The following is a 230,686-nucleotide window of genomic DNA, read 5'->3' as shown; positions in this document are numbered from 1 at the left end:
AGGCCACTGCCAGCTACGCGATGATCACGCCGTCGCTGCCGAGTGCGATCGAGATCGAATCGAGCCCGGCGCTGGGAGCGGCGACAGACAATCCCTACCTCCGATCCGCCGACCCGACGCTGGTTCTGCAAGTAGGCAAGACGCGGCTGTCATCGGAGGAGTCGGTGCGGACACTGCAGTCCGAAGGATTGTCGACCGACTTCGTCGTCGGATCGGGACTGTCCACCAGTGCACAGATACTCACGATCACGGCGAACGCGGAGAGTCCGGAGGTGGCGGTCCGGAGCGCGCAACGGTTGGGAGAGATCCTCGATGATCAGATACGCCAGGTGCAGCTCGTGAACGGCGCGTCGGATCGCTACCTGATCACGGTCCAGACGATCAACGAGGCAACCGGCGCCGCGGAGCGTGTGTCCAGCCGACTGCGCAACGCAGCCGTCGCCGGCATCGGCGGAGTCGTCCTACTCATCGCAGCGGTGGCGATGGCACGCGTCATCGACGAACGTCGTTCCGGCGCAACCAGGTCCACACCGGACACCCGGGTGGTCGTCGAAACGCCGACGACCGTCCGCGATGTGTCGCATCAGCCGCAGAACCAGGTCCGCCGCGACCCGATGCCGCACCGTCCGGCCGATCCCCCGCGTCCGCTCGCACCTCGTACGGGGCCTCCACGGATCGCACCGAGCCCGCCGGTTCGCCGTGGTCAGATCGTGACTCCCCCAGCCAACGGTCACGCATCGCGTCTCGGTGCCCGGCCGGCGCCGGTCAGTCAGAGCCCGCGGAGCAAGTGACTCGCATCAGAAGGTGCCGTCGCGGTGCCACCGCCGCCAGGAAGCGTCCGTCCGCACCTTTCTGGCCAGACGCCGCCCGACATACAGAGGGTGCGTCGCCGACCCGCGACCTCGGCGCATCCGCCGACTGAGAGTGCGCCACCCGTCGAGCGATGTCGGGTCCTCCACCGCGTCACGCACGAAAGCGACATACCCGTTCACCAGGTCATGGTCGACCTCCCGTCGGTCGTAACAGCCAGTGGCCATGGCGATCCCGTACTCGGCCACGGCTCGAACCGCGGTGCGATATAGCTCGGCGGCGGCGGGAATCTGCCCAGCCGGCCCGGAGAACAGCACGTCGAACGCGTCCCTCCGCTCGTACAGATCACGCAGTGGATCCACTTCACGACTGGACAGGCTCCGCGGGTGATCCCGGTGCCACGCCTGGTCGACGCCGCGGATGTACGCCACGTCCGCGAACGCCGCGATGCGAAACCACATCTCCATGTCATGCGTGTGCGCCAGCGGCATCTGCCCACCGACTCGGTCCACCACTGACTTCCGCATGAGTACCTCGGGCGAGGTGATCACGTTCAACCCGTCGCGACACCTGTCCGCCAACCATTCTCGCCCCGACCAGATGGTCCATCCCGTCGGTGAGATCCGCGGTGCCGGCAAGTGCTCGTCCGCGACATGGAGGGGATGTCCGTACACGAGTCCCACCTCGGGATGGGCACGAGCGAGTGCAACCGCTCGGTGCAGTGACCCGGGGGTGAGCATGTCGTCGGCATCGAGTCTCACCAGGTACTCACCCGAAGCGACGCGGAGACCGTCGTTGAACGTGTCGACCGGGCCTCGATTGTGGTGGTGGGCCACGACGGACACCCGTCGGTCCGTCGCCGCCCACCGCCTCGCGATCGCGAGGCTTCCGTCGGTCGAGGCGTCGTCCACCACGATCACCTCCACAGACACGCCCACCTGCGAGAGAACGCTCGTCACAGCGTCGGAGAGGTAGTCGGCGTAGTCGAAACACGGGATCACGACCGACACGACCGATGTGTCCGTCTCCACGGCCACCGGGCTCTCACGGCGGAACGACGCCGGTCTCATGTTCCGTATCTCCGCCACCGACGCCATCTCGTGGCCCATCGCACGTCGTGGAGGCGCACTGTCGACACCCGCCTCGCACGCGACACCGGCCCCCGCGTCCGCCGCTCGTAGGAACGCCAGATTCGACGGTCGCGTAGTGACGGGTCGCAGTCGACGGCGAACTGAGCGAGCTCGGCAGCGGACCGATCCGTGCCGTCCGCCGTCCGATCCTGCTGCACTATCGCTGATCTCAACGCCTCGAGTGCGACGGAGCGTCGAGCCTTGTCCGCCCACGCCTCGCGGGCCGGCAGCGACGCCCCGTCGGTCGCGAAGAACCGGTCGAACACCGCCCGCCGCTCGGCGGTCTCCGTGAGAAGGTGGCCACCGAAGTCGGTCATGTGCATGTTCGCGCCGTGGACGCGGTAGAACGCCTGGTCCGGACCGTTCACCCGCCCCACTGATCCGAGGGTGGCCGCCCGCATCCACAGCAACATGTCCGCGGCCTGGGGGTACGCGGCATCGTAGCCCCCGAGCTGCTTCATCACGGACGTCCGCAGCACCGCCTCGGGATTGACGATGATGTTCGTGCCGCGTGCGCAGATCCTGTCGATCCACTCGTCACCGCCGAACACGGACCAGTGACGCACGCGCGTGGTGGACGGTGGAACAACGTCGGTGAAGGTGGGGGCGTGACCGTAGACCAGCGCCACCTCGGGGCAGGCCTCCATCAGCGCGACCGAACGCTGGAGCGAGCCCTCCGACAACATGTCGTCGGCCGAGAGCAACACGACGTAGTCGCCCGTCGCCCGCAGGAGCCCGTCGTTGTACGTCGCGATGTGCCGCATGTTGTGCTCGTGCTGGACGACAGTCACGCGCTCGTCCGACGACGCGAGCCGGGCCGCGACGTCTCGCGATCCGTCGGTGGATGCGTCGTCGACGATGATGACGTCGACCTCGACCCCGGGCTGATCGAGTATCCCCTGCACCGCATCCTGGAGAAAATGCCCGTAGTTGTAACAGGGGACGACGACAGTGACGCTGGGGGCGGACCGTAGTTCGCGCGGTCGAATTCGTCTCATCTCACGTCCTCGTGGTCGGGCGCCCGGCTGCCGGACCGTGTCGACCGCTCGATCGCACTCACCAGGATCGCACCGGAGTCGCCCCATGTCGTGTGCGATACGTGCGATGCGGCCCTGCGCGCACGATGTGCGATCACGTCGGGCGGCGTGTCCACCGCCGCGCACAGCGCGTTCGCGATGTCAGTCGGTGTCGGCCGTACCCAGGTGACCCCGGGGTGGGTCACGTCGGCCCGTGCCAGCGGACTGTCGTTCACCAGCACCATGGAACCGCAGGACAGCATCTCCTCGACGACCAGAGAGATGTTGGTGAACGACATCCCGATTCCACAGATGGTCGAGTTGTACAGTGCCGCCAGCTCGTACGGCTCCCTGTGCCCGTGGTGCACGACGTCGGCCGTCATCATGGGCGGTCGCTCACCGATCAGGTGGATGACCTGGTCCGGGCGTCGGGCATGGAAGCGGTCGATGCCCAGTGCAGCGAGCGCGGACCCCCGACGGGCGGTGTCCGGGCGTGAGTAGAAAGCGATCCCGTTGCGCGGCAGTGACGCTCGCAGGGAGTACACCTCCGTGTCACGGCCGAAGGGAATCAGGGTGCAGTCGACACCTGTGTGCGTTCTGATCTGGTCGTGCACCATGTGACCGAGTGCCAGGATCTCGAACCCGAACCTGTAGGTGTCCTCTGCCAGACTGTATTCCGAGCCACGTGGGTAGAAGTACGGCTCGTAGTCCTGAACGAAGTAGTACCGGCGGCCGGGCACCGACGGTCGGGACCCCAGTACATGTGCGGTCTGCCACGACGTGGCGACGACGGCGTCCGTTCCTCGGATCCCGTCGTCGACGTCTGCGACATCCGCCCGCACCTCGGGCCAGTGACGACGAATGATTCGCGTGTAGCGCTCGAGGTCGACTCCGTGCGGGTCGTACAGGTGGATCACGCACTCGTGGCCCGCCGCCTCGAGCGCACCGACCATCCGGAACATCGTCGTGTGTCCACCCGACCCCGGACCCGGCGGTGCGCAGATCCACGAGACCGTCGCCGTGATCGGGTCCGCGGTCGTGTGCCGTGGTTCAGCACTTCGTACGGTCGTGGAGTCGGTGATGTCCCCGGGCCGGAGAGGGAACTCCAGCGAACTCGCATTTGTCATGCGATAAGCCCTGCGCGCCAGGCGTTTCGTGAGCTCGTCGAGGTCTCGGCCGCGAACGAGACGTTCGAGCCTGGACCTGCCGTTCGGCGTGCGTGAAAGAGTCATCCGCGGTGTCCCCCAGTCCGTCCGGCCGGTGTGGTTCGGGAGCGCTCGATCACACCGGTGATCCAGTGGTGGATGAATCCCGCGTAGACCAGGGCCCCCACCAGTCCCGCCATCGATGCCTGCAGAACGGGCTCGTCGAAAGTGCGTGTCACGACGATGACCGGACACACCGTCGCGGCGAAGGCGAGCACCGGAGGCGCACACGCGACGGTGAGGGCGTGAATGTCCGCACCGATCTGCCGGGCGGCCCACAGGTAGGCGGGGAGGACTATCAGCAGTCCGACGAGCGAGTGTGACCACGCGACTCCCACGATGCCGTTCAGGTGCGCGCCCACGACGGCCGCCGGCACCAGTGCCGAGATCCACAGCACCTGTACCCAGAACACCGGGCGAGATGCTCCGCGTGCGGTCAGATACGTGGCGAGCAGGTCGAACATGACACGCAGTGCACCGAACACCCCCAGAGCGGCCAACGCACCCGCCGCTCCGGACCATTCCGAGCCGTACAGCGTGTCGACTATCGGGACCGCCAGCAGAGCGATGAGTCCGCCGGCCGGCAGGGCGGCGGCCCACGTCAGAGCACCGGCGCGAGCGAGAGACCGATCCCGCGTTCCGTCCGCGTCGTCGATCGCAGCGCGTGCGAACCACGGAAGTGCCACCGAGCGGACAGCCTGACCTATCGCGGTCATCGGCCAGCTCGACACGTTGAATGCCAGAACGTACAGGCCCAGAGCCACCTGACCGCTGACACGACCGACGACGACGTTGTCCGAGCTGATCACGGCCCAGGACAACAGGTTCGCGCCCGCGATCGGTACGCCGAACCGCACAGCCGGACCGGCCCTGCGCATGTCGAAGCCGAATCGCGGACGTGCTCCCGCTGCCACGAATTGAACCGTCGTCGCCGCCGACTGAGCCGCGACTCGGGAGATCGCCAGTGCGAGCGGCCCCATACCGAGGAGGACGAGAATGATCGTGACCGTCGTGCCGACCACGAAGTCGGCGGCCGCGGCCAGCATCAATCGCTTCTGCTGATAGCGGCGTTGCAGCATCGCGAACGGCACGACCCCTGCGGATCCGATCGGTATCGCCAGCGCCATGACCGTCACGACGGACGCGGAACCGTCGACACCGAAGAATCGCTCGATCGTGGCCGCCGACATCACCACCGCGAGACAGAGAACGGTGCCCACACCGAGGCTGACGGTCGCGACTGTCGGCGCATCACCGTCGGGATCCGTGGATCGGACCAGCCCGGCACCGAGACCGAGATCCGAGATCGACATCAGGATGGTGGACACCGTGAGAGCGACGGCGAAGACACCGAAGTCCGACGGCCCCAGCAGACGCGCCAGGACGACCCCCACGACGAGAGTGCCGACACGCAGCAGCAGCGAGCCACCCGTTCCCCAGGCCAGTGCTCGGCCGACTGTCGGCTCCGCTGCCGTGGTCACGGTACGGACGAGACCACGGGCCGCATCGCCCCCGCCATCACGTCGGCGACCCGCTCCTGCTGCTCCGCGGTGATGTGGGCGAACATCGGCAGGGACAGGATTCTGTCCGAGGCCGCTTCGGACACCGGGAAGCTGCCGGGTCCTCTGCCCAGGTGCCGGTAGGCCTCGGTCAGGTGGATCGGCGTCGGGTAGTGGATCCCCGTGCCGATACCCGCAGCCGCCAGTTCGGCCGCCACCCGGTCACGATCGTCGAGTTGCACGACGTAGAGGTGCCACACGTCGACATTGCCCGGGAGAGATCGCGGGAGAGTGAGTTCGGCGATGCCACCGAGCAGATCGGCGTAGCGCGCGGCGGCGGCGCGCCGAGCGTCGTTCCACCGGTGCAGACGCGCCAACTTCGCCGACAGTACGACCGCCTGCAGCGCGTCGAGTCGTGAGTTGACGCCCACGACATCGTGGACGTACTTCCGAGAACTGCCGTGCGCCGCGATGGTGCGCACGCGGTCGGCCAGGAGGGCGTCGGACGTCACGACGGCACCGGCATCGCCGGCGGCACCCAGATTCTTGCCGGGATAGAAGCTGGTCGCCGCGGCCATGCCGAGAGAGCCGGCCGGGCGGCCGTGCCGCGTCGCACCCTGTGACTGGGCGGCGTCCTCGATGACCACTGTGCCGTCCGCCTCGCACAGTCGAATCAGTTCTTCCACCGGCGCCGTCTGACCGTAGAGGTGAACCGGAAGAACGGCAGCGGTTCTCGACGTCAGCGCACGCTCGACGGCCGCAGGATCGATGAGGAGTGACGTCGGGTCCACGTCGACGAGTACCGGTGTCGCCCCGACCCTCGACACCGCTTCCGCCGTCGCGATGAACGTGTTCGCCGGGAGGACGACTTCGTCCCCTGCACCCACACCGACGGCTCGCAACGTCAATTCGATGGCGTCGGTACCGTTTCCGACACCCACACAGTGGTCCACTCCGACGAACTCGGCGTACGCAGATTCGAACTCGCCGACGGCCGGACCGCCGATGAAAGCCGCTCGACGCAGGATGTCCTCCACTCGCGGCATGATCTCGTCGTGGATCTCCGCCTGCTGTGCGGCGAGGTCGACGAAGGGAACGCTCATGCCGCACCTGCGCCGGTCATCGGCACGGCCGGGCATCCCACCCGCGTCTCACCGGGCGGGACGTCGGACACCGCCACCGCCGCCATGCCCAGAACACTGTCTCGGCCCACGGTGAGATTCTCCCGTACCGAGCTGTTCATTCCCAGGTACGCACCGCTCTGTACGTGCACTCCACCTCCCAGAACTGTTCCTGCGCAGAGAGTCACGTAATCATCGACCGTACAGTCGTGTGTCAGGACCACGTGGGGCATCACCACCACGTGAGCACCGACCGTGACGTCGGCGGTGAGAACAGACCCCGCGAGAATCACCGAACCGACACCCACCGTGCATCCCTGCGGAATGCGCACGGAGGGATCCACGATCGTCGCGAAGCGGGACGGCTCGACTCCACCGGCGACGACGCGCCGCACGATGGCGGCGCGAGCCGACCCGGATCCGGCGCAGACCACGAACGAGCACTCGGGATGATCGACGGCGTCGCGACTGGTTCCCGCGATCGTCCACGATCCGAAGCGCGTTCCGACTCTGCGCAGGTCGTCGTCCAGCACCGCGACCACATGGTGCTCGCCACCGGCCCGGACCGCGGCGGCGACCTCGCGAGCGAGGCCGGACGCGGCGATGATCACCAAGGATCTGCTCATGACGTCCTCGACATCACCGCGACCACGCGGTCGTGCTCGTCGTCCGTCATCGCGTGGAACAGCGGCAGAATCAACGTCGACGCGGTGAGATGCTCGGTGACCGTCAGATCGCCCATCACGGCGTCACTTCCGATATAGGCCGGTTGCAAGTGCGTGGCCATGATTCCGCGACGTGCCGAGATGTCGTGCGCTGCAAGGTCACGAAGGTAGTCGTCGCGACTGCGAGCGGCGTCCGCTCCGATCTCGACCCAGAAGGACTGGAAGTTGCCCTCTCCGTCGTCCGGATCACCCACGCATCGGAGGCCCGAGACATGTGCCAGTGCTTCTCGGTACCGCCCGGCCAGCGCGCGACGTCGCTCGATCACGGCATCGAGCTTCGTCAGCTGCACCAGGCCGACGGCAGCCTGCAGGTCCGTCATCCGATAGTTGTAGGCGACCTCGGTGTACGACTCGGCGGCGGGCAGCGTGTCCTGGTGACGGTCCGCGGCCGACTTGCTCGTCGCGTGCTCACGCAGTGCACGTGCACGTTCCGCCCATTCCGGCCGATCGGTGGTGATCATCCCGCCCTCACCGGTGGTGAGGATCTTCCGCGGGTGGAACGACCATGCGGCGATGTCGGCACTCACCCCCACCGGACGGCCACGGTAGGTGGCTCCGGCACCACACGCGGCATCTTCGACCAGCACGATGTTCGACGGTGCGGTCACCCGGCGGATGTCGTCCACCGCGACGGGGACGCCGCCCTGGTCGACGGCGATGACAGCACGGGTCCGCGGCGTCAGCACCCTCTTGACCGTGTCGCCGTCGATGTTGCCGGTGATCCGGTCGACATCGGCGAACACGGGCCTGGCGCCGACGTACCGCACTGCGTTCGCCGTGGCCACGAACGAGAACGACGGAACGATCACGTCGTCACCCGGTCCGATGCCGGCCACCACCAGGGCGAGATGGAGACCCGTCGTGCAACTGCTGACCGCCACGGCGTGCGCGACCTGCATGCGAGCCGCGAAGGCGCTCTCGAACTCGGCGACCCGCGGTCCCTGAGCGATCCAACCGGACTCGAGCGCCGCCGTGACGGCAGCCACCTCGTCGGCGCCCAACCACGGGCGCATCACGTCGATCCGCGTCACGTCGCAGACACCGCGAGGCCGGACACAGCAAGGCGGCGCGGCCGCCACCAGTCGACGAGTGCGCGCAGTCCGCTGTCGAGATCCACCGACGGCGCGTAACCGAGGTCGCGGGAGGCTGCCGTCGTGTCCGCCAGCCGGCGGGTGACCGCGTTGACGGTCCGAGCAGGTCCGAACTCGATCGGGAGATCCGAGTCCATCACTCGCAGCAGCGCTTCGGCGAGCTCCCGCAGACTCGTCTCACGACCGCTCCCGATGTTGTACACGCCGTCCACGACGGACGACGAGGCGGCGGCGACGTTCGCCCGAGCGATGTCCTCCGTGTAGGCGAAGTCCATGGTCTGGGTACCGTCACCGAAGATGAGCGGGGAACGGCCGTCCTCGATTCGCTCCATCCAGCGGACGAGCACCTCGGTGTACAGCCCGTGAACGTCCATGCGCGGCCCGTAGACGTTGAAGTAACGCAGGGAGACGTGGTCAGTTCCGTACATGGCGCGGAAGCTGCGCAACATTCCCTCACCGAACGACTTCGCGGCACCGTAGAACGTGTCGTTGTTGTGGTGGTGGTGGCGCTCGTCCGTCGGAAAGGATTCCGCGAGACCGTAGACCGAAGCGGAGGAGGCGGACACGATCTTGCTCACCCCGTGTGCGGCCGCTGCCTCGTACACGGTGAAGGTGCCGTCCACGAGCACTTCCAGAGCGAGCCGGGGCTCCTCCGCGCACTGCGTGATGCGAATCGCTGCCTGGTGGAAGACCACATCCGCCCCGGACACCACGTCGTTCACGAGGTCTCGGTCACGAATGTCGCCCTCCACCAGCTCGACCCGTGGATCGGACAGTGACGTCTCGAGGTTCTCACGGCGACCACGGGTGAGGTTGTCGAGAACGATCACCCGCGCACACCCGGCCTCGACGAGCTGGTCGACGATGGTCGATCCGATGGTGCCGGCACCGCCGGTGACCACCGTCGTCGCGCCGTTCAGGTCAGTCATTCCATGTCTCCGGTCTCGGGGTCGACGGCACGGGGACGAACGGGGCGTCCGTGATTTGCTGCGCTGTCGGTGGCGGCTTCGAGCACGGACAGCACTCGGAGTCCGGCGGTACCGTCCGTTCGAGCAGGACGGTCTTCTCTGATCGCGGACGCGAACTCTCCGACCATCGTGTGGAGGGCCTCCGTCTCGGCGAGCGCGGGAACGGTGATGTCGCCCAACCGATACGACACCGCCGCACGACGCTTCTCGTCCGCTCCCGGCTGGCCCAGATGTACTCCACGATCGTGGATCGACACTCTGCGCAGGGGGTCGAGGTCGTCCCAGACGAGGGTGCGGTGGCTGCCACCGATCACCATCTGACGAATCTTCGTCGGCGACAGCCAATTCACGGACACGTGCGCCGAGGCACCGTCCTCCAGCCCCAGCGTCAGATGTGACACGCAGGATCGGCCGGCGCCGAGCGGGTCGGAACCTGTGGCCGACACCCGCGTCGGGGCGAGCCCGCCGGGAAGCACGAAGTCGAGAATCGACAGGTCGTGCGGTGCGAGGTCCCACAGTACGTCGACATCGGGCTGAATCAGACCGAGATTGATCCGTGTCGACTCGATGTAGAGGACTCGTCCCAACATGCCCTTGTGCAGGACATCGTGGATGTACTGCACTGCAGGCGTGTAACAGTACGTGTGGTCGATCATCAGGACCAGTCCGGCGTCCCGAGCGGCTCGGACCATCTTCCCGGCGTCCACGGATCCGGGCGCCAGGGGCTTCTCCACCAGGACGTGCTTTCCTGCGGCCAGGGCAGCGAGAGCGATCGGGGCGTGGGACGCCGCGGGCGTCGCGATCGCGACGGCATCGATGTCGGACCTGCCGAGAAGCACGTCGACATCGGTCTCGATCTCCACGGTCGACCGCGACCCGACCACACGCTCGGCCCGGCTCCTGTCCCGGTCACACACCGCGACGAGATCCCACGACGGATGATTTCTGAAGTTGCGCACCAGGTTCGGACCCCAGTAGCCGGCGCCGATGACAGCAACGCCGTACGGCCTGCTCACGAGTCACCCTGCCGACGGTCCGACGACGGGTCGGAGTCGGCGACCAGATAGGCACCACGCAGACGGAACCACGCCTCCGGCCCCTGGACGATGTAGCGACGTGCGAGGCGCCGTGGCTCACGGGCGAGGCGATAGAGCCACTCGAATCCGTGATCGCTCATGAAGCGCGGCGCACGTGTGGAATCACCGGCCATGAAATCCGTTGCGGCGCCGAAGGCGAGGAGCAATCGCGCTCCGGTGTGGTCCCCGTACCGTTCGATCCAGAGCTCCTGAACCGGTTTGCCGAAGCTGACCACCACGATGTCCGCACCGGACTCGCGCACCGACTCGGCCAATTCGCGGCCCAGTGTCTCGTCCTGGACCGTCCGGCGGTCGGGAGCCCAGTAGCCCGCCACCCGCAGTGCCGGGTGATTGCGTGTCAGACGGCGCCGGAGGCGTTCGTGGACCTGAGGGGTGCCCCCGAGGAACCCGACCGAAGCGCCGGCCGTCTCTGCGAGAGAGAGGATCTCGGGAAGCAGGTCGGATCCCGTGAGTCGTGGCCACTTGGTTCCGGTGAGATCGTTCGCACGGTCCACGATCGGCTGACCGTCGGCCAGCAGCAGCCATTCATGAGTGGGTCGCTCGTCCGGCAGGTTCAACCTGGACCGCTCGATGCCACCGAAGTGGTGGATGTGGTCGAGGTTGACCGATCCGATCGCGAGGGGCTTGCCGCCCTTCAACCTGTCCCCGACCAGGCCCAGAACATGCGGGGTACCGCACAGGTCCACCCGAGTACCCGCCACGATCATGCGTGCGGTTCGTTGCGGGGAAGTCCGCGTCGGCTCTGTTCGGATGTCGACTGCCGTGCCGTCACCGACCGCGTCGTCGATCGCGGCGGTGAGATGCAGAGCTGCAGAAGTGGGTGTGCTCTCGCTCGAACCGAGTGCAGTGGAAAGCTTCATGGGTCACCTCTATGATCAACACTGATCCGAGCCGTGGCAGTCGCACGGCGTGCGCGGGATCCGCCACCGCACGACGGAGTCGGGTCCCTGTGCTGTGTTCGACGCGACCTCGTGCACGCCGACAGCAGACTGAGTGATCAGTACTTTAAACAGAAACCTTCGCCATGACGCTTATCGAGGACTTTTTTCATTCGACCGAATGATGTGAACGGTCGGTACGTTCCCGGAACCGACCACGGGCCCGGCCTCGCGTCAGGCCCGAAGCCCCCGCCACGCGAGGCTCTCGAGAAGGTCGACCGCCTGGTGCACGTCGATCTCGCCGCCGGCGACCCTGTCGGCCACGGCCTCGCCGGCACCGACCAGGGCGACGGCCATCAGTCCGAAGTTGTGTTCCGGCCGCGGGTCCTTGGTGCTCATCTCGAGCAGCGACGCGGTGAGGCTGATCAACCGATCGCGGCTGCTCTGCACCTGACCGGCGAAGGCCTGCTGGCCGATCGCCTGCCGGTAGAGCACCATCCACGACGAGCGGTGCTCGTCCACGAACGTGAGGAACCCGAGCAATGCCTTGCGCAACTGCTCGCGGGGAGTGAGCGTCGGGTCCGCCGCGGGAGTCATCGCAGCGACGAACTCGAGGCCCTCCCGATGGATGCACGCGGCGAAGAGTTCGTCCTTGCTGCCGTAGTACAGATACAGCATTGGTTTCGAGATCTCGGCCCGTGCGGCGATGGAGTCCATCGACGTGCTGTGAAAGCCGTTCTCGGAGAACACCTCGATGGCGGCGTCGAGCATCTGCTGCTCACGGACGGCGCGCGGCAACCGCTTGGTTCCGCCTGCCATGCGTCCTCCCCGGAGCTGTCCGCCGTACGACCTCCCGACTCTACGTCACCGTCCGCAGGACGAGTCAGGCGCAGCCGAGGGCTCCCTTGGCCGTGAGGACGGTCCGGGCCGCGTCGTCCACGCGCGCATCGCTCAACTCCCCGGACGCCACGGCCGCCTCGAGACGGTCGAGGACGCTCGGCACCGCGTCGGTGGTGATCCAGAGGGCGACGTCGGCCCCGGCGACGAGGGCGGCCAGCGCCGCGTCCTCGATGCCCAGTCGCGACGTGATCGCCGCCATGCCGGACAGGTCGTCGGTGAAGATCGGGCCGGTGAACGGCGCCGCCCCGTAGCCGGTGCCGTCACGCAGCAGTGCCATCGCGGCGGGACTGATACTGGCGGGCACGCCCTCCGTCGTCAGGCCCGGAACGTCGAGGTGTCCGACCATGGCACCCACTCCGGTGGACACGAGATCGCGGAACGGAACCAGGTCGCGGGCCTGCAGTTCGGAGAGCGGCGGTGTCGTGACGGCGCCGGTGTGCGAGTCGCCCGATCCGGAGCCGTGCCCCGGGAAGTGCTTGATCACGGGCATCACCCCGGCGTCGCGGAGACCGCGCGCAGCAGCTCCGGCGTACGCGACGACGGTGGCGGGATCGTCCGAGTACGACCGGTCACCGATCACCGAGTCGTCGGGCTGGCTGCTGACGTCCACGTCGGGAGCGAAGTCGACGGTGATGCCGAGATCCTTCAGTCCACGTCCGCGCTCGAGCCACATCTCGTACGTCTGCTCGGGGGTCATCGTGGCGGCGGTCTCGCGTGCCGAGGGCACCGAACCGAGCAGGTCGGCTGCCCGCGACACCCGGCCGCCCTCCTCGTCGATCGTCACCATGACGGGCACGGTGGCGGCCGACTGCATGCGATCGACACCGCCGCCGGTGAGCATCGTCTTGTCGGTCCAGCTACCCACGAACACACCACCCACCTGCTCGGCGCCCACCACCGCCACGGCGTCGTCGGTCCCGGTGACCCCGACTGTCAACAGCTGGGCGAGCCGCTGCCGCAGCGTCATGGCGTCGATGGCGGTGGCGCACGCATCGGGCGTGGCCGCAGGCATCTCGGACGTCGACACGACCGCCGAGGGAGCCGAGGGCGATGCCGTGGCCGCACCGGTGGTGGTGGGTGCGGGAGCCGCCGCGTCCCCCGTCCCGCACGCCGTCGTGGCGATCGCGCACGTCGCGACCAGGGTCAGAACTCGGCGCAGGTACATACCCGAAACGTTATCGCGTGAGCCTCCCCGCAACCCGACCGCGACGGTAAGATCGTCAGCCACCGCCACAAGCCTGGAGGCTCTCATGTCGTGTGACGTCATGTTGATCGCGTACGACGGTTCGGACAATGCGCGCAGGGCGGTGGACTACGCCGGCAGATTCCTCCAGGCGAAACGCGCCATCGTGCTCACCGCGTGGGAACCGATGGTGCGACAGGCGGCCCGCATGTCCGGCCTGTCCGGAGTGATGGCGCCGGAGTGGCTGCCGGACGAGCAGACCGAGGACATCGCACTCGCCGACGCGAAGGTCACCAACAGCGAGGGCCTCGAGCTGGCCGTCCGCGCCGGCATCAACGCCGACGGGCGCTGCGAGGAGTCGCACTCCGCCATCTGGACCACCATCGTCGAGACGGCGGACGAGGTGAACGCCGACATCATCGTCACCGGGACGCGCGGCCGGACCGGTCTGCGGTCGCTGCTGCAGTCTTCCTGTGCCGATCTCGTGCTCAAGCACAGCCATCGCCCTGTACTGATCGTGCCGCCCGGCAGATGAGTGACGGGCAGGCCGGAGGCCGGTCGAGGTGAACGGGCAGGCCGGAGGCCGGTCGAGGTGAACGGGCAGGCCGGAGGCCGGTCGAGGTGAACGGGCAGGCCGGAGGCCAGTCGAAGTGATAGGTTCTGCTCGTGAAATCCGCAGCGATCAGTGCCGTCATCGGCGTCGTGCTGGGAGTGGCCGTGGTGTTCGGCGCCACTGCCGCCGCCTCGTCCGACACCCGCCCCGAGGTCGATCGTTCCGGTAACGCCGAGTCCTCCCTCCTCAACCAGGTCGAGTACGGCAGCCGCTGACGTCCGATGCTCCCGTCACCGCGCCCGTAGGGGCCCGGTGGCGTTTCTTCTCCGCGGTCGGTGCGCTGATCCTGGCGTTCCTGCAGGCTCCCGGCCTGACCGTCGCCGACACCAAGTACGACCTGACGCAGAACCCGCTGGGGTTCCTCTCGCGTGCGTCCCATCTGTGGACGTCCGACGCCACCTTCGGCCAGGTACAGAACCAGGCGTACGGCTACTTCTTCCCGCACGGGTCGTTCTTCGCCCTCGGTGACGTGCTGGGGCTGCCCGGGTGGGTGACGCAGCGTCTGTGGTGGGCGGTGCTGATCTTTCTCGGGTTCTGGGGTGTCCTGCGGTTGTGCGAGGCCCTCGGGGTCGGGAGCCGCGGGTCGCGGGTGGTGGGTGCGCTCGCGTTCGTCCTCGCTCCGCGGGTGATCACCACCCTGGGGTCGATCAGTTCCGAGTCACTGCCGATGATGCTGGCGCCATGGGTACTGATCCCCCTGGTCCGCGTCTTCTCCGGCCGCTCCGTGAGCATTCCGCGCGCCGCCGCGTGTTCGGCGCTGGCCGTCGCGGCGATGGGTGCCGTGAACGCCGTGGCGACGGCGGCAGCCACCCTCGTGGCGGTCGTGTGGTGGCTCGCGCACAGGCCGGACGCCCGGTGGCGCCGGTTCTCGCTGTGGTGGATCGGGTGTCTCGTCGCCGCGACGACGTGGTGGCTGGTTCCCCTCTTCATCCTGCGCGGCGTCAGTCCACCGTTCCTCGACTACATCGAGTCGGCCGGCACGACGACGCAGTGGGCCTCGCTGGTGGAGGTCCTGCGCGGCACGAGCAGCTGGACACCGTTCGTCTCGCCGGAACGCATCGCCGGCGCTGTGGTGGTGACACAACCCGCCGCGGTGATCGCCTCTGCCGTCGTGGCCGCGGCGGGAATGGCCGGGCTCTGCATGCGGTCGATGCCGGCACGCGGTCGGCTGACCCTGGTGCTGCTGATCGGGCTCGTGGGCATGACCGCCGGGTACGTCGGCGGACTGGCCTCCCCCGTCTCCGAGCAGGTGCGACTGTTCCTCGACACCTCCGGTGCGCCGCTGCGCAACATCCACAAGCTGGAACCGGTGATCCGACTGCCGTTGGCGCTGGGCCTCGCACAGTTGCTGGCGCAGGTGCCGCTGCCGGGTTCGGTGCCGTCGCCTCGCTGGCGTCGCGCGGCGTCGCACCCGGAACGGGAGCCCCTCGTCGCTTTCGCCGCACTCGTCCTGGTGGCACTCACCGTCTCGACCTCGCTGGCCTGGACCGGGCGGCTCGCGCCGCGGGGCGCGTACGAGGCCGTTCCGGCCGAATGGTCCGACGCGGCGGGCTGGTTGGCCGACCACGCGGGCACCGGAGCCGAGGAGTCCCGCGCGCTCGTCGTTCCCGGTGCGCCCCTGGCCGCTCAGCTGTGGGGGCTGACGCGGGACGAACCGTTGCAGGCGTTGGCGGCCTCGCCGTGGGCCGTCCGTGACGCGGTCCCGTTGGTGCCGCCCGGCGCGATCCGCGCCCTCGACTCGGTGCAGCGGCTTCTCGCGGACGGCAGACCGTCCGACGGGCTCGCCGACACGCTGGCATCGATGAACGTCCGTTACCTCGTGATGCGCAACGATCTCGACCCCGAGACGTCGCGTTCGACCCGGACCTCGCTGGCGCACCAGAGCATCGAGAACTCGCCCGGGCTCGAGCGGGTCGCGACCTTCGGCGACGACATCGGGCCCGGACGGGTGGACGGCATCGTCGCCGACTCCGACCTGCGCCCCACCTATCCCGCGATCGAGATCTTCGAGGCGACTCCCGGCACCCTCGCCGGCCCGTACACGGTGGTGGCCGACGACGTGCCCCGAGTGCAGGGCGGGCCCGAGGTCCTCGCTCGCCTGAACGAGCACCGCGAGCGCGGCGGCCTGGACCCGACTCCGGCGGGACCGGTACTTCTCGACGGCGACGCCCGGGCCGCCGGGCTCACGGTCGACGACGTCCTGGTGACGGACACCCCGACGAACCGCGAGGTGGACTTCGGCTCCGTCGACGATCACAGCAGCGCCCTGCGCACACCCGACGATCCTCGCCGCACACTCAATCTCGTGCCCGACTATCCGGTCGACGGTGCGCCGCTGGTCGAGGGCGCGTGGTCCGGTGCCCGGGTGTCCGTCTCCTCCTCGGCATCGGACGCCACCCAGTTCGGCGGCGCCTCGCCCGGCAACGGTCCGGCGGCGGCCGTCGACGGCGACGCCGCGACGAGTTGGGTGAGCAACGGCCTCGAGAGCTCGGTCGGTCAGTGGATCCAGCTCGACCTCGATCGCCCGGTGCAGTCCGGCCTGCTCGACTTCCGCACCAGCCCCGGCGCTCTGGGGTCACCGGTGAAATGGGTCGAGATCGAGACGGACAACGGGACCGCAGCCGCACGCATCACCGAACCGGGCGATCCGGTGACCGTCTCACTGCCCGCCGGCACGACGACGCGGATCCGGGTGACAGCCACCGAGACCGAGAACGGTTCGGTCGGAGCACAGTTCGGCGTCAGCGACCTCCGCCTCACCGATTACACGGATCCCGATGCGCCGACACCGGTGGTCGTCCGGCACCTCACGGAGATGCCGGCTCCGGCCGACGGCGTCACGGTGACGGGATGGAATCTGGCACAGGAGCTTCCGGGCCGGACAGGCTGCGTCGACACGCCCGATCGGGTGCGCTGCGCGGGTGGCGTGGCCGTCGAACCCGAGGAACTCGACAGTTTCCAGCGCACGCTCTCGGTTCCCAGTGGCACGGCGGTGACTCCCGAACTCTGGCTGCGCTCGCGTCAGTCGTCCGCGCTGGAGGATCTCCTGCAGGACGCCACACGTCCGCGGGCTCGGGGTGCGGCCGAGGTCACCGACGTCCGGGGGTCGACCTTCGCCCTCACGGACGGCGACGACCGCACGTCCTGGACCGCGAGTCAGGACTCGATCGAGGGCCGGGCCGGAACGTATCCCACCGTCACTCTCGAACTGCCGCAACCGGTTTCGGTCGGCGGGCTCGACATCGCCCAGAGCCTCGGCGCACTGCCGTCTCATCCGACCAGGATCGCCGTGAACCTCGGGACCGGCCCCCAGGTCCGCGACGTCGACGCGGACGGCGACACCAGAGTGTCCCTCGAACCGGCGGTGACCGACCGGATCACCGTCTCGCTGCTGGAATGGGACGACGTACTCGACCGCACGGCACTGGGATTCGACCAGGTACGGCCTCCCGGTCTGGCCGAGATCACGGTGCTCTCCGAATCCGGTACCGCGTCCGCGGGGGCGGCGTTCGATCCCGACCGCCCGATCGTGACGTCGTGCGCGACCGGCCCCACCCTGACCATCGCGGATCAGCTCGTCCGCACCGCCGTCTCGACGACGGCCGGGGCGTTGGCCACCGGCGCACCGATCCGTGCGTCTCTCTGCGAGGGCGATGTCCCCGTGGCGGCGAACGTCTCCAATCCTGTTCCGCTGCCGTCGGGTTCGCAGTCCGTGTCGGTGGACCCGGGCGACGCCTTCGTCGTCGACAGCGTCGTGCTGCGCACGGCACCGCTCGCTGCGTTCCCCCACACCGGCCCCACCCCCGTGGCGGTCACCGCGGACGAGTGGACCGCCGACACCCGCCGCGTCGTCGTGGCCGGGTCCTCGACTCAGCGCATTCTCGTGGTGCCCGAGAGCACCAACCCGGGATGGGTGGCCACGCGCCCGGACGGAGAGGTGCTCGCCCCGGTGATCGTGAACGGGTGGCAGCAAGGGTGGATTCTCCCCGCCGGCCTCTCGGGCGAGGTGACCCTGACGTTCCCCGCCGACACCTGGTACCGCACGGCGATCGTCGCGGGCCTGGCGCTTCTCGCGGCTCTGGCCGTGATGACGATGCGGCGCCGCCCGTCGGACCCCGCGACGGCACCGACACCCACCTGGCAACCCGCCCTCGTCGGCCACGCGGGGCTGTTCGCCGCCGTGTGGGTCATCGGTGGGCTCGCCGCACTCGGCTGGCTGGCGGTTCTCACCGTCGCGGTCGCCGCCGTCGACCATCGCTGGGGAGCCCGTGTCCGCGGTCGTGTGCTCGTCGCGATCGCGGGGCTCGGACTCAGTGTCGCCGGGGCGATGCTGTCGACCGGACCCTGGCGTGATCCCGACGGCTACGTCGGCCACTCGGCCGTCATTCAGCTCGCAGCGCTGGCATCCGTCGGCGCCGTGGCGCTCGCGGCGCTTCCCTCGTTCGCCCGGATCCGGTCGGCCCTGCGCGCTTCCCGTCGACGCAGTGCGACACGGACCGGCTCCTCCACCAGCGCGTAGCTCGCCGCGGCGACCGGCAGCGTCAACACGACCGTGGCACCGGCGACGAGGAGGAACTGCCCGCCGAACGGGGACACCCCCAGCACAGGGAACACCACGGCCAGCACCGCGAGGTGCCAGATGAAGATGCCGTAGGACCACCGGCCGATCATCAGCGCGAACGGACCCGACAGCCACCGGGTACGGACTCCCGTTCCGACGGCCAGGGGCGCGATGAGACAGAACGCGACGACGGCGCCCAAGGCCACCTTGACCGCGAACTGCCATGCCGCCGGCGTCGTGAGGTCCTGCGCGCCCGCGATCGGTGTCGACGACGCCGCGAAGGCCACCGCCGCGATGCCGGTGAGCAACCATCGTCGGCTCGCGATCCGGACGACCAGCGGGACAGCGGGCAGGTCGGAGACCGGTCGGGACCGAGCGGGCAGGTCGGAGTCTGATCGGGTCTCGCGTATCGCCAGCTCGGCAGCAGCCTCGGCCACCACCATCCCGGCCGCGAACCACGCCAGGTAGCCGGGCAGCCAGTTCTCGATGTTCACGCCGTCCGCGGTGGAGATCGGGAGAAAGGTCCACCCGAGCGACAGGGCGGACACCCCGACCAGCACCGGCGTGCGCAGACGGGCTCGAGGTCCGCGGAGCGCGGCCATGGCGACCCCGATGAACGGGAGCAGCAGATAGAACGCCACCTCGACCGACAGCGACCACATCTGGGTCATGCCCTGCGTCAACGTCAACGGGACGAACACCTGCACGAGGGTCAGGTTGGCGATCCACACCCGGACGCCACCACCCGCACCCGGCAGCAGGGCCAGCACGACGACGACCACGAGCCAGTACGCGGGCAGGATGCGTGCCGCGCGGTGCACCAGATAGGTACGGACGGACGGCCTCGGCCGCGAGCCGCGCGCGGCGGCCGCGTGGGGTCGCCACAGCAGGAACCCCGAGAGCGCGAAGAACACGGCCACCGCGAGATCGAGACGGCCGAGCAGCGGGCCCACGAGGGGTGTGCCCGTCGATCCCGTCTGGAACGCGACGTGGGTCAGCAGCACGCCGACGGCCGCGAGACCGCGCATCCCCTCGAGCGCGGGCACGAATCCGCCGATGCGCGGATCGACGCGGGCCTTCTCTGCAGTGGTCATCGTCAGGAGAGTCTGCCGCATCGCACCCGAACTCGGAGCGGCCCAATACGTTAGTGTTCGACCCATCACGGCCGGTATGCACTGACAAGTGCACATGCACAAAGGGGACCTCCAGTATGGCGAACAGATCCACACCGACGCGTGTGATCCCGCCGATCCTCATCGGGCTCGGAGCTTTCTTCCTGGTCATCGCGATCCTGATCCCGCTGTACACGGTCGGGCGCCTCGAGAAGACGCCGCTGGACCTCGAGATCACCAGCGTGTCCACCGGCACCGGGTCGGTGCTCGATTCGCGTTCGCTCACAGCGGGTTCCGCCGTCGTGGATCAGAACGTCCCCCTGATCTCCCAGCGCTTCGTCACCACGGAGGAGCCGTCGAACTCCGACGTCATCACCGTGCAGGCCGGCTCGTCGCTGCGACGCACCGATCGACAGGGTGACACCGGTCTGCTCACCGCGACCGTCGACCGCGTGAGCCTGGACCGCGTGTCCTCCATGCCGGTCGACCCGGTCGGATCCATCCAGAGCCAGGCCGACAAGCCGGCCGAGGAAGTGCCGCACACCGGACTGCAGTACAAGTTCCCGTTCGACTCGCAGAAGCAGACCTACCCCTTCTTCGACACCGTGGCCCGCGAGAGCTACGACATGACCTTCGTCGAGGAGACGCAGATCGAGGGCGTCACGGTCTACCACTACACGCAGACCATCCCCGCGGTGGACCTGTCCGCCGTCGTCCCCTCGCCGGCCAACAAGCTCGCTCTCCCCGCGAGCACGTGGGGCGTCGACGGCGGCGCCACGCCGATCACGATGACGCGGTACTACGAGAACACCCGGGACATCTACGTCGAGCCCGTCACCGGCGTCATCGTCAAGGGCCAGGAGGACGTGCACCAGTACTACGCACGCCGCGCCGGAACTCCCGAGGTGGACGTCGTCAAGGCCGTCATCGGCTTCGACGACAACACCGTCACCTACCAGCTCGGTCGCGCACAGGACGGCAAGGACCAGATCGCCCTGATCGGCCGCACCGTGCCGATCGTCGCCGGCGTTCTGGGCGTCATCCTCCTGGCAGTCGGCATCGTGCTGCTCCTGCGCGGCGGCCGCACCACCCGCGGAACACGTCCGGTGGCCGACGGACCCACGACCGGACCTCGTACCTCCGGCGCCGGTTCACCCGCACCGGACCACGACTGGACGACGGACCGTACCGAGGAGATTCCCCGCACGAACCTCCGCAAGGACTGACGCCTCCGGCCTTCCCGTCAGGGAAGTAGCAGCGTCACTCCTGCAGACTCACCGAGGGCGTCCAGCGCGAGCTGGGCGTCCTCGAGTCGTCTGCGGCCTCCGATCATCGATTCCACGGCGGCGTGCGGGAGAGTGCGCAACAGTTCGGGGTACTCGTGGGCGGCCATCCCGTGGCTGCCGAGCACGTCGATCTCCCGCGCGATCACCACGTCCATCGACACGTGCCCGCCGCACGGAAGCAACCCGATCTGCACGTGCCGACCGCGCCGTCGCAGACCCCGGATCGCCTCGTCCGCCAACCCGACATGCCCGGAGCACTCCAGCGCGACGTGCATGTCGTCGACCGGCGTCTGCACCGTCCGAGCTGCTCCCAGTCGGCGTGCCAGGTCCAGCGCCGAGGTGGAGCGATCCACTGCCGTCACCTCCGCGCCGGCCCCGGACGCGATGATCACCGCGGACAGGCCGAGCCCACCGCACCCGTAGACGGCGACGCACTCGCCTGCCACCACGCGGGCGCGGCGATGAACCGCCCGCCATGCGGTCGCGTATCGGCATCCCAGAGTGGCAGCCACGTCGAACGACACCTCGTCCGGCAACGCGATCAGGTTGGTCGAGGCATACCGGACGGCGACGAACTCGGCGTACGACCCGTCGTGGGTGAACCCGGGCTGTTCCTGACGGGGACACACCTGGTGGTCGCCGGCAGCGCACGTCGGACACGACCCACACGCACACACGAAGGGGGTGGTGACGCGACGACCGATCCAGTCGCGGTCGACGTCCGCACCCACGGCGACGACCGTTCCCGCGAACTCGTGGCCCGGAACGAACGGCAGTCGCACGTCCCCGTCGTGTCCCTGCCAGGCATGCCAGTCACTCCGGCACACCCCGGTGGCGGCCACCCGGATCACCGCACCGTCGGGAGCCGCGTCGGGACGGTCGATCTCCCGCACGGTTCCCGGTCGGCCGAACTCCTCGATCACCAGTGCACGCATGCACCGACACTACTGTCGAACGACCGGCCTCCGGCCTGCCCGCTACCCAGCTAGGCAGGCTCCGCCACCGTGTTGGTCACCGACCCGATGCGCTCGACCTCGAGGCGCACCACGTCCCCCGGCCTCACCCAGCGGTCGAGTTCCATTCCGCATCCCGACGGCAGGGTCCCCGACGTCAGCAGCTCGCCGGGGCCGATGCTCTCGGACCTGCTGGCGTAGGCGAGTCCGTCCACCAGCGACCACCGGCCGCCTCGTGTCGACGTCTCCGACCACACCTCGCCGTTGACGGTGACGGTGCCGCGCAGATCGGTCAGGTGCGGCAGGACCTCGTCCGCGGTGACCACCTCGGCACTCATGGAACTACCGAACGTCTTGGTCTTCACGACGGGTCCGAAGGGACCGTTGCGCTGCTCGTCCCACTGCACGTCGCGCGCGCTGAAGTCGTTGAACACCACGAAGCCGCCGATCGCCGCTTCCGCTTCGGCCGTCGAGGCGCTGACGACGGGCCGGACCACCAGGGCGCCGAACTCGAGTTCGAAGTCCAACAGCTCGGTGTACGCGGGCCACGACATGGGGTCGCCGTCGCCGACGACGGAGAGGTGATTGCCCGTGTAGTAGATCGGGTGCTCGACTGCCGCGGCGCCCGGCCGTAGAGGCGGGAACGGCTTCCGCGCGATCGCCTGGAACGCCTTCGCCAGTGGCACGACGGCGGGCAGGTTGCGCCGCACCATCTGCTCGGCCGCCTGGTGCCAGTGCTGGTCCCACCCCGCGAAGCAGCGAAGCGATCGCGGCTCGAACGGCAGGGAGGCGAAGGACGTCGACGCAGTGGCGGTCCCGGCGGTGGCGGCCCGGTCCACGAGATCGCGCGCCACGTCGCGAGCACGCTCACCGGCACCGAGGAACTCGACGATTCCGCTCGGAAGTTCCTCTCCACCGGCAGCTCTCAGATCGACCCACGTTCCCGTGGTCTCGTGCAGCACGTCGATCCCCGTCATGCCCCTACGCAGCCTCACGGACCCACCCCCCGGATTCGGTCATCCACCGATCCAAGCACACGGACACGCCCGAGCGCGCTGGTCGAGACCACAACAGATGCCACCGCAGCACATGCCGCGGCCACGACGACGAGCTCGGTCGCGCTGTCGACGATCGTGAGCACGAGGACGGCCTCGACCAGCAGCACGGTCCACGCCGCCAGCGCCGAGCGCGTGTCGCCGCGGGCCACGGCCGCCAGGAGACCGCACTGCACCACGGCCAACAGCGCGCCCTGCGCGGCGAACAGCCACAGCAGGTACTGCACCGGCGCGTAGTCCGCGCCCATCACCAGCGGAACGACCGGCCCGACGATCGCGGCACCCACCACCACGACGGATCCGACGCCGAGCAGCACCAGCAGGGCGGTGCGGACCGCCGACGCCGACCGACGCGGATCCGCCATCCTCGGGTACAGCACCACGCCGACCGACTGCGGGAGCCAGAAGGCGGCCTTCGCGGCGACGGCGCCGAGCGCGTAGACACCCGCGGCCTCCGGGTCGAGGACGCGTCGGGCGAGCAGGAGGTCGACCGAGGACAACGCGACGATCACGAGTTGGACCTGCGATGCGGCGAGCACGTCACGCCAGGTCCCGGCCGCGGCGGGCCGGTCGTGCTCGTCCGTCTGCAGGGCGCGGTCGACGACGATGCGCGCGGCCAGCGCCATGACCGCGGTCCCCACCGCACCGGCCACCAGGGCTGGTCCCACACCTCCGCCCAGCACCAGGGCGGTCACGGCGGGCACCACCTTCGCAAGGCCGCTCGCCGCGAGCACACCGCCGAGGGCACCGAAGCGCGAATCTCCCTGCAACAGGCCCTGTTCCGTGGCCAGCAGCACGAGGAACGGCGCCGTCACGACAGCCGCCGCCGTGGTCACGACGTCGGTGTGGAGCAGAGCCGCCACGACGGGAGTCGCGACGACGGCGAGACCGGCGACGACCACGGCGTACAGGTGTCCGAGCCTGCGGGAGGCAGCCACCGAACGACCGCGCACCCGGTCACGCGCCACGACGGTCTGCAACGCCAGCGCCGGCACCGCGAGTACCAGCTGGGCGGCGAGCAGCGACGCGAAGACCCCGTAGCCCTGCGGCCCGAGCACACGCCCGGCCGGGAGGTGCAGCAGATACGAGGCGATGTTCGCCGCCATCGACCCCGCCGTCACGATGCTCACCCCGGCCACCACGGTGGAGGTGCGCGCAGGGATCATGCCCTCATGATCGCAGGGTCGAGCAGGACAGCCGGGGCGTGGTCCCTCGCCTGGTCCGTCGTGCTCACCGGTGTCGTCCTCGGCCCGCTCCTGCGTGTGCTGCTTCCGGGTGGCGGCCACCTACTGCTGCGTGACGCGGTGTCGACGCCCCGGTCGTATCTCACCGACTCGGCCCTGGGCCTGTCCGACTCGGCAGCTCGGGCGGTTCCCCAGGACGCCGTCGTCGCGGTCGCCACCACGGTCGTCGACGGCGGTGTACTGGTCGTCGGACTGCTCTCTCTCGCTCTGATCGCCGCCGGGTGGGGCGCCGCGCAGATGACGGCGCGAGTGCTCGGCGGCGCCTCGACCGGCCCTCGTCTGGTGGCCGCCACGGTGGCCGTGTGGAACCCCTATGTGGCCGAACGTCTGCTGCAGGGGCACTGGAGCCTGCTCGTCGGCTACGCGGCTCTCCCCTGGACGGTCGTCGCGACCATGACGCTCCGCGACCGCGGTGACCTGCGGTCCGCTGCGCCCCTCGTGCTGTGTCTCGGCATCGCCGGGCTGACCCCGACAGGCGTGCTGCTCTGCGCCGTTCTCGCCGTGGTGGTCCTGGCCGCACCGGGAGGGGCACGCCGCGTACGGCGGCTCGTCGTCGTGGCTGTCACCACGGTGATCGTGTCGCTGCCCTGGCTGGTGGCCACCGCCGTGTCCGGGGCCGGTACCGGCGCCGATCCGGCGGGTGTCGCGGCCTTCGCGGCGCGGGCCGAGCCCGGACTCGGGACGATCGGAGCGCTCGCCGGTCTGGGCGGCATCTGGAACGCCGACGCGGTTCCCGGCAGCCGAACCAGCCTGTTCGCCGTCGTCGGCACCGCGGTGCTGCTCGGCCTGGCCGCCGCCGGACTCCCTCGTCTGCGCCGGACCGCATCGCCCGTGGTCGCGGCGCTCCTGCTCACCGGCGCCGTGTCCGTGGTGCTCGTCGCCCTCGCCGCCACCCCGATCGGGCTCGACGTCGGCCGATGGGCCGCCGAGTCGGTACCCGGTGCCGGGCTGTTCCGGGACGGTCAGAAATGGGTCGCCCTGTGGATGCCGGCACTCGCCCTGAGTGCAGGCTCCGCGGTCGATCGACCCGGTCGCAGCGGGACACGTCCCCGGCTCGCAGCCGTGTCCGCCGTCGCCGCGCTGCTCGTCGTCCTGCCCGATCTGGCATGGGGGGTGCACGGCGCGCTGCGTCCGGTCGACTACCCCGCCGGGTGGTCCTCGGTGATCGACGGTGTCGGACCGTCCGACGCTCTCGTGGCCGTCCTGCCGACAGGTACCTTCCGCCGGTTCGACTGGTCGGGCGAGGCACCGGTCCTCGATCCCGCTCCGAGGCTGCTGGACGCCGACGTGCTCGGCACCGGAGATCTCCCGGTGGGCGGGACGGTCGTCCGGGGAGAGAACACCGTCGCGGGGCGAGTCGAAGGCCTGCTCCTGGCCGGTGCCCCGGCGAGCGACCTCGCCGCACTCGGAGTCGGGTGGATCCTGGTCGAGAGGTCGGCGGGCGAGAGCGGGAACTCCGCACGCACCCTCGCGGGCCTGGAACCCGTGTACGCGGACGCCGATCTCACGCTGTACTCACTCGCTGATCCGGCACCTCGTCCACGCTCGGATCGTCTACCGGCGATCGTCGCTCATCTGCTGTGGGCGGCCGCCGTCCTGATCGCGGCGTTCGTCGCCGTCACGAGAGCGCGTCGCACCCGGACTCGCTGATTCCGGACCGGCCGGCCTCCGGCCTACCCGCGACCACCTACCGACCGGCCTCCGGCCTTCCCGCGACCACCTACCGACCGGCCTCCGGCCTACCCGCGACCAGCCCGGACACCGCTCGGCCGTGTACTCGCTCGCGCAGCACCGACTCCACCGCTCGCGCGCACCACGTCCACGAGAACTCCCGGGTCCGCAGCCGCGCCTTCTCCCCGAGCTGCCGACGGAGATCGCCGTCGTCCAGCAGGGTGCGCACCGCGTCGGTCAGTTCGTCGACGTCGGAGTCGCGGCTGAGCCACTCGTCGCCCACCAGGACGCCGGTGACGCCGTCCACCACGGAATCGGTCAGCCCCCGAGAATGCCGGTAGCCGACGGTGGGGACACCGTGCTGAGCTGCCTCGACGACGGCGAGTCCCCACCCCTCCTTCCGGGACGGGAGCACGTGGATCCACGACTGCGACAGGATCTCGTGCTTGCGGGTCTCGGACACGTGACCGTGGAAGGCCACGGCGTCGGCCACGCCACGCGCGCGGGCGTGGTCGCGCAGGTTGTCGTCCCACCACCCACCGCCGATGACGTCGAGGCGCAGGGCGGGCGTCGCATCGCGCAGCGCGGCGACGACGTCGATCGCGTCCTCGATCTGCTTGTGCGGGACGAGCCGGGACAGGACGGCCAGCGTCGGGGCGTCCGCACGCGTGTCCGGATAGCCCACCGTGACGGAACCGGGAATGTCGTCGACACCGTTGCGGACGACGGCCACCCTCTCGCGGTCCACGCCGAGGGCGATCAGCTCGTCCGCCGAGGGAAGCGACACCGTCAGGTACTGCGAGCGTCGATGGACCCGCGGCGACAGCCTGGACTCGATCCACCATCCCAGCCGCGCCATGACCGCACCGGCCACCGGCCATTGTTCGCGGTGACAATGGTGGACCAGCACGGTGACGGGAGCCGCCGTCACGAGTCGTGCGAAGAAGGGGATGCCGTTCTGTGTGTCGATCACCGCGTCGGGCTTCAGTCCCGCCAGGGGACCGAATCCGAGCCGCCCGGCGAGGAGCGCTCCGAGTGCTCGCGGATAGACCGTCAGGCGCCCGCCGCCGCGGCTGACGCGCATACCGTCGATCGTGTCCGACGCTGGTGCGCCGGGGTAACCGGCCGTGCGCAGCGTGACCTTGATGCCTCGCGACGCCAGCCCTGCACCCACGTGCTCGAGGTAGCGCTCGCTGCCACCGCCCTGTGGATGGCCGCTGTCACGCCAACAGAGCAGCAGCACCTCACGTAACTCCGTCATCTGCTGTCACCCCCGTGGCAGTCTTTCATTCGTTCGAACGACACAGAATGGCTGTTTCGGCCCCGAAAAACCGGTAAGTTTCCTTTTAGGGTCGGGAAAACCCACTGCAGTGAGGCTCATGTCATGACGTCCGGGTTGATCGATGGCAACACTCTCGACGGCGTATCTTCCACCACTCTGTACACGCTCCACAATCGAGCCGCCTTCGCCGACGGCCCCGACAAGGTCATCGACGACCCGATGGCGCTGCGCGTCCGCGACGCCATCGAGTACGACTGGTCCAAGTTCGGAACCCCCGTGGCCGCCGCGGCGTTGCGCGCCCGCACCTTCGACTCCGCGGTGAGTGCGTACCTCGCCTCGCGGCCCCACGCCTCCGTCGTCGCGCTGGGCGAGGGACTGCAGACGGCGTACTGGCGACTCGGGCGGCCGGACACCACGTGGTACTCCGTGGACCTCGAACCGGTCATGGAGCTTCGTGCCCGCGTCCTGCCGCGCGAGGACCGGATCGTTCCCGTCGCGGCCTCCGCGTTCGATTTGACCTGGGCCGACGGCATCGACCCCGAGCCGGGCGTCTTCGTCTCCGCAGAGGGACTGCTGATGTACTTCGACGAACCCACCGCGATGGATCTGATCACCAGGTGCGCCGAGCTCTTCCCCGGTGGCGGCATGATCTTCGACTCCATTCCCGAGTGGTTGTCTCGCAAGACCGTCGCAGGGGTCAAGCTGACCGAGCACTACACGATGCCGGCCATGCCCTTCAGTATGACGTCGAGCCGTGGGCGTTCGCTCGCCGACGAGATCCCGGGCGTCGCCTCGGCGACCGATGTCCTGTTCCCTGCACACAAGGGCGCGTGGAAGTTCAACTCCATGCCGCTGGTGGCCGACAGCCCGCTCTTCCGCAACCGACGCACCTCCGTCACTGTGCTGCGCTTCGCCCCCTGACCCGCGGGCCGTGAGCCCCGCGAGCCAGGTCGACCGGGCGCTACAGTCTCCACTCGTGCCCACGTCTCCCGTCACCGCCGGACTCGCTCGACGGGCCACCCTTCGACGGTCACTCTCGCTCGTGTCGGACTTCCGGTTCGAGCAGTCCGATCCCGCGCGCTTCTACGGGGCGCTGGCTCGCGACACAGCGATGCTGATCGACGACCTGTGGACCGGGGCCACCGGAACGACTCTCGACGGACTGACGGTGCTCGACGTCGGCGGCGGACCCGGCTACTTCGCCGACGCCTTCGCGGACGCGGGTGCCCACTACGTCTCCGTGGAACCGGACGCCTCGGAGATGCACGCCGCGGGGCTCGACGCCCGCGGGTCCGTCCGAGGATCCGGTACCGCGCTGCCCGTCCGCTCGGACAGCGTCGACATCTGCCTCTCCTCCAACGTCGCGGAGCATGTCCGCCACCCGTGGATCATGGCCGAGGAGATGCTGCGCGTGACGCGGCCCGGCGGACTGGTGGTGTTGTCCTACACCATGTGGTGGGGCCCGTTCGGCGGGCACGAGACCGGACCGTGGCACGTGTTCGGCGGCGAGCGCGCCGCTCGCCGCTACGCGCGCGTGCACGGCGCCGAACCGAAGAACCGTTTCGGAGAGTCGCTGTTCCCGATCCGCGCCTCGCACGGATTGCGCTGGGCTGCAGAGACTTCGGGCGGCGAACTCCTCGCGGCCTTCCCGCGGTACCACCCCCGCTGGGCGTGGTGGTGTGTCCGCGTCCCCGGATTTCGCGAGCTGGCGGTGAGCAACCTCGTGGTCGTGCTCCGCGCGCACTCCGCCGCCGACCGCGGACTCGGGACCACGCTCGCCCGTTAGGGTGGCGTGAATGACGACGACCGAGAGAACATCGCTCGCACTCGACATCGGTGGCACCAAGTTCACCGCCGCGGTGGTGGGTGCCGACGGACGACCGCAGGACCCCGTCGTCGTTCCGACCCCCACCGAGAACGTCTGGGCGGCGTGCGAGGAGCTTCTCCTCTCGGTGGTGTCCGCGGCAGGGGTCGAGTTCCAGGACATCGGGGCCGTCGGTATCGCCTCGGCCGGGCCCGTCGACACCGTTGCCGGCACCGTGGCGCCGATCAACATCGCGGAGTGGTACGAGGGCTTCGGGCTCGTGGAGGCCGTCCGCGGCGTGGTTCCGAACGCCACCGTGACCCTGGCACTCGACGGTGCGTGCGCGGCCCTGGCCGAGCATCGTTTCGGGGCCGCCCGCCACGTGCAGAACGTGCTGGGCATGGTGGTGTCGACCGGCATCGGCGGCGGCCTGGTCCTGGGCGGCGAGATCGTTCGCGGCCACAGCGGCAACGCCGGGCACGTGGGACACATCGTCGTCCCCGGATCCATCGAACCCTGCACCTGCGGCGGGGTCGGCTGTGTCGAGACGGTCGCCAGCGGCCCGAACGCGGTCCGTTGGGCCCGCGAGAACGGCTGGGATGGTGCCACCGGCATCGACCTCGCCGAGTCGGCCCGCGCCGCCGACCCGGTGGCGGTCGCCGCCCTCCAGCGGGCCGGCGTGGCGCTGGGACAGGCGATCGCGTCCGCCGCGGCGCTGCTCGACATCGAGACGGCCGTCCTCGGCGGTGGCTTCAGCGCGGCCGGCCCGGCGCTGTGGAACCCCATCCGCGAGACCGTCGCGTTGCACGCCCGGCTCGGCTTCCTCGAGTCGTTCACGGTGGTCCCCGCTGCCCTCGGGGCCGTCGGGACTCTCACAGGAGCGGCCGCACTGGTCACCCCGAGACAGCACTGACGCCCGCCCCCGTGATCGGGAGCGGGCGTCAGTGGTGGTGGATCAGGAGTTCAGGCGCTGCTTGAGAGCGTCGAACTCGTCCTGGATGCCGGTGGGGAGCTTCTCGCCGACGAAGTCGAACCATTCCTCGATGAGCGGGATCTCCTTCTTCCACTCGTCGACGTTCACCGCGAGCGCCTCGGCCACATCGGCCGTGGCGACGTCGAGTCCGTCGATGTCGAGCGCGTCGGCCGTGGGCACCACACCGATGGGCGTGTCGACACCGGCGGCCTTGTGCTCGATGCGCTCGACGATCCACTTCAGCACGCGGGAGTTCTCACCGAATCCGGGCCACAGGAAGCGCTTGTCGTCGCCGCGGCGGAACCAGTTGACGTAGAACACCTTCGGGAGCTTGGACTCGTCGGCGTTCTTGCCGAGGTCGATCCAGTGCTGGAAGTAGTCGCCGACGTTGTATCCGAGGAACGGCAGCATCGCCATCGGGTCGCGGCGGATGGTGCCGACGGTTCCCTCGGCCGCTGCTGTCTGCTCGGAACCGACGGTGGCGCCCATGAACACGCCGTGCTGCCAGTCGCGAGCCTCGGTGACCAGAGGAACGGTGGTCTTGCGACGGCCACCGAAGAGGATCGCCGAGATCGGCACACCCTGCGGGTCGTCCCACTCGGGCGCCATGGACGGGCACTGGGACATCGGCACGCAGTAGCGCGAGTTGGGGTGCGCCGCATTGCTGTCCGAGTCCGGCGTCCAGTCCTTGCCGGTCCAGTCGATCAGGTGCTGGGGGTCGCCCTCGAGGCCCTCCCACCAGACGTCGCCGTCGTCGGTCTGCGCGACGTTGGTGAAGACGGCGTTGCCCTGATCGATGGTGCGCATCGCGTTGGGGTTCGAGTCCCAGTTGGTACCGGGCGCGACACCGAAGAAGCCGAACTCCGGGTTGACCGCGTACAGCCGGCCGTCCTTGCCGAAGCGCATCCACGCGATGTCGTCACCGATGGTCTCGGCGCGCCAGCCCGGAATGGTCGGCTGGATCATCGCGAGGTTGGTCTTGCCACAGGCGGACGGGAACGCCGCGGCGATGTAGTACGCCTTGTCCTCCGGCGAGATGAGCTTGAGGATCAGCATGTGCTCGGCCAGCCAGCCCTCGTCGTGGGCCATGGCCGACGCGATACGCAGCGAGTAGCACTTCTTGCCCAGCAGCGCGTTGCCGCCGTAGCCGGAGCCGTAGCTCCAGATCTCGCGATCCTCGGGGAAGTGCGAGATGTACTTGGTGTCGTTGCACGGCCACGGGACGTCCTGCTGACCCTCGTCGAGCGGGGCTCCGAGCGAGTGCAGAGCCTTGACGAAGAAGCCGTCGTCCCCGAGCTTCTCGAGCACCTTCGCACCCATGCGCGTCATGACGCGCATGGAGACGACGACGTACTCGGAGTCGGTGATCTCGACACCCAGCTTGGGGTCGTCGGCCTCGAGCGGGCCCATGCAGAACGGGATGACGTACATGGTGCGACCGCGCATGCATCCGCGGTAGAGATCGCGCATCGTGCCGCGCATCTCCTCCGGGTCCATCCAGTTGTTGGTGGGACCGGCGTCGATCTCCCGAGTGGAGCAGATGTAGGTCCGCGACTCGACGCGCGCCACGTCGGACGGGTCGGAGTTGCCCAGGAACGAGTTGGGCTTCTTCTCGGCGTTCAGCCGAGTGAACGTCCCCGCGTCGACCAACTGGTCGGTGAGGCGGTTCCACTCCTCGTCCGAACCGTCGGCGAAGACGATCCGGTCGGGCTGGGTCAGCTCGGCCACGTCACGTACCCAGGCCAGCAGGCCTGCATGCGTCGTGGGCGGCGTGCCGTCGGTTCCGTTGAGACCCGGAATGGTCGCGGTCATCTTGTCTCCTGGGGTGGTGCAGGAACGTGTGGCCGTCACCGCCTCGGTCCGTCGATCGGCGCCGAACCGAAGTGCGTGAGCGAACCATGGGTTCCCAGTGGGCGGGGTAGTCCCGTGACCTTCGATCGACAGATCGCAGGGCCCCGAGTGTCCTGGACCTAGAGGTTAACGCTGTGAAGAACGGCCAGGGCACTCGGGGCATGTCCGTTCCGTCACAAAACCGATTCAGTGACCTGGCCGTAAAGCGCACTATGTCAGGACATTTGGTGTCTATCGCGTCACAGCGAGCCGCGCTCGGACGCACGCCAGACGGCGTCGGGACCGTCCGCGAGGTCGGTGGAGGACACCCACACGGTGTAGTCGCCGTCGGCCTCGAAGACCGTCGCACGGTCGACGTCGCCGTCACCGTCGAGATCGCTGAGAACCGTCATCTCCGTCGCACTCCGATGGAATGCCGACGCGTGGACGTCGGACAGACCTCCGTGCAACACCGCCGTGTCGGCGGTGCCGTCCCCGTCGAGATCGAGGGCGGGGTCGAACCCGTCGTCCGCGACACCCGGCCCGTCCGGGTCGAACGATCCCGACCACTCGGCCATGTCAGTCCCCCGTGTTCCTCGCTGTCGTTCCCACCTCGTGCTTGGACGCATCCAGCGAAGAGACGGTTCCCCGCCGCCCGAAAGTGGGGGCGACGCGGTCCAGCACGTCGAGATCCCGTTGATAGGCGGCCGCCCGCGAGGCAGCTCGGGACGTGATGTCTCGGATCTCGCCGTCGATCTCCGCGATCAGCGCGTTCCGCCGGGCGGAGGCGTCTCTGACCTGCGCCGACAGTCTCGCGGTCAGCCACGAGTCGGCGATCACGAGACGGGACGCGGTGTCCCGTTCCCAGCCGGAGGCGGCATCGGCCACCACGTCCGCAGCCCATCGGCGCAGGCGCGCGCGGCGCGTCGAGAGCAGCCTCGTCCGCACCACCGCGGCGGCCATCATCGCGGCGCAGAGCACGGTCACGAACCCGGCCGACGCGCCGCCGAGGGAGGCCGCCCACACCGCCACCCGTCCCACCCCGGCACCCGCCGAGGCACCGACGACACCCGCCACCACCTCGTCGACTCCCCACCCGGCCGACGGGGGTGGTTGGTGGGTCGTCGACGCGCGTTCGACCGGGGGTGCGGAGTCCACGGCGCCGACCGCGGTCAGCGCGGTGGTCACCTCGTCCGCGAGCCGACCCGTCGCCGCATCGATCTCCGCGGCGACCACGGACGGAAGGCGTCGGAGGTCGGCGAAGCTCGCGTCCCCGACCGCGGCGGCGACCCGCGCGCCCGTCTCCCGCCGATTCACGCCGACCCGGTGGGCGAGATCGAGGCGCAACTCGGCCGTCGACCGCCGGAGGAGCAGTCCGTCGTCCGTCGCGATCGACGCGGCCCGGCGCCGGCGTTCCCGCGCGTCGGCGAGGTCCGCGCTGCCCGTGTCGCGTCGGGCCGCCGCTGTCAGTGCCGTGCGGGCCTCGGCCAGCGCACGGTCCACCGCCGTCCGCTCCGCCTCTGCCGGGTCCACCCGGTCCGCTGCCCGAGCGAGCGCGTCCACGATTGCATCGTCGTCGGGACCGCACACCACCACCGCGTCGGCGCGCGGGACCGACGCCGCCCATCGGGCGAGGACGCGCCGCGCGTCGTCCGGTCCGGCGGCGATCCGCAGCACCGCCGGAAGATCGGCCGGGATCGACCGCGCCGCCCGGACGAGGGCACCGCCCGGCGGCAGGGCGGGATCCACCAGGACGAGCACGGCCGAGGCCGCGCAGACGGGACGGACGGACCATCCCGCGGAGGTCACCACCGCACCGACCGCCTCCTGGTCGAGACCCGGTGCCGCGAGAACGGCGACGGTGCGCGCCGGTGCGGGTCCTCGCCCCAGCCGACTCAGGGAGTCGGGACTCCACGTCCGCACCACTCGGGCCGCGTCGGCGGGCAGGTCGAGACTCACGCGCGTGCACCGCTCCGGACGTGAGCCACCTCGGGGGCGCGCAGGAACGTCTCGATCGACGACCTTCCGAGCGCACTCCGAGCGGCCACCGTCTCGACCGCGGCGAGCAGGGCGATGTCGCGGCACCTCGCCGCGCGCGACACCGCCGTCGCCCAGGCACGGGTGAGCGTGTCGACGTCGTCCACGCCGATCACGGGCATCCCGGCCGGCAGCACCGCGGCGACGGCGTCCGCGTCGATCGGGAGGTCGGTGCGCCCGAGGACCACGAGGGTGTCACCGCCGGGCCGTGCCGCCACCACCTCGAGGTCCGCGGCGCTCACGGTCCGAGCGACGACGAGCGCGAGAACGTCGTGGTCCAGGACGGGAGGAGGAAGGTCGGGGGCGTCCACCCCGTGCACCTCGGCCGCCTCGGGAAGGACCAGCGCCGTGACGACGCGGGACTTGCCCGCACCGGGGCGTCCCGCGACGGCGAGACGCACCGGGGAACGCCATCGCTCGATCACCGCCCGCAGAGCGGCGTCGTCGACGCTGCGTTCCAGCTCGGTCACCGCGCGGTGCAGCGCGCTCGACTCGGTCCCCGGCATCCGTGATCCCCCGATTCTGCAGATGCGACGGGGCGATTCTCACACGCCGATCCCGGTGTCGGTAGGCCAGAGTCTCGACCTGAAGTCGAGACCCTGCTGTCACGAAATGCGTCCATGGGAGACAATGACAGGATGACCGACCCCCGTGCCGTGGACGCAGCGCCCGAGAACGGCCTGTCCGACGGTGCCGACGAGAGCCGGTCCGGCGGTTCCCGGCTGTATCCGCGGGTGACCAGTTTCCGGTCCCGACGCGGCGCGCTCACCGAACCGCAGCAGGCCTCGTGGGACCGGATGTGGCCCGGCATCGGCCGCGAGGTGGCCGACGAGCCACTCGACGCCGCGTCGTGGTTCGGGCGGACCGCCCCGGTGGTTCTCGAGATCGGCTCCGGGACCGGCACCGCCGCGCTCTCGATGGCGGCCGCCGAACCGCACGTGAACCTCGTCGCCGTCGAGGTCTACCGACCGGGAATCGCGCAGACGGTCCAGGGGATCGAGCGAGAAGGTCTCTCCAACCTGCGCATTCTGCGGGGCGACGCTGCCGACGTGCTCGAGAACATGGTCGCTCCCGGTTCGCTCGCCGGCGTCCGAGTCTTCTTCCCCGACCCCTGGCCCAAGGCCCGGCACCACAAGCGCCGACTGCTGAAGGCCGCCACATTCGCCCTGGTGGCGGACCGTCTCGAGCCCGGCGGCATTCTCCACGTCGCCACCGACCACGCCGACTACGCGGAGTGGATCGAGGAGGTCGGTGACGCGGAGCCCGCTCTGACGCGGCTGCCGTTCGATGCCGAACGACGTACCGTCGAGGGGTCCTCCCTGTCCGTCGACCGTCCGGTGACGAAGTTCGAGGGCAAGGCCCAGCAGGTCGGCAGGCCGACGAGCGAGTTCGTCTGGGGCAGGCCATCCACCGGAGCGACCGACGTCGCTGCGGCGACGATCACGCGACGAGAGAGCGAGAACCCACTCCGATGAGCGTGGACGAACAGAACACGGACACGGCCGTGCTCGACGGCGCCGGTGATTCTCGCCATACCAAGAAGGTCCTGCTCGTCTGGGATGCGCCCAATCTGGACATGGGCCTCGGCGCAATCCTGGGCGGACGACCCACCGCCGCCTACCGCCCGCGCTTCGATGCGCTGGGCCGATGGCTGCTCGGCCGCACCGCCCAGCTCTCCGCGCACCAGACCGCGAGCCTCGAACCCGAGGCCACGGTCTTCACGAACATCGCCCAGGGCAGCGCCGACGTCGTTCGTCCCTGGGTCGAGGCCTTGCGTAACGTGGGCTTCGCGGTCTTCGCCAAGCCGAAGATCGACGAGGACAGCGACGTCGACTCCGACATGCTCGATCACATCGAGCTCCGCTCACGGGACCACGGTCTCGCGGGAGTGGTGGTCGCGTCCGCGGACGGCCAGGCCTTCCGGCTCCCACTCGAAGCCATCGCGGCGACGGGTGTGCCCGTTCAGATCCTCGGGTTCCGTGAACACGCCAGTTGGGCCGTCACGTCGGAGACTCTTGAGTTCCTGGATCTCGAGGACATCCCCGGTGTGTTCCGCGAACCACTGCCGCGGGTCAGCCTCGAGTCCCTTCCGGACGAGGGCGCCTGGCTGCAGCCGTTCCGTCCGCTGTCCGCCCTGCTCGTCGGGCGTCAAGGAGTGTCCTGAGTGTTTTCTCGCTGGGGAGATCTGGTTCACCGATCACGGTTCACCGTCATCGGTGTGATGGTCGCGTTCCTGCTGGGCCTCGCCGCGTACGGACTCAGCCTCAACGATCACCTGAGTCAGAGCGGCTGGGACGACCCGAACTCGGAGTCGGTGCACGCCGCCGTCACCGCGGACGGCACCTTCGGTCGCGACAGCACCGGCGACGTCGTCGCCCTCTACACCGCACCCGAGGGATCGACGGTCGACGACCCGGCGTTCCAGCAGACCGTCACCGCTGGTCAGGACGCCATGATGGCGGCGCACTCGGACAAGATCTCGAAGATCAACATCAACTACTTCCAGCAGCGGCTCCCCGCGCTGGCCTCGCCCGACAAGACGAAGGCGATCGCCACGTTCGCGATCGCCGGCGCGAACGACACGGAACTGACCAACAACTTCCGTGACGTGAAGGACGCGTTCGCCATCGACGGCGTCGACGTGCAGCTCGCCGGCCTCCAACCCATCGCGAACGCGCTGAACGACACCATGGCCGGCGACATCAAGCGCATGGAGATCCTCGCCATCCCCGTGGTGGGTGTGCTCCTGTTCTTCGTGTTCGGCGGCGTCGTGGCTGCGGCGTTGCCACTGATCATCGGTGGTCTCACCGTGGTCGCGGCCAACGGCATGGTCCGGCTGTTCACCAATTTCGTCGAGGTCAACAGCTTCGTCGCGCCCGTCGTCTCGCTCATCGGTCTCGGGTTGGCCATCGACTACGCGCTGTTCATCGTCAGCCGGTTCCGAGAGGAACTGGCCGACGGCCGCACGACACAGCAGGCCGTGCAACGCTCCGTCATGACCGCGGGCCGCACGGTCGTCTTCTCGGCGACGATGATCGTCGCGAGCCTCGGCGGTCTGCTGCTCTTCCCGCAGGGCTTCCTCAAGTCCGTCGCGTTCGGTGCGATCGCCACCGTCGCGCTGGCGGCCCTGACCGCCATCACCATTCTCCCGGCGATCCTGTCGATCCTCGGCCCGCGCATCGACGCTCTCGGACTGAAGAGCATGCGCAAGACCAAGACGACCGAGGAGATCGAGTCCGGGCCGTGGGGCAAGCTCACGCGCTGGGTCATGCGGAACCCGCTCAAGGTGTGCGTGCCTATCGTCCTGGGCCTGCTGATCCTCACGCTGCCGGTCGGTGCCATCAAGTTCGGCGGCATCAACGAGACGTACCTGCCGCCGGACAACCCCACCCGTGTCGCCCAGAACGTGTTCGACGAGAATTTCCCGTCCTACCGCACCGAGCCGCTCAAGATCGTGCTCGAGAACGCGGAGGGTCCGCAGTTGGGCACGGTCCTGCGCGAGGCGTCCAACGCTCCCGGGCTCGTCGAACGGTTCTCCATCGAGCGCAACGAGAACGGTGTCGCCGTGCTCAAGGCGGGACTGGTCGACCGCAACGTGTCGTCGCCGGCCATCGACTACATCCGCTCCATCGACGTTCCCGACGGGGTGACCCTGTCGGTCGGCGGCACGCCCGCCATCGAGCAGGACTCGATCGCGGCGCTCGTGGACCGACTACCCCTCATGGCGACGCTCGTCGTGCTGGTCACGACGCTGCTGATGTTCCTCACGTTCGGGTCGCTGGTGCTCCCCCTCAAGGCCATCCTGATGACCACGCTGGGCCTCGGCGCGACGCTCGGCATCCTCACGTTCATCTTCGTCGACGGCAACGGCGCGGGTCTGCTGAACTTCACTCCCGGGCCGATCATGGCCCCGGTCCTGGTGCTGATCATCGCGATCATCTTCGGGTTGTCGACGGACTACGAGGTGTTCCTGCTCTCCCGCATGGTGGAGGCACGAGCCCGCGGAGCCAGTACGACCGAGGCCATTCGCGTCGGTACCTCGCACACCGGTCGCATCATCACCGCGGCCGCACTGATCCTCATCGTCGTCACGGGCGCCTTCGCCTTCTCCGAGCTGGTGATGATGAAGTACATCGCCTACGGCATGATCGCCGCGCTCATCATCGACGCGACGTTGATCCGCATGTTCCTGGTCCCGGCGACGATGAAGCTGCTCGGCGACGACTGCTGGTGGGCGCCGCAGTGGATGAAGCGCATCCAGCAGAAGCTGGGGCTCGGCGAGCCGATCCTCGACGCCGAGATGATGCCCACCGATGTCCCCGAGCTCGTCGCGATCGGGTCCGCACCGCTCCCGGCGCGGACGCGGGAACCGCTCACCCAGCCGATTCCGCGGGTCATGCAGAGCGGCCCGTCGGCCGCTCGTGCAATGCCCGAGCGCGTCGCACCCGATCGTCCCCGGCCCGTCGCCCCGCGTCCGGCTCCCGAGCGCGTGCAGAAGCCCGCTGTGCAGGAACCCCCGGTGCAGCAGCCCGCCGCGCCGGAGCCCGTCGCACCGCGCGCCGTCGAACCCACGGCACCTCCCGTCGCACCCGCGCCCGCGGAGGAGATTCGGGTCGCACGCCCGGCAGAGACCCGACCCGCCCGGGCCTCCGACGATCAGCAGAGTCGTCCGACGGCCGGTCCCGAGCCGACGTCGGCCGAGCCGGCACCGCGGAACGGCGCTCCCGCCCCGCGCCCCATCGAGAGCTGGCTCGCCGAACTCCGCGCGCCGTCGGTCGCTCAGCGTTCGAACGGCTCGAACGGCTCGAACGGGCACGAGACCACGTCGTTCCGGTACGGCTCGGTCTCGGGCGACGGCATCGATGTCGATCGGCCCCGCAACGGCGACAGCAACGGGAACGGCCACTCCAACGGCAACGGGAACGGGAACGGGAACGGTCACAGCAACGGGAACGGAGGGCCCCACGGGAACGGCTCGCGCACCAGCGCCGAGGTCGATTCCTGGATCGCCGGTCTGCGCATGCCCGAGCGCGAGGATCGGCCGGCACCCGAGCCCGAGACCCACAACCCCTCCACGCCCGAGGTCCCCGAGCCCGACGAGACACCGCCGACGACCACATCGGGTCGCCGGCGGGCTCGGGACGGGGACGACGAGTCGGGCGGTCGTCACCACGGTCAGTCCGGTGCCATCAGTGTGAGCGAGTTGCTGGCCCGCCAGCGTCGGCAGTGACGGCGCGGTCCGCGAACGACCTCGCGTAGCGGGTGCCGATACCGAGCAGCATCACTCCCACCACCAGGAACGCTGCGGCGCGGGGCAGTCCACCGAGTGCGCTGAGGTCGAACAGGAACAGCTTGGCGATGGCCGAGGCCGCAACGGTCAGACCAGCGGCGAGGACTGCGCGGGCACCGGTGGCGTCGGACAGACCACGCATCAGCAGTGCGACGGCGACGGTCATCCACACGATGGTCGCTGCGCCGTGGCCGACGAGGAACCCGGTGCGGCCGCCGATCTCGATGCCGGTGATGACGCACACCGCCGTCGCACCGAAGAGGCCGGCGACTCCCGCCAGGCCGGCGGCGAGGGTTCGGAGAGTCGCGTCCCCGATGGTGCGCAGTGCCGCGAGCACTCCCGCCACAGCCATCGCGATCATGGCGACCGACGCGGGCACCGAGGCCCAGCCGGAGTCGAGCGCGCGAACGGGTCTGCTCAGCGAGTCGACCGAGGTGATCTGCGAGTGTGCGCTGGTTCCGAGGAGGGCGAAGAACGCGCCGGCCGCGGCCGACACACCCGAGCGGGTCCGGGCGCCGACGAGAAGCGCCGTGGTGGCGACCAGCAGCAGGGCGAGAATGCGGACCTGATCGGCCGTGCCCGTCACCAGCGCCGACGCCACCGCCACCGAAGCCGTCGCTGTGAGCACCAGACGAACCGTGGTGACCAGCTCGCGTCGAGCGACCAGGATCGCCACCAGGGCGAGCGCGACCGCAGCGTCGACGCCGCCGGCGACGGGGCGAGAGAACAGCGTCGCGGTGACGAGGACCGCGGCGGCGGTGGCCGCGATCGAGGCGAGCGACGCCGGGTCCACGGCGCGGTGGGCGAGGGTGGTCCACCAGGCGACGACAGCAGTGCCGAAGGACAGTCCCGCGACGACGAGCAGCGGCAGCAGATCGGCGGTCGGGACCGTCTCCACGTGGGCGAGCAGCCCGGCGAGCAGCACCGCTCCGACGACCGGGACGGTGCGGACGACGCGCAACCAGACCCACTGTTCGCGGACGTCGACCGGCGAGGCGGCGATCTGCACGACCACCAGGAATGCGAGGAGTGCCGGCGTGATGCCGCCCGTGACGACGGGTGCCAGTGTCGCGATGCCGGCCACGACCATCACCGCGAGTGACTGCGACGACCAGCGCAGTGCGACCGCGACTCCGAGCGCGGCGACACCGAGTCCCACCACGAGCCCGACGACGGGATGCACCCACCCGTACAGCGCGGTGACGGCGGCGAGGTCGAGATACAGCCCGGCGAATCCCGTCGCGGCGAGTGCGACGGCGCCGACGCGGCCACCGGGTCGGGCGACCACACGGTGCGCGGCGGCGACGAGCGCTCCGGACAGCAGCGCACCCGCGGCGACACGAGGACCGGGCCCGAACCAGCCCGACTGCGCCGCGAGCACCACCAGCATCACGACACCGATGACGGTCACCGCAGCGCCCGCGGCGGCGAGCACACGACTGACGACACCGTCGCGTTGCCACCACGGGGTGGTGTCACGGGGAGGCGTGGGCATCGGGCGCGGGATCGGCCGTACCGGGGGAGTCGACACCGGAGGACTCTGCACCTGTGGCCTCGAGACGGGGTGCTGCTGAGGGGGCACCTGCAGCGGGGCCTGCATCGGCGAACCGTCGAGCTGCTGTCGGAGGAGACCCAGGTCGTGGCCGACGCGGGCGAGATGCTGCTGCAGGGAGGCGACCTCACCGGACAGCACGTGCACGAGTCGCGGATCTATCGAGGGAGTGGTCATACCTCGATCGTGCTGGCCGGGGCGGACCGGGGGAACACGGGAAACTACTCGAGTCCGACGCCGTTCTACTCAGCCGAGGGTGCAGTTCCTACCCGAACATGCGCTTGATGGACGTCCCGAACGGGTGCTTGGCCGTGACGGATCCGAAGCGGATGCGTCCGCGCACGACGACGTGCAGTCCCCCTTCGACAGGCCGGCTGCGCACCTTGTTGGTCGCACTGCCGCCCATGGTGTCGACGCCGTCGAGATCCACCGACGCACCCTCGGGCACCACGACGGTGATGGTGCTGCAGTAGTCGTCCACGTCGATCCGCACCTCGCGCGAGGTCAGAACCGCGGAACTGAAGTCGAGGGTCACCGTGGCCATCTTCGACGCGACCCGGATGGCCGACGGCGCGGTCCAGGTACCGGAACGGGTGACCGTCGACATCGTGGCTCGGATGTCCACGGGTGCACCGTCGGTGGCCGGGTGTCCGGGTGCCGACGTCAGCGCGTCGCTCGGGACCACGGCGAGCGGCCCGGCCTGCTGGGGTGGGCCGCCCTGCAGTGTCATGCCCGGCAGGTCGACCAGCACCGCGTTGAGCTCACCGCGCGTCTTGGCCGCCAGTACCGAGTCCATCCGCTCGGTGAACTCGCCGAGCGACAGCATCCCCTGTCCGACGGCGCGTTGGAGCAGGCCGCCCACGTGCTCTCGTTCGGCGTCGCTCACGCGCATGTTCCTGGGGTCGGTGCCGTCTCCGGTCATGGCGACCAGAGTAGTGAACACGACGCCGTCACTGCAGCCCCTGCTCGAGCGCCCACCGGGTGAGTTCGACACGATTCGCGAGGTGCAGCTTGCGTAGGGTCGCCTGCACGTGGTTCTCGACGGTGCGGTGACTGATACCGAGCCGAACGCCGATCTGCTTGGCGCTCAACCCTTTCGCGACCATGCGCAACACCTCCGTCTCGCGCTCGGTCAGCACGGGAGGCGGTTCCGCAGCCGTGGGGGCGGCTGCCATGCGCCGGTACTCCCCGAGCACCAGCCCGGCCAGTCCGGGCGTGAACACCGCATCGCCGCGACTCGTCGCCTGTACGGCGGACACCAGATCGTCGATGGAGGCGCTCTTCACGAGGTAGCCGGTCGCCCCAGCCTTGACCGCGCCGAGCACGTCGTCCCGTTCGGCGGACGCGGAGAGCACCAGTACCCGACTGTCGGGCGAGACCGCCAGCACCGACGCGGTGCCCTCGGCTCCGGTTCCGTCTCCGAGGTCCATGTCCATGACGACCACCTGCGGCGACGTCGCCCGCGCACGCGCGGTGGCCGAGCGGACTCCGTCGGCGGTGGCCACCACACGGAAGCCCCGCGCGTCGAGGTCCCGCGCCACTCCGTCACGCCACATCGGGTGGTCGTCGACCACCATCACCGTCACCGAGGCGTCGGCGCTGTCCGTGGCAGCGTCAGTTCCCATTCCGTTCCCTCTCCTGGCCTGCTGTCCACCCTCGCACGCCCACCGATGGCTGCCGTCCGGCCCACGATCGAGCCGGAGACGCCGAGCCGTCCCTCCGCACGCGCCTCGTCGAGACGGCCGGGTGCCATTCCTGCTCCGTCGTCGCGCACCGTCACCATCACCTCGTCGTCCAAGTCCTCCACCAGCACGAACACGTGGACGTCGGACCCGCCGTGTCGATGCGCGTTGTCGACGGCGGCGAGCGTCGCGGCCGCGAGCTGCGACGCGGCCGACGCCCGGAGAACGACGGCCTCGGACGGCGCCGAGACCACGGCGCGCGTGCCCACCGCAGCGCGCACCAGCGCGGCCAGGTCGGCAGTGCCGTCGGTACGCCCGGTGGCCGACCCGGACAGCAGGGCGCGGAGCGCAGCCTCCTGGCTGCCGGCGAGATCTGCCAATTCTGCTGCTGCGCCGCCGATCTCGTGGCCGCGACGACTGACCATGGCCAGCACCTGCAGCACACCGTCGTGCACCTCGCGGGCCAGGCGCTCGCGTTCCGCGGTCGCCGCGGCCAGGGCCACCGCCTCGTCCAGGCGGCTGCGCGCGAGGCGCGCCGTCCGCGCCGCGAGCCCCAGTGCCAGACCGACGGACAACAGCACGGGTCCGGTCGAGTCGCGCCACAACTCGCCGTCGACGGTGCCGCGCACCACGGCGATGGCGGCGGTCATCACCGCCGCCGAGGCGAGCCCCGCTCGGGGACCTCCCAGGACGGCGGCACCGATCACGGCGTTGGCCACCCAGATCGTCGTCGGGAGCACCTGGTGGTCCTGGCGCCATGCCGGACTCGCCACCACCAGCGTGCTGCAGATCAATGCCGGCGTCACCACCTGGTCGGCGACGACGACGGGGCGCCGCGCGGGCGTCGTCAGGGTCGCGACGGCCGCGATTCCGGACCAGATGACGGTGACGACGACGAACAGCCAGCTCAGGCGCGGTGCGTCGTACCGGTCCTGGACGACCAACTGGAACCCGACCACGTACAGGACGGTGACCAGTCGGAACGCTGCCGCGGCGCGCCACAGCGGTGCCTCCGCGACACCGGCGGCGTCAACTCGCGGGACCGTCGACCTCGCCACGGCTCAGCTTCTGGTTCTCGGGGTGCGGACTGTTCGGCGCGGCCGGGAACATCGGTTCCGACGGATCCGCGTCGGCGATCTCCTCGTACGCCTCCTCGGGATCGTCGGCGAGCAGTGAGCGGATCGCGGTGTTGGCCATCGCGACGAGCGGCACCGAGAGCAGGCCACCGATGATGCCCGCCATGACAATGCCGGTGGCGATGGCGAGCACCACGGCCAGGGGATGCACACGGACTGCGCGACCGAGCAGGAGTGGTTGCAGCACATGGCCTTCGACCTGCATCACGGCGATGACGATCGCGAGTGCGATGAGCGCCGTGATGAATCCCTTGGTCACCAGGGCGACGAGCACCGCGACGAAGCCGGTGAGCACCGCACCCACGATGGGAATGAACGCTCCGATGAACACCAGTGACGCCAGCGGAAGAGCCAGCGGGACACCGAGGATCGCCAGTCCCGTGCCGATACCGATGGCGTCCACGGCGGCGACCGCGACGGTGGCGCGCACGTACCCCACCAGCGAGCCGAACGCCTGGCTGCCTGCCAACCGGACGCGGCGGCGCGCCCGCGTCGGGACGATCCGGGACACGAAGTCCCAGATCTGCTGTCCGCCGTAGAGGAAGAAGATGAGGGTGAAGAGCACGAGCAGAGCCCCGGTGAGCATCTCGCCGATCACCGCGGCGGTGGTCAACGCGCCACTGGTGAGAGCCTCCTGATTCGACTGCACCGACCGGACCACCGAGTCGCCGGCACTGCGGATCTGGTCCTCGCTGAAGTGCAGGGGCCCCTGCGTCAGCCAGTCCTGGATCTGGGTGACGCTGCCGGTGAACTGATCCGTGAGGGCGGGTACGCCCTCGATGAACTGCTCGACGACGAACGTCAGGATGCCCACCAGCAGCCCGAGACTGCCGAGGATCGAGACGACGACCGCGACGACGCGCGGGATGCCGCGCCGCTGCATCCAGTCGACGAGCGGGGAGAGCAGCGCCGACGCCAGCAGGGCGAGTGCCACCGGGACGACGACGCTCTCGAGCCGGTGCACGATCATGCCGATCACCACGAGACCGGCGAACAACACCAACAGACGCCACGTCCACGCAGCGCCGACACGTACCACAGGGTGTACCGACTCCGCCGGATCGTCCGTCACCGAGGAAGCCTAACCGAGCACCCGGTAAGTTGACCTCGTGCTGACGCTTCTACGTGCGGTCTCGTTGACCCTGAGAAGTCGCTGGCCGCTGTACCTCGCGTCGATGCTCCTGGCCAATCTGCTCGGCGCGATCCTGGTGTTCGCCTTCGTCCGGTACGGGCTGCCCATTCCCGAGAACGAGTCGATCGTCGTCGATCGGGTGCGCAATGTCTTCATCTTCGGGGCGTACCTGCTCTTCGCGGCCGTCGTCAGCCTCGCGACCGCCGCCGTCATGCTGCGCAGTGTCATGCGGTGGCAGATCCGCGGTGGACCGCCCAGTCGATCCGAGCAGATGGCCGCCCTGCACGCACCGCTGCGCCAGGCCATCGTGCACCTGGTGCTCTGGATCGTGGGCGGCGTCATCTTCATGCTGCTCACCGCGTCGGAGATGCCGTCGCTCGCGGTGGCCGTCGCGGTGACGGTCGCCATGTCCGCGGCGATCACCTTCGGCTTCACCTACATGCTGGGCGAACGCATCCTCCGGCCCGTCGCCGCGCAGGCGCTCAGCGAGGGCAGTTTCGACCGCACGATGACGCCCGGTGTGGGTACACGCATGGCGATGACGTGGGGCCTGGGCACACTGATCCCCGTCGTCGGAATCCTGCTGCTGTGCGCGACCCAGCTGACCACCGACCTGGTCTTCTCCCCCGACTCGCTGGCCATCGCCATCAGCCTGCTCTGCGTGCTGGCGATCATTCAGGCGTTCTGTCTGTCGATGCTCACCGCCAGCCAGATCTCCGATCCCATCCGTCAGCTGCGCCGCGCCATCGAGAAGGTGCAGGAGGGCCACACCGAGGTCCAGGTCGAGGTGTTCGACGGCAGTGAGATCGGCCGTCTGCAGGTCGGCTTCAACCGGATGATGGCCGACGCGTCGGAGCGTGCAGTCCTGCGCGAGCTGTTCGGGCAGCACGTCGGTGAGGACGTCGCGCGGCGCGCCCTCAAGTTCGGCACCGAGCTCGGCGGCGAGACCCGATTCGTCGCGGTGCTGTTCGTCGACATGGTCGGCTCGACGGCCGCCGCCTCCGAACGTCCGCCCGGCGAGGTCGTCGACCTGCTCAACGACTTCTTCCGCGTCGTCGTCGACGTGGTCGACCGGCACCACGGCTTCGTCAACAAGTTCGTGGGCGACGCGGCGCTGGCCATCTTCGGCGCGCCCCTGGATCGCCCGGACGCACCCACCGCGGCACTGTCCGCGGCGCGGGAACTGCGCAGCGAGCTCACCGAGATCGCCGGACTCGACATCGGCATCGGCGTGTCGGCCGGACTGGCGGTGGCGGGAAACATCGGCGCCAAGGAACGCTTCGAGTACACCGTCATCGGTGATCCCGTGAACGAGGCGTCGCGCCTGACGGAACTCGCGAAGTTCACTCCCAGTCGGGTTCTCGCGTCGACGTCGGCACTGTACTTCGCCGACGAGGACGAGCAGTCCGAGTGGGAACTGGGCGAGAAGGTGCAGCTGCGCGGACGGCGGCGCGCGACGCACCTGGCCTCCCCGGTCGACTATCCGCGCTGATCGTCGGCACCGTTCGTTACTCTCGGTGCCGTGGTAGTTCCGGAGCAGGGCCGATCCGCTGGGTCGCCCCGCGCCGGTGGCAGATGGCGATGGCTGCGCTGGGTGGCCGCGGTCGCCCTCGTGGCGTTGCTGGTCGGTGAGGGTGTCTACCTGTGGCCGCGCCTGCACGAGTCGTGGCGCGCCCTCACCGAGATCCACTGGGGATGGGCCGCGGCCTGCGTCGTGATGCAAGCGATCTCGCTGTCCGCGTTCGCGCGTGTCCAGAAGCAGTTGCTGCGCGCGGGCGGTGTCCGCGTATCGCAGCGACGCTCGCTCTCCGTCATCTACGGCAGCACCGCCATGGCGCTGACACTGCCGGCCGGCCAGGTCTTCTCCACCGCGTTCACATACCGCGAGACACGCCGCTGGGGCGCGAGCCCGGTGGTCGCGTCGTGGCAGCTCGCCATCTCCGGCGTCATCGCCGCGCTCGGGCTGGCTGTCCTGGGCGTGACGGGAGCCTTCCTCGTCGGCGGCAGCGCCAACACCCTCGCACTGATCGTCCCCGTCGCCGGCGTGATCGCCCTCATCGCCGGCGTGCGCTACGTCCGCTCCCACCCCCAGTCGATCGTGGGCATCGGCCGGTGGGGGCTGTCGAAGTACAACTCGCTGCGCAACAACGATCCCGACACGGGCATGGCCCGGCTGGACGAGATCGTCGAGCAGGTGAAGTCGGTACGCCTCGGTGCCCGCGACGGCACGGTGTCGCTCGGCTTCTCCGCGGTGCACCGCCTCGCGGACGTCGCGTGCCTCGGGTTCGCCTGCTACGCCATCGGCGCGGATCCGAAGATCTACGGGCTCCTCATCGCCTTCTCGGCCAGCAAGACGGTGGGATCCATCCCCGGTGCGCCCGGTGGTCTGGTCATCGTGGACGCCACTCTCATCGCGACCCTCACCACCGCGGCCAGCATCAGCGCGTCACAAGCGGTCGCGTCCGCACTGGTGTATCGCCTGGTCAGCTTCATCCTGGTGGCACTCGTCGGCTGGGTCGTCTTCCTGATCCTGTTCCGCAAGCATCAGCACGAGGACCTGCACTTCGATCTCGCCGTCGAGCAGCGCGAGCGGACGGAACTTCGGGAGCGGACGGAACAGCCGTCGGCCACCCACCCGCTCGGCAAGGATTCTCCTCCGCGGGAATAGATGCGGACCGCGGTCCGGTTGTGTACTGTGAGGCTTGAACCTTCAACCAAACAGGAGTTCGTCATGACTGCAGCAGTGTCCGTCCCCCAGCTCACCGCCGGCACGTGGGCCATCGATGCCACCCACTCGACCGTCGGGTTCACCGTCCGCCACCTGATGGTGAGCAAGGTCCGTGGCCGTTTCCAGACCTTCACCGGCACCATCACGGTCGACGAGAACGGCGCGCCCACCATCGACGCCGAGATCGACGTCGCCTCCATCACCACTGACAACGCGCAGCGCGACGGCCACCTCAAGACCGCCGACTTCTTCGAGGTCGAGAAGTTCCCCACTGCCACCTTCCGGTCCACCTCGGTCAAGGCCAAGGGCGACGACTTCGTGCTCACCGGTGACTTCACGCTGCACGGCGTGACCAAGTCCATCGATCTGAACGTCGAGTTCAACGGTGTCAACGCCGGCATGGGCAACGGACCGGTCGCCGGCTTCGAGGCCACCACCACGATCAACCGCAAGGACTTCGGCATCAGCATCGACATGCCCCTCGAGGGTGGCGGCGCCGTCGTCGGCGACAAGATCGGCCTGCTGCTCGAGATCGAGGCCGGCCACCAGGCCTGACCTCCTCCCGGAAAGACCCGCTCGACGCCCGCACAGCCGGCGCCGGTGCGGGTCTTTCCGCGTCTCGTAGTCTGGTGGCATGCCCGCGCGCACCCGCACTCCCGCCCTGTCGGCCCTCGCAGTGCCGGCGGTGATCGACGTCGTTCTCGTCCTCGTCTTCAGCGCCATCGGCCGAGGCAGCCACGAGGAGGGCGTGACCGTCGGGGGCACACTGTCGACGGCCTGGCCGTTCCTCGTCGGCCTCGCCGTGGGATGGGCGGTGACCTACGCGCTGTACCGCGAGAAGTTCGTCGCGGTGTCCCTGGTCCCCACCGGGGTGCTCGCGTGGATCGGCGCCGTCATCGTGGGCATGGTGCTGCGGCAGGTGTCCGGCGAGGGAACGGCCTTCAGCTTCATCGTGGTCGCGACGGTGACGCTGGCGGTGTTCCTGCTCGGGTGGCGTCTCGTCGCCCGCCTCGCGCGGCGTCGTCGCGCCTGACCCACACAGTTCCTCAGCCCAGCCACAGCCACGCTGCGAGGCCGAACCCGCACAGCGCCACGGCGATCCGGAGCGGATTCGGCGGAAGGTGTCTCACGATGCGCGGGCCGAGCGTTCCCCCGGCGATGGTGCCGATTCCCATCGCCAGTGCGGCGAGCCAGTTCACCTGGCCGGAGAACGCGAATATCACCGCGGCGACCAGGTTGGCCACGCCCAGCAGGTAGCTCTTGAGGAGCGTTGCGCGCCAGACGGGTTCGGCCGTGCAGATCAGCGTCAGGGCCATGAAGATGACGCCCGCACCCGCGCCGAAGTAGCCGCCGTAGATCGCGACGAGGAAGATCGCGCTCGGATACAGCACCGGGAACGTCCGGTCACCGGCGAGGACGCGGATCCGCGGCTGCAGCAGCATGGCGACGGATGCGAGAACGACCAGGATCGGCACGATCGCCTCGAACGTCTCCCCCGGCGCGCGCAGCAGCACGACGGCTCCAGCGATGCCGCCCAGCGCGGCCCACAGGGTGAGCCAGAGCAGCGAACGACCGCTCTTGGCAAGCTCTTTGACCGACGACGCGGTGGCACCCACACCGGCCCCGACGAGCGCCACGGTGTTGGTCACGTTGGCCGCGACCGGTGGCAGCCCCACCGCCAGCAGCGCGGGGTACGACACGAGCGACGCCAGGCCGGTGATGTAGCCGATGACTCCGGCACCGAAGCCCGCCGCCATCAGCAGGACGAACTCGGTGACGGTCACGGGGTGAAACGTAGCAAGCCGGTGATCACTCCGAGGGCGAGGCCATCTCGCGCATCAGCATGTTCGTCATGCGCGCCGCGGCATCGGTTCCGTCGGCGTCCTCGATGTAGACCGCGAAGGCCAGATCGCCCTTGGTGCCGAGGAACCAGCGATCGTCTCCGTTGTCCCCGGCGAGCCCGGTGACCGACGGATCGCTGACACCTTCGCTGCGGGCGTTGTCACGCAGTGTGTTCCGCAGCGAGGTCAGCACGGCCGGGGCGACGGGCGAGCCCGCACCGGACACCGTCGCCGGTGCGCCGCCGACGATCATCGGAGCCGGTGCCGATCCGCGAGCGACGGCCGCCGCCATCTCGGCGAGGCCGAAGGGTGTCACCGTCATGCCGGATACGGACGACGTCCGGCTGACACCGCGGAACTGGTCCACCGCCGACTGGCCGTCGGGGAGCGAGGCGGTGACGGCGTCGAGACCGGGGATGTCGAAGGAGGTACCCAAGCCGAACTGGCGTGCGGCGTCGGAGAATCCGATCTTCTGGCGATCGGCCGACGCCTGGATCACGTCCACGAGCGTCCCGGCGGGATAGAGGCCGGTGAACGCCGGCGTGCCCTCGTCGTTGGCGTAACTGTTCTGCGCGGTGGCGACGACGGCACCGGTGGAGGGCTTCATGACCACGATCGAGGCCGGGGTCCCGACGCTGACGGCGGCGGTCTCCGCAGCGAGCTGCACGGCCGGGTCGAGAGTGGACGTGATGTCGGGTGATCCCGGACCCTGGAAACCTGCCAGGCGGGTGGTCTCGCCGTCGGTGTCCGCGACCTCGACAGCCCAACCCGCGGTGGCGTCGCGGGAGTCCTGCCACACGGTCCGCAGCGAGTCCAGCACCGGCGACGTCAGCCGCCGGTCACCGGCGATGAGCTTGGGTTCCGCGTAGAGGACCACACCGGGGATCGCACGCAGGTCGTCCTCCAGCACGGCGTAGTCGTCGGCACGCAGGTTCACGGCGGTGATCACGGCACCGGGGTCCGCCGCGACATCGGCCTGGAGCGACTCGGACGTGATCAGCGGCGCCACGACGTCGATGACGTCGGCGAGGCGGGACGTCGTGTCGGCCAGGTCGGAGGTCGCGGAGGGATCGAGCCGCACGGAGGCGACGTTCTGTTCCGCCATCATCACGGCGCCCGAGGCGTCGAGCACGCGCGGTGCGGGTGCATCGGTGCGGGCGTAGCGGACGGACCCACCGGCACGCAGTTCCGGGGCGAGGATCGACGGATCCCACGAGATGCGCCAGCCGACGCCGAGCTTGCGCGTCGACCCCTGGGTGGTGACGCGCCACTCGCGCGAGTCCTGGCCGCGGGGTTCGCCGAACGACCAGGTGGAGTCGACGGTGAAGAAGCCGGACTCGTCGTCCAGGCCGATGTACTGCGACATGCGGCTCGTCGAGACTCCGGGCCCCATCGAGTCGAACATGGCGCCGATCGTTTGGGCCGCGGCATTGGGGTAGGAGGTCAGCGCGGCGGCCGCGGCCACGTCACGTTGATCGAGGGCGGCGACGAACCGGTCCACCAGCACCGCCGCCTCACTGCGAGGCTTGTTCACCACGAACGAGGCGACAGTCGCGAGCGACACGAACACTGCGAGCAGCGCGACGACGTACCTGGAACGCAGAACCATGCCCCAATAATCACATGAGTCACACCAGTAACACAGCACGGTGAGCACTCGGACCGGTCACGATCCGGTCACCCCGTGCGCCTTGTGCGTATCCAGGGGTGCGCAAAAGGCGCACAGGGCCGAAGGCCACTCAGCGCAGGAAGGACCCCGCCACCGTCAGCGCCGGCGCGGAGGAGTCGCCGCCCTCGACGAACACGGCGAACGCCAGGTCACCGCGGATGCCGACGAACCAGCCGTGCGCCGGGCCGCTCGCGACCTCGGCGGTGCCGGTCTTACCGAGCAGTCCGTCGATGTCCTGCAACTGCGTCGCCGTACCCGCGGTGACCGTCTCCCGCATCATGGCGCGCAGCTGGTCGGTCACCTCCGCCGGCGGGGCTGCGACGGTGCGATCCGCGCTACCGGGTCGTCCGGTGATCATGGTCGGCGACGGGGTGGATCCGTCCGCGATGGACGCCGCGACCAGGGCCATGCCGAACGGGGACGCGGTGACGGTGCCCTGCCCGATCGCGCTCTCGACGCGCTCGGCCGGCGTCGTCGCGGGCGGAACGCTGCCGGTCACGGTGGTGAGCCCGGGTGTCAGGTAGTCGACGCCGAGCCCGAACTGCAGGGCCGCCTGCTGCAGCGCGTCGTCGGGCAGATCGACGGCCAGCTGACCCATGGTGGTGTTGCACGAACGCGCGAACGCCGTCTGGAGCGGAACCGATCCGAGGTCGAAGTTGTCGTCGTTGGGGATGGTCCGGCCCTCGATGTTCGCGGATCCGGGGCACGGCACCACGGTCGTGGGGGTGACGGTGCCCGCCTGCAGTGCCGCCGACGTGGTGACGGTCTTGAAGGTGGAGCCCGGCGGGTACAGGCCCGTGAGGGCGATCGGGCCCTGCGCGTCCGCGGCCGAGTTCTGCGCGACGGCCACGACGTCTCCGGTGGAGGGCCGGATCGCCACGACGGCCGCGGCGTTCGCTGTCGACGCGAGAGCGTTCTCCGCCTTGAGCTGCAACAGTGTGTCGAGCGTGACCTGGATGTCCGGGCCGACGGTCGCCTCGACGCCGGTCACCCGCTGGGCGACGGAACCGTCGGCGGCCACCAACTGCACGGCCCACCCGGCGGTGGCGTCCTGCTGCTCCTGCCACAGCTGCGCCACGTCGTTCAGCGCGGGAGAGGACAGTGCGCGATTCTCGGTCAGGAGCCGCGTCTGCGGCGCCAGAGTGACGCCGGGCAAGGCGGAGAGCAGGGACTCGATGGGGGCGAGATCCTCCTGCCGCAGGCCCACGGCCGTCACCGACGGAGCGCTCGACTGCGCGTCACGAAGGGATTCCGCCGTGACCGTCGGCGCGAACGGCGACACCAGTGCCGCGACGGCGCCGGGATCGGCGGTCTGGTCGAGATTCACCAGCGTCACCACCTGCTGCGACATGAGTGGCGCTCCCGAGGTGTCGACGACGCGAGGCGCGGTCGACGCGGTGACGGGCGTGTACCGAACCGTCGTCTCCGGAGTCAGGCCCGGTACGACGACACCCGGGTTCCAGGTGACCTTCAGCCCCTGTCCGCCGTCGGCGACGGATCCGGTCGTCGTGTAGGTCCAGACGCGTTCCGCGTCCGCCGGGGCCGACGTGGTGGGAGCTGCCGCGGTGGTCGCCGTCGCGGATGCGGTACCGGTCGCGGGAGCCTCCGCATCCTCGGGCGGTGCAAAGGACCAGGAGGCGGACAGTGTGAACGTCTGCTGCTCGTCGTCTGCCTGGCTCACCGTGAACCGCGGTGTCGCCGTGACTGTTCCGCCACCGCCGAGTCCGTCGTACATCTGGGTGAGCACCGCGGTCGCTGCCGCCGGATCCGAGGTCAACTCTGCCGCGGCGCCCACGTTCTGTGTGCTCAGCGCTTCGGCGAACCGATCGGCCGTCACACGGGACGCCGGGGGCTCGTCGGCACTGCACGCGGTGGCGGCGAGCGCGACCGCGATGGTCGCGGCGGCGAGACGGAGTCCGCTGCTGGTGGAAGGGCCGAATCGGCGGGACGGTCGAGACATCAGCGAAGGCACGCACTGATAGTGCCCCACCGATCCGTCGGTCACACGACGCGACGAACTCTTGACGCTCGGCGCGACGTGTGTAATTTTGTAATCACTGGCGTTGTAATCAAGTAATCGCGCCACTGACGAAAGTAGAACATCATGAATCCCCATGACACCTTCCCCTTCGGAGAACGACCCTCCAGTCCCTTCGGTCGAGGTGACGCACCCCGGCGCGGTGGACCCCACGGACACGGCCGCGGTCGCGGCGCAAAGCGCGGCGAACGCGTCGGCCGGCCCGGCGGATGGCAGCAGAAAGACGTACCCGACGCAGGCGATGCGGAACAGTGGTTCCTGGGCCGCTTGCCCGACGACTGGTTCGACGGCACCGCCACGGTCGAGGTCGACCGCGAGGAGATCGTCGTGATCGGCGAGCTGAACGCCCCCGAGTCCGATGCCGGCGTCGAGGGCCGCATCGCTCGATTCCGTGAGTCCACCCGCGACGATCGCATGCGTATCGCCGACGAGGCCGAGGCACGCTACGGCCGCAAGGTCGCCTGGGGTGTCACCATCGACGGCGACACCACCCTCTTCACCCACCTCGCGGTGCCGGTCATGACTCGACTGCGTCAGCCCGAACGCAAGGTGCTCGACACCCTCGTCGACGCCGGCGTCGCACGCTCGCGCGCCGACGCGCTCGCCTGGGCCGTACGCCTGACCGGAGACCACATCGACCCGTGGCTCGCAGAACTGCGCGAGGCCATGGCGAAGGTGGACGACCTGCGCGCGAAGGGACCCACTGTCGAGGGATCCGACAACGACTGAGTGACAGTCTGTTCGAATAGTCTTTGACCCCGCGGGCAGATCGTCCTACAGTGGGGATCCTCGAGTCCCCCGACGAACGGACAGGCAGTTGCTCCTCTCGTAAGTAGTGCGGATCCCACCGACGCGCACGTCGCGGTGGCACGACACTCCTCTCGAGGTGCTCCATGTCAGTATCACCCTCCGTCGTTCTCTCCGATCTCACCTTCTCCTGGCCCGACGGCCGGCCTGTCCTCGACGGCCTGGACGCATCGTTCATGCCGCGCCGGACCGGCCTCGTCGGCACCAACGGAGCGGGCAAATCCACTCTGCTGCACCTGATCACCGGGCGGTATCGACCGCAGCGCGGGTCCGTACGCGTCACCGGCACCGTCGGCCATCTTCCCCAGCAAGTGGTCACGAACGTCTCGGACACCGTCGCTGATCTCCTCGGCATCGGAGACGTCCGACAGGCCCTGGCACGCATCGAGCACGGCAGCACCGATCCCGACGACTTCACCGTCGTCGGTACGGACTGGGACGTCGAGGAGCGCACTCTCGCGTTGCTCGACTCGGCCGGCGTCGGCGAGAGTCTGGGCACGGCAGCAGATCTCGATCGACCGATGAGAACCCTGTCGGGGGGCGAGTCGACGCTCGTCGCACTCGTCGGTCAGGTGATCCGGCGGCCCTCCGTCCTGCTTCTCGACGAACCGACGAACAACCTGGACCAACGAGCTCGCTCCGCTCTGGGACGAGTACTCGACGAGTTCTCCGGCGCCGTCGTCGTCGCGAGTCACGACCAGGGCCTGCTCGACACCATGGACGACATCGCCGAACTCCACTCGGTACGGTCGTCGCCCGCGTCGCTCCGGATGTTCGGCGGCAACTGGACGCACTACCGGAGCGTCGTGGAGGGCGAGCAGGAGGCGGCGCGGGCCGCGGCGCGGTCGGCCGATCAGGATCTGCGCCGGCAGAAGCGGGATCTGGTCGAGGCGCAGACCACCGTGGCCCACCGGCGACGGATGGGAGAGAAGGCATCTCTAGAGAAGCGGGTACCGAAGATCGTCGCCCACAACCGGCGCAGCGCCGCACAGGAGTCGGCTGCCAAGTACCGCATCGGACACGAGGACCGCGTGGCGGATGCCCGCGCCCGCGCCGACGAGGCGCACGAGATGATTCGTGACGACACCGAGATCGTGGTGGATCTGCCCGAGACGGCGGTGCACGCGTCGAAGTCGGTGGCGTCGACGGGCGAGAAGCTGCTCGATCTGGACGGTCGGTACCCGGACAGGACGGTCGAACTCACCGTCGTCGGCCCGGAACGCATCGCGCTCGTCGGGGACAACGGAGTCGGCAAGACGACTCTCCTGAGATCTCTGGCGTCGTCGGTGCCGACCGCGGTGCTGCCGCAATCCCTCGACGTGTTCGACAACGACGCGTCCGTGGTGGAGAACGTCCGCCGCGCGGCACCGGACACGTCGATCACCGACGTCCGAACTCGGCTCGCTCGCTTCCTCTTCCGCGGTCGGCGCGCAGACGCGGTGGTGCGCACGCTGTCGGGCGGGGAACGGGTGCGCGCGGCCCTCGCGATGCTGCTGCTGGCCGATCCGGCACCGCAGTTGCTGATTCTCGACGAACCCACGAACAATCTCGACGTCGCGTCCAGGACGCACCTCAGCACGGCGCTGTCGTCGTATCAGGGAGCCCTGATCGTGGTCAGCCACGACGAGGCGTTCCTCGATGCGCTGGGCATCACGCGGCGGGTCGATCTGACCGCCGACGGGCTCACCTCGACGTCCACCTGAGATCGCCCACCTGCGACCATGGCACCGTGGACTTCGCGACGAACCCGGTGGACGGCACCCGCATCGCCTGGTCGGTGACGGGTGACCCCACCGGCCCGCCGGTGATGCTGGTGCACGGCAGCCTGTTGTCGCACCAGATCTGGCGCACCTTCGGCTACGTCCGTGCGCTACGCGACCGGTACCGCCTGATCCTCGTGGACCAGCGTGGACATGGCCGGAGCGAGGCTCCTCGCGACGTCGAGGCCTACTCGATGGACCGTGTCAGCGAGGATCTGGTCGCCGTCCTGGACGCGGCGGACGTGTCCGCCGCGCACTACGTCGGCTACTCGTTCGGCGGTCGGTCCGGCCTCAATCTGGTCACCCGCACTCCCCAGCGTGTCGCATCACTCGTCGTGGGCGGAGCCGGATCGGGGCCGCAGAAGGGCGCGCTGGACAGCCTGTTCTTCGACGGCAGCGCCGACGTCCTCGCCGAACGGGGAATGGACGGGTTCGTCGACGAGTGGGCGAACCGCCGCGGCTTCCCGGTCGACTCCGGCACCCGAGCCGCGTTCCTGCGCAACGACTCCGAAGCGTTGGCCGCCTACTTCCGGGCATCGGACGACGATCCCGGTATCGCCGACGACGCCGTCCGCGCCATCACGGCGCCGACACTGTTCTACGTCGGCTCCCGCGACGTCCAGCGTATCGACGACACCCGTCGCACCCGATCGCTGATCGCTGGCGCCGAGTACGAAGAGCTCCGCGGGTACGACCACGCGACGGCCGTGGCCGCGCCGGAGGCCGTCGAGCTCGTGTCCAGGTGGCTGAGTGAGGTCACGTCGTCGGAGCGGTGACCGGATCGGGTGCTCGCCGTGTACGGCCGGTGTCGGACACGACGGCGAAACCTTCCCGTGCCCAGTACTCGAATCCCCCGATCAGCTCCCGCACGCGGGAGTAGCCGAGGCGACTGAGCGTCAGGGCCGCTCGGGTGCTGCCGTTGCATCCCGGTCCCCAGCAGTAGACGACGATGTCGGCGTCGCGATCCGGCTCCACCTCGGCGATGCGCGTGCCCAGATCGGCCCCGACGATGTGCACCGCTCCGGGAATGCGTCCCGCACTCCAGGACGCGTCCGAACGAACGTCGATGACCAGCGGCCCCGCACCGCGGGAACGCTCGGCGGCGAGATCGGCGGGATCAGTCTCGAACCTCAGTTTCGCGGCGAAGAAGTCGGCGGCGGACGGTGTCTTTTCCATGACCTCAGCCAATCCTGTTCGGGCGACTGGGAGAAGTGGCGATCACCGGCTGATCGCACTAAACGGCATCGATCGGCCGGTATCGTTTCCATTGTGCCGCGTAATCCACACCCCGAAGTCGACGAGATCGACCGGCGACTGCTGGACGAGCTGCAGAGTGACGGGCGCGCGACCGTTGCACATCTGGCCCGAGTGGTGAACCTGTCGTCGAGCGCGACGGCCGACCGCGTCCGCCGCCTGACCGACATCGGCGTGATCACCGGCTACTCCGTCACTGTCGACACCGAGGCGCTCGGTTACACCGTCACCGCATTCGTCCGCCTGGCGTACCCGTCGGGCAACTACGGTCCGTTCGACGCACTGGTGGCGTCCACCCCGGAGATCATCGAGGCGCATCACGTCACGGGTGACGACTGCTTCATCATCAAGGTCCTCGCCCGCTCGATGCGGGATCTCGAACGTGTCACCGGCCGGCTCGCCACCCTCGGCTCCATCACCACTAACGTCGTGTACTCGAGCCCTCTCCCGAGTCGGCGCATCACTCCTGCGTGACGGCCCGTCGGTGGCCTAAACCTTCGAACAACGCACGTCGCGCAGCCATGCGATGCCCACGGTGCCGAGAACAGTGACCACGGTGAACGTCGTCCTCTCGAAGCCGTCCGGCCGCGACCGTCTCAGATGAGGCGGTTCCCGCGTCGGACGCGCTGCGACAACGGGTGTGCGCACCCCTTCTAGTGACCGCACACCCCTCCCCACCGGCCGCAGACCGTGTGCGCTCACCGCTGGGGGTGTGCACACGGCTTGCGGCCGCACCTACGGGCCCGTCGGTAGCCTGGCGAACATGGCGTCACGGTTCTGGTCCCTGCTCGGTCGTTCGGTTGCGAAGGGGCATGCGCGGTCGCGAGGTGCCGTGGATGCCGCCCGGGCGCTCGAGGACCGCCACCGCGACCTCGACGCGGACGGTCTGCGTGCCGCGGCCGACGGTCTGCGCGGAGCCGGCTCCCTCGACGTGCCCGCGTTCCTCGCGCTCGCGCGCGAGGCGTCCGATCGTGCGTTGTCCCTGCGCCCCTTCGACACTCAGCTCTACGGAGCCGTGCGGCTGCTGGAGGGCGACGTCATCGAGATGGCAACGGGTGAGGGGAAGACGCTCTCCGGCGCCGTCGCGGCCGCCGCCTACGTGCTGCAGGGCAGGGACGTGCACGTGGTGTCGGTCAACGACTTCCTCGCTCGACGCGACGCCGAGTGGATGGGCCCGTTCTACGACGCTCTCGGAGTCACGGTCGGGTGGATCACGGCGGAGTCGACGGCGGACGAGCGGCGCGCTGCCTACGGGTGCGACGTCACCTACGCCTCGGTCAACGAGGTGGGCTTCGACGTGCTGCGCGATCATCTGGTGGACGATGTCGAATTGCTCGTCTCCCCGACCGCGGACGTCGCCGTCGTCGACGAGGCCGACTCGGTGCTCGTCGACGAAGCTCTGGTGCCCTTGGTTCTCGCCGGCTCCATCGATCAGGACCTGTCGGCCGACGACGTGCTCGACGCCGTGCGATCCCTCGACGCGGACACCGACTGGGAGGTCGACGCCGAGCGTCGCAACGTGTTCCTGACCGATGCCGGGGCCGAGAAGCTCGAGGACGCACTGGGCGGGATCGATCTGTACAGCGAGGAGCACGTCGGCACCACGTTGGTGCGCGTCAATCTCACCCTGCACGCAGAGGTGTTGGTACGCAGGGATGTCGACTACATCGTGCGGGACGGTCGGGTACAGCTGGTCAACGCCTCCCGCGGCCGTGTCGCGGAGCTGCAGCGTTGGCCGGACGGTCTCCAGGCCGCGGTCGAAGCGAAGGAAGGCCTGGCGCGCACGGAGACCGGGCAGGTCCTGGACACCATCACCGTGCAGGCCCTGATGGGTCGGTACCGCCGCGTGTGCGGAATGACCGGAACGGCTCTCGCAGCGGGAGAACAGCTTCGGACGTTCTACGGCCTCGGGGTGTCGGTGGTCGAGCCGAACGAGCCGCTCGTCCGCGTCGACGAGGTCGACCGCGTGTACGCCACCGCTCCCGAGAAGAACGCGGCCGTCGTCGCCGCGGTGCTGGAAGCCCACGCCACGGGGCAGCCCGTGCTCGTGGGGACGCACGACGTCGAGGAGTCCGAGTCTCTGGCCGCCCGCCTCGAGGACGCCGGAGTGCCGGTGGTCGCCCTCAACGCGAAGAACGACGCGGAGGAGGCCGAGATCATCGCGCGGGCCGGACTGCGCGATGCGGTGACCGTCTCGACGCAGATCGCCGGCCGCGGCACCGACATCAGGCTAGGGGACGGCGTGACCGACCTCGGCGGCCTACTCGTGATCGGCACCGCGCGGTACGTCACCGAGCGCCTCGACAACCAACTACGGGGACGCGCAGGGCGACAGGGTGATCCGGGCCGCTCCGTGTTCTTCGCCAGTTGGGACGACTCGCTGGTGACGCGCTACCTGGAGAAGAGCGATCGCCCCGGCCACCCCGACGACACGGGTTTCCTCGAGACGGAGGTCGCGGCCAAGCGCATCGACCACGCGCAGCGCGTCGCGGAGGGCGCGATGCTCGACACCCACGCGTCCACCTGGCGGTACAACCAACTGACCGCCCAACACCGCGACATCCTCGACACGCGTCGGGCCGCGCTGCTCGGCACCGACGAGGCGTGGGACCTGCTGGCCACCCGCAATCCCGAGCGTGCCGCGGAACTGGAGGCCGTCGAGTCCGACGCCCGCGTACGCGCCGCCCGGCGCATCCTTCTCCACCATCTCGACCGCGCGTGGTCCGACTACCTGGCGCACCTCGGCGATGTCCGCGAGAGCATTCATCTCCGGGCACTCGGCCGACAGAACCCGCTCGACGAGTACCACCGCATCGCGATCGAGGCGTTCGCCGAGGTGCAGTCCCGTGCCCTCGAGGAGTCCGACCGCACCTTCCTGACCTCGACGATCACCGACGACGGTGTGGACCTCGAGTCGGCGGGGCTGGTGCGTCCGTCTTCGACCTGGACCTATGTGCGCGAGTCGCACCGTCCACTCGCGTTCTGAGTGGCCTTCGGCCCCGTGCGCCCTTTGCGTATCCGGAGATGCGCAAAAGGCGCACGGGGGACGAAGTCCCACTATTGCGAGTGATCACTCTCTAAGTTACGGTGAGCCCATCGCACAGTGATGGAGGTCACATGAACGAGTCGCACTTCGATGTGGTGATCAGCGGCGGGACCGTGTTCGACGGAGATGGTGGGCCGGGAGTTCGCCGCGATGTCGGCATCGTCGACGGCGTGGTCCGTGCCGTGTCCTCGGACGCGCTCGACGTCGGACCGGACACCGAGGTCATCGACGCCACCGGCCAGTGGGTCATGCCGGGCTTCGTCGACGTGCACACCCACTACGACGCGGAGGTCCTGGTGGGGCCGGGCCTGAGCGAGTCGGTGCGCCACGGCGTGACGACGGTGCTGCTCGGCAACTGTTCGCTCTCCACCCTGTACTCCACTCCCGTCGACATCGCCGACCTGTTCAGCCGCGTCGAGGCCCTCCCCCGCGATCACGTGCTCAAGGCCGTCGACACGCACAAGACCTGGTCGGGCCCGGAGGAGTACATCGCCGCGCTCGAGCGCCTCCCGCTCGGACCGAACATCGCTGCGCTGGTGGGGCACTCGGACCTGCGCGCCCACGTCATGGGACTCGACCGGTCGACCGACCGCTCCCAGCGACCGACGCGCGAGGAGACGGCGCAGATGGCGGACGCTCTCGAGAAGGCACTCGACGCGGGCATGCTCGGCATGTCCACGATGACCAATCCCTGGGACAAGCTGGACGGGGATCGATACCGCTCGCGCTCGCTGCCGTCGTCCTACGCGTCGTGGTCGGAGTTCCGGCGTCTGCACAAGATCCTGCGTCGCCGCGGCCGTCTGCTGCAGAGCATTCCGAACCTGAACACCAAGTACGACATGGTGTTCTTCCTCGGCGCCGCGACGGGCATCGGCCGACGCGCACTGAAGGTCTCGCTACTGGCCGCCGCCGACGCCAAGGCCTCGCCGTGGATCCACCACATCTTCGGTCCGCTGGCCGCTGCGGTGAACGGACCGGGCAAGGGGCAGTTCCGCTGGCAGCACCTGCCCACGACGTTCGACGTCTACTCCGACGGAATCGACCTGGTCGTGTTCGAGGAATTCGGTTCCGGCAGAGCAGCTCTGCACCTTCGTGAGGAGCTAGGCCGCAACGAACTGCTGAAGGACGAGGCGTATCGACGCTGGTTCCGCGCCGACTTCGAGAAGAAGTTCTCCTCCCGTGTGTGGCACCGAGACTTCGGCGACGTCATCATCACCGAATGCCCCGACTCGTCCGTCATCGGCAAGAACATCGCAGAGTTGGCACGGGAGCAGCGGATCCACGTCGTCGACGCCTTCCTCGACCTGGTGGTCGAGCACGGCCGGAAACTACGCTGGCACACCACCATCGCCAATCATCGCCAGAAGCAGATGGACAAGCTGATCACGAAGCCCGGTGTGACGGTGGGGTTCTCCGATGCCGGGGCGCACCTGCGCAACATGGCGTTCTACAACTTCGGCATCCGCCTGCTGCGGCGCGTGAACGACGCCCGCGAGTCGTTCCTGACGGTCGGCCAGGCGGCTCACAAGCTCAGCGGCGAGCTCGCCGACTTCTACGGCGTCGACGCCGGCCACCTGCGTCTCGGCGATCGCGCCGACATCGTCGTGGTGAATCCCGCCGGCCTGACGGACGAGGTCGACGCGTACAACGAGGAGACGATGCCGGAATTCGGGGGTCTCAGCCGCATGGTCAACCGTAACGACACCGCGGTCACCGCGACGCTCGTCGGCGGACGAGTCGCGTATCGCGAGGGCCGATTCGCCTCCTGGTTCGGGGTGTCCGAGCGGGCGGGCCGATTCCTGCGAGCGGGCGTGAGGACACCTGCGGCCACTACCGTGTCCGTGTGAGACGAACGCAGGAAGAGCGCCGCACCGACACCATCGCGCGACTCCTCGACGCGACCATCGCGTCGCTGTGCGAGAAGGGTTACGCCGCCACGACGGTCAACGAGGTGGTGACCCGCGCGGGAGTGTCGTCGGGTGCGCTCTTCCGGCACTTCGCCACCCGTCTCGATCTCGTCGTGGCCGCGGCGGACGAGGTCCGGAGGCGCCAGTTCGAGGAGTTCCGCGCCGGGCTGTCCGGCTTCGGCTCGGCGTCCGTCGAGCACTGCCTGACGTTGCTGCGCGCCGCGTGCCGGGCGCCGATCAACGGTGCCTGGTACGAGCTGCTCATCGCCGCCCGGAGTGACGATGCACTGCGGGAGCGTCTCGTTCCGTTCACCGTGCGCTACCACCAGGAGATCGGCGACCTCGGACGCTCGCTGCCGATCGCGGGCACGATTCCCGCGGCGGAACTCGATACGGTGCTCTTCACGGTGGTACACCTCCTCGACGGGGAAGCCCTCTCCGCCGTGGTGCATCCGCAGCCCGAGCAGGACGAAGTGCGGCTGCACCTCGTCGCGCGACTGCTCCGAGGAGAGTCGCTGTACAGAAGGAGCGAGGCAGGATGACCGAGCCGCACAGCAGGTGGACCGCTCACTCGACGGGTGCCGCACTGGCCGTGTTCGAGTACGGCGATCCGGAGTCGGACACGACGGTGCTGCTCGTGCACGGGTATCCGGACGACCACACCATGTTTCACCCGATGATCGACGCCATCGGTGATCGCGCCCGCGTCATCGCCTACGACACGCGCGGTGGTGGCCGCACCGTCGTCGAGCACCCGGAACGGTCCGAGTCGTTCGCCATCGAACGCCTGGCCGACGACACCTATGCGGTGGTCGAGTCGATCCCCGATCTCCGCGGAGCGGTCCACGCCTTCGCCCACGACTGGGGTTCGGTGCAGATGTGGGAGCCGATGCGCGATCCCCGCGCCGCCGAGGTGTTCGGATCGTTCACCTCCGTCTCCGGTCCCAGCATCGACCACCTCCGCGAGACGTCGCGTCGGCGCGGACTGCGGCCCACCCAGTGGCCGTCGGTGCTCGGTCAGCTCGCCCGGTCCTGGTACATCTGGGGCTTCCACGTGCCGGTCCTGGGGAAGTACGTTCCGACTCTGTTCGTCCAGGCCGGTCCCGCGGACCCCGCTCCCGCCGCGGATCCGCTGAACATGCAGCGCGGTGTCGAGCTCTACCGCGCCAACATCATTCGGCGCATGCTGTCCGGGCCACCACCGCGGTGCGACGTACCCACACTCGTCGTGGTTCCGCTGAAGGATCGCTTCCTCTCCCCCGATCTGGTCCAGGACGTCGACCGCTGGGTCCCCGACCTGACCGTCCTGGAAGTCGACGCGAAGCACTGGTGGCCCTGGAGTCACCCGGGAGACGCGGCGGACGTGCTGCTCGACCACGCCGGCCGGGACCGATAGCCCCGGCGTCAGGTCTCGGTCGTGTCGACCGGACTGCGGCGCCGACGGATCACCCCGGTGACGACGGCCGTGATCGCGCCGACAGCGAGGACGATGGCCGAGGCGAACGGGAGCCTGGTGTCGACGAGACCCAGCACGACGACGACGGGAATGGCCAGCGCCGGCCACGGGAACACCGTTCTCCAGTCGCCGGAACTCCAGCCGAGAACGGCGCAGATCCCGACGACGAACAGCGCCACCCCACCGGACAGGGCCCAGCGCCCGGCATCGGTCAGTTCGCCGACGGGATGCAGGACGTACTGCTGGATCCCGACGCCGAGGAGAGCGACACCCAGGGTGAGAGGGAGGTGCCCGTAGACGTACCCGTCGGCACGCCCACTGCCCACCACCCGCTCGTCGTCCTGGATCTCCGTCTTGGCCTCCGCGCCGCCGATGTCGAAGTACATCCACCACACGGCTGCAGCGATCGTGAATCCGAGTGCCGCGACGGCGACGGACGAGAACATCCAGTGGGTGTCGTGCATCCCGAGCACCACAGCCGAGATCGACTCACCGAGAACGAGAATGACGAAGAGCCCGAACCTCTCCGGCAGATGCTCGAGGTGCAGCGGAACATCCGGTCCCCAGTGGGTCGCGGCGAACGGCGCCGCGGCCTCCACCATGATTCCCACCGCCCACAGCACGTAGGTGATCGGTGACGGGGTGAGCAGCGAGACCGTCCAGATCACGATACTGACGCCGGTGGCCGCGAGGTACAGATCGATCGTGACGCGGACGTCGGGGATGTGCCGCCGTGCGCGAAGATACAGACCGGCGAGAATCACCCGCGTCGCGATGTACCCGGCTCCGAAGGCGACGGTGCCGTCGCCGCCCACCGCCGTCGCGGCACTGGCGGCCATCACCGCCACGGCGAAGGTGGCGGCGAGTTTCAGCAATCGGTACAGGACGTCGTTCGTGTCGAACCTGTTGGCGTACAACGTGGTGGTCACCCAGGACCACCACGTGACGGCGAAGATTCCCGCGAACTCGGCGATGCCCTGCCAGCGAAGGTCGTCCTTCAGTGCGAGTGCGAGTTGGTGCACGACCAGCACGTAGGCGAGGTCGAAGAACAGCTCCAACCGGGTCGCGCCGCGATCGGCCTCGGTCCGCAGCTTCGGCGGTTGCACCAGCGGAGTGCGCTGGTCGGCTCCCGCATCGGTGTCGCCGTCCGAATGCGCCGTCACGTCATCACCACCCTGCAGGTTGCGAATCGGACAGACCTCGCGGATCGGACGGTCAGCCGATGATGCGCGACACTACGCCCCGCGCCACTTCCTCGGGACGGAACTGCTCGCTCGCGTACGCGGAGATGGCGACCACTCCGCCGGCCAACGCGGGGACGACCCACTGCAGTGCCTGGAGTTTCTTCTGCGCGGCCGCCACGTGCGGTGGCGTGGACGCGGTGGGTGTGGTCCCGTCGGAGGCTGGTACCGCACCTTCCTTCGAGACCGTCTGTCCCAGAACGCGGCTGTACGCGGTGACCGCCAGTGCTGCCGCCGTGAGCGCGGTCTTGGCGACGGCCATCGAAGCGACGCCGTCCTGCGCCTTCAGACGTCCGTAGTCGTTCTTCAGCAGTGCTGTCGCACCGGCGAGATGGACACCGATGGCCGCGGCGTTCACCGGCGTCCACCGATCCCATCCCTCGTTGGTGACAGCCCCGGTGGAGGCGGCGGTGTCGGCGTTCGACGACGCCTCGTTCAGTGCGACGGCATTGGCGAGGGTTCCGCCGAACCAGGCCGCGAGTCCGACATCGTGGAGCAGGTGGGCAAGGGTGGCACGGGCCATGAGAATCTCCTGTGTCGAGAGCGAGTGCCTCGAACTACCCTCGTGCCGTGCGCTGAAACGTGTCGATCCGTTCGGTGTCGACCGGTCCAGGACGTCGACCGCCGGGTCCCGGACCTGACCGTCCCGGAGGTCGACACGAAGCACTGGTGGCCCTGGAGTCACCCGCGAGACGCGGCGGACGTGCTGCTCGACCACGCCCACAGGAACCGACAGCCCGCAGGCGAGTGTGAGTACACACGATCGACGAACACTCTGCCGATCCGCAGAATCACCGGCGATCCTGTGGCCGCACGCTCACATGCGAGGTCCCGCGACGGTGGACGGGTGTGGGAACGGTCTTCCCGGCACGTTCCCACACCCGAGTCTTGCCCCCTGCTGCTCAGGCCCCGATCCGCTCCCCCGAGGTCGGGTGGAACAGGTACGCGGTGCCCTCCTGCTTGGTCAGCGTGACCTTCTCGCCGATCCGCGCGGGTGCCCTCCTGGGAGAGCGTGCCACGATCGTGGCCGGTGTGCCGTCCGAGGCGCGGATCCGGGTGTCGTCGAAGCTGGCGTAGAGGTAGCTCTCGTTGCCCAGTTCCTCCACGAGGTCGACGGTGACCAGCAGTCCGTCGTCGTCCGCGGAGCCGATCGCGAGCTGTTCTGGACGCAGGCCGAGGGTCACCTCGTCGAGTCCCGCGGCGGCGATGGCGGTGAGCTGGTCGCGCTCGAGGGGGACGGTGCGCTCACCGACCTTCAGGCCGCCGGACACGACGGGCACCGTGAACAGGTTCATCGCCGGCGAGCCGATGAATCCGGCCACGAAGGCGTTGACCGGGTGGTCGTAGAGCTCGGTCGGCGCGGCGAACTGCTGCAGCTTGCCGTCCTTGAGGATCGCGACGCGGTCGCCCATCGTCATGGCCTCGACCTGGTCGTGGGTGACGTACACGGTGGTCGTCCCCAGCCGACGCTGCAGCGCGGCGATCTGCGTGCGTGTCTGTACCCGCAGTTTGGCGTCGAGGTTCGACAGCGGCTCGTCCATGCAGAACACCTGGGGCTCACGGACGATCGCGCGGCCCATGGCGACGCGCTGCCGCTGACCGCCGGAGAGCTTGCCGGGCTTGCGATCCAGGTACTCGGTGAGGTCGAGGAGTCGGGCCGCCTCGGCGACGCGGGCCTGACGCTTCTCGAGGGTGACCCCGCGCATCTTGAGCGCGAAGCCCATGTTCTCGCCGACGGTCTTGTTGGGGTAGAGCGCGTAGTTCTGGAACACCATCGCGATGTCGCGGTCCTTGGACGGCACACCGACCATGTTCTTCCCGCCGATCTCGATGGCACCGCCGTCGATCTCCTCGAGACCGGCGAGCATCCGCAGCGCGGTGGATTTCCCGGAGCCCGACGGGCCGACCAGGACGACGAACTCGCCGTCCTGGATGTCGAGGTCGAGCGAGTCCACCGCCAGCTTGTCGGCGCCGTCGTAGATGCAGGACGCTTGCTTGTACGAGATTGCAGCCATGGTTCTTTCTCCTACTTGATGGCGCCGAAGGACAGGCCGCGCACGAGCTTGTTCTGCGCGAACCATCCGGCGAGGACGACGGGGAGGGCTGCGAACGTCGCAGCGGCGGAGAGCTGGGCCCAGTACAGGCCCTGCCCGGTGATGAAGCCGACGAGGTAGACCGGAATCGTCTGTGCCTGAACGGCGGTGAGGTTGACGGCGAAGAAGAACTCGTTCCACGAGAAGATCACACAGATCAGCGACGTGGCCGCGATGCCGGGCGAGACCAGCGGCAGGATGACCTCCCGCACCGATGTCCACAGCGAGGCCCCGTCCATGCTCGCGGCCTCGAGCAACTCGCTCGGGACCTCGAGGAAGAACGACCGCATCATCCACACCGCGATCGGCAGATTCATCGCCGTGTACAGGATGATGAGCGCCCAGATGTTGTCGAGCAGACCGATGTCGCCGACGATGACGTACAGCGGCACGATGGCCGCCACGACCGGCAGCATCTTCGTCGAGATGAAGAAGAAGAGCACGTCCTGCGTCTTCTTCACGGGACGCAGCGACAGGGCGAATGCAGCCGGGACACCCAGCAGCAGAACGAGAATCGTGGACACGACGGTCGCGAAGGCCGAGTTGAGCAGCGTGGTGCCGATGCCGCTCTCGAGAACGCCGCGGTACTGGTCGAGGGTCGGGGTGAAGAAGATCTTCGGCGTCGCGGTGTACGCATCGGCTTCCTGCTTGAACCCGGTGATGACCATCCACAGGACCGGGAAGAAGAAGGCGATGCCGGCGACCCAGGCGACGAAGGACCAGATCGATCCGGGCCCCCATCGCTTCTTGCGTGTGATCGGCGCGGTGACGCTCGGAGTTCCGCTGCCGGCGCTCCGCTCGGTGGTGGTACTCATCAGGCAGCCTCCTCTTTCCCGCTGAAGCTCGTGAAGATCAGTCGCAGCGCCAGTGTGCTGACGACGATGGTGGCCACCACGGTGACGACGCCCATGGCCGCGGCCTGGCCGATGTCGAAGCCGAGGAACGCTCGTTGATAGATGTAGAACGGCAGGTTCGACGACGCCACACCCGGGCCGCCGGACGTCATCATGTAGACGGCGTCGAAGGTGTTGATGAGGTAGATGGCGCCGAGGACCGCTCCGAGCTCGATGAAGCGTCGCAGATGCGGCAACGTCAACTCGCGGAACAGTGCGACGGGCCCGGCGCCGTCCACCCGCGCCGCCTCCGCGATGTCCTTCGGCATGGACTGCAGTCCCGCCAGGATGAGCAGCATCATGAAGGGGGTCCACTGCCAGACGAGGTTGGTCATGACCGCGGCGAGCGGGAAGCGCGAGACCCAGTCGATCTGGTCGACCCCGAACGGGCTGAGCACGAAGTTGATGAGGCCGAACACCGGGTCGAACATGGTGGTCTTCCAGATCAGTGCACCGGCGACCGGGGTGATGAGGAACGGAGTGATCAGCAGGGTGCGGATCAGACTGCGGCCGATGAACTTACGGTCCAGCAGCAGTGCGAGCACCAGGCCCAGCGCCACCGAGATGATCACCGTGCCCACGATCATGATCACCGTGTTGAACGCGACCGAGCGGAACTGGCTGTCCCGGAACACGTCCACGTAGTTGTTCAGACCGTTGAACTCCCGCGATCCGGGGCGCACCAGGTTCCACGACTGCGTCGAGTAGTACAGCGTGAACAGGAACGGGATCTGCGTGACGACGATCGCGAAGACCATGGCCGGCAGCAGGGGACCGCGGCGCCGCCACCCCTCCGCCTTCGAGATCACCCGTTCGCGAGGAACGAACGGCGTCTCGGATCTCACCGAGCCGACTTCGGTCGTGGTCATCACTGATCCTCCTGATACGTCTTGCCGACCACCTCGGCGTACTGCTGCGCTTGAGCGAGCGCGTCCTGGACGCTGATCTGTCCTGCCACGGCGGCGCTGATCTGCTGACTGACCCGAGTGCCGAGATCCTGGAACTCGGGGATGGTGAGGAACTGGACGCCGGTGTACGGCACCGGATCGACCGTCGGGTTCAGCGGATCGGCATTGTTTATCGAGTCGAGCGTGACCTGACCGAAGGCGGCCGACGCCTCCCTGTACTCCGGGATCTCGTAGGTGGACAACCGGCTTCCCGGTGGCACCCGCTCCCAGCCGAGCTCGGTGCCGACCTTCTTCAGGTACTCCTTGTTCGTCATCCACGACACGAACTTCCAGGCGTCGTCCGGGCTCTCCGACGTCGTCGGGATGCCGAGCGACCAGGAGTACAGCCACCCGTTGTCGCCCTTGGCCGCCGACGGGGCCTTGGCGTACCCGATCTTGCCGACGACGTTGCTCGACGTGGGGTCCTCGAGCACCGACACCGCCGAGGTGGCGTCGTACCACATGGCCGTGTTGCCCTGTGCGAGTTGCGTTCCGCACTCGCTGAAGCCGCTCGTCGCTGCGCCGGCCTGTCCGTGCGACCGGACCAGGTCGACGTAGAACTGCACGGCTTCCTCGACCTGCGGACTGTCGAGTTGCGCGTTCCAGTTCTCGTCGTACCACCGGCCGCCGAAGGCGTTGATGACGGTGTCGAGGGGCGCGAGCACCTCGCCCCAGCCGGGCTTGCCACGCAGGCAGATGCCGGACATGCCCGGACGGTCGAGTGTCGCGGCGGCCTCGGCCACCTGGTCCCAGGTGGGCTCGGCCGGCATCGTGATGCCTGCTTCCTCCATCAGGTCCTTGCGGTACATGAGGAAGGACGACTCACCGTAGAACGGCACCGAGTACATGCTTCCCTCGTAGGACAGCGACTCCTTGAGCGACGGGATGAAATCGTCCTCGTCGTATCCCGGTGTGGCCTGCGCGTACTCGGACAGATTGGTGAGCCACCCGTTCTCGGCCCATTGCGGCGTCTCGTAGTTGCTGATCATCACCACGTCGAACTCACCACCGCCCGTGGCCACCGACGCCGTGATCTTCGCGCGCGCCTCGTTCTCGGACAGCGAGACGAACTTCAGGTTCACACCCGGGTTCTCGGCCTCGAACTCCGGTGCGAGCGAGATCGCGTCGGACATCTGCGAGTTGGAGACGATGGCCACGGTGATGGTCGTGCCGCCACCGTCACCTCCGAACGATCCCGCGCCCGCGCAGCCGCTCGCCGTCAGCACGGTGGCTGCGGCGAGGGCGGCGAGTGGGACGAATCGTGATGTCACGTCGGTACTACCTCGATTCCTTCATGGGGTTGCTGCCGTGCTCGTCGAGAAGGTCCAGAGCACAGGCGATATCGGTCACCAGGACGGTGGCGAGACGGCCGCGCAGAGCGGCCCGGATCGCGGCGTGCTTGCGCGCACCGCCGGAGATGAGGAGCGTGGTGGCGCAGTTCCGGATGTCATCCAGCGGCACCGAGACCGTGCGGTCGGTCAGTGAGCTGTCGACGTCGGCGCCGTCGGAGTCGAAGAACCGACCGCCGATCTCACCGACCGCACCGAGTCGATCGAGTTCGGATAGTAGGTCGGCGTCGAGGAAGCTCCCCTCGAACAGCGTCGTCGATGTCGACACCGGGCCCAGTCCGAAGAACATGAGGTCCGCGGTGCGTCCGGCGTCGAGCGCCTTGGACATCAGCGAGTCCTGTTGCAGCGCGACGACTGTCGCCGGGTCGGCGTAGAGAGGGGCGTTGAGCCGCATCGGCGTCGCCTGCAGTTGCTCGGCGCAGCGGGTGAGGACGAAGTCGACACCGGTCTGGTAATCCGCGGTGCTCATGGATCCGTCCAGCTGCACCACGCGGGCGCAGCGGCTGCCGCGTCCCTGGAGCGACTGCGCCACCGCGACCGTCTCCGGCCCCCACGTGAAACCGAGTGTGTGAGCAGGCTGCACGCGCCGGGTGAGGATGCCCGACGCGGCGCGCCCCACCGCGTCGTACCGACCGCCGGCGTCGTCGATGGTCGACGTGACCACCAGCGCCTCGTCCAGGCCGTACCGCTCCTCGAGTCGACGTTCGAGATCGGTGTGCACCGATCCGCTGATCTCCTCGGGCACGTGGATCTCGATGCGCACGAGCCCGTTCGCCCGAGCCCGAGCGACGAGTCGACCTGCCGTGGGACGGGAGACACCGAGCTTGGTGGCGATCTCCGCCTGGGTCGCGCCCTCGACGTGGTACATCGTCGCCGCACGCAGCGCGAGCCTCAGCTCGTCGCTCGAACTCGGCGTCGTCACGATGTCGCTCCCGGTCGTCGAGGTGAGCATCTGCTCACCTGGTGTTCATCTGCTCACTTAAGCTAACATCCAGGTGTGATCCACACAACAGTCGATTCCATGCGTGCCGCAGTTCTCACCGAACCGGGACACATCGAGACGCAGACGCGACCTGTGCCGACGCCGAACGCAGGTGACGTCCTCGTCCGGGTGGCATCCGTCGGGGTCTGCGGATCGGATGCGCACTACTACCGCGAGGGTCGCATCGGCGACTTCGTCGTCGAGTCGCCGCTCGTTCTGGGCCACGAGGCGTCGGGTGTGATCGTCGCCGTCGGTGACGGCGTCTCCCCTCGGCGAGTCGGGTCGCGAGTGTCCATCGAGCCGCAACGACCCGATCCCGACAGTCGCGAGACCCGATCGGGCCACTACAACCTGTGCCCCCACATGGAGTTCTATGCGACCCCTCCCGTGGACGGTGCCCTCTGTGAGTACGTGACCATCGGATCCACGTTCGCGCACGACGTCCCCGACGCCGTGTCCGACGACGCCGCGGCCCTCTTCGAGCCCCTGTCGGTGGCCATCGCGACCGCACGCAAGGCCGGGATCACCGGCGGCTCGAGAGTGTTGATCGCGGGCGCCGGGCCGGTCGGAGTGCTCACGGCGCAGGTCGCACGCGCCTTCGGCGCCACGGAGATCGTCGTGTCGGACATCTCGGCCGACCGCCGCGCCAACGCCACGCGGTACGGGGCGACCCGCGTGATCGACCCGGCGGACGAGTCGGTGCACGACCTCGACGTCGACGCGTTCGTCGACGCGTCGGGCGCACCCCGCGCAGTGCAGGACGGGATGCGCGCCGTGCGCCCTGCGGGCAGAGTGGTGCTCGTGGGCATGGGCGGAGACGAGTACCCGATACCCGTGTCGGTGATCCAGAACCGGGAACTGTGGGTCACCGGCGTCTTCCGCTATGCCGACACCTGGCCCACCGCACTGGAACTCGTCCGCACCGGACGAGTCGAGCTCGACAGCATGGTGACGGGTCGGTTCGACCTGGATCATGTCGAGGACGCACTGAATCACGACCGCACCGACGGCAGCATCAAGGCTGTCGTCACCGTGACACCCAGTCAGGAGACCCTCTCGTGAAGCTGTCCGCTGCCACCCTCGCCCAGCTTCCCGACGACGTGGACGTGCCACGGTACGACCGCTCGGCGATCACCACCGGGATCGTCCACTTCGGCGTCGGCGGCTTCCACCGTGCGCACCAGGCGATGTACGTGGACCGGCTGCTCCGCACCGACTTCGAGTCCGCGTCGAGCTGGGGCATCTGCGGCGTGGGCGTGCTGCCGGGTGATCGCCGTATGAAGGACGTCATGGACGCCCAGGACTGTCTCTACACCCTGGCACTGCGGCACTCCGACGGCTCGTGGGACACCTCGGTCATCGGATCCATCACCGAGTACCTCTTCGCGCCGGACGATCCCGAGGCGGTGATCGAGAAGCTCGCCCACGCCGACACCCGCATCGTCTCTCTCACCGTCACCGAGGGCGGCTACAACTTCTCTGCCACCACGGGCGAGTTCGACGCCGAGAACCCGGCTGTTCGAGCGGATCTGGCCCCCGATGCGGTACCGGGCACGACCTTCGGACTGGTGTGCGAGGCGTTGTCCCGCCGGAAGGATCGCGGGCTCGCGCCGTTCACCATCATGTCGTGCGACAACATCGAGGGCAACGGACACATCGCCCGATCGACCTTCACCGCGTTCGCCCGCCTGAAGGATCCCGCACTGGCACAGTGGATCACGGACACCGCGCAGTTCCCCAACTCCATGGTCGACCGCATCACGCCCGTCACCACACCCGACGTCGTCGACCAGCTCGCCTCACGGTACGACCTCGAGGACCGGTGGCCCGTGGCCGCGGAGCCGTTCACCCAGTGGGCGCTGGAGGATCACTTCACCCTCGGCCGGCCGCCGTTCGAGGACGTGGGCGTGCAGGTCGTCGACGACGTCACACCGTACGAGCTGATGAAGCTGCGCCTGCTCAACGCGAGCCATCAGGCCCTCTGCTACGTCGGATACCTCAGTGGCTACCGGCTCGTGCACGACGTCACGCAGGACGCACTGTTCGCCGAGTTCCTGTTGCGCTACATGGACGAGGAAGCCACTCCCACGCTGCAGCCGGTTCCCGGAATCGACCTGGCCGAGTACAAGAAGACGCTGATCGAGCGCTTCTCCAATCCGGAGATCCGGGACACCGTGGCCCGGCTCTGCGCCGAGTCGTCGGACCGGATCCCGAAGTGGCTGGTCCCGGTGGTGCGCACGAACCTCGAGTCCGGAGGACCGGTCGCCCTGTCCGCCACGGTGATCGCGAGCTGGGCGCGCTACGCCGAGGGTGTCGACGAGCAGGGTGAGCCCATCGAGATCGTCGACCGTCTGAAGGACACGCTGACCCCGCTGGCTCGGCAGCAGCGCGACGACCCCCTCGCGTTCCTGCGGAACCGGGAGTTGTTCGGGGATCTGGTGGACGATCCGCGCTTCGTCGACGCCTACACGTCGGCTCTCGACTCCCTGCACACTCGCGGAGCCCGCGCCACCGTGGAGTCGTCGGTGCGCTGACGCCCGTGAGCCTTGTGCGCATCCCTGGACACGCACAAGGCTCACGGGGGCCGAAGGCCCACTACAGCCGCTGCAGCACCTCGGCGAAGGCCAGCTCGGCGGCACCGATCACCGAGATCCGCCGACCCAGGCCCGAGACGTGCAGTTCCACCCCGTGCTGGCGTCCGACCAGGCACTCCCCCACGCCCTCGGTGATGCGTGCCATCGCCGAGGGCACCCGGAGAACGTCGGCGAAGAGGCCGCCGAACACGACGACGCGGGGGTCCACCATCGTGACGATGGTGCAGACGCCCGTCTCCAGTGCCTCGATGTAGCTCTCCGGCAGGGCACCCCCGGCGGCGGCGACGTCGGCCAGTGCGCGCCCGATCGCGGACGGCGTCGCGGGTTCCGGCATCGCGAGTGCCCGGCGCAGTGCGTCCTGCCCGACGGACAGCTCCCAGCACCCGTTGCTTCCGCAGCTGCAGAGGCCCCCGCCGGCGGCGGTCCGCATGTGTCCCACCTCGCCGGCGTAGCCACCGGAACCGCCGAGAAGTGATCCGGCGCTGAGTATTCCGGCACCCACACCGAACTCCGCGAAGAGGTAGACCACGTCGTCCACGCCGCGGGCGCATCCGCGGGTGTGTTCCGCGACCACTCCCAGATCGGACTCGTTGGCGACGATGCACCGCACCCCGACCGCCTCACCGATCAGACGACCGAGCGGAACGTCGGTCCAGCCGAGGTTGGGTGCGACGCGCACGAGACCGTCGGCCGACCGCACGAGACCGGGTACGGCGACACACACTGCACGCGGGGCCGATCCCACCCGATGGGTGAGCTCGGTCGCGGCATCGGCGATGCGGCGCACCAGGTCCGCCGGGTCCGGGCCCGCTCCCGCCTCGTAGTCGAGATCCGCCAGAACCGCTGCGCCCCAGCCGATCGCGGAGACGGACAGCCAGTCGACGGCCGCGTCGACCGCGAGTACCCAGGCGGCGGACGGGATGGGGTCGACCACCAGCGACGGCCGGCCGGCCCCGCCACCGGACGACGGATGTTCGGAGACCAGGCCGTCGGCGACGAGGTCGTCGACGAGAGTCTTGACGGTGCTCCGGTTCAGCGAGAGGTCCTCCGCGAGTTCCGCCCTCGTCCGAGCCCCACCGAGGTGGACACTACGGACGAGGGCGGAACGAGCCGGTCGGCCTGTCACCGACCAGTCGGAGCTCGTCGACGCGACAGTGCGTCGACACTGGCCGCGAGCAACAGCACGAGACCGGTGACGATGGAGACCACCGCCGCGGACTGCCCCTGCAGGCGCAGTCCGTTGTCGATCACCGCGATGACGGCAGCACCGATCACCGCGTCCCGCACGCGACCACGTCCACCGAAGAGCGACGTTCCACCGATGACGGCGGCGCCGACGGCGAACAGCAGCGTGTTGCCGCCACCCGCCTGCGGATCCACGGATCCGACCTTGGACGCTGCCACGATGGCGCCGAGTGCCGCGATGGTCGAGCTGACCACGAAGACACTCATGCGGATGCGCCGGACGTCGATACCCGCTCGCCGCGACGCCTCCGCGTTGCCACCCACCGCGTAGACGTGCCGACCGTAGGACGTCCGGTCGAGGACGAACGTGGCGAGCACCAACACGAAGAGCACGATCGGAACGACGTACGGCACACCGGCGATGGAGAGCACCGCCGGGTTGGGGCTGCGGTTCACCGTCATCGCCCACGTGGCGAGGGCGGCGAACACCGTCAGTGCCGCGATCTTGACCAGCAACAGCGACGTCGGGGGAGCCGTCAGTCCCTGCTTCAGCCGAGTGCGCTGGCGCGAGAGGTTGATCGCCGCGAATCCGCCGACGACCACCGCGAACAGCACCCAACTCGCCCACACCGGGAGCGACCGGTTGGCCACCGCGAAGAGCACGGTGTTGTCGGAGATTCCGAGGGTGCCGCCCTCACCGATCAGCTGCAGCACCACACCGCCCCAGGCGAGGAACAGTGCCAGCGTGACCACGAACGAAGGGATGCCGACGCGGGAGACGAGGAACCCGGTGAGGCAGCCGATCGAGGCACCGACGCAGATCGCCAGCACGATCTCGATCCACGGATTCGCGGGCACCCCGAGCAGCGCGATGGCGAGTGCGATCGCGGCCGGCACGATGGCCGCCCACAGTCGCGTGATCGCCGCGAGCACTCCGGCCACCACCAGAACGGCGCAGAACGTCAGGAACACACCGGTTCCCATGCCGCCGAGCAGGTTTCCCCCCTCCGTGTAGTGCAGGGCGAGAATCGCCGCCGCCACACCGGAGCCGGTGCCGGCGGAGAGGTCGATCTCACCGAGGAGGAGCACGAACACCAGCCCCATGCCGATCAACGCGGTGGCCGCTCCCTGGGTGAGCAGATTGGCCACGTTGTTGAGGGTGAGGAACTGCCCCGACAGCGACGAGAACACGACGAGCAGGACGACCAGCCCGGCGAGTGCGGGCAGTGCCCCCAGCTCGCCGCCGCGCAGTCGTGCCACGTAGTCGCGTCCGGCGTCGCCGAACGATCGCCGATCGGTGTCCATCGAGAAGTCGGACCGGGCGCGGTCCTGTTCGGGTGCGGCGGTCATATCGTCACCGCCTTCGCCTCGGCCGACGGAAGACCGAGGTCACCGCTGCGGCCGGTCGTGATGAGCTCGACGATGCGTCCGACGGACACGTCCGCCGTGCGCACCTGCGCCGCCATCCGCCCCAGGAACAGGGCGGCGACGGAGTCGGACACCTCGACGACGTCGTTCATGTTGTGGCTGATGAGCAGCACTCCCACACCCGAGTCCGCGAGGCGGCGAACGAGGTCGAGGACCTGTCGCGTCTGCGCGACTCCCAGTGCGGCCGTGGGCTCGTCGAGCAGCACCACCTTCGACTCCCAGAGCACCGACTTGGCGATGGCGACGGTCTGCCGCTGTCCACCGGACAGCGACGCGACCGGGGTGCGCACCGACTTGACGGTGCGCACCGACAGCGACGCGAGGGTGTCGCGCGCCGCCTGTTCCATCGATGCCTCGTCGAGCAGACCCTTGGCCGTACGCTCACGGCCGAGGAACATGTTCTGCACGATGTCGAGGTTGTCGCACAGGGCGAGGTCCTGGTACACGACCTCGATACCCAGCGCCGCAGCCTCTTTCGGATTCGACACCGACACCGGCTCGCCGCCGAAGCGGACCTCGCCGGAGTCGGTGCCGTGAATTCCTGCGATGCACTTGATCAGCGTGGACTTGCCCGCGCCGTTGTCACCGACCAGTGCAGTGACCTCTCCTGCCCTGATCGTCAGATCGACGTCGTGCAGGACGTGCACCGGACCGAAACTCTTGTTGATGCCCTGCAACTGCAGGACGGGCTCTCCCGCGGCGGTCATGGTGGTCAGGAGATTCCCGCGTCCGCGCAGGCCTGAGCCACGTCGCCACTGCACAACGCGTCCGCCGAGACGGCGCCGCCGTCGACGGCGACCTTGACGTTGTCGCGCGTGATGGTGACCGGGTCCAGCAGGACCGACTTCACCTGACGGTTGCCCTCGGGGTCCTCCGACGTCGCCGTCGCCTTGGCGTCGGCAGCGGCGGTGTCACCCTTGGCGAGGTCGATGGCGAGCTCGGCGGCAGCGGCCGCCTCCTTCGCGACGTCCTTGTAGACGGTCATGCACTGGTCGCCGCGGAGCACGGCCTTCAGTCCGTCCTCGGTGGCGTCCTGACCGGTGACCGGCACGGTGCCGTTCAGGCCGTTCTTCTGCAGGACCGTGATGACGGCGCCCGCGAGTCCGTCGTTGGCGGCGAGAACGCCGTCGACCTTGCCGCCGTTGGCGGTGAGCAGCTGCTCGAAGGTGGTGCCGCCGACCTGGTTGTCCCACTCGGGGATGGCCTGGTCGCCCGCGAGGCGCAGGTCGCCGGAGTCGTACTTCGGCTGCAGCACCTCGAGCGCGCCGGCCTTGAACAGCGTGGCGTTGTTGTCGGTCGGCGAGCCGTTGATCTGGATGATCTGCGCGCCGGGCTTCGCGCCCACGCAGTCCACCAGGCCCTGACCCTGCAGGTTGCCGACGGTGGTGCTGTCGAAGGAGACGTAGTAGTCGGCCGAGCCGCCGAGGGTGAGTCGGTCGTAGTCGATGGTGGCGACGCCCGCTTCGGTGGCCTTCTTCTGCACGGCGGCACCGGACTCGGACGAGAGATTGCTCATCAGGATGACCTTCGCACCCTGGCTGATCATCGAGTCGGCGATGGACGAGAACTTGGTGGTGTCGCCCTCCGCGTTCTGGATGATCGGATCGAGACCCGCGTCGCTCAGCGCCTTCTGCAGGAGCGGTCGGTCCTGCGACTCGTAGCGTGCGGACGACTTGGTGTCGGGCAGGATGACGCCGACCTTGGTGCCGCCGTTGCCGGATCCGCCGGAGTCTCCGCTGCCGCTGTCGCTGCTGGAGTTGCTGCCACACGCGGTGAGTGCCATGACCAGACCGATACCCGCCGCGGTGAGGGCGAGCCTTGTGTTCTGCATCGATCGTCCCTTCGGTTGTATGTTGCGGAGCACAACATATTCCTTCAGGTGTGATCTGGGCAATAGGCTGTCCGACAAGGTGACGCCGGTCACTCTTCAGCGATCGACGTGCACCTCCGCCACGGTCCACGCGTGCGCCTGCTCGCTCAGGGTGAAGCCGAGGCCAGGACGTTCGGACAGGTGCATCCGCCCGTCCCGCGTCTCCAGGTGCTCCTCGAACAGCGGATCCAACCAGTCGAAGTGCTCCACCCAGGTCTGCAGAGGATAGGCAGCCGCGAGATGCAGGTGGATCTCCATCGCGAAGTGCGGCGCCATCTGCAGGCCGTGATGCTCGGCGAGTCCTGCGAGCTTCAGGAACTGCGTGATCCCACCGATGCGCGGCGCGTCGGGCTGGATGATGTCGACGGACCCGGCCTCGATCAGGCGCACGTGCTCGCCGACACTGGCCAGCATCTCACCGGTCGCGATGGACGTGTCGAAGGTCCGCGCGAGCATGGCGTGGCCCTCGGCGTCGTAGGCGTCGAGTGGTTCCTCGATCCACACCAGATCGAACTGTTCGAGAATGCGGCACATCCGGGTCGCCGTCGGTCGGTCCCACTGCTGGTTCGCGTCGACCATCAGGGGCACGTCGTCACCCAGGTGCTCGCGCACTGCGGTCACCCGAGCGATGTCCTGGCGCCAGTCCGGCTGTCCCACCTTCAGTTTGATACCGCCGATGCCGGCCGCGAGAGACGCGGTCGCGTTCTCCAGCACCTCCTCGATCGGGGTGTGCAGGAAGCCACCGGACGTGTTGTACGTCTGCACGGCATCACGGGTGGAGCCGATGAGTTTCGCGAGCGGGAGCCCGGCTCGCTTCGCCTTCAGGTCCCACAGTGCGATGTCGACGGCCGCGATCGCCTGGGTGGCGACGCCGCTGCGACCGACGGAGGCACCGGCCCAGACGAGCGAGGTCCAGATCTTACCGATGTCACTGGGATCCTGACCGATCAGCACGGGCGCGATCTCTCGCGCGTGGGCGAACTGCGCAGGGCCGCCGGCACGTTTGGAGTAGCTGAACCCGATGCCCTCGTACCCCTGCTCGGTGCGTATCTCGACGAAGAGGAACACCACCTCCGTCATCGGCTTCTGCCGTCCGGTCAGCACTTTCGCGTCGCTGATCGGTGTGGCCAGAGGGAGAACGACGGAGCGCAGGGTGACGTCCGCGATGCGATCGATCGTGGCGGCTCCGGACGCGAGCGCACGAACGGCCGCGCCGGGCGCGGTGAGCCCGCTGGTCGGCCGGGTGGTGCGGCGCTCGGGGGTCTCTCGCGTGTCGGTCACAGTCGGCTCCTCCATCGGGTACGTGGTCCAGCTCACACGCTAGAAGCCGCACTGATGCGCGTCCAACACTGATGTCGCATCGGTCGATGCCGACCGAGCATCACTGCATGTCCCGACGAGTGGCGCTCCGGTCGCACCACATCGGCATCGAACGATGCGGAAATCGCATGTGTCGGTTCACGATCCGGACCGGTCGATCTCTGACCACGTATCGCCGCAGGTGGGTGACTCGAGCGGCGTCGGCGTCGTCGCCTCGATGGTGACGCGGACGGTCTCGACGACGGCTCGACGCCGTTGACGACCTCGACAACCGCTCCTACGTTGTGTCCACCGTCACAGGATCCGATCACCACAGCCCACCTGTCCGGTGTCACTCGAATCCCCCGTCCACTCGGACGTCATACCCGGAGGTCGACATGAGCCCTGCACCGCGACACCGATCCGGGACGCTCGCAGGCGTGCTCGTCCTCGCGCTCACCGCCTCGGCGTGCTCCGTGGCCAACACGGACCGCAGCTCGGTCACCGATCCGGACACCCTGCGCATCGTCCTGAGTCAGGAACCCCCGACGCTCGAGGCGTGCGACGTCTCGCAGACCTCGATCGGCGTCGTCACGCGGTCGAACATCACCGAACCTCTCATGGAGCGGAACCCCACCACCGGTGATCTCGAACCCAAGCTTGCCGACTCCTGGGAACAGAACTCCGACCGCCAGTGGACGTTCCGTCTGCACCCCGGAGTCACCTTCAGCGACGGTCGACCGTTCGAGGCCGCGGACGCCGCGCACTCCATCGAGCGCACCGTGAACTCCGACATCGGATGCAACGTCGAGGGATACGTGTTCGGCGACGCCGATCTGACCGTGGCCGTCGTCGATCCGCTGACCCTGACGGTGGCAGCGCCGAACCCGGATCCCATCCTCCCGCTGCGGATCTCGTTCGTGGAGATGGTCCCACGCACCGCCAGCATCACGGAACGCGAGCGGGAACCGGTCGGCACCGGACCGTTCGCTCTCGACACCTGGGACTACGGCCAGCGGCTGACCCTGGTGCGCAACGATCGGTACTGGGGGCCTCGGCCGGAGTTCGCCCGTGCCGTCTACCAGTGGCGCAGCGAAGGCAGCATCCGCGCGTCGATGGTCTCGGGAGACGAGGCCGACATCGCGACCGGTATCGGACCGGAGGACGGTGCCGGGGACCTGGGTGTGGCCTACCCGAACAACGAGACCACCGCGGTTCGGATCCAGGTGGAGCAGCCTCCCCTGGACGACATCCGGGTGCGGCAGGCGATCAACTACTCCATCAACCGGAACGGCATCGTGCACGCCCTCTTTCGCGATCTGGGACGCCCGGCGGCCCAGTTGGTCTCGCCGGGAGTCGTCGGGTACGACGACGATCTCGAGGCGTGGCCGTACGACACGGAGAAGGCGCGAGCACTGCTCGACGAGGCGCGAGCGGACGGCGTGCCGGTCGATGCGAAGATCCGACTGATCGGCCGTACCGGTCAGTTCCCGAAGGTCAACGAGACCCTCGAGGTCGTCCAGAACGCACTGTCCGAACTGGGCATGAACATCTCGATCGAGATGATGGACTCGGCCGGTACGTCGCAGTACCAGGAGCGCCCCTTCCCCGCCGACGCCGGCCCGTACCTCCTGGTCATCCAGCACGGCAATCAGGCGGGTGACTCGGCCTTCACCGTCGACCAGTACTTCACGAGTGACGGATTCCAGAGTGCCTACGGAACACCGGAGTTCGACGCGGAGATCGCCGCGGCCGGCCAGCTCACGGGTGACGCCCGGCAGGATGCGTACGCCCGCCTCTTCGAGGAGGAGCCGACGAAGATCATGCAGATGGCCTACATCGCGCACATGGAGGGCGTGCTGGCGAAGTCGGACAGAGTCGACTACACACCCGACTCGGCCACCGTCGACGAGATGCACCTCGCTGCCATGACCCACGCCGACGACGAGTCGAACGCTACGGGGCGCTGACCTACCCGGCACCCTCCGTCAGGTCCCGCACCTCGGCGTAGCGTTCGCGCACCGCCGGGGTCGGGTCCGCCTCGTACCGGGGAATGTCCGCCGCGGCCCAGGTGGGCGGTTCGGCCCCGCCGGACAGCACCCAGGCCGCCTGGCGCGCGGCCCCGTCGGCCACGTACTCACCGGGCGGCGGGACGTCGACGGGCATGCCGAAGACTCCCGGCGCGAGGACGCGCACCGCCTCGGATTTCGCGCCCCCGCCGACGAGCAGCACTCGCGACACGGTCGCACCCTGCGCCACCAGGTGGTCGATCCCGTCGGCGAGACTGCACAGCAGACCCTCGATCGCGGCGCGCGCGAGGTGCGCCGGGGTCGAATTACCCAGGCGCAGGCCATGAATCGCGCCGGTCGCGTCGGGCCGGTTCGGTGTGCGCTCCCCCTCGAGGTACGGCACCATGACCAGGCCCTGGCTCTCCTTGGACAGCGCGAGCCGCGACAGCTCGTCGTGGTCGACGCCGAGCAGGCGCGCGGTCGCATCGAGCACGCGCGCGGCGTTCAGCGTACAGACGAGAGGCAGTTGACGACCGGTGGCGTCGGCGAAGCCGGCCACCAGTCCCGACGGGTCGCGAGGAGCCACGGTGGACACGGCCGAGACGACGCCGGACGTGCCGATGGAGACCACCAGGTCACCCTCGCCGGCACCCAGAGCCAGTGCCGCAGCGGCATTGTCACCGGTTCCGGGCCCGATGGCCGCGCCTCCGGAAGTCGTGCCGATCCGTGTCGAGGGCGCCGCCACGGTGGGCACGTGCGGGGTGCGCCCGCGTAGCGCGAGACAGAGCAGATCGACGCGGTACTCGTTCGTGGCCGCCGAGAAGTATCCCGTGCCGCTGGCGTCACCCCGATCCGTGGCCAGGGCGTCGAGTCCACGAGCACCGCCGAGGCGCCAGGACAGCCAGTCGTGCGGAAGACAGACTGCCGCAGTGCGATCGGCGTTCTCCGGCTCGTGATCCGCGAGCCACCGCAGCTTTGCCGCGGTGATGGACGCGACCGGCACCACGCCCACGGCGTCGGCCCACTCCTGGCCTCCACCCAGCTCGGTCACCAGGTCGCGCGCCGACTCGGCGGAGCGAGTGTCGTTCCACAGCAACGCCGGTCGGACGGTCTCGCCCGCCTCGTCGAGACACACCATGCCGTGCTGCTGCGCTCCGACGGAGATCGCGTCGACGCCGTCCATTCCACCGGCGTCCGCGAGAGCGGTCTCGAGAGCCTCGTGCCACCGGGCCGGGTCGATCTCGGTGCCGTCGGGATGGCCGGCCCGACCGTGGCGGACCAGCTCACCGGAATCCGCGTCCCGAACAACGATTTTGCACGACTGGGTGGACGAATCGACACCCATCACCAACGCCACGACCTCGCCCCTTCACCGTCACGTGCGTTCCGGCAGCTCACCGGTCCGAGCAGTTCACGCTACCGTGAAGCCATGGCCGCCCACGACGAACCGCGAGAAACCGAGGACGCCCGGTTTCGCCTCGAGGTCATGGGTGCGGCGCTGGAGCTCTTCGAGAGCAAGGGGTACGAGGCCACCACGGTCGACCAGATCGCAGAGAGCGCGGGGCTGTCGCGCCGCACGTTCTTCCGGCAGTTCCGGTCCAAGGAGGACGTGGTCTTCCTCGACCACGACGCCACCCTCACCCATGTGCAGGACTTCCTGGAAACGACCGACCTCGATCCGTACGACGCCGTGTGCGAGGCCGCCGCACGCGTGTTCGCCCGGTTCTCCGGCACGCCGGACACCACCCGTCGCCGCTACCGCGTCCTGCAGACGGTGCCCGCCCTGCGCGAGCGCGAACTGGTGATGGTGCTGCGGTACGAGCGCGTCTTCGTCGACACCCTGCGCCGCGGCGCCCCGACGCAGGAGCCGCTCTCCCTGGTGCAGTTCGCCGCCGCGGTCACGGCGACGCACAACTACCTGCTGCGCACGTGGCTTCGCGACGGGGCCCGAGTGGAGGTCGAGGACGTCCGGCGCGCCCTCGGGGCGGTGAAGCGGCGGTTCGTCACCGACACCGCGGGAGACCGGCCCACCGCACTCGTGTTGCCGCCGGGGACGTCGGTCGCCGACGTCACGACCCTGCTCGCACAGCACTTCGGGGACGGTCTCACCACCACCCCGTGACCTCGCCGAGCGTGCTGTCGACCACCGGCACGAGCGACCGGACGTACGTCGCCGACAGGTGGTGGGAATCGTGGTAGACCAGCACGTTTCCTTCGACGACGCGACACACGTCGGGACCGCAGACCGCATCGGAGAAGTCGACGGGAACCACCGAGGGGAACGGCAGCGACGCGGCGCGGGCCGGATCGATCTCGGACAGGACCTCGCTGCGCGGCAGTCCGCACGACTCGCTGTCGCCGCCGTCGGCAAGGCAGTCCGCGGCGCGATACGGGGCACCCTCCCGGCTGAGCCACGGAGTGTCCCGCACGGCCACGACGGGAAGGGCGAGCGCGGAGAAGCGTGCCCAGACGTCGAGGTACGCGTCGGGTGTGACGTCGCCGAACTCCGTGGGGCTCGGCCGCGTCGAGGTGGTGAACACCCAGTCGGGGCGGTCCGACGCGAGGATGTCGAGCACGTCCGAGGACCAGTCCCGGCAGTCCGGGTAGGGCAGATCCACCAGGAGCGGCTCGCCGATGTCGAGCGGGCACCCCATCTTGAGGTAGGTCACCACGGCGAACCCGCGATCCCGGCCGATCCGGTCGAGTGCGGGGAGCCAGTGCTCGGCATGCGATCCCCCGGCCAGGGCAAGGGTGCGCGTCGCGTCGGGATCGCCGTACACGCACGAGATCACCTCGCGCTGCGTCATGTCCGCGATGCAGCCGTCCAGCGTCGACTGCGGCAGGTCCAGGTCCGCATCGAGCACGGTGGGTCGCATCGGAGCGTCCGGCACGGGAACACCGTCGACGAGCGCGAGCGCCCCCGGGTAGCGATCGTCGGAGCTCACGTCGGCGGTCGGCTGGGCCGTCGCTCGATCGAGGTAGCCCTGCCAGGTCGCGCTCGCCGCGGCGAGGCCGATCGCTCCGACGGTCACCAGGGCGGTGAGGACGCCGCGGCCCGCGCCCCGACGGTGCACCGGCTCCTCCACCCACGAGCGTGTGGCGACGGCCAGGGCGATCGAGACGACCACCACGGCGGATCCCGTCACCACGGTCACCGAGTGCCCGGTTCCGAGCACCGCGATGAGGATCGGCCAGTGCCACAGGTACAGCGGGTAGGCGATGGAGCCGAGGAACTGCAGTGGGCGGGACTCGAGAGCACGGGTCACGGCCGGTGCTCGTGACTCGGGAGCACCCGCACCGGCAAGCACCAGCAGCATCGCGGCCCCGACCGGCACCAGCGCGGCAGGACCGGGGAACTGCGCCGCACCGTCGACGAGGAACCCACAGCCCACCAGTGCGGCAAGTCCGACGACGGCGGCCGCGGCCCGTAGCGCGGCCGGCAGCACCACTCGACCGATCACCAGCCCGGCGATCGCACCGACAGCGAGTTCCCACGTCCGCGCCCCGGTGTCGTAGTAGGCCCACCCCTGGTGGGTGCGGCCGATGTCGGCCGCATAGGTGAACGACACCGCGGCGGCGACCGCGAGCACCGACACCAGCACCGGTGTGGTCAGGTCCCGACGACCACACCGACGGCACGCCGCGGCGACGAGGAACACCACGGCCGTGACACCGACGTAGAACTGCACCTGCACGGACATCGACCACAGGTGCTGGAGCGGACTGACCGACAGATCGGCCGCCGCGTAGTCGGACGCGGTCCGCGCGAGCTCCCAGTTCTGGACGTACGCCAGCGACGCGAGGAGCTGCCGCGTCGTCGCGTCCCACATCGTGAAGGGTCTGTCCCACACGGTCCAGAGGGCCACCGCGCCGAACACCACCACCGCCGCGGGGTACAGGCGTCGGGCGGTGCGGACGACGAGGGGCCGCAGGACCGGACCGTCGGCTCGCTCGACGCGGCGCAGCACCATCGACGTGAAGAAGAAGCCGGACAGGACGAGGAAGACGTCGACACCGCCCGAGACCCTGCCGAACCAGATGTGGAAGACGACCACGAGGGCGATCGCCAGCCCGCGGAGACCGTCCAGATCGACGCGGTGGCCCGGCCTGCGCGCGCCGACTGCCCGGGCACCCGGCGCACGGGTCGTCGCCTGGTGGTGCACGACCACCAGAATAAGGGACGGACGGTACGGGTCCGGAGCACCCACACGTGACCAGTGACACCAAGTGCCACGCAGCCATAGTCACCGGCCGGTCGGTCCGGTACGCTGGCCACATTCCGTGACACCGAGTGCCACGACCCTCTCACCACGACGAACGGACGTCCCATGGCCGGCAACCCCAGCTTCGACCTCTTCCAGCTCGCCGACGAGCACAACGAGCTCCGCGAGGCCATCCGCGCACTCTCCGAGAAGGAGATCGCGCCGTACGCCACCGAGGTCGACGAGCAGGAGCGCTTCCCCGACGAGGCCTTGAAGGCTCTCAACGCCTCCGGCTTCAACGCGGTGCACATTCCCGAGGAGTACGGCGGCCAGGGCGCCGACTCCGTCGCGGCCTGCATGGTGATCGAGGAGGTCGCCCGCGTGTGCGGTTCCTCCTCCCTGATCCCCGCCGTGAACAAGCTCGGCACCATGGGCCTCATCCTCAGCGGCAACGAGGACCTCAAGCAGAAGGTGCTGCCCTCCATCGCCGAGGGCGAGATGGCCTCCTACGGACTGTCCGAGCGTGAGGCGGGCTCCGACGCCGCCGGCATGAAGACCCGCGCCAAGGCGGACGGCGACGACTGGATCCTGAACGGCTCGAAGGCGTGGATCACCAACGCCGGCAAGTCGACCTGGTACACCGTCATGGCCGTCACCGATCCCGAGAAGAAGGCCAACGGCATCTCGGCGTTCATGGTGCACAAGGACGACGAGGGCTTCTCTGTCGGCGAGAAGGAGCGCAAGCTCGGCATCAAGGGCAGCCCCACCCGCGAGCTGTACTTCGAGAACTGCCGCATCCCCGGAGACCGCATCATCGGTGAGCCCGGCACCGGCTTCAAGACGGCACTCGCGACGCTCGACCACACCCGTCCCACCATCGGCGCGCAGGCCGTCGGCATCGCGCAGGGCGCTCTCGACGCGGCCATCGCGTACACCAAGGACCGCAAGCAGTTCGGCAAGGCCATCAGCACGTTCCAGGGCGTCGAGTTCATGCTCGCCGACATGGCGATGGAGATCGAGGCGGCCCGCCTCATGGTGTACTCGGCAGCCGCTCGCGCCGAGCGCGGCGAGAAGAACCTCGGCTTCATCTCCGCCGCCTCCAAGTGCTTCGCCTCGGACGTCGCCATGAAGGTGACCACCGATGCGGTGCAGCTCTTCGGTGGCGCCGGCTACACGCGCGACTTCCCGGTCGAGCGCATGATGCGTGACGCCAAGATCACGCAGATCTACGAAGGCACCAACCAGATTCAGCGCGTCGTCATGTCGCGCGCACTGCTGCGCTGACGCCGGTGGCGGGACCGCCGCGCGTCACTCGCTCGGCGGTGCCGCCCGCAACCGGTCGATCTCGCGCCGGTCCCGCTTCGTCGGCCTCCCGGCTCCGCGATCGCGAACGGGCACCGCGGCGAACAGTTCACGCGGCGGTGGGGGCGGACTCCGGTCGATGTAGCACGCCACCGCGGCCGGGGCTCCCACTCGCTTGTTCACGAGCTGGGTGACCTCGATGATCTTCTCGAATCCCCCTGCGCGGATGCGTACCTCGTCACCGGGTACCACGTGCTGCGCCGGCTTGGCGGCGCTGCCGTTGATCTTCACGTGTCCGCCGCGGCACGCCGACGCGGCGGCGGAGCGCGTCTTGAACAGCCGCACCGACCACGTCCAGGCGTCGATGCGCGTCACAGCTCGTGCACCACGACGTCCGAGACGGCACCGCCGCTCAGGGTCAGCGTCATGTAGGTGCAGTGCGGTTGCCGCCGACGGTCGGTCGGCGAACCCGGGTTGAGCAGGCGCATCCCGTTGTCGGACAGCGTGTCCCACGGAATGTGGCTGTGCCCGAACACGAGCAGGTCGGTGTCCGGGAACTGCGCGTCCATCCGCTTCCCCCGTCCCCCCTTCGCCCCTGTCTCGTGCGTGACGACCATGCGCACACCCTCCACCGTCCGCCGTGCGACCTCCGGCAACCGCGCACGGAGATCGTCACCGTCGTTGTTGCCCCAGCAGGCGAGCAGATCGGACGACCGCTCCTCGAGCGCGTCCAGCAACGACGGCGCCATCCAGTCACCCGCGTGCACCACCAGGTCGGCCGCGTCCACCGCGTCCCACACCGCGGCGGGCAGATCCCGCGCGCGGGTGGGGACGTGGGTGTCGGCGAGCAGCAACAACTTCACGTCAGTCTTTCGGCCCGCCCGCGACGTACACGACCTGACCGGACACGAATCCTGCACCCTCACTGCAGAAGAAGGATGCCGTGTGGGCGATGTCCTCGGGCTGACCGATGCGGTTGACCGGGATCTGCGACGCGGCACCCTTCTTGAAGTCCTCGAACGGCACGCCGACGCGCTCGGCCGTCGCCGCCGTCATCTCCGTCTCGATGAAGCCGGGTGCGATCGCGTTGACGGTGACGTTGTAGCGGCCCAGCTCGATGGCGAGGGTCTTGGTGAAGCCCTGCATGCCGGCCTTGGCGGCCGCGTAGTTGGCCTGACCGCGGTTGCCCAGCGCCGAGGTGGACGACAGGTTGACGATGCGTCCCCACTTGGCCTCGACCTGATGCTTCTGCACCTCGCGGGACATGAGGAACGATCCGCGCAGATGCACGCCGAGCACGGCGTCCCAGTCGTCGACCGACATCTTGAAGAGAAGATTGTCGCGCAGGATGCCGGCGTTGTTCACCAGCACCGTGGGCGCCCCGAAGTCGGTGGCGATGCGCTCGACCGCAGAGACGACCGACTGCTCGTCCGCGACGTTCGCGCCGACGGCGATGGCCTGACCACCGGCTGCGGTGATCGCGTCGACCGTGCCGGCACACGCCGCCTCGTCGAGATCGACGACGGCGACACCGAAGCCGTCCGCGGCGAGACGTCGGGCGACGGCGGCACCGATTCCTCGCGCACTTCCCGTGACGATTGCTGTCCTGACCTGCTCGCTCACGACTACCCTCTTTCTCATCTCGGCCCCGAAACCCCGCGGCTCCCACTCTTTCTATCAAGTCACAGGAGTCGGCGGACCACCCCTGCTCGAGAAAGAGGCTCACCATGACGACCCGACTGAATCCGTACCTGTCGTTCCGGGACACGGCGCGGGAGGCGATGGAGTTCTATCGCACCGTGTTCGGCGGAGAACTCACGCTGTCGACGTTCGGTGACTCGGGCATGCCCGTCGAGGAGTCCGAGGCGGGCAACGTCATGCACGGTCAGCTCGACACCCCGAGCGGCTTCACGCTGATGGGCGCCGACACACCGTCGTCGATGGAGGCGAGCACCAACGGCACGGTGTCCCTGAGCGGCGACGACGAGGCAGAACTGCGCGGCTACTGGGACGCGCTCGCCGAGGGCGGCACCCTCGGCGTCCCGCTCGAGACGGCGCCCTGGGGCGACACCTTCGGGATGCTCACCGACCGGTTCGGGATCGGCTGGATGGTGAACATCGCCGGCAGCTAGCTGCCGACGGTCACATGGCCGGCAGCTAGCTGCCGAACGCGAGCGGCAGCTCGCGACGGAAGGTGACCTCGTCGAACTCCCGCCCGTACTCGTCGACCGCGGCGATGCGCATCCGACTCGGTGTGATGCCGGGGATCCCGGGCGTCACGTCCGCGCGGACGAACGAATAGTTGCGGAATCGCACCCGTGACCAGGTGAGCGACTCGGGCACCTTCGAGCCGTCTGCGGCGACGACGTAGCTGTTCGGCACCGACGTGTCGGCCACCTCGTTGCCGCGGTAGCTCTCGGGTTCGCCGTCCTGGTAACCGTAACGCGGGCGCCCACCGCCGCCCACCGTGTAGTAGACGGTGCCGTCCGAGACCGAGGTGACCTCCGACCGGTCACCGGCGACGCGGGTCGGCGAGCCGCCGCGGATCGGATCGGACCGCTCGAACACGTGGTTGTGCGCCTGCAGCACCACATCGACGTGGTACCGGTCGAAGAGCCCCGCCCACGCACTGCGGACGCCACCGTCGCTCGCGTGGTCCTTCGTCGTCGAGTACGCGCAGTGGTGGAAGAAGCAGACGATGAAGTCGACGGCCGGATCGGCCCGGTAGCGCGCCAGGGTCGACTCCACCCATCCCGTCTGACGTCCGCCGCTGTAGCCCGTGTTCGCGCGGATCTCGTTCGAGACGTCGTTGGCGTCGAGCGAGAGCACGGCGACGTTGCCGTGGACGAACGAGTAGACCGACGGGCACCCGGCGGGGCCGTTGTCCGGCTGGTCCAATCGTGCCGCGTGGCCGCCGTATCCGTTCGGCCCGTACAGCGCCTCCATGTCGTGATTTCCGGTCGCGAAGAGCCAGGGCGTCGACGCCGCGCTCGGCTCGATCGCCGCGAGGTAGCCGTCCCAGACGTACGGGTTGAACTTGTCGAAGGCCTTGTCGACGGTGCCGCCACTGGGTACGAAGCGAGGAGTGCGGCCCTGTCCCGACGGGTCCGCGTACGCGATGTCGCCCGCGAGGATGTGGAAGTCGGGCCGCGAGTCGGCGATCTGGCGCACGATGTTGGCCGCGTGCTTGGCCGACGGCTCGTTGTCGGGCTTGTAGTACAGATCGTCGTAGTCACCGGGCTTCAGGCCGGGAGGCTGGGTCGGCGTCTCGTCGACGCCTTGATCTCCCATCATCGTGAACCGGAACGGCGCGAGCCGGCCCGGCGGCAGAGCCGGTGCGGCACTGCGGACATCGCTGACGTAGCCGTCGGCGGTGCGCCACCGGTAGTAGTGCGGAAGACGCGGAGTGAGCCCGTCCACCGGAACGTGCACGTAGAACTGCTCGGCCGCCAGGATGCCGCCGTCGGACCGCGGTACCTGGCTCACCAGGTTGCGCACCTCGGCCGACGTCGTGGCGCCCAGTGCCGGGGTCGGACCGTGGTCGAGAAACACCCCGGTGAGTCCGGGATTGCGGGAGAGCTGCGCCGAGAACCGGAGCTGCGTCGCGGCGTCGGAGCCGAAGGAGAGATGCCGTCCTCCGACGGTCAGCGGCGCGTCCTGCGCGTAGGCGACGCGATTCCACCCGGGGTTTCCCACCCCGGCCGCCGCGGCGACGGCGGCAGCACCCACGAGGAAGTTGCGACGGGACACCCGATGGCGACGGAGATTGCTCAGGTGCCAGTCGTGCTGCTCGGCGATGGAAGCGTTCGCCGCGATGTGGGCGGGGACTCCTGTGTCGACGATCTCCCCGGCCGGATTCAGTGCGTTCTCCACCATGGAGACGACGCTGCTCCCGTCACCTCGACGTCAGGCGCACGGCAGGCGAGCAGGAGCCGAACCGAATGTGAACAACGATGCAGCACATGACATTTCGGTCCGACCGGACAAAACCACCAGTCAGTACTGGCGGACCGACAACTCCACGGCCACCTGAAGGTACTCGGCGACGGTGCGCGCGATGGAGACCGGCTTGTCGGGGAGCACGATGTCCGGCACGTCGATGTGCACGCTCGCCGAGCGGTACCTGCCGGGCGGCGGTCCGTAGTGCAGCCCCATCACCACGAGCCTCGGTTCGACGCCGCGAGTCCGTGCGCGCGCGACGATGTGCCCGATCCCGCTCCCGACGTGCTGGAGCACCGTCGGATCACCGTCGTTGCACGTGCCCTCCGGGAAGATCGCGAGATCGTCACCACGAGACAGCCTTTCGGCACACACGTCCATCATGAGATTGCCGGCTCGGGACACGGCGCGCAGACCGTGGTCGCGGCTGCGGAACACCGGGATGCCGCCCATCATCTCGATGCGACGTCGTTGCGACGTCCGCTCGGCGATGCGGCGGGTCCGCGGGCGGTTCGGTTCGGTCTCGACGAACAGCTCGTCCTTGGCCAGGACGCGGGTGCGGCCGATGACGGGTCGCAGCGCGCTGGACCACGCGGCGGCGGCGACCGTGTACGGGTCGGTCTCGCTGACGTGGTTCACGGCCAGGATGAACCGCGTGTCGTCGTAGATGAGGGCGCGGAGGCGTTCGCGAGCACCGTCGCCGTACCGGACGCGGGGTCGGAACCGTCCGGCGAGAGCCCCGTAGGCGAGCCGTGTGACGCGTCGATTCTGCTGATGCTCCCGGTAGTACTCGTACACGGCGTCGGCGTTCTCGAGGGCGACCACGGGGCGATCCATGCTCGAATCGTAGGCGTTCGCCCTGTTCCACCTATTTGTTCTGACAAATCGAGCGCGCCGTGTATGGTCTGGGTCACAGACGGAAACCCCGTCGGAGGCGGACCCGCAGGTCGGCCACGTGAAGTGAGAGGAACGGGCACCGTGACCACCACCACAGCCCCGCACCGCGTCGTCGTCGTCGGCTCCGGATTCGGCGGCCTGTTCGCGACCAAGGCCCTGCGCCGCAGCGACGTCGACGTGACGATCGTGGCGCGCACCGCGCACCACCTCTTCCAGCCGTTGCTCTACCAGGTGGCCACCGGGATCCTCTCCGAGGGCGAGATCGCGCCCTCCACCCGTCTCATCCTCAAGAACCAGGCGAATGCCGCCGTCGTGCTCGGCGACGTCACGGAGGTGGACCTCGAGGCGCGCACCGTCGTCTCGGTCAGCCGTGGCCGCGTCACCGTCACTCCGTACGACAGCCTCGTCGTCGCCGCGGGCGCCGGCCAGTCCTACTTCGGCAACGATCACTTCGCCGAGTTCGCCCCCGGCATGAAGACGCTCGACGACGCCCTCGAGCTGCGCGGGCGCATCATGAACGCATTCGACGCCGCCGAACTCACCACCGACCCCGTCGAGCGCGCACGGCTGCTCACGTTCGTCGTCGTCGGCGCCGGCCCCACGGGTGTCGAGATGGCGGGCCAGATCGCCGAGCTCTCGCGCCGCACCCTCGCCGGAACGTTCCGCACGATCGACAGCCGCGACGCCCGCGTGATTCTGCTCGACGCGGCCCCGAAGGTGTTGCCGCCCTTCGCCGACTCGCTGGGCGAGAATGCTCGACGACGTCTCGAGAAGGTCGGCGTCGAGGTCGAGCTGGGCGCCGCGGTCACCGACGTCGACGCCGACGGATTATCTGTCCGCGACAGCGACGGCACCGAGCGCCGCATCGAGTCCTCCTGCAAGGTCTGGTCGGCCGGTGTCTCCGCGAGCCCGCTCGCGGCACAGCTCGCGGCGAAGTCCGGGGCCGAGGTGGACCGCGCGGGCCGCGTGCTCGTCGAGGCCGATCTGACACTGCCGGGCCACCCCGAGGTCTTCGTGGTCGGCGACATGATGGCGCGCGACAAGCTCCCCGGCGTCGCCCAGGTGGCGATCCAGGGCGGCCGCTACGCCGCGCGGTGCATCACTGCCGACGTCCGCGCCGCTGCCACCGACACACCGCGCCCCGAGCGCACCCCGTTCCGCTACCGGGACAAGGGCAGCATGGCGACCGTGACGCGATTCTCGGCCGTGGCGCAGGTGGGACCCGTCAAGATCACCGGCTTCCTGGCATGGCTGATGTGGCTCGCGGTGCACCTCGTCTACATCGTCGGATTCAAGAGCCGACTCACCACCGTCTTCAACTGGACGTGGACGTTCCTCGGCCGAGCGCGCACCCAGCTGACCGTCACGCAGCAGCAGATGCACGCGCGCACGGCACTCGGCAGGCTCGTCGTGCTCGAGGACGCCCGCCGGGAGCGGGACGCGGGAGCCCCGGCACGCGAGGACGCTCGCGCCAGCTGAGTACTGTTCCGGTACATGGGCAGTCGACTCTCCGCTCTCCTCGTCGCCTCCCACCCCGGCCCCGCCGCCGCGGTCACGACGTTCGTCGCACTGCTGTCGGTCAGCATCGGCCCACCCTCGGCGGGGCTCCTCGTCGTCGTGGTCGTGGCGGTGCTGAGCGGGCAACTGATCGTCGGTTGGACCAACGATCTGATCGACGCCCCGCGGGACACCGCGGTCGGCCGCACGGACAAACCGCTCGCCGTCGGCCGCCTCGACCCCGCCACCGTGCGGGTGAGCGTCGCGGTCGCGGCGGTGGTCTGCGTGGTGTTCTCGATGCTGTGCGGCGTCGTCCCGGGTGCGGTGCACCTCGTGCTGGGAGTCGGCTCGGCCCTCGCCTACAACCTCGGTCTGAAATCCACCGTCGTGTCGTGGCTGCCGTACACCGTCGCGTTCGGATCGGCGCCCGTGGTCGTCTCGCTCACCGTGGCCGACGCGATGCCGCCGTGGTGGATGATCACGGTAGGGGCGCTGCTCGGCTTCGGCGCCCACCTGGTCAACGTGCTGCCCGACATCGCCGACGACACGGCGACGGGAGTCCGCGGGCTGGCACACCGACTCCCTGCTCGCGTGGTCGCTCCACTCGCCGCGGGGGTGCTCGTCACCGCATCGATCGTGGGGGTCGTGGGGAGCGGGGCTCTCGGGCGCACCGGGGTGTCGACCGTAGCGGGCGGAGCCGCTCTGGCCGTCGTGGTCGTCGCCGCATGGATCGCGTCGACGAGCAGCGGGCGGACACCGTTCCGCGCGGCCATCGTCATCGCCGGCGTGACCGTGCTGGTGCTACTGCTTCCGCGCTGACGTCTCGGCGGTCGAGGTCGGGTCGCCGGCGGCCTCGAGGTCGTCGGTGTCGCGGAACACCAGGCACCCGTTGTCCAGGGCCACCGCCCACCGGTGCGCCACGGCCCAGTCCCGACCCACGGACGACGAGTCCACGAAGTCGGCGAAGTCCTCGACGATCGATCCCGTCTCGAGAGGCCACGTCGTCGGATCCGAGTCGCGGTCGATCGAGTGCCGGGTGCGTACCCGCGCACCGACCTCGAACGTCGGCGGCGGCCCGGTCGGCTCCTGCGGCGTCGCTGCTCCGGGGTTGTTCAGGGTCGATGTCATGGCAGCCTCCTGCTGGTTCCTCGGCGCGGTTTCCCCGTTTCACACAGTTCACACATGGAACACCGAGATTCTCGTGATCTGATGGTGGGATGGCCATCACTTTCACCACACGCGTCCCGGAAGGTCCGATACGAGGCGGTGTCGTCGTCGTCCAGGAGGCGTTCGGCGTGACCGACCACATCGCGGAGGTCTGCGGCCGCTTCGCCTCGGCAGGATGGATCGCCGTGGCCCCGCATCTCTTCCACCGGGCCGGTGATCCGGTGGTGTCGTACGACGACATGAGCACCGCGATGGACCTCATCGGCGCACTGAAGGCCGAGGAGATCGACCAGGACGTCGATGCCGCGTTCGACGAGTTGGCCGGGTACGGCTACGGACCGAGCGGGTGCGCGATCGTCGGGTTCTGCATGGGCGGCACCGTCGCCTTCGAGACGGCGGTGCGGCGCCCACTCGGTGCCGCGGCCACGTTCTACGGCGGCGGCATCCGCGAGGGTCGCTTCGGCTACCCGCCGCTGCTCGACGGCGCCACGGCACTGCGAACGCCGTGGCACGGGTTCTTCGGCGACCTCGACACCGGGATCCCGGTCGACGACGTCGATTCGCTGAACGCCGCCGTCACCGACGCGCAGGTGGACACTCGCATCGCCCGCTATCCCGACGCCGAGCACGGCTTCCACTGCAACGATCGACCCGCCGTCTACAACGAACGGGCCGCGTACGACGCGTGGTCGCGCACCCTCGACTGGTTCGATCTGCACGTGGATCCGGCCGGGGAACAAGGACGGGCCCCTCGCGGTTGAGCCGGGCAAGTAGTTGATTCGTCAACTTTATCCCAGGAGGCCGACATGCCCGCAGTGACCGTCGACAACGTTCTCGCGCTCCCCCGCATCTCCACGCCGCAGCCCGGCTCGGTGAACCGGCCGGTCCGCGCCGTCACCACCGCCCCCACCGGCTACGAGGGCGAGGGGTTCCCGGTCCGACGTGCCTTCGCGGGTGTCGACATGAAGTACCTCGACCCCTTCATCCACATGGACCAGATGGGCGAGGTGAACTACGCGCCGGGCGAGCCCAAGGGCACACCGTGGCACCCGCACCGCGGCTTCGAGACGGTCACCTACATGATCGACGGGATCATGGACCACCAGGACTCGCACGGCGGTGGCGGTTCCATCACCGGCGGCGACACCCAGTGGATGACCGCGGGCAGCGGCATCCTGCACATCGAGGCCCCGCCGGAGCACCTCGTCGTCTCGGGCGGGCTGTTCCACGGCGTGCAGCTGTGGGTCAACCTCCCGCGCAACAACAAGATGGCGGCGCCGCGGTACCAGGACATCACCGGCCGCGAGGTCGCTCTCCTCTCGAGCCAGGACGGCGGCGCGCTGGTGCGCGTCATCGCCGGCGAGATGGACGGCCACGAGGGACCGGGATCGACCTACACGCCGATCACGCTGTCCCATGTCACCGTCGCCCCGGGTGCCTCGGTGACCCTGCCCTGGAACGCGCGCTACAACGCCATCGCCTACGTGCTGGGCGGATCCGGCACCGTCGGCACCGAGCGGCGGCCCGTACGCACAGGTCAGACCACGGTCTACGGCTCGGGCGACACCTTGACCTTCGCCGCCGCCGAGGGCACCGAGTCGATGGAGATGTTCGTTCTCGGAGGCGAGCCGATCCGCGAGCCCGTCGCGATGGCCGGGCCGTTCGTCATGAACACCAAGGCCGAGGTGCTCCAGGCGTTCGAGGACTTCCAGTCCGGGCGGTTCGGTCAGCCCTGATCGAGCGTCCCTCGCCCGATCACCATGGTGGCGTCCCGGTCCTCGTCGTGTACCACCGTCGGCTCCAGACCGGCGGCAGCGAAGATCTGTCGCACCGTGTCGGCCTGGGCCGCGGACGCCTCCACGATCAGTGATCCGCCGGGTGCCAGCCAGTCGCGCGCCTGTGCGGCCACGCGGCGCTGGACGTCCAGTCCGTCCGGTCCACCGTCGAGGGTGACGCGGGGTTCGTGATCCCGCGCCTCGGGCGGCATGGTCTCGATGGCCGACGAGGGAACGTACGGCGTGTTGGCGGTGACGACGGCGATCCCGTGGCGCAGGTGCGTCGGTATCGCGGCGAAGGTGTCGCTCTCGAAGACCGTGCAGCCCGGCAGATTTCGACGAGCGCACGCCACCGCCACCGGGTCGATGTCGGAGGCGTACACCGTGGACCCCGGCGCCGAGCGCACCACCGCGGCGGCCACGGCACCCGAGCCGCAGCACAGATCGAGCAGCACGCCGCCGCCGAGTCGGCCGAGCGCCGCGTCCACCATGGCCTCGGTCCGTCGGCGCGGCACGAAGACGCCGGGCTCGACGAGCACGCGGCCCCCGTGGAACTGCGCCCACCCCACGATGTACTCGAGCGGCTCCCCGGCGACACGGCGCGCGATCCAGTCGGCCAGCGTGCTCTCGTCCGGAGCCTCGCCGATCAGCAGAGCTGCCTCGTCCTCGGCGAACACGCATCCGGCCGCCCTCAGCACGGCGACCGTCCGCGAGGTCACTCCGCGACGAGCCGCTCGATGGCGTGCAGGGGGATCGAGAGCCAGGTCGGGCGGTTGCGCGCCTCGTAGACGGCCTCGTACACGGCCTTGTCCAGCTCGTACGCTCGCAGCAGCGCCCACGAGATGCGCGGGTCGTGTCCCGCCACCTCGGTGTAGCCGTCGCAGAATGCGGACACGTTGCGCTCCACCCACTCCCGCGCCACGGGCTCGAGTCGCGCCCGTTCCTGCGAATCCTCGATCTCGACGACGTGGCTCATGGCGGCGTAGTCGAATGAGCGGATCATCCCTGCCACGTCGCGCAGCGTGCTGTCCGGAGTGCGCCGCTCCTCGAACGTCTTCGACGGTTCGCCCTCGAAGTCGATGAGGACCCACCGCTCCGACGTGCGGAGCACCTGCCCCAGATGCAGGTCACCGTGGATGCGCTGGGTGTCGATGCCGCCCGTGCCCGCTGCCTGGTCGATCAGGGCCCGGATGCGCGGGAGGTACTGCTCCAGGTCGGCGATCACCGGCAGTGCCGTCTCCACGCGAGCGGAGATGTCGGCCGCCGTACCGGCCGCCGGCGCCAGGGACGTGCCCAGCACCGACGCGAGATCGGCGTGCACGGAGGCGACGGCGCGGCCCAGCTCGCGGGCCTCGCTCGTGAAGTCGGACGTCGTCACGTCACCGCTGGCCAGGACGTCCCGCACGCTGGCCTGCGCGGTGGTCCACCCCTCGGTGGATCCCGCCACGAAGTCCTGCGCCATGGCGAGGGTCGTCTCGGTGTGGTCGATGTCCGCTTCCATCCATCCGCGCAGCGGCGCGACGTTCTCGCACCCCGCCTGGCCCAACGCCCGGTGCAGCTCCACGTCGGGATTGATGCCGATCGTGACGCGCCGGAAGATCTTCAGCAGATGGTGGTCGCCCAGGATGACCGACGTGTTCGACTGTTCGGCGCCCAGCACCTTTCCGCGCAGGCCGGTCTGCAGGTCGCTGCCCGGCATCGCCAGGAAGCGCACCTCGCCGGTCCCGCCGGTGGCCAGGAGGTCGGAGTAGACCGAGATGGCATCGGGATCACGCAGGGCGTCGAACACCACCGCGCCGCCGTCCCGAGTGACGACCCACGGGTCGAGGTCCTCGTCCACCGAGGCTCGGACACCGAGGGGCACCTGGAAGATCTGGGGCTCGGTGCCCTCGAGGTCCACCCGCACGAGTACGTGCTCGACCACGAGCTCGGACGTGGTGGCCAGCGTCTCCCGCGTGAGCAGATGCACTCCGGTGACGGTGTGACCCTTGGCGGAGAACCACCGCTGTTCCGGCAGCCAGGCGGCGAGTGCGCCGAGGAGGGCGCCCTCGTCGAGGGGTGGCGGCGCGACGGGCTCGTCGATGCTGTGCTGTTCCGTGGACATGAGCCTCGGTTACCCCGAATTCTCTCGTCGACAACGTGACCCTGCGCGGACCAGCGTAATGCCCCGTCGACCCCGCGCATCTCGTCCGGCCTGTCAGGATGGAGGCATGACCTCGGACGCATCACTCGCACGGCCCTCGGGCCTGGACCTGAAGTTCGTCGACGCCGCCACCAGAGCGCAGGACGATCTCTTCGAGCACGTCAACGGCCGCTGGCTGGCCGAGTACGACATCCCGGCCGACCGCGCCGTCGACGGCGCGTTCCGGACACTGTACGACCGGGCCGAGGAGCACGTCCGCGACATCATCCAGGTCGCGGCGGACTCCAGTCCGGCGCCCGGCTCGGACGCCGCGAAGATCGGTGACCTCTACAGCAGCTTCCTGGACGCCGACGCCATCGAGGCGGCCGGCACCGCGCCGATCGCCGACGAGCTCGCGGCGGTGGCCGACGCCACCGACAGCGAGGCGCTCGCCCGCGTACTCGGCACTCTGCAGCGCACCGGTGTCGGCGGCGCGGTCGCGCACTACGTCGACACCGACTCGAAGAAATCGGACCGCTACCTCGTCCACTTCTCGCAGTCCGGCCTCGGCCTCCCCGACGAGTCGTACTACCGGGAGGACGAGCACGCACAGGTTCGCGAGCAGTACGCCGAGCACATCGGCGCCATGTTCGCCCTCGCGGGCGTGACCCGTTCCGCAGCGAGCGTCCTCGATCTCGAGACCGCCCTGGCGGCGGGCCACTGGGACGTGGTGAAGCGCCGCGACGCCGATCTCTCCTACAACCTGACGACGCTCGCGTCGCTGCGAGCGGACGCGCCCGGCTTCGAGTGGGGCGCCTGGATCGAGGGCCTCGGCGCCGACGCGGACCGTCACTTCGCCGAGATCGTCGTCCGCCAGCCCGAGTTCCTCACCACGTTCGCGGAGCTGTGGTCGACGCGCAGCCTCGACGACTGGAAGGCCTGGGCCACCTGGCGCATCCTCCACTCCCGCGCGCCGTACCTGACGTCCGCGATCGTCGACGAGAACTTCGCCTTCTACGGCCGCACGCTGACGGGAACCGAGACCAACCGCGAGCGCTGGAAGCGCGGCGTCTCCCTCGTACAGGATCTGATGGGCGAGGCGGTGGGAAAGCTGTACGTACAGAAGCACTTCCCGGCCGATTCGCGGACGCGCATGCAGGAACTGGTGGCCAACCTCGTCGAGGCGTACCGGCGCAACATCTCCGACCTCGAGTGGATGAGCCCGGAGACGCGGACGGCCGCGCTGGCGAAGCTCGACAAGTTCACCCCGAAGATCGGCTACCCGGACACCTGGCGGGACTACTCCTCGCTGCTGATCGATCCGGCGGACGTGGTGGGCAACTACCGCCGCGGCTACGAGGCCGAGTACCAGCGCGATCTGGACAAGCTCGGTGGTCCGGTGGACCGCGGCGAGTGGTTCATGACCCCGCAGACCGTCAACGCCTACTACAACCCGGGCATGAACGAGATCGTGTTCCCCGCCGCGATCCTGCAGCCCCCGTTCTTCGACCCGGACGCCGACGACGCCGCGAACTACGGCGGAATCGGTGCGGTCATCGGACACGAGATCGGCCACGGATTCGACGACCAGGGAGCCAAGTACGACGGTGACGGCAACCTCGTCGACTGGTGGACCGACAGTGATCGCAGCGAGTTCGGCAAGCGCACCACCGCGCTGATCGAGCAGTACGACTCGTTCGAGCCGAAAGCCCTTCCCGGACACCACGTCAACGGGAAGTTCACGATCGGCGAGAACATCGGCGACCTCGGTGGTCTGTCGATCGCCGTCGAGGCGTACAAGATCTCACTGAACGGCTCCGCGGCCCCGGAGATCGACGGCCTGACAGGGCTCCAACGTGTCTTCTTCGGTTGGGCGCAGGTGTGGCGCACCAAGGCGCGGGACGCGGAGGCGCTGCGCCGCCTGTCCATCGATCCGCACTCGCCGCCCGAGTTCCGATGCAACGGCGTGGTCCGCAACCTCGACAGCTTCCACGAGGCCTTCGAGGTGACAGAGCAGGACGCGCTCTACCTCGATCCGCAGCAGCGCGTCCGCATCTGGTGATCTAGCGCAGGCGTAGGCCGGACTCGGGATCGAAGAAATACACCTCACCCGCGTCCGGCCGGACGCGCAGGCGCTCGCCCGCACCGACCACGACACGACGATCCACCCGCACCACCACGCGGCCACCGCGGGCCGTCCAGCCGGCGTCGGCCGGTCCCACCGAGTACGCGAACGACTCCGCGCCCAGTTCCTCGACCAGCTCGGTCGTCAGTTCGACGGCCTCGGTGTCGGACTCGCCCACCAGTTCCCACGATTCGGGGCGGACGCCGACGACGATCCTTCCCTTGTGCGCGGCGGGCACCGGGATGCGCGCGCCGCCCAGGACGGCGTGGCCGTCCACCACGTCCGTCTCGAGCAGATTCATCGCGGGCGAGCCGATGAACGACGCGACGAAGTCGTTGACAGGGTTCGCGTACAGCTCTCGCGGACTCGCGACCTGTTGCAGGAGACCGCCCTTCAGGACCGCGACCCGGTCCCCCATCGTCATGGCCTCGACCTGATCGTGCGTCACGTACACCGTCGTCGTGCCGAGCCGGCGCTGCAACGACGCGATCTGCGACCTCGTGCTCACCCGGAGCTTCGCGTCCAGGTTGGAGAGCGGCTCGTCCATGCAGAACACCTCGGGGCGACGCACGATCGCGCGCCCCATCGCCACGCGCTGACGTTGGCCGCCTGACAGCTTGCCCGGACGCCGGCCGAGGAGGGGCTCGAGCTCGAGCATCCGAGCCGCCTCCTCGACGCGGACGGCCGTGTCCGCCTTCGACATTCCCGCGTTGCGCAGCGCGAATCCCATGTTCTCCGCCACCGTCATGTTCGGATACAGCGCGTAGTTCTGGAACACCATCGCGACGTCACGTTCCTTGGGTGCGAACCCGCTGACGTCCTTGCCGCCGATCTCGATGCGCCCGCTCTCGATCGCCTCGAGCCCGGCGAGCATGCGCAGGCTCGTCGACTTGCCGCATCCCGACGGTCCGACGAGCACGAGGAACTCGCCGTCCGCGATGTCCAGACTGAGCGCGTCCACCGAGGGAGTCGGTGCTCCCGCGTAGCGGTGGGTCGTCTCCACGAAATGTACCGAGGCCATGACAGAGGTGGTCCGCTTCTACTTGGGCAGCTTGGGAGTGATCTGGCGATCGATGATCTGCTGCAACTGATCCTGCACACCCGAGAACGTCGACGCGACATCGGCGTTCTGCAGGGCGATCTGCTCGAGACCCGCACCGATGATCTGATCGCCGCCGGGCACGAACACGCGGGCGTAGTCCTGCGACCGGGTCCGCGCGAGCTGGTCCACCGCGGTCCGCGAGCGGGGGTTCTGCTCGAGGAACGCGACCTCGGAGGCGTCGGTGGCGGACGACTTGCGCACCGGCATGTAGCCGACGTTCTGCGAAAAGTACGCCGTGTTCTCGGTGTCGGTCACGAACTCGATGAACTTGAGCGCGTTGATCTTCCGCTCGTCCGGGATGTTCGCCGGGATGGCCAGTCCGGCGCCACCCGTCGGGCACCCGGGAGTGCCCGCCTCGGCGGGGAGGAACGCCGTGCCGAAGTCGAACTTCGCGTTCTTCGTGATGCCCGACAGGTCGCCGGTCGACGCGATGGTCGAGCCGAGCAGGCCCGCGGAGAAGTCGTTGGCGATGTCGTTGGACACGGCCGCGTACTTCTTCGTGTGGATCATGTCCTTGAGGAAGTTGCCGGCCTCGATGGTGCGCTCGTCGGTGAACTTCAGATCGAACTCGTCGGAGTAGCTGCCGCCGAACGTCCAGATCGGGCCCTCGAAGGTCCACCCCAGGTAGTCCTCCGCGTTGCCCCAGCCGTGCGCGAGCTTGCCGGATCCGATGGCGCGCTGGATCTCCGGGCCCCACTGGTCGAACTCCTGCCACGTGGCCGGCCCGCGATCCGGGAGTCCGGCAGCAGTCCACACCTCGCGGTTGTAGTAGAACAGCGGGGTCGAGCGGGCGTAGGGCAGCGCCCACGTCTTGTCGTTCCAGTTGTAATCGGCGACGAGCGAGTCGACGTAGTCGCTCGTGTTCACGCCCGCCTGCGAGAACAGGTCGTCCAGCGGCGAGATCGCGCCGAGCAACGCGAAGTTGAACCACCACACGTCCGAGAGCAGCACGACGTCCGGCAGCGACCCGCCCGACAGCGCCGCGTTGAACTTCTGCGCGATCTCCTCGTAGTTCTTGCCGCCGTCGACCATCTGCACCGTCAGGTCGGGATTGGCCGTCTGGAAGCGCGAGATGAGCTCGTTCTCGATGTCCTTCGAGCTACCCGGGTGGGACGACCAGAACGTGATCGTACTGGCATCGCCACCACCGGACGCCGACGAGCTGCTCGTCGAACTCGTTCCGGCACAGGCGGTGAGAGCGGCGCCCGCGGCGACGGCACCGGACAGTCCGAGGAATCCGCGGCGAGAGAATGGCTGCATCATGTGCTCCTTGTTCATAGGTTGGTCAGCCCTTGACGGCGCCGGAAGTGAGGCCCTTGATCATGTGACGCTGGAGAGCCAGGAAGACGATCAGAATGGGGAGCATCGTCAGGACGGTGCCGGCCATGACGGGCCCCCAGTTGGTGACGCCGTCGTTGTTCTGCAACTGGGTCAGGCCCACCGGCAGCGGCGCGACGGACGAGTCGTCCGACATCAGGAACGGCCAGAGGTACTCGTTCCACTCGTTCACCACGGTGATGGTGGCGAACGCGACCATGGTCGGGCCCGACAACGGCAGGACCACCCGGAACAGCAGGCGGACCGGGCCGGCGGCGTCCATGCGGGCGGCCTCGATGATCTCCTGCGGTATCGACAGGAAGTGGTTGCGCATGAGGAACGTTCCGAATGCCACGCCCGCCAGCGGCACGATGATGCCCTGGAAGGTGTTGCGCCACCCCAACTGCGCCACCAGCGCGTAGTTGGAGATCACCGTGATCTGGTTCGGCACCATCAGTGCCGCGATGATCACGAGGAAGACGATCGTCTTACCCGGAAAGCGCAGGAAGACGAGGCCGTAGGCGCTCAGCACGCCCAGCGCGAACTTCACGACGGCCAGGATGCTGGTGATGATCAGGGAGTTCTTCAGGAACGTCCAGAACGGAACGGTGGTCGTCGCCTCGTCGTAGTTCTCCGGGCGGAACACCGCGGGCCACCAGACCGACGGCTGCACGTAGATGTCACCGCGCTCCTTGAACGAGGTGACGACGATCCAGAAGAGCGGCAACCCGATGATGACGATGACCACGACCATCGCTGCGTAGCCGAAGAGTGCGGAGAGTCGACGACGGCGGGCGGCGTCCCGCGCCGGGCGGGCATCGTCGGCAGTGGCGGCGGCCGGCGCCCTGTCGATCACGCTCATCGCGCGTCACCTCGATCCATGACTCGCACCTGCAGGACGGTGATGATCAGCAGCACCAGGAACATGATCGTGGCGACGGTCGCGCCGTAGCCCGCCCGGAAGTTCCTGAATGACTCCTCGTACACCTGATAGACCATCGTGGTGGTGCCGGTACCCAGCGGACCGCCCCGCGTCATCACGTTGATGATGTCGAAGACCTGCAACGAGTTGAGCATGACCGTGATGGACAGGAAGAACGTGGTGGGACGCAGCTGAGGAAGCGTCACCTTGCGGAACGTCGTCCACCGACTCGCGCCGTCGATCTGCGCGGCTTCGGTCAGATCCTGCCGAAGACCCTGCAGCGCTGCGAGATAGATGACGAAGGCGTAGCCCAGGTTCTTCCACAGGTACGTCACGGTGATCATGAACAGCGCCCACCCGGGGCTCTGGTAGAAGTCCGGCACTCCCTCGAAGCCGAACCGCCGCATGACGTCCTGGATCAGGCCGAAGTTCGGATCGAACACGAACTGGAACGCCACACCGATGGCCGCGCCGGAGATGACGAACGGAGCGAAGACGGCCGAGCGGACGATGTTGCGGCCGCGCAACTTGCGATCGAGGAGCATCGCCAGGACGAGTCCGAGGAGCATGCTGCCCGCCACCGCCGCGATGGTGAAGATGACGGTGTTCGACACGATCTGCCACGTGTCGCTGCGCCCCCACCATTCGCGATAGTTCGAGAGACCGATGAAGGTCGACGTCGGCGACGAGATGTTCCAGTCGAAGAACGAGAGCCTGATGTTGTCCAGCAGCGGCCGGTAGGTGAACACGCCCAGCAGGACCAGGTTCGGCCCGACCAACACCAGGAACAGCGCGTAGTCGCGCCACGGTCGACGGAGGAAAGATCGTTGTGCGGGTGGCAGTTCCGGCAAGGTGCGCTGGACCACCGGCCGCGATCGCGGCGGGCTTGCTCTCACCGGTGGGACATTAGCGTAGGTAAAGCGAACGAATGGTGAACATGGACCGATCAGTATCGGTCCGAGATGTGATCGTTCAGAGTTGCCAGTCGCCGAGGCCGTCGCGGCCGTTCAGAATGCCGCCGTCGGTGTTCTGCACCACCACCGGATCACCCTTCTGGGCCGTCTCGAAGAACCATTTCGCGTCCTCGGTGCTGACGTTGAGGCAGCCGTGGCTGACGTTCTCGACACCCTGGCTGTCCACCGACCACGGCGCGGCGTGGACGAAGATGCCGCTGTTCGACATGCGGGTGGCGTACTCCACGTAGGTCCGGTAGCCCTCGGGCGCATCGACCGGCACGCCGTAGGTGGACGAGTCCATGTACATGTCGCGGAAACGCTCGCCGACGATGTAGGTGCCGTTGGGCGTCTCGTGGCCGACCTTGCCCATCGAGGTGGGCATGGTGCGCACCACCTCGCCGTTGCGCGTCACGGTGATGGTCTTGGTGTCGTCGTCGGCCGTCGTGACGATCGCGTCGCCGACGGTGAAGGTGGACGACGCATCTCCCGCGGTCACCGTCACGGTCGTGTTCGCCGGCCAGAAGACGTCGGGTCGCCAGCGGACCTGGCTGTCGGAGAACCAGAAGAAGCGGCCGGCGACGTCGCCGGCGGACGTGGTCACGTCGATCGCCCGCTCGGCGACCGCGCGGTCGTCGATCGGGGCGGCGAACCGGACGATGATCGGCTGCGCGACACCGACGACCTCGCCCGCGGACGGGTTCAGTGCGGGAGCGGAGAAGTTCGCGGGACCACGCGGCGCCTCGACGGGTGCGGGCGGGGCGACCGGCGGTGTCGGGACACCGGGCGCGGGGGCGGTGATGCCGGGGATCGGCGGGAGCGAGATGTCCGGGCCACCGGGCCACAGCGGCGCCGCGGACGCGGGCACGGCCACCCCGACGGTGACGGCGGCCGCGGCGAGGACGCCTGCAGCCGAACGAGCGAGGAAACGAACCGAACGTCGAGCACCCATGCTTGTGAACCATCCCTAGCGAAGTCGCTTTACCTGATCGCACCGCAATTAACACATACGGGTGGTCCCCATCGCCAATCGGGTAATGTGGTGAGACACCCGGGAGGGCGCTGACTGCGCCGTGTCGGGATGACGTAGGACTCCTGTCAAACCACGGCGGCGGTCGAGGGTCGAGCACGTTCCTCGCGAACGCGCCGACATGACGGAAGGGCACACGCCGTGGTGATCGACGACCGAACCAACACAGCCGGAAGCAGGCCGGCCCGTCCCGTGCTGTTCTCCGGCGACCGGGACGGGGGCGGACTCAGCGATCTGCTCGGTCCCGAGAGCCTCCGCACGTCGTTCCAGCGCATCATCGATCTGCAGACCGATGCCATCGTCGGGTACGAGGCGGTCGTTCTGGGTCCCGCCGACTCGTCGTTCGCCGACCCCGTGCCACTCGCGTCGGCCGCGAAGTCGATGGGCATGACACCCGACCTCGACGCCGCGCGGTGGAACGGAGCGCTGAGCGAGGCCGCGCGCGCCGAGCTTCCTCGTGAACTGCCCCTGTTCATCGCGGTCGACCCCGACTCCCTCACGGAACTGCCCGACCTGCGGGACCACGACATGGGCGGCGCGGTGCTGCAGTTCGACGAGACCGCGCTCATCCGACGACCGGCGCACCTGATGCAGGTGGTCGCCGAGGTCCGACGACTCGGCTGGGCCATCGCCGTCGACCACGTGGGAGTACGGCCCGAGTCCCTCGCTCTGCTCCCGCTGCTCGAGCCGGACGTGATCAAGCTGGACCGGACCCTTCTGGCCACACGCCCCAATCGCTTCACGGCCCGCGTGGTCAACGCCGTCGCGGCCCAGGTGGAGCGCACCGGCGCCGTGGTCATGGCCGAGGGCATCGACACCCCACGAGCAGCGCTCACGGCGCAGGCCATGGGAGCGCGCGTCGGCGAGGGCTCCCTCTACGGATCGACCACCGACCTCTCCGTCGACAGTCCCGTGGGATCACCCCTCGAGTTCGAGATCGCACGCGATCGCGGCTTCACCCCGATGTCGACGCCGTACAACCTGGCTGCCGGCGGTCGCGACGTACGCCGCGCGAGCAAGCGTCTGCTCATCGAGATCAGCAAGAACCTCGAGGCGATGGCGACCGACAGCCAGCAGACCGCGCTGATGCTCGGAGCGTTCCAGCACGTCAAGCACTTCACGCCCATCACCGGACGACGGTGGGAGCTGATGGCCATGAACGCGACGCTCGTCGGAGCGCTCGCGGAGAACATCGGCACCGAGCCTGCCCCGAAGATCCGCGGCGCCAACCTCGCCGCGTCGGACGCGTTGCGCGAGGAATGGGACGTCGTCGTGCTGACGCCCCACTTCTCCGCGGTGCTCGCGGCCCGCGACCTCGGCGACACCGGACCCGACATGGAACGTCGGTACGACTACGTGCTGTCCCACGACACGACGCTGACCATCGAGTGCGCGCGGTCCCTCATCGCCCGGCTGCCTCCCGAACGAAGCGGTTCCTGGTAGAAGGCGCCTGCTCAGACCTCGTCGGGGACGATGACGGAGTGGACGAAGCGCATCTTCTCCAGCACCTTCGCCGGCAGGACGAAGGGGTAGAGGTCCTGGTGTCCCATGGACCTGTTCAGCTGGTTGAGTGCCCACGTCAGCGGTAGCCACCAGTCGATGATCCGGCTGAAACCGACGTCTCCGGCCAGTGGCGCCTCGAAGGTGGATCCGGCGGGCGCGAAGGCGTAGGCCGCAGCGGTGTCCAGGGTGTCCCGGATGTGCAGGTAGTGGGCGAACGTCTCCGCCCAGTCCTCGGCCGGATGCATCGTCGCGTAGGACGACACGTAGTTCTTCTTCCAGCCGTCCGGTGCACCCTCGCTGTAGTGCCGATCCAGTGCCGCCTGGTAGTCGTCGTCCGGGTTGCCGAAGAGTTCCTCGAACCGCGCGCGATGCTCACCGCTGCCGATCAGCACCATCTGATAGAAGTGGCCGATCTCGTGCCGGAAGTGGCCGACGAGCGTGCGATAGGGCTCGTCCATCGACACCCGCAGCTGCTCGCGGTGCACGTCGTCGCTCTCGGCGAGGTCCAGCGTGATCAGACCGTTGGCATGACCGGTGATGACGTTGCGGTTGGCGCTCGAGAGCAGGTCGAACGCGAGACCACCCTCGGGGTTCTCGTCCCGCCCGATGATCGGCAGGTGCAACTCGTCGAGCTCGAGCACCACCCGGCGCTTCGCCGTCTCCGCGGAGGCGAACTCGGCGATGGCCTCCTGGTCGGAGTCGGCGGGCCGCGTGCGGGTGAGGGCGCAGGACAGGCACAGCGTGTCCCCGTCCGTCGCGTCGACCAACCAGTTGCACTGCGCCAACTTGATGTTGGCGCAGCGTCGCCAGGTGGTGCCGTCCACGACCACGGACAGATCGTCGTCGAGCACCTGCATGCTGCGACTCGGCAGGTGGAATCCCAGCCTGCTGTCACAGCTCAGGCAGATGGAGTTCTCGAACGACAGCTGTTGACCGCACTTGCGGCAGAAGAAGACTCGCATGACTCGTGGAACACCCTTCTCGACAACGCTACGACGCTCAGCCTACGCAGATGCGGGGTCGCTCCGGACCACACCGAGACCATGCCCCCGAGCCGGTGTGACCTGCGACGCCGGGGGGTTTGAACGAGGGGCCGACGGTGAATCCACGGTGCATGACTGACACGACGCAGAAGACGGCCTCGTACACCGTTCCCGGCATGGACGTCGCCGACGGTGCCCATGTGGCGGAGGTCCTCCAGGACCGCCTCAACGCCCTGAACGACCTGCATCTGACGCTCAAGCACGTGCACTGGAACGTCGTCGGACCCAACTTCATCTCCGTCCACGAGATGCTGGATCCCCAGGTCGAGGCCGTGCGCGGCTTCGCCGACGACGTCGCGGAGCGCATCGCGACGCTGGGCTCGTCCGCACTCGGCACCCCCGGCACCATCGTCTCGCAGCGCAAGTGGGACGACTACAGCATCGGCCGCGCGCCGGCCATCGAGCACCTCGGCGCGCTCGACCTCGTCTACACCGGCGTGATCTCGGACTACCGCGCGGCGATCGAGGAGGTCGGCAAGGTCGACCCCGTCACCGAGGACCTGCTCATCGGACACAGCGGCCAGCTGGAGCTGTTCCACTGGTTCGTGCGTGCGCACCTCGAGAACGCGGGTGGCCAGCTCTCGACGGCCGGCGCCGGTTCCGAGAAGGAAGCGGCACGCGACGCGAGCTGACACTCCGTCTCCACCGCACGAGCTCACAGCGCCGCACCCCGCGAGGGGTGCGGCGCTGCTGTAGTTTCGTGCGGTGACGGAGTCGATCACCGCGCATCGGACGCGGTTCAGAGGCCTGGTCGACAAGATCGCCGACGCGCGTCGGGGAGACAGCAGCGAGACCGTCGCTGCCGCGTTCCTCCTCGTCGCCACCGTGGTGGCGCTGATCTGGGCGAACTCGCCGTGGGGTGAGACCTACCAGTCGTTCTGGCACACCCCGCTGTCGATCACGCTGGGTGATCAGGGCATCGAGCTCGACCTGCAGCATTGGGTCAACGACGGTCTGATGGCTCTGTTCTTCTTCGTCGTCGGGCTCGAGGTCAAGCGGGAGTTCGCCATGGGCGAGCTCCGCGACCGGTCCCGCGCCGCCGTTCCCATCGTGGCGGCGATCGCCGGGCTCGCACTGCCCGCGGCGTTGTTCCTTCTCCTCAATCCCACCGGGCCCGAGGCCGCGGCGTGGGGTGTCGTGATCTCGACCGACACCGCGTTCGTGGTCGGGCTCCTCGCGGTCGTCGGACCCGCCCGAGCCGTGCGTCTGCGCATCTTTCTGCTGACCCTCGCCGTCGCCGACGACGTCGGCGCACTCGCCATCATCGCGGTGTTCTACACCGACGAACTGCGGATAGGGCCCCTGCTCGTGTCCGTGGCGGGCCTCGCTCTGATCGCGTCGCTGCGCGGCCTGCGGGTGTGGCGCGGCGCGGGCTACGGACTCGTCTCGGTGGTCACCTGGGTCGCCATGTACGAGTCCGGCGTCCACCCCACTCTCGCGGGCGTCATGATCGCCCTGATCCTGCCCGTCTACCCGCCGCGGCGGCGTGAGGTGGAACATGCCGCCGCGCTGACCCGCGCGTTCCGGCAGTCCCCCAATCCGGAGTACGCCCGCGCCGCGCGGCTCGGACTCGAGCGCGCCGTCTCGGTGAACGAGCGGCTGATGCGGCTCTATCAGCCGTACACGGCCTTCATCATCGTGCCGATCTTCGCCCTCGCGAACGCGGGTGTGGTCCTGAGCTCGGAGACGCTGCGTGCCGCCGCCACGTCGTCGCTGACCTGGGGCATCGTCGTCGGCCTGGTGCTCGGCAAGTTCGTCGGCATCACGACGGCGAGCGCGGTGTTCGCGAAGCTCCGGCCGGGATCCATGACGCCGGGGCTCACCTTCCCGCAGATCGCCGGCGGCGCCGCGCTCTCCGGCGTGGGATTCACCATCTCGCTGTTCATCGTCGATCTCGCGCTGGACGACCCGGCTCTTGCAGATCAAGCCCGCGTCGGCGTGCTCAGTGCCTCCGTGATCGCCGCGCTGCTCGGCTGGCTGGTGTTCTCGCTCGGCAACCGATTCGCGCCGCCGCCCGCGGAACCGTCACTGGACCTCCTCCGCCGCGTGAGCCCGAAGCGGGACCACATCCGCGGACCGGTGGACGCGCCGCTCACCATCGTGGAGTACGGCGATTTCGAGTGCCCGTTCTGCAGCAAGGCGACCGGAAGCACGCGCGAGGTGCGGGAACACTTCGGAGACAAGGTGCGCTACATCTTCCGCCACTACCCGCTCGACGACTACCACCCGCATGCCCGGTACGCGTCCGAGGCGTCGGAAGCTGCTGCGGCACAGGGCAAGTTTTGGGAGATGCACGACACGCTGTTCCTGCACAGCGACGCCCTCGAGCGCGACGACATCGACCGCTACGCCGCGGACCTCGGGCTCGACATGGATCGCTTCGAGGACGACCTCCGGACCGGCGACTTCGTCACCCGCGTCGAGGACGACGAACTCGACGCGCTCACCAGCGAGCTACCGGGGACACCGACGTTCTATCTCGGCGTCGAGGGCCGGGTTCCGCAGCGCCACAGCGGCCCACACGACGCCGCGACCATCATCCGCGAGCTCGAGGCGATGCGCGCAGCCGCCCGCCGGCCTGTCGCCGACTGACGTCGCCTACTCCTGCGCCCGGTTGCCGTCCTCGTCCCAATGGGCGGCCACCTTCTTCGACGGCTGGACGCGGGGCGGCTCGCCGGGCATCTTGGGGTAGTCCGGGGGGAAGTTGAGTTCGCCGCCGGGCAGCGTCTCCCACAGATCGAGCAGCGGAGCCAAGGAGTACGCCTCGTCGTCCATCGACGCCCAGGGATCGCCGTCCTGCAGGTAGTCGGGGACGGTGACCAGGGAGTACTCGCGGGGGTCGCTGGTCTCGGCGAGGCGCTCCCAGGTCAGCGGCGTCGACACCGGGGCGCCGGGACGCGCCCGCAGACTCCACGCACTCGCGATGGTGCGGTCCCTGTTGTTCTGGTTGTAGTCGATGAAGAGGCGCGCACCGCGCTCCTCCTTCCACCAGGCCGTGGTCACGCCGTCGTCGCGGCGCTCGAGTTCACGGCCCAGGCCGATCGCGGCGTGACGCACGTCCTCGAACGTCCACTCCGGCCGGATCCGCACGTACACGTGGATGCCGCGGTTGCCACTGGTCTTCGGGTAGCCACGAAGACCCAGTTCCTCCAACAGTTCTCGCGTCACCAGAGCGACGCGGCGGGCGTCGGTGAACGAGGTTCCCGGCTGGGGGTCGATGTCGATGCGCAACTCGTCGGGACGGTCGACCTCGGGCCGACGGACCGGCCACGGGTGGAAGGTCAGGGTGCCCATCTGGGCGGCCCACACCAGCGACGCCGGCTCGGTGGGACACAGTTCCTCCGCGCGCCTCCGGCTCGGGAACGTGATCTCGACGGTCTCGACGAAATCGGGTGCACCTCTGGGCAATCGCTTCTGATAGAAGCCGTCGCCACCCTTGTCCTGCGGGCCGGTGGCCAGGCGCATCCCGTCGCGATACCCGTCGGGCCAGCGCTCCATCGCGGTGGGACGATCCCCCAGGGCGCGCATCAACGGCTCGCCCACCGTCGAGAAGTACTCGCACACCTGCAGTTTGGTGATGTCCGGTGTGCGGTCCGTGGCCTCGTAGATGATGCGGTCCGGACTCGAGACCTTCACCTCACGCTCGCCGACCTGCAGCATCACGGGCGTCGACTTCGCGGCCACGGTCAGGACCTCTCGAGGATGTCGGAGACGTCGTAGTCCGCGGGCACGTCGAGCTGGTCGTACGTGCAGCTCAGCGGATCCCGGTCGGGGCGCCAGCGGACGAAGCGCGCGGCGTGGCGCAGCCTGGACTTCTCCATCTGGTCGTAGGCCACCTCGAGAACCCGCTCGGGCCGCACCGGGATCCACGTACGGTCCATGCCTGAGCGCCAGCGGGTCTGCTCGCCGTCGGAGACGATGTCGTCACCGAGCCGCAACGGTTCCAGTTCCTCGAGGTAGGACAACCGCTTCGCGTCCGTGAACGCGGACGCGCCGCCGATCATCTGGAGCTGGTCACCGTTGTAGAGACCCAGCAGCATCGACCCGATACCGTTGCCGCTCTTGTGAATGCGGTACCCGATGAGAACGCAGTCGGCCGTGCGGGCGTGCTTGACCTTGATCATCTCGCGCTTGTTCGGCACGTACACGCCGTCGAGCCGCTTGGCCACGACCCCGTCCAGTCCCGCTCCCTCGAACCGGTCGAACCAGTCGGTGGCCAGAGCGGCGTCCGCGGTCACGCGCGTCACGTGGCACCGCGGCTCGGTCCGACCCGTGTCGAGGATCGTCTCCAGGCGGGCACGCCTCTCGGCGAAGGGAAGACCGGTCAGGTCCTCGTCACCGAGAGCCAGGAGATCGAATCCGATGAACTGCGCGGGGGTCTTCTCGGCCAGCATCCGCACGCGACTGTCGGCGGGGTGGATCCGCTCGGACAGCGAGTCCCAGTCGAGCCGCCACGATCCGTCGGTCTCGAGAGCGACCACCAGCTCGCCGTCGACGACACATCGTTCGGGCAGTTCCTCGCGCACGGCGTCGACCATCTCCGGGAAGTACCGGGCCAGGTCCTTACCACCGCGTGACCCGAGCACCACCTCGTCCCCGTCACGGAAGACGATCGTGCGGAAGCCGTCCCACTTCGGCTCGTAGGACCACGCCGGATCCCCCGAGTCGGGCTGGTCGGGGACCGTCTTGGAGGCCTTGGCGAGCATGGGCTGCAACGGGGGTGAAACGGGGAGGTCCACCGCTCAATACTTACACGTCGGACAAACGGCGCAACGGGCTTACAGTGTCGTCCATGACGATTTCTCGGCGACCGGGAACGCGGCGCGCTCCGGCCGTTCTCCTCGTGCTGACGGCGGTCGCCCTGCTGGCAGGATGCTCGTCGACGATCACCGGTACCCCCGTCGCTCAGCAGGGCTCCGTACCCGCGTCCGAGGTGCCCGAGTTGCCGAACGATTCGATCCTCCCGCCGGTCCCCACCACTGCGTCCGGCACCGGCGGCGACGTCTCCATCGACGCGCAGGCGGGTGACTGCGTGCGTCTCGGCGGCACGGTCGACGAGGCCACCATCGAGGAGGCCGCGTGCGGGTCTCCCGAATCGAACTACCGCGTGGTGTCTGCCGAGGTCTCCACCGACTTCTGTCCCGGTGACGTCGACCAGACGTACTACGAGACGCTCGCCGGCATCGAGCAGGGCGCGCTGTGCCTCGACATCGACTTCGTGGTCGGGGGATGCATGGATCTGGGCACGCCCGACCCGGAGCGCTCGGACTGCGACGCCCCGATGATCGGCGGTGTCCGGGTCGTCGACGTCCTGCAGGGCACGACCGACGCCTCGGAATGCCCGTCGTCACGCAGTTACGTCTACGACGAGCGCGCCTTCGTCGTCTGTCTCGACGACCAGTGACCTCGCCCCCGCCGACCGTCCCTCTGTCGTCGGCGCGCGGCCGGTGGATCGTGCTGGCCACGGTGCTGGGATCGACCCTGTCGCTGCTCGACGGAACCGTGGTCACCATCGCCCTCCCCGACATCGGGACCGAACTGGGCGCCGACGTCAGCGGGCTGCAGTGGACGGTCACCGGCTACACCCTGACGCTTGCCGCGTTCGTGCTGCTGGGCGGCTCGCTCGGCGACCGTGTCGGACGGCGGCGCATCTTCGTCCTGGGCACGATCTGGTTCGCGGTCGCGTCGGTCGCGTGCGGTCTGGCGCCGAACGTCGAGTTCCTCGTGCTCGCTCGTGTCGTGCAGGGCATCGGCGCGGCGTTGGTGACGCCGGGTTCGCTGGCGATCCTGTCGGCCTCGATCGATCCGAAGGATCGGGGTGCGGCCATCGGCCTGTGGTCGGGCTTCGGTGGCATCGGGTCCGCGGTGGGCCCGCTGCTGGGCGGCTGGCTCGTGGAGATCGCCGGGTGGCGGTCCATATTCCTGCTCAACGTGCCGCTCGCCGTCGCGGTCGTCGTCGTCGCGTTGCGCCACGTGCCCGAGACGCGAGACCCCGAGACCTCCGGCCGACTCGACCTCCCCGGAGCTGCCGTCGTCGCCCTCGCTCTCGCGGCACTGACGTACGGGGCGATCGACGGACGGTGGCCGATCATCGCGATCGGCCTGGTCGGCATGGCCGTGTTCGTGGTCGTCGAGCGCCGGACGGCCCACCCTCTGGTGCCGCCGTCGCTCTTCTCGTCCAGGGTCTTCGTCGCGGCGAACATCGTGACCTTCGCGGCCTACGCCGCGCTCGGCGGCGTGTTCTTCCTGCTGCTGCTGCAACTGCAGGTCGCGCTCGGCTACTCGGCCCTCGCCGCCGGCACGGCGACACTGCCGATCACCGCGGCGCTCCTCCTGCTGTCGGCGCGCGCCGGCGCGCTGGCCGGCCGCATCGGACCTCGTCTGCCCATGACGGTGGGACCACTGGTGGCCGCGGTCGGGCTGGTACTCATGATCCGCATCGAGCCGGGATCGACCTACCTCGGTGCCGTGCTGCCGGCCGTCGTCGTGTTCGGCGTGGGGCTCTCCCTGCTCGTGGCGCCACTCACCGCCGCCGTCATCGGTGCGGCACCGGCATCGCACGCGGGTACCGCGTCCGCGGTGAACAACGCGGTCGCGCGCACGGCTCAACTGCTCTCGGTCGCCGCGATTCCCGGCATCGTCGGCATCTCCGGGCAGCTGGATCCCGCGCAGTTCTCGTCGGGATTCCGCGCCGCGATGCTCATCTGTGCGGCCATGCTGACTCTCGCCGGGGCACTCGCCGCCGTCTCGATCCGCACACCTCGCCCGACGGGTCGCACACCGATGCACTGCGACGTGTCCGGACCGCCCGTGACGGACGGCCGCTGACGGTCACTCCGCCAGGCAGGCCACGCGGGGATCGACGCGCATCTTCGCGAGTGCGCTGCGGATCCGCGACTTCATCGTCGACACAGGCACGCCCATACGATCGGCGGCCTCCGCATACGTGAGACCTTCGAAGAACGCCATGAACAGGCATTCCCGCTGCCGGCCACTCAGTTCCTGCATCGCGTCGAGCACCGGACGGCGGTCGAGGAAGCGGTCCGACGTGTCGTGAATCCCCACGGCGGCGTCGAGCATCGCGTACTTCGACTCGCGATCGGTCCGCGACTGCTCGGACCGCACGCGGTCGATGGCTCGCCGGTGCGCCATGGTCACCAACCACGCTGCCGGCGACCCCTGTTCGGGCGAGAACGTGGGGGCCTTCTGCCACACCTCGAGGTAGACGTCCTGGACGCACTCCTCGGAGAATCCACGATCGCGGAGCACCCGGAGCACGGCTCCGTAGACGCGGGAGGACGTCGCGTCGTAGAACCGGGCGAACGCCTCACGGTCACCACGGCCGACGGCCTGCAGCAGAGCCGACAGTTCCGCCGTCGAGCGAGCCGCGGGCCGAGGCGCGGTAGACACCGCCGAATCATCCGTAAGCGGCTGTGCAACAAGTGTATTCACGGTCTTCACCTCGATCCGTCGAACGCTGGACGTGCTCTCGATAGGCATGACGATGCCAGCGCTACCACGCGGTAGCGCATCGCAAGTGTCACGATCGGGTCACTGGTTGATAACGGAACGGTCACGGTGGCTGAGGTCGAGTGCGGTGCCCGATGATCGGTGATTCCGGTGCGGTCTAGGGTTTTTGCCATGAGCAGCACCCCCGCAGACGCCACCACCTCCACCAGCGCCGACACGGCCGACGTCAAGCCCCGCAGCCGCGACGTCACCGACGGTCTCGAGAAGACCGCAGCGCGCGGCATGCTGCGCGCGGTCGGCATGGGCGACGCGGACTGGGGCAAGTCCCAGATCGGCGTCGCGTCGTCGTGGAACGAGATCACCCCGTGCAACCTCTCGCTCGATCGCCTGGCGAAGGCGGTCAAGGAGGGTGTGCACACGGGCGGCGGCTATCCCCTCGAGTTCGGCACCATCTCCGTGTCCGACGGCATCTCCATGGGCCACGAGGGCATGCACTTCTCGCTGGTCTCCCGTGAGGTCATCGCCGACTCGGTCGAGACCGTGATCAGCGCCGAGCGCCTCGACGGCTCCGTGCTGCTGGCCGGCTGCGACAAGTCGCTGCCCGGAATGCTCATGGCGGCCGCGCGCCTCGACCTCGCGAGTGTCTTCCTCTACGCGGGCTCCACTCTTCCCGGTTTCGCGACGCTCTCGGACGGCAGCGAGCACCAGGTCACCATCATCGACGCGTTCGAGGCCGTCGGCGCCTGCTCGCGCGGCCTGATGTCACGTGAGGACGTCGACACCATCGAACGCGCGATCTGTCCCGGCGAGGGCGCCTGTGGCGGTATGTACACCGCCAACACGATGGCCAGCGCGGCCGAGGCCATGGGCATGTCGCTCCCCGGCAGCGCCGCTCCGCCCGCTCCCGACAAGCGTCGCGACGGATTCGCTCGTGCCAGCGGCGAGGCCGTCGTCGAACTGCTGCGTCGCGGCATCACCACGCGCGACATCATGACGAAGGAGGCGTTCGAGAACGCCATCGCCGTCGTCATGGCCTTCGGCGGTTCCACGAACGCCGTGCTGCATCTGCTCGCGATCGCGTACGAGGCAGGTGTCGAACTCACCCTCGACGATTTCGTCCGCGTCGGCGCCAAGGTGCCGCACCTCGCCGACGTGAAGCCGTTCGGCCGCCATGTCATGACCGACGTCGATCGCATCGGCGGCGTTCCCGTCGTCATGAAGGCCTTGCTCGACGCCGGCCTGCTGCACGGCGACTGCCTCACGGTCACCGGCAAGACGGTGGCGGAGAACCTCGCCGACATCGCCCCGCCGGATCCCGACGGTCTGGTGCTGCGCGCGATGAGCGAGCCGATCCACCCGACCGGCGGCATCACGATCCTGAAGGGCTCGCTGGCTCCCGGCGGCGCCGTCGTGAAGTCGGCAGGCTTCGACTCCGACGTCTTCGAGGGCACCGCCCGCGTCTTCGAGCGTGAGCGCGCCGCGATGGACGCTCTCGAGGACGGCACCATCACGTCCGGCGACGTCGTCGTCATCCGGTACGAGGGCCCCAAGGGCGGCCCGGGCATGCGCGAGATGCTGGCGATCACCGGAGCCATCAAGGGCGCGGGCCTCGGCAAGGACGTCCTGCTGATGACCGACGGTCGGTTCTCGGGTGGCACGACGGGCCTGTGTGTCGGGCACATCGCTCCCGAGGCCGTCGACGGCGGACCGATCGCGTTCGTCCGCGACGGCGACCGCATCCGCCTGGACGTCGCGAACGGCACGCTCGACCTGCTGGTCGAGGACGCCGAGCTCGAGTCACGCAAGGCGGAGTGGGCACCGCTTCCGCCTCGCTACACCCGTGGCGTGCTGGCCAAGTACTCCAAGCTCGTGGGGTCCGCGTCGCAGGGCGCCGTCTGCAGCTGAGACCGCGCGGTGACAAGACCGTGACCTGACCGTGACCGTCGGCAGAGTTGGCTGATACCCGGCGGGGGCATTCTTCGAGGACAAGACGCGGCAACGATCGTTGCCGTCGATCGTTTTCGGGAGAGGGCAACCCACGTCATGTCAGTCGTCAAGAGAACCATCGCCGGAGCGTTCACCGTCGCACTCGGTGTCGCCGCATTCCTGCCCGCCACCGCCTCGGCCGCACCGGTCACGGCATGCCAGGCACCGTTCGGTGCGGACGCCGTGCCCGCCGGTGGCCTGTGCTCGGCGACCAGTGACGCCTCCAGCGCCGCTGCCGCCTACGGTGACGCGTCCGCCGACGCCAGCCGCAACGCCCTCGCCCTGGCGCTCGGCCTCAACGGCGGCATCGCCAGCAGCTCGGCCGTCGGTTACGCGGCACCGGCCGCCATCGCGTTCGGACCGGGTTCCGTCGCCGAGGCACTCGGCCTGAACCCGGGTCTGTCCATCGCCATCGCGGCACCGGGCTCGACCGTCACGGTCGACTCCCTCGGCGGCGTCACCTGCGACGGCCCCGGATTCGCCGGCGACCTCACCACGCTGAAGGCGTGCCTGCGCGTCAACTGATTCACAGCTCCACCCAGCCGACACGACGAAGGCCGTGACCCCCTCTCGGGAGTCACGGCCTTCGTCGTGTGGCTGGGGTCCGGCGATCAGCCCGTGACGGTGAACCCGGTACCGACGCCGCCGCCGCGGTTGATGTCGTCGAGCACCGTCTGGATGTTGGTGCCCACCTCGGGACCGATGCACGGGATGCCCAGGTACGCGTTGACCATGCCCACCAACGTGGTGCCGGCGACGACCGGGCCGCCCGAGTCACCCTGCTGGACGCAGATCTGCGTGTAGGTGCGGTCGTTCTGGAAGAGCTCCCCGTAGGTGATGCCGCACGTGTTGCCGGTGGTGCGGCCCTCCTTGCACATGATGCCGGGGAACGTCGCGGGCGCCCCCACGCCCGTGATGGTCACGTTGCCGACGCGGTTGGTCGGTGCGACGCGGCCCCGATCGAACTCGATGACGGCGTAGTCGAGGCCGGGGACCGAGCTCACGATGCGGCCGACGGCGCCCGCGTCGGGCAGGTACTCGGCGCCGATCAGATCACCGGGAACGCCGCAGTGACCTGCGGTGATGCCGACGAGTCGACCGGCGGCGTCGTTGCCGATGGTGGTCAGTGTGCAGTCGAACTTGCCCTTGCCGGTGCTGTCTGCGACGAGCACTCCGGATCCGCCACCGAGCACGGCGACGGGTGCGGCCGACGCGGTTCCGGCGCCGATCCCGCCGGCGAGCGCCAGCGCTGTGGTGGCAACGAGCACGAGTTTCTTGAGCATGTATCCCCTCCGAGGTCACGCACACCGTAGCAATACGCGGGACCCGGAACGCGACGCTTCTACTCGTTCTTCAGTCGATCGAGCGCGCGGCGTGCCTCGTCGAGCTCCCGACTCAGGGCCTCGACCCGCTCGAGCGCGGCAGCCCGAGCCGCCTCGATCTTGTCCTCGACGGCAGCCGAAGCCACATCGTCGCCCAGTTCGCGGATCGCGCGGAGGACCCGGTCTGCCGTCACGTCCGACGGCTTGGCCAGCTTCTTCGCACCGTGCGACACGGTGACGGTCCACTGATCGTCGGGCCCCGACGTCACGGTCACCGACACCGGCGCGGGCTGCGCCTTCGTGCGCCGAGCCGGCCGAGCCGCGGGCTTCACCGACGTCTCCGGCGCGAGAGCCGGCGTGGCCACCGACTTCTCGGGTGCTGCTTTTACAGGCACGGGAGTCTCCGATCGGGGCGTCGCTGCATGTGGGACGACGGGGGGTGGGACCACGGCGGGGCGGGTTGTCGGGCGCGCCGCCGTCGTGCGCGGAGCGACCTTCGTGGCTTTGCGCGCCGGCGCCGGCGCGTCCTTGCTCAGACGCAACTCGTCCGCCTCGTACGGCAGCTGGTCGTCGATGCCCTTGGGGCTCACCGTCACCGTGGTGCCGTCGACCGAGATCACCCTCGCCGAGGCGCCCGCCTCGAGGCCGAGTGACGGCGTTGCCTCCCGCAGGTAGACGGTGACGCGGCGACCGGCCGCGAGCCCCGCCTCGAGAGTCGCGAGGTCCTCGGCGGACAGCGCCTCGCCGGGTCGGGGGGCGCGGCGCCGGGCGGGAGCGCTCATGATCGGGTGCCTCTCGTCGTGAGTGGAGCGGGTCGTGGCTGGGGATCGGCGAGTCCGGGCGTGGGGCAGAACGGACGCGACAGAAGTTTTGCACGACCCACCGACACCGTTCGACGCACCGAGTCCTGCCACCTAGCCTCGATCGGATGAGACTGCCCTTTCCGTCACCGGCGCGAGATCGAGTACGACGCAATCGGCGCATCCCGCTCACCAACCGGCTGCGGCGCTACCGCAGGCACCAGATCGGCGACTGGACCTACGGCAAGCCCATGGTCGGCTGGGCGGACGGCGGCCGGTTGACCATCGGCAAATACTGCTCCTTCGCACACGGGTCCGTGATACTGCTCGGCGGAGAGCACGATGCCGATGCGGTGAGCACCTACCCGTTCACCGAGGTCTTCCCACCGGCGGACCGCACCCGGCGCGCGGAGCCGCGCACCAAGGGGGACGTCAGCATCGGCCACGACGTGTGGGTGGGCCTCGGCGCCATGATCATGTCGGGAGTGACGATCGGGGACGGGGCGGTCATCGCCGCACGGGCGGTCGTCGTGAAGGACGTGCCGCCCTACACCGTGGTGGGCGGTGTCCCCGCGAAGCCGATCCGACGACGCGCGAGCGAGGAGACGGCCCGCGCACTGCAGGGGATCGCGTGGTGGGACTGGCCGCACAGCGACGTCCTCGCCCGTGCCGCAGACCTGCAGAGCGCGGATCTCGACGGGTTCGTCGCCAAGTACGGCGTCTCCTGACCCGCCTTCCGGTTGCGCCACCACCACCGCGGGTAGCCGTGCCCCATGACTACTGACGAGAGAACCGAAGGCACCGCCCGCGTCGCCGAACTGCTGTCCGACGCGAAGCTCTGCATGTTCACCACCCACGGCACGGACGGACACCTCAAGGCACGGCCGATGGCTCTACAGGAGACGGAGTTCGACGGCGATCTGTGGTTCTTCGCCGCGAACGACTCGAGGAAGGTCGCCGACATCCGTTCCGATCCATCGGTCAACGTGTCGTTCCAGTCGGGCACGTCGTGGGTCTCGCTGTCGGGGCGCGCGAGCGTGGTGCTGGACGACGCGAAGAAGAAGGATCTCTGGAGCCAGGGCGTCGCCGCGTGGTTCGAGAACGGTCCCGAGTCCGACGAGGTCGTCCTCATCCGGGTGGAGTCGGAGGGCGCCGAGTTCTGGTCGGCGCCGGGGTCCAAGGTCTCGACGCTCATCGCGTACGCCAAGTCGCGCATCACGGGCGACAAGCCGGACGTGGGTGACAACGAGAAGGTCGACATGTCGTGACGGAGGCACCACTTCGGTTCCGCGGCCGGGGCGGCTCGTGAAAGTGGCACCGGGGTACCTGTCCCGGGCGTAGCGTTGCGGACCATCACGTGCACGGCCCACCACCGGTGGCGCATCGGAGGGGGAAGGCGAGCGGACATGTCTCAACTGGATTCGACCGAGCATCCGCTGACGGGGAGATCCTCGTCCTCCGACGATCAGGTCTTCCTCATCGACGCGGTCTCCGACGTCGACGTCCACGCGGCCGACGACTGGATCGATCGTCACCACGGTGACGGCCGACCGGAGTCGGTCGTCATGACGGGCAAGGCCCTCGACGAACTCACCGAGCGGGCCGGTGGCGCCGATCCACTCATCACTCCGTTGCGGGTGAGCTGGACCAAGGCTCCGCGTAAGGGATTCGGTCTCCGGGTGGGCCGGGCACGCCGCGGTGAGCCGCGCATCATCGAGGGTGAGCCCGCCTCGTTGTCGGCGCTTCGTGAGCGGTTCGAGGCGACGGCCGGCCGCTCCCTGTCGTCCTACATCGCGCGGCAGGCCAGCCTCACGCTGGACAAGGCCGAGCGTGAGGTCATCGGCAGCGAGTACAAGGTGCCGCGCTTCGTCGTCGAGGAGATGACGGAGCGCTCGCAGTTCCGCGCCGATCTTGCGGAGTTGGCGGCCTCGGTGGACACCCCGGTGTCGGCGGTCAATGCTCGGGTCCACGAGATCCTCGACGAGATGGTGGCCACCGAGAACAAGGGTGCCGTCGAACTCTGGGGCCAGCTCGGTGCCTTCTTCTCGCGGGCCTACCGCGTGGAGGTGGACACCGAGAAGCTCGCCGAGTTGCGCGATCTCGACAAGTCGTTCCCCCTGGTCTTCCTGCCGAACCACCGCTCCTACCTCGACCCGCTGGTTCTGCGCCCCGCCCTGCTCGAACAGGGCTTCCCGCTCAATCACGTCATGGGCGGCATCAACGTCGGGTTCTGGCCCATCGGCCCGCTCGCGAAGCGCAGCGGTGTGGTGTTGATCCAGCGCAAGTTCTCCGACGCGGTCTACAAGTGGACCCTGCGCCAGTACATGAGCTTCCTGTTGAGCAAGAAGTTCAACCTCGAGTGGTACATCGAGGGTGGCAGGTCTCGCACCGGCAAGCTCCGGCCTCCGCGCTTCGGCCTGCTCACCTACCTCTTCGACGCGCTCGAGAACAGCACGGCGGCCGATGCGTACCTCGTCCCGACGTCCATCACCTACGACCGGTTGCACGAGGTCGGCGAGATGGCGAAGGAGTCGCACGGTGCGACGAAGCAGGCCGAGGGAATCCGGATGGCCATCGGGTACGTCCGCGCCCAGGGCCAGTTACGCGGAACCGTCTACCTGCGGTTCGGGACTCCGATGTCGGCACGGCAGTTCCTCGACGAGTACGACGACAAGCGGGTCGCGGTGCAGCGTGCGGCGCTGGCGGTGTCGCACGCCATCAACGAGTCCACTCCGGTGACGCCGGCGGCGCTGGTGGCGATGGCGATGCTCGGTATCGAGGACCGCGCGCTGAACAAGCGTGAGATGTGGTCGATCATCGAGCCGTTGGCGTCGTACATCCAGCAGCGTGGTCTCCCGACGGCGGGTGGGGTGGATCTGACCGACATCGACGTCATGACGGCCGCTGTTCGCGCGCAGGTCGCGGCCGGTGTGGTGCGGCGCTTCGACGACGGCCCGGAGCCGTTGTTCCTGCTCGCGCAGGACAAGCATCTCGTCGCGTCGTTCTTCCGCAACAACGCCATTCACTTCTTCGTGATGCGGGCGATCGGCGAGTTGGTGGTGTTGCGCACCGAGGACTGCCCCACGGGCGAGGTGGCCGCCGACGATCTGTGGAAGTCCGCGCTGGAACTGCGGGACATGCTGAAGTTCGAGTTCTTCTTCGGCGAGAAGCGTGAGTTCGGGGAGCGCCTCGAAGCCGAGGTCGATCTCATCGATCCGCACTGGCGCACCGGTCTCGATCGACCCGGATACGCGCTGAAGTCGTTGCAGTCGCAGCCTTTTCATCTGGCGCACCGAGTACTGCAGCCGATCTTCGAGGCGTATCAGGTGGTGGCCGACCAGCTGCTCACCCTCACACCGGGTGCGAAGTTCGACAAGGTGTCGTTCCTCGACGACTGCCTGGGCGTCGCGCAGTCGCGGCGACTCCGACAGCAGCTCGAGCACAGCGAGGCCATCTCGAACGAGCTCTTCGACACCGCCCTGCAGTTGGCCGACAATCGTGGTCTCCTGTCCACCGAGGACGACGACATCGCCTCCCGCCGTCAGGAATTCGCTGCGGACATCGCGGCGTGGGGACGTGTGAGCAGACGTATCCGCACGATGGTGCACGTGGCCCTCGACTCCGTCGACGGTGCGGACGCACCCGATCGACCAGACAACGCTTCCGGAGGACACCGGTGACCAGCACTCACCCAGCACACACGTTCCAGGATCTACTCGACGAGGTCGCACAGGCTCCGAAGGGTCCGGACGTGGTGGCGTTCTTCGATTTCGACGGCACCGTGATCGACGGTTACTCCGCGACCGCCGTGTTCAAGGAACGTCTTCGTCGCTTCGACGTCGACCTGTTCGAGCTGTGGGAGATCAGCAGCGCCGTCGTGGAGATGCGGGTGCGCGGGACCACCGTCGACAACCTGATGGACAAGGCCGTGCACGCGTTGGCCGGCAAGACGCACGACGAGTTGATGGAGCAGGCGCAGCGGCTCTTCCGCTCCGAGATCGCTTCGCAGATCTTCCCGCAGGTCCGCACCCTCGTCGCCGCGCATCGCCGGGCCGGTCACCGCGTCGTGATGTCGACGTCCGCGACCCCGTACCAGGCTCAGCCCGTGGTCGACGACCTCCGCTTCGACGACCTGATCTGCACCCACCCCGAGATCGGGCCGGACGGCGTCCTCACCGGCCTCCTCGACGGCCGGTCGCTGTGGGGTCCGCGCAAGGCCGAGGGAATCGAGGACTGGGCGACGGCCGAGGGCGTCGACACCTCCGTGTGTTTCGGCTACTCCAACGGCATCGAGGACGTCCCGATGCTCGAGACCGTCGGTCGTCCCGTCGCGCTCAACCCGGACCCCGAACTCGACCGCACGGCGCGTGACCGCGGCTGGTCCCGTGTCCAGCTGCGCAGGCCCACTCGCGGAGCCGATCTGACGTCCACCGTGCGCAGCGTCGCCGCCCTCGGCTCGGTCCTGGCGAGTGCCGGACTGGGTGCGACCCTGGGCGTGCTCAGCGGCAGCCGCCGAGTGGGCGCCAACGTCACCAACGCCGTCGCACCGGAGGTCGCTCTGGCCCTCACCGGCATCACGGTGAACGTGGTGAACGAGGAGAACGCCTGGAGCCACCGACCGGCGGTGTTCCTGTTCAACCATCAGTCCACGATGGACATGATCGTCGTCGCCCGCGTCCTGCGTCGGGACATCACGGCCGTCGCGAAGAAGGAACTGAGCCGCGACCCCCGGTTCGCCCCCCTCGGGGCTCTCTTCGACGTGGCCTACGTCGACCGATCGAACAACGCCGCGGCGCGCGAAGCGATGAAGCCGGCCATCGACAAGCTCCACAGCGGCGTGTCGGTGGCCGTGGCCCCGGAGGGCACGCGCATGCCGACGGAGCGGTTGGGGCGCTTCAAGAAGGGCGGGTTCCATCTGGCCATGGCGGCCGGGGTCCCGGTGGTTCCCCTGATCCTCCAGGGAGCGGGCGACGTGATGTGGAAGTCCTCGTTCACTGCGCACTCCGGCACCGTCACCGTCACTGTGGGAGAACCGATCCCGACGACGGACTGGACGGCGGAGACACTGGACGAGCACATCGCGGAGGTCCGGGCGGTCTACGAGCGGACTCTCGACCATGCCTGACCAGGGCCCACCGGACGCCGGCCGGCCCACCTTCCGGCAGAACGAGGTCGAACAGACTCTGCTGGGAGAGGAACCCACGTACACCCGCGATCAGGTCGCCGAGCTGGCGAACGTGGATCTCGAACGCGCGCAACAACTGTGGATCGCCATGGGCTTCCCGGTCAGCCCGGATCCGGACGCCGTCATGTTCACCGATGCCGACATCGAGGCGCTGCGCCTGCTCACGACACTCGTCGACGAGAACGTCGTCGAGAAGTCGATGGAGGTGGCGGTCGCGCGGACGCTGGGGCAGTCGATGTCACGGCTGGCCGAGTGGCAGGTGGGCGTCGTCAACTCCTACATCCGCTCGCGCATCGCTGCCGACGCCGCCGATCCGGACGCCATTCGATCGGAGTCCCGGGTCACCGCCGCGGACACGGTGCCCACCATGGAGAAACTGCAGAACTACGTGTGGCGGCGCCATCTCGCCGCGGTGGCCGGGCGCGCACTGTCCGTCGAGTCGAGCGGGGAGACCGACACGGTGCTCGCGGTCGGCTTCGCGGACATGGTCGGCTACACCTCGCTCACCCGTCGACTCGATGTCTCCGAGCTGACCTCGCTGCTCGAGGAGTTCGAGTCGGTGGCCACGACGATCATCGCCCGCGGCCACGGATCGGTGGTGAAGAACGTCGGCGACGAGGTGATGTTCCAGACCACCGACCCCCGGGACGCGGCACGGATCGCCCTGGAGCTGCACGACGCCTTCGCCGACCGGGACGACGTTCCCGCGCTGCGCGTCGGCATCGCCGTGGGTCCGGTGCTCGCCCGCTTCGGCGACCTGTACGGGTCCGTGGTCAACATGGCCGCCCGCCTGACCAGCAACGCGCACCCCGGCACGGTGCTGGTGGACAGCGAGACGGCCGACGCGCTGTCGGGCGAGGACGAGTTCTACCTCAAGTCGCTACGCCCCCTGCGGGTGCGCGGTTTCAGCAAGCTACGGACCTACGCGCTGCGTCGCAATCGCGATCACCAGCGGGAAGGATCGCGCGACACCGAGCGTTGACCTGAGGTGATGACGGATGCACTGCTCACTCCGACCCGCCTGTGGACACCCCGGCGGGTGATGATCACCAAGTCGGCCGCCGAACTGCCACACACCGCCGAGATCGTGCGGCGGTGCGAGGCGGCGGGTGTGTCGGACATCGACGTCCTCCCGGCGGATCGCCTCACGGGGCTGCGCGGCGAGTCCGAGCGGGAGACCTACGCGCGGGCGAAGTCGACGCTCGCGGTCGTAGTCGCTCCGCCCAGTGCGCTGAAGCCGCAACCCATCCCACCCAGCGCCGACTGGCGCATCGACCTGGCGAAGGGCTGCCCGGCGCACTGCCAGTACTGCTACCTCGCCGGCTCGCTGTCGGGCCCACCTGTCACTCGGGTGTACGCCAATCTCGACGACGTCCTGGCCCCGATCGCGACGCACGTCGGCCGCGGCACCATCACCAGCGGCACCGCCGAGCGTGGACACGAGGGCACCACCTTCGAGATGTCCTGCTACACCGACCCTCTCGGCATCGAGCACGTCACCGGATCACTGGCCGCCGCCATCTCGCGGGTCGGCGCCGGCGAGTTCGGACCCGGCGCCTCCCTCCGCTTCACGACCAAGTTCGACGATGTCACCGAGTTGGTCGGCCTCGACCACGGCGGGCGTACCCGGGTGCGACTGTCGGTGAACGCCCGCGACATCGGGAACCGTTTCGAGGGCGGCACGGCTCGGATGCCCGCGCGCATCGCGGCGCTGCGTGCGCTCGCACAGGCGGGGTACCCGGTGGGCGTGACCATCGCTCCGATCATGCCCGTGCCCGGCTGGCGCGAGCAGTACGGCGAGCTCCTCGCCGACATCGCGGCGGCGCTGGCCGACGTCCCGGACGTCGACCTCACCGCAGAGATCATCACGCACCGGTTCACTCCGTCGAGCAAGGACGTGCTGCTGAGCTGGTACCCGGCCACGAAGCTCGAGATGGACGAGGACTCGCGCTCGGCCAAGCGGTCGAAGTTCGGGGGCGTCAAGTACGTCTACCCGAAGGACACCATGGCGGAGATGAAGAGCTGGTTCACCGAGGAACTACGGGACGTCCTGCCCGCGGCGCAGCTCCTGTACTGGACCTGACGTGCCGGAGGGGGACACGGTCCACGCGCTCGCGGCACGTCTGCGGGCGGCGCTGGACGGCCGGGAACTGGCCGAGGGCCGGCTGAACGTCCCCGCACATGCGACGGAGAACCTCGCGGGACGCACGATCCAACGGCACCGGACGCACGGCAAACACCTGCTCACCGATCTCGACGGCGACCTGACGCTCCACACGCATCTGAGGATGACGGGGTCGTGGACCGTCACCGCCCCCGGCCGACGACTGCCCCGTCGCCTCGATCCCGACGTGCGCGTGCGGCTGGCCGTGCGCGACGGGCCCACCGCGTACGGGCTGCTGCTCCCGGTGGTCGAGTTCTCCACCACTCGCGACGTCGACGCGGCGCTGTCGTATCTCGGCCCCGATCCGCTGCACGACGACTTCGACGCCGCGCAGGCGGCGGCGAACATCGCGCGGGACCCGCGCCCGATCGTCGCGGTACTGCTCGATCAGCGCGTCATGGCCGGTCCGGGCAACCTGTGGGCCAACGAACTGTGTTTCCTTCGTGGTCTCGGGCCGTGGGTGCCGGCGTGCGACGTGGATGCCACTCGACTGGTCGCCCTCACTCGCAAGGCGATGCGCCACTCGGTGTCCACCCCGCGGGCCATGCAGGTGACCACCGGAGACACCCGGCCAGGTCGGCAGCACTGGGTGGCGGGTCGCGCGGGCAAGCCGTGCCTGCGATGCGGCACCACCGTCCGCGTGGTCGCCGAGGTGCCGGGAGATCCGGAACGACGGCGGACCTGGTGGTGCCCGCACTGCCAGCCGGGGCCGGAGCGGCCGTGATCCGGTGCAGCCGACCGTGCTGTACCCGGTTCACTGCACCGGATCCGATCCACGGAACTGCCGCGGAGGCGCGCGCGTCCAGTGCGAGATGATCGAGAGACTGCTGGCCGAGCAGGACGGGGTGGTGACCACCGCGCAGGCCCTCACCGCCGGACTCACCCCCGAGGCCATCGAGTGGCGCGTCCACACCGGCCGCTGGCGGCGCACGAGTCGCGGAGTGTTCTTCGCCGTCGACCGACCGTTCACCGACGACGCGCGGATCCGGTGCGCGGTGTGGTCCACGAGTACGGGCGCGCTGTCCGGTCCTGCAGCCGCGTACTGGTATCGCATGCTTCCGCGGGCCCCGGAGACGATCGAGGTGACCGTGCCCCGGACAGGCTCCGGTCGCGGAATCACGGGTGTCCGGTTGCGGCGGCGCGACCTACCGGGCATCGACGTCGTGATCGTGCGCCGTGTCCTCGTGACGAGGACGCCGCTGACCGTTCTGGAGGCGTCGACGGTGCTGGGCCCCGAGGTCATGGATCGAGCCCTGCAGAAGACGATGACCCTCGACCATCTCCGACGAGCGCACGCTCGCAACCCCGGACGTCGCGGGTACGTGCGAGCGGAGCAGCTCCTGCGCGCCGCCGAGGGCGGTGCCCGGTCCGAGGCCGAACGGCTGTTCCGCAGGATCATGAGATCCGCACACATCACCGGGCTGCGGGTGAACCTGCCGTACGCGGGCTACATCCTCGACTTCGCGTTCCCGCACGCCAGGGTCTGCGTGGAGATCGACGGGTGGGCCTTCCACTCGGACAGCGCCGCGTTCCACCGCGACCGGATCCGACAGAACGTCCTCAGCAGGGAGTGGACGGTGTTGCGGTACACGTGGCGGGACCTCGTCGAACGGCCCGACGAGGTGGCGGCCGAGGTGCGACGCTTCGTCACCGGATGAACCGGTGCAGCTACCCGTGCTCTCCACGGTTCACTGCACCAGATCCGGTCCGGACCGGCGGATGTGGCACAGTTGTCAGCCGGGCGCGCCACCGGAGAGAGAGACGAAGATGCAGTATCAGTCGACGCGGGGTCACAACCTGCCCCAGCACTTCTCGGACATCCTCCTCGGCGGCCTGGCCCCCGACGGTGGTCTCTACCTGCCGGCCGAGTACCCGCAGCTGACCGCCGACGAGCTCGAGTCGTTCCGCTCACTGTCCTACGCCGACCTCGCCTTCGAGGTGCTCTCGAAGTTCGCCGACGACATTCCCGCGGAGGACCTCCGCGACATCACGCGCCGGACGTACACCGCCGAGGTCTACTCGAACGGCCGGCCCGGCGACGACACGTCACTCATCACCCCGCTGCGTCCACTCGGCGAGGAGCAGGGCACCTCGCTCCATCTCCTGGGCCTGTCCAACGGTCCGACGCTGGCATTCAAGGACATGGCGATGCAGTTGTTGGGCAACCTGTTCGAGTACTCCCTCGCGGGCAGCGGCGAGGAGCTCAACATCCTGGGCGCGACATCGGGTGACACCGGCAGCGCCGCCGAGCACGCGATGCGCGGCAAGAAGAACATCCGCGTCGTCATGCTGAGCCCGCACGGCCGGATGAGCAGTTTCCAGCGGGCACAGATGTTCAGCCTGCAGGACGAGAACATCGTGAACCTCGCGGTCGAAGGGAATTTCGACGACTGCCAGGACATCGTCAAGGCCGTCTCCAAGGACGCCGAGTTCAAGGCGCACCACGCCATCGGCACCGTCAACTCGATCAACTGGGGTCGAGTCGTCGCGCAGGTCGTCTACTACGTGCACGGGTGGCTCCTCGCGACGGACGGGCCGGGCCGGCGCGTGTCGTTCTCGGTGCCGTCCGGCAACTTCGGCAACGTGTGCGCCGGACACATCGCCCGGTGCATGGGCCTGCCGATCGACCAGCTCGTCGTCGCGACCAACGAGAACGACGTCCTCGATGAGTTCTTCCGCACGGGTGTCTACCGTCCCCGCGCGGCCGCCGAGACCCACCACACCTCGAGCCCCAGCATGGACATCTCCAAGGCGTCGAACTTCGAGCGCTTCCTCTACGACCTCGTCGATCAGGACGCGGTCCGGCTCGGTGAGCTGTTCCGCGCGCTCGACACCGACGGCGGCTTCGACTTCTCCGGCACCCCCGAGTTCGATCGCATCCAGGAGTTCGGCTTCGTGTCCGGCCGCAGCACGCATGCGAACCGCGTCGAGACCATCCGCGACGTGGCCGAGCGCTACGGCGTCACCATCGACCCGCACACCGCGGACGGCGTGAGTGTCGCCCGCCGGAATCTGCGCGAGGGCGTGCCCATGGTCGTGCTCGAGACCGCGTTGCCCGCGAAGTTCGCGGACATCGTGCGGGAGGCACTGGGCACCGAACCCGAACGTCCGCCGGCATTCGAGGGCATCGAGGATCTGCCGCAGCGCTTCGACGTCGTCCCCGCGGACGTCGATCGTGTGAAGGACGTCATCGTGGAGCACACCGGTCGCTAGAGTCGGGCCATGTCGATACGACTCGAGAACGTCGGGATCGCGGTACGCGACCTCGACGAGGCCATCGCGTTCTTCACCGATCTGGGTCTGACTCTCCTGGGCCGTGACACGGTCCAGGGCGAGTGGGCCGACACGGCAGTGGGTCTCGACGGCAATCACGCCGACATCGCGATGCTGCAGACGCCGGACGGAGCGGGCCGCATCGAGCTGTTCCAGAATCGCCACCCCACCATGATCGAGACGGAACCGACGCTCCCGCATCAGATCGGCATGCACCGCGTCGCCTTCGAGGTCGACGACCTCGAGCAGGCGTTGGCGGTGGCCGCTCGGCACGGCTGCCACCCGTTGCGCGGTGTCGCGAACTACGAGGGTGTCTACGCGCTGACGTACGTGCGCGGACCCAGCGGCATCATCGTCATGTTCGCGCAGAAGCTCGGGGCCTGATCACCCGGTGCTCTTGATCTCCTGATGGTAGGTCTGCATGGCGTCGGTGAGGGCACCGAACACACGATGCGCCGCAGCGAGATCCGTGTCCGGCAGTGCGGACAACGACTCGTGGACGTGCTGGCCCAGCGGGCCGAAGAACTGCCGTGCGACGTCCATTCCCGGCTCGTCGTAGCGGAGGATGACCCGCCGTCGGTCCCGCGTGTCGGGTTCGCGGCGGATGTGGCCGGACGCGATCATCCGCTCCACCAGATACGTCATGGCGGCGGAGGAGAGTCCGAGAAGAGAGCCCAGCTCGCCCGGCGACACCGGACGTCCACCGACATCGGCGACCATGATGTGCAGCAGGGCTCGGAAGTCGTTCGCACTGAGATGGTGTCGAGAGCCGAACACGCGGCCGAGCTGATCCGACTCGGCCGTCATGGCCCGCATGTCGGCGGCGATGGTGAATTCGAGATCGCGCCGGGCACCGTCGGCGTCGGTCGCGTCGGACCGCTCCGACCGTTCGTGTGCTGACACAGATTCTCCTTCGAAAACTCGGGTGTCAGCGTACTCGCCAGACCTCCGTGCGATGTCTCAGTTGCTTAACGATCAACTAACTGAGACACTTTTCGAGTGAGCGACAACTCTGTGTGGAACCGCGTGGCCGGCCTCGTCTCGGGGCCCCGGTCCTGGATCGTCGCCCTGCTCGTCATCCTGGCCGCCGGCGCGCTCATCGGCGGCGTCGGGAGCAACTCCGCTGCCGAGAGCTCACCGACATCGCTCCCCTCGGACGCAGAATCGGCACGGGTCGACGCCCTGCTCGAGGAGTTCCCCGACGCCGACCTCTCGCCGGTGATCCTCGTGGTGACGCGCGCCGACGGCGGCGCCCTGTCCGAACAGGACCTCGCCGACGTCGCTGCCGCGAGGATGCGGATGAACGGTGTCGAGCGCGGCGTGGACGCGGGTGCGCCCGACGCCCCGGTCGTTCCCGCACCCGACGGCGAGGCGGCCATCGCCCCCGTCCAGGTGTCGACGTCGGAGTCCGGAACGGGACTGGCCGATCTGGTCACCGAGCTGCGCACCGCTGCCACCGACGGCCTCCCCGACGGGTTGACGGCGCAGGTCACGGGCGGTCCCGCGTTCGCCGCCGACATCGCCGACTCCTTCTCCGGGGCCAATGTCACGCTACTCGGCGTCACCGCGCTGGTGGTGGCCCTGCTGCTGATCGCCACGTACCGATCACCGGTTCTCTGGCTCGTGCCGCTCGCCGTCGTGGGCTTCGGTGACCGGGTCGCCTCGACGGTCGGCACCGCCGTGTCCGGGCTTACCGGGCTCTCGTTCGACGGCAGCACCTCGGGCATCACCAGCGTCCTGGTGTTCGGCGCCGGGACCAACTACGCGCTGCTGCTCATCTCCCGGTACCGCGAGGAACTGCGCCGCGAGAGCGACCACCGGGTCGCCCTCCACCATGCCGTGCGACGCGCCGGCCCGGCCATCGTGGCGAGCAACGCGACGGTGGTGCTCGCGCTCCTGACGCTGCTGCTGGGCACTCTGCCGAGTACGCGCAGCCTGGGCGGTCTGGCCGCGGCCGGTCTCGTGGTCGCCGCCGTCTTCGTGCTCTTCGTTCTTCCGCCACTGCTCTCACTGTTCGGCCGGAAGCTGTTCTGGCCGTTCGTTCCTCGCGTGGGCGATCCCGAGCCGACGGACAAGGGCGTGTTCTTCCGCGTCGCCAACGCCGTCGGTCGTCGACCCGGCCGCGCCGCGGCGGTGTCGCTGGTCGCGCTGGCCGTCTGCATTCTCGGCCTCGTCGGAACCAACGTGGGCCTGTCGCAGACCGAGCAGTTCCGCGTCACCGCCGAATCCGTCACCGGCATCGACACGCTCGCCGAGCACTTCCCGGCGGGGCAGTCAGATCCGACCGTGGTCGTCTCCCGGACCGCGGCGGCCTCGGAGGTCGAGGCAGCGCTGCAGGACACCGACGGCGTGGTGTCGGTGTCCCGAACTGCGGACTCCCGGCCCGGCACCTCCGACACCGGTCTCACCGAGTGGTCCGTCGTGCTCGACGCGGAACCGTCCTCCGACGGCGCGTTCGCCGCGGTCGAGAATCTGCGTGCATCTGTCGCACCGATCACGGGTGCCGACGCTCTGGTGGGCGGCAGCGATGCGCAGGCGCTGGACACGTCCGATGCCGCAGCTCGCGACCGCCTGGTGATCATCCCGGTGATCCTGCTGGTGGTTCTGCTGGTGCTGTTCGTTCTGCTCCGGTCGGCCCTCGCACCCCTGGTGCTCGTGGCCACGACGGTGCTCAGCACGCTGGCGGCTCTGGGCATCGGCAGCTGGGCCAGCGAGAACATCTTCGGCTTCCCCGCCCTCGGCGACAACGTGCCGCTGTTCGGGTTCCTGTTCCTCGTGGCCCTGGGTGTGGACTACACGATCTTCCTCGTCACCCGGGCACGCGAGGAGACACCGTCCTACGGGACGCGGACGGGCATCGTGCGCGCCGTCGCGTCGACGGGCGCGGTCATCACCAGTGCGGGCATCGTGCTCGCCGCGGTGTTCACCGTGCTGGGCGTCCTGCCCCTCATTCTGCTCACGCAGCTCGGGATCGTCGTGGGCCTCGGCATCCTGCTCGACACCTTCGTGGTCCGCACGATCGTGATTCCGGCCCTGTTCACCCTGATCGGTCCCCGCATCTGGTGGCCGACCGAACTCGACCCGCACTCCGAAGACAGTCCGAACGCCACGAAAGAAGGAGTCACCTCATGATCCGCAGCATCATCCGCACGGCAGTCGCCGGAGCGTTGGTCACCGGAGCTCTGCTCGCCGGCGGTAGCGCCGCGTCCGCGCAGCCCCTGTTCGAGCCGCTGCAGCCCATCGCTCAGCTGGACGTCCAGCGCTACGCGGGTGACTGGTGGCAGATCGCGGCCGTCCCGCAGCCGTTCAACCTGAACTGCGCCAAGGACACCCGGGCCAACTACCAGGTGCTCGACCCCAGCAACGTGCGCGTGCAGAACAACTGCACCCGCTGGGACGGCGGAGCCAACGAGATCATCGGCAACGCCCGGGTGAACGATCCGGTCACGCAGGCGCAGCTGCACGTGAGCTTCCCCGGTGTGCCCACCCAGGACAATCCCGAGGGACCCACCAACTACATCGTCACCTACATCGCCGACGACTACTCGTGGGCGCTGGTGGGCGATCCGTTCCGCACGTCCGGCTTCGTCCTGTCGCGGTCGCCGCAGGTGAGTGCCGATCAGTGGAAGCAGATCCGGAGCGTCGTCGAGAGCCGCGGCTACAACGCCTGCCTGCTGTTGACGTCGCCGACCACTCAGGGCAGCAACGAGATCCGCCCGCTCTGCACCGTCTGACCTCTGCCACCGCTCACCGTTCGGCTCAGCTGGGTCGAACGGTGAGCACCGGCACCGGTGACGTCATCAGCAGACGCTGACTGACGCTGCCCAGCAATGCCTTTCCCACCCGACTGCGCTTCTTGATCCCGATCACGAGTCGCGTCACCTCCGGGTGCGCCTCGATCTCGTCGATCACCGCGATCACCGGGTCGCGGTCCTCGCGCCCCGCCCGGTCGATCACTCGCACCGCCACGTCACCGCCCACGTCGCTCGTGTCGAGCGCGCCGAGGGTCAGGTTCACCGCGATCACGTCGGTCTCGAGCATGCGCGCCTCCGACACCGCCTCCGACAGTGCGTGTCGGCCCTCGTCGCTGTCGGTCACTGCCACCAGTACTGCCATGATGTCTCGCCGTCCTTCTCGAAGTGGGGTGATCGTGTCAGGAGTACTCGCGGCGGAACCGGGCCTCGAGTTCCTCCAGGCTCTGACCGCGGGTCTCCGGCACCTGCGTGATGATGAAGACCAGGGCCAGTATGCCCAGTCCGACGAAGATGAAGAACGTCGGCGCGATGCCGAGCGCGTCGACCACCGGCGGGAAGGCCAGTGCGACGGCAGCATTGGCGATCCACAGCATGAACACGCAGACACCGATGGCGAAGCTGCGAATCTTGAGCGGGAAGATCTCTGCGAGCATCAGCCAGACCAGCGGCCCGATCGTGCCCTGCATGCAGAAGACGAAGAGCACGACGAAGACGAGGATGAAGTATGCCTTGGCGGTGCCGTCCGGCAGCAGCAGTGCGGACAGTCCGACCAGGAGATGGAAGAGCGTCGTCAGTGAGAAGCCCGCGATCAGCATCGTTCGGCGATCGATCCGATTCATGATGAGCAGGCCGACCGTGATGCCGAGGACGCTGAAGAGGCCGTTGAGCGTGTTCGCGATGATGGCGGAGCTGCTCGAGAATCCGGCGTCGCCGAGGAGCTGGGTGCCGTAGTACATCACCGAGTTGATGCCCGTGAACTGTTGGAACACACCGAGTCCCACACCGATGTAGATCAACCGTCGGATCCACCGCACCGACAGGTCGGCCGCGCCGCCGGTCTGCGAGAGCTTCTCCTCCTCGGCCAGCGCGTGCACCTCGGCCATCTCGGCCTCCGCACGTTCGGGGGACCGCACCTGCTTCAGCACCGCCAGGGCGTCGTCGTCCCGGCCCTGCGAGACGAGCCAGCGCGGACTCTCGGGCATCCGCAGCATGCCGAAGAACAGTGCGAACGCGGGCAACACGGCGACCAGCAGCATGTAGCGCCAGACGGAGTCGTGCTCGCCCCAGATGTTGAAGATGAGGGCGTTGATCACGAAGGCCGCGAACTGGCCGCTGACGATCATGACCTCGTTGCGCGTCACCAGGGAACCGCGGCGCTCGAACGGTGAGACCTCCGAGAGGTACACCGGCACGGTCGCGGACGCTCCGCCGACCGCGAGGCCGAGGATGAAGCGGAACACCGCCAGCACCTCCCACGACGGGGCGAGAACGCAGCCCAGAGTGCCGAGGACGAAGATGCCGGCCAGCATCAGGATGTTGTGCCGACGGCCGTACTTGTCCGACAGTCGGCCCCCGACCAGTGCGCCGATGGCCGCCCCGAAGATGAGGATGCTGACGACGAAGCCCTCGGTGAAGGCCGTGAGCGACAGGTCCTCCTTCAGCGGCTCCAGCGCGCCGTTGATGACGCCCGTGTCGTATCCGAACAGCAGGCCACCGAAGGTCGCCACCACGGCGATGACGCCGAGGCGACGCGAGTGGGGACCGGGTGCGTCCGGCGGTAGTGCACTTCCCGTGGTGCTGACTTGCGAAGACATGACATCCCATCGTCGGCGTGGCGGGTCCGAGCCGCCCAGCGACGCTCAAACCATGTCTGTATGTCTTAACATAGTTTCCGTGCCCTGAGAAGTGGATCACATCATTTTCCCCTCGACCCCGGTATTTCTCTCAGTTGTTGAACTATTCAAAATCTGAGATGATCGGTCCGGCGATCCACGTCGAGAAGGGAGTGCCACCATGTCCGACGAGCCCGAGCGGGACAGCGAGCAACGCGCGGCTCCGTTGTCGTTCGTCCAGTTGTTCTTCGACGCGACGGTCGACACCACGTCGCCGGGACACCTCCCCGACGACGGACCCGACGACGCGGGCACATCGCCCCTGCGCTGATCAGCGATGCGCGAGCCCTGCGTAGAACGCGAGATGAGCGGCCGCGGCGTCGTCCCAACTCGTGCGGGCAGCCAGTGCGCGCCCGGCAGCGGCACGGTCGTCCGACGTCAGAGCGTCCTCGAGTGCGGCAGCCGTCCCCTCCGCGTCGCCGCCGTAGCGCACCGCGTCCCCGAACACCTCGCGGAACACGGGGAGGTCCCGCACCACGACGGGAACCGAGGCGGCGAGAGCCTCCATCGCGGCCAGCCCGAAGCCTTCCTTGGTGGAGAGGAACGCGAATGCCGACGCGCCCGCGACGAGAGACGGGAGCACGTCGTGGTCGACGGTGCCGAGCACCCGCGGTACGGGCCCCTCGTCGCCTGTCGACCGACCGGCCTCCGGCCTGCCCGCCAGTTCCGCGAGTCGGGTGTCGAACTCCGCCCGGTACCCCCGGTAGTCGAACAACGTCTCACCGCCGGCGAACACCAGACCCACGTCCGGACACCGCTCTCGAAGCGCGGCGTGGGCCTCGAGCAGGTCGATGCTCCCCTTGCGCGGCTCGATGCCACCGACCGCGAGGACGTATCGGCCGAGACGGGTGCGCCACTCGTCGCCGCGTGCCGCCGCGAACCGAGCATGGTCGACCCCGTTGGGGATGACCGTCGGCGACAGCCCCCATCCCGCACGCACCTCGTCGGCCACGGCGCGCGAGACACAGATGCGGGCGAGGGGCTCGACGACCGCGCGCTCGTGGCAGGCGGCGAGTTCCGGTGTCGTGAACTCCTCGAGGTGGTGGATCGTGCGGACACAGCGTCCGACGGCGTTCGCGGTGATGCAGTCCTGGGCATGCACGACGTCGGCGTCACCCGGGTCGAATGCACTGCGCATCAGTGCTATCGACCGCAGGATGCGATCGCCCACCGACTCGTCCTCGCGCGCCGGGAACGGAACGAGACGAACCGTCACCGCGGGATCGATCGCACGGTAGAAGCCCTCGTCGCCGCCGCGCGCCAGGGACCACACCGTCACGTCCGCTCCCGCGCGCGCCAGTGCTTCCGCCAGTTCGACGGTGTGGACCACTCCCCCTCGCGGTTTCGTCGAGTAGGTCAGGAGGGCGACACGCACGTGGTCTCCTTCGATGCCTGTGAGTGGTAGGTGTCCGGTCGTCGTTCGTCGAGGTGACGCAGCACCCGACGGGCCCGGTCCACCTCCGCGTCCACGTCGATGTCGCAGCACGCCAGGCCACCCTTGTCTCGCGTCCGGCACAGGACCTCGCCGCCGGGACCGACGATCTTCGCCTGCCCGAGGAAGCGCAGAGATCCCGTCACCCCCGTGTGATTGGACGACAGCAGCACCACCTGATTCTCGGCTGCCCGGGCGGCGTCGTAGAGGTCGAACAGGCGAGACTGTCTGTCGTTGGCCAACTTCGACGCCCTGTCCGTCACGCTGGCCGGCCACGCCGACAGCGCCGCGATGATGCGCGCACCGTCCAGAGCCAAGGTGCGCGCCGCCTCGGGGAATGTCTTGTCGTAATCGATCAGCATGCCCATCCTGCCCACCGGCGTGTCGAACGCCGAGAACCGATCTCCCGCCGCATAGGCCAACGACTCCCCCGCCGGTTGGTGCACCTTTCGATGACGACCCAACACACCGTCGCCCGTGAGGCACACGGCGGCGTTGTAACGGACCAGGGCCGCCCTCTCGGTGTAGCCCACGCACACGGTCATCGCACCGGCCGCAGCAGCGATCACCGCGAGCTCGGGTCCGTCCTCGTCGAGCGCCGGCGGCAGCTCCTCGAGATCGGGCCGCGCGAGATCACCGAGGTAACCGCCGAGGCAGGCGTCGGGCAGGACCAACAGGTCGATGCCCCGCTGATGGCCCTGCTCGATGATGCCCACGATCTTCTCGACGGACCGCTCGACGTCACGGCCGAAGTGTCCCGCGAGCGCCGCCGCCCGGATCGGCGCCATCTCGCGGTCAGACCGCCGCGGGCACGCGGGCGCCGACCGCCGGGGACATCTGCTCCGCGAGGTACTCCGCATCCCGTGCCACCGCCGCGAATCGGCCCGAGCCCCAGGTGTTCTGCCACGGCAGACCCAGGAAGTACAGGCCCTCCGCCGCGGTCACACCGCGGGTGTGAGCCGGGTGGCCCTCACCGTCGAACACCCCGACCTTCAGCCAGCGGTAGTCCCGGCGGAAGCCGACGGCCCACACGACGGACGTGACGCCCGCCGCCTCGAGATCGAGCTCGGTGGGTTCCGACTCGGGCCGCCAGACCGGTGTGTAGCGCTCCTCGACGGGAGCGTCGAGTCCCGCCCTGGCGATGTAGGCGTCGATGTCGTTCTTGATGCCCTCCGACACCGCGTCCGCCGCGTCGAGTGACTGCTCGAGAGTCGGCGCGAAACGCAGGACACCGTCCGAACCGACGTCGGTCAACCGCCCGTACAGCCGCATCCCGTCCAGCGCGAAGGCACGCAGGTCGATGTCGCGTCCGCCGTCCCGCCCGGTCACGTAGTGGTTCGTGCTCTCCCGCTTGGAGAGTCCGCCGGCGTGTTCGGAGATCGACACGTCGTACACCCCCATGTCCTGCAGCCACGCGACGCAGTCCCGTCCGCGGTAGAAGCGGGCGACACGAGGCGCGGACCCTGCGACGAGGTGCACCTGCCTGCCCTCGAGGTGCAGATCCTCGGCGATCTGCGCGCCGGACTGCCCGGTACCGACCACCAGGACCCCACCCGGAGGAAGCGCCGCCGCGCTGCGGTACCCCGACGAGTGGATCTGCGTGATCGTCTCCGGCACTCGCTCGGCGAGGCGTGGAATCGACGGGACGTGGTAGCCACCGACGGCCACCACGACCTGATCCGCGGTCATCGACCCGGCGGAGGTCGACACGACGTGGCCGCCGCCGGGTGCCTGCTGCACCGACAGCACCGCGACGTGTTCGCGGACCGGAGCGCCGAACGAGTCGGCGTAGCGACGCACGAAGTCGTACACCAGGTCTCGGGTCATGAATCCGTCGGGATCGTCGCCGTCGTAGGCGTACCCGGGAAGGACGCACTGCCAGTTCGGTGTCACCAGGGTGAAGTTGTCCCACCGCCCGTCCAGCCACTCGTGGGCGATGGTGTCCCGTTCGAGGACGACATGGTCGACACCGCGTCGGGTCAGGTGCCAGCTCATGGACAGCCCCGCCTGGCCCGCGCCGATCACGATCACGGTGTGATGCTCGGTCATCGCGCTCCTCCCAGGTCGAGCACGTGCACGGTGCCGCGGTCGAACGCCACTGCGGTGGTCTCGATCTCGCGCAGAGTCGCCGCTGCCGAGGTACACGCGAAGCCGTACTTGGCCCGCACCCGGTCACTGGCCTCGGTGAGCGCGAGTCGACTGCGCTGCACGAAGTCGGCGATCTCGTAGCGCGTCCCGACCGTGAGATGGTCACGGACGACGAGTGACGGTGAGTAGCACTGTTGGCGGCACCCGTTGGGCCACTGGACGGTGAAGGTCATCTCAGGCACGGCTCATCACCCGGTCCACCCGAGACATGCTGTCGCCGTCGACGAGGGTCCCGTACACGGACGGACGGCGGTCCCGAAGGTTGTACATGCCACCTCCGCGAGCCGCCGCGATCGCCTTCTGCACATCGAGAGTCGCTGTCGCCAGGCCGGGTTCGACGCCCGTGCCGGCGAGGATCTCCCCTCCCGGACCGACGATCTTGGCGCTGCACACGAAGTCCAGCGACCCGAAGGACCCCGCCTGATTGGACGCGATCCACACGACCTGGTTCTCCAGTGCTCGCGCCTGGTCGTAGATGTCGAAGCGCAGCTTCCATCGATCGTCGGCCATGTTCGGTGCACGACCCGTCCGCGAGGTCGGCCATGCCGACAGCGAGGTGATGATCTCGGCCCCGTCGAGTGCGATCTCCCGCGCCGCCTCGGGAAACGCCTTGTCGTAACAGATCTGCATGCCCATCCGGCCGACCGGGGTGTCGAAGGCGCGGTACTCGGAACCCGCCGAGTAGCAGAGGTTCTCGCCCAGCGGCTGGTGCACCTTGCGGTACGAGCCCAGCACCCCGTCACCGTGCACCGTCACCGCGGCGTTGTACCGCGTGAGACCGTCCGCCTCACAGAAACCGAAGGTCACCACCATGTCTCCGGCCATCGCCGACACTCGCGCGATCTCCGGACCGTCCAGCTCGAGGGCCGGCGGCAGGTTCTGCAGCCGGGTGCGGCGCTTCTCCTCCGACTCGTCTCCGCCTCCCAGACTCGGGAGGTAGCCCCCGAGGCACGCCTCCGGCAGGACCAGCAGCGCGCTGCCGCGTCGCCGTGCTTCCGCGATGGTGCGCTCGATGGTGGCGTACGACTCGTCCATGTCGCGGCCGAAGCGCTCGGACGCCACCGAGAGAGTTACGTCGTTCATGCTGGTCCCAATCCTGTGACTGCGGCGGAGACCGCCGAGGTGGTGGCGCCGTCGGGCCACCGCAAGGTGACTCCCGGCTCCGAGGTGAGGCGGCCGCAGGCGGCCGATGTCGCCGGACCGGCCGGCGGGAGCCGACGTCCGGGGCGGTCCGCAGTGATCATCGCGAACCCGGGGAAGCACGTGATCCATCGGCCGAGGTCGGCACCGCCGGGTCGGGGTATGCGGGCGACGTCGATCTCGGCGCCCGTACCGGATGCCTCGGCCAGCATGCCGACGGTGCCCGCGAGCCCCGCCATGCTGACGTCCTTCGCCGCACGAGGAGCTGCCCGGGCCACGAACGAGCCCATCTCGCGGAGGTCCGACCCGGAGCGTGCGGAGGTCGAATCCCACTGCAGGCCGTGGTAACCGGGTCGCCAGCCGCCCCCGAGGTCGGCGGTGAGACTCAGCTCGTCACCGACCTCACCGCCGCCCGCACGCACCGGCGACGACGTCCGTCCGAGTGCCGTGACCGACAGCGCCGCCGGCACACCCACCTGGGTGTGGCCGCCGAGCACGGGAACCCCCCACGCGTCACCGGCGCGGGCGAGGCCGCGGATCACGCGGGTGAGGAGCGACGTCGTCGGAGCGCCGACGGAGTCCAGCATGCCCACCGGGGTCGCACCCATGGCGGACAGATCGTTCAGATTCACCAGGGCGGCACACCATCCTGCCCACTCCGGGTCGCGCTCGACCATCGACGGCACGATGGCGTCGCACGCGGCGATGATGTCGGAGCAGGGCACCGGCACTCCGTCGTCGCCTCGGAAACCACTCGCCCCCAACCCCAGTGGCGCAGTGGCCAGGGGCGCCAGCACACCTGCGAGCACGGCCTTGGTCGACCGGACGAGACGTGCCACCGTGTCGATGGTCCAGCGCATCGTCTCGTGCGGGGCGCCGGCCAGCACGGTGGGGCCGGTGGCGGTCCACCCGAGCGCTGTGAACATCGGAACGTGGCGAGACTGCACGGTGGCGTCGAACCGCACCACCCCGGCCGTCTCCACATGAGCGCAGGCGGCTCGGATCAGAGCGGGTCCCACTGCGCGACTACGCTTCTCCCGCGCGACGACGAGGCGGCTGCCCGACCACCATCCCAGGTCGACGTCCGTGCAGGGAGCCACCCGGACCCCGCCGAGGACGGTGCCGTCGGGGGCGGTCGCGAGAAGGACGACCGCGCGCGGATCGTCGTCGACGCCGTCCCGGTCGGTACCCGAGAACAAGCCCTGCTCGACGACGAACGACTCGCGTCGAAGACGGTGATAGGCGGCGAGATCGGCCGCCGACTCGGCCGGCCGGACGAGGAACGGGGCAGCGCCGACGGTGGGTGCCCCGGTGAGGATCGACAGTTCGGTGCTCATGTCAGCCACCCATCGTCTGCAGGACGCTGCACGCACCACACGCTGCGCACCCGGCCTTCTGGTCGGTCCCCAGCATCTCCGCGTCCACCAGTGCCGCGGCCACCCGAGTGCTCACGTCCGTCAACAGCTCGGCGGACGGCGCCCCGGCCCCGTCGACGTCCACCGCGAGGGTCCCCGGGTGTGGCCGGAACGGGACGACGAAGGGATAGACCCCCATCGCGATCAGCTCGGTGGCGCCGCGAACCACCTCGTCCGGGTCCTCGCCGAGCCCGACCAGCAGATACGTCGACACCTGGTTGCGTCCGAAGACACGCACCGCCTCCGCCCATGCCGCGCGGTACTCGTCGAGCGAGACCGACGCCTTGCCCGGCATCCAGCGGCGCCGCACGTCCTCGTCCAGGGACTCGACGTGGATACCGATGGACCGTGCGCCGGCGTCGTACAACTCGGTGAGGGTCGCGAGATCACCGGGCGGTTCGCACTGCACCTGGATCGGCAGGTCGGGGAGCACGGCGCGCACCGCGCGGACGCAGCGTGCCAGGTGCAACGCCCCGCGATCTCGGCCCGCCGAGGTCCCGGTCGTCATGACCATCTGGGTGATGCCGTCGAGTCGCACCGCCGCCTCGGCCACGGCGGCGAGATCGGCGGGCTTCTTCACCGCCACGGTGGCGCCGCTGCGCAACGACTCCTCGATGGAGCAGAACCGACACCGTTGCGACTCGTCGTAGCGAACGCAGGTCTGGACCACGGTCGTGGCCAGCACCCCCTTGCCGTGGAGCTTGGCGAGCTTCTCGTAGGGCACACCGTCGTCGGTGGTGAGGTCGTAGAAGGCCGGCCGGGCGATGGCGGCGATGTCCAGTCCGATGTCGTCCCCGTCGAACAGCACCCGATCGCCGTCCAGGACGTAGGGGCTCGACGGATTGCGGGGCAGCGCTGCACCGAGTCCGTCGATGCTCACGTGGCCGTCGTCGCTCGGTCCCGCACCCGCGGTGCGGCGCACCGGTGGGGTCCCACGGATGCCGAGCAGGGCCAGATCGACCCGGTGGTTCCTGGTCTTCAGTCGAACGTCGGACATCGCCGTCTCACCTCAGACCATGTACGTGGAGTTGATGATCGCGCCCTTGCGGGCGTAGTGGATCAACGCGTCCTGCACGTCCAGCGGGTGCGCGGGCACGACGCCCTCGATGAGGTCTTCCTCGCGGCCGCCGTGCAGCGCGAGCCCGAATCGGCAACAGAACACGGTGCCGCCCTCCGAGATGAACGTCGCGAGAGCGTCGTTGATGTTCTGCTCGCCGGGGAAACCGGAGTCTCCGGTGGTGGGGAAGCCGCGGGTCGCCAGGCAGTTGATGGCACCGGGACCGTAGAAGTACATCGCCGACTCGTAGCCCTTGCGCAGAGCGCGCGTCGCCTGCAGCACGGCGACGAAGCTCACCGACGACTCGTGGGCGATGCCGTGCACGAGAGTGAAGTACGACTCGCCGTCCTCCGCCTTGTAGTCCGGGAAGATCTTGGTTCCGCCGTAGATGTTGCTGCCCTTGGGGAGTGACGGGTGCGGGATCTCGGCGAGTGAGGCGGACATGTTGTCGAGGATGGTCTGATCGAACGCGGCCACGGGAACCTCCGGAAGATGAGTGAGCGAGTACTCGGGTGCGGAGACGTCCGTCCCGCTGACACCAGTACAGGCCCGCTCGATGTCCGGATGGTCACCCGCGGAACAACGCCCTGTTTCATCCTGCTCACTCGCGTAACCCCGGCGACACACCGCCGCGTTACCGTCGGAGTGTGGTCGACGCCTCGGGTGCCCGACGCCTCCTCGCACTCGCGCACGTCGCGTCGCGAGTCGAGGCGGGCCCACCCGTGCCGCCGGCGACGAGAGTGACCGTGCACTTCCATCCCGATCGGCTCGTGGCCGGCCGACCGTTGCTCGAGGTGCTGATCGAGGAGAACCTGTACCGATCGCAATTCGTCACCGGCACGAGCAACGGCGGGTTCGATCCTGCGCCCGGCGGTCGTCGCCACGCATGGGAGTCCCGCATGTTCGGTGGGGCGTACGACCACGGCCCGGCATCGGAGCGCCCGATCTACGGCTCGCTGAATCACCGCCTGGAGCCCGCGGGCGGATCGTTGCGCTTCGGCTCCTCCCACCTGGTGCTCCGCGGAGACGTGCTGCCCCGGACCACCTTCTGCTACCCCGATTCCGTCCACGAGCCGACAGCCTTCGGCACCGGTGAGCGCATGCCACTCGTCGAGACGGCACTCTCCCACCACGACGTCGACGTGCTCGACGACTACATCGAGGCCCATGTCCACGGACCGCTACGACTCGACACCGATGTCGAGGCACTCGTTCTCGACCCGTCGTTCCGCGGGACCGAGCTGGACGCGATCGCATGCCGGGCACCCGTTCCGGTGCGGTGGCACCACGGGTTCGAGCTGACATCGAGTCGGTTCGATCACTGCGCCGACTACCGCGGACCACACATCGCCGACCTCGCACGGTCGGTGGCGAGAGACGGGCGTCTCACCGCGTGCATCGTCGGTCAGGCCGCGAACACCGGTGAGCACGACGATCAGCACGTCAAACAGCTCTGGCACTGCGTCGCGCGCTTCGGACACGACTGGTCCGACCGTCCGGGGGCCGCAACCTCACCTGCCGAGGGACGAATCGGACGGGGATAAACTGGGCTCACCATGCTCACACCCATCACGGTCGCCCTCTACGTGCTGCCACTCGTCGCCGCGGTCTGGGCACTGGTGAAGCTGATCCGCAATCAGGCGCTGCTCCTCGCGAACCGCGGAGACCGCGTGTTCTTCCGGTTTCTCGTCGGCATCGAGCTGCTCGTGCTCGCGCAGGCCGTGGTCGGTTTCGTCGCCCTGGCCACCACCGACCGCGATGTGCACACCGTCACCTTCGGCGCGTACCTCATCGGTCTCGCACTGCTGCTGCCCATCGGTGTGTGGTGGTCTCTCGGGGACCGCAGTCGCGGCGGCACCGCCGTCCTGATCGTCGTCACCCTCACCCTCGCGGTGATGGTGCTGCGTCTGAACCAGATCTGGGCCGGCCATGCCTGACACCGCACGCACTGACCTGCAGACGGCCACCCGGTCCGGCATCGGGCGCGTCCTCATCGCCCTCTACGCCCTGTTCTCCGTCGCCGCCGCGTCGCGCTCGGCGGTGCAGATCGGGACCCGGTTCGACGACGCACCGGTCGCGTACCTGCTGTCCGCGTTCGCCGCCCTGGTCTACATCGTCGGCACCGTGTGTCTTGCACGAGCCTCCGTGGTGTCGCGCCGCATCGCGACCATCTCGTGCGTCGTCGAGATAGTCGGTGTGCTCGCCGTCTCGATCGCCAGTTACGCCGTGCCGCAGGAGTTCCCGGAGCCCACGGTGTGGTCGCACTTCGGATCGGGCTACCTGTTCATCCCGGTGATCCTGCCGATCGCGGCGCTGTGGTGGCTGCGCCGGACGGACACCGGTAGGGCGGGGACCACACCCGTGGCGTGACTACCCCAGCTTCGCCAGGTTGGTCACACTCGTGCGCACGTCCGACTCCAGCACCTTCGCGACGACCCCGCCGATCGGGCCGGACAGCAACCCGCCGCGGAAGTTCGCGTCGAGGGTGAACTCCGATCCGGCGCCCTTCGGCGCGACGGACATCTTCAGATCGATCTTGATGCCGCCCTTGCCTTTGCCGAGCAGCGCGATCTCGTAGGGCTTGTCGTACTCGGTGATCGTCCAGGTGATCACGTTGCGGAAACCCTTGACCTTGATCAGCGAATCGATGGTGACGCCTTCCTTCAACGTGTCCGGCACGGGACTGCGCCATCCACCGAAGATGGTCATCCACTCCTGGAAGCTGGACAGATCGGACGCCCTGGCCCACGCCTCGTCCGGTGTCATCGTCGAATCCACCGTCACGTTCACTCCGGCCACGCGGCCCTCGCTTCCTGCCTCGTCGGTCCCGCGCGCGGGTCCTGCCACCGAGCGTGGCACCGCTCTCGAACATACCCAGCTCGCGAAGCACGCAATCTATCCTGAACCCATGGCATCGCTGGAGGTCGCGGGGCGACAGATCGCCCTGACCAACGTCGACAAGGTGCTGTGGCCGGAGACGGGCACCACCAAGGGCGAGGTGATCGACTACTACGTCGACATCGCGCCCGCGATGCTCCCCCACCTTCTCGGACGCCCGGTCACGCGGAAGCGATGGCCGAACGGGGTCCAGGCAGGCTCGTTCTTCGAGAAGAACCTCGCCGCGTCGGCTCCGGACTGGCTCGATCGACGACGTCTGCACCACTCCGACCGCGTCGTGGTCTACCCCGTCTTCCACACCGCCGCCGATCTCGCGTGGCTGGGACAGCAGGCTGCGCTGGAAGCCCATGTGCCGCAATGGACTTTCGACGGCGACGAGCAGGGCAAAGCCACCCGCATCGTCTTCGATCTCGATCCGGGCGAGGGCGTCGACCTCGACACCTGCGCGACCGTGGCCTGTGAGGTACGGGCGATGATCACCGACATCGGGCTCACCGCCCACCCCCTCACCAGTGGTAGCAAAGGCATACACCTGTACGTCCCGCTGGAGAAGCCGGTCTCGTCGTCCGGTGCCTCGACCGTCGCGAAACGCGTTGCGACGCTTCTCGAGGAGAAGATGCCCGATCTGGTCACCGCGTCGATGTCGAAGGCTCTGCGGCCCGGGAAGATCTTCCTGGACTGGAGTCAGAACAACGGCAAGAAGACCACCATCGCGCCGTACTCGCTGCGCGGACGCGACCGCCCGACCGTCGCGGCTCCGCGGACGTGGGACGAGCTCTCCGGCGGCGGTCTCGCCCAACTGAGCTTCGAGGAGGTGCTCGCTCGCTTCCACCGGGACGGCGATCTGCTCGCCGGCCTCGATCCGGAGCCGGAGGCGTCGACGATCACCGACAGCCTCGGTCCGTACCGCGGCAAGCGGACTGCCTCGCGCACAACGGAACCCGTCCCGACGACATCGACGACTCGGGAATCCGCGGACCCGATCTTCGTCATCCAGGAACACCACGCACGTCGACTCCACTACGACTTCCGACTCGAGCGCGACGGCGTGCTGGTCTCGTGGGCGGTCCCGAAGAATCTGCCGACGGACGAGAAGAAGAACCATCTCGCCGTGCACACCGAGGACCATCCGATGGACTACGCATCCTTCGAGGGGACCATCCCGCAGGGCGAGTACGGCGGCGGCGAGGTCAGCGTCTGGGATCACGGCACCTTCATCACCGAGAAGTGGCGGGACGACGAGGTCATCGTCGAACTCGAGGGTGAGCGCGTCGCGGGCCGGTACGCACTGATCCGGACCGATCGGGACCAGTGGCTCGTGCACCGGATGACATCGCGCCCCCAGCCGACACGCTCGGAATTGCCCCAGCACCTGCGGCCGATGCTGGCGTCCGCCGGAACGCTGTCCGGACTCGAAGCCGACGAGTGGTCGTTCGAGGGGAAGTGGGACGGCGTCCGCATCGTCGCGACCCTCGACCACGGGGACGTCGTGCTCGAGAGTCGGACCGGACAGGACCTCACGCGCCGCTACGCGGGGATCACGGCGCTCGCCGCGGATCTGTCCGACCATGCGGTCGTACTGGACGGTGAGGCCGTGGTCTACCGCGCGGACGGAGTCACCAGCTTCCAGGCACTGCAGGACGCGCATCCCGACGACGTGCAGTTCATCTGCTTCGACATCCTCCACCTCGACGGCACGGATCTGACGGGCAAGAAGTTCACCGACCGGCGCAAGATCCTCGAGCTGCTCCTGACCGGCCTCGAGACGGCGACCGTCTCGCCGCTCCTGCCCGGCACAGCGGCGGGAGCACTGTCCGAGAGCGAACGCCGCGGGTGGGAGGGCATCGTCGCGAAGCGGAGGGACTCGACCTACGAGGTGGGCCGACGCAGCACCTCGTGGATCAAGGTGAAGAACTGGCGGACGCAGGAGGTGGTCATCGGCGGATGGCGCGCCGGCAAGGGTTCCCGCACCGGGAGCATCGGGTCGCTCCTGCTCGGCATCCCGTCGAAGAACGGACTGCACTACGTCGGGCGCGTCGGCACCGGATTCACCGAGCGACAGCGTGCGGACCTGTTGACGCTTTTGCGTCCGGCCGTCGTCGACGAGTCACCGTTCGACGAACCTCTCCCCACCGCCGACCGCCGCGATGCGACGTGGGTGGCCCCCACCGTCGTCGGCGAGGTGCGGTTCTTCGAGTGGACGGACGGCGGCTCGTTGCGCCATCCGAGCTGGCGGGGCCTGCGTGAGGACAAGACCGTCGAGGACGTTCACCGCGAGGACTGAGCGCTCCCACTCGAGTGGGCAAAGTTTGGACCTTACACAAGAACCACCGAATACGGTTGTCGCCGTCGTGTCGCTTGCTTACGGTTCGATCACGGGGCCGGGGCGCCGTTTCCCGAGTGGAACCGATCCCTCGGGCAGTGTTCAATGTGGCTGTCGTTCGATAACCGCACAGTCGGTTCGTAGGAGTGTTCCAGTGAGATCCATTCGTCGCCTCGTGCTCGCCGCGGTCACCGCAGCGGTCGTCGCTGCCGCCCTTCCAGGGACCGCAGCCGCAGACGCCCAGTACCCGACCCCCAGTGCCGACCCGTTCTACACCGCGCCGGGCGACATCTCCGGGCTCGCACCGGGCACGGTCCTCGCCAGCCGTCCGATGCCCAACCCGCCCAACTTCATCGGCGTGTCGACGTGGCAACTGGCGTTCCGCAGCACCGGCAGCGAGGGCAACCCCATCGTCGGTGTCACCACCGTCTTCGTCCCACTGGGGAAGGCGCCCGACGGCCCGCTGCTCTCCTACCAGCAGATCGTCAATGCTCTCGGCCTGAAGTGCGCGCCCTCGCAGGCGTTGTGGTCGACCGACCCGAACGTCGTCATCCGCGACGCCGCCGCCTTGAACGCGGTGTTCACCCGCGGCTGGTCGGTCTCGATGCCGGACCACCTCGGCCCCAACAGTGCCTACGGTGCCGCCAAGCTGGGCGGTCAGATCACGCTGGACGGCATCCGCGCTGCCAAGAACTTCGATCCGCTGCAGCTGCGCAACAGCCCCGTCGGCATGGGCGGCTACTCCGGCGGCGGCATGGCCACCGCCTGGGCAGCCGCGTTGGCACCCTCGTACGCACCCGAGTTGAACATCGTGGGCAGCGCCCAGGGTGGCGTTCCGATGAACCTGTTGAAGATGGCCTACATGCTCGGCGAGAACACACCGCACCCCGTGTTCGGGCTGGCACTGGCCGCGGCGATCGGTCTCGGTCGCGAGTACCCGGACCGGATGCCCGTGTCGCAGAACCTGACTCCCCAGGGCACGTCGATGATGAATCAGATCGCCGACTCCTGCACCAACGACATCCTGGCCGTGGGCGCCAACCACAGCGCCGCGGAGATCACCGCGAACAAGTCGGTGTTCGCAGATCCGCAGGGCCGTGCTGTCGTGGAAGAGAACAGTGTCGAGCTCTACCCCGGCGTTCCGCGCGCACCGATCTTCGAGTGGCACAGCCCGACCGACGGGCTCATCCCCGTCGAAGCCATCGACAGCACAACCGCCCGGTACTGCAGCGCCGGCGCGCGAGTGCAGACGCTGCTCACCCCGACACCCGACCACCTCAGTGGCGCGTTGCTCGGGCTGCCGTCCGCACTGCAGTGGCTGAACGATCGCTTCGCCGGCCTGCCTGCACCCAGCACCTGCTGATCGCGGAGGGTCAGGCGCGGACCGGTTCGTCGAACTGCGTGCGGTAGAGCTCGGAGTAACGACCCGAGTTCGCCAGCAGTTCGGTGTGCGTACCGCGCTCGACGACGCGGCCGTTCTCGATGACCAGGATGAGATCGGCCGCCCGGATGGTGGAGAGCCGGTGCGCGATGACGATGGACGTCCGTCCCTCCAGTGCCTCGGCGAGTGCCTCCTGCACCGCGGCCTCGGACGTGGAGTCCAGTGACGCGGTGGCCTCGTCCAACACGACGACGGTGGGACGCGCCAGCAGCAGGCGGGCGATGGTGACGCGTTGACGCTCACCACCGGAGAAGCGATAGCCGCGCTCGCCGACCACGGTGTCCAGGCCGTCCGGCAGCGACAGCACCAGCTCCTCGAGACGCGCACGCCGCAGCGCGGACCAGATCTCCTCCTCCGTCGCATCCGGGTGCGCCAGGGTGAGATTGGACCGCAACGTCTCATGGAACAGGTGGCCGTCCTGCGTCACCATGCCGACGGTGCGCCGGATCGATTCGGCCGTCAGATCCCGCACGTCGACGTCGCCGATGCGCACGGCACCGGAATCCACGTCGTACAGCCGCGAGACGAGCTGCGCGATGGTCGACTTTCCTGCACCGGACGAGCCGACCAGGGCCACCATGTGTCCGGGCTCGGCGCGGAAGGACACTCCGTGGAGCACTTCCTCGCCGCCACGCGCATCCAGGACGGACACGTCCTCCAGAGACGCCAGTGACACCTTGTCGGCCGACGGATAGGCGAAGCGGACGTCGTCGAACTCGACGGTGACCGGGCCCTCCGGAACCGCCCGGGCGTCGGGCTTGTCGGTGATGAGCGGATCGAGGTCGAGGATCTCGAAGACCCGCTCGAAGCTCACCACGGCGCTCATGATGTCGACGCGGGCGCTCGCCAGTGCGGTGAGCGGTGCGTACAGCCTGGTCAGAAGCAGCGCGAGAGTCACGACCGACCCTGCGTCGAGCTGCCCCCGCAGCGCGTAGAAGCCACCGAGGCCGTAGACGAGCGCGAGTGCCAGCGCGGACACGAGGGTCAGCGCCGTCACGAAGACGGTCTGGACCATGGCCGACCGCACGCCGATGTCGCGGACGCGGCCCGCCCGCAGCGCGAACTCGGCCGACTCGTGGTCCGGGCGTCCGAACAGCTTGATCAGTGTCGCGCCGGGAGCGGAGAAACGCTCCGTCATCTGCGTCGACATGGCCGCGTTGTGCGCGGCGGCCTCACGCTGCAGACGGGCGAGCCGAGTGCCCATCCTGCGGGCCGGGAGCACGAAGATCGGCAACAGCAACAGTGCCAGCAGGGTGATCTGCCAGGAGATCCCGAGCATGACGACGAGGGTGAGCAGCAACGTCACGAGGTTGCTGACGACACCCGACAGCGTGCCGCTGAAGGCGCGCTGCGCCCCGATGACGTCGTTGTTCAGCCGCGAGACCAGGGCACCGGTGCGCGTGCGCGTGAAGAAGGCGATGGGCATCTTCTGCACGTGGTCGAACACGCGAGTACGGAGGTCGAGGATGAGGTTCTCGCCGATCCGCGCCGAGAGCCACCGGTTCACCAGCCCCGTACCCGCATCGAGCAACGCCACGACCGCGATGATGACGGCCAGCACGAGGACCGTCCCGTACGCGCTGCCCTGCACGATCGCGTCCACGACACGGCCGGCCAGCACGGGCGTCGCGACGGCCAGGACCGCCGCGACGACGCTGAGGATCAGGAACCCGACGAGCAGGGAGCGCAGGGGTCGCGCGAACACCATGATCCGCCGCACGGTCACCCGGGAGAACGGCCGATGATCGTCGCCGTTGGTGTGCATCGATCGGTACATCTGGTTCCACGCGGTCATTTCCATACTCATGTGGAACCTCCTGTTACTCGTCACGATCTCTGCACACCCACGGCGCGGCCCGTTCACCTGCACTGAGGGCAACCCCCGCGCTGCCCCGCTCATTCCGTGGTCAGGCCGCGGCGACCTGCTCCCGCGCAGGTTCGAGGGCTTGGGCGACGATATCGGCGACGTCCGACATGGGCCGGACGTCGACGGCAGCCCGTACCTCGGCCGGCACGTCGTCGAGATCGGGCTCGTTCCGCGCGGGAACGAACACGGTGGTGAGTCCGGCGCGCTGAGCGGCGAGCAACTTCTGCTTCACCCCACCGATCGGGAGTACCCGACCGTTCAGCGAGACCTCGCCCGTCATCCCGACGTCGGACCGCACGGGTCGCCCCGTCGCCATCGACACCAGCGCGGTGACCATCGTGACGCCCGCGGACGGGCCGTCCTTCGGTACGGCGCCGGCCGGCACGTGGATGTGGATCGCCTTGTCCAGCGCCGTGGGGTCCACCCCGAGTTCCGCCGCGTGCGACCGCACGTAGGAGAGCGCGATCTGCGCCGACTCCTTCATGACGTCGCCGAGCTGACCGGTGAGAGTGAGACCGGCGGTGTCACCCGTCGAGCTCGCCTCGATGAACAGGACGTCGCCGCCCAGACCGGTCACGGCCAGGCCCGTCGCGACACCGGGGACCTCGGTGCGTTCGTGTGCCTCGGGGGTGAAGCGGGGCCGTCCGAGGTAGGTGACCAGATCGGGCTCGTCCACCGTGATGGGCCGCTCGTCCTGCGCCAGCACGGTCGCCACCTTGCGCAACGCCTTCGCCAGCAGTCGCTCGAACTGACGGACACCGGGCTCACGGGTGTAGTCGGCGGCGATCGTGCGGAGTGCAGCGTCCGTGACGGTCACCTCGGCATCGGTCAGTGCAGCACGGTCGACCTGCCGCGGAAGCAGGTGGTTCCGTGCGATGACGACCTTGTCGTCCTCGGTGTAGCCGTCGATGGTCACCAGTTCCATACGGTCCAGCAGCGCTGTCGGAATCTGGTCGATCACGTTGGCGGTCGCCAGGAACACCACGTCCGACAGGTCGAGATCGAGGTCCAGGTAATGGTCCCGGAACGTGTGGTTCTGAGCCGGATCGAGCACCTCGAGCAGCGCCGCCGCGGGGTCACCGCGGAAGTCCGACCCGATCTTGTCGATCTCGTCCAGCAGGACGACGGGATTCATCGAGCCTGCCTCGGCGATCGCACGCACGATCCGGCCCGGCAAAGCTCCGACGTACGTACGCCGGTGTCCGCGAATCTCGGCCTCGTCGCGCACGCCACCGAGGGCGACGCGAACGAACTTGCGGCCCAAAGCCTTCGCCACCGACTCACCCAGCGAGGTCTTGCCGACGCCGGGAGGACCGGCCAGCACCATGACGGCACCGGATCCACGTCCGCCCACCACCGTCAGACCGCGTGAAGCGCGCCTCGACCGGACGGCCAGGTACTCGGTGATGCGGTCCTTCACGTCGTCGAGTCCGTGGTGGTCGGCATCGAGAACGGCGCGCGCTGCCACGATGTCCGTGCTGTCGTCGGTCGTCACCGTCCACGGCAGTTCCAGGACCGTGTCCAACCACGTTCGGATCCAACCACTCTCGGGACTCTGATCGCTCGAGCGCTCCAGCCGGCCCACCTCGCGCAGCGCCGCCTCACGAACCGAGTCGGGCAGGTCTGCGGATTCGACGCGTCCGCGGTAGTCGTCGGCACCGTCGGGCTCGCCCTCGCCCAGCTCCTTGCGGATGGCGGCGAGTTGCTGGCGCAGCAGGAATTCCTTCTGCGTCTTCTCCATGCCGTCGCGGACGTCGCCGGCGATCTTGTCCGTCACCTCTACCTCGGCGAGGTGGTCGGTGGTCCACTCGGTCAGCACCGTCAATCGTGCTGCCACGTCCGGGGTCTCGAGCAACTGTCGCTTCTGGACATCGGTGAGCCACGACGCGTAGCCGGCGGTGTCGGCCAGCGCGGACGGGTCCGAGAGCTTGTTCACCGAGTCGATGACCTGCCATGCCTCGCGGCGCTGCAACATGGCCAAAACGAGCTTCTTGTACTCCGCGGCGAGAGTCCGTACGGCGTCCGTCGGCTCCGGCTCGGACACCGGCTCGGCCTCCACCCAGAGGGCCGCGCCGGGGCCGCTCACGCCGGACCCGATGTGCGCACGCTTCTCCGCCTTCAGCACCGCAGCCGGCTCACCGGTCGCGAGACGGCCGACCTGCACGATCGTCGCCACGACGCCGTAGGCGGGGTAGCGGTCGTCCAGTCGTGGGGCGATCAGCAGAGTGCCGTCGGCGCTGGTCCGCGCGGCGTCGACCGCAGCGCGGGCAGCGTCGTCAAGTTCGACCGGCACGACCATGCCGGGCAGGACGACGGGGTCGGTCAGGAACAGAACGGGCAGGCGAGTCGATTCGCTCATGGGGTCCTCCAAAGTTCAGCGTGATCAGCTCAACTTGGCGGTGGGCCCCGGTGTTCCCGCAGATGAGGGCGTTCGCTGGAGGCGGACATGGCGGGGGCCGAGAGTGGTTCCCGCAGGCATTCCATGCTCCCGCAGCGGCTGCAACCACTACGGCGAGGCGGAACACCCGCGGGAACGGTCAGCCGGCGGCGCTCACTCGCTCAGCGTCACGTCCACGCCGGTGACGGTCTTGAGGAACGGGCAGATCGAGCGGGCCTGCTCCAGCACGTCGCCCGGGTTGTCGACGCCCGGCAGTGTCACGCCGAGGCGGTAGGTCGCGTCGTAGCCCGCACCGTCGGCGGAGGACAGCGTCACCTGTCCCTCCACCGACGCGCCGTCGAGGGATCCCCCCGCGGTACCGACGGCGATGCGCAGCGATTCGAGCAGGCAGGAGCTCAGTGCAGCGGCCATCAGCTGCTCGGGGTTGGTGGCCCCACCCGGACCGCCGAGGTCGGAGGGCTCGTGGACATCGAGGGAGAGCACGTCGTCGCTCGAGGAGATCGATCCGTCGGTGGCGGTGACAGTGGCGGTGTACAGGTCTTGGCTCATGCCTGCCGGGTGTCCGCGAACTGCTGTCCGCAAACCATCGAGGTCACGAGTGCTCGGCGAGAAAGCCGAGCACCTCGTCCTCGAACTTGCGCGGCTCGTCGAGAAACAGTGCGTGACTGCTGTTCTCGAACACGACGGTGCGCGCGCCGGGAATCGTGTCACCCACGTACTGTGCCGCTTCCCACGGGAACGCCTTGTCGTGCTTGCCCACCATGACCAGCGACGGCAGATCGAGTGTCGGCAGCAGATCGCGCCAGTCGTGATGGGTGTGGTCCGCCATCACCGCGTTGCGCGCGTCCGAGGGCATCTTCGTCATCTCCGCGAGGAGGACCTCGACACGCTCGGCGGGGAGGTCGGTGGCGGTGATCTCGTCGAGCTGTTCGCGGTCGAAGTTCTCGCGGTCGTACGTCACACGGCCCTGCACCGCGGCCAGCGACGCGTCGTCGAAGATGCTGGTGTGCGCCAGAGTCCACTCGGGCGTCCGGTACTGCCGCGGAGTCTGCGCGACGTAGATCGCCTGCGCCAACAGGTCGTTGCCGAACAGTTCCTGGTAACTCCAGATCACCGGACAGCCCAGCGACCACCCCAGAACGGTGACGTCCGTCAGCTCCAGGCCCACGAGCAGATCGCGGAGGTCCTTGGCCAACCTCGACACCCGGTAACCGTGGCCCGGGTCCTCCGAATCACCGTGTGCGCGCATGTCGACGGTGATCACTCGGGCGTGCTCGGCGAGTCGATCGACACTGCCGTCGAAGAATCGGCCGCTGAATCCCCACCCGTGCAGCATCACGAGCGGCCGCCCCGTTCCCTGATCGGTGTAGTGCAGGACTGTGCCGTCGCTGACGGTCCACGTACTCATCCTGCTGAGATACCCCACCGGACACCTGCGGTAACGGTGCGATCACGCACCCACGCCGAAGGTGCCGTCCGGCGCTACAGTGCGAGACACCAGCCGAGTCGCCCGTCAGGAGAGACCAGTGAGCGGTCCCACGCCCGAGTACGGCCAGCAGCCCGAGTACGGCGGGCAACCGCCGTACGGCCAGCAGCCTCAGTACGGTCAGCAGCCCGGTTCCGGCGGGCAGTACCCACCACCCGGCGGCTACGACGGCGGCTACGGCCAGCCCCCGGTCAGCCCGAAGAACGGCGTGGGAATCGCGGCGCTGATTCTCGGCATCCTGTCGATCCTGGCCTTCTGGACCTTCGGATTCGGCATCTTCCTGGGCATCATCGCCGTGGTGCTCGGCGTGCTCGGCCGCGGCCGAGTCAAGCGCCGCGAAGCCACGAACGGCGGCGTCGCCACGACGGGGCTGGTGCTGGGTGTCCTCGGCATCATCGGTGGCGCGGTGTTCATCGCCCTGACCGTATGGGTGTTCAACGAGGTGGGAGTCGGCGACCTCGCGACCTGCCTCAGCGACGCCGGTGGCGACGCGACACGGGTCGAGCAGTGCCAGCAGCAGTTCACCGACAATCTGGAGAACCAGTTCTCGGTGACCCTGACGCCCGCTCCGACGCCGTGACAGGTGCGGAAGGGTTGACCGCGCGGTCGATCGGGCACACCGGTGCTCATGAGTGATTCCGTGAACGAGCCCGTCGACACCGCATCCATCGACCCGCGCGAGGAGTCCAAGGGCACGGGTGCGGACACTGCACAGAGTCCGGACGAGCGCGACGAGGCCGTGCGCGAGTTCGACAACCATGCCGAGGCCGAGCCGGCGCCGACCCTCGATCGGAGTGAAGCCGCCGTGGACGAGGGCAAGGATCTGCCCGCCCCGAGTCCGCGCGACGTGACCGCCGGCGACAAGGACGACAAGCAGACCGCTCGCCAGGAATGAGCCTCTGCTCTAGAAGAGCGTGACGGGTTCCTGTGCGCCCACCGGCTCGCACGGCGTCAGCGAACCGTCTCGGATCGCCCGCGCAGCGATTCCTGCCAGCTCGTCCGCCATCTCGTTGAACTGGTTGCCCACGTGTCCGCGGACCCAGCGGAACCGCACCGGACCCTCGCGCTCGGTGATGGCACGGTCGATCGCGCGTACCAGTTCCAGATTGCGCACCGGCCCACCCGTGGACGTGCGCCAGCCCTTGCGCTTCCATCCGGCGAGCCACTCCGACGCACACTTGATGGCGTACTGACTGTCCGACTCGATGAGCATCGGCTCCGGACCCGGATGCGCGGCCACGGCCTCGTACAACGCCCTGAGCTCGGCGATCTGATTCGTGCCGGACGCTTCTCCGCCGGAGGCGGACGGGCCGGTGTGGTCGACCCAGGCCCAGCCGATGGCCCCGCCGGGGTTCTTCAGGCACGAACCGTCGGTACTCACGATGATCACCCTCGAGACAGTACGGCCGAGGACCGACAATTCCGCGGTCCCGCGCCGAGCGCACACCCTGTCCACGGCTCGGCCTACTCTCGAACGTGAACCATCAGCCCAGACCGCGATCTGGACCGACACAGGGAGACGCCACGTGACCTCGCCGACCGACGATCGATCCGCCACCGAGATCCCGGAGAACTTCCGCGCCCTGGTCGCCCGGCAGACCGACGACGGTGTGGATCTGACGTCCGAGACGGTCGACCTGTCGTTCCTGCCGGAGGGCGAGGTGGTCGTCCGCGTCGAGTACTCGGGCGCCAACTACAAGGACGCCCTGGCCGTCACCCCGAAGGGCGGAGTGGTGCGGGAGTACCCCATCGTCCCCGGCATCGACCTCGCCGGTGTGGTGGTCTCCTCGACGTCCGACGGGGTGTCGGTCGGTGACCGCGTCGTGGCACACGGCTACGAGATCGGCACCGGACGTCACGGCGGCTACGCCGAGTACGCGCGTACTCCGGCCGAGTGGGTCGTGCCGCTCGCGGACGGACTGTCGACGGCCGACGCCGCCACCATCGGCACCGCGGGCTTCACCGCCGCACTCAGCGTGCAGGCCCTGCTGGCGCGTGGCCTCACCCCGTCCGACGGTCCGGTACTGGTCACCGGAGCGAGCGGTGGGGTCGGCAGTGTCAGCGTGGACCTGTTGTCGCAGGCCGGGTTCGAGGTGGTCGCCTCCACCGGCAAGGAGTCGGCACACGACCTGCTGACCATACTCGGCGCGTCCTCGATCATCGGCCGCCTCCCCGAGGACCCCGACGCGGCGCCGCGTCCCCTCGGGAAGGCGCAGTGGGCCGCCGCGGTCGACTGTGTCGGCGGCAAGACCCTCGCGCACGTACTCAGCACCATGAGGTACGGCGGCGCGGTCGCCGCCAGCGGGCTCACCGGGGGAGCCGGGCTCTCGACCACGGTGTTGCCCTTCATTCTCCGGGGAGTGGCCCTGCTGGGCATCGACTCGGTGCAGTTGCCGATCGAGGCCCGACGCACCCTGTGGAACGACCTGGCCGGTTCCCTGCGCCCGAGTCGGCTCGCCGAGGTCACCACCGAGGTGACTCTCGACGAGGTGGCGGGAGTGCTCGACTCCCTGCGCGACGGGGCCACCATCGGTCGCACCCTCGTCCGTGTCGGCTAGCTCGTTTCCCGTGCTCGATCCCGGACACACTTCCCGCGGCGGTGCGGTGGAGATCACGCTCACCTCGGATCGCCCGCTCGCCCTGCGGTATTCGTTGTCGCCACACCGCCGCGGAGCGGGCGATCCCGCCCATCGGGTGGAGGCCGACGGATCCATCTGGCGCACCTCACGGTTTCGCACGGGGCCGGTGACGTATCGCCTGCGCCAGGTGGACCGGTTCGAGGTGACCTGCGAGGCCTGGGGCGCCGGCTCCGCGGAGTTCCTCGACTCTCTTCCGGGGCTCGTGGGCATGGAGGACGACGCCGACGGATTCGCGCCCGAGCATCGCATCCTCGCGGAGGCGCATCGTCGATTTCCCCACCTGCGTATCGGCCGCACCGGGCAGGTCATGGAGGCGCTGGTCCCGGCCGTTCTGGAGCAGAAGGTGCACGGGGTCGCTGCCTTCGCGGCATGGCGCCACCTGCTCTCGAAGTTCGGCGAGCCGGCACCGGGACCGGCGCCCGCGGGGATGCGGGTACCGCCGCCCGCCGAGGTCTGGCGGCGGGTGCCGTCCTGGGAGTTCCACCGGGCGAACGTGGATCCGAAGCGCTCCAAGACGATCGTGCGGAGCGCCGCCCTGGCCGACAAGCTCGAACCGATCGTGTCCATGACGAGGGAGGATGCCGAGCGCCGGTTGCGCCACGTTCCCGGAATCGGCGTGTGGACCGCGGCCGAGGTGATGCAACGGGCGCTGGGAGATGCGGACGCTCTGTCCGTCGGCGACTACCACCTGGCGTCGGTGATCGGATGGACGTTGACGGGGGCACCGATGACGGACGACGAGATGCTCGAGTACCTGGCGCCGATCCGGCCGCACCGCTATCGCGCGGTACGTCTGCTCGAGGTCAGCGGAACGGCCCTGCGCCCGAAGTTCGGTCCGCGCACCGTGGTCACCGACCACCGCCATCACTGACGGACGCTGCGAGGTGTGTGCACACAGGTACTGGTGAGCCCACACGATCTCCCGCACGCAGGAGCGGGTGTTCGGTTCACGCAGGCTGTGTCCTCGCGGCTGCGGGAACAATCGGGGTACAGTTCAACTTGAAGCTTCAAGCTAGCGACAACGCCTCGATCCGAAGGGACCTCTCATGGCCATCTCCCGCCTGAACCACGCCGTGCTCTACGTGCGCGACGCCCAGCGCAGCGCACGCTTCTACTCGGACGTGCTCGGTTTCCGCGTCGTCATGTCCATGGGCGATCGCGCCGTGTTCGTGCAGGCGCCGGACAGCACGAACGACCACGACCTCGGCCTGTTCTCCGTTGGCGACGGAGCGGGCGCGTCCCCGGCCGGCCGCAGCACCGTCGGGCTCTACCACCTGGCCTGGGAGGTGCAGACGCTGTCCGATCTCGTCGACCTGCGGGAGAAGCTGGCCACCGCGGGCGCGCTGGTCGGCGCATCCGATCACTCGACGTCCAAGAGTCTCTACGGCCAGGATCCCGACGGCATCGAGTTCGAGATCGCCTGGCTCGTTCCCGCGGACCGCATCGACGACGCCGTCCTCCACGGTCGTTCCAGCATCGCTCCGCTGGACCTCGACGCGGAGATCGCTCGTTACGGCGCCGACACCACGGGCGGCATCGGCGTCAGCACGGCGGCGCTGTCCTGACGGACGCTTCTCACCCGGTGCCGGGCGGAAATAGCGACGGCTCACAGGTGTTGCACCGAACATGACTCGTATCGGAACCTCGGACCTGGACGTCTTCCCGCTCGCACTCGGTGCCAACACCTTCGGATGGACGAGCGACGAGCCGGACTCGCACCGCATCATCGAGGCCTTCCTCGGAGCCGGTGGTTCGCTGATCGACACCGCGGACTCGTACTCCGCCTTCGCCCCCGGCAACTCGGGCGGCGAGTCGGAGACGGTGATCGGGAACTGGTTCACCTCGACGGGCCGGCGCGACGACGTCGTCCTGGCCACCAAGGTGAGCCAGCACCCGCAGTTCAAGGGTCTGGCCGCGGGCACGGTCGCTGCCGCGGCCGACGCGTCGTTGCAGCGCCTGCAGACCGATCGCATCGACCTCTACTACGCACACTTCGATGACGCGGACACCCCGCTCGAGGAGACGGTGGCCGCCTTCGACGCACTCGTGAAGGCCGGCAAGGTGCGGTACGTCGGTGTCTCCAACTACACGGCGGAGCGCGCGCGGCAGTGGATCGACATCGCACAGCGCGAGGGGTTCGGCGCACCCGTGGCGCTGCAGCCGCACTACAACCTGGTGCATCGCCGCAGCTACGAGCCGGAGCTGATGGAGGTCGCCGAGAAGAATCAGTTGGGCGTCTGCCCGTACTTCGCGCTCGCGTCGGGCTTCCTGACGGGCAAGTACCGCACGCGCGAGGACATCGAGGGCACACCCCGTGCAGCGATGACGTCCGGCTACTTCAGTGACGCCGGCCTCGAGGTCGTCGGTGCGCTCGCCGACATCGCGGACGCTCACGGCTCCGCGATCCCCACCGTGGCACTGGCGTGGCTGCTCTCCCGCAACGGCATCGTGGCACCCATCGCCAGCGCGAGCCGTCTCGAACAGCTCGCGTCCCTGACGGACGCCTCGACGTTGTCGCTGACCGCCGACGAGCTCGACCGTCTGACCGCATTGTCGGACAAGGTCGGCGAGTAGCGTCGTCTCGGTGGTCACGCCGAGACGAGAGCGCAACCCCGAGGGCCGGCCGCAGAACGGCCGGCCCCGCGACGGGCTCGGACGTCCCCTGCCCCGCGGAGCCGAGGGCGTCGAGCGCATTCCGGACGACGTCCAGCTCCCGCCGGTCGAGTCCCTGGTCCGTGCCCAGCAACTCCTCGACGACGGCATGCCCTTCCACGCGCACGAGATCCTCGAAGGCACGTGGAAGATCAGTACGCCAGGGGAACGTGCACTCTGGCAGGGTCTGGCCCAGCTCGCCGTCGGTCTCACCCACCTGCTGCGGGGGAATCGCGTGGGAGCCACCTCGCTGTTGACGCAGGGACGTGATCGCATCGGGACGTACGCCGACGCACCCCACGACATCGACATCGCGGGCCTGATGCGGTGGGCCGACCTTCTGGTGGCTGCGCTGGACCGCGGGGAGTCCCCGCTTCCGACAGTCCCGCACCTCACGCATCGCCGACAGTTCACCTGACCGTCACACGGATCGGGAACACATCGCGGCCGCACGGTGCTGCACCCCGGGTGACGACAGACTCCCGCACCACCTCGGCGACTCCCGGCACGGCAGTCGGTACCTCCGACCAGCCGGCCGCACCCTCCAGGCTTCGCACCATCCTGGTTCTCGGCGCCCTCGTCGCGCTGGGGCCGCTCACGATCGACGTCTACCTCCCGGCACTGCCCGCGATCACCGAGGACCTCGGGTCCACGGATGCCGCGGTGCAGTTCACCCTCACCGGCACCCTCATCGGACTGGCCGTGGGACAGCTGGTGATCGGGCCGCTCTCGGACTCCCTGGGACGTCGACGGCCCCTCATCGCCGGAACGATGATCCACATCGTCGCGTCGCTCCTGTGCATGATCGCTCCGACCGTCGGCGTCCTGGGTGTGACCCGAGCCCTGCAGGGCTTCGGTGCCGCCGCCGCCATGGTCATCGCGATCGCCATCGTCCGCGACCTGTTCGACGGCAGGGCCGCCGCCACCGTGATGTCGCGTCTGGTCCTGGTCATGGGCGTCGCGCCGATCGTGGCACCCAGCCTCGGCAGCCTCGTCCTCATCCACGGGTCGTGGCGCGGCGTGTTCGCCGGGCTCGCGGTCGTGGGTGCCGCCCTCATGCTCGTGGCGATGTTCCTGCTGAAGGAGACGCTCCCGGAGGAGCGTCGTCGACCCAACGAGTTCCTGCCCGTCCTGCGCACCTACGGATCGTTGCTCGGCGACCGACGGTTCGTGGTTCTCGTTCTCGTGGCCGGCCTCGGTATGTCCGCGCTGTTCGCCTACATCTCCGGCAGCTCGTTCGTGCTGCAGGACGGGTACGGACTCGGCGAGCAGCAGTTCGCCCTGGTGTTCGGCATCGGCGCCGTCGCACTGATCAGCGCGTCGCAACTCAACGTCCTGGCGCTGCAGCGCTTCACCCCGCAGCGGATCGTCACCGTGGCACTGGTCGCGATGGCCGCGTCCGGCGCCGCCCTCATCATCACCACGACCACCGGATTCGGCGGCATCGTCGGATTCATGGTGCCCGTGCTGTTCGTGCTGGCGTCGGCAGGATTCGTCATGCCCAACTCCCCGGCGCTCGCCCTGTCACGCCACGGTGAGGCCGCCGGCACCGCCGCCGCTCTGCTGGGTGCCGCGCAGTTCGGCATCGGTGCGCTCATCGCGCCCCTGGTGGGCGTCCTCGGCAACGACGGCCCGGCCATGGCCATCGCGATGACCGGTGGCGCGACCATCGCGCTGCTCGCTCTCGCGAGCGTCCGGTCCGAGAAGCCGGTACCCGCCGACGCGGTCTGACTCAGAGCGAGCGGAGGTACGCGACGTCGTCCTTCATGCCGTCGGCGGGCGTCTCCAGCATCACCGGAGCGTCCGCCGCGGCGGCGACGGCGGCCAGCACCTCGGCCTCGATCTCGCCGCTCTCGAGATTGGCGTGACGGTCGCGAGCCGAATCGAACTCGTCGCGAGAGTTGTTCAGGTGCACCAGGTCGATGCGTCCGGTGATCGCCTTGACGCGCTCCACGGCGTCCACGAGGTCCTCGCCGCCGGCCCAGGCGTGGCACGTGTCGAGGCAGAACCCTGCTCCGAACTCCCCGACGGCGTCCCAGAGGCGAGCGATGGCGTCGAAGCGCCGCGCCATCGCGAAGTCGCCGCCGGCGGTGTTCTCGATCCAGATCGGAACCGCGAATCCACCGGATTCCGACTGCCGTTCGAACAGCTTGCGCCAGTTGGCCACTCCCTCGGCGGGATCCTCCCCGTCGCGAACGTGTCCACCGTGGACCACCAACCCGAGAGCACCGATCTCTGCGGCCACGTCGGCCTGCTGCGCGACGGCCTTGCGGGACGGGATGCGGATGCGGTTGTTCAGGCTCGCGACGTTGATGACGTAGGACGAGTGGACGACGATGTCGACCGCACTGTCCCGGACCGCCTCCAACCCCGAACCGACAACGGGCTTGTTCCACTTCTGCGGGTCCGTGAGGAACAGTTGCACCAGGTCGACGTCGAGATCCTCGGCCTCGCCGAGCGGGTTCTCCGAGTTGCGGACGTGTGCACCGATACGCATGTCCCGACCTTACTCGAGCGGACCCAGCTCCTCGTCGAGTACTCGCTGCACCACCCGCATCGCTGCGAGCGCCGCCGGCGCGCCGCAGTAGCCACTGGCGTGGACCACGGACTCCACGATCTCCTCGCGGGTCAGACCGTTGGTGAGTGCGCCCCGGATGTGCCCGCCGAGCTCCTGCTCGGCCCGGAGGGCGATCAGCATGCCGATGTTCAGCAGGCTCCGACTCCGTCGGTCGAGGCCCGGCCTGTTCCACACGGCGTCCCACACGTGCTCGGTGACGTGGCGTTGCAACGCTTCCGAGTCGGTGCCCGTGCTGTTCTCGAGGGCGGCCGCGACGAAGGTATCGCCCATCACCTCGCGGCGGACCGCGAGACCGTCCCGATAGGCATCACTCACTGCAGCGTCACCACGACTTTGCCTGTGGCGGTCCGGTTCTCGAGAGATGCGATGGCCTCGCCGGCCTTGTCGAGCGGGTACACCACCGGCTCCGGCGCCACCAGCGCGCCCGAGGCGAACAGCGGCTCGAGCTCGGCCCACTGCGTCGTCGTGTAACCGGGCCGGCTCATCCACCACGCACCCCATCCGGCGCCGACGACCTCGACGTTGCTCAGCAGCAGTCGGTTGACCTTGACCGTCGGGATGTCGCCACCGGTGAAGCCGATGACCACGAGTCGACCCGCAGGCGCCAGCGATCGGATGCTGTCGGTGAAGCGATCCCCGCCGACGGGGTCGATGACGATGTCGACTCCGCGGCCACCGGTGAGTTCCTTGACCGTGTCCTTCCAGCCCTCGCCGTTCGGGCCCTGCAGCATCACCACATCGGTGGCGCCCGCGGCGCGAGCGACCTCGGCCTTGGCCTCGCTGCTCACCACCGCGATGGTGCGTGACGCTCCCAGTACCGGGGCGAGTCGCAGCGTCGATGTCCCGATGCCGCCACCGGCGCCGTGGACCAGGACGGTCTCGCCCTCGGCCAGACGTCCACGCTCGCGGAGGGCGAAGTGCACCGTCAGATCGTTGAACAGCAGTCCCGCACCGGCCTCGAACGAGACGGCGTCGGGCAGCGCGAAGACGAGGTCGGGGGTCGCCACCGCCACCTCGGCCATACCGCCGCCGAATCCGGTCAGCGCCGCCACTCGGTCACCGGGCGCGAATCCCGAGCCCTCGGGCGCGGACCGCACGACACCGGCGACCTCGCTTCCGGGCACGAACGGCAGGTCCGGCTTGTACTGGTAGAGCCCACGACTGAGCAGTGCGTCGGGGAAGGCCACGCCGGCCGCACGCACGTCGATCACCACGCCGTCGCCGGTGGGCTCGTCGAGATCGGTGAGGGTGAGGGCTTCGGGGCCTTCGAGGGTGGTCACCTGCACTGCGCGCACGGACTGTCCTTTCGCCGGTCGACGGTCGAGGGGTGGTGCGAGTCGACTCGGGCCTCAGGTTACAAAGAACCCGCCGTCGCCGGTGCGCTGGGTCACACAGCAGTACGAGCGGCGCCCACTGCAGAGTTCACGGCCTTCACCGTGCGCACGACGTCGCCCGCGGGAACCGGCCGCGCGATGTGGAAGCCCTGCACCGCGTCGCATCCGAGTCCGCGCAGCACGTCGAGGGTGTGTTCGTCCTCGACGCCCTCGGCCACGATGTGCAGACCCATGCTGTGCGCGAGAGCGATGGTGGATCGGACGATCGCGAGGTTGGCGGAGTCCGACGCGAGCGAGGTGACGAAGGACCGGTCCATCTTCAGCTGCTGCACCGGAAGCGACGCCAGGTACGTCAAGGAGCTGTACCCCGTGCCGAAGTCGTCGATGGAGAGCGAGACTCCCTGCGCGCGAAGCGCTTCGAGCGTGTCGATGGATCGTTCGGGATCGGTCATCGCGGACGACTCGGTGACCTCGAAGACGACGGCGTGCCCGGGAAGGCCGTGGTCGTCCAGAGCTGTTCGCACTCGGGACGCCAGGGAGGAGTCCACGAGATCCCGGACGGAGAGATTGACGGCCACGTCGATGTCCAGTCCCGCCAGCCGCCAGCGTCGGCACGCGGCCATCGCCGTGTCGATGACGAACGACGTGACGGCCGGGAGCATGCCGGTCTGCTCCGCGCTCGGCAGGAACGCGGCCGGCAGCAGCAGCCCCTCGCGCGGATGTCGCCACCGCAGAAGGGCTTCCATTCCCGACACGGCTCCGGTGCGCAGGTCGAGGCGGGGCTGGAAGAACACCTCGAGCTCACCTCCCGTGATGGCGTCCTCCAACTCGCCCATCCTGCGGAGCTGATCGATCCTGTCGATGTCCATCGTGTGGTCGTAGACGGCCAGTCGCGGTTGCCGGGACTTCGCGGCCACCACGGCGGCGTACGCCCGCTGCACCAGCTCCTCGGATCGTGGGTGCGGCGTGTCGGTCGACAGTGCCACGGCCACACTGCTTTCCAGCGTCAGCTTCATGTCCCGCACCTCGAGCGGGGCCCCGACCGCGCGTTGCGCAGCGATCGCGACCGCCACGGCGTCGTGCCTGTCGACGGGGCCCGGCAGGACGAGGGCGAACTCGTCACCCCCGAGACGTCCCACCGTCGCCGACGAGTCCACCGTGTCGACGAGTCGGCGACCGATCTCGGTGAGCACCTGATCTCCCACCGCGTAGCCGAAGGTCTGGTTGATGTCGGAGAACCGGTTGAGATCCACCAGCACCAGGGCCACTCCGTCGCGGCCCTCCGGACCGAGGATCTCGTGCAGCCGACGCCCGAGCCGGCCGCGGTTCGCCAGTCCCGTGACGGAATCGGTGTCGGCCGCAAGGCGCAGTGCCCGCGACTGTCGTTGCAGCAGTGTGAGGAACGAGGTCATCCGCACGGCGCCGAGGACGACGATGATCGAGGCGGCGATCACCACCGCGGGCCCCCAGCGAGTGACCGGAGTGCCGCGCATCAGTTCGATGCTCATGACGACCGGCGTCATCGCCACGGCCGAGGTCAGCAGGATCAGTCGAGCCATCCCCGTCTGCGCACGACTGATGGTGCTGACACGCGGACGCTCGTCCTGTCGCAACGCCGCCGCACCGAAGAGCACGTAGGACGCGAGCCAGCAGACGTTGAGGACCGTGTTCGCGGCGGGACCGTCCGCGACCACCACGTACGAGGTGTAGTCGGCGACCACCATCAGTGCCGTGGCCGCACCCAGCAGCCAGTGGGTGGTGGAGCCCGCGCGTCGCTTCAACACGACGAAGACGAGCAGTACCAGCAGGAAGACGTCGATCTCGGTGTAGAAGATGCCGAGCCACGTTCCGGCGTCGGGCACGCGCTCGCCTCGGGGACCGGACACCACGACCCAGGACGCGAGACCCACCCCCGCGGTCATGATCGCGGCTTCGAGTCCGTCCGCCGGACTCAGCATCGGGGTCCCCGAACTGCGGACCGACAGCAGGGCCACGACGATGAGGAGGTACCCCAGGACGTAGGCGGCGTCCGCCACCGACGGGAGAGGTACGCCGCCGCCCGAGTTCTCCATCACCGCGATCGCGATGTCGCCGACGACCCAGAACGACAGCGCCGACGCGACGATCCACCACGAATGGGTGCTCACCTTGCGGTGTGCGCGGATGCCGACAGGAATGGACGCCACCGCACCCACGGCGATGACGCAGTACAGCACGCTGGACACCACGCCGGGCGGAAGCGTCGCGTACACGGCGATCGCGAGCGCACCGACCACGAGAAAACGGGTCGGCGAGGACATCGAGACCATGCTGCCTCTCTCGTGACCCCGACCGACATGGACGGAATGAATGTACCGCCGCCGACGGGCGCGCATCGCGGAAATCCCGCGAAGAGAGCGCGGTCACCAAGTGAATGGTCACTAACCGAATACGGTAAACTGGCTGCTCGCGACCGACGACAGGTGGGAGGCCCGGGTGGTGAACCGTATCGCGGCGGGCTCCGCGTCCACCGAACGTTCACGGATGAAGGCCGAGCGCCGCAGCGCACTGGTCGACGCCGCCGCCGTCCTCGTCGCGGAGCGCGGGTACCACGGTCTACGACTCGAGGACCTCGGCGCCGCGGTGGGGATCAGCGGTCCCGCCGTATATCGCCACTTTCCGAACAAGGAAGCCGTCCTCGTCGAACTGCTGGTGGGAATCTCCGAGTACCTTCACGCCGGTGGGGAAGAGGTCCTGGCGCGACGGTCGGCACCGCTGCCGACGCTGCACGAACTGGTCGCGTTCCACCTCGACTTCGCCATGACCTCGCCGCGCCTCATCGAGATCCAGTTCCGCGATCTCGCGAACCTGCCGACCGACGCCCAGCGTTCGGTGCGCTCGCTGCAGCGCCGCTACGTCGAGATCTGGGTCCGAACCCTGCGGGAACTCGACTCGGACTGCTCCGAGGACGACGCTCGCGTCCAGGCTCACGCGGCGTTCGGTCTGCTCAACTCCACTCCGCAGTCGATGGGCCGCGTGCCCGCGTCGCTGCTCCGACACCGTTTGTCCACCATGGCTCTGACCGCTCTGGGGATCGACCCCGCCGCATCCACCATCACATCTGCCCCCACCAGTGAGGAAACAGCATGACCGCACCTTCCGGCACCACGTCCGTCATCGTGGCCGGTGCCCGCACTCCCATCGGCCGTCTGCTCGGATCGCTGTCGACCCTCTCCGGCTCGGACCTCGGCGGCGTCGCCATCGCCGGCGCCCTGGAGAAGGCCGGGATCAGCGGTGACCAGGTCCAGTACGTCATCATGGGCCAGGTCCTCACGGCCGGCGCAGGCCAGATTCCCGCACGCCAGGCCGCCCACGCCGGCGGCATCCCCCTCAGCGTTCCTGCCCTGACCATCAACAAGGTGTGTCTGTCCGGTGTCGACGCCATCGCCCTCGCCGACCAGATGATCCGCGCCGGAGAGTTCGACATCGTCGTCGCCGGCGGCCAGGAATCGATGTCCCTCGCCCCGCACATGCTCGAGAAGAGCCGCAGCGGATTCAAGTACGGCGACGTCACCATGAAGGACCACATGGCCTACGACGGCCTGTACGACATCTTCACCGACCAGGCCATGGGCGCCCTCACCGAGGACCGCAACGCCGACACCCGTTTCGTCACCCGCGAGGAGCAGGACGCCTTCGCCGCCGCGTCGCACCAGCGCGCCGCCGCAGCCTGGAAGAACGGCGTCTTCGACGACGAGGTCGTTCCCGTCAGCATCCCGCAGCGCAAGGGTGATCCCGTCGTCGTCACCAGCGACGAGGGCATCCGCGCCGACACCACCAGCGAGAGCCTCGCCAAGCTCCGCCCGTCGTTCGACAAGAACGGCACCATCACCGCCGGCTCCGCCTCGCAGATCTCCGACGGCGCCGCCGCCGTCGTCGTCATGAGCCGCGCCAAGGCCGAGGAACTCGGACTGACCTGGCTCGCCGAGATCGGCGCCCACGGCGTCGTCGCCGGACCCGACTCCTCGCTGCAGTCCCAGCCCGCCAACGCCATCACCACCGCCTGCGCCAAGGAGGGCATCGCCCCGACCGACCTCGACCTCGTCGAGATCAACGAGGCGTTCGCCGCCGTCGGCATCGTCTCCACCCGCGAACTGGGCATCGACCCCGAGAAGGTCAACGTCAACGGCGGCGCCATCGCCATCGGTCACCCCCTCGGCGCGTCCGGCGCCCGCATCGCCCTGCACCTCGCACTGGAGCTGCAGCGACGCGGCGGCGGAGTCGGCGCCGCAGCACTGTGCGGCGGCGGCGGACAGGGCGACGCCCTCATCCTGCGGGTTCCCGCAGCCGAGTAGCCGGCGCACACCTTCCAGCCACCCACACCCCGAGCGGCCTGCTGCAAGGGGTGTCGACACGCCGAAAGCGTGCAGCTCGGCGCTAGTCGGCCTGCGCCCTCAGGTACCGCCCGAAGTGGGGGACGGTGAAGCCGATCGACCCACGCTCGGCGGAGTAGATCAGTCCCTTCTTGATCAACCCGTCGCGTGCGGGGGACAGCGACGCCGGTTTCCGGCCGAGTTCCACGGCGATCTTCGACGTGGAGACGGGACCGTCGTCGCCGGACAGGTCGGCCATCGCTCGCATGTACTCGCGTTCGGCGGGAGTTGCTCTCTCGTAACGGGATCCGAAGAACCCGACGGCCAGCTCGTCCTCGGCCGTCGGTGCTGCGACCCGCACGTCGTGGACCGTGATCGGGCTGTCCGCGGCCAGATCCCACGTCGCCTTGCCGTACGCCTGAACGAAGTAGGGGTACCCGTCCGCGGCCTCGTACAGCGCGTCGAGTGCCTCGCTCGTGTACTCGACGTCCTCCCGCTCGGCCGGTGCGATGAGGGCGCGGTCCGCCGAAGCGCGGTCCAGGCGGTCGATGCGGTGGTAGCTGAACAGGCGCTCGGAGTAGCTCTTCGACGCGGACAGCACCGCAGGCAGGTGGGGAAGACCGGCGCCGACGACGATCAGCGGCGCCGCGTCCTGGCTCAGTTCGTGGCACGCGCCGCAGATCGCGGAGATGTCCTCCGCCGCGAGATCCTGCATCTCGTCGATGAAGATGGCGATACCGACGCCGACGTCCCGAGCCAGCGACGCGGCGTCGAGCAGCAGTTCGACCAGGTCGATCTCGATGTCACCGGTGTCCGCGCGCCCCTTGAGAGCGGGCGCGTCGATGCCGGGCTGCCACTTGTCCCGCATGCCCTTGTCTGCGGACGCACGAAGAGCGAAGGACTTCAGCACACCGAGGAACTGGTCCACGCGTTCGGGATCGCGATGCGCCACCGCGATCTCCCGAACTGCCATGTGCAGCGCCGACGACAGCGGTCGCCGCAGGTCCTGGTCGGGGCGGGCCTCGATCTTCCCGGTTCCCCACTTCCGCGAGATCGCCGCTGATCGCAGGTGGTTCAGCAGCACCGTCTTGCCGACGCCGCGCAACCCGGTGAGCACGACACTGCGTTCGGGCCGACCGCGCGCGATGCGCTCGAGCACCACGTCGAACGCGTCGAGTTGCTTGGACCTGCCGGCGAGCTCGGGTGGCCGCTGGCCGGCGCCGGGTGCGTACGGATTGCGAACGGGGTCCATGGCGTGACGGTAGCAACGTCGGTAGCGTTCTCTGCCCTTCTCTAGCGCGTGTCCTAGAACCGAACAGAGAGCAATCGAGAACCGGACCATTGCCTGTGACGCCGCGACGCAGCTACTCTGGGGCCATGTCGCGCATTCTCGTAGTTCACCGCAGCGGGGTCTGATCTCGGACCGACCCCCCGCTGCGGGTCGAACGAGCGCCCGTCGGTCCTTCCTCTCACCGGAAAGACCCCAGCGACATGAGCACCAGCGCACATTCCCTCACCGAACACTTCTCACACAGTTCCGCTGCCATTCACGCCTCGTCGGCTCTGCCGCACGGGTTGCGCGCGGAGGCTGACGGCATGTCCTTCGCGGAGTTCGTCCACACCTACTCGCCCACCTCGGGCCCCATCCGGCTCGGTTCCGCAGAGTGCGCGCCGAAGGGTGCGGGCAGGTTCGAGTTCACGGCCACCCTCGCCATCGGCGACACCATCCGCAGTTCGTCGATCGTCTGCCACGGGCCCGCCGAGGCCATGACGTCGATGCTCTACGACGCCGGCGTCAACCTCGAGATCTTGTCGTTCCACCAGCAGATCACCGAGACGGGATACGTCACCTACATCCGCGGACAGCAGGATCACCGCACCGCGTGGGCCATGGGGACGGGCTCGGATCCGACAGAGTCGACCGCCAAAGCCCTTGTCGCTGCAGCTAATCGGATGCAGAACCAGTAGTCGGCGATAACACGGCTCTCACGAGCCCGGCGCAGTCGATCTGATGGCGGCCAGCATCGCGGACTGATACCGACGGATGGTTGCTCGGTCGTCGTCCGACAACTCGGAGAGTTGCGTGGCCGCCCTGAGGATCAGCGGGCCGAAGAATTCTGTGCCCAGTCGCTCTGCCTTGTCGGTGACCCTCAGGGCCACCTTGCGGCGGTCACCGACGACCGACTGCCGTTCGACGTGGCCGGCGAGTTCGAGCCTGTCGACGAGTGCCGTCGCGGTCGCCGAGGTGATTCCCAGCTGCGTCCGCAGCCAGGACGGAGTAGCCGTTCGACCGGCACGAGCAGCATCGAGAAGAACGATCAATGCCCGCACGTCGGTGCTGTGCATGCGGTGCTTCTCGGCGAATCCCGCACCCAGCAGATCGAGCTCGACGACGAGCGCACGCAGGCCGTGCACCAGGTCCATGACGTCCGTGTCCACCGAAGGGGTTGCATCGACTTCGTCCACGGCATCAGTATGTCACCTATCGTATTACTCGACCATCGAGACAACGGGGTGCCGCATGACAGACGCGATGCAGACGTTCCATCGATCGCCCGAGGGGCGGGAGTTCGCTGCGGCCTACGACCGCGTACTCGGGACGTGGCCGGCGGAAACGACCACGACGATGGTGCCGACACGATTCGGCGACACCCATGTCACCTCGGCCGGTCCCACCGACGGTCGCCCTGTCGTACTGCTCCCCGGATCCGGGGCTACCTCGATGGCCTGGACTGGCCAGGCGACCGAACTGAGTCGTCGCCACCGAGTGGTCGCGGTGGACATTCTCGGTGACGTGGGGCGATCGGTTCCGGCGGGTGAACCCGCGAGGAACGTCGACGACCTCATGCTGTGGTTGGACGATGTGTTCGCCGGGTCGGCACTGCGGCGACCGTCGATTCTCGCTCACTCGTACGGCGCGATGATCGCTCTGGCGTTCGCTCTCCGTCGGCCGGCCGACGTCGACCGCCTCGTCCTGCTCGATCCGAATTCGTGCTTCGCCGGCATGCGCGCCGCCTACCTGGCTCATGCGTTACCGCTCCTGCTGCGACCGTCGGAAGAGCGACAGAGACGATTCACGGCGTGGGAGACGGGCGACGCAGTTCTCGACGCCGACCTGTCCCGACTGTCCGAACTCGGAACAGCCCATCACCCTCGTCGTCGGCCCATCGTTCCGAGGCGGCCGAGTTCTTCGGCGCTGCACTCGCTCCAGGCGACCACGACGGTCGTTCTCGCCGGGTCCAGCCGGATTCACGACAGTGCTGCGGTGCGAGATCGCATCCAGAAGAACTGGCCGTCGATCAGTACCCGAATCCTCGACGGCGCCACCCATCACACGTTCCCGGACTCACCGAGAGCAGAACTCGGCGTCGCGATTCACGACGCTCTGACGAGGTAGCGACAGCCGTCTGCACACGTCCGTCAGGACAGGAATCGCGCGATCGCGTCGTCCCACTCCCGGTCCCGACGACGGTCGTAGACGCGGGCGAAGACGCTGCGCACGATCACGAGCACGATCGCCACGAGCGCGAGAAGTGCTGCAGCGCCGAAGATGCTGACCACCACGACGTCGACCCCGGTGGGCGGGGGTGCGATGCGACGACCGTCCGCGTCGACGGTGATGGTCACCTCGGTACCCGACGGACTCTGCGCCGCAACAGGAACCGGCCCGACGTGCTTCACGCCGTCGGAGGACCAGGTCGCGGGAGCCAACACGGTGGGAGTGACCGCCGCGAATTCGTCCGACGCCACCGGCGCCACGGCGTCCGCGGTGGTCGTGGCGAGCACCGACGAGGACGACGTCACGGCGTCGGCCGCCATGGTCTGCTGATCGTGGTAGAGGCTGACGCCCATCACGGCGACGAACGGGACGGCGAGCAGGAACAGCGTCACGAGAAGACGGTGCAGTCGAGCCTCCGCGCGGTCGACGCCTCGAACGAGCGGGTTGCGCGGTGTGCGCGCCACGGGCCGCCGAGTGTCGTCGGTCCCGCGCTCCGCCCTCTTGGAATTGTCCGCCATCGTCTCGTGTCCTGCCTGCGTCACGGACCCCGTGCGCCGTGACGGCGGCGGGTGTCCTGCTGTCCGACCTTCTGTCCAGCGTCCGCGCAGCGTGTGACCTCGGCAAGGTCGTTCGCGTCACGTCACATGTGTTCTCGCTTACCCGAGGTGCTTTACTGTTACCAGTTGTCATACTAAGATTTGTGTGAACGAAGCCACACCGGAAGGACCCGACATGACCGCCGATGCCGACAATCTCGTGCTGCAGGCGCGCGACGTGCACTTCGACTGGGACGACCTGCCGATGCACTGGATCCCGGGTGAGCCGTTCTCCACACACGCGCTCAACGTGCTGCACCTGCTCCTCCCCGCCGGGGAGGAATGGTTCGTCGAGACGTTCCGCCAGGCGCTCCCGTTCATCGAGGACGAGAAGCTCCGCGAGGACGTCATCGGGTTCATCGGCCAGGAGGCCATGCACTCGTCGGCGCACTCCGGTGTCCTCGAGCACCTGCAGCGCAGCGGACTCGATCCGACGCCGTTCACCGACCAGATGAACTGGGTCTTCGGCAAGGTCATCGGCCCTCGACCCATCACCAGCAGCCGCGAGAAGAACTACCTCGTCGAGCGCCTGGCGATCATCGCGGCCATCGAGCACATCACCGCGTTTCTCGGCGACTGGGTGCTGAACGCCGAGGGGCTCGACCGCGCCAACATCCACCCGACTATGCTCGACCTGCTGCGATGGCACGGGTCCGAGGAGGTCGAGCACCGCTCTGTCGCCTACGAGACGATGCGCTACTTCGATCGCCGCGAGGTCCGACGCCTTCGCACCCAGGCACTCGCGGCACCGCTGCTGGTCTACCTGTGGATCCGCGGAACCCGCTTCCTCATGCAGAACGATCCGCTTCTCGCCGACGGACCGGCGTCCCGGCGCCGTCCCACGCCACTCGCCTGGCGCCGCGCGGCGAAGAAGGGCACCGTGCCGGGGCCTGTCGATCTCGGCCTGCGGCTCTCGCGCTACTTCCGTCGCAGCTACCACCCCAGCCAGGAGGGCTCGACGGCGCAGGCCGTCGCCTATCTGGCCTCCTCGCCCGCGGCGCGGGCAGCGTCGCGATGATCGACGCACCACGCGACCTCCGCGGACGACCTCGGGGCGACCGGGCCCTCGGCCTGATCGGCCTGGTCGTCGGCAATTACCTCGGTGCGATGTCGCGTGTCCCCTACGACCCTCGGGTGGCCCTGCGTCCCCCGGACACCGCGGCCACACTGACGGTCGCGAGTGTCACGCCGGTGACCAGCGACGGCGATGTCGCGCAGATCGATCTCGTCGACGCGGGCGGATCGTCCCTGCCGGCCTGGCAGCCGGGCTGCCACATCGACGTGCACCTGGAGGGTGACGCGACGTCGGGACCGCTCCGGCGGCAGTACTCGCTGTGCGGCGACCCCGACGACACGACGCGGTACCGCATCGCCGTCCGACGCATCGGCACCGTCTCGGAGCGGATGCACGCCCTGCGCCCCGGCGACACGGTGACGGTGCGCGGTCCCCGCAACGCCTTCCTGTTCGCGCAGGAACGCTCGGTGCACTTCGTCGCCGGCGGCATCGGCATCACCCCGATCCTGCCGATGGTCCGCGCCGCTCGCGATCTCGGCCTGGACTGGACCTTCGTCTACTGCGGACGCTCCCGCGAGAGCATGCCCTTTCTCGACGAGATCGAGAGCTGGAATTCGCCGCGTGTCGCCGTCCGCACCGACGTCGAGGACGGACTGCCCACTGTCACGGACCTTCTGGGTCCGGCCGCCCGTGGCGGCGCGGTGTACTGCTGTGGACCGACGCCGATGCTGAACACCGTGCGCACGTCGTTCGCGGGCTGCGGCGCGTCTGCTCTGCACTTCGAACGTTTCGGGGCCCCACCCGTGGTGGGCGGTCGGCCGTTCACGGTCACTCTCGCGAGAAGCGGTCGCACGCTGACAGTTCCCGCCGACAGGTCTGCACTGTCCGTCATCGTGGACGAGGACCCGACAGTCGCGTACTCGTGTCGCCAAGGCTTCTGCGGCACCTGCAAGGTGCGTGTTCTCGCGGGGACGCCCGAGCACCGCGAGACTCGACTGAGTCCCACCGAGCAGCAGGAACACATGCTGCCGTGCGTGTCTCGGGCAGACTCCGACCACCTCACGCTCGACGTCTGATGTCCCCCGCACACCCCACGTCCACCGATTCCGGAGCGTCCATGACCGTCACCCGCCCGTTCGAGTCCGAGCGTTCCACCGTGCGGAACGGTGACGTCGAGCTCGCCGTGTACACCGCCGGCGTGTCCGACGGCCCCACTCTCGTGCTGGTGCACGGGTGGCCGGACAATCACACCCTCTGGAACCACGTCGTCGGACTTCTCGCCGACCGCTACCGCGTCGTCACCTACGACTCACGCGGCGCCGGTGACTCCACGGTCCCCGCACGGACCCGCGGGTACCGACTCGACGCGATGGCCTCCGATCTGCGAGCGGTGATCGACGCGGTCAGTCCCGACGCCCCGGTCCACGTGCTCGGTCACGACTGGGGCGCGGTGGAGGCCTGGGAGCTCGTCGCCGAAGCCGATGCGCCGCGCCGCATCTCGTCCTACACGTCCGTGTCGGGACCCAACCTCGACCACCTCGCACTGTGGGCCCGCTCGCGGCTCCGTAGGCCCACACCGCGCAACCTGGCACAGGTGTTCGCCCAGACGCGAGCGTCCTGGTACACGGTCACCTTCCACGTCCCGCCGTTGGCTCGGGTGCGGATGTACCGCATGAAGCGCAAGGGCTGGACCCAGTTCATCGGCGAGTTCTCCGACGTCCCCGCCGCGATGGTGGAGGAGTCACCGACACTTCTCGACGACGCGTGGAACGGCCTGCGCATCTATCGAGCAAATCTTCTGCCGCGCTTCACCTCTCCGCGGCGTCGCTACGTCACCGTGCCCGTGCATCTGATCGTCAACACCCGTGACGCGGCGGTGCGTCCGTTCCACTACGAGGACACGCCGCGCTGGGTGGCCGACCTGTCGCGAACCGATCTCGATGCAGGACACTGGTCGCCGCTGTCGCATCCGTGGGACATCGCGCGCATCACGTCCGAGTTCGTCGACGGCATCGAGTCGCGGCGTCAGACCGCGTCGACGTAGACCCAGGCTCCATCGACGCGGGAGAACGTGCTGTTCTCCCGCTGCGAACCCGGTCGCCGGGCACCCGCGTCACGGAAGTGAGCCACGAACTCGACCGTGCCCGTGGTGTGCAGCATGCCGCCTCCGGTGGTGCCCAGGATCTCGAGCCCGGTCCACCGGCGGCGGTCGTCGAGGTCGAGCGCCGACGGTCGAGTATCGGGATGCCATGTGCGCAGCAGATACTCGGCGTCGAGCACCGTGAAGGCGGTGTACCGCGAGCGCATGAGCCGCTCGGCGGTCGGCGCACCGATCCGTCCCTCGAGCAAGGGTCCACAGCACTCGGACATCGGTAGGGGAGTGCCGCACGGGCAGGTGTCGGGCATGGCTGTAGACCCTACGGCCCTCGCAGCGAGTCGAGATGTGCCGCCAGCTCCGCCTCGGCCCACGCGCGGTTCTCGTCGTGTGGCGCGTGGACCAGGTGCAGCGCGAGTCCGTCCAGGAATGCATGAAGTCGACGCGCCTCGTCGGGTACCCGGTCGGACAGTGACGCGTAGTCGGTGTCGTTCTCGGCGAGTAGGTTCACCAGTCGCCTGCACCCCGCGGCCAGGTACTGGTGCGCCCGGTCGTAGGCGACGCGCATCGCGGCGTTCGTGAAGGCGAGAGCGCCCAGCGACATCTGCACCTCCATCTCGAGGCGACTCTCGTCGGTGAGCGGCAACAACTCTCGCAGGCTCGCCTCGCAGTACTCGCGGGGTGACAGCTGCGGGTCGATGCGCTCCAGGCGTTCGACGACGCGTTCGGCTGCGTGTTCGAGGCAGAACGCTCGCAGGTCGTCCTGAGTGGGAAAGGAGCGACGGAGGGAGGCCGTCGCCAGCCCGGCCTCCTCGGCCACGTTGCGCACCGACAGATCGAGCAGGCCGTCTCGACCGATGATGCGCCAGGCGGCGTCGGCGACGTCGCGTCGCCGCTGGTCGTGATCGATCAGTTTCGGCACTCCCTGAATGTACACAGTTGTGCTACTTTGTTGTGAACACGATCGTACCAACAAGGAGCGCTCATGGTTCTGGCAGTCATCGTCGCGTGCGAGATCGGATTCTGGGTGGCCATCGCCGCCGGCCTCACGCTCCGGTACGGCGCACGGCGCACGGCGACCTCGTGCCGGTGCCGTGGTTCTGGCCTGCGCCCCGGTCGTCGATCTCGTCCTGCTCTGCGCCACCGTCATCGACCTGCGGTCGGGCAGTACCGCCACGTGGCATCACGCGCTGGCCGCTGCCTACATCGGCTTCTCGATCGCGTACGGACACCGCATGATTCGCTGGGCAGACGTGCGAGTGGCCCACCACTTCCGCGGCGGGCCCGCGCCGGTTCGTCTCCACGGCGCTGCCTATGCGAGAGCGTGCTGGGCGGACGTGGTCAGAACCCTGATCGCCGTGGCCGTCACCGTCGGGCTGCTCGCCGGCCTCGTCGCGCTGGTCGGGTCTCCCGAGCGAACCGAGGCGCTGACGGCCTTCATGCCCGTACCCCTCGTCGTGCTCGCCGTCTACGTCGTCGCCGCGATCACCTACACGGTGTGGCCACGACAGCCTCGACGGCGGGACATGGACGGTCGAGTCAGTTCGGCAGCATCCCGAGTCTCGTGACAGCCTCGCGCTCGGCCTGCAGTTCCGCGACGGATGCGTCGATACGGCGCCGGGAGAACTCGCCGATCTCGAGGCCCTCCACGATCTGCCAGGCGCCGCCGGAGGACCGCACGGGGAACGAGGACACCAGTCCCTCGGGCACGCCGTACGCACCCGTCGACGGGAGTGCGACGGATGTCCAGTCGTCGGCAGGAGTGCCCAGGACCCAGTCGCGCACATGATCGATGGTGGCGTTCGCCGCGGAGGCAGCGGACGACGCACCGCGCGCCTCGATGATCGCGGTACCGCGGCGCGCCACCGTCGGCACGAAGACGTCCTCGAGCCAGGTGGTGTCCGCGGCGAACTCGGCGCCCGACCGGTCACCGACCCGCGCGTGGAAGATGTCCGGGTACTGCGTGGCGGAATGGTTGCCCCAGATGCTGACCCGCGAGATGTCACCCACCGGGACGTCCGCACGAGCGGACAGTTGCGCGACGGCGCGGTTGTGATCGAGCCGGGTCAGCGCGGTGAACCTGTCTGCGGGGATGCTGGGTGCGTGCGCCGCGGCGATGGCCGCGTTGGTGTTGGCGGGATTGCCCACGACGACCACCCGGATGTCGGACGCGGCGCCCGCCTCGAGAGCGGCGCCCTGCGACCCGAAGATCGACCCGTTGGCCTCGAGCAGGTCGGCGCGCTCCATCCCCGCGGTACGAGGGCGAGCCCCGATCAGCAACGCGACGTTCGCGCCGTCGAAGGCGTCGACCGGATCGTCGTGGATCTCCACCGACCGCAGCAGGGGGAACGCACTGTCGTGCAGTTCCATGGCCGTGCCCTCGGCTGCGCGCAGTGCCGGCGGGATCTCGAGAAGCCGCAGCGTGACGGACGTGTCCGGACCGAGCATCGCACCCGATGCGATGCGGAACAGTGCCGCGTAGCCGATGCTGCCGGCCGCGCCTGTGACGGTGACGATGCTGTGCGCCATGTGAACTCCTTCGTTCCCCTCGACCGTAGATCCGGCAGTCGACCGAGTGCACAGATGTGTGTCGGACTGCACCCGATCACCGTTCCATCGGGCTCTCTCTCGATCTCTAGCGCTGAGACTAGAACCGCGAATATCGTCCTGTGCACGTCCGATTTGCCTGACCACCATTCCTCGTTCACAGTGACGCCATGACCCTGTCGGACAGTTGGGCCAGCAAACAGGCCACAGTGACGCGCGTGGGGGCGGCCGAGGCCGTCCTGCGCGAGCTGCGTTCGGCGATCGAGAGCGGCGAACTCGAGGTCGGCACCAAGCTCCCGTCCGAGGCCGCTCTCGCGACGCGCTTCGGCGTGAGCCGGTCGGTGGTCCGCGAGGCACTGCGCTCGACCACGGCTCTCGGACTGACGGAGACGCACACCGGCAAGGGAACGTTCGTCCTGGCGAAGACCGTCGAGACCGACAGAGTCTTCGGCAACCATTCCGTCGAGTCCCTGCGCGAGGCCCGCCCGCACATCGAGATTCCTGCCGCCGCACTCGCTGCCGAACGGCGGACACCGGAGCAGATGGACGCGATCCGCAGCCTGTTGAATCGGATGATCGCCGAGAACGATCCCAAGGAGTGGGTCCGTCTCGACGCGGAGTTCCATCTGCTCATCGCGACCGCGAGCGGCAACGACGTCTTCGCCGCCGTCATCACCGAGATCCGCGAGGCCCTGTCGCAGCAGTCCGAGATGGTGAACCTGCTGCCCGACCGTCGGCACCGGTCCAACGTCGAGCACGAGAGCATCGTCGACGCCATCGACTCGGGGTCCGGCGAGGCCGCGTCCGAGGCGATGAGCCGACACCTGACGCACGTGCAGGACGCACTCGGCCAGCTTCGCGGCCGATGACTCCCGTGGTCCGGACCCACCCTCGGCATCACTTAGAATGAGCAGGTCACAGCGCCGTACAGGCTCGCCCACCAGCACGTCGGGAAGGTCCACCATCACACAGCCGCCAGCCCTGCAGAACGTCGAGACGCCCGATGTCTACCTCGTCCCGCCCGACAGCGGCGAGATAGAGCGGGCGCGCGTCGCGTCCGCGGCGTCCCGACACCGGTTGACCGAGCGCTCCGACATCGTGTGGGTCAAGGACAAGTTCGCACTGTCCATCACCACCACGACGCCCCACGAGGCGATGGTGGAGGACCTCCTGTTCGTCCGCGATGTGCTGGACGCGACCGCGATCGAGTACCTGCTCGTCCGCGGCAACGACGAGCGGCCCGTCATCGCCATCGACAGGCACGACAGGCCGACGTTGCGCGACGCCCTGGTCGCGGCCTGCGCGGACGAGCCGTTCTACTCCAAGCCGATGGACGTCAAGGGATCCCCGGCCCTGCTCATCGCGGACGGACTCCTGGCGTCGGCCACGCAGGCGCGGATCTTCCGGTTGTTCCGCCCTCGTGCGCACCGCCCGAGCGGGCTCTTCTACGGATCCGGCAAGGGCATCCAGATCGAACTGTGGGAGTTCTCGGACGACACGATCGTTCTCCCCGTCGAGAACTCGCTGACCCGACGCACCATCCGTCAGGACGAGGCGGTGCGTGGCACGGTCGAGCGCTTCGGCCGACACTGGCCGACCATCGAGAACATGTTCGCCGACCACGCGTCGGACATCGACTTCGACATCGACCTGATCTTCTCCTGGGTCGACGGCACCGACGTGGAGTGGCAGGCGGAACGCGCGGCGATGCTGCGTGAGGTCGTCGTGGGCGAGGGCGACGATCACGAGGCCCGCTTCCGCCAGATCGACGAACTCAAGTACGCCCTGCGCTCGGTACACCTGTACGCGCCGTGGATCCGGCGCATCTTCGTCGTCACCGACTCACCGAAGCCGGGGTGGCTCGACGACCATCCCGACGTCACGTTCGTGCGCAGCGAGGAGTTCTTCACCGACACCTCCGTGCTGCCCACCTACAACTCGCAGGCCGTGGAATGCCAGCTCCACCACATCGACGGTCTCGCCGAGCACTTCCTGTACTCGAACGACGACATGTTCTTCGGCCGCCCGGTCGGTCCCCAGATGTTCTTCTCACCCGGCGGCATCAGCATGTTCGTCGAGGCGGGAACCCGGATCGGACTGGGCGCCAACGACGAGCAGCGCAGCGGATTCGAGAACGCCGCGCGGGTCAACCGTCGCCTGCTCCACGACCGCTTCGGTCGCATCACCACGCGCCACCTCGAGCACGCTCCCGTGCCGCTCCGGCGCAGTGTGATGTTCGAGCTCGAGAAGGAGTTCCCCGACGAGTTCGCGGCCACGGCCGCCAGTCGATTCCGCGCGAGCTCCAACATCTCGGTGACCAACTCGCTGTACCACTACTACGCCCTGCTCACCGGCCGCGCCGTGGTGCAGACGCAGGCCTCGGTCAAGTACGTCGACACGACGATGCGCAGTGGACTGCGGGACATGGACCGCCTGCTCGCGAAGCGGTCGATGGACTTCTTCTGCCTCAACGACGGCAGCTTCCCCGAGATCGACGCCGACGAGCGCGCAGCGGCGGTGACGACGTTCCTGAGCACCTACTTCCCGGTGCCGGCGCCCTGGGAACACGCCGTCACACCGGTCGGCTGATCGCCACAGCTACGACTGCCGGCTGATCGCCACAGCTACGACTGCCGGCTGATCGCCACAGCTACGACTGCCGGCTGATCGCCTTCTGGGGAGCGTCGGCGATGACGACGCCGGCATCGTGCAGGCGCTGGGCGGCCTCGTCGGCCGACACGTAGGTGCCGACGGTGTCGCCCGTCCCGATGGGCACCACCGAGTGGACCACCGTGTCCTGGTACAGATGCACCAGGTTGTAGGCCTGCGCCCCGTCGCGCCCGCGTTGCGCACCCACCGGGACGTTGAGGTCCTGGGTGTAGCAGGTTGCCGACGCCACCGACACCGGGATTCCGGCGAAGGTCGCGGACGTGGAGTAGTGCAGGTGTCCCGCGAGGATCGCCCGCACGTCGCTGCCCGCGAGCACCTCCGCGAGCGAGTCCTGGTCGCGGAGTTCCACCAACACCGCGAGATCTTGCACGCAGGGAACCGGCGGATGGTGCAGCGCGAGCACTGTGCCGTCCGGCGCCGGCATCGCCAGTTCTGCTGCGAGCCACCGCAACTGTTCCTCGGAGATCTGGCCGTAATGGTGGCCGGGGACGGTCGAGTCCAACGTGATGACTCGCAGTCCACCGATGTCGTAGACCCTGTCCACGGGCTCGGTCGAGCCGCGCTCGTCGAGCAGGCCGCGACGGAACGCCGCTCGGTCGTCGTGGTTGCCCATCGCCCAGATCACCTCGGACCCCAGGGCTGCGGCGACCGGATCGACCAGCGCGCGCAACGAGTCGTATGCGTCGGGCTCGCCCTTGTCCGCGAGATCACCCGTGAACACCAGAGCCTCCGGCCGGGCACCCGTCGCCTCGAGCTCCGCGAAGATCTGGCGAAGACGCGCCTCGCTGTCGACCGCGTCGTACAACTCGCCGGCGCCGACCAGGTGCGTGTCACTGATGTGCAGGAGGAAATGGTCCGGCCGTGGATGCTCGGCGGTGCGCCAGGTCTGCTCGACTGGCTCCATGAGTTCTCGCTTCCCAGTGCTCCCGGATCGGAGCTCGGTCACCCTGTGTGTACCGGGCTCGTCCACCCTAACCACAGGAGGTGTCGAGCCGCCGAACGCCGGGCGACACGGGGTTGACGGCATACCGTAGGGGGGTATGGTAGTTCTCATGACCACGAAGACTGTCACCGTCGTCGGAATGACCTGCCAGCACTGCGTCTCAGCGGTGACGGAGGAGGTGAGCGCCCTGCAGGGAGTCACCTCGGTCCGCGTCGACCTCGAGTCCGGACGCGTCGATGTCGAGTCCGACACACCTGTCGACGACGCTGCCCTCGCAGCCGCGGTGGACGAGGCCGGGTACGAGCTGGCTCAGCCGTGACCACCGGGGAGAAGGCCGCGAACATCCAGCTCGACATCGGCGGCATGACCTGCGCGTCGTGCGCCAACCGCATCGAGAAGAAGCTCAACCGCCTCGACGGTGTGACCGCGACGGTCAACTACGCCACCGAGAAGGCGAGCATCGCCACGGACGCGACCGTCGAGACCGGGGACCTCATCGGCACCGTCGAGAAGGCCGGCTACACCGCGACCGTGCACGAACCCCACCGACCGGCCGGCCCTCCCGCAGCCGAGTCCGATGCCGCCGCAGCCGAGTCCGATCCCCTGCGCACGCGTCTGCTCGTGTCGACGCTGCTGTCCGTTCCCGTCATCGCGATGGCGATGATCCCGCCGCTGCAGTTCGACAACTGGCAGTGGCTCTCGCTCACCCTCGCCGCGCCCGTCGTCGTGTGGGGCGGGCTGCCGTTCCACCGCGCCGCCCTCACCACCGCGCGGCACGGTGCGACCACTATGGACACCCTCGTGTCGGTGGGCACGCTGGCCGCCTTCGGCTGGTCGCTGTACGCACTGTTCTTCGGTCATGCGGGCATGCCCGGCATGCGCCACGCCTTCGAGTTGACCGTCTCGCGGGGCGACGGCAGCGCGAACATCTATCTCGAGGCTGCGGCCGGCGTCACGACGTTCCTGCTCGCGGGTCGGTATCTGGAAGCGCGGTCCAAGCGCAGCGCCGGCGCCGCCCTGCGTGCGTTGCTCGAGGTCGGCTCCAGGAACGCGACCGTGCTGCGCAGCGGCAGTGAGGTCAGCGTGCCCGCCGACGAGCTCGTGGTCGGAGACCGCATCGTCGTCAGACCGGGCGAGAAGATCGCCGCCGACGGCACCGTCGAGAGCGGCACGTCCGCCGTCGACGCGTCGATGATCTCCGGTGAGTCCATCCCCGTGGAGGTCGGTCCGGGCGCCACGGTCACGGGCGGGACCGTCAACGTGGGTGGCGCGCTCACCGTCGTCGCCGACCGCGTGGGCGCGGACACGCAGCTCGCGCGCATGGCCCGCATCGTGGAGGACGCGCAGAACGGCAAGGCCGAGGCGCAGCGCCTGGCCGACCGCATCTCGGGCGTCTTCGTTCCCGTCGTCATCGGTCTCGCCCTGGCCACCCTGCTGGGCTGGGTTCTCGTCAGCGGCAGCTGGTCCGCCGCGTTCACCGCATCCGTCGCGGTCCTCATCATCGCGTGCCCATGCGCACTGGGCCTGGCCACTCCGACAGCCCTGATGGTGGGCACCGGACGCGGCGCCCAACTCGGCGTCCTCATCAAGGGACCCGAGGTGCTCGAGCGCACCCGCCGCGTGAACACGATCGTGCTGGACAAGACCGGCACCATCACCAGCGGTGTCATGAGCGTGCAGTCCGTCGTGGGAGACGCTCGCGACGACGCGCTGCGGTTCGCCGCGGCGGCGGAGTCCGGTTCCGAGCACCCGGTCGCCCGCGCGATCGTCGACGCGTACCGGACCGCGCACGGAGAGCCCGTCGCCGCCACCGACTTCACCACCACGGCGGGACGCGGTGTCACCGCGACGGTCGACGGCCACCGCGTGGTCGTCGGACGCCCCGGCCTGGTGGGCGGCGCACTGCCCAGTGCTCTGCAGACGGCCTTCGAGGACGCCGAGGCCACCGGGGCCACCGCGGTGGTCGTCGGGTGGGACGACGAGGCCCGCGCCGTCATCGCGGTCTCCGACACCGTGAAGGAGACGTCCGCGCAGGCGGTCTCGGAGCTCCGCGCACTGGGTCTCGACCCGATCATGCTCACCGGTGACAACGAGTCCGCAGCCCGCACGGTGGCCGCCTCGGTCGGTATCGACACCGTCATCGCCGGTGTGCTGCCGGAGCAGAAGGTGGACGCGATCCGCGAGCTGCAGGCGTCGGGCAAGGTCGTCGCCATGGTCGGTGACGGCGTCAACGATGCTGCGGCACTGGCGACGTCGGACCTCGGACTCTCGATGGGCACGGGCACCGACGTCGCGATCGAGGCCGGCGACCTCACGCTGGTGCGGGGAGATCTGCGCGTCGCGGTCGACGCGGTGCGCCTCTCGCGCGCGACCCTCCGCACCATCAAGGTCAATCTCTTCTGGGCCTTCGCCTACAACGTCGCGGCGATCCCGCTCGCGGCCGCCGGACTGCTCAACCCCATGCTGGCCGGTGCCGCGATGGCGCTGTCGTCGGTCTTCGTCGTCACCAACAGCCTGCGGCTCCGATCCTTCCGGTCCTCGGTGGTGTGACTCAGCCTGCGAGCAGGGCTCGGACTCGGCCGTCACGCAGCCAGAGTCCGAGCCACGCGGCGATGCCGACGTAGATCGCGAAGAACACCGTGCTGACGAGTGGCTGGTCGGTGCGCCAGTTCGTGATCACCGCTCCACCGAGGTAGCCGGTCAACAGGACGGCACCCAGCGGCGCGGTCCGCGGAAAGACGTACAGGGTCACGATCACGAGGCAGACGACGCCGATCTTCGGGGCCATGTCGACGGGGAGTCCGAGTTCGGCGGACGCGTCCTTCACGACGTCCAGGTTCAGCAGATGGATCACGGCGTCGAACAGCATGAAGACGACCACCAGCGCGCTGACGATCCATCCTGCTCGAACGGCTCCGCGGGACGGTGCGGTGGTGGTGGTGGCGCGGGTGAGGTGTGTGGTCATGTGACTGTCGACCGCGTACGCCACGGAAACTCATCACGAAGCCCCGAAATTTTCCTCGGCGAGTCGTCCATGCGAGGACTATCCTCCTCGCATGACTGCGACGCAGGAGCTCGGCAACGACTTCATGACTCTCGCGGAACCGTACCGCCGCGAGCTCCTCGCGCACTGTTACCGCATGACCGGATCCATCCACGACGCGGAGGATCTGGTGCAGGACACCCTGGTCCGAGGGTGGAAGGGGTACGCGAACTTCAAGGGCGACTCGTCGCTGCGCACGTGGCTCTACCGCATCGCCACGAACACCTGCCTCACCTCGCTCGAGGGCCGCAAGCGCCGACCGATGCCGTCGGGGCTGGGTACGCCGTCGTCCGATCCGTCGGACGAGCTGGTCGAGCGCCACGAGATCGCGTGGCTCGAGCCGGCGCCGCCGTTCGGCGATCCGGTGGACGACGACCCGGCATCGCTGATCGGCTCGCGTGAATCGGTGCGGCTCGCGTTCGTGGCCGCGTTGCAGCATCTGTCCGCGCGGCAGCGAGCCGTCCTCGTACTCCGAGAGGTGTTGCAGTGGAAGGCGTCCGAGGTGGCCGAACTGCTCGGCACCTCCACTGCTGCAGTCAACAGCCTGCTGCAACGTGCGCGCGGCCAGATCGAGGCGATCATGCCCGACGAGAACTCCGTGTCCGAGCCGGAGTCGCCGGAGACGCGAGAGTTGCTGCGACGCTACGTCGAGGGATTCGAGACGTACGACATCGACGGCATCGTGAAACTTTTCGCCGCAGAGGCTGTCTGGGAGATGCCGCCGTTCACCGGGTGGTACCGCGGCCCGGCCGACATCGGCGCCCTCATCTCGACGAAGTGTCCCGCGACCGGCCCCGAGTCGATGCGGATGATGGCGACCACCGCCAACGGGCAGCCGGCCTTCGGCCTCTACATGCTCGGAGAGGACGGGGTGCACCGCCCGTTCCAGCTGCACGTCCTCGAGATCATCGACGCCCGCGTCGCGCATGTGGCGTGCTTCTTCGATCTCACGCTGTTCGATCGGTTCGGACTGCCACCGGTGTACCCGGGCTGAGCCCGGGTCACCTGCCGCGGCTCACATGTCGGGAGGCGTGGCCTCGCCCGAGGCGACGGCCGGGTCCATCCAGGTCACTTCCCACACGTGACCGTCGAGGTCGCGGAACGACCGCCCGTACATGAAGCCGTGGTCCTGCGGATCCATCCAGTCACTGCCGCCCGCGGCGAGCGCCGCGTCGGCCATGGCGTCGACGGCCTCCTTGCTGTCGGCCGACACGGCCAACAGCATCTCGCGCGAGGTGGAGAGGTCCGCGACGTCGTCGCGGATGAAATCCTTGAAGCGCGGGACGTTCAGCAGCATCACGACGGCCTGCTCGTTGACGATCAGGCACGCGGTGTTCTCGTCGCTGAAGGTGTCGTTGAAAGAGAATCCCAGCGACGTGAAGAACGCGCGGCTCGCGGCGACGTCCTGGACGAAGGTGTTGACGAAGATCATGCCGGACATGGTGTCTCCTGGTGTGGTGTCGTCGGCCCCGGCGTCAGGGCCACTCACCACTACCGACACCGCCCGGGCGGAAAAGTCATCGCGCGGGCGGCGTCGGTCGTGCGGCGTCAGGCCGCGGTGGCGTGCAGGTGCTGCTCGGCGAGCAGGCGGTAGGAGAGCAGTCGCTCGTCGGTGTCGTCGATACCGCTGGCGACGATGACCTCGTCGGCCCGGGCGTGCGCGGCGAAACGATCGATGTAGTCCGACGCCTCCGCCGGCGTTCCGACGGCCGAGTACTTCACCATTCCCTGAATCTGTCGGCCAGCGGGCGAGTCCATGATCATGTCGACCTCCTCCTCGGAGAAGGAACGGCCGCGTCCCACCATCTGCACCACCCGGCGCCGCAGACCGGCCGTGAACAGCTCGTGCGCGCGAGCGGACGTCGGTGCGACCGTCGCGTTGACGGCGGCGATGACGTAGGGCTCGGCGAGCTGTGCGGACGGCTGGAACGTGTCCCGATAGACGGCCACGGCCTCCTCGAGCGAGTCGGGAGAGAAGTGCGACGCGTTGGCATACGGAAGGCCGAGATGTGCTGCGAGGTGCGCACCGAAGAGCGAGGATCCCAGAATGTAGAGCGGCACATCGGTTCCCGCGCCCGGCACTGCCTGCACTCCCGGAACCCGACTCGAACCCGACAGGTAGCCCTGGAGTTCGAGAACGTCCTGCGGGAAGGAATCGGCCGACGACGGGTCACGGCGCAGAGCACGCATGGTGGTCTGATCGGATCCCGGCGCTCTGCCGAGACCGAGATCGATACGGTCCGGATGGAGTGTGGCCAGCGTTCCGAATTGCTCGGCAATGGTCAGCGGAGAATGGTTAGGCAACATCACTCCACCCGATCCGAGGCGAATGGACGAGGTGTGCGCGGCCACGTGTGCGATGAGGACCGACGTCGCCGAGGACGCGATGGAGGGCATGTTGTGGTGCTCCGCGTACCAGACTCGCCGATATCCGCTCTCCTCCGCGAGGCGGGCCAACGCGACACTGGCATCGAAACTGCTTCGAGGAGTTTCACCCTCGCCGACCTGTGCGAGATCGAGTACGGACAGTGGTACGGCCACGTGCGTTCACCCTTTCGAGAAAAAGAAGACTTCTCAGGTGCGAACGCCCGCCCGGCGGAGAATATTTCCCGAGCCGCGTGACCTCGAACGACCGAACCGTGCGGTATCGAAGGACCGGCACGAGTACACGACATCGAACCGGAATTGGCGGTGACTCGCTAATCGGGCTTCGAGATGGATAAACTCTGGCGGAAGAACCGCGATGGTGGTCGGACCCACGAGTCGACGACGGCTCGATGAATCCATGTCCGGTTCGGTCGGGGAACTCATCATCGAAAGGAACCACAGCGTCATGGCGAAACAGGTCTTCGTGGAATTGGTCGACGATATCGACGGCGCACCCATCAAATCGGGTAAAGGGGAGACCATCGGTTTCTCGGTCGACGGTGTGGAGTACGAGATCGACCTCGGTGTGAAGAATGCCAAGGAGTTCCGCAAGCAACTCGATTACTGGGCCGAGCACGCCACGAAGGTGTCGTCACGTGGCAAGAAGGCCACGGCGAAGAAGGCGACCGGAACGGCGACGCAGGTCGGCTCGTCTCCGCGAGATCCTCTGCAGACCAAAGCCATTCGCGAGTGGGCGAATCAGAACGGGTACACGGTCTCGAGCCGCGGACGTATTCCGGCCGAGGTCGAAGAGGCGTACAACTCTGCCCAGTGACGTCAGGGCAGTAGTGATGTCATGACCGCAGTGCGCGCCGGCGCTGCAGCATCCACCGTCCGGCCGACCCTGCCGACAGAACCCCGATTCCGACCACCACCGCCGCCGCGGGCAGTGTGACCGCCAGCAGGACGCAGCCGCAGAGCCCGAGCATCTGCAGTGCCCGCGGCCACCGGCGATCGGAACCGGTCTGCGTGAATGCCGCGGCATTGGCCACGGCGTAATAGACGAGAACTCCGAACGACGAGAATCCGATCGCGTTCCGCACGTCGAGCGTGAGAACCACGACCACCACCACGGCGGCCACGGTGATCTCCGCGGCGCGCGGAACCGAGCGGCGCTCGTCGACGTGCGCGAGGTATCGCGGCATGTCCCCTTCCCGCGCCATCGCCATCGTGGTGCGGCCGATCCCCGCGATCAGTCCCAGCAGGGCTCCGAGAGCCGCGGCCGATGCCCCGACGCGCACCACCGGGCCCGCCCAGTGCGCCCCGACCGCGTCCATCGCAGCGGCCACCGGAGCCGTCGAGCGCGCGAGTGCGTCCGCCCCGAGAACGTGCAGCAGCATCACTGCGACGGCCGCGTAGATCACGACCGCGCACGCGAGGGCGCCGACCACGGCGCGGGGGATGGTGCGCGCCGGGTCCCGCACCTCCTCTCCGAGTGTCGCGATGCGCGCGTACCCGGCGAAGGCGAAGAACAGGATCCCCGCGGACTGCAGAACGCCCACCGGACCCGAGGTCGCCGAGAACCCGGCGCCCGTCACGGTGGACGAGCCCGTCGCACCGACGATCAGTGCCGCGACGAGCACGACGAGCACCACCGCCACGAGCACGCGCGTGACCGACGCGGTGCGGGTGATGCCCAGGCAGTTGACCGCCGCCAGCGCCACCACCGCGATCACGGCGAGCGCCCGTGCGTGCTCGGGCCACGCGTACGCGCCGAACGTCAGGGCCATGGCGGCACAACTCGCGGTCTTGCCGACCACGAAGCTCCAGCCCGCCAGGAAGCCCCACCGGTCACCGAGTCGCGCTCGCCCGTAGGCGTAGGCGCCGCCGGACGTGGGGTGCACCGCGGCGAGCTGGGCAGTCGACGTCGCGTTGCAGAACGCCACGACGGCGGCGACGGCGAGCCCGACCAGCAGCCCGCCACCCGCGGCCGCCGCGGCCGGGCCGAAGGCGGAGAACACCCCGGCGCCGACCATCGACCCCACGCCGATGACGACGGCGTCGCGCGTGGTCAGTCGTCGTTGCAGCGGCATCGACGAAGCATAGGGACCCCCGGTGAACGCCGAACGAAACCACCGCCACTTCGATGAATCATGATTAACCGAAATCGGGGAAACCGCAGACGGGCGGCCGTCCCATGGATTAGCGTCGCGGAGGTACCCGAGCCTCGAGGAGCGACTTTGTCACCGCAGACTTCCTACTCGTCCGGCCCGACCGACACGCCGCTGCTCGACGAGACGATCGGACGGAACTTCGATCGCACCGCCGCGCGGGTGGGCTCGTCGGACGCTCTCGTGGACGTCGCGTCCGGTCGCCGGTGGACGTACGACGAGTTGCGATCCGACATCGACGATCTCGCCCGCGGCCTGCTCGCGCGCGGAATCCGTCGCGGGGATCGCGTGGGGATCTGGGCACCGAACTGCCCGGAGTGGACCATCGTCCAGTACGCCACCGCGAAGATCGGCGCGGTGCTGGTGACCATCAACCCTGCCTACCGTGCGCACGAGCTGCAGTACGTGCTCGACCAGTCCGGCGCCACCATGCTGGTGGCGGTCCGGGCGCACGGCACCTCGGACTACGCCTCGATGATCGACACCGTGCGCGGCGAGTGCACCGATCTGGCCCACGTCGTGTACATCGGCACCGACGACTGGAGCGACCTCGTCACCGACGGTGAGTCCGTCGATGTGGACGAACTCGACCGGCGCACTGCCGAACTCGGTCCCGACGACGCCATCAACATCCAGTACACCTCCGGCACCACGGGATTCCCCAAGGGCGCGACGCTGAGCCACCGCAACATCCTGAACAACGGCTACTTCGTCGGCGAGCTCTGCCATTACACCGAGGCGGACAGTGTCTGCATTCCCGTGCCGTTCTATCACTGCTTCGGGATGGTGATGGGAAACCTCGCCTGCACCTCGCACGGTTCGACCATGGTGATCCCGGGACCGTCGTTCGATCCGGCAGCGACACTGGCCGCGGTCTCCGCCGAGCGGTGCACCTCGCTCTACGGAGTTCCCACCATGTTCATCGCGGAACTGGCCGTTCCCGACCTGGCGGAGCACGATCTTCGGTCGCTGCGCACGGGCATCATGGCCGGATCACCCTGTCCCACCGAGGTGATGAAGCAGGTCATCGACGTCATGGGAATGGCGGAGGTCTCCATCTGTTACGGGATGACCGAGACGTCCCCGGTGTCACTGCAGACCCGCTCCGACGACACGATCGAGCAGCGCGTGTCCACGGTCGGACGAGTCGGACCGCATCTCGAGGTGAAGATCGTCGACCCCGTCACCGGGGAGACGGTTCCCCGCGGAGAGCCCGGTGAACTGTGCACACGGGGGTACTCCGTGATGCTCGGTTACTGGGACGACCCCGAGAAGACCGCCGAGGCACTCGATTCCGAGCGCTGGATGCACACGGGCGACATCGGCACCATGGACGACGACGGCTACGTCGCCATCACCGGGCGCATCAAGGACATGGTGATCCGCGGCGGCGAGAACATCTACCCCCGTGAGATCGAGGAGTTCCTGTACTCCCACCCCGACATCCTGGACGCCCAGGTCATCGGTGTGCCCGACGACAAGTACGGCGAGGAACTGATGGCCTGCATCCGTCTGCGTGAGGGCGCCGCGGCCATGACCGTCGACGATCTCCGGGCCTACTGCGACGGCCGCATCGCGCGATACAAGATTCCGCGCTACCTGCGCGTCATGGATGCCTTTCCCATGACCGTGACCGGCAAGATCCGCAAGATCGAACTACGCGAGGAAGCCACGCGCCTGCTGGATTGACGGAACGGCTGGGTCGATCGAACGGCTGGGGTGATCAGGCTGCGTGGAACAGCATGGTCTCGGCGGTGAGTCCGGGTCCGAACGCCATCGCGCATCCCGACCCGGTGTCACCCCGCTCGAGCATGTCCGCGAGCACGAACAGCACGGTGGCCGACGACATGTTGCCGTAGTTCTCGAGCACGCGGCGCGACGACGTCAGAGCGTCTGCGTCGAGGTGCAGCGCGCCCTCCACCGCGTCGAGGATCGAGCGACCACCGGGATGCACGGCCCACAGGTCGATCGACGACGTCTCCGCCCCCGAGAGCACCGTCTTCATCGTGGTCTCGTCCAACGCGCGTGACAACGAGCCCGGCACCTTGCCGGAGAGCACCATGTCGAACCCCATGCCGCCGATGCGCCAGGTGATGAGGTCGCGGGAGTCCTCGATCATGAGGGCCTGGAAGGAGTCCATGGCCAGACCGGTGGACTCGGCAGTGACCAGCACGGCCGCGGCGCCGTCGCCGAACACCAGGAACGACAGCATCGTCTCGAGATCGTCGGTCTGCTGCATGTGCAGCGAGCACAGTTCGACGCTGACCACGAGCACCTTCGCGGCGGGCTCGGAGCGCACGATGTGGTGGGCGAGCTTGAGACCGTTGATGCCGGCGAAGCAGCCCATGAAACCGACCTGGGTGCGCTCTGCCGTGGTGGGCACGCCGCACTGCTTCATGATCTCGAAATCGATTCCCGGAGTGTAGAACCCGGTACATGTCAGGACGATGAGATGGGTGATGTCCCCTGCCGCGTCGCCGAGGCCGAGCCCGTCGACGGCACGAACGGCGAGTCCGGGAGCGGTGCGCTCGAACTCCTGCATCCGCGCCTGCGTGTCGACGGCGTTGGGATCGTCGCCGTAGAAACTGGCGATGGACGGGAACGCGGACCACCGGTGCGAGATCTGCGCGCGATCCGCCATGCGGCGGAACAGCAATTGCTTACGTCGCAGCGTGAACGTGCTGTCGGCGTAGGCGACGAAGTCGTCGTGGACGTCGTGCTCGGGAACGGCGGTCGAGATGGCATTGATGTATGCGGTCGTCACAGGTGCCTCTCGTGAAGGTGGGGGCTCGACAGGTCGAGTTCCCCCTGACCACCGCAGTCAACCACCGAGCGGGGCCGCGCGTCGGACAGAATGACCGTCATGAGAATCGAGGACCGTTCCTGGGTGGAGAACGCGCTGCGCATCGTCGAGGCCGACGCGAACCGCAGCGCGGACACTCATCTGCATCCCTTCCCACTGCCGGCCGAGTGGGGCATCGATCTCTACCTCAAGGACGAGTCGGTCCACCCCACCGGATCGCTCAAGCATCGGCTCGCGCGGTCGCTCTTCCTCTTCGGCCTGGCCAACGCGGACATCGGGCCCCGCACCACGCTCGTCGAGGCGTCGTCCGGGTCGACCGCCGTGTCGGAGGCGTACTTCGCCCGGCTCATCGGCCTCGAGTTCGTCGCGGTCATGCCGGCCACCACCAGCCCGACGAAGATCGCGCTGATCGAGCGCTACGGCGGCATCTGTCGCCTCGTCGAGCACTCGGGTGCCGTGTACGACGTCGCGGAGGAACTGGGTGCGCAGAAGGACTGGCTGTATCTCGACCAGTTCACCAATGCGTCGGTGGTCACCGACTGGCGCGGCAACAACAGCATCGCCGCCTCCATCTTCGATCAGATGGCCCTCGAACGGTTCCCCGTCCCCACCTGGGTGGTGGTCGGCGCCGGCACCGGTGGCACCAGCGCGACCATCGGCCGGTACTGCCGCTACCGGCGCGTGCCCACCCGGGTGTGCGTCGTCGACCCCGAGGGATCCGCGTTCTTCGAGGCGTGGCGCGACGACACCCGCGACGCCGTCGGCACCGGATCGCGTATCGAGGGAATCGGTCGGCCCCGCGTCGAGCCGTCGTTCGTCCCCGCCGTCATCGAGCACATGGTGCAGATCCCCGACGCCGCCTCGGTGGCGGCCGTCCGCATGCTCGACCAGGTGACGGGCCTGCACGCCGGTGGATCGACCGGGACCAACCTCGTCGGCGCGTTCCGGTTGGCAGCGGACATGAAGGCTCGCGGAGAGCAGGGGAGCATCGTCACGCTGCTGTGCGACGGGGGAGAGCGCTACGAGGGCACCTACTACGACGACGCCTGGGTGACGAGCCACGGCATGAACCTCGACGCACACCGCGCCTGCATCGACCACTTCCTCGCGACAGGCGTCTGGTCGGAGTCCGTGTGATGACCCTCTACTCGGAGCTGCCCGCCCGCCGGACCCGCCAGGTGGTCGCCGACGTGGTGGTCGCGGTGTGGACCGTGGTCTGGATCCGGGTGGGCCTGGCGCTGCACGACGCGGTGATGGCGTTGGCGGCGCCCGGACGCGAGATCGCCGACGCCGGAAGCGGACTGGAGAACAACCTTCGGTCCGCGGGCGAACGGGTGTCCTCCGTCCCACTCATCGGTGACGACGTCCGCACACCGTTCGACCGGGCCGGGGACGCCGGCGCCGCACTGCGCGGCGCAGGTGAGGCGCAGGTCGCGGCGGTCGAGGCGCTGGCGTCGTTCCTCGGTGTCACCGTCGCCCTGCTCCCCATCGTCGCGCTGCTGCTCCTGTGGCTCCCGCGGCGGATCCGCTTCGCCCGGCAGGCCACCGCCGCGGCGGCGCTTCTCCGGTCCGGCGCCGACCTCGACCTCTTCGCGCTGCGTGCTCTCGCGCGGCGACCGCTGACGGAACTGACGCACATCCATCCCGATCCCGCCGGCGCCTGGCGCGCGGGCGACCCCGCCGTGGTCCGCTCGCTCGCGGCGCTCGAACTGGCGGCGGTAGGGATGCGCGCACCCGGTCCCGACCTTTCGACGTCCGACGGCGCCACGGCCGTTTACGCTGAGTCCATGGCCGAGAAGACGACGACGAACGACTCCACCGACGAGCCCAAGGGCGGTCGTCCCGGACCCGCCGATCAGGGCGGCGCCGGCGGTATGGCGACGCGGGAGAACGCACCCGACGTCGCGGAGTCGGAAGCATCGAACGACGCCGACTAGGACTGCGCGCATGTCGACACGCCGACTCGTCGTCGCAGTGGCGGCTGCCGCCGCCGCGAGCACTCTGTCCGCCGCTCCCGCGGCCGCCGCGCCGGCACCCGGTGCGTATGTCGCACTGGGAGATTCGTTCTCCGCCGGCAGCGGAATCGCACCGCAGACACCGTCCGGGATCTGCGGCCGGTCCGCGGTGAACTACCCCACGCTCGTCGCTCGCGAACTCGGCATCGACACGGTGCGCGACGTGACGTGCGGCGCCGCGGAGAGCGAGAACCTCGCGGGACCGCAGACCGGGCTCGGCGGCGGAGTCGCCGCACCGCAGTTCGACGCGCTCGGTCCGGACACCACGCTCGTCACCCTGGGAATCGGCGGCAACGACATCCAGTTGGTTCAGCTCGCGGCGGGCTGTATCAGCGTGCTCCCGGCTCCTCTGACGCCATCGTGCTCCGATCGTCCGGACACCTACAGCGACCGTATCGACGCGTTCGCCGCGACGTACGACACGATCCTCGACGAGATCGCCCGCCGGGCGCCGGCCGCGCAGGTGGTGATGGTCGGGTATCCCACCGGCATCCGGCCCGGCGGCTGCCTCGACTCGCAGCCCGTGCGGCCCGCGGACGCGACCTACCTACAGGCCCGCATCGATCAGCTCAACTCGGTGATGAGTCGCGCCGCCGCCGCGCACGACGCCACGTTCGTCGACCTCGCGCCGACCACCCGTGACCACGACGTGTGCGCCGCCGACAGCTGGATGGTCGGCGCGGTGCCGACGTCTCCGGACGCGGTGGTGCCGCTGCACCCCACGGCGGCGAGTCACCAGAACACCGCGCGCGAGATCGTGGCCGCACTGCGCTGACGCACGGTGCACGACCGACTGCCTCGCTCGACCGCCGCCGTTGGTCATCGTGCTCACTCGGTCGACCGTCTCTTGCGCACTGTGCGGCGTGGTGATTGTGTGACCTGACACACAGCGTTCACGAGTGCACTCACGAGGAGCATCCGCCATGTCCACGGTCAAGACATTCCTGCTGCCGGACCTCGGCGAGGGGCTCGCCGACGCCGAGCTGCTCACCTGGTCGGTCGACGTCGGCGACACCATCACGCTCAACCAGACCATCGCCGAGGTCGAGACCGCGAAGGCGTCCGTCGAACTGCCGTCTCCCTATGCCGGCGTGGTCGTGGCGCGGCACGCCGAAGAGGGCACCACCATCGACGTGGGCGCACCGTTCCTCGACATCGAGGTGGCGGGTCCGGCGACGACCGGTCCGGCCTCGCCCGAGACCGCCGACGAGGCGGCAGCCGACGCGCGTCCCGAGCCGTCGGTCGAGAAGGCGGAGTCCGAGACGGTCGGGGCCGCGCCGACGCGGACGCCCGTCCTCGTCGGCTACGGCGTCGCGGAGGAGGCATCGAGTCGTCGGCCCCTGGCCGCGCCGCCGGTACGCAAGGAAGCGCGCGAGCGCGGTATCGACCTCGCGACCGTGGCCCCGACGGGACCGCACGGCAACGTGACCCGCGACGACCTGGCCGTCTCCTCCGCGCCGCACGCGGACGAGGAGCGCACGCCGATCAAGGGCGTCCGCAAGCACACCGCCGAGGCCATGGTGCGCAGCGCGTTCACCGCGCCGCACGTCACCGAGTTCGTCACCGTCGACGTCACACCGATGATGGAGTTGCTCGACGAGCTGAAGGCGAGCCCACTGCTGGCCGGTGTCCGCGTGACGCCGCTCGCTCTCGTCGCGAAGGCCCTGCTCATCGCCGTCCGGGAGCACCCGAGCCTCAACTCGTCGTGGGACGAGGCGGCGAACGAGATCGTCACCAAGAAGTACGTGAACCTCGGTATCGCCGCGGCGACACCGCGCGGGCTGATGGTTCCCAACATCAAGAACGCGCAGACCCTCGGATTCCGCGATCTGTGCTCGTCACTGTCCGCGCTCACCGCCGTCGCCAAGGAGGGGAAGACCGGTCCGGCAGAGCTGGCCGACGGAACGATCACGATCACCAACATCGGCGTGTTCGGCATCGATTCGGGCACCCCGATCCTCACGCCAGGCGAGGCCGCCATCCTGTGCTTCGGGGCCGTCCGGCGTCAGCCGTGGGAGTACCGCGGGGAGATCGCGCTGCGACACGTCACGACCCTCAGCCTCTCGTTCGACCACCGGCTCGTCGACGGCGAACAGGGCTCGAAGTTCCTGTCCACCGTCGCGACCCTGCTCTCGGATCCGGTGGGGTTCGCGGCCCTGGGATAGTGGTGCGGTGACCAGCATCCATCACGCCACCGTTCGAGACGTCGATCCCGTTGCGCTGTACCGCGTCCTGCAGTTGCGCACCGAGGTGTTCATCCACGAGCAGGGCATCGTCGGCGAGCAGGAGATCGACGGGCGCGATCTCGAACCCACGACCACCTTGTTCTGGTCGGAGGAGCCGAACGGCGACGTGCTCGCGACACTGCGGGTGCTGCAGGACGAGGTGCCGGCCCACATCGGCCGCGTCGCCACGGCGTCGGCGGCACGCGGACGCGGGCTGGCCGCCGACCTGGTGCGGGCGGCGATCGAGTTCGCGGGCACCGACGTCGCGATCTCCGCCCAGGCCTACCTGGAGGAGTGGTACGGGCGCCTCGGCTTCGTGCGCACCGGGCCGAACTATCTAGAGGCAGGAATAGACCACCTGCCGATGCTGCTGACCCGTACCTGACACCAGGAGGACACATGCAGATCGATCTGAGCGGCCGGACAGCCCTCGTCACGGGTTCCACGCAGGGCATCGGCTACGCCATCGCCGTCGGCCTCGCCCGAGCGAGAGCGACCGTGCTGATCAACGGCCGGTCCGACGCGTCCGTCGGTGCGGCACTCGACCGTCTCACCGCGGAGGTACCCGACGCGACGGTCGTCGCGGCCCCGGCGGACGTCAGCACGGAGGACGGCACACGCGCCCTGGTGCAGGCACACCCCGATGTCGACGTCCTGGTGAACAATCTCGGAATCTTCGGCGCCACACCGGCTCTGGAGATCGACGACGACGAGTGGCGCCGCTATTTCGAGGTCAACGTCCTCGCCGCCGTGCGTCTGATCCGCGCCTACCTTCCGGGTATGAAGGACCGGCGCTGGGGCCGGATCCTGTCGATCGCCAGCGACTCGGCCGTCGTGATTCCGGCCGAGATGATCCATTACGGCATGTCCAAGACCGCGCTGCTCGCGGTGTCGCGCGGCTTCGCGAAGGAGGCGGCCGGCTCGGGCGTGACCGTCAACTCCGTCATCGCCGGACCGACACACACGGGAGGTGTCGAGACCTTCGTCCGCGATCTGGTGGGCGACGAGTTGCCGTGGGACGAGGCGCAGCACGAGTTCATGGTGAAGTACCGCCCGCAGAGCCTGATCCAGCGACTCATCGAGCCCGAGGAGATCGCCAACATGGTGGTCTACCTCAGTTCATCTCTCGCGTCGGCCACCACGGGCGGCGCACTGCGAGTCGACGGCGGCTACGTGGACTCGATCCTGCCCTGACCGTCGGGCCACTCCGCGAGGTCCGCGGCGATGCGTGCAGTGCTCTCGAGGAACTCCCGCAGCAGGGCATCGCCGTCCTCGGCCTCACGCACCGCCGAGTAGGGGAGCACGAACTCGCCGAGATCGCGATCGAAGTACGCCTGCGCCGGCTCGACGACCGCGGTGTCGAAGCCGTCGGGTTGCGGGTAGGCGTACGAGTAGAAGATGCCCTCCGACGCCCCGCCGGGCCAGTACCCGGCGCTCGACACCTCCTCGTTGTAGGCCTCGTGCATCACCCAGTCGGGGCAGTTGGGCACCCCGCCCGGATGCTGCGCCGCGGGGCGACCCGAAAACCGGGTCACCGCCAGGTCGAAGGCCCCCCAGAAGAAGTGGGACGGACTGGACTTCCCGCGGAACCCGCCGCGGAACGCGGAGAACACCCGATGCGCCGACACCAGCGAGCGCCAGTATCGCGTCATCGCTTCGGCGTCGTAGCCGGCATGCACGGTGTCCTCGGCGAACGGGATCGACGGGTCGACCTCGACAGGGGAGCCCATGATCGAGACGTGGACCCCGAGCGCCTCGAGGTGGGCGAAGAACTCGTCGTGGAAGTCCGCGACCGTGCGCGGCCGCAACTCCATCTCGCGTGCGTCGCCCCACGTGGTCTCGATGGTCAGCCGGTGTCGGAGGAAGTCGAAGCGGATCTCGACTCCGCCGCCTCGGTAGGGCATGAGCGAGGTGGTGAGTCCGGACGCATCGACGTAGGACGTCACGCCCCACCAGTGGTTGAGCGGCGGAGCCAGAGCCATGCGCACCTTGCCGACGATCTGCGTCCACATGTGCACGGTGTCGCGGGTGTCCTGCCACGAGTCCACGACGAGTTCCGGCCAGGCATCGTTCGTTTCGGTCACTGCATCCCTTTCACGGAGATATCGGCGCACACGTAGGACGATGGTCCCATGACGACACTCGCCCCTCTCGGTCTTCACCACGTCACCGCCATCGCGTCGGACCCCGGCCGGAACGTGGAGTTCTACACGCGCGTGCTCGGCCTGCGGTTGGTGAAGCAGACCGTCAACTTCGACGACCCCGGCACCTACCACCTGTACTACGGGGACTTCCGCGGTAGCCCGTCGTCGCTCATCACCTTCTTTCCGTGGAAGGACGTCGAACGCGGACGACAGGGAACCGGTCTCGCGACGTCGACGGCGTTCAGCGTTCCGGGCTCGTCGCTGTCCTTCTGGCACGACCGGCTCCGGGAGCTGAACGTGCGCGTCGAGGCGCCGGTGACCCGCGGCGACGACGAGGTCCTGCGCCTGTACGACCACGACGGCATGGTCCTCGACCTGATCGCCTCCGACGGGGACGCCCGCTCCGGCTGGGACGGCGTGGCATCGGTGCCCACCGAACACGCGGTGCGCGGACTGCACTCGGTCACCCTCACCGAGACGACACTCGACGCGACAGCCGAGCTGCTCACCGACCGGATGAGCATGACCGTCGCCGCGGACGGTGCCGCGAGCGCGCGGTTCGCCATGGCCGCGGGCGGCGCGGGCGCGCTGGTCGACGTCGTCACCGACCGCAGCGACCGTGGTCTGCAGGCAGGCGGCACCGTTCACCACGTCGCCTTCCGTGCGCCCGACCACGAGACCCTCACCGCCTGGCGCACCGAGCTGGTCGACAGCGGAGCGCACGTCACCGAGATCCTGGACCGGCAGTACTTCCAGTCGATCTACTTCCGGGAGCCGGGCGGCGTGCTGTTCGAGATCGCGACCGAGGCGCCGGGATTCGACGTCGACGAGCCACTGCTCGAACTCGGGCGCTCGTTGAAGCTGCCGCCGTGGCTCGAGCCGACGCGGGAGCAGATCGAGCAGAATCTCCCGGCACTCCCGGTGGGTGACGCGTCGTGACGTGGACACAGGTGACCGACGGCGAGACGCTGACGGCGATGTTCGGCACGCCGAGCTTCCGCGCCGCCCACAAGGATCGCCCCCGGCTGCATCCGCTCGACCGCGACTTCCTCGCGGCCTCGCCGTTCTGCCTGGTGGCCACCGCCGACGAGACCGGACGGTGCGACGTCTCGCCGAAGGGAGACCCGCCCGGCTCGCTGGTGCACGTCCTCGACGACGCCACCATCGCGCTGGCGGAACGGCCCGGCAACAAGCGGATGGACGGGTACCGCAACGTGCTGAGCAACCCGTTCGTGGGGCTCGACTTCCTGGTCCCCGGACGCGGGGACACGCTGCGCATCAACGGCCGCGCGCGGTTGATCTCCGACGCGCCGTTCTTCGACGACCTCGTGGTCAAGGGACACCGCCCGATCCTCGCGCTCGTCGTCGACATCGAGCAGGTCTTCCATCACTGCGCCAAGGCGTTCCTGCGGTCACGGCTGTGGGAGCCGGACACCTGGAATCCGTCGGTGCTGCCGACGGTCGCAGAGATCTCCAAGACGCTGATCCCCGACTCGCCGGAATCGCTCGAGGAACTGCGGGCGTACTACGGGCCGGCATACGAGGAGTCGCTGTACCGGTCGTAGATGCGCTCCGCGCCTGTGCGCCTCTTGCGCATCCAGGCATACGCAAAAGGCGCACGGGCGCGAAGCGCACTGGGTAACGTCCCACCCGTGGCGGACGCAACGTTGTCGGTGCTGATCTACAGCAGCCACGCGTCCACGCGGGCGCTCGTCCACCAGGCGCTGGGCCGTCGCCCGCACCCCGACCTGCCCGAGATCGAGTATCTCGACGTGGCGACGGCGCCCGTCGTGATCGAGCACCTGGATCGCGGCGGTGTCGATCTGGTGATCCTCGACGGCGAGAGCGCTCCCGTCGGCGGGATGGGCCTCGCGAAGCAACTGCGCGACGAGATCGACCCGTGTCCACCACTTCTCGTGCTCACCGGCCGCCCCGACGATGCGTGGTTGGCCACCTGGTCGCGTGCCGACGCGTCGGTGTCGCACCCGATCGACCCACTCGAACTCGGCCGCGCCGTGGTGGGACTGCTCCGCGACCCTGCCTGAGGCCCCGCCGGATCTCCGATCTGTGACGCCGGGGGATCACCGATTCGCGACGATTGTGAGCCCGAGTCACCAAACCGGACCCATCGCGACGAAAAAGTCCTACTGTGTGGCACAGATCACCTCGAGGCGTAGGGCGGTTCCGGTCGGAACCCACGACACGGGCGGGAGTTCGAGTGGCATGAACGCATATGTGCCGGTCCTCGTTCTCGGCGCGATCGCGGTCGCCTTCGCGCTGTTCTCGGTCCTCGTGGCATCGGAAGTGGGACCGAAGCGATACAACCGCGCCAAGCTCGACGCGTACGAATGTGGCGTCGAGCCCACACCGCAGCACATCGGCGGCGGTCGCTTTCCGGTCAAGTTCTACCTCACCGCAATGCTTTTCATCATCTTCGACATCGAGATCGTGTTCCTGTACCCGTGGGCTGTGCACTTCGAGGCACTGGGTGTGTTCGGTCTCGCCGCGATGGCCCTGTTCATCGTCAACGTTTCCGCCGCCTACGCATACGAGTGGCGTCGTGGAGGTCTCAGCTGGGACTGATCCACTCGCCGTGGAAGAAGTGATCGCATGGGATTGGAAGAGAAGCTGCCGAGCGGCTTCCTGCTGACCACTGTCGAAGGCCTCGCCGGCTTCGCCCGCAAGGGGTCTCTGTGGCCCGCGACCTTCGGACTGGCGTGCTGTGCGATCGAGATGATGTCGACGACGTCCGGCCGGTTCGATCTCGCCCGGTTCGGTATGGAAGCCTTCCGCGCCTCCCCCCGCCAGGCCGATCTCATGATCGTCGCGGGACGGGTGAGCCAGAAGATGGCACCGGTGCTCCGGCAGGTGTACGACCAGATGGCCGAGCCGAAATGGGTTCTGGCGATGGGTGTCTGCGCGTCCTCGGGAGGAATGTTCAACAACTACGCCATCGTGCAGGGCGTCGACCACGTGGTACCGGTCGACATCTATCTGCCCGGTTGTCCGCCGCGGCCCGAGATGCTGATCAACGCCATCCTGCAGTTGCACGCGTCGATCCAGGCGATGCCGCTGGGCGTCGACCGCGAGAGGGCCATCGCCGAGACCGAGAAGGCCGCGCTGAGTTCTCCGTCCGTCATCGACGCGAAGACGCTGCTGCGATGAGAGCGCGGGGCATGTTCGGAGTGCGCGGTTCGGGCGACACGTCGGGTTACGGCCGACTGGCGCCGCCGAAACCCCGACACGACAACGCGAGTCGACCGTTCGGTGGGGACCACGACGTCGTGGCGGACGCACTGGAGTCGGCGCTCGCGGCTCGGGGCGAACGTTGGGACGACGCCGTCGAGCGTGCCGTGCTCCACCGCGGTGAGCTGACTCTGCACATCGCGCGTACGCACCTGCCCGCTGTCGCGTCCGCGCTACGCGACGATCAGGCACTCCGCTTCGAACTGTGTCTCGGCGTCAGTGGCGTCCACCAGCCCGGCGAGACCGGACGCGAGCTGCACGCCGTCTACCATCTGCAGTCCATCACGCACGGTCGTCGGTTGCGTCTCGAAGTGTCTGTGCCGGAGTCCGACCCGCACATTCCGTCGCTGTGCGGCATCTACCCCACCACCGACTGGCACGAGCGCGAGACGTACGACTTCTTCGGCATCGAGTTCGACGGGCACCCGTCCCTGACACGCATCGAGATGCCCGACGATTGGGTGGGGCACCCGCAACGCAAGGACTACCCGCTGGGCGGCATCCCGGTGGAGTTCAAGGGCGCGCGGATCGCGCCCCCCGATCAGCGCAGGTCGTACAACTGATGACACTCGAGAAGGATCACACCACGCCGACCGTGTACACCGCGTCGGGCCAGGACTGGGACGAGATCGTCGACCTGGCCGGCACCGCCGGTGAGGAGCGCATCGTCGTCAACATGGGACCGCAGCACCCCTCCACGCACGGGGTCCTCCGCCTCATCCTCGAGATCGAGGGGGAGACCGTCACCGAGGCGCGGTGCGGAATCGGCTACCTGCACACCGGTATCGAGAAGAACCTCGAGTACCGGAACTGGACGCAGGGCGTCACCTACGTGACGCGGATGGACTACCTGTCGCCCTTCTTCAACGAGACGGCGTACTGCCTCGGCGTGGAGAAGCTGCTCGGCATCACCGACGACGTGCCGGAACGCGCGACCGTGATCCGGGTGTTGCTGATGGAACTCAACCGCATCTCCTCACACCTGGTCGCTCTGGCCACCGGCGGCATGGAGCTCGGCGCGGTCACCGCCATGCTCTTCGGATTCCGGGAACGTGAACTGATCCTCGACATCTTCGAGACGATCACGGGCCTGCGGATGAATCACGCGTTCGTCCGGCCGGGCGGGCTGGCGATGGACCTGCCCGACGACGCCGTGCCGAAGATCCGGGACCTGCTGCACCTGTTGCCGATTCGCCTGCGCGACATGAGCGCGATGCTGGACGACAACCCCATCTGGAAGGGTCGGACCCGCGGCATCGGGTACCTCGATCTCACCGGATGCATGGCGCTCGGGATCACCGGTCCGGTGCTGCGTGCCACGGGCTTGCCCCACGATCTCCGTCGCGCGGAGCCCTACTGCGGCTACGAGACCTACGAGTTCGACGTGATCACCGAACAGGAGAGTGACTGCTACGCGCGGTATCTCATCCGTGTCGACGAGATGAGCGAGTCGCTGAAGATCGTCGAACAGTGCCTCGACCGACTGGCGCCGGGGCCCGTGATGGTATCGGACAAGAAGATCGCGTGGCCTGCGGACCTGGTCTCGGGCCCCGACGGACTGGGCAACTCCCGCGAGCACGTGCAGAAGATCATGGACGGATCGATGGAGTCGCTGATCCACCACTTCAAGCTCGTCACCGAGGGCATCCGCGTGCCCGAGGGACAGGTGTACGTCGCGGTGGAGTCACCCCGCGGCGAGCTGGGTGTGCACATGGTCTCCGACGGTGGATCCCGGCCCTACCGTGTGCACTTCCGGGACCCGTCGTTCACCAATCTGCAGGCCGTCGCGGCGATGTGCGAGGGCGGCATGGTGTCCGACGTGATCGCGTCCGTGGCGAGCATCGATCCCGTGATGGGTGGGGTGGACCGATGAGCACACGGGAACCGGTGGCGATACCTTTCGGACCCCGTCCGGAGGAACGCGTCCAACTCGTGCGACCAGGCGCCCGGCGGACCTACCCCGAGGACGTGCTGGCTCGCCTCGAGGCGGACGCCGCCACCATCGTGGCCCGCTACCCGCGCGCCCGGTCCGCGATCATCCCGATCCTTCATCTGCTCCAGGCCGAGGACGGGTACCTCACCCCCGCCGCGATCGACTTCTGTTCGCACACACTCGACCTCACGGGTGCCGAGGTCGCGGCGGTGGCGACGTTCTACTCGATGTACCGCCGCGAGCCGACAGGCGACTACCTCGTCGGCGTGTGCACCAACACTCTCTGCGCCGTGATGGGCGGGGACGCCATTCACGAGGCCCTCGTCGACCACCTCGACGGCGTCACGGACGGCACCGTGACGCTCGAACACATCGAGTGCAACGCCGCCTGCGACTACGCACCGGTGGTGATGGTGAACTGGGAGTTCTTCGACAACCAGACTCCCGAGTCGGCGCGCACGCTGGTCGACGAACTCCGCGCCGGGCGCCCGGTCACCCCGACGCGCGGTGCGACCCTGTGCACCTTCCGCGAGACCTCGCGCATCCTGGCGGGCTTTCCCGACCCCCGGCCCGGCGCGCTCGACGCACCGACCGCCGGCGAGGCGACGCTGGCAGGCCTGCGTGTCGCGCGGGAGAAGGACATGCGCGCCCCCGAGCACGCGGAACCCGACGCGGCGGCGGCAGCCGAACCGCCGACGGACTCCACCCCGGACAAGCCCGCGCCCGCCCCGTCTGCCGATGTGCCCCACCCGGGCGGCACTGCAGCGAAGGAGGTCCGGCCGTGACACTCACCCCGGTTCTGAGCCGCTACTGGGACGAGCCCGAGTCCTGGACTCTGGACACCTACCGCCGCCACGGCGGGTACGACGGTCTCGCCGCAGCCCTGGCGATGACACCCGACGAGGTGATCGGCACGGTCAAGGACTCCGGCCTGCGTGGTCGCGGCGGCGCCGGCTTCCCCACCGGCACGAAGTGGAGCTTCATCCCCCAGGACGGCCCGACACCCGCGGACCAGACCGTGCCGCACTACCTGGTGGTGAACGCCGACGAGTCGGAGCCGGGCACGTGCAAGGACATGCCGCTGCTGATGGCCACACCCCACGCGCTGGTCGAGGGCATCGTGATCGCGGCGTACGCCATCCGCTCGTCGCACGCGTTCGTCTACCTCCGCGGTGAGGTGGTGCCGGTGCTGCGGCGGCTGCAGGCCGCGGTCGCCGAGGCCTACGCAGCGGGGTATCTGGGCACGGACATCCAGGGCTCCGGGTTCGATCTGGACCTCGTCGTCCATGCGGGGGCGGGCGCCTACATCTGCGGCGAGGAGACCGCACTGCTCGACTCCCTCGAGGGGCGCCGCGGCCAGCCCCGGCTGCGGCCACCGTTCCCCGCCGTGGCGGGCCTCTACGCGAGCCCCACCGTCGTCAACAACGTCGAGTCCATCGCGAGTGTGCCGACGGTCCTCGCGCGCGGGACGCAGTGGTTCCGCTCGATGGGCAGTGAGAAATCACCCGGCTTCACGCTGTACTCGCTCTCCGGCCACGTCACCCGCCCCGGACAGTACGAGGCGCCGCTCGGCATCACGTTGCGCGAGTTGCTCGAGCACGCGGGCGGTGTCCGCGCCGGGCACACGCTGAAGTTCTGGACACCGGGCGGATCCTCCACCCCGATCTTCACGGCCGAGCACCTCGACGTCCCGCTCGACTACGAGGGTGTGAGTGCCGCGGGATCGATGCTCGGCACGAAAGCACTCCAGATCTTCGACGAGACGACGTGCGTGGTCCGCGCGGTCCGTCGTTGGAGCGAGTTCTACGCGCACGAATCGTGCGGGAAGTGCACCCCGTGCCGCGAGGGCACCTACTGGCTGGTGCAGATACTCGCGCGCCTCGAGAACGGCACCGGATCGGAGGGTGACCTGCAGAAGCTGCTCGACGTCGCCGACAGCATCCTGGGAAAGTCGTTCTGCGCGTTGGGAGACGGTGCTGCCAGCCCCATCGTCTCGTCGATCGCCCACTTCCGGGACGAGTACGTGGCGCACGTGGAGCAGGGTGGATGCCCCTTCGATCCGCACCTCTCCACCCTGATGGCAGGACAACTGACATGACCGCGGTGCAGAACGACGGCGCGCGCGCCGAGACGACGGTGGACATCACCCTCGACGGCGTCCCGATGTCGGTCCCGAAAGGCACCCTGGTGATCCGGGCGGCCGAGATGCTCGGTGTGCAGATCCCGCGGTTCTGTGACCACCCGCTGCTCGACCCGGTCGGCGCGTGCCGGCAGTGCCTGGTCGACGTCGAGGGTCAACGCAAGCCCCTGGCGTCGTGCACCACGACGGTGTCCGACGGCATGGTGATCCGGACGCAGCACAGCTCGGAGATCGCCGAGAAGGCGCAGCGCGGAGTGATGGAACTGCTCCTGATCAACCATCCGCTGGACTGCCCGGTGTGCGACAAGGGTGGCGAGTGCCCGCTGCAGAACCAGGCCATGTCCACCGGCCGCACCGAGTCGCGCTTCACGGAGACCAAACGCACGTATCCCAAGCCGATCCCCCTGTCGACCGAGGTCCTGCTCGACCGCGAGCGGTGCGTCCTCTGCGCCCGGTGCACGCGCTTCTCCGAGCAGATCGCCGGTGACCCGTTCATCGATCTGCTCGAACGCGGTGCGCTGCAACAGGTCGGCATCTACGGCGCCGAGCCTTTCGAGTCGTACTTCTCCGGCAACACCGTGCAGATCTGCCCGGTGGGTGCACTCACCAACACCGCCTACCGATTCCGCGCGCGGCCCTTCGACCTGGTGTCGACTCCCAGCGTCTGCGAGCACTGCTCCAGTGGGTGCGCCCAGCGCACGGACCATCGCCGCGGAAAGGTGTTGCGTCGGTTGGCCGGCGACGATCCCGAGGTCAACGAGGAATGGAGCTGCGACAAGGGCCGCTGGGCGTTCGCGTACGGCACGCTGCCCGATCGACTCGACACCCCGCTGGTCCGACGCGGAACCACCCTCGAGCCCGCGTCGTGGTCGGAGGCCCTGGCGGTGGCCGCTCGGGGCCTGGCGGAGGCTCGCGGACACGCCGGCGTGCTCACCGGTGGCCGTCTCACCGTCGAGGACGCGTACGCCTACAGCAAGTTCGCGCGGATCGCGCTGGGTACCAACGACATCGACTTCCGGGCCCGCCCGACGTCCGAGGAGGAGACCGACTTCCTGTCCGCTCGGGTGGCCGGCCGCGGGATCGACGTCACGTACGCCGCACTCGAGGCCGCACCGATCGTCGTCCTCGTGTCCTTCGAACCGGAGGAGGAGAGCCCCATCGTCTTCCTCCGCCTGCGGAAGGCAGTGCGCGGGGGACACACTCGCGTACTGACACTGGCGCCCTTCGCGTCGCCCGGCAGCACGAAGCTGAGAGCCGACGTGCGTCCCACGGCGCCGGGGACGGAGGCCGCGGGGCTGGCGGACCCGGACGTGCTCGACCAGCTGCGCGTGCCGGGCGCGGTGATCCTCGTCGGCGAGCGGGCGGCGTCGAGCCCCGGCACCCTCGCCGCGGTCGCGTGCACCGCCGACACCACCGGCGCCCGCGTCGCGTGGATCCCCCGCCGTGCCGGTGACCGCGGCGCCCTCGACTCGGGTGCGTTCCCCACCCTCCTGCACGGAGGTCGCCGGGTGGACGACCCCGCGGTTCGGCGCACGGTGGCCGCGGCGTGGGGTGTCGACGATCTGCCGGCGACACCGGGCCGGGACACGGTCGGCATCCTCGGCGCTGACCTCCGCGCGCTCGTCGTGGCCGGTGTCGAGCTCGACGACCTCCCCGATCCCGAGGCGGCCCGCGCCGCGCTCGACCGAGTCCCCTTCGTCGTCGCACTGGACCTGCGCAGCAGCGAGGTGACCGACCGGGCCGACGTCGTGTTCCCGGTCGCCGCCGTCGCGCAGAAGGCCGGATCGTTCACCACCTGGGAAGGCCGCCGGCGCACGTTCGGAGCAGCACTCCCGACGCCGTCCATGATGGCCGACCTGCGGGTCCTCGACGCGATCGCCACCGAGATGGGTCACCGCCTCGGACTGCCGGACGCCGACGCGGCACGCCGCGAACTCGATGCGGCCGGGTCGGCACCCGGATCCCCCGACGTTCCGGACCGCGGCAGCGCGGCACCGACCGCCCTCGGCGCAGGAACCGCCGTACTGGCCGGCTGGCGGATGCTGCTCGACGCCGGGCGGATGCAGGACGGGGAGACCGATCTCGCCGGCACGGCGCGGACCCCCGTCGCCCGGCTGTCGCCCGCGACCGCGGCCGACACCGGGGTGTCCGACGGTGAGCCACTGACCGTCTCCACCGACTCGGGGTCGATCACGCTGCCGCTCCGCGTCACCGCCATGCCGGACCACGTGGTGTGGCTGCCGTGGAACTCGGCACCGTCCCGAGTGAGTGCGACCCTCCACGTCGCACCCGGTGCCGCCGTGCGTCTCTCGGCAGGAGCACCGTCATGACCGACCTCTCCGTCTTCGGGATCGACCCACTGTGGCTGGTCGTCGCCAAGGCGCTCGCCGTCTTCGGCTTCCTCGTGCTGACACCGCTCATCGCGATCTACGCCGAGCGCAAGGTCATGGCCTGGATGCAGATGCGCATCGGCCCCAACAGGGTCGGGCCGTGGGGCATCCTGCAGAGCCTCGCCGACGGTGTGAAGCTCGCCCTGAAGGAGGGGATCGTCCCGAGGGGCGTGGACCGTCCGATCTACCTGCTGGCACCGATCATCTCGGTCGTCCCCGCCTTCATGGCCTTCGCCGTGATCCCGTTCGGCCCCACCGTGTCGGTGTTCGGGCACATCACCCCGCTCCAGCTGACCGACATGCCCGTCGCGGTGCTCTACATCCTGGCCGTGACCTCGATCGGTGTGTACGGCATCGTCCTGGCCGGGTGGTCGTCCGGTTCCACGTATCCGCTTCTGGGAGCACTGCGCTCTACCGCGCAGGTGATCTCGTACGAGGTGGCCATGGACCTGAGCTTCGCGGCCGTGTTCCTCTACGCGGGCACAATGTCGACGTCCGGCATCGTCGCCTCGCAGGAGCGCCTGTGGTTCGTCGTGATGCTGCTGCCGTCGTTCCTCGTCTACATCACCTCGATGGTGGGCGAGACCAACCGTGCGCCGTTCGACCTCCCCGAGGCGGAGGGCGAACTGGTCGGCGGATTCCACACCGAGTACTCCTCGCTCCGGTTCGCCATGTTCATGCTCGCGGAGTACGTCAACATGGTCACCGTCTCGGCGCTCGCGACCACGCTTTTTCTCGGCGGCTGGCGCGCCCCCTTCCCGATCAGCCTGTGGGACGGCGCCAATCAGGGCTGGTGGCCCGTTCTCTGGTTCACGATCAAGGTGTGGGGCTTCCTGTTCGTCTTCGTCTGGCTCCGCAGCACCCTGCCACGCCTGCGCTACGACCAGTTCATGAACTTCGGGTGGAAGGTGCTCATTCCCGCTGCGCTGCTGTGGATCATGGTCATCGCGGCCGTGCGCGTCCTCCTCCTCGACTCCCCGCACGTCCGGCCGGTCACCGTGGTGGTGTCACTGGTCTACACCGCCGCCCTGATCGCCGTGCTCGCCCGGACGCTACGGCGTGGGCGCCTGGAACGGACCCACTCCGGTGCGACGGCGGACCAGCAGGGGGTCGATGCCGCGGCGGGCGGGTTCCCCGTGCCTCCGATGCCGGACCGCTCACCCGGTCCGGCCCGCCCTCGACCCATCACCAAGGAGACGACCGATGCCTGAATTCCTGGGACCTGTGGCGGGTTTCGGCGTCACCTTCGCCACCATGTTCAAGAAGCCGGAGACCGAGTCGTATCCGGAGGAGAAGGTGCCGACGGCGACGCGGTACCACGGCCGTCACCAGCTCAATCGCTACGCGGACGGCCTGGAGAAGTGCATCGGCTGCGAACTGTGCGCGTGGGCGTGCCCCGCCGACGCCATCTACGTCGAGGGCGCCGACAACACGGAGACCGAGCGGTACTCGCCCGGCGAACGGTACGGGCGCGTCTACCAGATCAACTACCTGCGGTGCATCGGGTGCGGTCTGTGCATCGAGGCGTGCCCCACCCGCGCCCTGACCATGACCAACGAGTACGAGATGGCCGACGACAACCGCGCCGATCTGATCTACGAGAAGACCGATCTGTTGGCCTCGCTCGCCGAGGGGATGGACGCGCCCCCGCACGCCATGGCCGACGGCGCCACCGACGAGGACTACTACCGCGGGGCCGTCATCGCCCGGCGGGAGGCGGACCGATGATCGTCTCGACCTCCGAGGCCATCGCCTTCTGGATCCTCGCCCCGCTCGCTCTCATCGGCGCGCTGGGCGTCGTGGCGTCGGCGAAAGCCGTGTACTCGGCTCTGTTCCTGGCATCGACGATGGTGGTGCTCGCGATCTTCTACATCGTCCAGGGTGCCGTCTTCCTCGGTGTCGTCCAGATCGTGGTCTACACCGGCGCCGTCATGATGCTCTTCCTCTTCGTACTCATGCTCGTGGGGGTGGACTCGTCGGACTCGCTCGTCGAGTCGCTACGGGGGCACCGCATCGCGGCCATCGTCGTGGGTCTCGGATTCGGTGTCCTGCTGATCGGGGGGCTCAGCAATGCCGCGCTGAACGACTTCCGCGGCTTCACCGCGCAGTCGCCGGCGAACGTCGAGGGGCTCGCCGAGCTGGTGTTCGTGCGCTACGTGTGGGCCTTCGAGCTCACCGGAGCGCTGCTCATCACTGCCACGATCGGTGCCATGGTGCTGACCCACCGGGACGCCGTCGGCCGGACCAGAACCCAGAAGGAGCTGTCGCAGGACAGGTTCCGCTTCGGAGACCGCGTGACACCGCTGCCGAGCCCGGGTGTCTACGCACGCCACAACGGTGTGGACCGGCCCGCTCGTCTCCCCGACGGCAGCGACGCCGAGTCGTCGGTCAGTCGGCAGTTCCGCGACGGGCCGAGCCGATGAACCCGGAGTACTACCTGTACCTGTCCGCGGCCCTGTTCACCATCGGCGCCGCCGGTGTCCTCCTGCGCCGCAACGCCATCGTCGTCTTCATGTGCATCGAGCTGATGCTCAACGCCGCGAACCTGGCCTTCGTGACGTTCTCGCGGATGCACGGCGGACTGGACGGACAGGTCTTCGCGTTCTTCACGATGGTCGTCGCCGCCGCCGAGGTGGTGGTGGGTCTGGCCGTCATCATGGCGATCTTCCGCTCTCGTCGATCCGTCTCGGTCGACGACGACAGTCTGTTGAAGTACTGACATGGCGACGACTCTGGTTCTGCTGCCGCTCATTCCCCTCGCCGGAGCCGTCGTGCTGCTGCTGGGTGGACGCCGGAGCGATGCGTGGGGCCACCTCCTCGCGTGCGCGGCGATGCTCGCGTCGTTCGCGCTGGCCGTCGTCGCCTTCGTCGACATGGCCGGACGCGCAGCGGAGGACCGCGCGCTCTCGCAGACGGTCTTCACCTACGTTCCGGTCGAGTCGCTGCAGATCGAGTTCGGTCTCCGCCTCGACCAGCTGTCGGTGTGCTTCGTCCTGCTCGTCACCGGCGTCGGAACCCTCATCCACGTGTACTCGATCGGGTACATGCGGGACGATCCCGCGCGCCGCCGATTCTTCGCGTACCTCAATCTGTTCGTGGCCGCGATGCTGCTGCTGGTCATGGCGGACAACTTCCTCGGCCTGTACGTCGGATGGGAGGGCGTGGGCCTCGCGTCGTACCTGTTGATCGGATTCTGGTCCACCCGGCCGTCGGCGGCCTCGGCCGCACGCAAGGCGTTCGTCGTCAATCGTGTCGGCGACATCGGACTGGCCGTCGCGCTGATGATCATGATCTCGTCCGTCGGATCCGTCTCGTACGACGACGTGTTCGCCGGGGTCGACGGCATGGGCGATGGCACCGCGACCGCCCTCGGCCTCGTCCTCCTGCTCGCCGCGTGCGGCAAGTCGGCGCAGGTGCCGCTGCAATCGTGGCTGGGTGACGCGATGGAGGGCCCGACGCCCGTCTCGGCGCTCATCCACGCCGCGACGATGGTCACCGCCGGTGTGTACCTCATCGTCCGGTCCGGGCCCGTCTTCGAAGCGTCCCCGGCCGCCCAGAACGTCGTCGTGCTGGTCGGCGCCGTGACGCTGCTCTTCGGGGCCGTCATCGGCTGCGCGAAGGACGACATCAAGAAGGCTCTGGCCGCGTCGACGATGAGCCAGATCGGGTACATGGTTCTCGCGACCGGTCTCGGCCCCGCCGGGTACGCGGTCGCGATCCTGCACCTGCTCACGCACGGATTCTTCAAGGCCGGCCTGTTCCTCGGCGCCGGGTCCGTGATGCACGCGACGAACGACGAGACGGACATGCGGCGGTACGGCGGACTGCGCACCGTTCTGCCCATCACCTACGTGACGTTCGGGCTGGCCTATCTCGCCATCATCGGTGTCCCACCGTTCTCGGGGTTCTTCTCGAAGGACGGCATCATCGAGGCCGCGATCGACGCCGGCGGTGCGAAGGGTGCGGCGCTCGGCGCAGCCACCCTGGTCGGCGCGGGACTGACCGCCTTCTACATGACGCGGGTCATGATCCTCACGTTCTTCGGCGAGCGGCGGTGGCGGAGCGGAGTCCACCCGCACGAGGCACCCGCGAGCATGACCGGCCCGATGATCGTGCTGGCCGTCGGATCCGTCGGTGCCGGTGCGCTTCTCGCGATCGGCACCCGATTGGAGGGATGGCTCGCCCCGGTCGTCGGTGAACACGACCCCGCACACCTCGTACCCGCGTGGGCCGTCACCCTCGCGGTGCTGGTGACCGTCGCCTCGGGGGTGGGCGTGGCCGTGCGCATGTACGGCCGATCGGCGGTCCCGGTGACCGCACCCACGGGGTCGGTCCTCACCGCGGCCGCTCGCCGAGATCTGTACGGGGACGCGGTGAACGAGGCCGTCTTCATGCGGCCGGGTCAGCGGGCGACCGCCGCGGTGGTCACCGCCGACCGCGTCGGCGTCGAGGGAGTGGTGAGTGCCGTCGCCACCGCGGTCCGGGAGTCCTCCACACGACTGCGCCGGTGGCAGAACGGGTTCGTTCGGTCGTACGCCCTCTCGATGTTCGCCGGGGCCGTCCTGGTGGTCGTCGCCCTGACCGTGGCACTGGGAGTGACGCGATGACCGACCTTCCCGTGCTGAGCGCGCTCTGGCTCCTCCCGCTGATCGGAGCGCTGGCAGTGATCGCCGTGCCGCCCACCCGGTCTGCGGCCGCCCGCGCGGTGGGGCTCACGACATCGTGCGTCGTGCTGATCCTCGCCGTGCTGTGTGCGATCGGATTCGAGGCGGGCGCGCCGGGATATCAGTTCGTGGAGGAGCACGAGTGGATCCCGAGCTTCGGTGCGGGCTACACACTCGGGATCGACGGCATCGCACTGACTCTCGTACTGCTGACCGCGGTCCTGGTCCCGATCCTCCTGCTGGCCGGGTGGAACGACACCCCGCCCGCGTCGCGCTCACGCCGCACCCACACCTACGTCGCGTTGATCCTCGTCGTCGAGTCGATGGTCATGGTCTCGTTCGTCTCCCTCGACATCCTGCTCTTCTACCTCTTCTTCGAGGCCATGCTCGTGCCGATGTACTTCCTCATCGGCGGCTTCGGCCGTGATGCCGGACGAGCGCGTTCCGCCGCGGTGACCTTCCTGCTCTACAACCTCGCGGGCGGGCTCGTCATGCTGGCGGCCGTCATCGGCCTGTACGTCGTCACCGCCTCGGATGCGAGTCCCTTCTCGGCGGGCACGTTCGACCTGCGCGCCATCGCGGACGCCGCGGCGGCCGGCGAACTCGGCGCCTCTCCCGGCGTGCTGAACGCGCTGTTCCTGGGATTCCTCGTGGCCTTCGCCGTGAAGGCGCCGCTGTGGCCGCTGCACACCTGGTTGCCCGGCGCGGCGACCGAGAGCACCCCGGCGACGGCGGTACTGATGATGGCCGTCGTCGACAAGGTGGGCACCTTCGGGATGCTGCGGTACTGCCTGCAGCTGTTCCCGGAGTCGTCGGCGACCTTCGCGCCGGCGGTGATCACGCTCGCCGTCGTCGGGATCGTCTACGGCGCGGTGCTGGCGATCGGCGCGACCGACATCATGCGCCTCATCGCGTACACCTCCATCTCGCACTTCGGGTTCATCATCCTCGGCATCTTCGCCATGACGAGCCAGTCGCAGGCGGGGTCCGCGCTGTACATGGTGAACCACGGGATCGCCACGGCCGCAATGTTCCTCGTCGCAGGGTTCCTCGTCACCCGGCGCGGGAGCGCGGTCATCGCCGACCACGGGGGTGTGCAGAAGGCGGCGCCCGTGCTCGCCGGCACGTTCCTCGTCGCCGGACTGGCCACTCTGTCGCTTCCCGGACTCGCCCCGTTCGTCAGCGAATTACTGGTCCTCGTGGGAACGTTCCCGCGCTACGGCGTCGCGGCGGTGATCGCGGCGTCGGCGCTGGTGCTCTCGGCGATCTACGTGCTGTGGCTGTATCAACGGGTGATGACCGGGCCCGTCGCCGCCGGCTCGGAACGGATCCGCGATCTCGTGCCGCGCGAGATCGCCGTCGTCGCTCCACTTCTCGTGATCGTCATCGCGCTGGGCGTGTACCCGAGACCCGCGCTGGACATCCTCACGCCGGCCGTCGAACGCACATCGGTCGAGCAACTCGAGACAGGAGTGGCCGCGCCATGACCATCGACACCCCGTCCCTCGAGTACAGCCTGCTGTCGCCCATGATCATCGTGCTGGCGGCCGCGGTGATCGGCGTCCTGGTCGAGGCGTTCGTTCCCGCCGATCGGCGCCGCGTCACCCATCTCGTGCTCGCCCTCGGCGCACTCGCGGCAGCGTTCGCCGCCGTCGTCGCGCTGGCCGGAACCAGCACCGTCGCCGCGGTGGGGTCGGTGGCCGTGGACGGGCCCACACTGTTCCTGCAGGGGGTCATCGTCGCGGTGTCCGCGGCGTCGGTCGTACTGATGGCGCATCGCTCGTCCGACCATCCCGAAGTGGCTGCGGTCGATGCCTTCACGCCCGCGGCGTCCACGGTGCCGGGCACCGTCGCCGAGGCCCGTGCCGTCACCGCCCGGGTCACCCGTACCGAGATCTACCCGCTCACCCTGTTCGCCGTCGGCGGCATGATGGTGTTGCCGGCCTCGAACGATCTGCTGAGCATGTTCGTCGCGCTCGAGGTGCTCTCACTCCCGCTGTACCTGCTGTGCGGGCTCGCGCGTCGTCGGCGTCTGCTGTCCCAGGAGGCGTCGCTCAAGTACTTCCTCCTCGGAGCGTTCTCGTCGGCCTTCTTCCTGTTCGGCACGGCGCTGCTCTATGGCTACGCGGGCAGCGTCCGACTCGACGACATCGCCGATGTGGCCGACGGGGACCAGGTTCTCGGCGTGCTGGGGGTCGGTCTCGTGGCCGTCGGCCTGCTGTTCAAAGTCGGTGCGGTGCCGTTTCATTCGTGGATCCCCGACGTGTACCAGGGCGCACCCACGCCCGTGACCGCGTTCATGGCCTCGGCCACGAAGGTGGCGGCCTTCGGCGCGCTGCTGCGCATTCTCGTCGTGGGCGTGCCCGATCTCCAGGACGCGTGGCGGCCGATGCTGTGGGCCGTCGCCATCGTCACCATGCTCGTGGGAGCCGTGATCGCGGTGGCGCAGACCGACGTCACGCGGATGCTGGCGTACTCGTCGATCGCCCACGCGGGCTTCATCCTCACGGGTGTCTCCGCGGGAGCGGCGGGCGTGTCCGCCACGCTGTTCTATCTCGCGGCCTACGCCTTCAGCACACTCGGCGCCTTTGCCGTGGTGTCCCTCGTGCGAGATCAGGGCGGCGAGGTCACCGAACTGTCCCGGTGGGCGGGCCTCGGACGATCATCGCCCCTGACCGCAGCGGCCTTCGCGCTGTTCCTGCTCGCCTTCGCCGGCATCCCGTCGACGAGCGGCTTCACGAGCAAGTTCGCCGTCTTCCAGGCCGCACTCGAGGACGGCGGTGCCGTGCTGGTGATCGTCGGCGTCGTCAGCAGTGCCATCGCCGCGTCGTTCTACATCCGCGTCATCGTGGTCCTGTTCTTCACCGAACCGGAGGGACCCTCGGCGACGATCACCCACGGAACGGGCGCGACCGTGGCCGTCGCCGTCTCGGCCGTCGCCACCGTGGTGCTCGGGGTCTTCCCGCAACCGTTGCTCGACCTCGCCGAGCGGGCTGCAGCCGCGATGGTCTGACCCCCTTCCCCCCGCCCGCTCCCGGCGAGTACGTCCGAACCGTCGTGAATCGGCGGGGAATCGCGACAGTGTGGACGTACTCGCGGGGGGGTCAGCGGGCGCCGGGAGTCAGCCGGGGTGCCGTCAGCTCAGAGCAGCGACGAGCCGATCCGCCAATGCCTTGGTCGATGCCGGGTTCTGGCCGGTGTAGACGGTGCGATCGACGATGACGTGGGGCGACCAGGCATCCGCCGCCGAGAAGCTCGCTCCACCGTCACGCAGACGGGTCTCGAGCAGCCAGGGCGCCTTGTCGGCCAGTCCGGCCTGCTCCTCCTCCTGGTTGGTGAAGCCCGTGAGCTGGTAGCCGGAGAAGGGCCAGCTGCCGTCGTCGCGCTTCGCCGACAGCAGCGCGGCGGGTGCGTGGCACACGGCCGACACGATCTTGCCCGAGTCGAGGAACTCGGTGACAAGGGCGCCGAAGTCGTCCGACACCGCGAGGTCCTCCATCGGACCGTGGCCACCGGGGACGAAGACCGCGTCGAAGGACGACGCCGTCTGATCCTCGAGGCGCGCGGGTGACGCGAGCACGTCCTTCACCGACTCCAGGTACGACCTCAGATCGGCGACCTTCGCCTCGTCGCCGCCGTTCGCCTCGACGGCCAGCGATCCCTCGTCGACGGTCGGGGTCACACCACCGGGCGTCGCGACGACGATGTCCCAGCCGGCCTCGGTGAAGGTCCGGTGCGACTCGACGAGCTCCTCCGCCCAGTACCCGGTGGGGTGCGCGGTTCCGTCCTTCAGCGTCCAGTGATCCGATCCGGTGACCACGTACAGAAGCTTCGTCATGCGGTGATGTCCGTTCGTCGAGGGGTACTTGCCGTCATGGTGTACCCGTCCGCGCCGTACTGACCCGGGAACGGATGAAGCTCATCGGTCGTTGGGGGAGTAAAGCCCGTCACACCACACTCTGCGAGGTACACCATGAGCGGAAAAGGACAGTTCGGTTTCGATCCCGAGGACTTCGAGCGCGTCGCTCGCGAAGCGGGCGAGGGCCTGCGGGACATGCTGGGCCAGGCCATGAAGATGGCCGATCAGTCGGGCGGAGGCGCTCCGTGGGCCGGCATGTTCACGCCCGCCGCGACCAAGTCCACCCCGGAGCCGGAGACCACGGGTCAGAAGGGCGACGGGGTGTGGGCCGTCTACTCCGTCGACTCCGACGGGTCGGCGAGCGTCGATCAGGTCTTCGCGACCGAACTCGATGCTCTGCGTGCCCACCGGGACAACGTGGATCCGAATCGCAAGGTCCGATTCCTTCCCTACGGTGTCTCGGTCGGGATCCTGTCGGCCGGTTCGGAGCTCTCCACCGAGGAGTGATCTCCTCCTGCTCGCACCGTGCAATTCCGGGCCGTGAACTTCTGGGCCGTGAACTTCTGGGGCATCACGCCGAGGAAGAAGTGCACCAGCGGGCCGATCGCGAGCGCGTACAGCACCGTCCCCACACCGGCCGTGCCGCCGAGGAGCCATCCGGTTCCCAGCACCGCGAGTTCGATGGCCGTGCGCACCAGGCGCACGGACAGTCCGCTCCGCGCGACGAGTCCTGTCATCAGGCCGTCGCGCGGACCCGCGCCCAGGCCGGCCGAGATGTAGGCCGCCGTGGCGAGACCGTTGAGCACGACTCCTCCGGTGAGCAGCGCTGCGCGTGACGGGATCGAGGCGACTTCGGGCAGCCAGTCCAGCGCGAGGTCGACGCTCACCGCGATGATGACGATGTTCGCGACGGTTCCGATGCCCGGCCGCTGACGCAACGGGATCCACAGCAGCAGCACCATCACGCCGGTCACCGCCGTGATCGCCCCGAAACTGATCGGGAGCCGTGCGGCCAGCCCCTGGTGGAACACGTCCCACGGGTTGAGCCCGAGACCACCGGTGATCATCATGGCCATCGACGTGCCGTAGAGCGTGAGGCCACCCACGAGCAGGGTGGTCCGGAGTGCGAGGTCGCGGGCGTTCATGTCTCGAGTCTGTCCGCCCGTCCACTGCTCGAGTCCAGTCCACCGACCGGCAGTGGACTGAATATCGGTCCTCGTACCGGAACCGGAGACGTGGGCGAGCGCGGCGCCTCAGCGCGAGTGAGCAGTCTGCCGCATCGGTCGCCACGTGCGGTTGCGGTAGTAGATACTGCACTCGATAACAACGAAGCCGTTGGGGACGACTGAGATGTCACAGGGGGTTCCCGTCCATGCGAAGGACGACCTTGCCTGCGACACCCGAGCCGGACATGCGCAGTCCGGCCGCGCGCGCCGCGACCGACATCGCCCTCCTGACCGCCGCCGTCTTCATCGCGGCGATCATCGGAATCCATTCGCGGCCACCGGGACTTCTCGCCTCGGTGTGGGTGGCCAACGCGGTGGCGCTGAGCGTCTTCGTACGCTGGCCCCGCACCTTCACCGCGCCGGCGGCCGTCGCAGCGCTGCTCGCCCTCGTCACCGCGGACCTCGTCTCGGGTACCGACGTCTACGCTGCGGTCGCGTTCAATGTCGCGAACATCGTCGGGGTCCTCGGAGGCACGCTGGTGATCCGGCGGCGGCACCCCGAGCCGATGACCCTCGCGGGATCCGCGGACTTCGCCAGAATGTGCCTCGGCATCGTCGTCGCCGCCCTCCTGTCGACGACCGTCGCCACCCTCTCGAGCGGCCGGCTGGGACCGCACGCACCCGCCGTCGAGGCTCTGAGCTGGTTCGGATCCGAGCTCACGAGCTACCTGCTGATCGTCCCCGTCCTACTGTCCTTCCGCGCGTCGACGCCGCGCCGCCGCACCGGCCCCGCCTCGCTCCGGCGCCTGATCACGGGTGAGACGGCACCGATCGCGCTGACCGTCCTGCTGATGCTGGCCGGTCTCATCGTCCAGGGCCCGTTGCTGCTCGCGCTGCCGCTGCCCGCGCTGCTCTGGTGCGCCACCCGCATCCCCATCTTCGGCACCGCGCTGCTCACCGCACTGTGGTCCGCGTGGACGCTGCTCTTCCTCGGACGCGGGGAACTCCAGACCGGTGGGCTGCTGGGCGCGGACGGCCAGGACGGCGCCTCCGCGGTGCTGTCCGTCGCGTTGGTCGCACTCGGACCGCTGCTGGTCGCCGCCGTGTCGCTGGACCGGATGGCCGTGCAGAACAAGCTCCGCGAGGCCCTCGAGTACGACAGTCTCACCGGCGTCCTCTCCCGCGCCGCCTTCCTGCGACGGAGCCAGCAGCGCCTCGACACCCTCATCACCGACTCGCGGCCGGTCGCGCTGCTCATGCTCGACCTCGACCACTTCAAGTCCATCAACGACACGCTCGGCCACGCCGTGGGCGACATCGCGTTGGTCCGCAGCGCCGCCTGCATCCTAGGTGCCCTACCGGACGACGCGATCGCCGGGCGCATGGGCGGTGAGGAGTTCGCGATCCTCCTCCCGCACGCGGATCAGGAGGACGCCGCCTCCATCGCCGACTCGATCCGCCGCGATCACGAACGGCTGCACGTCCTCTCGTCGCGCACGGCGACGGTGAGCATCGGGTTGGCCTGGACGAGCTACGCCCCGCAGTCCGTCTCGCCGCTGCTCGTGTCCGCGGATCATGCGCTGTACGACGCGAAGCGACGCGGCCGGAACACGGTGGTCGCGGTCAGCCTCGACTAGGCCAGATCCTGCACCAGGGACCGAATGATGTTCAGTCCCTCGTGTCGCCGATGGTGCGCATGCATCGGGTGATCGAGCGATGCCATCCTCACGACGGACAGCGGCGAGCCCGATCTCGACTGCGCTCGATGCAGCCTGGCACCGAAGCGGTTCTCGAGATACTCGAGCCCGTCGTCGTTCGGAGAGAACGCGAGCACGACCGGGAACGCCGACGTCGCGAGCTCCTCGAGCCACCGACCGGGTGCGCACAGCGGCGCTCCCGCCTCGAGACGATCCCACTCTCCGGAGACTGCTCCCGCAGCGATCGCGGCGATCTCGTCGGCTCGGCGCTTGCGAGTGTCCGACATCAGGGCTTCCACCGGATCGCCCTCCTGCCAGTACAACTGGGGGTTGAATGCGACGACCCCGTCCACTGCCGACGATCGGGCGGCACGCAGACCGATCCAGGCACCTGCACAGATACCCGCGAGCACGATGCGCTCGTGGCCGGACTGGCGCAGTGCCGTCACCGCGTCCACCACGTCGTGCACCGTGTGACCGTCGTACGGCCGACCGGGTGCATGGCCCTCGTCCGGACTCTCGCCCCAGCCGAGGAAATCCAGCCGTACGGCTGTCGTACCCTCGGCCGCCAGGGCACGTGAGAATTCGACCCACACCCGGCCGGACCCGACATGGGATTCTGAGCCGGTGTTGAGGAACACCACGGTCACTCCTGTCGACCGGGAGGGGACTGGGGACGAGATCACCGCGGCGAGTCGATGAGGGCCGAGCGTCGTCACCGCCTCGCTGATTCCGTGCTCGCCGAGAACCACACCACTGCGGTGAGAGTCGTCGGTCTCGACCTCGTCAGCGGTGGCAGCGATCGGGGCCAGATACTCGACGATCCGAGCGACGTGCCCAACGGGCACCGTGGCCTCCTCCGTGGGCACGTCGAGCATCGATCCGGCCCCGCCGCACACATGGTGCTCGACCTCCACCGCGTTGTCGCGGAGACGCTGCACCAATGCCGACGAGGCAGGACGGTCGTCTCGGTCCAACACGAGCACCTCGCGCGCCGGCTTCCCCAGAGTCCTCGACGACGCGGATGCCACGTCTGCGAGAAAGGTGTCTGTGAGAACCGTTCCCGCGAGCGTCCGCGCCGAAGCGTGTCCGTAGACGTTCTCGTCGTCGGGCACCTGCGTCGACAACATCGACAGCTCCCTCGCGTACCGCTTCCCGTCCGTGACCGCGGCCCACGCGATCACGCGGTCCACGGAGAGCGCGGACGCGGAGGACAACGCCAGCAGTCCGCCGAGTCGTAGCCCGACGAGCGACACCGAATCGGCGCCGGCCCGACGGACCTCGGCCACCGCCTCGGCGATGTCGTCGTGCCACGTCGACATGACGGCGCCACTCCACAGATCACCGCGGGCGTCACCGGTCCCGCGGAGATCCAGCCGAAGCACCAGAAAACCCTGCGCGGCCAATGATTCGGCGAGTACGCGGAGTGCCCGATGCGAGGTCCAGTACTCGTAACCGAAGGGCGGCACGATGACGACGCCACAGCGGCTGGGCGACGAGGAGCGGGTCAGCCATCCGAAGGATGTGTCGCCCGTCGGTCCGAACCATCGGCCCGTCGTCGACGTGGAAACCGCAGCAGGGAAAGGGGCAATCACGACAAACCTCCGGAAGCAGACTGTGCGACACAGTATGCACACAGAATTTGGGGGACATGCCTGTTCTGTCCGGAAATTCATCCGCTCGACCGACCACTGAGATGGGCCGGTCCGCGACCTGAGGCAAGGTCGGGCTCAGGCCACGACCTGCCATGGTCGCTCGCGGCGCCCCACCGCCCACACGACCACGAGGATCGCCGCGAACAACGCGGCCACGAGCACCAGTGTCGCCACCACACCCGAATGCAACACCACCACGGTGCCCAGGATCGCACCGAGGAACATGGCGACGACGGAAGAGAGCCGACGCAGTACAGCCGCCCCGTCCCGTTTCGGGAGATCGGACCCGATGCCGGTGAGGGCCATCGTCAGCACGGTGGTGGTCATGTCCGGGACGGCGAGATGCCGCACCGCCGCGTTCTGCAGCCCCAGGCCCAGCGCGAGCAGCACGACGATGACGTATCCGCGGCCGGGACCGTCCACCATGAGGATCGCGGCGATCAGCGACGCGAGCGCGAGGACGAGCTCGACCCCGAGTGCGTTGCGCAGCAGATGATCTCGTCGACGACCGACCCGCGTGATCAGTGTCCCACCGACCATCGCGCCCACCAGGAATCCGACCAGGGCGAGCACCGAGCCCCACAACGAGAAACCGGGCGCCCCGCCCAGTGCGAAACCGATGAACACGACGTTGCCCGTCATGTTGGCCACGAACACTCGACCGAGAGCCAGCAGGCTGAGCGCGTCGATCGCACCGGTGACGACCGTGACGGCCAGCAGGATCATCGGTAGCGGCCCGTGGCGGGGATGCGCGACGTAGTCCGAGAAGCCATGTGTGGTCACGGCCACGCATTCTGCCCCAGCAGCGCGGATACAGTCGGGTGATGACCACCTCGAGCAGGACCCTGACCGCGGCGGACGGCACGCTGAACGTCCACACCGGGGTGACCGGTCGAGCGTCGAAGATGGGGCACCGGCTGACCATCGCGTTCCGCGACTGGAGCGTCACCGTCGACGAGTCGGACGGCGCTCCGACGGCCGTCACGGTTCGGGTGCGCGTCGACTCCATGGAGGTCGTCAGTGGCGAGGGCGGCGTCACACCGATGTTCGGCCCCGAGAAGATGCTCGCGCGGTCCAACGCCCTCGGCACGCTGGACGCGTCGGACCATCCCGAGATCCGCTACGACGCGACCACCGTCGAGTCGACGAAGGACGGCTACCGTCTCGACGGCACGCTGACGATCCACGGCGTGACACGCGAGCACACCGTCGACCTTTCGGTCTCCACCTCCGACGGGACGACGCACGTCGCCTTCGACGCGGTGGTGACGCAGACGGACTTCGGCGTGAAGCCCTACTCCCAGCTGCTCGGATCGATGAAGGTCGTCGACGACGTCGACGTGTCCTTCTCCGCCTCGATCTCCCAGCCGGCCTCGGCGGACTAGCCGCGCGCCATGTCGACGAAGCGCGACAGGTGCAACTGGTGCGCCACCGTGATGGTGGCCGTGGGTCCGTTGCGGTGCTTGCCGAGGATCAGGTCGGCCTCGCCGCCGCGGGGATCGTCGCGCTCGGTCGCATCCGGACGGTAGAGCAGGATCACCATGTCGGCGTCCTGCTCGAGCGAGCCGGACTCACGAAGGTCCGAGACCATCGGCTTCTTGTCCGTGCGCTGCTCGGGACCACGGTTGAGCTGACAGATGGCGACAACCGGAACCATGAGCTCCTTGGCCAACAGCTTCAGCGATCGCGAGAAGTCCGAGACCTCCTGCTGACGCGACTCCACCTTCTTGCCGGACGACATCAGCTGCAGGTAGTCGATGACGATGAGCTTGAGATCGTGTCGCTGCTTGAGTCGCCGCGCCTTGGCGCGGATCTCCATCATGGTGAGGTTGGGGGAGTCGTCGACGAAGAGTGGTGCCTCGCTGATCTCGCTCATCCTGCGGGCGAGGCGGGTCCAGTCGTCGTCCGTCATCTTTCCCGAGCGCATGTCGCCGAGCTTGATCTTGGCCTCGGCGGAGAGGAGACGCATGACGATCTCGGTGCGGCTCATCTCGAGCGAGAACATGACGCTGGCCATGCCGTGCTTGATGGAGCACGAGCGCATGAAATCCATTCCGAGAGTGGAGTTGTGTGTCGGCACCATCGAACGACCGGCGAGATAGAGGTGGTCCGTGTTATCGACCTCGACACATCTGACCGGCACCGAGTCGACGCGACGAACGTCGACGATGAAGCGACTCGAAGACCTGGACACATTCGACGAGGCACGACGCTCTTTGTGCAGCAACTGCTTTCGATGCAGACCGAAGACCACATCATCGGTCGAGAAGGTGAGTGTGAACGCCGTCGACGACGCCTCGGTGCGTCCTGCCACCCTCTTCGTCGATCGATGTACTCGGTACCCCAGACTGACGATGAGTTCCTCGACGTCGAGTGCCAGTCGCTCATCGGTGACACTGAACTGCGCGGATCCGCCTGCCGTGACGGTCCCGTCGGTGTCCAGCAGGCCGGCGAGTACAGCTCGCCGCTGCGACTCCGACGACCTGAGGTACTCCATGGGAATGTGCTTGTTGTTCAACACACCGAGTGTTCGGAGGCGAGCTTGCACCGTCCCCGTGGCGTTTCGGCACTTCTGGCACATCCGAAGTCCGGTGCACAGCTCACCGCAGAGCGGGCACAGCGGCTGATCCACCACGTCATCCTGGAAACGAGCCCGGCCACCGCATGAACGGCCGCAGGTACGCACCTGAGAAGAGAACGGCACGAAGCGTTTTCCGCACACCGTACAGAATTTGGCCGGTACAGGTTCGGGTGCGGGAAGCTGAATCGAGTATCGCAACTCAGCTGCTGCGGATCGAACGGCCACCAACCCCTCACCTTCGATCCGAGCAATGATCTCGGGATCGTCGGAGGTGATCTGCGCGCAAGCGCTGGTGCCGTCCCCCAACCACGCGCCCAGCGTGTAGGGAGGGACGGAAAGGACCGCGTCCGGACGCTGGATCGGCTTCGCGTTGGTCACCGAGTGATTCAGTCGAGCGTCCTTGGTCGCGCACCTGACCGAACCGGCGATCTGCTCGGTGGTGCGCACCTCGGCGAACGTTCCTTGGTTCTTGGTCCTGTTGTATCGAGCAGCCGCAGCCTGCGCCGACTTTCGCGATGCGCGGGTATCCGTGAGCCACTGATGCTCCGCGTCGGCCACGATGACCGTGCCGTCGGAGAACTCGACCTCGTAACACGGCCTACCGACCATCACGTCGGTCGCAGCGACGACCCGAGTCGCAGATCCGGACGCATCGATGAGATGGTCCCCGACCTCGACTTCACCCATCGTCGTCCACCCAGTGGGCGTCGCCAACGGCGTGTCGAGGGCGAGCGCCTTGCCCACACCAGGCCTCGCCGCGACGATGATCATCTGGCCCGGATGCAGACCGTTGGTCACCTCGTCGAGCTCGGTGAAGCCGGTGGGGACACCGTTCGACATGCCGCCGCGGCTGGCGATGGAGTCGATCTCGTCCATCGTGGGCTGCAGCAGTTCCTCGAGCTGGACGAAGTCCTCCGCGGTACGACGCTCGGTGACCTCGTACACCTCGGCCTGAGCCCGGTCGACGACTTCGGACACGTCCTGACCGTCCGCGCCCGCGTAGCCGAACTGGACGATGCGCGTACCGGCCTCGACGAGGCGACGCAGGATCGCCTTCTCGACGACGATCTCGGCGTAGAACGACGCGTTGGCCGCCGTGGGGACCGTCTGCGTCAGCGTGACGAGGTAGGGCGGGCCGCCGATGCGCTTGAGCTCGCCGCGCCGTTCGAGCTCCGCGGAGACGGTGACCGGGTCGGCGGGGTCGCCGCGGCCGTACAGATCGAGGATGGCGTCGTAGACCATCTGGTGGGCCGGGCGGTAGAAGTCGCCGGGACGCAGAACCTCCAGGACGTCCGCGATGGCGTCCTTGCTGAGCAGCATGCCGCCCAGAACGGACTGCTCGGCAGCCATGTCCTGAGGGGGCTGACGACCGAAGTCCTCACCGGGCGCCTCGGACGGCCCCTGGTAGTCGTTCGTTCCCCGATCGTCCACGACTGCCACAGAAGTTCGCCGCCCTCTCGCTCGACCGAAGCTCGCCCCCGGAGATCTCGTCCGTCCTCGGCCGTGTCGGCCGAGTCCGTGCTCACCACGTTGTACCCCCGGCCTCCGACACGGTCCGAACACGTGACTGCACGCGCGTGCGCGAGCGGCTGTCCGGCGGTCGACGAGGCCCGTCGATGGTGTGCCGGAGGGACGTTAGGTGCTCGGTCCGCCAGCACCAAACGGGCCTGTTGAGCAATCTGTGGACGGGGTGTGGACAACGCAGGCGAGTCGTGTTGACCACCTGTGCAGAACCTGTGCAGCAACAAGATCACACAGCCCATCAGTGCACGTCAGGGCGATTTCTCAATTTTTCTCTCTGTGGATGAATCCGCACTCGGCGTGTCCTGCCGACTTGACATGTCGGGCGTGTCAGGTCTCCGTGGCTGGAGTTATCAACATGACCTGGGTCACATGTCGGTATCCGCCGGTGAAACCGCCGAGTGATTCTGATCCGGTCCGGATAACAGCCGCCGGACACGCGACGGGGCGCCGCAATGCAATGCATCGCGGCGCCCCGTGGAGCCCTGGTCAGTTCTGCGCAGGCTCCTGATCGAGCTCGGTGACCGAGGCCGCGTCGACGAGCACGACCCGCGCCGTGGGAATGTCGAAGAAGAGTCCGACCACCTTGAGCCTCCCCTCGGCGACCGCCTTGCCCACCACGGCGTGACGCGACAGGGTCTGCAGTTGTACTGCCACGTTCACCATGGCGAGCTGGTCGATCTCGGAGAACCCCAGCTCCGCGGCATCCCGCGCGACGGGGTGGCCACTCCGGAACGCACTGAGGCTCGCCCGGCCGTGCGAGAGCCACTCACCCACCACCCCGTCGGCGTCGTGGGCGTCCGCGAGCAGCCCCCGCATGGCTCCACAGCCGGAGTGGCCGCAGACCACGACGGAACTGATGGCGAGCGTGTTCACGCCGTACTCCAGAGCGGCCTCGAGCGACGTGTCCGGATCACCGACCGGGATCAGATTGCCCATGTTGCGGACGGTGAAGAGGTCTCCGGGTCCGGCGCTGGTGATCGTGTTCGGCAGCACGCGCGAGTCGACACAACTCAGGAAGAACGTGTCCGGGTCCTGGAACTCGCTCAGCTTCTCGAGGTGCGGGCGCATGGACGACGCGCTGCGACGATGGTATTCCTCGACACCGGCCAAGACCGGCCGGAGCGCCGCCGGGGTGACGGCATCGGCGGTGAACGGCCCGGAGTGGCTGTCGACGGTCTGCCACTGCGACCACGGCATGAACGTGCGCGCGGACAGCATGTGGGGCATGCGTCTCGGTGGCCCGGCCGTGGCCGACGCCATGTCCACGGCTCCGACCTCGTCGACGACGACGGTGCCGCCCGTCGCCTCGTACTGCTTCGTCCACTCGTGCAGCGCGTCGTACACCGCGTGGTCGAGGAAGTCGACGGTCAGCTCGATCGTCACGGGCCGGCCGGCAGGAACGGACTGCAGCACCCGCGTGAGGCGAGGAAGCGACAGGAAGCTGAGCGATCCCTCCACCACGACGCGCCAGGAGTCCTCGGTGAGCTGCTCGGCACGCACCCGTGCCCACAGCACGCGGCGCAACACCAGCAGGACGGAGATGGCGAGCCCGATCAGCACACCCTCGAGCAGATTGAGGGTGACGACACCGACGACCGTCGCCGCATACACCACCACGTCGCCGGTCTTCGTCGCCGAGCGGATGTCCGCGAGCTTGACCAGCTGCACACCGATCATGACGAGCAGACCTGCCAGTGCGGCGTAGGGGACCAGCTCGACCACACCGATGAACAGGACCGAGAAGATGAGAACCCAGACACCGTGCAGCACAGCCGAAGCGGGGGATCGGGCGCCGGATCGGACGTTGGTGGCGCTGCGCACGATGACGCCGGTGACGGGCAGTCCGCCGGCGACACCGGACACCATGTTGGCGGCGCCCTGACCCATGAGTTCGCGATCGAAGTTGGTGCGTCTGCCCGAGTGCATCTTGTCGATGGCGACGGCGGAGAGCAGACTCTCGACGCTCGCGATCAACGCGATGGTCAGCACACCGGTCGCGAACGCTGCCCACTGCCCTTCCGGGAATGCGGGCAACTCCACGGCCTCGATCAGGTTGCCGGGCAGATCGATTCGTTCGACGTTCATCGAGAAGGCCAGTGAGAGGCCGGTTCCCGCGACCACGGCCACCAGCGGGCCGGGGACCTTACCGAGTGGGCCGGTGATGCGCGGCCACAGCAGCATCAGCGCGACGACCACGCCGCCGATGGCGACCGGCGCCGCCTCGGCGTTCAGGATCGACGAAGGCAGGGACGTGATGTTGGCGACGGCGGAACTCCGGCTCTCTCCACCGAGCAGCACGTGGATCTGCTGCAGCGCGATGGTGACACCGATACCGGCCAGCATCGCGTGCACCACCACCGGCGAGATGGCGAGCGCCTGGCGGGCGATACGGCTCAGACCGAGCGCCACCTGCAGCACACCGGCGAACACCGTGATGAGACACGTGATGCGCCAACCGAACTGGTTCACCAACTCGGCCACCACCACGGTCAGGCCGGCGGCCGGCCCGCTCACCTGCAGCGGGGACCCACCCAGCGCACCGGCGAGGATGCCGCCGATGACGGCCGCGATGAGGCCCGCCATGACGGGAGCGCCGGAGGCCACCGCGATTCCGATGGAGAGCGGTACCGCCACCAGGAACACCACCAGAGACGCGGGCACGTCGTACCGGGCGACGCTCGCCAGCCGGTCGCGCGGTGTGGGGCTCGGGGCGGGTACGGGTAGTTCGGCGGGGGACGAGCGATCGAGTTGTGCAGTCACGGTGAAGCCTCCAGGCGGACACGGATGGTGTGGGTCTGTGCGGTTTCGTCGGTGCAGAACGCCCGGTCTCTCCTCGGGGCGCATCGTTGGTCAAGACATCTCGAAGAGTACGTAAAGGTTTCGGCGCACCCTCGGCGTCGGACGGTGCTCGGGCCGCGTCTGCTCCGAGGTTTGGGGACGGTGCCAGTGGACCCACCCGGAAACACTCACCGCGTACAGAATCACCACCTCGCCCACGCCGGAGGACGGCCGAGACAGGCAGGAAAAGAACGAACGCAAACGCAGAATGCCCCGGCCGAGAATCGGCCGGGGCATTCGGTACTGCGTGTCGGTGATGCTTACGAGGCGGTGACCTCGAGGTCGAACGACGCCGTCACATCGGGGTGCAGCGCCACGGTGATGCGGTGCGTTCCGGTGGACTTCACGTGCGACTTCGGCAGTTCGATGCTGCGCTTGTCGAGCACCGGGCCACCGGCGCTCTTGACGGCAGCGGCGACGTCGGCTGCGGTGACCGCACCGAAGAGCTTGCCCGAGCCGCCGGTTCGCACCGACAGCGTCACGGACGTCAGGCCCTCGATGGCCTGCTTGAGCTCGTTGGCATGGTCCAGCCCGCGCACGGCGCGAGCTTCCTGGGCACGACGGATGCCCTCGACCTGCTTCTGTGCTCCGCGGGTGGCCGCAATGGCCAGTCCACGGGGCAGCAGGAAGTTACGTCCGTAGCCGTCCTTGACCTCGACGGTGTCTCCGGGTGCGCCGAGGTTGTCGACATCAGCGGTGAGGATGAGCTTCATGGTTACCTTTCCCCTTATCGCGCAGTCGCGGCGTAGGGCAGCAGTGCTACCTCACGCGAGTTCTTGACTGCGATGGCGATGTCCCGCTGGTGCTGGACGCAGTTGCCGGTGACACGACGAGCGCGGATCTTGCCGCGGTCGCTGACGTACTTACGCAGCAACGTCGTGTCCTTGTAGTCGATGGACGTGTTCTTTTCCTTGCAGAAGGCACAGACCTTCTTCTTGATCACCTTGTCGCGCAACGGCGGTTTAGGCATGGACAATCTCCGAATCTTGATTCACTGCATGTGTGGTGCGTACCGGATCAGAACGGCGGTTCGTCGTCGCCGCCGCCACGGGAGCCACCGAACGATCCCGATGCCTGCGGGGCACTGCCCCACGGATCGTCACCGCCCGAGCTGCCACCGGACGAACGGCTCGACGAGCCACCCGATCCACCGGAGGAACCACCGAACCCGCCGCCGCTGTTGCCGCCGCCTCCGCCGCTGCCGCGACTGACCTTGTTGACCTTGGCCGTCGCGTACCGCAGGGAGGGACCGACCTCGTCGACCTCGAGTTCGACGACAGTGCGCTTCTCGCCTTCACGCGTCTCGTAGGAACGCTGCCGCAACCGACCCGTCACGACGACTCGCGCACCGCGGGTGAGCGACTCCGCGACGTTCTCCGCAGCCTCGCGCCAGATGTTGCAGCGCATGAAGAGTGCGTCGCCGTCCTTCCATTCGTTGGACTGACGATCGAACGTGCGGGGCGTGGACGCGACGGTGAAGTTCGCGACCGCTGCACCTGCGGGGGTGAATCGGAGTTCGGGATCGGCCGTCAGGTTCCCGACGACGGTGATGACGGTTTCGCCTGCCATGATTCCTCTTTCTCGTGCCTTGTCAGCGCATGATCTTCTCGGTTGCCGTCAGCCTAGGGCGAGACGGTGACACGAGGGATCACTTGCCGCGGCGCAGAACCTTGGTGCGCAGCACCGATTCGTTCAGTCCGAGCTGGCGATCGAGCTCCGACACCG

215 protein-coding genes and 1 pseudogene (2 of these 216 cut by a window edge) are annotated in these 230,686 nt (G+C 68.7%); 109 read left to right on the top strand and 107 right to left on the bottom strand.

All coding sequences use genetic code 11. The annotated features are described in order from the left end of the window. Nucleotides 1-791 carry the 3' portion of a YveK family protein gene (locus J4E04_RS01900; RefSeq protein WP_490149783.1) on the top strand. 118 nt of this gene lie to the left of the window's left edge, so 791 of the gene's 909 nt are visible here — the last part of the coding sequence; its start codon lies beyond the left edge, outside the window; it ends in the stop codon at nt 789-791. A 6-nt stretch (nt 792-797) separates the two neighbouring features. Here the strand turns inward: J4E04_RS01900 and J4E04_RS01895 are convergent, their stop codons facing one another. The 12 genes from J4E04_RS01895 to J4E04_RS01840 all read right to left on the bottom strand — a co-directional run bounded on the left by J4E04_RS01895 (nt 798) and on the right by J4E04_RS01840 (nt 13,605). Beyond that, a complete protein-coding gene (locus J4E04_RS01895) occupies nt 798-1,880 on the bottom strand; it encodes a glycosyltransferase family 2 protein (protein ID WP_490149782.1) in 1,083 nt (360 codons plus the stop codon). Further along, on the bottom strand, nt 1,877-2,938 hold the full coding sequence (locus tag J4E04_RS01890) for a glycosyltransferase family 2 protein (protein WP_490149781.1): 1,062 nt from the start codon (nt 2,936-2,938) through the stop codon (nt 1,877-1,879). Before J4E04_RS01890 ends, J4E04_RS01895 begins: the two co-directional genes overlap by 4 nt. After that, nucleotides 2,935-3,909 carry a rhamnosyltransferase WsaF family glycosyltransferase gene (locus tag J4E04_RS01885; protein ID WP_222637981.1) on the bottom strand — a complete coding sequence of 325 codons (975 nt, stop codon included), beginning with the start codon at nt 3,907-3,909 and terminating at the stop codon, nt 2,935-2,937. Before J4E04_RS01885 ends, J4E04_RS01890 begins: the two co-directional genes overlap by 4 nt. Nucleotides 3,910-4,184: 275 nt before the next feature. Further along, nucleotides 4,185-5,642: an oligosaccharide flippase family protein gene (locus J4E04_RS01880; protein WP_490149780.1), complete on the bottom strand. Its 1,458-nt coding sequence runs from the start codon at nt 5,640-5,642 to the stop codon at nt 4,185-4,187. After that, on the bottom strand, nt 5,639-6,763 hold the full coding sequence (locus J4E04_RS01875) for a DegT/DnrJ/EryC1/StrS family aminotransferase (RefSeq protein WP_490149779.1): 1,125 nt from the start codon (nt 6,761-6,763) through the stop codon (nt 5,639-5,641). Before J4E04_RS01875 ends, J4E04_RS01880 begins: the two co-directional genes overlap by 4 nt. Beyond that, complete coding sequence (locus J4E04_RS01870) at nt 6,760-7,407, bottom strand: PglD-related sugar-binding protein (RefSeq protein WP_285186829.1); 648 nt, start codon at nt 7,405-7,407, stop codon at nt 6,760-6,762. The genes J4E04_RS01875 and J4E04_RS01870 overlap by 4 nt, the downstream gene beginning before the upstream one ends. Further along, nucleotides 7,404-8,537, bottom strand: a complete 1,134-nt coding sequence (locus tag J4E04_RS01865) for a DegT/DnrJ/EryC1/StrS family aminotransferase (protein WP_222637977.1) — start codon at nt 8,535-8,537, stop codon at nt 7,404-7,406. The genes J4E04_RS01870 and J4E04_RS01865 overlap by 4 nt, the downstream gene beginning before the upstream one ends. Continuing rightward, complete coding sequence (locus tag J4E04_RS01860) at nt 8,534-9,526, bottom strand: SDR family NAD(P)-dependent oxidoreductase (protein WP_490149778.1); 993 nt, start codon at nt 9,524-9,526, stop codon at nt 8,534-8,536. Before J4E04_RS01860 ends, J4E04_RS01865 begins: the two co-directional genes overlap by 4 nt. Beyond that, nucleotides 9,523-10,581 carry a Gfo/Idh/MocA family protein gene (locus tag J4E04_RS01855; protein ID WP_222637975.1) on the bottom strand — a complete coding sequence of 353 codons (1,059 nt, stop codon included), beginning with the start codon at nt 10,579-10,581 and terminating at the stop codon, nt 9,523-9,525. Before J4E04_RS01855 ends, J4E04_RS01860 begins: the two co-directional genes overlap by 4 nt. Continuing rightward, nucleotides 10,578-11,522 carry a WecB/TagA/CpsF family glycosyltransferase gene (locus J4E04_RS01850; protein WP_222637974.1) on the bottom strand — a complete coding sequence of 315 codons (945 nt, stop codon included), beginning with the start codon at nt 11,520-11,522 and terminating at the stop codon, nt 10,578-10,580. Before J4E04_RS01850 ends, J4E04_RS01855 begins: the two co-directional genes overlap by 4 nt. Before the next feature lie 252 nt (nt 11,523-11,774). Continuing rightward, on the bottom strand, nt 11,775-12,359 hold the full coding sequence (locus J4E04_RS01845) for a TetR/AcrR family transcriptional regulator (RefSeq protein WP_027506190.1): 585 nt from the start codon (nt 12,357-12,359) through the stop codon (nt 11,775-11,777). A 64-nt stretch (nt 12,360-12,423) separates the two neighbouring features. After that, nucleotides 12,424-13,605, bottom strand: a complete 1,182-nt coding sequence (locus J4E04_RS01840) for a glycoside hydrolase family 3 N-terminal domain-containing protein (RefSeq protein WP_056441275.1) — start codon at nt 13,603-13,605, stop codon at nt 12,424-12,426. 85 nt (nt 13,606-13,690) lie between these two features. Here J4E04_RS01840 and J4E04_RS01835 point away from each other — a divergent pair, with 85 nt between their 5' ends. From J4E04_RS01835 to J4E04_RS01825, 3 genes are all read left to right on the top strand, one after another. Next, a complete protein-coding gene (locus tag J4E04_RS01835) occupies nt 13,691-14,158 on the top strand; it encodes a universal stress protein (protein WP_027506188.1) in 468 nt (155 codons plus the stop codon). A gap of 131 nt (nt 14,159-14,289) precedes the next feature. Continuing rightward, a complete protein-coding gene (locus J4E04_RS01830) occupies nt 14,290-14,451 on the top strand; it encodes a DUF2613 domain-containing protein (protein ID WP_231476388.1) in 162 nt (53 codons plus the stop codon). Further along, the gene (locus J4E04_RS01825; protein WP_490150600.1) at nt 14,448-18,755 is read left to right on the top strand and encodes an alpha-(1->3)-arabinofuranosyltransferase; all 4,308 of its coding nucleotides are present in this window, start codon (nt 14,448-14,450) and stop codon (nt 18,753-18,755) included. Before J4E04_RS01830 ends, J4E04_RS01825 begins: the two co-directional genes overlap by 4 nt. Before the next feature lie 17 nt (nt 18,756-18,772). Here the strand turns inward: J4E04_RS01825 and J4E04_RS01820 are convergent. Next, a pseudogene (locus tag J4E04_RS01820) lies at nt 18,773-19,891 on the bottom strand (acyltransferase family protein); the annotation flags it as partial. A gap of 116 nt (nt 19,892-20,007) precedes the next feature. Here J4E04_RS01820 and pgfA point away from each other — a divergent pair. Next, the gene (gene pgfA, locus J4E04_RS01815) at nt 20,008-21,135 is read left to right on the top strand and encodes a cell envelope lipid trafficking protein PgfA (RefSeq protein ID WP_056441268.1); all 1,128 of its coding nucleotides are present in this window, start codon (nt 20,008-20,010) and stop codon (nt 21,133-21,135) included. A 17-nt stretch (nt 21,136-21,152) separates the two neighbouring features. Here pgfA and J4E04_RS01810 read toward each other — a convergent pair whose 3' ends face one another. Genes J4E04_RS01810 through J4E04_RS01800 form a run of 3 tightly spaced genes read right to left on the bottom strand, consistent with a single transcriptional unit; the run spans nt 21,153 to nt 24,369 of the window. Next, nucleotides 21,153-22,130 carry an alcohol dehydrogenase catalytic domain-containing protein gene (locus J4E04_RS01810; protein WP_490149777.1) on the bottom strand — a complete coding sequence of 326 codons (978 nt, stop codon included), beginning with the start codon at nt 22,128-22,130 and terminating at the stop codon, nt 21,153-21,155. A gap of 50 nt (nt 22,131-22,180) precedes the next feature. Next, on the bottom strand, nt 22,181-23,143 hold the full coding sequence (locus J4E04_RS01805; protein ID WP_490149776.1) for a fumarylacetoacetate hydrolase family protein: 963 nt from the start codon (nt 23,141-23,143) through the stop codon (nt 22,181-22,183). Next, nucleotides 23,140-24,369: a polysaccharide biosynthesis protein gene (locus J4E04_RS01800; protein ID WP_490149775.1), complete on the bottom strand. Its 1,230-nt coding sequence runs from the start codon at nt 24,367-24,369 to the stop codon at nt 23,140-23,142. Before J4E04_RS01800 ends, J4E04_RS01805 begins: the two co-directional genes overlap by 4 nt. Nucleotides 24,370-24,375: 6 nt before the next feature. Here J4E04_RS01800 and J4E04_RS01795 point away from each other — a divergent pair, with 6 nt between their 5' ends. Then, entirely contained in the window at nt 24,376-26,097 is a 1,722-nt protein-coding gene (locus J4E04_RS01795; protein ID WP_490149774.1) for an MmpA family trehalose lipid delivery protein, read from the top strand. Nucleotides 26,098-26,167: 70 nt separating this feature from the next. Here J4E04_RS01795 and J4E04_RS01790 read toward each other — a convergent pair whose 3' ends face one another. Next, nucleotides 26,168-27,379: a glycosyltransferase family 4 protein gene (locus J4E04_RS01790; protein WP_222646338.1), complete on the bottom strand. Its 1,212-nt coding sequence runs from the start codon at nt 27,377-27,379 to the stop codon at nt 26,168-26,170. A 123-nt stretch (nt 27,380-27,502) separates the two neighbouring features. On the opposite strand from J4E04_RS01790, the gene J4E04_RS01785 reads away from it, so the two are divergent. Genes J4E04_RS01785 through J4E04_RS01775 form a run of 3 tightly spaced genes read left to right on the top strand, consistent with a single transcriptional unit; the run spans nt 27,503 to nt 30,117 of the window. Beyond that, complete coding sequence (locus J4E04_RS01785; protein WP_027506181.1) at nt 27,503-28,321, top strand: class I SAM-dependent methyltransferase; 819 nt, start codon at nt 27,503-27,505, stop codon at nt 28,319-28,321. Between the two features lie 55 nt (nt 28,322-28,376). After that, nucleotides 28,377-29,186: a class I SAM-dependent methyltransferase gene (locus J4E04_RS01780; protein ID WP_490149773.1), complete on the top strand. Its 810-nt coding sequence runs from the start codon at nt 28,377-28,379 to the stop codon at nt 29,184-29,186. Between the two features lie 10 nt (nt 29,187-29,196). Then, nucleotides 29,197-30,117: an ROK family protein gene (locus J4E04_RS01775; protein ID WP_222632181.1), complete on the top strand. Its 921-nt coding sequence runs from the start codon at nt 29,197-29,199 to the stop codon at nt 30,115-30,117. 42 nt (nt 30,118-30,159) lie between these two features. On the opposite strand, the gene J4E04_RS01770 is transcribed toward J4E04_RS01775, so the two are convergent. The 4 genes from J4E04_RS01770 to J4E04_RS01755 form a co-directional block, all read right to left on the bottom strand. Then, nucleotides 30,160-31,989, bottom strand: coding sequence for a phosphoenolpyruvate carboxykinase (GTP) (locus J4E04_RS01770; protein WP_027506179.1), 1,830 nt, complete (start codon nt 31,987-31,989; stop codon nt 30,160-30,162). Between the two features lie 278 nt (nt 31,990-32,267). Then, nucleotides 32,268-32,585, bottom strand: coding sequence for a DUF6802 family protein (locus J4E04_RS01765; protein WP_051613439.1), 318 nt, complete (start codon nt 32,583-32,585; stop codon nt 32,268-32,270). 1 nt (nt 32,586) lies between these two features. After that, a complete protein-coding gene (locus J4E04_RS01760; protein WP_490149772.1) occupies nt 32,587-33,966 on the bottom strand; it encodes a hypothetical protein in 1,380 nt (459 codons plus the stop codon). Further along, nucleotides 33,963-34,550 (bottom strand): hypothetical protein, encoded by a 588-nt coding sequence (locus J4E04_RS01755; protein WP_027506177.1) that lies wholly within the window; start codon nt 34,548-34,550, stop codon nt 33,963-33,965. Before J4E04_RS01755 ends, J4E04_RS01760 begins: the two co-directional genes overlap by 4 nt. Before the next feature lie 132 nt (nt 34,551-34,682). Here J4E04_RS01755 and trmB point away from each other — a divergent pair, with 132 nt between their 5' ends. From trmB to J4E04_RS01740, 3 genes are read left to right on the top strand one after another with little or no spacing between them, the layout of a single operon-like run. Next, entirely contained in the window at nt 34,683-35,519 is an 837-nt protein-coding gene (gene trmB, locus J4E04_RS01750; RefSeq protein ID WP_490149771.1) for a tRNA (guanosine(46)-N7)-methyltransferase TrmB, read from the top strand. Next, nucleotides 35,516-36,208 carry an NYN domain-containing protein gene (locus J4E04_RS01745; RefSeq protein WP_027506176.1) on the top strand — a complete coding sequence of 231 codons (693 nt, stop codon included), beginning with the start codon at nt 35,516-35,518 and terminating at the stop codon, nt 36,206-36,208. The genes trmB and J4E04_RS01745 overlap by 4 nt, the downstream gene beginning before the upstream one ends. Next, nucleotides 36,209-39,274, top strand: a complete 3,066-nt coding sequence (locus J4E04_RS01740; protein ID WP_490149770.1) for an MMPL family transporter — start codon at nt 36,209-36,211, stop codon at nt 39,272-39,274. It abuts the gene before it with no gap. Here the strand turns inward: J4E04_RS01740 and J4E04_RS01735 are convergent. The 5 genes from J4E04_RS01735 to J4E04_RS01715 all read right to left on the bottom strand — a co-directional run bounded on the left by J4E04_RS01735 (nt 39,234) and on the right by J4E04_RS01715 (nt 44,776). Then, nucleotides 39,234-41,063: a DUF2339 domain-containing protein gene (locus tag J4E04_RS01735; RefSeq protein WP_490149769.1), complete on the bottom strand. Its 1,830-nt coding sequence runs from the start codon at nt 41,061-41,063 to the stop codon at nt 39,234-39,236. The genes J4E04_RS01740 and J4E04_RS01735 overlap by 41 nt on opposite strands. Before the next feature lie 88 nt (nt 41,064-41,151). Then, nucleotides 41,152-41,808 carry a DUF1707 SHOCT-like domain-containing protein gene (locus tag J4E04_RS01730; RefSeq protein ID WP_037186162.1) on the bottom strand — a complete coding sequence of 219 codons (657 nt, stop codon included), beginning with the start codon at nt 41,806-41,808 and terminating at the stop codon, nt 41,152-41,154. A 28-nt stretch (nt 41,809-41,836) separates the two neighbouring features. Beyond that, on the bottom strand, nt 41,837-42,511 hold the full coding sequence (locus tag J4E04_RS01725; RefSeq protein ID WP_027506351.1) for a response regulator: 675 nt from the start codon (nt 42,509-42,511) through the stop codon (nt 41,837-41,839). Further along, a complete protein-coding gene (gene macS, locus J4E04_RS01720; RefSeq protein WP_490149768.1) occupies nt 42,469-43,626 on the bottom strand; it encodes a MacS family sensor histidine kinase in 1,158 nt (385 codons plus the stop codon). The genes J4E04_RS01725 and macS overlap by 43 nt, the downstream gene beginning before the upstream one ends. Continuing rightward, nucleotides 43,598-44,776: an AI-2E family transporter gene (locus J4E04_RS01715; RefSeq protein WP_307097186.1), complete on the bottom strand. Its 1,179-nt coding sequence runs from the start codon at nt 44,774-44,776 to the stop codon at nt 43,598-43,600. Before J4E04_RS01715 ends, macS begins: the two co-directional genes overlap by 29 nt. A 103-nt stretch (nt 44,777-44,879) precedes the next feature. Between J4E04_RS01715 and J4E04_RS01710 the strand changes: the two genes are divergently transcribed. From J4E04_RS01710 to J4E04_RS01695, 4 genes are all read left to right on the top strand, one after another. Further along, the gene (locus J4E04_RS01710; RefSeq protein WP_037186160.1) at nt 44,880-46,328 is read left to right on the top strand and encodes an adenylate/guanylate cyclase domain-containing protein; all 1,449 of its coding nucleotides are present in this window, start codon (nt 44,880-44,882) and stop codon (nt 46,326-46,328) included. Between the two features lie 30 nt (nt 46,329-46,358). Continuing rightward, nucleotides 46,359-47,504, top strand: coding sequence for a lysylphosphatidylglycerol synthase transmembrane domain-containing protein (locus tag J4E04_RS01705; RefSeq protein ID WP_051613437.1), 1,146 nt, complete (start codon nt 46,359-46,361; stop codon nt 47,502-47,504). Between the two features lie 63 nt (nt 47,505-47,567). Continuing rightward, on the top strand, nt 47,568-48,119 hold the full coding sequence (locus J4E04_RS01700; RefSeq protein WP_027506170.1) for a YceI family protein: 552 nt from the start codon (nt 47,568-47,570) through the stop codon (nt 48,117-48,119). A 79-nt stretch (nt 48,120-48,198) separates the two neighbouring features. Then, the gene (locus J4E04_RS01695; RefSeq protein ID WP_490149767.1) at nt 48,199-48,597 is read left to right on the top strand and encodes a DUF3054 domain-containing protein; all 399 of its coding nucleotides are present in this window, start codon (nt 48,199-48,201) and stop codon (nt 48,595-48,597) included. A gap of 13 nt (nt 48,598-48,610) precedes the next feature. Here the strand turns inward: J4E04_RS01695 and J4E04_RS01690 are convergent, their stop codons facing one another. The 3 genes from J4E04_RS01690 to J4E04_RS01680 all read right to left on the bottom strand — a co-directional run bounded on the left by J4E04_RS01690 (nt 48,611) and on the right by J4E04_RS01680 (nt 53,046). Next, nucleotides 48,611-49,348: a sulfite exporter TauE/SafE family protein gene (locus J4E04_RS01690; protein ID WP_490149766.1), complete on the bottom strand. Its 738-nt coding sequence runs from the start codon at nt 49,346-49,348 to the stop codon at nt 48,611-48,613. Between the two features lie 25 nt (nt 49,349-49,373). Beyond that, nucleotides 49,374-51,014, bottom strand: a complete 1,641-nt coding sequence (locus J4E04_RS01685) for a penicillin-binding protein 2 (protein WP_027506167.1) — start codon at nt 51,012-51,014, stop codon at nt 49,374-49,376. Nucleotides 51,015-51,144: 130 nt separating this feature from the next. Further along, the gene (locus J4E04_RS01680) at nt 51,145-53,046 is read right to left on the bottom strand and encodes a penicillin-binding transpeptidase domain-containing protein (protein ID WP_490149765.1); all 1,902 of its coding nucleotides are present in this window, start codon (nt 53,044-53,046) and stop codon (nt 51,145-51,147) included. Between the two features lie 132 nt (nt 53,047-53,178). Between J4E04_RS01680 and J4E04_RS01675 the strand changes: the two genes are divergently transcribed. The 3 genes from J4E04_RS01675 to J4E04_RS01665 all read left to right on the top strand — a co-directional run bounded on the left by J4E04_RS01675 (nt 53,179) and on the right by J4E04_RS01665 (nt 56,455). Continuing rightward, nucleotides 53,179-53,841, top strand: coding sequence for a hypothetical protein (locus J4E04_RS01675; protein ID WP_490149764.1), 663 nt, complete (start codon nt 53,179-53,181; stop codon nt 53,839-53,841). Nucleotides 53,842-54,005: 164 nt separating this feature from the next. After that, nucleotides 54,006-55,622 carry an ABC-F family ATP-binding cassette domain-containing protein gene (locus tag J4E04_RS01670; RefSeq protein ID WP_490149763.1) on the top strand — a complete coding sequence of 539 codons (1,617 nt, stop codon included), beginning with the start codon at nt 54,006-54,008 and terminating at the stop codon, nt 55,620-55,622. Between the two features lie 26 nt (nt 55,623-55,648). Next, nucleotides 55,649-56,455 (top strand): alpha/beta fold hydrolase, encoded by an 807-nt coding sequence (locus J4E04_RS01665; protein WP_328811961.1) that lies wholly within the window; start codon nt 55,649-55,651, stop codon nt 56,453-56,455. On the opposite strand, the gene J4E04_RS01660 is transcribed toward J4E04_RS01665, so the two are convergent. Then, on the bottom strand, nt 56,436-56,855 hold the full coding sequence (locus tag J4E04_RS01660; RefSeq protein ID WP_490149762.1) for a rhodanese-like domain-containing protein: 420 nt from the start codon (nt 56,853-56,855) through the stop codon (nt 56,436-56,438). The two genes, J4E04_RS01665 and J4E04_RS01660, sit on opposite strands and share 20 nt — an antisense overlap. Nucleotides 56,856-56,948: 93 nt before the next feature. On the opposite strand from J4E04_RS01660, the gene J4E04_RS01655 reads away from it, so the two are divergent. The 5 genes from J4E04_RS01655 (at nt 56,949) to J4E04_RS01635 (ending at nt 63,282) form a co-directional block, all read left to right on the top strand. Beyond that, nucleotides 56,949-57,407, top strand: coding sequence for an Lrp/AsnC family transcriptional regulator (locus tag J4E04_RS01655; RefSeq protein WP_222637952.1), 459 nt, complete (start codon nt 56,949-56,951; stop codon nt 57,405-57,407). Nucleotides 57,408-57,696: 289 nt separating this feature from the next. Continuing rightward, nucleotides 57,697-59,919, top strand: a complete 2,223-nt coding sequence (gene secA2, locus J4E04_RS01650; RefSeq protein ID WP_490149761.1) for an accessory Sec system translocase SecA2 — start codon at nt 57,697-57,699, stop codon at nt 59,917-59,919. A gap of 131 nt (nt 59,920-60,050) precedes the next feature. Then, entirely contained in the window at nt 60,051-61,826 is a 1,776-nt protein-coding gene (locus J4E04_RS01645; RefSeq protein ID WP_490149760.1) for an N-acyl-D-amino-acid deacylase family protein, read from the top strand. Continuing rightward, a complete protein-coding gene (locus J4E04_RS01640; protein ID WP_222637950.1) occupies nt 61,823-62,428 on the top strand; it encodes a TetR/AcrR family transcriptional regulator in 606 nt (201 codons plus the stop codon). The genes J4E04_RS01645 and J4E04_RS01640 overlap by 4 nt, the downstream gene beginning before the upstream one ends. Next, on the top strand, nt 62,425-63,282 hold the full coding sequence (locus tag J4E04_RS01635; RefSeq protein ID WP_222632210.1) for an alpha/beta fold hydrolase: 858 nt from the start codon (nt 62,425-62,427) through the stop codon (nt 63,280-63,282). The genes J4E04_RS01640 and J4E04_RS01635 overlap by 4 nt, the downstream gene beginning before the upstream one ends. An 8-nt stretch (nt 63,283-63,290) precedes the next feature. Here J4E04_RS01635 and J4E04_RS01630 read toward each other — a convergent pair whose 3' ends face one another. From J4E04_RS01630 to J4E04_RS01600, 7 genes are all read right to left on the bottom strand, one after another. Further along, the gene (locus tag J4E04_RS01630; protein WP_490149759.1) at nt 63,291-64,505 is read right to left on the bottom strand and encodes a low temperature requirement protein A; all 1,215 of its coding nucleotides are present in this window, start codon (nt 64,503-64,505) and stop codon (nt 63,291-63,293) included. A 52-nt stretch (nt 64,506-64,557) separates the two neighbouring features. Next, nucleotides 64,558-65,106, bottom strand: coding sequence for a hypothetical protein (locus tag J4E04_RS01625; RefSeq protein ID WP_222632212.1), 549 nt, complete (start codon nt 65,104-65,106; stop codon nt 64,558-64,560). 379 nt (nt 65,107-65,485) lie between these two features. After that, on the bottom strand, nt 65,486-66,598 hold the full coding sequence (locus tag J4E04_RS01620; protein WP_490149758.1) for an ABC transporter ATP-binding protein: 1,113 nt from the start codon (nt 66,596-66,598) through the stop codon (nt 65,486-65,488). A gap of 11 nt (nt 66,599-66,609) precedes the next feature. Further along, nucleotides 66,610-67,491 (bottom strand): carbohydrate ABC transporter permease, encoded by an 882-nt coding sequence (locus tag J4E04_RS01615; protein WP_027506157.1) that lies wholly within the window; start codon nt 67,489-67,491, stop codon nt 66,610-66,612. Beyond that, nucleotides 67,491-68,438, bottom strand: coding sequence for a carbohydrate ABC transporter permease (locus tag J4E04_RS01610; RefSeq protein ID WP_490149757.1), 948 nt, complete (start codon nt 68,436-68,438; stop codon nt 67,491-67,493). Before J4E04_RS01610 ends, J4E04_RS01615 begins: the two co-directional genes overlap by 1 nt. After that, nucleotides 68,438-69,787, bottom strand: coding sequence for an ABC transporter substrate-binding protein (locus J4E04_RS01605; RefSeq protein WP_490149756.1), 1,350 nt, complete (start codon nt 69,785-69,787; stop codon nt 68,438-68,440). The genes J4E04_RS01610 and J4E04_RS01605 overlap by 1 nt, the downstream gene beginning before the upstream one ends. A gap of 7 nt (nt 69,788-69,794) precedes the next feature. Beyond that, nucleotides 69,795-70,817 (bottom strand): sugar-binding transcriptional regulator, encoded by a 1,023-nt coding sequence (locus J4E04_RS01600; RefSeq protein ID WP_027506154.1) that lies wholly within the window; start codon nt 70,815-70,817, stop codon nt 69,795-69,797. Between the two features lie 69 nt (nt 70,818-70,886). Between J4E04_RS01600 and J4E04_RS01595 the strand changes: the two genes are divergently transcribed. Both J4E04_RS01595 and J4E04_RS01590 read left to right on the top strand, forming a co-directional pair. Next, a complete protein-coding gene (locus J4E04_RS01595) occupies nt 70,887-71,909 on the top strand; it encodes an NAD(P)-dependent alcohol dehydrogenase (RefSeq protein WP_490149755.1) in 1,023 nt (340 codons plus the stop codon). After that, complete coding sequence (locus J4E04_RS01590; RefSeq protein ID WP_490149754.1) at nt 71,906-73,381, top strand: mannitol dehydrogenase family protein; 1,476 nt, start codon at nt 71,906-71,908, stop codon at nt 73,379-73,381. The genes J4E04_RS01595 and J4E04_RS01590 overlap by 4 nt, the downstream gene beginning before the upstream one ends. Nucleotides 73,382-73,442: 61 nt before the next feature. On the opposite strand, the gene J4E04_RS01585 is transcribed toward J4E04_RS01590, so the two are convergent. The 5 genes from J4E04_RS01585 to J4E04_RS01565 all read right to left on the bottom strand — a co-directional run bounded on the left by J4E04_RS01585 (nt 73,443) and on the right by J4E04_RS01565 (nt 79,205). Continuing rightward, nucleotides 73,443-74,567: an ROK family protein gene (locus J4E04_RS01585; RefSeq protein WP_027506151.1), complete on the bottom strand. Its 1,125-nt coding sequence runs from the start codon at nt 74,565-74,567 to the stop codon at nt 73,443-73,445. After that, nucleotides 74,564-75,976, bottom strand: coding sequence for a sugar ABC transporter permease (locus J4E04_RS01580; RefSeq protein ID WP_027506150.1), 1,413 nt, complete (start codon nt 75,974-75,976; stop codon nt 74,564-74,566). The genes J4E04_RS01585 and J4E04_RS01580 overlap by 4 nt, the downstream gene beginning before the upstream one ends. Continuing rightward, complete coding sequence (locus J4E04_RS01575; protein ID WP_037186144.1) at nt 75,973-76,761, bottom strand: ATP-binding cassette domain-containing protein; 789 nt, start codon at nt 76,759-76,761, stop codon at nt 75,973-75,975. Before J4E04_RS01575 ends, J4E04_RS01580 begins: the two co-directional genes overlap by 4 nt. Before the next feature lie 5 nt (nt 76,762-76,766). Further along, on the bottom strand, nt 76,767-77,885 hold the full coding sequence (locus J4E04_RS01570) for a sugar ABC transporter substrate-binding protein (protein ID WP_222632227.1): 1,119 nt from the start codon (nt 77,883-77,885) through the stop codon (nt 76,767-76,769). A gap of 96 nt (nt 77,886-77,981) precedes the next feature. Further along, nucleotides 77,982-79,205, bottom strand: coding sequence for an L-talarate/galactarate dehydratase (locus tag J4E04_RS01565; protein WP_490149753.1), 1,224 nt, complete (start codon nt 79,203-79,205; stop codon nt 77,982-77,984). 416 nt (nt 79,206-79,621) lie between these two features. Here J4E04_RS01565 and J4E04_RS01560 point away from each other — a divergent pair, with 416 nt between their 5' ends. After that, nucleotides 79,622-81,193, top strand: a complete 1,572-nt coding sequence (locus tag J4E04_RS01560) for an ABC transporter substrate-binding protein (protein ID WP_490149752.1) — start codon at nt 79,622-79,624, stop codon at nt 81,191-81,193. Between the two features lies 1 nt (nt 81,194). Here the strand turns inward: J4E04_RS01560 and J4E04_RS01555 are convergent, their stop codons facing one another. Further along, entirely contained in the window at nt 81,195-82,589 is a 1,395-nt protein-coding gene (locus J4E04_RS01555; RefSeq protein WP_490149751.1) for a xylulokinase, read from the bottom strand. Between the two features lie 72 nt (nt 82,590-82,661). On the opposite strand from J4E04_RS01555, the gene J4E04_RS01550 reads away from it, so the two are divergent. Next, the gene (locus tag J4E04_RS01550) at nt 82,662-83,354 is read left to right on the top strand and encodes a TetR family transcriptional regulator (RefSeq protein WP_328811945.1); all 693 of its coding nucleotides are present in this window, start codon (nt 82,662-82,664) and stop codon (nt 83,352-83,354) included. Here the strand turns inward: J4E04_RS01550 and J4E04_RS01545 are convergent. Further along, nucleotides 83,338-85,395 carry an acyltransferase family protein gene (locus J4E04_RS01545; RefSeq protein WP_490149750.1) on the bottom strand — a complete coding sequence of 686 codons (2,058 nt, stop codon included), beginning with the start codon at nt 85,393-85,395 and terminating at the stop codon, nt 83,338-83,340. The two genes, J4E04_RS01550 and J4E04_RS01545, sit on opposite strands and share 17 nt — an antisense overlap. Before the next feature lie 165 nt (nt 85,396-85,560). Between J4E04_RS01545 and J4E04_RS01540 the strand changes: the two genes are divergently transcribed. After that, on the top strand, nt 85,561-86,718 hold the full coding sequence (locus J4E04_RS01540; RefSeq protein WP_222646367.1) for an acyl-CoA dehydrogenase: 1,158 nt from the start codon (nt 85,561-85,563) through the stop codon (nt 86,716-86,718). 24 nt (nt 86,719-86,742) lie between these two features. Here the strand turns inward: J4E04_RS01540 and J4E04_RS01535 are convergent, their stop codons facing one another. The 3 genes from J4E04_RS01535 to J4E04_RS01525 are packed head-to-tail and all read right to left on the bottom strand — an operon-like array spanning nt 86,743 to nt 88,359. After that, complete coding sequence (locus J4E04_RS01535) at nt 86,743-87,111, bottom strand: RNA-binding S4 domain-containing protein (protein ID WP_490149749.1); 369 nt, start codon at nt 87,109-87,111, stop codon at nt 86,743-86,745. Beyond that, nucleotides 87,108-87,599: a metallophosphoesterase family protein gene (locus tag J4E04_RS01530; RefSeq protein WP_490149748.1), complete on the bottom strand. Its 492-nt coding sequence runs from the start codon at nt 87,597-87,599 to the stop codon at nt 87,108-87,110. The genes J4E04_RS01535 and J4E04_RS01530 overlap by 4 nt, the downstream gene beginning before the upstream one ends. A 1-nt stretch (nt 87,600) precedes the next feature. Next, complete coding sequence (locus J4E04_RS01525) at nt 87,601-88,359, bottom strand: SDR family oxidoreductase (protein WP_027506139.1); 759 nt, start codon at nt 88,357-88,359, stop codon at nt 87,601-87,603. 104 nt (nt 88,360-88,463) lie between these two features. Between J4E04_RS01525 and J4E04_RS01520 the strand changes: the two genes are divergently transcribed. Beyond that, nucleotides 88,464-88,868: a VOC family protein gene (locus tag J4E04_RS01520; RefSeq protein WP_328811942.1), complete on the top strand. Its 405-nt coding sequence runs from the start codon at nt 88,464-88,466 to the stop codon at nt 88,866-88,868. 25 nt (nt 88,869-88,893) lie between these two features. Here J4E04_RS01520 and J4E04_RS01515 read toward each other — a convergent pair whose 3' ends face one another. Beyond that, complete coding sequence (locus J4E04_RS01515; RefSeq protein WP_490149747.1) at nt 88,894-90,612, bottom strand: metallophosphoesterase family protein; 1,719 nt, start codon at nt 90,610-90,612, stop codon at nt 88,894-88,896. A gap of 120 nt (nt 90,613-90,732) precedes the next feature. Then, the gene (locus J4E04_RS01510; protein WP_027506136.1) at nt 90,733-91,512 is read right to left on the bottom strand and encodes a lysophospholipid acyltransferase family protein; all 780 of its coding nucleotides are present in this window, start codon (nt 91,510-91,512) and stop codon (nt 90,733-90,735) included. Nucleotides 91,513-91,653: 141 nt separating this feature from the next. On the opposite strand from J4E04_RS01510, the gene J4E04_RS01505 reads away from it, so the two are divergent. Continuing rightward, the gene (locus tag J4E04_RS01505; RefSeq protein WP_027506135.1) at nt 91,654-93,051 is read left to right on the top strand and encodes an NAD(P)/FAD-dependent oxidoreductase; all 1,398 of its coding nucleotides are present in this window, start codon (nt 91,654-91,656) and stop codon (nt 93,049-93,051) included. Between the two features lie 15 nt (nt 93,052-93,066). Continuing rightward, nucleotides 93,067-93,888: a UbiA family prenyltransferase gene (locus J4E04_RS01500; protein WP_490149746.1), complete on the top strand. Its 822-nt coding sequence runs from the start codon at nt 93,067-93,069 to the stop codon at nt 93,886-93,888. On the opposite strand, the gene J4E04_RS01495 is transcribed toward J4E04_RS01500, so the two are convergent. Beyond that, a complete protein-coding gene (locus J4E04_RS01495) occupies nt 93,871-94,197 on the bottom strand; it encodes a hypothetical protein (RefSeq protein WP_222637934.1) in 327 nt (108 codons plus the stop codon). The two genes, J4E04_RS01500 and J4E04_RS01495, sit on opposite strands and share 18 nt — an antisense overlap. Before the next feature lie 89 nt (nt 94,198-94,286). On the opposite strand from J4E04_RS01495, the gene J4E04_RS01490 reads away from it, so the two are divergent. Beyond that, entirely contained in the window at nt 94,287-94,997 is a 711-nt protein-coding gene (locus tag J4E04_RS01490) for a dienelactone hydrolase family protein (protein ID WP_056441137.1), read from the top strand. A gap of 45 nt (nt 94,998-95,042) precedes the next feature. Further along, nucleotides 95,043-95,972, top strand: coding sequence for a pirin family protein (locus tag J4E04_RS01485; protein WP_056441134.1), 930 nt, complete (start codon nt 95,043-95,045; stop codon nt 95,970-95,972). Here the strand turns inward: J4E04_RS01485 and J4E04_RS01480 are convergent. Further along, a complete protein-coding gene (locus tag J4E04_RS01480; protein ID WP_222632243.1) occupies nt 95,963-96,730 on the bottom strand; it encodes a putative protein N(5)-glutamine methyltransferase in 768 nt (255 codons plus the stop codon). The genes J4E04_RS01485 and J4E04_RS01480 overlap by 10 nt on opposite strands. Further along, on the bottom strand, nt 96,727-98,115 hold the full coding sequence (locus J4E04_RS01475) for a maltokinase N-terminal cap-like domain-containing protein (protein WP_155957049.1): 1,389 nt from the start codon (nt 98,113-98,115) through the stop codon (nt 96,727-96,729). Before J4E04_RS01475 ends, J4E04_RS01480 begins: the two co-directional genes overlap by 4 nt. 106 nt (nt 98,116-98,221) lie before the next feature. Here J4E04_RS01475 and J4E04_RS01470 point away from each other — a divergent pair, with 106 nt between their 5' ends. Further along, nucleotides 98,222-100,195, top strand: a complete 1,974-nt coding sequence (locus tag J4E04_RS01470; protein ID WP_222632247.1) for a M13 family metallopeptidase — start codon at nt 98,222-98,224, stop codon at nt 100,193-100,195. Between the two features lies 1 nt (nt 100,196). Here J4E04_RS01470 and J4E04_RS01465 read toward each other — a convergent pair whose 3' ends face one another. From J4E04_RS01465 to J4E04_RS01445, 5 genes are all read right to left on the bottom strand, one after another. Next, the gene (locus J4E04_RS01465) at nt 100,197-101,279 is read right to left on the bottom strand and encodes an ABC transporter ATP-binding protein (RefSeq protein WP_490149745.1); all 1,083 of its coding nucleotides are present in this window, start codon (nt 101,277-101,279) and stop codon (nt 100,197-100,199) included. Nucleotides 101,280-101,297: 18 nt separating this feature from the next. Continuing rightward, nucleotides 101,298-102,620 (bottom strand): ABC transporter substrate-binding protein, encoded by a 1,323-nt coding sequence (locus J4E04_RS01460; protein ID WP_490150599.1) that lies wholly within the window; start codon nt 102,618-102,620, stop codon nt 101,298-101,300. Nucleotides 102,621-102,645: 25 nt separating this feature from the next. Beyond that, nucleotides 102,646-103,539: a carbohydrate ABC transporter permease gene (locus tag J4E04_RS01455; RefSeq protein WP_222637930.1), complete on the bottom strand. Its 894-nt coding sequence runs from the start codon at nt 103,537-103,539 to the stop codon at nt 102,646-102,648. Next, a complete protein-coding gene (locus J4E04_RS01450) occupies nt 103,536-104,495 on the bottom strand; it encodes a carbohydrate ABC transporter permease (RefSeq protein WP_051613419.1) in 960 nt (319 codons plus the stop codon). Before J4E04_RS01450 ends, J4E04_RS01455 begins: the two co-directional genes overlap by 4 nt. Before the next feature lie 76 nt (nt 104,496-104,571). After that, the gene (locus tag J4E04_RS01445; protein WP_027506123.1) at nt 104,572-105,504 is read right to left on the bottom strand and encodes a L,D-transpeptidase; all 933 of its coding nucleotides are present in this window, start codon (nt 105,502-105,504) and stop codon (nt 104,572-104,574) included. Between the two features lie 219 nt (nt 105,505-105,723). Between J4E04_RS01445 and J4E04_RS01440 the strand changes: the two genes are divergently transcribed. Further along, nucleotides 105,724-107,025 (top strand): EAL domain-containing protein, encoded by a 1,302-nt coding sequence (locus J4E04_RS01440; RefSeq protein WP_490149744.1) that lies wholly within the window; start codon nt 105,724-105,726, stop codon nt 107,023-107,025. Nucleotides 107,026-107,036: 11 nt separating this feature from the next. Here J4E04_RS01440 and J4E04_RS01435 read toward each other — a convergent pair whose 3' ends face one another. Continuing rightward, the gene (locus J4E04_RS01435) at nt 107,037-108,047 is read right to left on the bottom strand and encodes a zinc-binding metallopeptidase family protein (protein WP_027506122.1); all 1,011 of its coding nucleotides are present in this window, start codon (nt 108,045-108,047) and stop codon (nt 107,037-107,039) included. A 152-nt stretch (nt 108,048-108,199) separates the two neighbouring features. Between J4E04_RS01435 and J4E04_RS01430 the strand changes: the two genes are divergently transcribed. After that, complete coding sequence (locus J4E04_RS01430; RefSeq protein WP_056441116.1) at nt 108,200-108,760, top strand: Dps family protein; 561 nt, start codon at nt 108,200-108,202, stop codon at nt 108,758-108,760. Between the two features lie 115 nt (nt 108,761-108,875). Next, nucleotides 108,876-110,720: a Na+/H+ antiporter NhaA gene (nhaA, locus tag J4E04_RS01425; RefSeq protein ID WP_490150598.1), complete on the top strand. Its 1,845-nt coding sequence runs from the start codon at nt 108,876-108,878 to the stop codon at nt 110,718-110,720. Nucleotides 110,721-110,726: 6 nt separating this feature from the next. Here the strand turns inward: nhaA and J4E04_RS01420 are convergent, their stop codons facing one another. Then, the gene (locus tag J4E04_RS01420; protein ID WP_027506119.1) at nt 110,727-111,812 is read right to left on the bottom strand and encodes a DNA polymerase domain-containing protein; all 1,086 of its coding nucleotides are present in this window, start codon (nt 111,810-111,812) and stop codon (nt 110,727-110,729) included. A gap of 2 nt (nt 111,813-111,814) precedes the next feature. Then, nucleotides 111,815-112,867, bottom strand: coding sequence for an ATP-dependent DNA ligase (locus J4E04_RS01415; RefSeq protein WP_222632253.1), 1,053 nt, complete (start codon nt 112,865-112,867; stop codon nt 111,815-111,817). A 53-nt stretch (nt 112,868-112,920) separates the two neighbouring features. On the opposite strand from J4E04_RS01415, the gene lppU reads away from it, so the two are divergent. Both lppU and J4E04_RS01405 read left to right on the top strand, forming a co-directional pair. Further along, nucleotides 112,921-113,532: an LppU family putative lipoprotein gene (gene lppU / locus J4E04_RS01410; protein WP_037185985.1), complete on the top strand. Its 612-nt coding sequence runs from the start codon at nt 112,921-112,923 to the stop codon at nt 113,530-113,532. Next, nucleotides 113,529-114,956: an MFS transporter gene (locus J4E04_RS01405; RefSeq protein WP_490149743.1), complete on the top strand. Its 1,428-nt coding sequence runs from the start codon at nt 113,529-113,531 to the stop codon at nt 114,954-114,956. The genes lppU and J4E04_RS01405 overlap by 4 nt, the downstream gene beginning before the upstream one ends. A 3-nt stretch (nt 114,957-114,959) precedes the next feature. Here the strand turns inward: J4E04_RS01405 and J4E04_RS01400 are convergent, their stop codons facing one another. Next, nucleotides 114,960-115,538 carry a sigma-70 family RNA polymerase sigma factor gene (locus J4E04_RS01400; protein ID WP_490149742.1) on the bottom strand — a complete coding sequence of 193 codons (579 nt, stop codon included), beginning with the start codon at nt 115,536-115,538 and terminating at the stop codon, nt 114,960-114,962. Nucleotides 115,539-115,769: 231 nt separating this feature from the next. Between J4E04_RS01400 and ilvD the strand changes: the two genes are divergently transcribed. Next, nucleotides 115,770-117,503, top strand: coding sequence for a dihydroxy-acid dehydratase (gene ilvD / locus J4E04_RS01395; protein ID WP_027506114.1), 1,734 nt, complete (start codon nt 115,770-115,772; stop codon nt 117,501-117,503). A gap of 138 nt (nt 117,504-117,641) precedes the next feature. Beyond that, entirely contained in the window at nt 117,642-118,109 is a 468-nt protein-coding gene (locus J4E04_RS01390; RefSeq protein ID WP_037185983.1) for a DUF6764 family protein, read from the top strand. 86 nt (nt 118,110-118,195) lie between these two features. Here the strand turns inward: J4E04_RS01390 and J4E04_RS01385 are convergent, their stop codons facing one another. Both J4E04_RS01385 and J4E04_RS01380 read right to left on the bottom strand, forming a co-directional pair. After that, on the bottom strand, nt 118,196-118,867 hold the full coding sequence (locus J4E04_RS01385; protein ID WP_027506112.1) for a S1 family peptidase: 672 nt from the start codon (nt 118,865-118,867) through the stop codon (nt 118,196-118,198). Nucleotides 118,868-118,926: 59 nt separating this feature from the next. Then, on the bottom strand, nt 118,927-119,688 hold the full coding sequence (locus J4E04_RS01380) for a DUF6319 family protein (RefSeq protein ID WP_222637925.1): 762 nt from the start codon (nt 119,686-119,688) through the stop codon (nt 118,927-118,929). A gap of 146 nt (nt 119,689-119,834) precedes the next feature. Between J4E04_RS01380 and J4E04_RS01375 the strand changes: the two genes are divergently transcribed. The 10 genes from J4E04_RS01375 to J4E04_RS01330 all read left to right on the top strand — a co-directional run bounded on the left by J4E04_RS01375 (nt 119,835) and on the right by J4E04_RS01330 (nt 130,712). After that, the gene (locus tag J4E04_RS01375) at nt 119,835-120,434 is read left to right on the top strand and encodes a CatB-related O-acetyltransferase (protein ID WP_222649917.1); all 600 of its coding nucleotides are present in this window, start codon (nt 119,835-119,837) and stop codon (nt 120,432-120,434) included. 45 nt (nt 120,435-120,479) lie between these two features. Then, nucleotides 120,480-120,974 carry a pyridoxamine 5'-phosphate oxidase family protein gene (locus tag J4E04_RS01370; RefSeq protein ID WP_027506110.1) on the top strand — a complete coding sequence of 165 codons (495 nt, stop codon included), beginning with the start codon at nt 120,480-120,482 and terminating at the stop codon, nt 120,972-120,974. Nucleotides 120,975-121,112: 138 nt separating this feature from the next. Continuing rightward, a complete protein-coding gene (locus J4E04_RS01365; protein ID WP_027506109.1) occupies nt 121,113-123,386 on the top strand; it encodes a glycerol-3-phosphate 1-O-acyltransferase in 2,274 nt (757 codons plus the stop codon). Next, complete coding sequence (locus J4E04_RS01360; protein WP_056441091.1) at nt 123,383-124,831, top strand: HAD-IB family hydrolase; 1,449 nt, start codon at nt 123,383-123,385, stop codon at nt 124,829-124,831. Before J4E04_RS01365 ends, J4E04_RS01360 begins: the two co-directional genes overlap by 4 nt. Next, complete coding sequence (locus tag J4E04_RS01355; RefSeq protein ID WP_051613418.1) at nt 124,824-125,873, top strand: adenylate/guanylate cyclase domain-containing protein; 1,050 nt, start codon at nt 124,824-124,826, stop codon at nt 125,871-125,873. The genes J4E04_RS01360 and J4E04_RS01355 overlap by 8 nt, the downstream gene beginning before the upstream one ends. Before the next feature lie 9 nt (nt 125,874-125,882). Continuing rightward, the gene (locus J4E04_RS01350) at nt 125,883-126,974 is read left to right on the top strand and encodes a spore photoproduct lyase family protein (protein WP_490149741.1); all 1,092 of its coding nucleotides are present in this window, start codon (nt 125,883-125,885) and stop codon (nt 126,972-126,974) included. A 1-nt stretch (nt 126,975) separates the two neighbouring features. Then, entirely contained in the window at nt 126,976-127,779 is an 804-nt protein-coding gene (locus J4E04_RS01345; protein ID WP_222632264.1) for a DNA-formamidopyrimidine glycosylase family protein, read from the top strand. An 88-nt stretch (nt 127,780-127,867) separates the two neighbouring features. Continuing rightward, nucleotides 127,868-128,713: a DUF559 domain-containing protein gene (locus J4E04_RS01340; RefSeq protein WP_490149740.1), complete on the top strand. Its 846-nt coding sequence runs from the start codon at nt 127,868-127,870 to the stop codon at nt 128,711-128,713. A gap of 109 nt (nt 128,714-128,822) precedes the next feature. Then, entirely contained in the window at nt 128,823-130,268 is a 1,446-nt protein-coding gene (gene thrC, locus J4E04_RS01335; RefSeq protein WP_490149739.1) for a threonine synthase, read from the top strand. A 9-nt stretch (nt 130,269-130,277) separates the two neighbouring features. Continuing rightward, nucleotides 130,278-130,712, top strand: coding sequence for a VOC family protein (locus J4E04_RS01330; protein ID WP_056441082.1), 435 nt, complete (start codon nt 130,278-130,280; stop codon nt 130,710-130,712). Here the strand turns inward: J4E04_RS01330 and J4E04_RS01325 are convergent, their stop codons facing one another. Then, the gene (locus J4E04_RS01325) at nt 130,713-131,144 is read right to left on the bottom strand and encodes a MarR family winged helix-turn-helix transcriptional regulator (RefSeq protein ID WP_051613432.1); all 432 of its coding nucleotides are present in this window, start codon (nt 131,142-131,144) and stop codon (nt 130,713-130,715) included. A gap of 183 nt (nt 131,145-131,327) precedes the next feature. Here J4E04_RS01325 and J4E04_RS01320 point away from each other — a divergent pair, with 183 nt between their 5' ends. Together J4E04_RS01320 and J4E04_RS01315 are read left to right on the top strand one after the other, a co-directional pair. Continuing rightward, on the top strand, nt 131,328-133,460 hold the full coding sequence (locus tag J4E04_RS01320; protein ID WP_490149738.1) for an MMPL family transporter: 2,133 nt from the start codon (nt 131,328-131,330) through the stop codon (nt 133,458-133,460). Then, nucleotides 133,457-134,062, top strand: coding sequence for a lipocalin family protein (locus tag J4E04_RS01315; protein WP_027506100.1), 606 nt, complete (start codon nt 133,457-133,459; stop codon nt 134,060-134,062). Before J4E04_RS01320 ends, J4E04_RS01315 begins: the two co-directional genes overlap by 4 nt. Before the next feature lie 25 nt (nt 134,063-134,087). Here J4E04_RS01315 and J4E04_RS01310 read toward each other — a convergent pair whose 3' ends face one another. Next, nucleotides 134,088-134,444: a universal stress protein gene (locus J4E04_RS01310; protein WP_027506099.1), complete on the bottom strand. Its 357-nt coding sequence runs from the start codon at nt 134,442-134,444 to the stop codon at nt 134,088-134,090. Between the two features lie 37 nt (nt 134,445-134,481). Further along, complete coding sequence (locus J4E04_RS01305) at nt 134,482-135,897, bottom strand: sugar porter family MFS transporter (RefSeq protein ID WP_056441079.1); 1,416 nt, start codon at nt 135,895-135,897, stop codon at nt 134,482-134,484. A gap of 199 nt (nt 135,898-136,096) precedes the next feature. Between J4E04_RS01305 and J4E04_RS01300 the strand changes: the two genes are divergently transcribed. Then, nucleotides 136,097-136,246, top strand: coding sequence for a hypothetical protein (locus tag J4E04_RS01300; protein WP_155957046.1), 150 nt, complete (start codon nt 136,097-136,099; stop codon nt 136,244-136,246). On the opposite strand, the gene J4E04_RS01295 is transcribed toward J4E04_RS01300, so the two are convergent. The 8 genes from J4E04_RS01295 to J4E04_RS01260 are packed head-to-tail and all read right to left on the bottom strand — an operon-like array spanning nt 136,247 to nt 143,644. Then, the gene (locus tag J4E04_RS01295; protein ID WP_027506097.1) at nt 136,247-137,350 is read right to left on the bottom strand and encodes an MSMEG_0565 family glycosyltransferase; all 1,104 of its coding nucleotides are present in this window, start codon (nt 137,348-137,350) and stop codon (nt 136,247-136,249) included. Further along, nucleotides 137,332-138,195: a carbon-nitrogen hydrolase family protein gene (locus tag J4E04_RS01290; protein WP_056441078.1), complete on the bottom strand. Its 864-nt coding sequence runs from the start codon at nt 138,193-138,195 to the stop codon at nt 137,332-137,334. Before J4E04_RS01290 ends, J4E04_RS01295 begins: the two co-directional genes overlap by 19 nt. 7 nt (nt 138,196-138,202) lie before the next feature. Then, nucleotides 138,203-139,456, bottom strand: coding sequence for an MSMEG_0569 family flavin-dependent oxidoreductase (locus J4E04_RS01285; RefSeq protein WP_307097081.1), 1,254 nt, complete (start codon nt 139,454-139,456; stop codon nt 138,203-138,205). Beyond that, nucleotides 139,453-139,737 (bottom strand): MSMEG_0570 family nitrogen starvation response protein, encoded by a 285-nt coding sequence (locus tag J4E04_RS01280; RefSeq protein ID WP_490149737.1) that lies wholly within the window; start codon nt 139,735-139,737, stop codon nt 139,453-139,455. Before J4E04_RS01280 ends, J4E04_RS01285 begins: the two co-directional genes overlap by 4 nt. Further along, complete coding sequence (locus J4E04_RS01275; protein ID WP_037185976.1) at nt 139,730-140,638, bottom strand: carbon-nitrogen hydrolase family protein; 909 nt, start codon at nt 140,636-140,638, stop codon at nt 139,730-139,732. Before J4E04_RS01275 ends, J4E04_RS01280 begins: the two co-directional genes overlap by 8 nt. Next, nucleotides 140,635-142,032, bottom strand: a complete 1,398-nt coding sequence (locus J4E04_RS01270; RefSeq protein WP_490149736.1) for an MSMEG_0567/sll0787 family protein — start codon at nt 142,030-142,032, stop codon at nt 140,635-140,637. The genes J4E04_RS01275 and J4E04_RS01270 overlap by 4 nt, the downstream gene beginning before the upstream one ends. Nucleotide 142,033: 1 nt before the next feature. Further along, nucleotides 142,034-143,107 carry an MSMEG_0568 family radical SAM protein gene (locus J4E04_RS01265; RefSeq protein ID WP_490149735.1) on the bottom strand — a complete coding sequence of 358 codons (1,074 nt, stop codon included), beginning with the start codon at nt 143,105-143,107 and terminating at the stop codon, nt 142,034-142,036. Between the two features lie 12 nt (nt 143,108-143,119). After that, nucleotides 143,120-143,644 (bottom strand): MSMEG_0572/Sll0783 family nitrogen starvation response protein, encoded by a 525-nt coding sequence (locus tag J4E04_RS01260; protein ID WP_027506093.1) that lies wholly within the window; start codon nt 143,642-143,644, stop codon nt 143,120-143,122. Between the two features lie 170 nt (nt 143,645-143,814). Between J4E04_RS01260 and J4E04_RS01255 the strand changes: the two genes are divergently transcribed. Genes J4E04_RS01255 through J4E04_RS01245 form a run of 3 tightly spaced genes read left to right on the top strand, consistent with a single transcriptional unit; the run spans nt 143,815 to nt 145,537 of the window. Then, on the top strand, nt 143,815-144,711 hold the full coding sequence (locus J4E04_RS01255) for a DUF3626 domain-containing protein (protein ID WP_490149734.1): 897 nt from the start codon (nt 143,815-143,817) through the stop codon (nt 144,709-144,711). Nucleotides 144,712-144,723: 12 nt separating this feature from the next. Further along, a complete protein-coding gene (locus J4E04_RS01250) occupies nt 144,724-145,104 on the top strand; it encodes a hypothetical protein (protein ID WP_027506091.1) in 381 nt (126 codons plus the stop codon). After that, the gene (locus J4E04_RS01245) at nt 145,097-145,537 is read left to right on the top strand and encodes a hypothetical protein (RefSeq protein ID WP_222637914.1); all 441 of its coding nucleotides are present in this window, start codon (nt 145,097-145,099) and stop codon (nt 145,535-145,537) included. Before J4E04_RS01250 ends, J4E04_RS01245 begins: the two co-directional genes overlap by 8 nt. On the opposite strand, the gene J4E04_RS01240 is transcribed toward J4E04_RS01245, so the two are convergent. Continuing rightward, nucleotides 145,538-145,966 (bottom strand): type II toxin-antitoxin system Rv0910 family toxin, encoded by a 429-nt coding sequence (locus J4E04_RS01240; RefSeq protein WP_056442173.1) that lies wholly within the window; start codon nt 145,964-145,966, stop codon nt 145,538-145,540. Between the two features lie 109 nt (nt 145,967-146,075). Here J4E04_RS01240 and J4E04_RS01235 point away from each other — a divergent pair, with 109 nt between their 5' ends. Both J4E04_RS01235 and J4E04_RS01230 read left to right on the top strand, forming a co-directional pair. After that, on the top strand, nt 146,076-148,349 hold the full coding sequence (locus J4E04_RS01235; RefSeq protein WP_490149733.1) for an ATP-dependent DNA ligase: 2,274 nt from the start codon (nt 146,076-146,078) through the stop codon (nt 148,347-148,349). 193 nt (nt 148,350-148,542) lie between these two features. Further along, nucleotides 148,543-149,751: a lipase family protein gene (locus tag J4E04_RS01230; protein ID WP_490149732.1), complete on the top strand. Its 1,209-nt coding sequence runs from the start codon at nt 148,543-148,545 to the stop codon at nt 149,749-149,751. 10 nt (nt 149,752-149,761) lie between these two features. Here the strand turns inward: J4E04_RS01230 and J4E04_RS01225 are convergent, their stop codons facing one another. From J4E04_RS01225 to J4E04_RS01210, 4 genes are all read right to left on the bottom strand, one after another. Beyond that, complete coding sequence (locus tag J4E04_RS01225) at nt 149,762-151,636, bottom strand: ABC transporter ATP-binding protein (RefSeq protein ID WP_056441049.1); 1,875 nt, start codon at nt 151,634-151,636, stop codon at nt 149,762-149,764. A 100-nt stretch (nt 151,637-151,736) separates the two neighbouring features. Continuing rightward, the gene (lon, locus tag J4E04_RS01220) at nt 151,737-154,055 is read right to left on the bottom strand and encodes an endopeptidase La (protein ID WP_222646397.1); all 2,319 of its coding nucleotides are present in this window, start codon (nt 154,053-154,055) and stop codon (nt 151,737-151,739) included. Nucleotides 154,056-154,247: 192 nt separating this feature from the next. Continuing rightward, nucleotides 154,248-154,643, bottom strand: a complete 396-nt coding sequence (locus J4E04_RS01215) for an OsmC family protein (protein ID WP_490149731.1) — start codon at nt 154,641-154,643, stop codon at nt 154,248-154,250. A gap of 43 nt (nt 154,644-154,686) precedes the next feature. Further along, entirely contained in the window at nt 154,687-155,502 is an 816-nt protein-coding gene (locus J4E04_RS01210; protein ID WP_222637908.1) for an alpha/beta fold hydrolase, read from the bottom strand. A gap of 118 nt (nt 155,503-155,620) precedes the next feature. On the opposite strand from J4E04_RS01210, the gene J4E04_RS01205 reads away from it, so the two are divergent. Continuing rightward, nucleotides 155,621-156,160: a DUF4190 domain-containing protein gene (locus J4E04_RS01205; RefSeq protein ID WP_490149730.1), complete on the top strand. Its 540-nt coding sequence runs from the start codon at nt 155,621-155,623 to the stop codon at nt 156,158-156,160. Nucleotides 156,161-156,208: 48 nt separating this feature from the next. After that, nucleotides 156,209-156,475: a hypothetical protein gene (locus J4E04_RS01200; protein WP_056695702.1), complete on the top strand. Its 267-nt coding sequence runs from the start codon at nt 156,209-156,211 to the stop codon at nt 156,473-156,475. Nucleotides 156,476-156,484: 9 nt separating this feature from the next. On the opposite strand, the gene J4E04_RS01195 is transcribed toward J4E04_RS01200, so the two are convergent. Further along, nucleotides 156,485-156,970, bottom strand: coding sequence for a ribonuclease H family protein (locus tag J4E04_RS01195; protein ID WP_027506082.1), 486 nt, complete (start codon nt 156,968-156,970; stop codon nt 156,485-156,487). A gap of 136 nt (nt 156,971-157,106) precedes the next feature. Here J4E04_RS01195 and J4E04_RS01190 point away from each other — a divergent pair, with 136 nt between their 5' ends. The 6 genes from J4E04_RS01190 (at nt 157,107) to J4E04_RS01165 (ending at nt 162,602) form a co-directional block, all read left to right on the top strand. Then, complete coding sequence (locus tag J4E04_RS01190) at nt 157,107-158,138, top strand: oxidoreductase (RefSeq protein ID WP_490149729.1); 1,032 nt, start codon at nt 157,107-157,109, stop codon at nt 158,136-158,138. Further along, nucleotides 158,128-159,090 (top strand): DNA-3-methyladenine glycosylase family protein, encoded by a 963-nt coding sequence (locus tag J4E04_RS01185; protein ID WP_490149728.1) that lies wholly within the window; start codon nt 158,128-158,130, stop codon nt 159,088-159,090. Before J4E04_RS01190 ends, J4E04_RS01185 begins: the two co-directional genes overlap by 11 nt. A 175-nt stretch (nt 159,091-159,265) precedes the next feature. Continuing rightward, the gene (locus J4E04_RS01180; protein ID WP_027506079.1) at nt 159,266-159,784 is read left to right on the top strand and encodes a VOC family protein; all 519 of its coding nucleotides are present in this window, start codon (nt 159,266-159,268) and stop codon (nt 159,782-159,784) included. 61 nt (nt 159,785-159,845) lie between these two features. Further along, nucleotides 159,846-160,793 (top strand): aldo/keto reductase, encoded by a 948-nt coding sequence (locus tag J4E04_RS01175; RefSeq protein WP_490149727.1) that lies wholly within the window; start codon nt 159,846-159,848, stop codon nt 160,791-160,793. A gap of 10 nt (nt 160,794-160,803) precedes the next feature. Beyond that, nucleotides 160,804-161,289 (top strand): DUF309 domain-containing protein, encoded by a 486-nt coding sequence (locus tag J4E04_RS01170; protein ID WP_056441033.1) that lies wholly within the window; start codon nt 160,804-160,806, stop codon nt 161,287-161,289. A gap of 50 nt (nt 161,290-161,339) precedes the next feature. Beyond that, a complete protein-coding gene (locus J4E04_RS01165) occupies nt 161,340-162,602 on the top strand; it encodes a multidrug effflux MFS transporter (RefSeq protein ID WP_037185969.1) in 1,263 nt (420 codons plus the stop codon). Nucleotide 162,603: 1 nt separating this feature from the next. Here J4E04_RS01165 and J4E04_RS01160 read toward each other — a convergent pair whose 3' ends face one another. The 4 genes from J4E04_RS01160 to J4E04_RS01145 all read right to left on the bottom strand — a co-directional run bounded on the left by J4E04_RS01160 (nt 162,604) and on the right by J4E04_RS01145 (nt 167,083). Continuing rightward, nucleotides 162,604-163,368 (bottom strand): deoxyribonuclease IV, encoded by a 765-nt coding sequence (locus tag J4E04_RS01160; RefSeq protein ID WP_222637904.1) that lies wholly within the window; start codon nt 163,366-163,368, stop codon nt 162,604-162,606. A 9-nt stretch (nt 163,369-163,377) separates the two neighbouring features. After that, on the bottom strand, nt 163,378-163,719 hold the full coding sequence (locus J4E04_RS01155; protein WP_051613431.1) for a carboxymuconolactone decarboxylase family protein: 342 nt from the start codon (nt 163,717-163,719) through the stop codon (nt 163,378-163,380). A gap of 41 nt (nt 163,720-163,760) precedes the next feature. Further along, nucleotides 163,761-164,744: an NADPH:quinone oxidoreductase family protein gene (locus J4E04_RS01150; RefSeq protein ID WP_027506074.1), complete on the bottom strand. Its 984-nt coding sequence runs from the start codon at nt 164,742-164,744 to the stop codon at nt 163,761-163,763. A gap of 92 nt (nt 164,745-164,836) precedes the next feature. Then, complete coding sequence (locus J4E04_RS01145; protein ID WP_490149726.1) at nt 164,837-167,083, bottom strand: putative bifunctional diguanylate cyclase/phosphodiesterase; 2,247 nt, start codon at nt 167,081-167,083, stop codon at nt 164,837-164,839. Nucleotides 167,084-167,306: 223 nt separating this feature from the next. Here J4E04_RS01145 and J4E04_RS01140 point away from each other — a divergent pair, with 223 nt between their 5' ends. Both J4E04_RS01140 and J4E04_RS01135 read left to right on the top strand, forming a co-directional pair. Next, a complete protein-coding gene (locus J4E04_RS01140) occupies nt 167,307-167,912 on the top strand; it encodes a TetR/AcrR family transcriptional regulator (RefSeq protein ID WP_051613430.1) in 606 nt (201 codons plus the stop codon). Next, nucleotides 167,909-169,117: an acetyl-CoA C-acetyltransferase gene (locus J4E04_RS01135; protein WP_027506072.1), complete on the top strand. Its 1,209-nt coding sequence runs from the start codon at nt 167,909-167,911 to the stop codon at nt 169,115-169,117. Before J4E04_RS01140 ends, J4E04_RS01135 begins: the two co-directional genes overlap by 4 nt. Before the next feature lie 82 nt (nt 169,118-169,199). On the opposite strand, the gene J4E04_RS01130 is transcribed toward J4E04_RS01135, so the two are convergent. Continuing rightward, nucleotides 169,200-170,387 (bottom strand): DUF8462 domain-containing protein, encoded by a 1,188-nt coding sequence (locus J4E04_RS01130; RefSeq protein WP_027506071.1) that lies wholly within the window; start codon nt 170,385-170,387, stop codon nt 169,200-169,202. A 239-nt stretch (nt 170,388-170,626) separates the two neighbouring features. On the opposite strand from J4E04_RS01130, the gene J4E04_RS01125 reads away from it, so the two are divergent. Next, the gene (locus tag J4E04_RS01125; protein WP_027506070.1) at nt 170,627-171,103 is read left to right on the top strand and encodes an alpha-isopropylmalate synthase regulatory domain-containing protein; all 477 of its coding nucleotides are present in this window, start codon (nt 170,627-170,629) and stop codon (nt 171,101-171,103) included. Nucleotides 171,104-171,121: 18 nt separating this feature from the next. Here J4E04_RS01125 and J4E04_RS01120 read toward each other — a convergent pair whose 3' ends face one another. Continuing rightward, nucleotides 171,122-171,601, bottom strand: coding sequence for a MarR family winged helix-turn-helix transcriptional regulator (locus J4E04_RS01120; protein WP_235578860.1), 480 nt, complete (start codon nt 171,599-171,601; stop codon nt 171,122-171,124). 55 nt (nt 171,602-171,656) lie between these two features. Here J4E04_RS01120 and J4E04_RS01115 point away from each other — a divergent pair, with 55 nt between their 5' ends. Then, a complete protein-coding gene (locus J4E04_RS01115; protein WP_027506068.1) occupies nt 171,657-172,532 on the top strand; it encodes an alpha/beta fold hydrolase in 876 nt (291 codons plus the stop codon). Nucleotides 172,533-172,555: 23 nt separating this feature from the next. Here J4E04_RS01115 and J4E04_RS01110 read toward each other — a convergent pair whose 3' ends face one another. Further along, entirely contained in the window at nt 172,556-173,152 is a 597-nt protein-coding gene (locus J4E04_RS01110) for an Rv1733c family protein (protein WP_490149725.1), read from the bottom strand. A 214-nt stretch (nt 173,153-173,366) separates the two neighbouring features. Between J4E04_RS01110 and J4E04_RS01105 the strand changes: the two genes are divergently transcribed. From J4E04_RS01105 to J4E04_RS01095, 3 genes are read left to right on the top strand one after another with little or no spacing between them, the layout of a single operon-like run. After that, nucleotides 173,367-174,248 (top strand): metal-dependent hydrolase, encoded by an 882-nt coding sequence (locus tag J4E04_RS01105; protein WP_027506066.1) that lies wholly within the window; start codon nt 173,367-173,369, stop codon nt 174,246-174,248. After that, a complete protein-coding gene (locus J4E04_RS01100; RefSeq protein ID WP_490149724.1) occupies nt 174,245-175,321 on the top strand; it encodes a PDR/VanB family oxidoreductase in 1,077 nt (358 codons plus the stop codon). The genes J4E04_RS01105 and J4E04_RS01100 overlap by 4 nt, the downstream gene beginning before the upstream one ends. A gap of 41 nt (nt 175,322-175,362) precedes the next feature. Continuing rightward, nucleotides 175,363-176,289: an alpha/beta fold hydrolase gene (locus J4E04_RS01095; protein ID WP_490149723.1), complete on the top strand. Its 927-nt coding sequence runs from the start codon at nt 175,363-175,365 to the stop codon at nt 176,287-176,289. Here the strand turns inward: J4E04_RS01095 and J4E04_RS01090 are convergent. Both J4E04_RS01090 and J4E04_RS01085 read right to left on the bottom strand, forming a co-directional pair. After that, nucleotides 176,271-176,651, bottom strand: a complete 381-nt coding sequence (locus tag J4E04_RS01090; protein ID WP_056441019.1) for a YchJ family protein — start codon at nt 176,649-176,651, stop codon at nt 176,271-176,273. The two genes, J4E04_RS01095 and J4E04_RS01090, sit on opposite strands and share 19 nt — an antisense overlap. 11 nt (nt 176,652-176,662) lie before the next feature. Next, nucleotides 176,663-177,262 (bottom strand): TetR/AcrR family transcriptional regulator, encoded by a 600-nt coding sequence (locus tag J4E04_RS01085; protein WP_027506062.1) that lies wholly within the window; start codon nt 177,260-177,262, stop codon nt 176,663-176,665. Between the two features lie 172 nt (nt 177,263-177,434). Here J4E04_RS01085 and J4E04_RS01080 point away from each other — a divergent pair, with 172 nt between their 5' ends. After that, nucleotides 177,435-177,908 (top strand): hypothetical protein, encoded by a 474-nt coding sequence (locus J4E04_RS01080; RefSeq protein ID WP_490149722.1) that lies wholly within the window; start codon nt 177,435-177,437, stop codon nt 177,906-177,908. Here the strand turns inward: J4E04_RS01080 and J4E04_RS01075 are convergent. Then, nucleotides 177,880-178,869, bottom strand: coding sequence for a malate dehydrogenase (locus tag J4E04_RS01075; RefSeq protein ID WP_490149721.1), 990 nt, complete (start codon nt 178,867-178,869; stop codon nt 177,880-177,882). The two genes, J4E04_RS01080 and J4E04_RS01075, sit on opposite strands and share 29 nt — an antisense overlap. 188 nt (nt 178,870-179,057) lie before the next feature. Between J4E04_RS01075 and J4E04_RS01070 the strand changes: the two genes are divergently transcribed. Both J4E04_RS01070 and J4E04_RS01065 read left to right on the top strand, forming a co-directional pair. Further along, on the top strand, nt 179,058-179,756 hold the full coding sequence (locus J4E04_RS01070) for a FadR/GntR family transcriptional regulator (RefSeq protein ID WP_027506059.1): 699 nt from the start codon (nt 179,058-179,060) through the stop codon (nt 179,754-179,756). 286 nt (nt 179,757-180,042) lie between these two features. Beyond that, nucleotides 180,043-181,476, top strand: a complete 1,434-nt coding sequence (locus J4E04_RS01065; RefSeq protein WP_373425307.1) for a stealth family protein — start codon at nt 180,043-180,045, stop codon at nt 181,474-181,476. 61 nt (nt 181,477-181,537) lie between these two features. On the opposite strand, the gene J4E04_RS01060 is transcribed toward J4E04_RS01065, so the two are convergent. Continuing rightward, nucleotides 181,538-182,461, bottom strand: coding sequence for a phosphodiesterase (locus J4E04_RS01060; RefSeq protein ID WP_222637894.1), 924 nt, complete (start codon nt 182,459-182,461; stop codon nt 181,538-181,540). Between the two features lie 148 nt (nt 182,462-182,609). Here J4E04_RS01060 and J4E04_RS01055 point away from each other — a divergent pair, with 148 nt between their 5' ends. Continuing rightward, a complete protein-coding gene (locus J4E04_RS01055) occupies nt 182,610-182,819 on the top strand; it encodes a heavy-metal-associated domain-containing protein (protein ID WP_490149720.1) in 210 nt (69 codons plus the stop codon). Beyond that, entirely contained in the window at nt 182,816-185,050 is a 2,235-nt protein-coding gene (locus J4E04_RS01050) for a heavy metal translocating P-type ATPase (protein ID WP_490149719.1), read from the top strand. The genes J4E04_RS01055 and J4E04_RS01050 overlap by 4 nt, the downstream gene beginning before the upstream one ends. 1 nt (nt 185,051) lies before the next feature. Here J4E04_RS01050 and J4E04_RS01045 read toward each other — a convergent pair whose 3' ends face one another. Next, nucleotides 185,052-185,465: a DoxX family protein gene (locus tag J4E04_RS01045; RefSeq protein WP_490149718.1), complete on the bottom strand. Its 414-nt coding sequence runs from the start codon at nt 185,463-185,465 to the stop codon at nt 185,052-185,054. Nucleotides 185,466-185,556: 91 nt separating this feature from the next. Here J4E04_RS01045 and J4E04_RS01040 point away from each other — a divergent pair, with 91 nt between their 5' ends. Then, on the top strand, nt 185,557-186,537 hold the full coding sequence (locus J4E04_RS01040) for a sigma-70 family RNA polymerase sigma factor (protein ID WP_056441007.1): 981 nt from the start codon (nt 185,557-185,559) through the stop codon (nt 186,535-186,537). A 21-nt stretch (nt 186,538-186,558) separates the two neighbouring features. Here J4E04_RS01040 and J4E04_RS01035 read toward each other — a convergent pair whose 3' ends face one another. Next, nucleotides 186,559-186,984, bottom strand: a complete 426-nt coding sequence (locus J4E04_RS01035; RefSeq protein WP_027506052.1) for a VOC family protein — start codon at nt 186,982-186,984, stop codon at nt 186,559-186,561. 107 nt (nt 186,985-187,091) lie between these two features. Continuing rightward, entirely contained in the window at nt 187,092-188,084 is a 993-nt protein-coding gene (locus tag J4E04_RS01030; protein ID WP_490149717.1) for an LLM class flavin-dependent oxidoreductase, read from the bottom strand. A gap of 292 nt (nt 188,085-188,376) precedes the next feature. Here J4E04_RS01030 and J4E04_RS01025 point away from each other — a divergent pair, with 292 nt between their 5' ends. Further along, on the top strand, nt 188,377-188,745 hold the full coding sequence (locus tag J4E04_RS01025) for a histone-like nucleoid-structuring protein Lsr2 (RefSeq protein WP_222632680.1): 369 nt from the start codon (nt 188,377-188,379) through the stop codon (nt 188,743-188,745). A gap of 19 nt (nt 188,746-188,764) precedes the next feature. On the opposite strand, the gene J4E04_RS01020 is transcribed toward J4E04_RS01025, so the two are convergent. Beyond that, on the bottom strand, nt 188,765-190,003 hold the full coding sequence (locus J4E04_RS01020; protein ID WP_222637890.1) for an APC family permease: 1,239 nt from the start codon (nt 190,001-190,003) through the stop codon (nt 188,765-188,767). A 147-nt stretch (nt 190,004-190,150) separates the two neighbouring features. Between J4E04_RS01020 and J4E04_RS01015 the strand changes: the two genes are divergently transcribed. Further along, nucleotides 190,151-191,770, top strand: a complete 1,620-nt coding sequence (locus J4E04_RS01015; protein ID WP_490149716.1) for an AMP-binding protein — start codon at nt 190,151-190,153, stop codon at nt 191,768-191,770. A gap of 34 nt (nt 191,771-191,804) precedes the next feature. On the opposite strand, the gene J4E04_RS01010 is transcribed toward J4E04_RS01015, so the two are convergent. Then, on the bottom strand, nt 191,805-192,845 hold the full coding sequence (locus J4E04_RS01010) for a type III polyketide synthase (RefSeq protein ID WP_222632342.1): 1,041 nt from the start codon (nt 192,843-192,845) through the stop codon (nt 191,805-191,807). A gap of 90 nt (nt 192,846-192,935) precedes the next feature. On the opposite strand from J4E04_RS01010, the gene J4E04_RS01005 reads away from it, so the two are divergent. From J4E04_RS01005 to J4E04_RS00980, 6 genes are all read left to right on the top strand, one after another. Then, a complete protein-coding gene (locus J4E04_RS01005) occupies nt 192,936-194,021 on the top strand; it encodes a PLP-dependent cysteine synthase family protein (protein ID WP_490149715.1) in 1,086 nt (361 codons plus the stop codon). Further along, nucleotides 194,021-194,821: a hypothetical protein gene (locus tag J4E04_RS01000; protein WP_490149714.1), complete on the top strand. Its 801-nt coding sequence runs from the start codon at nt 194,021-194,023 to the stop codon at nt 194,819-194,821. Before J4E04_RS01005 ends, J4E04_RS01000 begins: the two co-directional genes overlap by 1 nt. 10 nt (nt 194,822-194,831) lie before the next feature. Continuing rightward, complete coding sequence (locus J4E04_RS00995; RefSeq protein ID WP_222646416.1) at nt 194,832-195,674, top strand: SGNH/GDSL hydrolase family protein; 843 nt, start codon at nt 194,832-194,834, stop codon at nt 195,672-195,674. 148 nt (nt 195,675-195,822) lie between these two features. Then, nucleotides 195,823-197,064: a dihydrolipoamide acetyltransferase family protein gene (locus tag J4E04_RS00990; protein WP_490149713.1), complete on the top strand. Its 1,242-nt coding sequence runs from the start codon at nt 195,823-195,825 to the stop codon at nt 197,062-197,064. 7 nt (nt 197,065-197,071) lie between these two features. After that, nucleotides 197,072-197,509 carry a GNAT family N-acetyltransferase gene (locus J4E04_RS00985; RefSeq protein ID WP_307108072.1) on the top strand — a complete coding sequence of 146 codons (438 nt, stop codon included), beginning with the start codon at nt 197,072-197,074 and terminating at the stop codon, nt 197,507-197,509. Nucleotides 197,510-197,523: 14 nt separating this feature from the next. Further along, entirely contained in the window at nt 197,524-198,318 is a 795-nt protein-coding gene (locus J4E04_RS00980; protein ID WP_490149712.1) for an SDR family NAD(P)-dependent oxidoreductase, read from the top strand. Here J4E04_RS00980 and J4E04_RS00975 read toward each other — a convergent pair. Continuing rightward, the gene (locus J4E04_RS00975) at nt 198,294-199,208 is read right to left on the bottom strand and encodes a DUF5996 family protein (protein ID WP_490149711.1); all 915 of its coding nucleotides are present in this window, start codon (nt 199,206-199,208) and stop codon (nt 198,294-198,296) included. The two genes, J4E04_RS00980 and J4E04_RS00975, sit on opposite strands and share 25 nt — an antisense overlap. A gap of 48 nt (nt 199,209-199,256) precedes the next feature. On the opposite strand from J4E04_RS00975, the gene J4E04_RS00970 reads away from it, so the two are divergent. The 17 genes from J4E04_RS00970 (at nt 199,257) to nuoN (ending at nt 216,654) form a co-directional block, all read left to right on the top strand. Next, entirely contained in the window at nt 199,257-200,207 is a 951-nt protein-coding gene (locus J4E04_RS00970) for a ring-cleaving dioxygenase (protein ID WP_490149710.1), read from the top strand. Further along, the gene (locus J4E04_RS00965; protein WP_027506040.1) at nt 200,204-200,833 is read left to right on the top strand and encodes an MSMEG_1061 family FMN-dependent PPOX-type flavoprotein; all 630 of its coding nucleotides are present in this window, start codon (nt 200,204-200,206) and stop codon (nt 200,831-200,833) included. The genes J4E04_RS00970 and J4E04_RS00965 overlap by 4 nt, the downstream gene beginning before the upstream one ends. A gap of 87 nt (nt 200,834-200,920) precedes the next feature. After that, complete coding sequence (locus J4E04_RS00960) at nt 200,921-201,313, top strand: Rv3143 family two-component system response regulator (RefSeq protein WP_056440992.1); 393 nt, start codon at nt 200,921-200,923, stop codon at nt 201,311-201,313. A gap of 178 nt (nt 201,314-201,491) precedes the next feature. Beyond that, nucleotides 201,492-201,851: an NADH-quinone oxidoreductase subunit A gene (locus J4E04_RS00955; protein WP_490149709.1), complete on the top strand. Its 360-nt coding sequence runs from the start codon at nt 201,492-201,494 to the stop codon at nt 201,849-201,851. 27 nt (nt 201,852-201,878) lie between these two features. Next, nucleotides 201,879-202,433 carry a NuoB/complex I 20 kDa subunit family protein gene (locus J4E04_RS00950; RefSeq protein WP_027506037.1) on the top strand — a complete coding sequence of 185 codons (555 nt, stop codon included), beginning with the start codon at nt 201,879-201,881 and terminating at the stop codon, nt 202,431-202,433. After that, nucleotides 202,430-203,077 carry an NADH-quinone oxidoreductase subunit C gene (locus tag J4E04_RS00945; protein WP_222649955.1) on the top strand — a complete coding sequence of 216 codons (648 nt, stop codon included), beginning with the start codon at nt 202,430-202,432 and terminating at the stop codon, nt 203,075-203,077. Before J4E04_RS00950 ends, J4E04_RS00945 begins: the two co-directional genes overlap by 4 nt. Further along, the gene (gene nuoD / locus J4E04_RS00940; protein WP_056440985.1) at nt 203,077-204,387 is read left to right on the top strand and encodes an NADH dehydrogenase (quinone) subunit D; all 1,311 of its coding nucleotides are present in this window, start codon (nt 203,077-203,079) and stop codon (nt 204,385-204,387) included. The genes J4E04_RS00945 and nuoD overlap by 1 nt, the downstream gene beginning before the upstream one ends. Then, nucleotides 204,384-205,232 (top strand): NADH-quinone oxidoreductase subunit NuoE, encoded by an 849-nt coding sequence (gene nuoE, locus J4E04_RS00935; RefSeq protein WP_328811893.1) that lies wholly within the window; start codon nt 204,384-204,386, stop codon nt 205,230-205,232. The genes nuoD and nuoE overlap by 4 nt, the downstream gene beginning before the upstream one ends. Beyond that, nucleotides 205,229-206,545, top strand: coding sequence for an NADH-quinone oxidoreductase subunit NuoF (gene nuoF / locus J4E04_RS00930; RefSeq protein WP_222629538.1), 1,317 nt, complete (start codon nt 205,229-205,231; stop codon nt 206,543-206,545). Before nuoE ends, nuoF begins: the two co-directional genes overlap by 4 nt. Continuing rightward, entirely contained in the window at nt 206,542-208,917 is a 2,376-nt protein-coding gene (locus tag J4E04_RS00925) for an NADH-quinone oxidoreductase subunit G (protein ID WP_490149708.1), read from the top strand. The genes nuoF and J4E04_RS00925 overlap by 4 nt, the downstream gene beginning before the upstream one ends. After that, nucleotides 208,914-210,188 carry an NADH-quinone oxidoreductase subunit NuoH gene (nuoH, locus tag J4E04_RS00920; RefSeq protein WP_490149707.1) on the top strand — a complete coding sequence of 425 codons (1,275 nt, stop codon included), beginning with the start codon at nt 208,914-208,916 and terminating at the stop codon, nt 210,186-210,188. The genes J4E04_RS00925 and nuoH overlap by 4 nt, the downstream gene beginning before the upstream one ends. Continuing rightward, complete coding sequence (gene nuoI / locus J4E04_RS00915) at nt 210,181-210,705, top strand: NADH-quinone oxidoreductase subunit NuoI (protein ID WP_027506032.1); 525 nt, start codon at nt 210,181-210,183, stop codon at nt 210,703-210,705. The genes nuoH and nuoI overlap by 8 nt, the downstream gene beginning before the upstream one ends. Then, on the top strand, nt 210,702-211,400 hold the full coding sequence (locus tag J4E04_RS00910) for an NADH-quinone oxidoreductase subunit J (RefSeq protein ID WP_490149706.1): 699 nt from the start codon (nt 210,702-210,704) through the stop codon (nt 211,398-211,400). Before nuoI ends, J4E04_RS00910 begins: the two co-directional genes overlap by 4 nt. Next, nucleotides 211,397-211,696: an NADH-quinone oxidoreductase subunit NuoK gene (nuoK, locus tag J4E04_RS00905; protein ID WP_056440973.1), complete on the top strand. Its 300-nt coding sequence runs from the start codon at nt 211,397-211,399 to the stop codon at nt 211,694-211,696. Before J4E04_RS00910 ends, nuoK begins: the two co-directional genes overlap by 4 nt. Before the next feature lies 1 nt (nt 211,697). After that, nucleotides 211,698-213,584, top strand: coding sequence for an NADH-quinone oxidoreductase subunit L (gene nuoL, locus J4E04_RS00900; protein ID WP_490149705.1), 1,887 nt, complete (start codon nt 211,698-211,700; stop codon nt 213,582-213,584). Then, nucleotides 213,581-215,128, top strand: coding sequence for an NADH-quinone oxidoreductase subunit M (locus tag J4E04_RS00895; RefSeq protein WP_490149704.1), 1,548 nt, complete (start codon nt 213,581-213,583; stop codon nt 215,126-215,128). Before nuoL ends, J4E04_RS00895 begins: the two co-directional genes overlap by 4 nt. Continuing rightward, the gene (gene nuoN, locus J4E04_RS00890) at nt 215,125-216,654 is read left to right on the top strand and encodes an NADH-quinone oxidoreductase subunit NuoN (protein ID WP_490149703.1); all 1,530 of its coding nucleotides are present in this window, start codon (nt 215,125-215,127) and stop codon (nt 216,652-216,654) included. Before J4E04_RS00895 ends, nuoN begins: the two co-directional genes overlap by 4 nt. A gap of 123 nt (nt 216,655-216,777) precedes the next feature. Here nuoN and J4E04_RS00885 read toward each other — a convergent pair whose 3' ends face one another. Next, nucleotides 216,778-217,479, bottom strand: a complete 702-nt coding sequence (locus tag J4E04_RS00885) for a type 1 glutamine amidotransferase domain-containing protein (RefSeq protein WP_490149702.1) — start codon at nt 217,477-217,479, stop codon at nt 216,778-216,780. Nucleotides 217,480-217,614: 135 nt separating this feature from the next. Here J4E04_RS00885 and J4E04_RS00880 point away from each other — a divergent pair, with 135 nt between their 5' ends. Next, a complete protein-coding gene (locus J4E04_RS00880) occupies nt 217,615-218,007 on the top strand; it encodes a hypothetical protein (RefSeq protein WP_490149701.1) in 393 nt (130 codons plus the stop codon). Here J4E04_RS00880 and yczE read toward each other — a convergent pair. After that, nucleotides 217,950-218,645, bottom strand: coding sequence for a membrane protein YczE (yczE, locus tag J4E04_RS00875; protein WP_490149700.1), 696 nt, complete (start codon nt 218,643-218,645; stop codon nt 217,950-217,952). The genes J4E04_RS00880 and yczE overlap by 58 nt on opposite strands. 242 nt (nt 218,646-218,887) lie before the next feature. Here yczE and J4E04_RS00870 point away from each other — a divergent pair, with 242 nt between their 5' ends. Then, the gene (locus tag J4E04_RS00870) at nt 218,888-220,303 is read left to right on the top strand and encodes a GGDEF domain-containing protein (protein WP_307108066.1); all 1,416 of its coding nucleotides are present in this window, start codon (nt 218,888-218,890) and stop codon (nt 220,301-220,303) included. Here the strand turns inward: J4E04_RS00870 and J4E04_RS00865 are convergent. Continuing rightward, nucleotides 220,300-221,832, bottom strand: coding sequence for an alpha/beta fold hydrolase (locus tag J4E04_RS00865; RefSeq protein ID WP_490149699.1), 1,533 nt, complete (start codon nt 221,830-221,832; stop codon nt 220,300-220,302). The two genes, J4E04_RS00870 and J4E04_RS00865, sit on opposite strands and share 4 nt — an antisense overlap. A 261-nt stretch (nt 221,833-222,093) precedes the next feature. After that, nucleotides 222,094-222,801, bottom strand: coding sequence for a YoaK family protein (locus J4E04_RS00860; protein ID WP_490149698.1), 708 nt, complete (start codon nt 222,799-222,801; stop codon nt 222,094-222,096). A 41-nt stretch (nt 222,802-222,842) separates the two neighbouring features. Here J4E04_RS00860 and J4E04_RS00855 point away from each other — a divergent pair, with 41 nt between their 5' ends. After that, on the top strand, nt 222,843-223,403 hold the full coding sequence (locus J4E04_RS00855) for a YceI family protein (protein ID WP_307096977.1): 561 nt from the start codon (nt 222,843-222,845) through the stop codon (nt 223,401-223,403). Here J4E04_RS00855 and dnaB read toward each other — a convergent pair. From dnaB to rpsF, 6 genes are all read right to left on the bottom strand, one after another. Further along, complete coding sequence (gene dnaB / locus J4E04_RS00850) at nt 223,400-226,039, bottom strand: replicative DNA helicase (RefSeq protein ID WP_307108064.1); 2,640 nt, start codon at nt 226,037-226,039, stop codon at nt 223,400-223,402. The two genes, J4E04_RS00855 and dnaB, sit on opposite strands and share 4 nt — an antisense overlap. A gap of 570 nt (nt 226,040-226,609) precedes the next feature. Continuing rightward, nucleotides 226,610-228,883: a SulP family inorganic anion transporter gene (locus J4E04_RS00845; protein ID WP_490149697.1), complete on the bottom strand. Its 2,274-nt coding sequence runs from the start codon at nt 228,881-228,883 to the stop codon at nt 226,610-226,612. Nucleotides 228,884-229,221: 338 nt separating this feature from the next. Next, the gene (gene rplI, locus J4E04_RS00840) at nt 229,222-229,674 is read right to left on the bottom strand and encodes a 50S ribosomal protein L9 (RefSeq protein WP_027506022.1); all 453 of its coding nucleotides are present in this window, start codon (nt 229,672-229,674) and stop codon (nt 229,222-229,224) included. Between the two features lie 14 nt (nt 229,675-229,688). Continuing rightward, complete coding sequence (gene rpsR / locus J4E04_RS00835) at nt 229,689-229,931, bottom strand: 30S ribosomal protein S18 (protein WP_027506021.1); 243 nt, start codon at nt 229,929-229,931, stop codon at nt 229,689-229,691. A 47-nt stretch (nt 229,932-229,978) separates the two neighbouring features. Continuing rightward, nucleotides 229,979-230,530 (bottom strand): single-stranded DNA-binding protein, encoded by a 552-nt coding sequence (locus J4E04_RS00830; RefSeq protein ID WP_027506020.1) that lies wholly within the window; start codon nt 230,528-230,530, stop codon nt 229,979-229,981. A 79-nt stretch (nt 230,531-230,609) separates the two neighbouring features. Then, nucleotides 230,610-230,686, bottom strand: the final stretch of a protein-coding gene (gene rpsF / locus J4E04_RS00825; RefSeq protein WP_027506019.1) for a 30S ribosomal protein S6. Its footprint extends 211 nt past the window's final position; 77 of the gene's 288 nt are visible here — the last part of the coding sequence; its start codon lies off the right edge, out of view; it ends in the stop codon at nt 230,610-230,612.

Source organism: Rhodococcus sp. NFXS4, assembly GCF_058139645.1.
Note: the sequence above shows the minus strand (reverse complement) of the source record. Positions and strands in the feature narration are given on the sequence as shown.

Bases quoted from the DNA above. Each gene is read 5' to 3' on its own strand.
- J4E04_RS00955 (WP_490149709.1), top strand. From the start codon at position 201,492: ATGAACGCATATGTGCCGGTCCTCGTTCTCGGCGCGATCGCGGTCGCC.
- J4E04_RS01575 (WP_037186144.1), bottom strand. From the start codon at position 76,761: ATGACCGCCGCGGGAGAGCCCGTCCTGCAGTTGCAGGGCATCAACAAG.
- J4E04_RS01180 (WP_027506079.1), top strand. From the start codon at position 159,266: ATGGCCATCTCCCGCCTGAACCACGCCGTGCTCTACGTGCGCGACGCC.
- J4E04_RS01765 (WP_051613439.1), bottom strand. From the start codon at position 32,585: ATGGCCGAGTGGTCGGGATCGTTCGACCCGGACGGGCCGGGTGTCGCG.
- J4E04_RS01875 (WP_490149779.1), bottom strand. From the start codon at position 6,763: ATGAGCGTTCCCTTCGTCGACCTCGCCGCACAGCAGGCGGAGATCCAC.
- J4E04_RS01860 (WP_490149778.1), bottom strand. From the start codon at position 9,526: ATGACTGACCTGAACGGCGCGACGACGGTGGTCACCGGCGGTGCCGGC.
- J4E04_RS00885 (WP_490149702.1), bottom strand. From the start codon at position 217,479: ATGACGAAGCTTCTGTACGTGGTCACCGGATCGGATCACTGGACGCTG.
- J4E04_RS01675 (WP_490149764.1), top strand. From the start codon at position 53,179: ATGAATCCCCATGACACCTTCCCCTTCGGAGAACGACCCTCCAGTCCC.
- J4E04_RS01315 (WP_027506100.1), top strand. From the start codon at position 133,457: ATGATCCGCAGCATCATCCGCACGGCAGTCGCCGGAGCGTTGGTCACC.
- yczE (WP_490149700.1), bottom strand. From the start codon at position 218,645: ATGAACGCCCGCGACCTCGCACTCCGGACCACCCTGCTCGTGGGTGGC.
- J4E04_RS01000 (WP_490149714.1), top strand. From the start codon at position 194,021: ATGACCCTCTACTCGGAGCTGCCCGCCCGCCGGACCCGCCAGGTGGTC.
- J4E04_RS01115 (WP_027506068.1), top strand. From the start codon at position 171,657: ATGACAGACGCGATGCAGACGTTCCATCGATCGCCCGAGGGGCGGGAG.
- J4E04_RS01475 (WP_155957049.1), bottom strand. From the start codon at position 98,115: ATGTCCACGGAACAGCACAGCATCGACGAGCCCGTCGCGCCGCCACCC.
- J4E04_RS01795 (WP_490149774.1), top strand. From the start codon at position 24,376: ATGATCGCAGGGTCGAGCAGGACAGCCGGGGCGTGGTCCCTCGCCTGG.
- J4E04_RS01790 (WP_222646338.1), bottom strand. From the start codon at position 27,379: ATGACGGAGTTACGTGAGGTGCTGCTGCTCTGTTGGCGTGACAGCGGC.
- J4E04_RS01310 (WP_027506099.1), bottom strand. From the start codon at position 134,444: ATGGCAGTACTGGTGGCAGTGACCGACAGCGACGAGGGCCGACACGCA.
- J4E04_RS01070 (WP_027506059.1), top strand. From the start codon at position 179,058: ATGACCCTGTCGGACAGTTGGGCCAGCAAACAGGCCACAGTGACGCGC.
- pgfA (WP_056441268.1), top strand. From the start codon at position 20,008: ATGGCGAACAGATCCACACCGACGCGTGTGATCCCGCCGATCCTCATC.
- J4E04_RS01735 (WP_490149769.1), bottom strand. From the start codon at position 41,063: ATGACCACTCCCTCGATAGATCCGCGACTCGTGCACGTGCTGTCCGGT.
- J4E04_RS00880 (WP_490149701.1), top strand. From the start codon at position 217,615: ATGAGCGGAAAAGGACAGTTCGGTTTCGATCCCGAGGACTTCGAGCGC.
- J4E04_RS01435 (WP_027506122.1), bottom strand. From the start codon at position 108,047: ATGCGAGTCTTCTTCTGCCGCAAGTGCGGTCAACAGCTGTCGTTCGAG.
- J4E04_RS01885 (WP_222637981.1), bottom strand. From the start codon at position 3,909: ATGGTCGGTGCGCTCGAGGCGGCGGGCCACGAGTGCGTGATCCACCTG.
- J4E04_RS01040 (WP_056441007.1), top strand. From the start codon at position 185,557: ATGACTGCGACGCAGGAGCTCGGCAACGACTTCATGACTCTCGCGGAA.
- J4E04_RS01330 (WP_056441082.1), top strand. From the start codon at position 130,278: ATGTCGATACGACTCGAGAACGTCGGGATCGCGGTACGCGACCTCGAC.
- J4E04_RS01200 (WP_056695702.1), top strand. From the start codon at position 156,209: ATGAGTGATTCCGTGAACGAGCCCGTCGACACCGCATCCATCGACCCG.
- J4E04_RS01035 (WP_027506052.1), bottom strand. From the start codon at position 186,984: ATGTCCGGCATGATCTTCGTCAACACCTTCGTCCAGGACGTCGCCGCG.
- lppU (WP_037185985.1), top strand. From the start codon at position 112,921: ATGACGATTTCTCGGCGACCGGGAACGCGGCGCGCTCCGGCCGTTCTC.
- J4E04_RS01385 (WP_027506112.1), bottom strand. From the start codon at position 118,867: ATGCTCAAGAAACTCGTGCTCGTTGCCACCACAGCGCTGGCGCTCGCC.
- J4E04_RS01670 (WP_490149763.1), top strand. From the start codon at position 54,006: ATGTCAGTATCACCCTCCGTCGTTCTCTCCGATCTCACCTTCTCCTGG.
- J4E04_RS01125 (WP_027506070.1), top strand. From the start codon at position 170,627: ATGAGCACCAGCGCACATTCCCTCACCGAACACTTCTCACACAGTTCC.
- J4E04_RS01710 (WP_037186160.1), top strand. From the start codon at position 44,880: ATGCTCCTGGCCAATCTGCTCGGCGCGATCCTGGTGTTCGCCTTCGTC.
- J4E04_RS01850 (WP_222637974.1), bottom strand. From the start codon at position 11,522: ATGAAGCTTTCCACTGCACTCGGTTCGAGCGAGAGCACACCCACTTCT.
- nuoK (WP_056440973.1), top strand. From the start codon at position 211,397: ATGAACCCGGAGTACTACCTGTACCTGTCCGCGGCCCTGTTCACCATC.
- J4E04_RS01615 (WP_027506157.1), bottom strand. From the start codon at position 67,491: ATGAGTACCACCACCGAGCGGAGCGCCGGCAGCGGAACTCCGAGCGTC.
- J4E04_RS01365 (WP_027506109.1), top strand. From the start codon at position 121,113: ATGTCTCAACTGGATTCGACCGAGCATCCGCTGACGGGGAGATCCTCG.
- J4E04_RS01455 (WP_222637930.1), bottom strand. From the start codon at position 103,539: ATGAGCGTGATCGACAGGGCGCCGGCCGCCGCCACTGCCGACGATGCC.
- J4E04_RS01060 (WP_222637894.1), bottom strand. From the start codon at position 182,461: ATGGAGCCAGTCGAGCAGACCTGGCGCACCGCCGAGCATCCACGGCCG.
- J4E04_RS01895 (WP_490149782.1), bottom strand. From the start codon at position 1,880: ATGAGACCGGCGTCGTTCCGCCGTGAGAGCCCGGTGGCCGTGGAGACG.
- J4E04_RS01560 (WP_490149752.1), top strand. From the start codon at position 79,622: ATGAGCCCTGCACCGCGACACCGATCCGGGACGCTCGCAGGCGTGCTC.
- J4E04_RS01270 (WP_490149736.1), bottom strand. From the start codon at position 142,032: ATGAGCACCGAACTGTCGATCCTCACCGGGGCACCCACCGTCGGCGCT.
- J4E04_RS01045 (WP_490149718.1), bottom strand. From the start codon at position 185,465: ATGACCACACACCTCACCCGCGCCACCACCACCACCGCACCGTCCCGC.
- J4E04_RS01290 (WP_056441078.1), bottom strand. From the start codon at position 138,195: ATGGCGCCGATCCGGGCGGCGGCGCTCGCGGGACACTTCGGCCGTGAC.
- J4E04_RS01025 (WP_222632680.1), top strand. From the start codon at position 188,377: ATGGCGAAACAGGTCTTCGTGGAATTGGTCGACGATATCGACGGCGCA.
- J4E04_RS01770 (WP_027506179.1), bottom strand. From the start codon at position 31,989: ATGACCGCGACCATTCCGGGTCTCAACGGAACCGACGGCACGCCGCCC.
- J4E04_RS01020 (WP_222637890.1), bottom strand. From the start codon at position 190,003: ATGCCGCTGCAACGACGACTGACCACGCGCGACGCCGTCGTCATCGGC.
- rpsR (WP_027506021.1), bottom strand. From the start codon at position 229,931: ATGCCTAAACCGCCGTTGCGCGACAAGGTGATCAAGAAGAAGGTCTGT.
- J4E04_RS01235 (WP_490149733.1), top strand. From the start codon at position 146,076: ATGGCATCGCTGGAGGTCGCGGGGCGACAGATCGCCCTGACCAACGTC.
- J4E04_RS01145 (WP_490149726.1), bottom strand. From the start codon at position 167,083: ATGTCCTCGCCGACCCGTTTTCTCGTGGTCGGTGCGCTCGCGATCGCC.
- J4E04_RS01325 (WP_051613432.1), bottom strand. From the start codon at position 131,144: ATGCGGGCCATGACGGCCGAGTCGGATCAGCTCGGCCGCGTGTTCGGC.
- J4E04_RS01520 (WP_328811942.1), top strand. From the start codon at position 88,464: ATGACGACCCGACTGAATCCGTACCTGTCGTTCCGGGACACGGCGCGG.
- J4E04_RS00855 (WP_307096977.1), top strand. From the start codon at position 222,843: ATGACCACCTCGAGCAGGACCCTGACCGCGGCGGACGGCACGCTGAAC.
- J4E04_RS01785 (WP_027506181.1), top strand. From the start codon at position 27,503: ATGACGTCCGGGTTGATCGATGGCAACACTCTCGACGGCGTATCTTCC.
- nuoH (WP_490149707.1), top strand. From the start codon at position 208,914: ATGACCGACCTCTCCGTCTTCGGGATCGACCCACTGTGGCTGGTCGTC.
- J4E04_RS01490 (WP_056441137.1), top strand. From the start codon at position 94,287: ATGGCCATCACTTTCACCACACGCGTCCCGGAAGGTCCGATACGAGGC.
- J4E04_RS01225 (WP_056441049.1), bottom strand. From the start codon at position 151,636: ATGAGTATGGAAATGACCGCGTGGAACCAGATGTACCGATCGATGCAC.
- J4E04_RS01075 (WP_490149721.1), bottom strand. From the start codon at position 178,869: ATGGCGCACAGCATCGTCACCGTCACAGGCGCGGCCGGCAGCATCGGC.
- J4E04_RS01305 (WP_056441079.1), bottom strand. From the start codon at position 135,897: ATGTCTTCGCAAGTCAGCACCACGGGAAGTGCACTACCGCCGGACGCA.
- J4E04_RS00995 (WP_222646416.1), top strand. From the start codon at position 194,832: ATGTCGACACGCCGACTCGTCGTCGCAGTGGCGGCTGCCGCCGCCGCG.
- J4E04_RS01130 (WP_027506071.1), bottom strand. From the start codon at position 170,387: ATGGACCCCGTTCGCAATCCGTACGCACCCGGCGCCGGCCAGCGGCCA.
- rplI (WP_027506022.1), bottom strand. From the start codon at position 229,674: ATGAAGCTCATCCTCACCGCTGATGTCGACAACCTCGGCGCACCCGGA.
- J4E04_RS01600 (WP_027506154.1), bottom strand. From the start codon at position 70,817: ATGCTCACCTCGACGACCGGGAGCGACATCGTGACGACGCCGAGTTCG.
- J4E04_RS01745 (WP_027506176.1), top strand. From the start codon at position 35,516: ATGAGCGTGGACGAACAGAACACGGACACGGCCGTGCTCGACGGCGCC.
- J4E04_RS01890 (WP_490149781.1), bottom strand. From the start codon at position 2,938: ATGAGACGAATTCGACCGCGCGAACTACGGTCCGCCCCCAGCGTCACT.
- J4E04_RS01515 (WP_490149747.1), bottom strand. From the start codon at position 90,612: ATGGTGGAGAACGCACTGAATCCGGCCGGGGAGATCGTCGACACAGGA.
- J4E04_RS01210 (WP_222637908.1), bottom strand. From the start codon at position 155,502: ATGAGTACGTGGACCGTCAGCGACGGCACAGTCCTGCACTACACCGAT.
- J4E04_RS01430 (WP_056441116.1), top strand. From the start codon at position 108,200: ATGACTGACACGACGCAGAAGACGGCCTCGTACACCGTTCCCGGCATG.
- J4E04_RS01245 (WP_222637914.1), top strand. From the start codon at position 145,097: ATGCCTGACACCGCACGCACTGACCTGCAGACGGCCACCCGGTCCGGC.
- J4E04_RS01265 (WP_490149735.1), bottom strand. From the start codon at position 143,107: ATGTCCGACGTTCGACTGAAGACCAGGAACCACCGGGTCGATCTGGCC.
- J4E04_RS01755 (WP_027506177.1), bottom strand. From the start codon at position 34,550: ATGCCGGGGACCGAGTCGAGCGCGCTGCACCGCGCGGTGACCGAGCTG.
- J4E04_RS01135 (WP_027506072.1), top strand. From the start codon at position 167,909: ATGACCGCACCTTCCGGCACCACGTCCGTCATCGTGGCCGGTGCCCGC.
- J4E04_RS01800 (WP_490149775.1), bottom strand. From the start codon at position 24,369: ATGATCCCTGCGCGCACCTCCACCGTGGTGGCCGGGGTGAGCATCGTG.
- J4E04_RS01840 (WP_056441275.1), bottom strand. From the start codon at position 13,605: ATGTACCTGCGCCGAGTTCTGACCCTGGTCGCGACGTGCGCGATCGCC.
- J4E04_RS01375 (WP_222649917.1), top strand. From the start codon at position 119,835: ATGAGACTGCCCTTTCCGTCACCGGCGCGAGATCGAGTACGACGCAAT.
- thrC (WP_490149739.1), top strand. From the start codon at position 128,823: ATGCAGTATCAGTCGACGCGGGGTCACAACCTGCCCCAGCACTTCTCG.
- nuoI (WP_027506032.1), top strand. From the start codon at position 210,181: ATGCCTGAATTCCTGGGACCTGTGGCGGGTTTCGGCGTCACCTTCGCC.
- J4E04_RS01095 (WP_490149723.1), top strand. From the start codon at position 175,363: ATGACCGTCACCCGCCCGTTCGAGTCCGAGCGTTCCACCGTGCGGAAC.
- J4E04_RS00925 (WP_490149708.1), top strand. From the start codon at position 206,542: ATGACCGCGGTGCAGAACGACGGCGCGCGCGCCGAGACGACGGTGGAC.
- J4E04_RS01275 (WP_037185976.1), bottom strand. From the start codon at position 140,638: ATGAACGACGTAACTCTCTCGGTGGCGTCCGAGCGCTTCGGCCGCGAC.
- J4E04_RS01105 (WP_027506066.1), top strand. From the start codon at position 173,367: ATGACCGCCGATGCCGACAATCTCGTGCTGCAGGCGCGCGACGTGCAC.
- J4E04_RS01810 (WP_490149777.1), bottom strand. From the start codon at position 22,130: ATGCGTGCACTGGTGATCGAGGAGTTCGGCCGACCGGGAACCGTGCGG.
- J4E04_RS01685 (WP_027506167.1), bottom strand. From the start codon at position 51,014: ATGGTTCTGCGTTCCAGGTACGTCGTCGCGCTGCTCGCAGTGTTCGTG.
- J4E04_RS01155 (WP_051613431.1), bottom strand. From the start codon at position 163,719: ATGGGCGATACCTTCGTCGCGGCCGCCCTCGAGAACAGCACGGGCACC.
- J4E04_RS01620 (WP_490149758.1), bottom strand. From the start codon at position 66,598: ATGGCTGCAATCTCGTACAAGCAAGCGTCCTGCATCTACGACGGCGCC.
- J4E04_RS01340 (WP_490149740.1), top strand. From the start codon at position 127,868: ATGATCGAGAGACTGCTGGCCGAGCAGGACGGGGTGGTGACCACCGCG.
- J4E04_RS01595 (WP_490149755.1), top strand. From the start codon at position 70,887: ATGCGTGCCGCAGTTCTCACCGAACCGGGACACATCGAGACGCAGACG.
- J4E04_RS01540 (WP_222646367.1), top strand. From the start codon at position 85,561: ATGGCCGGCAACCCCAGCTTCGACCTCTTCCAGCTCGCCGACGAGCAC.
- J4E04_RS00970 (WP_490149710.1), top strand. From the start codon at position 199,257: ATGACGACACTCGCCCCTCTCGGTCTTCACCACGTCACCGCCATCGCG.
- J4E04_RS01465 (WP_490149745.1), bottom strand. From the start codon at position 101,279: ATGGCCTCGGTACATTTCGTGGAGACGACCCACCGCTACGCGGGAGCA.
- J4E04_RS01380 (WP_222637925.1), bottom strand. From the start codon at position 119,688: ATGAGCGCTCCCGCCCGGCGCCGCGCCCCCCGACCCGGCGAGGCGCTG.
- J4E04_RS01175 (WP_490149727.1), top strand. From the start codon at position 159,846: ATGACTCGTATCGGAACCTCGGACCTGGACGTCTTCCCGCTCGCACTC.
- J4E04_RS01355 (WP_051613418.1), top strand. From the start codon at position 124,824: ATGCCTGACCAGGGCCCACCGGACGCCGGCCGGCCCACCTTCCGGCAG.
- secA2 (WP_490149761.1), top strand. From the start codon at position 57,697: ATGGCGTCACGGTTCTGGTCCCTGCTCGGTCGTTCGGTTGCGAAGGGG.
- J4E04_RS01570 (WP_222632227.1), bottom strand. From the start codon at position 77,885: ATGCAGAACACAAGGCTCGCCCTCACCGCGGCGGGTATCGGTCTGGTC.
- J4E04_RS00830 (WP_027506020.1), bottom strand. From the start codon at position 230,530: ATGGCAGGCGAAACCGTCATCACCGTCGTCGGGAACCTGACGGCCGAT.
- J4E04_RS01500 (WP_490149746.1), top strand. From the start codon at position 93,067: ATGGGCAGTCGACTCTCCGCTCTCCTCGTCGCCTCCCACCCCGGCCCC.
- J4E04_RS01635 (WP_222632210.1), top strand. From the start codon at position 62,425: ATGACCGAGCCGCACAGCAGGTGGACCGCTCACTCGACGGGTGCCGCA.
- J4E04_RS01610 (WP_490149757.1), bottom strand. From the start codon at position 68,438: ATGACCACGACCGAAGTCGGCTCGGTGAGATCCGAGACGCCGTTCGTT.
- J4E04_RS01460 (WP_490150599.1), bottom strand. From the start codon at position 102,620: ATGCAGCCATTCTCTCGCCGCGGATTCCTCGGACTGTCCGGTGCCGTC.
- J4E04_RS00950 (WP_027506037.1), top strand. From the start codon at position 201,879: ATGGGATTGGAAGAGAAGCTGCCGAGCGGCTTCCTGCTGACCACTGTC.
- J4E04_RS01580 (WP_027506150.1), bottom strand. From the start codon at position 75,976: ATGACCGCCGCACCCGAACAGGACCGCGCCCGGTCCGACTTCTCGATG.
- J4E04_RS01285 (WP_307097081.1), bottom strand. From the start codon at position 139,456: ATGACCGAGCATCACACCGTGATCGTGATCGGCGCGGGCCAGGCGGGG.
- J4E04_RS01625 (WP_222632212.1), bottom strand. From the start codon at position 65,106: ATGGCCCGTGCCACCCTTGCCCACCTGCTCCACGATGTCGGACTCGCG.
- J4E04_RS01485 (WP_056441134.1), top strand. From the start codon at position 95,043: ATGCCCGCAGTGACCGTCGACAACGTTCTCGCGCTCCCCCGCATCTCC.
- J4E04_RS01110 (WP_490149725.1), bottom strand. From the start codon at position 173,152: ATGGCGGACAATTCCAAGAGGGCGGAGCGCGGGACCGACGACACTCGG.
- J4E04_RS01140 (WP_051613430.1), top strand. From the start codon at position 167,307: ATGAAGGCCGAGCGCCGCAGCGCACTGGTCGACGCCGCCGCCGTCCTC.
- J4E04_RS01550 (WP_328811945.1), top strand. From the start codon at position 82,662: ATGGCCGCCCACGACGAACCGCGAGAAACCGAGGACGCCCGGTTTCGC.
- J4E04_RS01725 (WP_027506351.1), bottom strand. From the start codon at position 42,511: ATGGGAACTGACGCTGCCACGGACAGCGCCGACGCCTCGGTGACGGTG.
- J4E04_RS01845 (WP_027506190.1), bottom strand. From the start codon at position 12,359: ATGGCAGGCGGAACCAAGCGGTTGCCGCGCGCCGTCCGTGAGCAGCAG.
- nuoL (WP_490149705.1), top strand. From the start codon at position 211,698: ATGGCGACGACTCTGGTTCTGCTGCCGCTCATTCCCCTCGCCGGAGCC.
- nuoN (WP_490149703.1), top strand. From the start codon at position 215,125: ATGACCATCGACACCCCGTCCCTCGAGTACAGCCTGCTGTCGCCCATG.
- J4E04_RS00945 (WP_222649955.1), top strand. From the start codon at position 202,430: ATGAGAGCGCGGGGCATGTTCGGAGTGCGCGGTTCGGGCGACACGTCG.
- lon (WP_222646397.1), bottom strand. From the start codon at position 154,055: ATGAGCGAATCGACTCGCCTGCCCGTTCTGTTCCTGACCGACCCCGTC.
- J4E04_RS01215 (WP_490149731.1), bottom strand. From the start codon at position 154,643: ATGAGCCAAGACCTGTACACCGCCACTGTCACCGCCACCGACGGATCG.
- J4E04_RS01495 (WP_222637934.1), bottom strand. From the start codon at position 94,197: ATGACATCGACCCTGAACAACCCCGGAGCAGCGACGCCGCAGGAGCCG.
- J4E04_RS01870 (WP_285186829.1), bottom strand. From the start codon at position 7,407: ATGAGCAGATCCTTGGTGATCATCGCCGCGTCCGGCCTCGCTCGCGAG.
- nuoD (WP_056440985.1), top strand. From the start codon at position 203,077: ATGACACTCGAGAAGGATCACACCACGCCGACCGTGTACACCGCGTCG.
- J4E04_RS01660 (WP_490149762.1), bottom strand. From the start codon at position 56,855: ATGGAAAAGACACCGTCCGCCGCCGACTTCTTCGCCGCGAAACTGAGG.
- J4E04_RS01090 (WP_056441019.1), bottom strand. From the start codon at position 176,651: ATGCCCGACACCTGCCCGTGCGGCACTCCCCTACCGATGTCCGAGTGC.
- J4E04_RS01370 (WP_027506110.1), top strand. From the start codon at position 120,480: ATGACTACTGACGAGAGAACCGAAGGCACCGCCCGCGTCGCCGAACTG.
- J4E04_RS01055 (WP_490149720.1), top strand. From the start codon at position 182,610: ATGACCACGAAGACTGTCACCGTCGTCGGAATGACCTGCCAGCACTGC.
- J4E04_RS01775 (WP_222632181.1), top strand. From the start codon at position 29,197: ATGACGACGACCGAGAGAACATCGCTCGCACTCGACATCGGTGGCACC.
- J4E04_RS00895 (WP_490149704.1), top strand. From the start codon at position 213,581: ATGACCGACCTTCCCGTGCTGAGCGCGCTCTGGCTCCTCCCGCTGATC.
- J4E04_RS01250 (WP_027506091.1), top strand. From the start codon at position 144,724: ATGCTCACACCCATCACGGTCGCCCTCTACGTGCTGCCACTCGTCGCC.
- J4E04_RS01510 (WP_027506136.1), bottom strand. From the start codon at position 91,512: ATGGATCGCCCCGTGGTCGCCCTCGAGAACGCCGACGCCGTGTACGAG.
- J4E04_RS01445 (WP_027506123.1), bottom strand. From the start codon at position 105,504: ATGGGTGCTCGACGTTCGGTTCGTTTCCTCGCTCGTTCGGCTGCAGGC.
- J4E04_RS01300 (WP_155957046.1), top strand. From the start codon at position 136,097: ATGTCCGACGAGCCCGAGCGGGACAGCGAGCAACGCGCGGCTCCGTTG.
- J4E04_RS01470 (WP_222632247.1), top strand. From the start codon at position 98,222: ATGACCTCGGACGCATCACTCGCACGGCCCTCGGGCCTGGACCTGAAG.
- J4E04_RS01160 (WP_222637904.1), bottom strand. From the start codon at position 163,368: ATGCGTATCGGTGCACACGTCCGCAACTCGGAGAACCCGCTCGGCGAG.
- J4E04_RS00990 (WP_490149713.1), top strand. From the start codon at position 195,823: ATGTCCACGGTCAAGACATTCCTGCTGCCGGACCTCGGCGAGGGGCTC.
- J4E04_RS01835 (WP_027506188.1), top strand. From the start codon at position 13,691: ATGTCGTGTGACGTCATGTTGATCGCGTACGACGGTTCGGACAATGCG.
- trmB (WP_490149771.1), top strand. From the start codon at position 34,683: ATGACCGACCCCCGTGCCGTGGACGCAGCGCCCGAGAACGGCCTGTCC.
- J4E04_RS01065 (WP_373425307.1), top strand. From the start codon at position 180,043: ATGGTGGAGGACCTCCTGTTCGTCCGCGATGTGCTGGACGCGACCGCG.
- J4E04_RS01350 (WP_490149741.1), top strand. From the start codon at position 125,883: ATGACGGATGCACTGCTCACTCCGACCCGCCTGTGGACACCCCGGCGG.
- J4E04_RS01645 (WP_490149760.1), top strand. From the start codon at position 60,051: ATGAACGAGTCGCACTTCGATGTGGTGATCAGCGGCGGGACCGTGTTC.
- J4E04_RS01005 (WP_490149715.1), top strand. From the start codon at position 192,936: ATGACCGTCATGAGAATCGAGGACCGTTCCTGGGTGGAGAACGCGCTG.
- J4E04_RS00910 (WP_490149706.1), top strand. From the start codon at position 210,702: ATGATCGTCTCGACCTCCGAGGCCATCGCCTTCTGGATCCTCGCCCCG.
- J4E04_RS01700 (WP_027506170.1), top strand. From the start codon at position 47,568: ATGACTGCAGCAGTGTCCGTCCCCCAGCTCACCGCCGGCACGTGGGCC.
- J4E04_RS01100 (WP_490149724.1), top strand. From the start codon at position 174,245: ATGATCGACGCACCACGCGACCTCCGCGGACGACCTCGGGGCGACCGG.
- J4E04_RS01730 (WP_037186162.1), bottom strand. From the start codon at position 41,808: ATGACCGGAGACGGCACCGACCCCAGGAACATGCGCGTGAGCGACGCC.
- nuoE (WP_328811893.1), top strand. From the start codon at position 204,384: ATGAGCACACGGGAACCGGTGGCGATACCTTTCGGACCCCGTCCGGAG.
- J4E04_RS01695 (WP_490149767.1), top strand. From the start codon at position 48,199: ATGCCCGCGCGCACCCGCACTCCCGCCCTGTCGGCCCTCGCAGTGCCG.
- J4E04_RS00980 (WP_490149712.1), top strand. From the start codon at position 197,524: ATGCAGATCGATCTGAGCGGCCGGACAGCCCTCGTCACGGGTTCCACG.
- J4E04_RS01390 (WP_037185983.1), top strand. From the start codon at position 117,642: ATGTCAGTCGTCAAGAGAACCATCGCCGGAGCGTTCACCGTCGCACTC.
- ilvD (WP_027506114.1), top strand. From the start codon at position 115,770: ATGAGCAGCACCCCCGCAGACGCCACCACCTCCACCAGCGCCGACACG.